This window comes from Paraliobacillus sp. PM-2 (genome assembly GCF_001368815.1).
Taxonomy (GTDB): domain Bacteria; phylum Bacillota; class Bacilli; order Bacillales; family Amphibacillaceae; genus Paraliobacillus.
Map to the genome: position 1 here is coordinate 1 of NZ_CTEI01000002.1, position 230,686 is coordinate 230,686.

The following is a 230,686-nucleotide window of genomic DNA, read 5'->3' on the forward strand; positions in this document are numbered from 1 at the left end:
AAAGTAGCAGGTGAAAAAATTTCACCTGCTTATAACTCTGTTTTAATTGTAATTATATTAAAGCATTTTGTTTTCATTAAAAACATAGATAACGATATTTTTAAGTCTTTTTCAATCTCTACCATTTAGATCAACCATTTAAGGCTATGGCATCCACAGTGGCATCCGTTTGGCAACAAACTTGGGCCTGCAAATCCTCTGATATAACTGTATTCACAAGAATTGTCGATAACATATAATAATTAGAGGTAACCAACTTCCCGCCCTTGACAAGGTAAAGGTCTCAGTTTTTATATCATAAGAATCTATTCCTAAAATATATATTAAATAAAATATTAAAGGAGATGAGTGAAATTAAGTGCTTAGTTTGTAGCGGTTCATATTTCAGAAAAGGATATTACGATTTAGATTTAAAATTAGATATTTACTCAAGTGCACATAACAATGTGGATGTACATAACAGAAGCTTTAATGCAGACATTAATGTTGACATCGATGTGGATGTAAGGACCGATGTTTACCATGATGACATTGTCTTAAATGGTGATCTTGATTTAAAGTTGTACTCAGAAGATAAACGAAATAATTATCCGAACTATGCTGAAGTCTATAAATATGTTTGTGATAACTGTGGCTATATAATGAGTTTCATTAAAGAAAAGCAAGTAGAAAGTAAAAAAGAAGAGAAAGAACGAAAGCAAAAAGAACGATCCTATGATTGGTCGGACTTTGGTAAGTGATAATTAATTAAAAATCTTATTTTAGAATTGTAATGAAAACAATTACTCAACACTAAAAAAATGGACTATTTTCAATTAATAGTCCATTTTTCACACTTTCCTCCCAAACTATTCCCACCAAACAACCCATCCCTTGTCGAATTATGGTAAAATACCAGTATAATAGAAATTACATAATTCATTGTCATAAATACGTCTTTGCTAAAACTGGTTGGAGGGGAAGCGGTATGAGATTAAACATAGAGCAACGAAAGATTGTGGAATTGGAGCCGTCTGGACATGTGTTAATTAAAGGTGTTGCTGGTTCAGGAAAAACAACGGTTGCTATTCGTCGCATTGCATTCTTGCAAGATCATTATAGTCATGAAGAAGATGATAATATTCTTCTTGTTACTTTTAATAAAACACTATTAAAATATATTCAATACCAGTATGAAAAGCTAGAAGATGAAGAAAAAGGGGATTGGCAGAATTTATTTGGCTCCAATAATGAAGTTGTCATTCGTAATATAGATAGTTTAATGTACTCTTTCTTTAAAAAATACCAAATGCGACATAAGGTTAGTTACAACATTTTAAATGCTGGACTGCAACGTAAAGCAATCCAAAAAGCGATACATATGACAAAAGAACAATATCAAGATATAAAACTGTTATCACCGAAATATAGTGGCTTTTTATTAAATGAAATTGCATGGATTAAAGCTTGTGATATCCCTGATGAATCGAGCTATCAAGAAATGGATCGCATTGGTCAAGCTAGTGGTGGGAAAGGCACACCACAAAAATTAACGAAAAACTCGAAGACTCGTGCTGCTATTTACCAACTAAAAGAAACATATGATCAGGTCTTGCTTGCGGAAGGTATGGTTGATTTTATGACGATGAATCAATTAGCACTTCAGGAAGCATCAGAGGTTGAGCATGAGAAATATACACATATCATTATTGATGAGAGTCAAGATCTTACTAAGGTACAACTAAAATTCTTGAAATGTATTTATCAAGAAAAAAGTTATTCATCTATCATGTTTGTGGCTGATAATACACAAAGTATTTATTCACACTCATGGCTTGGTAAAGGACGGCCTTATACAACGATTGGTTATGACATGAGTGGGAAAGCGCGTACTTTATCAAAAAACTATCGGACAACGACAGAGATTTCTAAAGCAGCCTATGGTCTGATTGAACATGATGAGCAAATCAAAGGGAATGTTGATTTTGTAAAGCCAGCCTTAATCGATAGACATGGACACGCCCCTATTTATCGCTTTTTTAAGAATAACCAACAACAAACAGACTACCTGATTGATGAAATAAAGGCATTACATAATGACTATGATTATCGTGATATTTGTTTGGTTGCGAAAGAAAACAGAATAATGGAGAGTGCAGCAACTAGTCTTGAACATGCAGGAATTCCTTGCCAAATATTAAAAACGAAAGAACCGAAGTTTGGTGATGATTCTGTAAAACTAATTACCATGCATTCGATAAAGGGGCTAGAATTCAAAGTCATCTTTTTAATCAACTTGGATGATGAAGTGATTCCGAATACATCCCAAATAGACATGGATGATGAAGACATGTTATTTTCTGAAGAACGTAAACTTCTTTATGTTGGAATGACACGTGCAAATGATCTATTGTATATGTCATCTGTTAAAAAGCCGTCTCCTTTTATTAAGGAAATAGATAATCGATTAATTCGCCTGATGCGCGATTCAGCAATTCGACCATTTCAGTCTATTGCCATTCAAGACTATCAACTTACCAATCAATTAGTCGATTTGAATGCCAAAGAAGAAGCTGTACGCCAGTGGTTGTTAAGAGAATTAGTACAGTCATTTGGCTATCCATTAGAATTGATAACAATAGAATATCCTGTGCAGCAATTTTCTAGACGAGGCTATGTAGATATCGCTGTTACGGTCGAAGTAAACGGTGAAAAAATGCCTTATATTTTTGCTGAGGTAAAAGCTTTTGGTTTAGGTATTGAAGAAGGATTGCCACAGCTGAAAACGTATATGGAAGCAGAACCAAAAGTACAATACGGTATCGTTACTGATGGACTAGAAGTACAGATCATGGATCGAAATGGAGATCTAGTGAATGATGTCCCACCATGTCAACCGCAATTTTTACCAGAAACGAAATATATACGAACATACAATGATCTGCGACATAATCGCACGTATCGTTATGCACAAGACGTAGAGGATGAAACAAATATTGAAATTATTGATCCAGCAACCGAATTAGTTGTCAATCAAGCGGTTGATCTGAACATACCGCTTATTGGTGATGTGGCTGCAGGTATACCAACCGAAGCAATTCAACATTTTGAAGAAAGTGTGTTGCTACCAAATGATTGGATCATTCAAGAGAATCAAACCTTTGCGCTAAAAGTAAAAGGTGACAGTATGATCAATGCCGGAATTGATAAAGGTGATATTGTCATTGTGCATCGTCAAACAACAGCATCAAATGGGGATATAGTCATTGCATTAATTGATCAAGAAGCAACCATGAAAAAGTACATGCCAATGGGTAGTACTGTCTTGCTTATTTCAGAAAACACGAATTATGAACCCATTCAAATGACTCCAAATGATGTTGTAATTAATGGGAAAGTTATTGGGGTGTTGAAAGGGTAGAGTTTATTCTAAAAGTTCTTTTCCAAAATAATTGTTTATATTAAAAGGTACTCTAAATAAATATAAAGTCAGAATACTGGCAGTCAGTTTTTTGCAATTAATAAAATTGATAAGTTATGTTTAGTATAATGAGGTGAATAATAATGACAAATACTACCACTTTAATGATAGAGTATAATATTAATGGGATAGGTGTAATTAATTCTAAATTTTATGGGCTTGCATCAGAGTTATTTCAAGACAAATCTTTAGATGTACAACATCATTTAAACACTATCAATCAACTAGGTGCTATTCGTTATATTCATAATGGAGCTCACTATACGCGATATGAATATGTGCTACTTCAAATTATGTTAATAAATCTTTTGAAAGATGAAGGTCGGATGAACTTAGGTTCTAAAAAAGACTTTAGAGAAATATTAGACAAGGAAAAAAACGAAGATGAAATAATCAATGTAACAGCTGCTGAGTTATTACAACTAATTGTATTATATGGTAATATGGGTTATTTCAAAGATACCTTCTCTAGTAATAAAGTTTGGTTTCATTTGTTGAAAAATAACTCTTTAGGAATAAGAACGCTATTTCGGAAAGGTTTAAGAGGTAAAAGTAAAAATCTGCTGGATAAAATAATAGAGAATGCAGATTTTCATAAGGTCCAGTGGTTGAATACACTTTATCTGTTTTCGAGAGAAAACAGATATAATAAATATAGAATTGTTTGTGAGGAGATATTAGAAAATATTCTTGATTTAAAAACAAATCAATTCTTAGAAATATATTCAAAATTAAGAAAAGTATCCTATATTGTAATGGATAGCCATTTTTCTCATATTCCGATTTCAGTAGATTTTCAAAATGTATTATTTGATAAGAAGCTTTTTGTGGATGAAGTAAATAAAAAAATATCAGGTTTAATGAGTATATTTGATCGAATGAATGATTTGTTAGAAGATACATTATATTTAGAGAATAACGCAATTTTAATCGGAGCAAAACGAGCTAGGGAATTGTATCAACAGATTCAGGATTTATCTGAAGGAAGTTCAAATTGGCCAAATTCTATATCAAGTATTACTGAATTGGTACGAGAAAATCAATCACCTCTACAATCGGAAAAAGAACTGTCAAAAGTTTCTATACCATGGGATAGAGATGTTAATTTAAGCATAACCTACTTTGTTAACGAAAGGAAATTTTTCCCTAAAGATGTTTTTCAAGAAGAACTAAATAAATCAAAGTATTTAGGCGGTCAGTGCCATGTTGGTATTGTATATGCACCTGATCACTCAAAATATAGAACAGTTTATGCAATAAGTGAAGGTTTGGCAGGGTTATCACGTATTAAAAAAACTTTAAGGATTGTTAATAACGCTGCAATCGACTTTTTACGCTACAAAAATCATGCAAAAAAACAAGTAAACAATGGGGAAACACATGAAGTAATAATAAAAAAGCTAATAACCTATATTTTCAGAAACATTCTGGTTAAAGATTATTTTTGTGAGTTTAATTATCATGACATAAGTGAGTCGTTTATTATTGTCAACGGAAACAAGAATGCTCAGGAAAACGTAAAAAAAGCGCATGAAAAATTTTGTGAATTATATCCATATGACAAAGATGGTAAACATGAAATAAATACAATTTTTAAAAGTTTAGAAGAAATGGAATATAGAGGATTGTATATAATTTATACTGGATCGCTTAGATTTATTAATGAAGAAAATAAATCTGTATGTGAAGTTGATGGAATAATTTTAACTCCAAATAATCAAGAGCACTTTATCAGAGTTATTGAAGCAAAAAAATTAAAAGGAAAAAGGTCTCGCTCAACTCAGGCAATTAAGCAATTAGAAGAACAGTTCATTCCTGTTTTATCAAAGAATTTATCAATAGTTAAACGAAAGTTTGAAAATTATGGGGCTGAAATTCAAGTTAAACGCCCATAACAACACTTCTATCATCAAGAAATATTAACAAAGTCTAATTGATGTCATGATTAATGGAAAGGTAATTAGGGTTTTGAAGGGGTAGGTTAATAGTACTAAAGTTTAGGTGCTTGTGCCTTAGTTCAATATCATACAGATTCAAATTCCATCAAAGCCCGTATTCTACTATATCAAAATAGAGGTGTCCTTCATGCTAACTTACAACAAGCTAGTTCGTGATAAAATACCAGAAATTATTAAAAAAGACGGAAAATCCATTACAACTACGATTCTATCTGATGAAGCGTATCGTGATAGTTTATACAAGAAGTTGCTAGAAGAGGTAGAGGAATTAATTGCGGCAGATTCATCTTCAGAAATAATCGAAGAAGCGGCTGATTTACTAGAAGTGATTGAAGGTCTAGTCAAATTAAATGGTTCAAGTATTCAAGAAGTAGAACAGGTGAGAGCTAATAAGAAAGATCAGCGTGGAGGATTTGATAAGCGCATTTTTCTTCAAGAGGTAAGTGAATGAGTCACAAGTTAAAAGTAGGCGAACTAAAAGGACATTATCTAACTGATGAAGAAATTTGGCGTATTTTTACGGTGGTTTTGTCTAGTAAATCTGCAAAGTCATCTACTTACAAATATGCGCTCATTAAAGCGTTGATAGAAAACTTGTACCAAGTTAATGATAACTTTGAATTGACCTATGATCAATTAGCTTATTCTTTTACAAAGGTTTATTGGAATCTCATCGTTCAACATAATTTGGTTAAACAAAACAGAGGTAAGAATGCAAGAGTTGTAACAATTATCAAGGAGATTCAGTCAAAGTATCAAATACCAGCTGAATTTAGTTTTGATAAAATAGATGCACAAATACAAATTAAAATGGTTTCTGAAGTAAAGTCTACGATGAAACAAAATGTTTTTGGTGCACTCTATGGGGATACAAGCGAGAAATTTTACGCGTTTGACCATAAGCATGATTACTTTAAATTAAATCCATCTGTACATCGTTTTATGTTGAACTATCAGCGGCTAATTGTGAATCTTACTAACTACCACATGGCAAAAATGATTGAGGAGTTAAACGAAGTACCAAGTATCAATTATCTGCTTGGAAAGGTTGAAACGATCGCCAGGCGTTCAACTTTACGGCCTTTTGAAAAGGTGTTGTTGAACCACTTTAAACATTTTTGTTTCTATTGTGGGAAGGCTTTATCTAAGGGGAAAAGGCAAACGCATGTCGATCATTTTATCCCATGGTCATTTGTTCAGTCAGATCATATATGGAATCTTGTTCTATCCTGTAGTACGTGTAATGGATCGAAAAGTGACAAGCTTCCTAAAAGGTATTTCCTTGATTCTATCATTGATAGGAATAACGAATTGATTGATAAGGACGAGGATGCTAATGTGATGCATGACATGAGAAATTACAAAGACAAGAAAATCATTTTACTTTATGACTATTCAATTAAGAACGGGTTTGATCAAATATGGAGTCCCTAATGAGATTAGGGAATGCAGATCCTCTTCCTAGACACTTGTACATATTAGGGTTAGACCCATCAACAAAAAAACAAAGGCCCTGAACCCTAGTCAGAGCCTTTGTTTACATTTAAATGAACGATTTATAGTTCCCAATACTTTGGTTTACCTAATTTGCTATATAATTTTTCCTCATATGCTCTAGTGATTGGTTCATTAGGATCAAAATCTTTTATTTCTTTGAATTGATCTTTCGTGAGGTCAATAAATACTTTTTGGCTTGCCCATTCAACCTTGTTAATCCAATCAGTTGATAGCAAAATATGATCACTAGCTAATGGATCATTCGTATTTACGACTATATAATAGATTTTCCAGTTTTCATCGTCTATCACAAAATCTGAAACATGACCGATTTCACCGTCAGAAGCTTCAACACGATATCCAAAGAAGCTGCCGTCTATTTCATTCACACTTCTTAAATGATGGTCCATCGCATCATCTGTGCTAACGTCATTTTGTAATAATCCACTATTCTGTGCATCCACTAAATCCTGTGGGTAGGTGTAACCACCCCATGGTCCAGCTAATCCACCTAATCCAAATGAATAGTTAGGCCAACCATAATAATTGATTAATTTCGTTTCAGCTTGTTTCGATACTGGTTCATCTTCATGTTGGTTCGGTGCATTTTTAATCATTTCGGTAGTTGCTAATACATGGAGCGAACCATTCTCCATATCCACAGAATCAAATGAGACAGGTGATAACAACACTTTTTTCCCCGGTAACCATTTTCTTGTGTCAACCACTAAATAACGAACAGTCCAAAACTTATCATCAAAGTAAATGTCTAGAACTCCACCCAGCTTACCGTCAGAAGCATTGATTTTTAACTGTTTAACTGTTGAACCTAAATAAAAAATACTTAGCCTCCTTATCATTTGAAGATGGTAGATTTTAATTTCGCTCTTAATAATCTATTCCCCTGAAGAATTTTTATAAAACTTTTAATATCAAAAAACACATACATGCAATTATATTCCAGATTATTTGTGGAATACTCTTGTTATCAAGGTAGCAGTTTGTTTAGGAGGCTTTTTATGGATGAACTTAAAAAACAAAGTCAAGCGTTAGACAAAATAAGTCCGTTTGAATTAAAAGATAAGCTTATTGATCTGGCAAAAGGAAAGAAGAGAATGACTAGATCGATGTTAGATGCTGGTCGTGGAAATCCGAATTGGACCTGTGCTACACCGCGGGAAGCCTTTTTTGCACTTGGACAATTTGCGGTAGCAGAAGCAAGAAGCGTTTGGGATGACGGTGATTTGGCTGGTATGCCTAGTCGGGTTGGAATTGCTGCGCGTTTTAATAAATATGTAAAGGAAAATCAGCAAGTTCCAGGCATTCCGTTGCTGCAAGAGATTGTTGATTATGGAGTCATTCACAAACAGTTTGAGGCCGATGCATGGGTTTATGAATTAGTGGATGGTATTATCGGTGATCATTATCCTAATCCAGATCGAATGCTTGTTAGAACGGAACAGGTGGTTCATGATTTTTTAATGAAAGAAATGTGCGGTGACGATGCCTCGTGTGGTTCCTTTGATTTATTTGCTGTGGAAGGGGCAACGGCAGCGATGTGTTATATTTTTGAGACACTATATAAAAATTACTTATTACCTAAAGGGTCAAAAATAGCCGTAATGGTGCCAATCTTTCCACCGTACATCGAGATTCCAGAGCTCCCATACAATGATTACGAACTGGTGAAGATAGAGGCAACAGCTATAGATGAACAAGGAAATCATACCTGGCAATACCCAGAGGAAGAATTAGAAAAGCTAAGAGATCAGGACATCAAAGCACTCTTTCTGGTTAACCCAAGTAATCCGCCATCTGTTGCAATAAAAAGGGAATCCATCGAACAGATTGTACAAATTGTAAAAAAAGATAATCCCAACCTGATGATTATTTCCGATGATGTGTATGGCACTTTTGTTGAAGGGTTTCGTTCGCTAATGGCTGACTTGCCATATAATACGATTGGAGTCTATTCTTTCTCAAAATATTATGGTGTAACGGGGTGGCGGTTAGGAACGGTCGCAATCAATCGAAACAACGTGTATGATCAATTAATCAACGCGTTATCGGAAGAAGAACAGGATGTCTTGAATAAAAGATACGCTTCGCTTACATCGGAACCGGAAAAGCTTACCTTTATCGATCGAATGGTAGCAGATAGTAGGGATGTTGCGATGAACCACACTGCTGGATTATCGACACCACAACAAGTACAAATGGCGCTATTCTGCATTTTTTCGATGCTTGATACCAATAATGCATACAAACAAAAAACCAATGCTATTTTACATCGCAGAATGCAGTTATTATATGAAGGACTTGGTTTACCAAAGAAACACTTACCAAACGAAGCTGATTACTATACAAAGATCGATTTGGAATTGTGGTGTGATCACCACTATGAAGAGGGATTTACAACATACCTTATTGAGAATTATAACCCGGAAGACATATTATATCGCTTGGCAGAAAAGTCTTCCATTGTATTGTTAAGTGGGGAAGGGTTCTTAGCACCAGCATGGTCGATTCGAGTTTCCCTTGCCAATTTAAACGATGAAGCCTACTTACGAATTGGCGAAGAATTAAAAAACGTACTAGAGGATTATGTAGATGAATGGAAAGGGTAGTAAGCATTCAGCAATGTATGAAAGTCGACACCAGTTAATGGTATCGGCTTTTTTCTGATTTTCTTTGCAAGGATGCGATAAGATAATAATCACAAAAAAGGAAGCAGAATTAATTAGTACATGTTATTATAAATAGTGTAAAAATAACGGTATAATTAGGTAAAACACTAGTAAAAAAGAAGGTAATCTTTTAAACATTAACTTGTTGATATATTAGAATGATAGATTAGGGTGAAAGGGGGGCCCTCGATGGATTTAGATAAATACAAACAGTTGTTATTTAATAAGATCAAAAAGCAAGCAATCGAATGGTTTGAAAGTGGTAATCAAAAAAGTATACCGAACGAGGAAGTGAATCGATTTCTTCACTCGATAAAAGGAACTTCTGGAACCTTACAATTAGACGGTTTATTTCACATAGCATCTGATTTACTAGATGACATTAAGGAATCGAAAGAAAAAACGTGGATCAATTCAGAGCTAAGCGAATATTTATATCCATTATTACAGCTAAGCTATGAATATGAGAATTTCAAACAGGAAGTATCAGAAGAATTAAATCCGATCATTGAGCGAAATGAAAAAGCACCACTGATTCATTTAATAGATGATGATGTATCTATGCTAATACTGCTTAAGGATACTTTAGAAGAACAAGGTTGCATGGTTTTGGCTAATACGGATCCGGTAAAAGCAACGAACCAATACTTTGATATATTGCCTGACTGCTTAGTAATCGACCTCGATATTCCAGCCAAAAATGGATTTGAAATATTACAAGATATTCACGAACACAATGAAAAACAGTTTATTCCAAAAGTGATCATGAGTGCTTCGCAAGGACGAAAAGAGCGAATAGATGCCTTTAAAATGGGAGCAGATGACTTCATTGGCAAGCCGATTGATATGGAAGAATTTATAGTCAGGGTATCACGCCATCTTCAAAGAAAGCGCTTATTTGATCAATCTGTTTTAATCGATGAATTAACACAAGTGTATAATAGAAAGTTGCTAAGTGCTGTTTATCAACGACAGCTAGAGAATGCCTCTGTACGTAATAATCCGTTTACTATTGTTATGCTTGATATTGATCACTTTAAAAAAATTAATGATACATATGGACATTCAGCAGGTGATCGAATTTTGCATCATTTTGCGCAGTTTTTGTCTAAGCATGTCACGAATGAGGATACCATTTTTCGTTATGGTGGAGAAGAGTTTGTTATTATATTTTCAAACACTTCGTATAAAGAAGTTCAAGAAAAAATAAATAAATTGATAAAAGATTATGGAATGATTGAACATGAAGAAAAGGGACATGCGATTACATTAACCTTTTCAGCTGGACTTTTTACAGTTTTTCAAGAGGAGATACCACTATCTGATGCAATTGAAAAAGCAGATCAAGCTCTATATAAAGCGAAGGAAAAGGGAAGAGCACGTGTTGAAATAGCAAATGATTTTTCAAAAGATACAGTTAAGAAAAAGTTGTATATATCGATCATTGATGATGACATTATTATTCGAACGATCCTTACAAAAATACTAAATAACATTACGTTAAAACGTGCGATATTAGATATTGAAGTCTTTGAAGACGGCTCGAAGTTTATGGAAAAGAAGCGTCATGAAATACAAGGAACGCATTTCATTCTTTTAGATGGTGTAATGCCTGTTATGGACGGAATGGAAGTCTTGCAAAAGTTAAAAGGATTGGACCGTGCCAATGACTTTCATATCTTAATGTTAACAAGTCGTAAAGGTGAAAATGATATTGCACGAGCTTTATCTTTAGGTGCTGATGATTATATAACAAAACCATTTAGTGTAACTGAGTTGCAAGCAAGAATTCAACGTTTATTACAAAGGATTGAGTAGAAATGTTATCTACAGAAATAACTATTTTGTTTATCTAAAAAAATCGTATGATATCATGAAAGATCTATACAAAAATGTTGAAATTACGGGGGAATAAAACATGAAAAAGATCCTTTTAGCAGAGGATGAAGAAGTCCTACGAATGCTTATTGTTGATACAATGGAGGATGAGGGATATCAAATAGATGAAGCAGTTGATGGTAAAGAGGCATTAGAAAAAATCGAAGAAGAGGATTATGACCTGCTAATTCTGGATTATATGATGCCACAGGTTACAGGCATAGAAGTAGTAGAGACCATTAGAAAAAATCCACTTAAGCAAGAGGTAAAAATTCTAATGTTATCTGCCAAAAATCAACAGTTCGAGCAAGAAAAAATATTAGATATAGGTGCAGATTATTTTATGTCAAAACCATTTAGTCCGTTAGGCTTGTTAGATAAAGTAGAGGAAATTATCAATGAAAATTAGAAATAAACTACAGCACAGTTTATCAGCAAAATTTGCTGGATTAATGCTTCGTGTTTTTCTATTTATAGTAATTGGCGCTCTTGTTATTGCTTATGGCTATCATCAACTAAATCAGTACCATAATAACAAAAATGATTTATTAGAACATAAAGAAGCAATCATTAAACAAATTGATAATCGTTTTAATCAAGCTTTTTTAGACTTCAGAGGATATTTCGCCTTTGAAAATGAAGCTCTAAAAGCGAGCGGTTACGAACAAGAAGAAAAAATACGCACATTATTAACAGAATTTCAAGAAGTGTCTAACACACCAGCAGATCGTATTTTTCGTAATAATGTTACCGAATATCTAACGTATTATTATACAGAACTGGTTCCTCATTCGATTACTAATTTTGAACAAGGTAATAGAGAAGAAATAAAACAAATGGCCAATCAAGGTGCAACCAAGACACTTAGCACGTTTCAAGATGACATTCGAAATTACCGTCATGAAATTGATAATCGGATAGAATCGAATTATGAATTACTTGTTCAACGAAATAGCTATATTTTAATTATTGTAGGAATCTATCTATTAGGTATTATGCTTATCTTGTTTCGGATGACACGGATTATGTTTAAAAACGTTGGTAAGCCATTAAGTGAGTTTGCCGAGGTTGCAAATGAAATTGCAGCTGGAGGAGATGCTGATGTCAACATCATTAATAATCGAGAGGATGAATTAGGTAAATTATCGGTAGCTTTTAAAAAGATGGTTACATCACTTCAAGAAAAGGAACAAGATTTGCTTGGTCAAAATGAAGAGTTGATAGCACAGCAAGATGAGCTGGAAGTGCAACAGGTTGAACTGGAAAGTACTTTGTCTAATTTAAGGCGAAGTGAGAATAACTTAAAACATCGAAATGAGTTTGTGAAAGGTATTTCGAATTCTCTTAATAAACAAACAGTCTTACAAGATATAATCGTGAATATGTGTAAAATAACAGAGGCAGATCAAGGAATTATTTGCTTTCTACATGAAGAAAATTTTGCTTCTTATGGTGTATCAAAGGATGGAGAGAAACAATTTCTTCAAAATTTAGATAATGGTCAAAATGAAAAGTTAGTACGGTATAAAGAAAGTTTTACTGTTAAACGGGAATTAGTTCAGGAGGAAAAGGGGTTTCATGAAGCAAAAAGCTATGCTTATGATTTATATCTTCCGATCTTGGATATTGAAGATGAAGTTGTTGCTATGCTTGTCCTGAGTCGCTATGGATCACCATTTCCGGAAGATAAATTTGAAGAGTATCAAGGGTTTGCAAAACAAATTTCAATTTCATTGGAAAATATACAAATGTATGATCAAACAGAAGAAGACCGAAAGCGAAATCAAGATATCCTTAATACAGTTCTGGAAGGGATACAATTAGTAGATGTCGAGGGGAAAACAATTCAAGTAAATCATAAGCTATGTGAAATATTTGAGTGCAAAAATTGGAATAAAGGAATTGTCGACACATCCATGGATAGTTGGGCACAAGAAATGGAAAACTATGTTCAAGAAAAAGATGAATTAATATCATTCTTTTCTAGAGCAATAGAAGCAGTGGATACAGACGAAACATATACGTACAAATTAATTAATACAAATAAAGTTTATCAAGTATATGCAAACAGCTTGTTCCATGAAGGAGAAAAGATTGGGACCATTTTTGTTCATAGAGATATTACAAAAGAAGCTGAGATCGATCAAATGAAATCAGAGTTTGTTAGTACTGTAAGTCATGAATTGCGTACGCCACTTGCGAGTATATATGGCTACACTGAATTAATGTTGAATCGAGAATTAAAACCAGAAAAACAAAAGAAATATTTATCAACCATCTATCAAGAAACAAAACGCCTAACTACCTTGATCAATGACTTTCTTGATGTTCAACGAATGGAAGCTGGAAAGCAGACGTATGAAAAAAAATATATTGATTTGATAGAAATAATCGAAAAGGTAATGGAAACACAACAGGTCAATATGACAGACCACCGTTTTGAAATCGACGTTGATACGAGCTATACAACCGTACTTGGTGACAAGGATAAACTTGAGCAATTATTCACAAATCTTATCAGCAATGCGATAAAGTACAGTCCAGATGGTGGAAAGGTGTCCATTCATCTTTATCAAGAGGAAGATTATATTAAAACGGAGATTAAAGATGAAGGTTTAGGAATTCCTAAAGAGGCATTAAATAAACTGTTTTCAAAATTTTATCGCGTAGACAATTCAGATCGTAGAGCAATTGGCGGCACAGGTTTAGGACTTTCAATTGTAAAAGAGATTAGTCACGCGCATAATGGTGATGTTTTCGTCTCCACAGAATACGGAAAAGGAAGTACGTTCACTATTAAGCTACCATTGGTTGATACCATATCGAATGTTACCGATCCAATTAAAGGCACAAAAGAAAATGAGGCGTATAAAATATTTATTATTGAGGATGATCGTAGTCTTGCAGGTCTGATTGAACATGAGTTGCGAGAAAATAAATTCTTTGTCCGCCATTTTACCAAAGCAACTGAAGCATTACAGCAATTAAAGGACGATCTACCACATGCTATCGTGCTTGATTTAAATCTTGAATCTGGTGAAATGGATGGCTGGGATTTCATGCGTGAATTAAAGAATAAGGAAGAACCATATAGTGATATTCCAATAATTATTTCTTCTGCACTAGAAGAGCAGAAGAAAAGTCTTGAACTAGGTGCTTGTGATTATTTCTTAAAACCATATAAAGCAAGTGATTTATCAAGAACGCTGCTTCAAACATTATTGAAGAAAGAAAAAAATGGTCAAATTTTTATTCCGGATTTGATCAATAGAGATCACGATTAAATTCAGGATTCGGTCCGCCTACAGCAAGACGTATATTATTTTTTTTCAATCAAAGCTCATATGTGCTTTGAAACAGTGATAGGTATGAGTCCAAATCATAAAGGGGTGCAGGACCAAACCAAAGTTCCCTTTTCTTATATGAACCTATATTTATCGACGATAACAATGCTTCATTTCCTTTTACTTACGAAAACAATCGTTATGATGTGACAGAAAGGTTAAATGGGCCTGCTATTCTTCTAGCTGCGTCCATTAAAAGTCCACGTTATTTTGCCGGAGAAGGTAAGGACATAGAACGAGTAGTTGTATATGAGTATTTTCGCTAATTTTCTTCCTTAATTTCCATAAGAAACTAGTATATTGTTAAAAATATGGTATAATAGATTTATTCAATCTTACTTTTATTTTTATGCAACCGACATAGGTTAGCGGGTATATCAATGATATTAGCGTTCTTTGGAACATAGGGGTTAGCACATTTTGTGATCAACTCTCTATTTTCTAAAGAGCGCTATTTTTTTGCTGAAAATAGAATGAGAGGGAAAATTCATAAACAAGGAAAGTGATGAATTGTACTTGGAACTAAACTAAAAACAAGGAGAATTATAGAAACAAAAGAATGTTTCTAAGGAATCATTTGACAATTAGCTAGTTGATAAAGAGTTATTAAAGTTAAATTTATTAGGAGTGAAGAAAATTATGTTGAATTTATCTAAAGTGATTAAATTGAGTGTTTTTGTAACGTGCTTAATGGTGTTTTTCCCAAACGGTATTTCAGCTAATGATAGTTTAAATGAAGAATGTGTAATGACTATTGAATCGGATAAGCATGATTGGTGGAATAAAGCGCAAGCGAGTGGTGCTTGTAATGAATTAGTTGAAGGTTATTATTATGCCGATACTGACACATTTTCTATTATTGGTGCTGTGACCTCTCGTGTAACGAAAAATGGTCAGGTATTTGTTGTAGGCACACCGAAGGTTAAAGATGGTGAATCAAATTTAACTGTCTATATTAAGAAGAATAAACCAAAGCCAGATCCCGAGCCAGAGCCGGAGCCAGAGCCAAAGCCAGAGCCGGAGCCAGAGCCAAAGCCAGAGCCGGAGCCAGAGCCAAAGCCAGAGCCGGAGCCAGAGCCAAAGCCAGAGCCAAAACCCGATCCGGAGCCAGATCCTGAACCGGAACCAAAGCCAGAGCCAAAACCGGAGCCAGAACCCGATTCAGCAAATGAGGATTCCTCTACTCAAAGTACTAATGATTCAAATAAAAATGAAAGTAGAGATCAGTCAAGTGAAAAAACGGAATCAAATAATCTAGTAAATGATTCTAATCAAGGAAATTCTGATAAAAACGAAGATGAAGATACAAAAAATGATAGTATGCAGGAAGAAAAACAGAATGAATTGGAAGAAGTTAAGGGTAATTCAAAAAATGAAGATATTGTTTCTGAAACAGATGATGCAGTAAAAAGTACAACAAATTCTCTTGCAAGTGAACAGTCTTCAAAAATAGATAATCCACTTTGGGGAATATGGTTTCTAGTTTTAATACTGATCGTCGGAATCACAGGAGGATTGTATTGGTGGTATATAAAAAAATACAAAAATGATTAAAAACGGTTAAAGATAGGTGTTGTATAAGATGCAATTTTATAAAAAAATACTCTTTTCACTTATGTTGTTAGTCCCAATTATTCTTTCTTTGGGACTAACAACATATGGGGCTGATTATCCTTATAATGTTCCTAGTGATGTAAAAAACAATTGGAATAATATATACGCTAAAAAAACCTATTCTGAAACGTCTGGAAAAAAAATCGTTTATGATGTGTATAAAGATAAATATGTAAATGGCGGTTTTGAAATTGTTAATTTAGACTTAGGAAAAGGTACGCAACCATACGTGAAGTTTCATGGTTGGTCTGTTTTAATGGGATATACGCACCACACATCTACTAATCATAATACTTATATAGTTGCTAAAAAAGTTACAGGTGATAGAGATATAGGAAAAACTTTTATTTATAACACCGAAGAAGGAAACAGAGATGCAACGGAAGATTTAGAATACAATAATCAAGGTGATGGCATATACAACAAATGTCCGAGTGGAGAATATAACAAAAAAGGATCGGATTGTAACTTTGAGTATGAAGATGTCAATTGGGCTTCCTATTTACCAATCAATGAACTGTTTCCTGATCAAAGTGAACAAGCATCATACAAATTATATATAGTAAAAGAAGTGGGAAATAGAATCGTTTATACTCCTTTGATATTGCCTTTTTCATTTAATAATAAAAGTCATAAAGGTGGAGAATTTTCTTTATCAAGTGGTCTTAATACAAATAATTTAACTATGATCACTCAAAATGTATTAAGAAGAAGTTATCCAAGAGAATCAGCAACATCTGTAATAAATGATTTAGGTACAGATCGTTACTTTGATGTAGGAATATCTTATGAAGCAGTCAATTATGAAGAAAGTGATACAGCTGTTTGGTATGGTGTTAAAAGTCCTGAAGATAGTTATAAGACAAAGTGGGGACAAACAGCATATTGGGAATTTGGTGGTAACCAAGCAACTATTAAATTTATACCTGATAGTAAACCTCCAATACATAAACAAACAGACATAAGTAATGAACGGTATAGAAATATAAATGATTTTTGGGTCCAACCGAATGATTTGTTAAAAGTATCATTAAGAGGATATGATGAAGAATCGTTTATAGATCGTGTTTATCTAAATCTACGAGGATCAGGGAAAGATCCTCGTGTTAGGTATAATAGGTCATAAGTAGCGCAAAACTAACACGAGTTTTTGCACCTCTTAATGGATTTTTCACAGGTTATCCGTATTTATTCTTGGATATTCCTTATCAAGCATTGATGTAGCTCTTGCGTTTTTAGCCTGTCTATCGTTTTGTAAATCGTTCTTTATTTCCTTAAAAGCTACCTCTGCATCTTCAGTGTTCAAGTGATCTGTTTTGTTTACATGCTTATCATTCATGTTCACACCTCCTATGAATAATATGTACAAGTTGGATTAAAAAATGAATACTGGCGACTATAAAACAATAGTAGCTAGCCTTTTATTGTATTTTTGCTTTTGATTACTTTATAATAATAACGAATAGTAAAGTAGTCGGAAAAAGGGGAAATTGTGTTTTGAAAATACTTATTATTACAGAAACATTTTTACCATCCATTGATGGGGTTGTTACACGCTTAACAGCAGCCATTAAACATTTACGACAACTAAATCATGAGGTCGTAGTTGTTGCTCCTGATTTAGGAGAAGTATCGTTAGAGGGGGTAACGGTGGAGAAGGTGAAAGCAAGAAAGTTAATTTTTTATCGTTATCGTCCATTTGCTTTACCGCAAAGAAAAGTAAAAGAGCTACTATTAAAACATAATCCAGATCTTGTGCATGTAGTCAATCCAGCACTTCTTGGAGCTACTGGTGTATATTATGCAAAAAAACTCGGTTATCCTTTAATTGCTTCTTATCATACACATGCACCTAAATACTTGGATTATTATCCATGGTATAAGCCATTCAAACCACTTCTTTGGAGTTATTTCCGAAAATTGCATAACATGGCGTCGATTAACTTATGTACATCCAAAGCAGTTCAAGAAGAATTGATTGAGAAGGATTTTAATAATGTACACTTATGGAAACGTGGTGTAGATATTCAAAAGTTCCACCCGGATCATGCAACAGAAGAAATGAGACTCAAGTTGTCAAACGGTAACCCGATTAAAAAATTGTTGTTGTTTGTGGGGAGATTAGCAGCTGAAAAAGAAATACATAAACTAAAACCACTATTAGAAAAAAGAAAAGATGTACAATTAGCAATTGTTGGCGATGGGCCAGCGCGAGAACACTTGGAAGAGGTTTTTCAAGGAACAAACACTTTTTTCACGGGATTTCTACAAGGTGAAGAACTAGCAGAAGCATTTGCGTCAAGTGATGCGTTAATATTTCCATCGGTTACAGAGACACTAGGATTAGTCATTCTAGAAGCAATGGCAGCAGGTTTGCCAGTTATTGCAGCTAAGAGTGGTCCGACAATGGAACAAGTAACGGATGAACAGACTGGATTATTGTTTGAAAACGAAAATACAGAGAGTTTAACTCAAGCATTAGAAAAATTAGATAATCAAGAACTTTACAATGAATTATCCCAAAATGCGCGTTTAGAGGCAGAAAAATTCAGTTGGACAGAACCATCACAACAGTTAGTAGAATTTTATAACGAATTAATGCAATTAAAATATAATCATAAATTAGTACAATAAATTGCATTAGCTAAGAGATACCATGTTTACATCGACATATAAATTGGTTATTCTATGGCTAATTCACAACAAAGAGGAGGAATAATTTGACTAAACACAAGTTGTTTGTCTTTGTGTTATTTTTATTTCTGGCGGGTTGCTCGAATCAAGATGAAGTTTTATCCAATGGAGAATTTTTAATAGAAAATGTATCTGTTGATCAACTAATACCTAGTAGTAAATTAGAACCTGGAGTAAGATATTTTATTGTGATGCCTTTTAAGTGGTCAGGAAGTCAACCTGCAGAGATTCAATCAATTGATATTATAGAAAATGGAAAGCGAATCACAGAAAATTCTGGTATAGCTTATACATTTTATATTGGCGATCCCATGAAGAAAACAGGAGTTTATAAGCGAAAGGATATTGGAGAAAAAAAATCTATTAAAGGATTTACAATTAATGACGCTAATACACTTATTTTAGAATTATCTTTATTAAATATTGAGTCAAACGATAATCGATCAATCCATATCAAATACCTACAAAACGGAGAAAAGAAAGAACAAATTTTACAATCCAGTCTACTTGAGAACTTAAGTACTAGTAATAATTAAAGCAGTTATATTTTCATTCTGTCTCACTATCAAGAGTAAACTTAGATTTGAGACAGAATTTATATTTTTACTTATAACTTCCGATAATATATATTATGTAAACTAGAAGAAAAACTGAAAAAGACCAATAACTCCAGGTCCTTGGTTTAGATAATAAACCTTATCATTCCCTTTTGGTCAGCGTTTTTATAGGTCTTCTTCTTTTATTACATTCTTCTGCTAAGCCAACCGTTAGTTAAATTTCATAGAACTTTTATAATAAGAAATAATACTGACAGTGATTGTTAAAAGAGCGGTTCCGCCTATAATATATACTCCATCCCAATATTGAGAACTCCCAGTTAATACCCATACTTGATAAGGGATAATTATAAGTGCTGAAATTACTAACACGCCCCATAACATCGAAATTACATTTTGTTTAGCCTCTTTTAAAGTAGAGATCCCTTTAGCATATTTAATCATAGAAATCTTTCTCAAGGCGATTAACAAAAGAAAAATAGCAGCAATAAGTAATAAATAATTCATTTAATATTCCCCCTTGTAGTTACAAATCTTACTTAAATGGAAGTCCTTCTTTATTCAATAAACCTGCTCATTACTTGAACAAAGGGCGTGCTACTTATTCAGCAAGCGCTGCTTTCCTGTTAGTACAATAAATTTTGTTTATAAAAAATATGCGTATTATTTCCACCAATAATTTGATCGTTTTCTTTCTAAAGTTATAACTTCCTTCTCAAACTCTTCTTTATATTGATAAATACGACTTGATAAACTTTTCATGTTTTTTATGGCTGAACGATCAATCTCTTCTTGACTAATTAGCTGCATATACGCCAAACCCAAGTTATCAATTTTTTGTATTTTCCTTAAATCATCAATTTTAAGTGTAAATATATTAGTAATATAAATATCATACACATTTGCATATGACTCTACATAGCATGACCATTCTTCATTAGTTATATCACCATTATAATAGGATTCAACCGTATCATTGATAAGTGCCATCTGATTATGTAAGGATTGAGTAACCCTATTTTTGTTTTTTGCTATTAATAGATGTTGTTCATCATTCTTCTCAATCCCAAAAAGGACAATAATAAACAGAGTAAACATTATACCTATAAGCAAAAAATCTTTTTTCTTCAAGACATCTCCTCCCCAAAAAACTCTATCTTACTCTTAACCTATACAACTAGTTAGCCAATCAATGACGCAGATAAGAGTATACAATATTTTACAATGCTCCTACTCCTATTATGGCTATACTCCACATTATTAGTGTAAAGGATAAAGTTAGCCAAAACGTGTTTAATCCAGTATCTTCATCAACTTTTATCTTTTTCAATATGGAAACTAAATTCAAACAAAATATTGTGCATAGAAATGGTAATAAGAATACCCCTGTGTTAGCAGCAATTGCAAACATATTAATTATTCCTCCTTAAGATCTTTGCTGCACTACGCTATCCATTTGAACAGCAAGCAATGGAATCACCGACATAAAGAACGCCTTGTTTAACTGTTTAACTATCGCACCCAATTATGTTGAATAAAAGTGCTTAAACATTTTCAGAATTCCACTATTCTTTTAACAAACCATAAATAACCCTATCTTGATATTCGCCATTTAAAAATTCATAATTTCGAATAATACCTTCTTCTTTTAGACCTAATCGTTCAGGTATTGCCCTGCTTTTCATATTATTAGTTGCAACATTTATTTCTATCTTTTTTAAGTCCAAGTCATTAAACGCGTGTTCTATAAAGTATTTTACTGATTTTGTTGCCAAACCTTTACCTTTATAGTTATCGCCTAACCAATAACCTATTTCGGTTCTTCTTGCACTCCAATCTATATATAAAAAGCCAATAGAACCAGCAAGTTTTCCATTATGCCATATACCAGCCCAATAACCGTTATTTTGTGATAACCTTTTTAAAGATTTTTCAATGAAAGTAACTGAATCCTCAATCTTGTTGGTTTTCTTAGGAAAAAAAAGCCACTTCCCTATACTTTCGCGACTTTCATCAATTACTTGATATAATTCCTTTGCGTGCCTTGGTTCTAAAATTGCAATGTAATTCTCTGAATCAATCATCGCTTTATACACTTTTAACCCCCTAATATATCTTTAATTCAGCAGTCATAGCATTCGCACTCCGTTTGTTTAACAAAATTATTTCTTTAGAAATTTTCCTGCTACAAAGACCCATCCAAAGGCAGAAGCAGATGAGATAACTAATGCTCGAACTATTCCATCCCCCTCTAGGTTAGAAGGTTTGAAAATTAATCCAAAAATCATTATTAGAATAAAGAATACTACAAAATATATAAAATACCTTCCTAGTGTTCGGCTCAAGTTATATCCCCTCCTCTTGCTTAAAAGCCATAATAGAAATTTTCTATCATCGTAATATATAGTCACCTGAGTATTTTTTATTTAAGTAAACTATTATCCCCAAACAAGCAAATGCCAGAACAATGTATGTCAAAATAAAAATCCAGTGCTCTGGATTATACCAGTGTTCAATTTGTCCCATTATTGCGATAAAAATACCAAGAAAGATATGAGTTTTTCCAACTCTTTTCAGATAGCTTGGCAAATTCTCTTTAGAAATACGCTGTATAGTGTCTTCCGAAAGAAACAAATTGGGTTTTCTTGCGAAGTGTTCTACTATACCTTTTACTACAAAATAAATTCCTAAAAATAATTGGGCAAACATTTCCTTCTCCCCCCAAATACTTTAACATCTTAAACTAAAATGCCCGTTAGTTGAAGATCAACATTTCACAAACTAACAGTTCTTCACACCAAAATTTTACCATAAATTAGAGGTTTATTGTTCTTATTCTTTAGGAATATGGAAATAATTTCTCTATGACATTTAAAATACTATTTATATGTCAAAAAAGACAAAAATCGGAAAAACCAAAAGCCAAATTGTGGTTTTTGGAAACTGTTAGAAATATTTACTTTATTTTTTAATAAAAACTCCACAAGCAAACAATAGATTGGCTTCACATGAGGGGTGGCGCACCAAGCAACCTTCTTTGGATACTTCCAAGAAGGGAGGTGTCGCCTATGGACATAGCAAACGTTTTAACGCTGATGATTTCATTCGGCATGTTGATTACGTTTATCATGTCCGATAAAAACCAAAAAAAGTAACCCCTCGTGTGCTTGACAGGCTTTTGAGGGATTACTTCTCTTGATTGCGCCTAGCCCCTCTTGTCGGGGTTCGGTCTATTGTAACCGTAGGCGTTGCACCGTCTACGGTTTTTATATTGTATGTTCTTCTATATATAGTATAATATAGTATACCATGTTTTTATCATTTGTACACGTGAATGATATTCTACGGTGAAAAATTGGTCGACTAATGAATGAAATGGGCCTTGTCTCAAACTACACAGTCAACAGTATAAACCTCCTCCTTCCACCCTGTAATTCCAATTCTTATGAAGTAACTTTTTTTGTAAGTTTAGGGTTAATTAAATCAGCCTGAATTAACCTTTTTCTAACTGTAATTCCGATCCAACTAGCTAAATATGCCTTGATCAATCCAACTACGATAAACGGATAAATCCCTGATATTAGCGCCTGATTCCAAGTTAAATCTAATACTATTTTTAAATGAATAGCCCCAAAAGTAAGTGTAATAATCATTCCAACAATGTTGGCCACCATTGCCATCTTCATATTAAATTTTGTTTTTTCTAGTATATAGCCTGTTACAAACGCTGCCGCAATAAAACCGAATATGTACCCCCCGGTTGGACCAACTAAGATTTGCACTCCACCTGTAAATCCTGCAAAAACCGGTAACCCCACTGCTCCTAATAAGACATAACAAACCATTGCAATCGCACTATATCTGCTACCAATAATCGTTGCTGCTAACCCTACCGCTAATGTTTGTCCACTAATAGGAATAAGTGGAAGCGGAATTTCAATTTGTGCCAATACCGCTGTTACAGCCGCAAAAATAGCACATAAAATAATTGCTCTAAGTTTTGATTTACTCGTATTCATAAGATCGTCCCCCTAAATGCTTCGTATTGTTAACTATATATATTATTAGGTTAACGATGGTAGTTTAACATATTTGTTTTTACAAAGATAGTATTTTCTAAAAAAATACATAAAGCCTTTTTATACGCCTGGAATCTATTGTAGCTAGCATTTACCTATGAGTCTTTCCAAAGACATAAAGAAAAAGCCTTACCAATTTGGTAGAGCTTTAACGTTTAACTAACTTAAATTCAAGATGTTACTTATAAAAAATTTTATTAATAATGTAATTCTCTTTGCGAAGGTAGCGTTTTGTAATTCTTATCATGTCTATAGTCATATTTATCTTCAAAGACATTTAATTCTTCTCTACCAATACGAACCTCTTTTTCATTTAACCAAATAACTTTCGGATCATAATCATACCAATTAAAATAGATTGTATCTTCTTCACCGGTTTCGTTATTAAACAATGATGCTTTAGCATTGAGACCGTAGAAACCATCAAAATGATAAGTTCTTATACTATATTTATCATCAGGGCCTTCAATAGAGTCATTTAATATGCCTTGAGGTAAATAGTTTAAATTGTAATAGTGATTGTAAAATAAAATAATAAAAATGAAGCAAGAAGCACCAAAAATAATAATGGTTTTCCTTGGAAATATTTTTTTCTTCTTTAGAAAAAAAAGAATTAATATTACTGTAGATATTAAGCTGATTACTAATATCAAACCACTAGTAAAAAATAACATAAGGTGTAAAGTATATAATAATTTGCTCATGTAAGTATCTCCTTTTTAGTTTTTAATAGATTTAACAGAGTTAAGAGTCCTTAAGCTTTTTAAATCAAGATAATTTTAATCATAAATCATTGCATCATCATATTTTTCATTACTGTTACCTTGTAATTGTTTTATAAGGTAACGAATTAAAGTAATTAAATAACAAAGCAATAATATGATGACCGTTCCAATTGCTAATACGGTAGGTTCTAGTGGATTTCCACCATCAAGTTGAAAGAAATTGCTTAAAACTATTGATCCACTATCGCTCTCCGTTACTTTAAGTAGATTACATAACTAAGTCACTTACCATGTTAATTATAAATACAATTATGCAGTATATGATAATATAAACATCTTCATTACCTCTTATAATCTCCCACAACTATAAACACCTCACTTTTCATTGCATTATTGCTTATTGCAAATAAGCGTCCGTTAATGAAAAGTCAATTTTATATACTACGAATACCTTTAAAACGGATTGAAAGGAAACTGACAAGATAAAAAAGACTAATGACAGCATAAATCGAGTAAATATCTGGCATAGCGATCATAAATAAACTCATGGGTAATGACCATAAAAAAGCAACAAACATCCATTTCTGATTATTTTTAAAAGATGAAAAGATTGCTAAACATGCTGGAATAAACAACAGGAAAAATGGATAAGGCAGTGGTCCTGCTATTGTAGGATTATTATAAGGATTGATATAGGTTAGATTAGCCCATATAATTATTGCTAATATTCCACCAACTATACCCCCGATAGATATTCTGTTTAAGATAATAACACCCCATCCTCAATTTGTTTCTTTAATATATTCTTTCTTTGTTAAACTCTTTTGCATACGTTAATAGAATATCGTATAAGATACTATGTCTATTTTTTGGGAGTAATTTGAGTAGCAATATAAATTAAAACAACTAATATTCCACCTAGTAAAGCCGCAACAATACCAGTAGAGTCTATAGAAGATAAAGCATATCCACCTATCATCCCTAAAATAATCAAAAATAATATCAATACAAGCAGCATCTAATCTCACCCCATTCTTTATATTTCTTATTCCACTAACCTGCCCATCAACACAACAACGGCTGTAACAGCTTGTTAACTTACAGCCCACCTTCGTAAAGCGTATAGTTCTATATGCTATATGGAACCTTCAAAATGATTAGAGACAAACAGATATACTATATGTACTTCCGAAAATAAGACATAGCAATCGTTAGTTGCACATATAATATATATTACTTTTTGTGACTTTTTAAATGCTGATACTAAAAATCATTATTCTTGCACTAAATCTCCATTTCTCGAAAAATCAAACTTCAACCTTTCGTTTCCTATTTTTATTCATTTACCACTCCCTCTTTCATCTTTCAAAAAAATCTGAATTAAGTTTATACAAAATTCATAAAAGGTATTGCCATAAAAATCCTTTTTATAAACCTATTAATCTGTTTGTACTTTCAAAAGATTGTCTAATATCTAGATTAGTTCGTTATTGAGTTTTTTTAGCTATCATGGCTTAAAAATCTAAGTCAAAACACTTCTTTAGGAGGTAAACAATGCGATATGTAGGTGTAGGCTTAGTTATGCTGGCCGCATTTTGCTGGGGTATTACTGGCGGCATTGCCGATATTTTAATGAACAAGGGTTGGGATCCCATTGTAATTTCCCTGTACCGAGGTGCTATTGGATTGTTATGTTTTTTTATATGGTTTCTCGTTAGAATTAGAAAAAACCTTATATTATCTACTCGTTTATGCGTATGGTCCCTTTTAGCAGGTATAGGTATCGCTGGTAATTTCACCTTTTATTTTTTAAGTATTCAAGCCTCAAGTGTTGCTGTTGCTGCAACATTAATGTACACTGCACCTGTGTTTGTCCTTTTAATCTCCTTTTTATTGCGAATCGAACGTTCCACGTGGTTTAAGTGGGGCTGTATTACCAGTGTGTTACTAGGAATTATCATGCTTACTGGTGTTTATCATACTGAATCAGTTTCAGTCAGTCTATATGGGGTAGCAGCTGGGCTTGCTTCTGGGCTTTCTTATACCTTGTTTATATTCGGATTTAAAAATGCTTCTACTATTGGAAAGCCACAGACCACATTAACTATATCCTTTTTTACTTTTTGTCTCGTCCTTCTTCTTTTCGTTGATAAAGGTGCAGTTGCTGCTGTGGCCACGTCAGACGATATAGGTTGGTTTCTCTTATTAGGAGTTATCGGAGCTGGAATATCATTTATGTTGTACTTAATTGGAATACGAAGCACTACCGCTGCAACTGCTTCAATGGTTAGCATGGTAGAACCGGTAACAGCTTCTTTGTTTGGTGTACTGCTTATGGGAGATCATCTAAGCATCATTCAATTTCTTGGCATGGTAGTCATTCTGATCACAATTACCCTACTTAGTGTAAAGCATTCCAACTAAATCAGTTTTTGCCAATAGATTACTAGTTATTTCACTTGGGTTATTTAATACAATTTATAACACAAGTTATATTCGTTAACATTTATAAGCATCAATGATGAGTGAAGGAAAAACTAGTTTCTCTCCCTGATTTCGAAGATCAAATTTTTTAGAACGAAAAATTACGCCGTGCACAGCATTCCAATTATTTTGATGAAACTTTCCTTCTTCATCACAATACTCTAGTAATTGAACCTCATAACCAGCAGTTTTGAACATTTCTGTCAACGTTTTATAGTTGTGAACGATTTTATGACTAGCTGCTGGATGATCTTTAGGCCCGGGTCCGCCGATTTTAATCATATTTTGATACGTGTGATCGGGAAAAAAACCATCAGGAACAGCACAACGTATATAACCAGTAGGCTTTAAAAATTTGCGGCATAATTTTGCAGCTTTAAAACTTCTTCAAATGTAAGATGCTCCCAAACGAGTTCCGCAACAGGAGTAATAAATAGGGAATCTAGCTTTAGGTTTCGTTAATATCATAGCGTTATCTACACACTTCCCAACAGGAGAGTGTACACTTATTTCATCGCTCACTATTCACCTTTCAATCACATCATCCGGATCAACCAAATTCGCAAATGACCACGTTTTGCCATCGTCCACTGAGACAAATTTAGCCATGACTTTTCCTCCTTGGTAATCGCCGTTTTGGCCCTGTTTCACAAGCAATGTGCCCTGGGTTCCGTCAAATGTGGGGGTTTCGGCAATGGTGAAAATCCCCTTGTACTCTGCTGGAATTGGTACATCCACCTGTGTCCAAGTTTCTCCGACATCATCTGTCCGATATAAGTTCGGCATTGCTGGATTATCATTTCTGACAAACGATCCAAATGACACAAATCCGAGCTTCTCATCGATAAATCCACCACTCGTCACTTGTCGTTCTGACGGTACACTCCCGACTTCGCGCCATGTTGAACCCCCATCATTTGTTTTGAAAATCATGTTGCCTTCCCAACTCATCGAGCGGCCTCCTGTTAATATCAAAAAGCCATTGTTCTCGGATACAAAATCAAGGATTCGTATCCGTACCGCCTGGAATGGACTAGGAACCGATGATTCGTTCCACGTTTCTCCCCGATCCGTTGATTGGAGTACTTTTATGTTCTGATAGCCGCCAACAACAAAAGCTGTCCTTTCCGGTGTTATTATATAGCTGTCTTCAATCAATTCATCTTTTGGCCCATTATAATCGCCTTCAAGTAAATTATTGATTTCTACCGGAACTTTCTTCCAACTTTCACCGTTATCATATGTGACTTCAAGTGTGTTTTTCCTTATTCGGTAGCGATTGTTCACATTTTGCACATCGATTCCTGCTTCCTTTTGATAGGTATCTGTAACAGGAGGCAAATCGCCAACGGTATTGGATATGTCATCAATCCTTAGCAGTGTATATTCGTTTTGGCCCGTCTTCTTAATCCGGAACGTCCATTGAATATTTTTCACCGTTCCATCATCTCGTACTTCGCCCCAGTTGTGATGGATGGACCAGTTTCCCTTCTCAAGTTTTACCCAGAATGTTACCTCAACAGCAAACTCATTTTCATCACCAGCCAATAATTGAAAGTCATTGTAACGTACATCAGCAAGTCGCTTCCACGTGCTTACATCTTCCCCCTTGTACCGATTCATATAATCAAACCAAAAGCGATAAGCAATATCTTCCGGTTCCTGTTTGTCTTCTGCATTCGCAGTAATAGTCATTGGCAGTGATTCGTTCAAGTCTTCTTCGTAATAAAAGTAATAATAAATCAAAGCAGCTGCCGCCAATAAAATAATAAGCAAGACAGTAGTTATAATGATTCTTTTTTTAGTAAAAATCATCCGGTTTCTCCTTTAGTCATACTTGTTTAAAACACCTATAGCAAATTTAAATGTGTGAAACATCATAAAATAACTTTACAAAAGTGATATTGGCGTTATTTTTCTTAGGGAAAAGCCCCCATTACATCTTAATACCAATTATTTCAGATCCAAAAAATTAACTCAATCTTTTTTCTAGAAAATGGCACTTATCATCTTAGCGATAAGCGCCATTTTGTTTAAAAACTCTTATCCAAAATCATAAGTAAAGAACTACCTGCCCAAAGCAAAAATGCAATTTGAGTAATAATATAAAAGGAGAGTTCAACTTTAGATAATTTTCTTTCCTTCTTTTTCTTAGGAAGTGAAAATAATAATAAACAGAACAAAGGATAAGCACTACACCTGATATTTGATATATGTTCTCTAATAAACCAATCAAAAAATCTCTCCTTAAAAACATTGCTTCACCTTCAGAATTGAGCGCTGACCCTTATTCTGGATTTGCGCCCGATTACGGAAGATTAAATGAATAATGCGGAAAGGTCATCAACGTCTTTTTCCTAACTGTCTTTATTAAAAGAAGAGCATTTCCATAGGATTCTATTTCTTCTAACTTGTTACTTTCTTTTCCAATAAACATTTTCTCTCTTATGTTTAATACCATCAATCCACATAACAGATTCTTCTTCATTAACCTCAAATATTAGAATTACTTGATATAACCCAAGTCTTACCCAATAGCCGCTTAAAGTCCCATAGGGTATTTGTTTCGCAGTCAAAACAGGCATATATGATAATCGTTTATAAGCATCCAAATATATCCGTTCCTTTACTTCTGGTGGGTATGCAAGAATATTGCTTAATTCATCAAGGGCAGTTTGTGACCAATAGACCTTAAAAGTTTTGTTCACTTTCAAACTCCCTGATTTTATGCTGAAGATACTTTAGTCCCTGCTCTTGACCATAAATACGTCCATTTTCACGATCTTCACGACTTTTCTGTACTTGCTGAATGAGTTCCTTATCCTTAGAAAAAAGATCTAAATCCATTTGATCAATGGCTTTTCTTTCACGTTTCATATTTAAATAACCAATAAAGTCATATACCTCAGCCGTATCCTCTTCGTGAATAAAGTCAATTAGCCGTTTAAGTTTTTCACGGTTAATACTCATTTTAAACACCGCCTTGTTATTTACTAACACCATTATACCATTGAATCATTTTAAGAACCCATCCTTATTTCAATATAAAATTCACTTCTAAAGCTTATTCAATTAGTGCGCCCGATTGTGTAGTTTTATTATTAAAGTGTATTCCAAAATAAAGACATAACCCCGAAAAACAATAAATAAATGACCGCAATTATTGGAAAAACGCAAAGTGATACCCTTCCGAATTTGTCCTTCCTACTGAACAAGGATAAAACAAAAGAAAGTGCCAAAAGGATAAACCCGAAGGCATTATTATGTCATCATCAATAAACGAATTACCTAAAAAAAACATAGATACCAAGGAAAATAAGTCCGACAATCAAACTAATAAAAGAAATTAATCCCACACTACGTTTACTTAGCAATTCTTCCACCTCATGAATTTTTTAGAAGAAGGGGACTTAATTTACTAGATCCATACAATATTGATTTTAAATAGATTTGAGGTATGTGAATTTTCAATCGATGTAAAAGCTATCTGGTTGTTTTTTGATGAAATAAAGTCAAGTGAATTGTGTTTAATAAAATAGTAGCAACCACAAGAACTGACGAAGCTAATGCAACAGCACCTATCGTGTCCATTAATGAAGCCAAATCTTCCATCCTTACCAAATAATAGGTATAGAACATTTGAAAACATATGGAGATAGCACAAGCGCTAAGACTAATAACAGAAAGACGATAGCGTTTTTTAACCTCACGCTTCTTCCCCTGCACAATATTAATAACAGGTAGTGTCAAAGCAAGTAATCCAAGTACTAAACTACCAACGTTAAGTAAAGTAATATCAATCATATCGTACTCTCCTTTTTTTGTTTTTTAATTATGAAAATTATCATTAGCCTTGTCTTGTGTAAAACCAAATTAAAACAAGTATAATAGCAAGTAAAGTCCAAAAAATGGCTTGCCTATTTTTTTTCAATTTACCACCCTCCCATAATTTTTAATTATTAAAACAAAGTGTGTGCGAGTGTACCTATATCATGCATTAACTTGGTGTTTCTACCTTTATTTCAAAATATATTTAAAATTACTTAAGCCTCTTAATTATAACAAAATTTTTCCATTCAATCACTACTATTTTACATATTTTTAACAAAAAACATACGAGAATAAAAATAGAAGCATGCCATTGTTTTATCAGAATGGCATGCTTCTATAGTCCAATCTTAACCTTTAAACAACCGAGCATTAATCGCTACAATTACTGTACTAAGCGACATTAAAACCGCACCTACAGCTGGACTTAATACAATTCCGATTGGTGATAGAATCCCTGCTGCTAGAGGAATGGTAACAATGTTATAGCCTGCAGCCCACCATAAGTTTTGAATCATTTTTTTGTAAGTGGATCTAGACAAGTCAACAATAGAAACGACATCTTCAGGGTTGCTTCGAACTAAAACAACATCGGCTGTTTCCATTGCGACATCTGTCCCAGCGCCAATTGCTATCCCTAAATCTGCATTTGCAAGTGCAGGTGCATCATTGACACCATCACCAGTCATCGCAATTTTTTTACCACCGCTTTTTATTTCTTTAATTTTATCTGCTTTTTCATGTGGCAACACTTCAGCAACCACTTGGTCAACATTCAATTGCTTTGCTACCCATTGCGCAACTTTTTGGTTATCACCAGTCAGCATTTGTGACTCAATATTTAATTCTTTTAATCGGGAGATCGCTTGAGCAGCACTCTCTCTTACTTTATCAGCTAATGCGATCATACCTGCTAATGTGTCATTGATTATAACAAAAACAACGGTTTTCCCTTGTTCTGACCATTCATTTAATTTTTCATTGTTATAATTCAACTTTTGTTCCTGTACATATCCAGGACTAACAACTAAAACTTCTTGATCATCAATTTTTCCTTTTAACCCTTTACCAGTCATCGATTCAAATTGTTCTGGTTCTATGAAAGATGTATTTTGTTCTTTGGCTTTTTCAACAATCCCTCTTGCTATCGGGTGTTCTGATTGTACTTCTAATGATGCCGCCATTTGTAATACGTTATCTTCATCAAAACTTTCTTCTGTAAAAATATTGGTAACACCGAACGCACCCTCAGTTAATGTTCCAGTTTTGTCAAAAACAACCGCTTCTATATTTCTTGCTTCTTCAAAATTGGTTCGATTCCTAATTAACAATCCTTGCTTAGCCGCAAGTGCTGTAGATCTGGCAACCACTAATGGAGCCGCTAAGCCAAGCGCATGTGGACATGCAATCACCATTACGGTTACCATTCGTTCCAATGCATAGGAAAAGGAATAACCTAATCCTAGCCAAACGGCAAGTGTGATCGCACCTGCTCCTAATGCAACGTAGAATAACCATTTAGCTGCACGGTTAGATAAATCCTGTGTCTTTGATCTTGATTCTTGTGCTTCTTTCACCATGGTTACGACTTGAGAAAGATAGCTTTCTTCCCCTGTTTTCTCTACTTGAATGGTTAGTGAGCCTTCACCATTAATGGAGCCACCAATCACGTCATCACTTTTTCCTTTATCTATCGGCACAGATTCTCCTGTTAGTAATGATTCATTCACAGCAGATTGCCCTTTAAGAATCGTACCATCTACTGGTATTTTCTCCCCTGGTTTTACTAATACTTTATCGCCATGCTTCAAACTAGAAACACTTACCTCTTTCACTTCATCATTTTCATCAATAACATGCGCTTCTGATGGCATCATTTTCACAAGTTCTTCTAAGGCATTTGATGCCCCCATTACAGATCGCATTTCTATCCAGTGACCTAACAACATGATGTCAATTAATGTTGCAAGCTCCCAGAAAAAGTTATTCCCAGCGAGTCCAAATACCGATAATGAACTGTACCCATAAGCAACAACAATCGCAAGTGCAATTAATGTCATCATACCTGGATTCTTTTGTTTTAATTCATCAACTGATCCAGATAAGAAAGGTTTACCACCGTAAAAGAAAATAAATGTTGCTAATGCAAATAGAATATATTTAGATCCTGTAAAAGTAAGTTCAAAATTAAAAAAGGATTGAATCATAGGTGATAAAAGTAATATTGGAATAGTTACTACTAAGGAAAGATAGAATCTTTTTTTGAAATCTTCAATCATATGTCCATGATCATGGCCGTGATGACCATGTTCTTTGTGATCATGACCTTCATGATTAGGATGTGCATGGTTATGATAATTTTCTTTATGATGGTCGTGGTCGTGTTCATGATGTTCTGTATTATTGTGACCACTTCGCTGTTCTTCATGATGATCTTGTTTATTTTTATTCATATGACTGACCTCCTTGTATCTTCTTATATAACTAATTATACCCGTATGCGGTATAGCAAAACGTTAATTACTTCTATTTTGTACGCTAAACAGTTTATGCTAATTAAAAAATCGAATGCTCATGTTGAAGCATTCGACTGTCTGATTGGGTTGTTTCCTTATTCATATGATTTTATCTATTAAAAAGCTAATTTTCTTTATTGTTTGTTTCTATTCTCCGCATTTCTTTTATCATTATAGAAAGTAAGATACTTAGACCAGCAACTAATAATATAACTGGTAAAGATAGAATAAACGTTTTAGCTGCAGAGGAATAACCATATTGACCTTCAGTGTATAAAAAAATAAACATTGCAAAAGATGAGCAAATGAAAATGGTCGAATTTAATAATTTCATGCGAATTCCCCCCAAAAAAACTATTCCTCATAGTCTGTATTCGACTCTCCTGGTGGATCTGTTGTAACGTATGTTTGTGCAATAAAGTCATGGATTGCACGTTTATCTTCTCGTAACCCCACCATAAACGCACTTATAATAAAACCAATTCCTAATGTGACTACATAAAACATCCCTGCTACCCAATGTCTCAATAACATGGTGCCAATCCTAACTTTTTTCCCATCAACTCGCGCAATTCGGTTACCGACCAGTTTTCTACCTAATGTATATCCGTACCAGAAAACAGGTAATAGTAAATAATAAAAAACTGAGACGAGATCAGTAATAAAAAACTCCTCATTACTGTAAAATACCCCGTATATAAGCTGTGAAAGCATACCTAGTACGATAAAAAGGATAATAAAGTCCAATACATGTGCTAAAAACCTATTTTGAAACCCAGCTGGATTTAAAATCATACCAACACTCCTTTTTCATAATCAGTAAACAGATATGTCATTTACATGCGTATTATTCTACCGAATTTATTTTTAGGTTTTCCTTTAACATTAAAATAATCTCATTTAAGCTTTGCTCTTCTGGAATGAAATAATATGTGCCATTAATTCGTTGATTAGAACCTTCAATTTCCGAGGTTTTTATTTCAGAACTATCTAAGGAAGCATATAATTTTTGTAATGCATAAATTTCTGATACTTTTAGACTTGTACGTAAATTTTCACCAATAACATCACTTATTTCACCCATTTTAAAAATAGTTTTTGTAGAAATAACTTGATTAACAGCTGATTGAATAAATTGGCGTTGTCTTTCATCACGAGGGTAAATGGCATTCACATCTCGTTTTCTCATTCGAACAAATGCTAAAGCTTCTTCCCCATCTAATTTGGTTCGCCCTGATTCAAAATATATTCTTTCTCCACCTGCATAGATATTTTCTTCCCAAAAGGGTTCCTTAATATCAATCGTTACCCCACCCAGAACGTTTACAATATCCCTAAAACCTTCAAATCCAACTGTTACATATTCATCAATGGGAATCTCTAATAATTCTTCTACTTTTTTAACTGTTAGTTCATTTGCTCCATAATTAAACATAGACCCATACGTATACGAAGCATTTATTTTATGAGATCCTGCATAAATATTTGCTTCACTATTAGAAAACTCCACTCTTGTGTCACGGGGTATTGACGTCATCGTTACCTGCTCAGTACCCGGATTTAAAGTAAGAACGATTAACGTATCCGCTCTTCCATTTTCTCCTCCAGTAGAATAATCCTCTACACCAATTAACAATATAGATAAAGGATCATCACCAATTTGAACAGATTGCTCTCGTAGAGGGGATTTATTACTTGGTCTATCTAACTCATCATATGAATTATCAACTGCTTCATACGTTTGTTTTACAATATAGATACCAATAACCAAAATAAAAGCTAGCAGCAATAATGATAAATATATGAATATGCGTTTTGCCTTACTTTTTTTCACTTTTTGTTTCTTCTTTTCTCTCCTTAATTTCTTCATTCATAACACCTTTTTCTACTATATTTCACTCTATTAATTATAATTGTAAAACATTAGAATTACAATATCTTTCCAGTAGGCGTTTTAGTACTATCAGCTCATAAATATGTAATCATTTTTGTGTGGTAGTTAAAGTCGAGGATAACTCCCGCCTTACTATCAATTGTTAATATCAGGTATTAAATACATGAAAAAAGTATTGAGTGTTTCATAAATTACTGTTATTATGTCTATTGTCTATAATAGAATACTTGGTATCCAACTAGAGGGAGTAATGCATATGCAACAACAAAGAATACCATTCTCAACCTATGCCGTTATCGGTACAATGCTTTTCGGACTATATTTTGGTGCAGGTAATTTAATTTTTCCAATTCAGCTTGGTCAGTTAGCTGGTTCTAATTTTTGGGCGGGGCTAATTGGATTTCTAGTGACAACGATTGGATTGCCGTTTTTGGGGATATTAGCAATTGGTTTATCAAAAAGTAATGGCTTACTTGATTTAGCAAGTCGTGTACACCCTGCTTTTGGACTTGCTTTCAGCATGGCGCTGTATTTAACTATTGGCCCATTTTTTGCTATTCCAAGGACAGCTACCGTACCGTTTGTTGTTGGTTTTGAACCTTTTATCGATCAAGGACAAATTAGTCTATGGCTAGGCGTTTTTAGTTTTATATTTTTTGCGATTGTTTATTATTTTTCATTAAACCCTGCAAAAATTATTGATTATGTCGGGAAATATTTAACACCCGCTTTTCTATTGTTCTTATTTCTTTTAATTATCGTTACTATAATAAAACCAATGGGTAGTTTTGGTTTACCTGTAGGAGATTACACCAATAGTGCTTTTATGACTGGTTTTAAAGAAGGTTATAATACAATGGATGCCATTGGTTCGCTTGCATTTGGTATTGTTGTGATTAATGCAATTAAGCGAAGAGGGATATCAGATACAAAATTGATCGCAAGCACAACTTGGAAATCAGGTGCGTTTGCAATGGGCTTAATGGCAACCATTTATACACTGATCGCATACATGGGAGCTTCAAGTGTATCTGTTATTGGAACGCTTGATAATGGTGGGATCATTTTTGCTGAAGTAGCTCAACATTACTTTGGCCCATTTGGAGCAATATTGTTAGCTATTATTATTGTACTAGCATGTTTAAAGACAAGTATTGGATTAATCACGGCATGTGGTGAATTTTTTCATGATGTCTTCCCGAAAATAAGCTACAAAACGTTTGTGTTTATTTTATCTTTTTTATCTTTTATCATTGCGAATTTTGGATTAAATAATATTATTCAATTTGCTATTCCAGTGTTAATGTTTTTATATCCATTAGCTATTGTCCTAATACTATTAGGTCTTTGTTCTACTCTATTTAAACATAAGCGAGCAGTTTATGTAGTTGCTATGTCATTAACCTTTTTTGTAAGTTTCATTGATGGATATGATGCCTTAGTCACTACCCTGCCAGATGTAGCAAACTCTTTGTTTGAAGTAATAAAGGATTTCTACTTATATTATTTACCACTTTATGATATCGGACTTGGTTGGATTTTCCCTGCCTTAATTGGTGCGATCTTAGGTTACTTTTGGCCAACACGGCAAAGGGAAATGGAGAGAGGATAATAAATGCGATTTAAATAAATGAGATTACAATAACTAAAGATGCCTAGATAGCCTTTTTTCTGATTCAATAGAAAAAGGCTTTTTTTCATTTAAATGCAGCGTTTATTTTCTGAAAAATATGCGATCAATAATAATTGAAAAAATAGCTATACCTACTACAAAAACAGTATTACGCAAAATCTTAACGTAAGTCCTTTCTTTTCGTATAATATAGCTTTTTATCTCTGACCAAGTATAAGCGTTGTTTCCGATAAAGGATAAGTCACTTTCGGTGAGGTTTGTATCATTACTAACAAGTACATCATAGTTTTCTAAATTGTAATTATTGTAGAAAGGAATATTACCATAAACTATACTAATGGTTAAAGGGATAATAACAAATAGAATAAACAATAAGATAAAGATGATTGCAAAAGGTTTATTATTACGTCGCATACCTCACTCCTCCCTTCTTCTATCCTATTCCATTCATGAGATGAAATATGTATCTTAGCATATGAATCACCGATATATCTTTTATGCTATTAATAAAATTCCACCTTCTTTTAGTTGATTTTCCTTTGCTAACTTTGCTCTATTATGTTTCTATGGTAAAATTACGTTGCCTTTATACAACATTTTATACATTAGCAAACCTATCATCGGCTTTCTAGGATCAACAGGAGGATAAAGAATGAAGAAAACATTTTTAAGCAAATTTTATCAAAAGACACTAACAGAAAGAGTGAAAGCACTCGTTTCCGCAGAAGTTATTTCTGAAGAAGATGCCATTGATTTTAATCATAAATTACAATTACCTAATGAAATTGCGAATCATATGATTGAGAATCAGATCGCCACTTATGGCGTTCCGCTTGGTCTTGGACTTAATTTCTTAATTGATAATAAAGATTATGTTATTCCAATGGCAACAGAAGAACCATCTGTCATTGCGGCAGCTAGTTTCGCCGCAAAGACCATTAATCACGCTGGAGGTTTTACCACAACGGTTCAAAATCGTACGATGATTGGTCAGATCCCTTTGAAAGATGTACCAAACGTAGACGATGCAGAAAAGGTGATTCTAGCGCATGCGGAACAGATTATTGAACGAGCCAATGCTGCTCATCCTTCTATCGTTAAACGTGGTGGCGGTGCAACGGCGATTGAAACAAGAATAATAGAAGCAAATGATACATACAATTCACCCACTTTCCTAGTAGTTCATATTCACATTGATACACTTGAGGCGATGGGCGCTAATATTGTTAATACCATGGTCGAAGCAATTAAGCCTTATGTAGAAAGCTTAACCAGCGGAACTGCAATTATGGGCATTCTCACCAACTATGCGACGGAATGTCTTGTAACATCTATTTGTCGTATGCCTGTTCATCTATTAGAACGTTCAGGGTTTGCAGGTGAAGAAGTACGCGATCGCATCATTGAAGCTTGTCAATTTGCGCTTGTTGATCCTTACCGTGCGGTTACACATAATAAAGGAATAATGAATGGTGTGGACGCTGTGGTATTAGCTTCAGGAAATGATACACGAGCCATAGAGGCTGGTGTCCACGCCTATGCAGCAAGGTCTGGTCAGTATCGTTCGTTAACCAACTGGACAAAGGCGGAAAATGGTGATTTATTAGGTGAACTAACGATTCCTTTACCAGTAGGAACAGTTGGCGGTTCAATAAGTATTCATCCAACAGCTCAATTTACTAGTCAAGTACTGGGCTCTCCAACAGCAAAAGAACTAGAATCTATCATTGCTTCTGTTGGATTGGCACAGAACTTTTCGGCCATTCGTGCACTTGTTACAGAAGGCATTCAAAAAGGACATATGGGATTACAAGCAAAGTCTCTCGCTATTAGTGCCGGTGCTAAAGGTGATCAAATTGATAAAGTTACCGAACAATTAAAACAAGCAAACAATATGAACGTAACAACAGCAAAAGAACTACTAAGCAAGCTAACGGATTAATATAAAAACCATCCAGTCTCTCTTAAGAGATGGATGGTTTTTTAAACTTATTTATCCTTACGCACATATTGACGCATATGATCTTTAATTCCCGCAAAACAAATTGTTGCTGGATCTTTTTCAGTTGGTAAATCAATATTGTCAACACCAACTGGCAATGTGTTTTGAAAATGCTCTTCATATGCAGCGACAGTCAATGCTGTACGATCTGCTAGCATTTGTTCATGTTGTTGTTTATAGATATTTTCTCGATAGTTTGGTTGCAGGATTCCGGTAAAGAATTCTCCAACTGCACCTGAACCATAGCTGAACAGACCAATTCTAGCACCTGATTCAATGTTTGTATTACCTTCAAGTAAAGAAATTAAGCTTAAATATAATGAACCGGTATAAATGTTTCCTACAGTTGCATTATATTTTTTGCTAATATCAAAATTAGCCAATAATCGCTCTTTATCAGTTTCATCTGCATCTTCTAGAACTGATTTTAGCGCTTTCATCCCCATTTTTGTGTATGGTAGGTGGAAAAGGATCGCTTCTAGATCATGTAATCCAACACCGGTTTTCTTCGTATAGGCACTAAATAGTTCTTGAAAGAATCCAATATATTTATCAACTGAATACTTACCTTGTACAAATGCGGTATCTGAATATAGTGGACGCCAAAAATCCATTACGTCCTCTGTTTGATAAGCGCTTGGGCTTTCTACTGTCATAATTTTTGGTTCAGCACTCATAATCATAGCCACTGCACCCGCGCCTTGCGTTACCTCACCAGACGTTTGTAAACCATAACGCGATATATCCGCACCCAATATAAGCACTTTGCTTTCTGGATTTAAAGCAATATGCCCTTTTGCCATTTGAATGCCAGCTGTCGCACTATAACATGCTTGTTTGACCTCAATCGAACGTGTATTTCGATTTAAATCTAATAACTGGTGGATATAAATTGAAGCCGCTTTTGAATGGTCAATTCCTGATTCTGTTGCGAAGATAACATAATCAATCGCTTCTTTGTCCTCATCCGTTACAATTTGTAATGCTGCATTTGCTGCTAACGAAACAGCATCTTGCGTAATCGGTGGAACGGCTATTTTCTCTTGACCAATCCCAATGGTAAACTTACCAGGCTCAATATTACGTGCAACCGCTAAATCTTCTGTTTCTACATACATGTGTGGCGTGTAGAAGCCAATCTTATCAATTCCAATTTTCAATATCTCTCACACCTTTTAAAAATATATGTTTGCTGTTCCTATTTTAGATGATTTTGAAACTTTTTTCTATTAAAAAGTTCAAATTTCATCTATTTTCCTTGTTTTTTATTAAAATAAAGAAGTATTTCTTTATAAATAGATCATGATATACTATAATCATTACTTAGCTAGACCTGTATTTTAACATACTTGTACAATCATTTTTTATAAAAAGGAGTGCTATCTGAATGGAAGATGTAGTAATTGTAAGTGCAGTTCGCACCCCAATCGGTAAGTTTGGTGGTAGTTTAAAAGATACATCTGCAAAAGAACTTGGAGCACTAACCGTAAAGGAAGCGCTCAAGCAAGCAAATGTAAAGTCTGAAGAAGTTGATTCCGTTATTTTCGGGAATGTGTTACAGGCTGGTTTAGGACAAAACCTAGCTCGTCAAATTTCCGTACACGCTGGAATCCCACATGAAGTTCCTGCAATGACAATTAATGAAGTATGTGGTTCAGGCATGAAGTCTGTTATTCTTGGAGCACAATCCATCAAATTAGATGAAGCGGACATCGTTGTGGTTGGTGGTTCAGAGAATATGAGTCAAACCCCTCATCTCGTTCATGATTACCGCTGGGATAAAAGTATGGAAGGAAAAAAATTAATTGACAGTATGATTCATGATGGACTTACAGATGCATTTGAACAAACCCATATGGGCGTAACCGCTGAAAAAGTTGCTGAAAAATATGGGATAACGCGTGAAGACCAAGATCAATTTGCATTAGATTCACAGAGAAAAGCACAAACTGCTGTTGAGCAAAATAAGTTTGCAGATGAAATTGTGCCAGTGCCTATTAAGGATAGTAATGGTGAAGCAAAGCTTTTTGATACAGATGAACATATCCGTCATAATTTACAACTACAAGATTTACAAAAATTAAAAACCCCGTTTATTGAAAGCGGTTCAGTAACAGCCGGAAATGCTTCTGGAATTAATGATTGTGCTGCATCATTAGTTTTGATGAAAAAATCATTAGCAGAAGAAAGAAACATTCCTTATCTAGCAACAATTAAAGCATATGCAGAAATAGGTACAGATCCATCTCTCATGGGTTACGCTCCCTACCATGCGACGAAAAAGTTAATCGAAAAAGAAAATTTAGATATTAATGACATTGATCTATTTGAGTTTAATGAAGCTTTTGCTGCACAAAGTGTTGCTGTCTTGCGGGACTTAAAGTTAGATACGTCTAAAGTAAATGTAAATGGTGGTGCAATTGCATTGGGCCATCCAATCGGTGCATCAGGTACAAGAATTTTGGTTACACTGCTACACGAAATGAACAAAAGAGATGCTAAGTTAGGATTAGGTTCGCTCTGTGTTGGTGGCGGTATTGGCCTCTCCCTACTTGTCGAACGCTAATAAATGAATTCAAGCCACTACTCGATGTAGTGGCTTTTTAAATGACTTTTACTTGCCATCGTTATATTTTCTACCTTCAGCTGGGCTGGACATTTTTGTTGCACCATTATAACTTAATGCTTGATCACGATCTGATTCGACACGTCGACTCTTTTTTAACTTTTTCTCTTGTCTATCTTTTCCCACATTACACACCTCCTCTTTCTACGATTAGTTTTGTTTAAAAAAAGCGAAATATACAGTAATAAGTAATATAGGTTCAACGTTTTAGCATTACCAAAAGACTCTCTGTCAAATCTGATGGTGTGATTTTTACTCCGATATTTTTTTATTAAGGTTATATTCTATATAATATATAATAGATCTCACACTAGATTATTTACGTAAATGTATATTAAACACACCTTGTGAACACTCATGCTTTGTTTTCTGCTTCATGTGTTTGAAATAACCATTGATTCGAACGCTCATCACCTGTTTTTCCTTCCCATGTGTTTGAAATAACCATTAATTCGATCACTCATTGCCTGTTTTTCCTTCCATATGTTCGAAATAACCATTAATTCGAACACTCATCACCTGTTTTTCCTTCCATGTGTTCGAAATAACCATTGATTCGAACGCTCATCACTTGTTTTTCCTTCCATGCGTTCAAAATAACCATTGATTCGATCATTCATCACCTGTTTTTCCTTCCATGTGTTCGAAATAACCATTAATTCGGTCACTCATCACTTGTTTTTCATACCAAGTGCTTGAATTAATCATTTTCTCTTCTATTTAATTGTTGGCAGAACAGAACTCACACCACATTTAGTGTAGTTCCATAAAAAAATCCGTTTCTACACAATAATGTAAAAACGGACTCTTTCATATAGTTTATTTTTTTGTAATCATTTTTTCTGTTAATCCATAGATAATTGTAATGATCGGACTGATTAAGCAGAAGAATGCAAACGGTAAATAATCCATTACTGCTACGTCAAGCACATCAGCTAGGAAAACTCCACATACACTCCAAGGAACCAGCGGATTAATGACTGTACCTGCATCTTCTAATGTTCTTGATAAATTTTTTCTAGCTAAGTGTGCACGATCATACAAATCTTGATAAGCCTCGCCTGTTAAAAGAATCGATAAATATTGCTCACCAACAAATACATTAATACCAATAGCCGTTGACGCTGCAGCTAAGGTTAACGACCGAGCAGTCTTTAATTGATGTTGTATATTTGTAATAACAGAAGGAATAATTCCAGTGACAAAGAATAATCCCCCAAGTGCCAAAGCTAGAATAACTAACGAAATGGTGAAAAACATGCTATTTATTCCACCTCTCGTTAGCATCGCATCAATTACTTCATTGTTTGTTTCAGATACATAACCACTAAACCAAATCCCCCAAATCTCTTTCCATGGCATGACGCCTCTTATACCAGCAATCAATGTTGCTACAATACTACTAACTGCGATAGATACAAATGCAGGTCGTTTCGTTAGCGTCATCATTAGTAGTAGCATAATTGGAATCCATGCGGTCCAATGAATAAGCGGTGATTGGTTTAATGTTGACTGAATAACTTCCAAGTTTGCCATGTTTTCTGTCTGTTGCGGTGATAACAGAGCAAATAAAATAAAAGAGATAATAAATGCAGGCAACGTAGTCCAAGCGATGTGTCTAATATGTACAAACAAATCCACTTTTACGATAGAAGAAGCAAGATTGGTTGTATCAGACAATGGGGACATTTTATCTCCAAAAAAAGCACCAGATACAATCGCGCCAGCTGTAATGGCTAATGACGCGTCCATCGACTGAGCCACACCAAGAAATGCTACTCCTAAGGTTGCACTTGTTGTAAATGAACTACCTAGGGCAACTCCAGAAACAGCTGTTATAGCAAAAACAATAGCAAAAAACCATGGGCCTCCAGCTAACTGAAAAGCAGCTGACATAAGTGATGGAATGGTCCCACTAATCATCCAACTACTAATGAGTATCCCAATAAGGAAAAATAGCAGAATTGCCCCCATTCCTGACTGTGCACCTTGAATCATTCCATTTTGAAGTTTTGAAAAAGAAAACTTTCTACTAAGCCCATAAGTAATCATAATTAAGATAGCCACAAGTATTGGTACATGAGGTTTACTTTCTAATCCAATAATAAAATAACTAATGATTGAAATAACGATACCTAAAACAATAACTGACTCGATTAGGCTTGGTAATTTTTTAGGTTGCAAATATAACATTTCATGGTCCCCACTTCTTTGTAATCAATGAAAAACATTGTTCATCTAATTTTTAGCAAATTGTCCATCAACTTCTACTGTCTTATATACGTTTATAAAAGCTTGTTCATCATACTTGCGCACAATTTTTTTAATTTGTATGGTTTCATAACGAGTTACTACCATCATTAGGATTTGTTTTCTTTCTTCTGTATACCCTCCGTACCCTTCCATAACGGTAATTCCTCGATATATAGATTCAATTAAATCCTTACGTATGATATCTCCCTTTGTGGTAACAATTTGCATCGTTAATTTTATATGATTTGTATGTATGGTATCAATCACTTTTCCTGTTAAGTAAATGGATAACATGGTATATAATGCCATATTCCAATCAAATACTGCACCTGAGATCAAAACAATTAACCCATTCATTCCTGTTAAAAGCATTCCGACACTTACATTACTTACTCTAGATACAATGATTGCAACAATATCTAGGCCACCTGATGTTCCGGAATATTTTAAGATTAACCCAATTCCTGCTCCTCCAAATACCCCACCAAAAATACTGGACAATAAAATATTATCTGCCACAGGAACAACAGGAATAATATATAAAAATGATGATAAAGCAGTCACACATATGATCGTATTAATAATAATTGTTCTACCTAACTTATAAAATCCCCATATTAATAAGGGAATGTTTAATAAAAAATTTAAAAGTCCTATATTTATTGGTGTTAAGATACCAAGTAAAATGGCTATTCCACTAAGCCCACTGCTAAGTATCTCATATGGTACAAGGAAAAGATTAAAAGCTAATGCAACGATTAGCGATCCGATAATTACAATAAAATTCTTCAATGGACACCTCTTACTTTCTTATTCTTTAATGAAAAAAATCACTTTATTACGATAAAGTTAGCAAACGTTTCAATAGCCTGTCAATAGCATTTATTATTCACACTAAATTCAAACTATTTCTATTTATGAAATACACCCCTTCCCATTTTCACTTCCATTTTATATAATGAAACATAATAGATATTATGTTTCATTATGAAAACAGATGAAAACTTGATAAAACAATACATAGACGATATAATTTATTTCTGGTTGTTTTTGTTAGGATACATAATGAGCGTAACCGTTCATCAATTAATTTCCATATTAACGTTATTTTACATTTAAATAGGTTACGCACAGGGCGATTATGAGCGAATGAAATATCTTTTCGTGTATAGTAGTTAGACTAAATGCGTCTCAAGTATCCCTGGCGTATGTTTTGATTTTGGAGGTGCAAACAGTGGAAAAAACAGAATATATCGATCATGTTTTTTTAACCAAAGGGGAATATATGTATTTGTTAAGAAAATATGGTGAATACGAATTACAGAAGAAAATGAATGAATTAAGCTTGTCAAAACAAAAAAGTATGAAGCGAAGAAATACAATAAAATCAGACTATCATGCAATTATTAGTAAAGGCATGCAAACGGTGCAGCCCATTCGAGATAAATATTTAATTGAAGCAATGAAACAAGAGTTAAGGAAAGTTTCCTATCGTAATTATTTTTTATTTGTTATGGGGATTAACACAGGATTGCGCATTAGTGATCTTCTTCCTCTTCGGGTTGGAGATGTAAAAGGTCAAACACATATTGTTATTAAGGAAACAAAAACACGGAAGATGAAACGTTTTCTTATTAATTTAGAACTTAGAAATCTTATATACGATTATACAATGAATATGCGTATGGAGGACTATCTGTTTCCATCTCATAAAACTGATTTGCCAATTAAGCGTGTACAAGCTTATAAAATTTTAAATGAAGCAGCGGAAAATGTAGGTATCCATGACTTTGGAACGCATAGCTTACGAAAAACATTCGGTTTTTGGCATTACACCATGCATAAAAATGTTGCTTTGCTTCAAGATATTTTTAATCACTCTTCTCCAGACATTACCTTACGATATATTGGAATCAACCAAGACATAGTCGATAAAAGCTTGGAGCATTTCAGCTTATAATAAAATCCTTCCAGTTGTTACTTATACTTAGTAACACTGGAAGGATTTTATTATTACATAACTTTCTCACCAAAAAATAATTGCTGATCCTTAGCTCTATTGCGTTTGAATAATATCTGTTATTTTCAGCTCGTGTTGTTCCTACTAGAGTGTCGCCCATTTGCTTCATCCGTTAATTTAGGAAAACGGCAAAGCGTGTCATTTATTTAATTGAAGCATCTACTCTTTTATGTTCTCAAGTTAGTATATCAAGTGAAATGGGCGAGACTCCTCGAAAATAAAAATCTATGTTCTTCGTGCGATGTATAGCTGCCGAAGCGTTCCTTATCCTACGGGAACAGCGCGAGCCGAAAATCCATTTTTAGAAGTGCTTTTCTTCTAAAAATTAGTTGAGGCCGTGTCCGTGGAAAGCGAGTCCATTTCACTTGAGGAGCCAACGTTTTACTTTATAAAACTTGAATTGGCCACTTTTCTAACTTGTAAGCCATGTCCCAAAACATATATTCATATTGAACACTTATGAAAAACTGATTTTTCATTCGGTTTCGTTCCTCATCTGAAACCGTTTCAGCAATTTGATCCAATCGGTTAATTTGTTCTTCCACTAATGTACGAAACCATTCTGAGCCATATGCATCAATCCATTCTTGGTATATCGGTTGGTTCGGTGTTTGATCACTTAATTTTTCACCAACTTCATAATAAATCCAATAACAAGGTAAAATACTTGCAATAATATCGCCTAAATGACCTTGATAGGCTGCTTGATATAAGTGAGAAGTGTACGCATACGCTGTAGGTGCCGGCTGAAATGCCTTCATGTCTTGTTCGCTTATGTTTAACTGTTTTGCAAATGTTCGATGTAGAGCTAATTCTGCTTCATACGTACCTTGCGCATGTTTATTCATGCTACTTGTCGTTTCTAAATCGCTGGCCTTTGCACCTCCCAATGATTGCACTCTTGCAAAATGGCTCAAATAATAGGAATCCTGCATCACATAATATCGAAAATTTTCTAATGGCAATGATCCATCTCCAATCCCTTTTACGAATGGATGTTCTATACTCGCTTTCCAGACAGTATCAATTTCCTTACGTATTTCCTGTGAAAAAGACATACATTTCCCTCCTGTAGACAAAACAAAAACCACTTTCTACCATAAAAAAGGGAAAGTGGTCAAATAAAGAACCATTTCCACTTCCCTACGCTAGTTTAAACTAGATCAGGTTCTAAGGGTCTTGAAGTCATATACTTCAATCTCAGTCTTTAGTAAAAGACTCCCCTAGTGGTTTAATGTTTGTCCGTATTTAATTATCTTTATCATAACATTTGTCACAAAGTTGTCAATCTTATATTAACAATGATTGTTCTAGTTGTTTCATTTCATACAAATAGCCTTTTTGTTTCATTAATGCATCATAGCTACCTTGTTCGATAATCCGCCCATGTTCCATTACAATAATTTGATCCATTTTTTCAAGCCCATTGATACGATGACTTACCAATAACAATGTATCATTTGTTGCTGATTGATAGATATCATCCAGAATCATTTTTTCCGTTTTAGCATCTAATGAAGAAGTTGGTTCATCCAAGACCCATAAATCACCTTGTTTTAATAACGCTCTTGCTATTGCCAACCGTTGTTTCTCACCACCGGAAAGATTTTCACCTCTCTCTGCCACGTGATCAGTTAATGCAAAATCAGACAATAACACCCGTTCAAGAGCGGAGTTTAACTCTTTATCTGTCACTTGTGGATTTGCAAGTAACAAATTGTCTTGAACAGTTCCATAAAAGAAATGATTTTCTTGAAGCACTACTTTAGATTGCTCCCAAATTTCTTCAGCAGCTATTTCATCATACTTCTGATTATTCCATGTGATCCTGCCACCTTCTGCAAATTGTAACTTAATCAGTAACTGTAACAAGGTTGACTTCCCTGAACCACTAGCTCCTACAATAGCAGTTTTTGTACCACTATCTATTTTTAATGTTATATCAGATAATGTTTTACGCCATTCTGAGAAATAGTTAAAGCTTACATTATTGACTCGTATTGCTGGTGCACCAGTTGTATTTATTTTTCCATTCCCTTCATCTATTTCAATCTCCGTATCTTCAACAACATCGTTTAATCTTGAAACAGCTGATTGGCTTTCTTGATAATAAATTGGAAAGACTCCCATTGGTGCCATCGGTTCAAAAACGGTTAATGAAATCATTACAAGCATTGCTAAAAAAATGCCATCCAAATTACCATTGGCTACTAAATATGCTCCAAGCGCAAGAACAAACCAACTAGTGACAAATGTAATAAAGCCTGTTACTGATTGATTAAAGACTTTATTCATGTTTTCTCTATTTTGAGCTTGAATATATGCATCAGAGTGTTGCAATAATGCTTGCTTCTTTTCCTCTGATTGTTGAAATAACTTTAACTCTTTATCACCGAACATATATTCGGTTACTTCTGTAGATAATTCTCCTCGATTAGCCCGCACCTGTTGTTTGATTTTCATTTGCTTTATCGAAAATAACAGTGGGATAATAAATGTTGTTACAAAATAACCAACAAGTAGGATCATTGCTACTGAAAAAGAATAAAAACTAGTAAAGAAGATTGTACTAATAAACACTAATACTAAAACAATAGGTGGATAAAAAACCCTAAGAAAGAAATTTTGCAGACTTTCTACATCACCAACTACTCTACCGAGAATATCACCACTTCGATATTTACGAAAAACCTGTGGTACGAGTGGCTCTAATTTTTCAAAGAAATTCACACGCAAGTTACTTAATATAGTAAATGTCGCACGGTGTGAAACTAAACGCTCTCCATATTTTGCTCCCGCCTTTATAAAACCTAATAATTTAACTGTTGAAGTCAGTACAATAAGCGCATAAAGCGGTGTTTCGAGGGCGGCTTTTGAGATAAGATAACCACTCGCCGCAAACAACCCAACACTTGCGATACCAGCAATAAAACCAAACAAAACAGCATAAAAAATATCTTTTTTCTCCATGAATAAAAATTGGATAAGTTGTTTAATTGGAGCCATGCTCTGTTCCCCCTTGCTGGATCGTTACCATCTCTCGATAAGCGGCTAATGAATCAATTAATTCCTGATGTGTTCCAATACCGGTTATTTTTCCATCTTGTAAAAATACAATCTTATTTGCATCCTTGATTGTATGTAATCGGTGAGCAATCGTTATGATCGTACCAAATTGCTGTAGTTCTTTCGTTGATTGTTGTAGAATTTTCTCTGTTTGTAGATCCAATCCTCGTGTTGGCTCATCTAACAAAACGACATTTGGCTGTTTAATAAATGCTCGAGCAATAGCAATCCGCTGCTTTTCTCCGCTGGATAGGCCTCTAGCACCTTCACCTATACAGGTTTGATATTGATCAGGTAGCGATTCAATCAGTGCAGAAATACCAGCTTTTTCTGCAGCTAATTTAATTTCTGAAAGATCTACTGCTTTCTCTGATCCTAAAGCGATGTTTTCAGCTATTGTTCCAGAAAATATATAAGGTTCTTGTGAAATATAGCTTACCTGACGTAACCAACTCTCTTCTGTGTAATTAGCAAGTGATTCATTGTTTATTTTGATATCTCCCTGTGCACTACCGATCATACCTGCTAATAAGTGAAGCAGTGTTGATTTACCAGCTCCACTAGGACCAACTATAGCTATCCGTTCGTTAGGATTACAGTATAAGTTAATGTTTTCTAAAGAGAATCCGGAATGCGCATAGTGAAAGGAAACATTCTCTAATGCTATCGTAGGTGTTTGATCTGTATGTGGTAATTCGGCCACACCCCACTCTACAGGAGAAATCGTTTCTTCAAAAGATTCGAATACTTTTTTTGTAGCTCCCATACTACTACGTCCATTATGAAAGGTTGTACCTAATTCTTTTAATGCTGTGAAAAATTCTGGAACTAAAATAAGCACAAAGAAAGCAGTAAAAAATGAAATTCCATCATATAAGACTAATTGAAAAGCAATTTCTAGTGCAACTAACCCTATACTTAACATAGAAATCACTTCAAGCATAAACGATTGTGTAAAAGCAATTTTAAGAATCTCCATTGTTGTATCACGAAATCCTAGACTGCTCTTCTCTAATTCATCCTTTTTTCGATCCGTTTGATTAAATATTTTCAAAGTAACTAGCCCTTTTAATGTATCTAAAAATGCACCAGAAAAAGCAGCCATTTGCTCAAGTTTCTCTTCTGATTTCTTCTGTGTTTTTATACCAATCACAATCATAAAAATCGGAATAAATGGTGCAGTGATCATTAAAATTATTCCCGAATTGATATGTTGTGTGCAGATAATGATTAATGTTAATAAAGGAACAAACGCACTTTGCATCACTTGTGGGATAAACTGACTATAAAAACTGTCCATTTCGTCTACCCCATCAAGTAACATACTTACCTTTTCACCAACTAGTCCTTGTTCTTCACTATTTGTCATTTGATGCTTATATCTGTCTAATAATTTAGCTCTTGTTTCTTTTTTTACTGCACTTGCAATACGAACACCAATTTTTTTACTATAATAATCTGCGATCGATCGGACCATCAAAGCCAACAATAGAAGAGCAAGCCACCCCATGATGGAGGAAAAGCGAACTCCTTCTAAAAATACATCGTTGACAATTAATGTAATGGAAAAAGCTTGAACAATAATAGCTATTCCTAATAACAAAGTTAACAATAGTAACAAAATTAGACTTGTTCGGTGTGCACTTAATGATTGTTTGATTCGTTGCATAGTTGATCGATCCTTTTAGTAAGGTTTTATTTTTTGCCTTTTGCATAATCTGCATTAAATAAAAATAAACGCATCAATAGAATTAATGAAGGAATAAGTAACAACAGTCCACCGATAAATGCAATAATTAATGCAATAGCCATCGATTCACTAGTTACACTATCTTCAATATGAATATATGGATCAAGGAGATAAGGATATTTTGCTATCCCATAACCAAAGAATGCAAAGAAAAACTGAAGCATAATTGCAATAAATGCACTTCCATAATTTCTTCCGATATAAAGCAGTCCTAATCCAATTAAAAAACATGCAATGGAAATACCAAACACCCACCATAAATCAAGCATATTCTGAAAATGTCTTTCATTACGTTGACTCAAAGCAATCATGGTTGTCAATGCCATGATGATAGTAGGTGTTGCCCAAAATAGTGCCCACTTTCGAACAAGTGCTAAAGCTTTATTGTCATTTGCACGTGAAGCATAATAAGTCAAAAAGCTCGCACTAATAAATAATAACGCAGTAATAGCAAGTGCTACAATACTCCAAGATAATGGGCTTGTAAACAACTCAGCGTATTTTAATGATACAACCCCATTCTCTTCTGTAATAAATCCGCCTTCTGAGATAGTAAGTGCAGTAGATAAGGATGCTGGGATAAATAACCCTGTTGCACCATATAAAAACATATATACATTACTTTGTTTAGAACCATAATTTTCGAAGGCATAAAAAGAACCTCTAATTGCTAATAAGATAATCGCAAAACTCGCTGGCACTAATAAAGCCGAACCGAAATAATAAGCCGATTTAGGGAAAAACCCTACAATTCCAACAAAAAAGAAAACTAAGAAAACGTTCGTTACCTCCCATACCGGAGATAAATAACGCGAAATGATTTGGTTAATTAAATGATCTCGCTTGGTAACTTTTGCATAGTAAGCAAAGAATCCAGCCCCAAAGTCAATAGAAGCAATGATCAGATATCCATAAAGAAATAACCACAGTACCGTGATGCCAATAACTTCATAACTCATTATTCCGACTCTCCCTTCTCAATCACAGGGTAACGCTTTTCTAGTTCTACCTCTGCAGGATTGTTTTTGAAAAGTTTACGTAGAGTAATGACACATAATGTGCCTAAAACAATGTACAGTATCAAGAATAAGAAGAACATATGGGTAATATAAGGGGAACTAGTTGCTGCTTCCTCCACCGTCATATATCCTCTTAAAATCCATGGCTGTCTGCCTTCCTCGGCATATACCCAACCAAATTCAACCGCTAGCATTGCTAATGGACCACTAAGCGCAATTAGCCATAAGAATAATTTATTATTAGCATTCCATTTCTTAATAAATGTAAAGATCAAGTAAGCAAATGAAATTGCCAATAAAAAGAAACCAATAGAAACCATTAAATCAAACATATAATGAATCCATAATGGCGGTCGTTCGTCCTCAGGGAATTCTTCTAATCCAGTAACTTCACTCATAAAATTACCATGTGCTAGAAAACTTAAAAACCCAGGTAAACGTATTTCACCCACTACTTCATTGTCTTCATTTAACCATCCAAATAAAACTAAGTCCGCATTTTCTTCGGTTTCAAAATGCCATTCTGCCGCTGCTAGTTTTTCAGCTTGATGAGAGGCTAAGAATTTTGCAGATGCATCACCAGCTACAGCTGTTAAAATAGAAAAGATAAACATAGAAATGACAGTAAGCTTTAATGCTTTTTTATGATACGTTTTAGCTCCTTTTTTACGTAACAAAGCAAATGCTGCAATCGCGGCTAAAATGGCTGCTACTGTGACATATGATCCACCTAAAACATGAGCAACCCTTGTTGGTGTGGAAGGGTTTAACATTGCAGCTAATGGATCTACCGCTGTAAATTCTCCATTTTTCATTAAAAATCCATCTGGCGTATTCATAAATGAATTCACCGTTGTGATGAATATGGCCGAAATCCCAGCACCAATTAACACTGGTATGGAAAATAGCCAGTGAATGTATTGATTTTTAAAACGATCCCATGTATATAAATAAATACCTAAGAAAATCGCTTCAAAGAAGAAAGCAAATACTTCCATAAATAAAGGTAATGCAATGACATTACCAGCTAGTTGCATAAATTCAGGCCAAACTAAAGATAATTGCAAACCAATTGCAGTACCTGTTACAACGCCAATCGCAACTGTGATGACAAATCCACGTGCCCAACGCTGTGCTAATAAAATATAATGGTCGTCTTTCTTTTTAATTCCAATAAATTCAGCAATAGAAATAAATAATGGTACACCTACACCTAGCGTAGCAAAAATAATATGAAACATTAAAGTCATTGCTGTAATTAATCGACTCATGGTGACCGCATCAAATTCCACTGATATCCCTCCAATTTTCTTTTTGTGAAATCCATAACATTTTCATTATATCATTTATCACATTAGAATGTTTCTCTTTAATACATTTTAAACTTATCCGTTTGTAAAGTTGTGTATTTTTTATGACTTTTCAGTGACAACTTTTTGACATTTTTTAAATCACCCACTATCACAGGCCATTATATTGGTTGATCATGGTAATCTATTTACCTTTTTTAAACAAGTTAAACTTCCTTATAGAAATAAAAACGAATACATTTAGTCATATTAGCATTGATCTTATAAATAACAAAAAAGACATAACACCTTGAATAGTGTATGTCTTTTTTGACTTCTTTACTTATTATAATGATTTTTAAATAGTATTTTATAGCATAACACGTTTAATTAGCGATTGCTTTCCAGATATTATTTGTAAATGTCACTGGGTCATCAATAGAAAGTCCTTCAATGAGCAACGCTTGATGATATAAAATGTTCGTTAATAAATCTGTTTTTTGTATATCATCTTTTGCATAAGCAGTTTGTAATGTTTTAAATACATCATGATGAGTATTAATTTCTAAAATTTTATCTGCCTTTAACTGTGGATTATCTGGCATCATATTTAATACTTTTTCCATTTCAATGGAGATTTCACCATCATTGCTTAAACAAACTGGATGTGATTTAAGTCGTTTAGAAATACGTACATCTTTCACTTCATTTGCCAATACAGATTTCATATGATCAAGCAATGCTTTATTTTCTTTTATCTCTTCTTCTGTACTGTCTTCTTCTTCCGGTTCAAATCCTAAGTCGCCACTTGATACGGATTTAAAGGTTTTTTCTTGATACGTTGCTAACATTTTGATCGCAAATTCATCAATATCATCTGTTAAGTAGAGAATTTCATATCCCTTGTCTAATACCATCTCTGTTTGTGGTAAGCTCTCTATGCGTTCATTCGTTTCCCCTGTCGCATAATAAATGAATGGCTGATCTTCAGGCATTCGTTCTACGTATTCAGCAAGTGAAACCAACTTTTTCTCTTTGGATGAATAGAAAAGCAATAAATCTTGCAATGTTTCTTTGTTCTGTCCAAAATCACTATAGACACCATATTTTAACTGACGTCCAAATGAATCATAAAAAGTTTCGTACTTTTCACGATCATTTTTTAACAACTTTTGCAATTCTGTCTTAATTTTCTTATTAATATTTTTAGCAATTAATTTTAACTGACGGTCATGTTGTAACATTTCACGTGAGATATTCAGTGAAAGATCTTCCGAGTCTACTAACCCTTTGACAAAACTAAAATAATCAGGTAATAGGTCTGCACATTTATTCATAATAAGTACGCCATTAGAATACAATTCTAACCCTTTTTCATATTCAGCAGAGTAATAATTATATGGCATACTTTCTGGTATATATAAAATAGCATCATACCGAATAGTACCATCTACACTTAAATGAATATGTTGCAATGGTTGATCAAAACCATAATGCTTTTCCGTGTAGAATTGATTATAATCTTCTTCAGTTAATTCGTTTTTATTTTTTTTCCAGATTGGAACCATGCTGTTAACCGTTTTTTCCTCAGTAACTTCAACTGGCTCCTCCCCTTCACCTTGAGGCTCCTTTGTAACAATGTCCATTTTAATTGGATAGCGAATAAAATCGGAATATTTAACGATAATGGACTTCAATTGATCAACATCTAAAAATTGGTCATAATCATCTTCATCTGTACTTTCTTTAATTGTTAATGTAATTTCTGTTCCAGTATCTGCTTTATCATATGGCTCAATACTGTAACCATCTGCCCCTTCTGATTTCCATATATAACCCTGATCACTGTTTAAGGCTTTTGTTTTTACAGTTACTGCATCTGCAACCATAAATGCAGCATAGAATCCTACACCGAATTGTCCGATGATATCATGACCATCTTTAATTTCATTTTCTTTTTTAAATGATAGAGAGCCACTTCTTGCGATCACACCTATATTATCAATGAGTTCTTCTTCAGTCATTCCAATTCCTGTATCTGTAATGGTTAAACTTCTGCTATTTTTATCCGTACTTACTTTTATGTAATAATCTTCTGGGTTAAATGTTAGCGAATCATCCGTAAGTGCTTTGTAATATAATTTATCAATCGCATCACTTGCGTTTGATATTAGTTCGCGCAAGAAAACTTCCCTCTGTGAATAAATGGAATTAATCATCATTTCCAGTAGTCTTTTTGACTCTGCTTCAAACTGTTTTGTTGGCATGTTTGTATGCTCCCTTCTTATTAATAATAAATATTTTTAGCAGTCCAATTATTAGAGTGCTAACAATAATTATTTATCATATATAAAAGTAACTGTCAATGTTAACTACTCGAGGTGGCTTTCTCTGTAGTATAAAAACCCATTCTTACATTAAGAATGGGTTTTTTTATACTAGGAACGATGATCTGTTTGACACCTGTTTGACTTGTAATTCACATGTGGCATATCTGCATCTTTCTGTTTCTTTAATTGATTTAATTGTGCTACTAAATCATTGAACCAATCTTCATCATGGGTTTCAAGCGCCATGTCAATTAATACATGTATTTGATTCTCTGTTTTTGAAAATTCACTGCTTAAACGATCAATTTTTGATTGGTTAATCTGTATACTTTGTCCTGTTAACATTTTATTATCACTAGCAACTACACGAAGTTGAATAACATTATGGTCTAATTCATTTTTCTCAACAAATCCATGAATCAATCCACCTTTACTTGACTTTGCTCTAACCCAGTCACCTATTTGAATAGCGTATTTATCATTCATCTCCATATATTGTCACCACCTTTTTCTGATAACAACTATTCACATGCATAAAATAATTAATAGTCAAAAAGAAAAGCAAATAAACTTCTAAGTGAATTAACTAAAAATTATGAATAGTTATGCTATATTGTATTGAGAATCACTCAAGTTGTCAATCCATATGCATAGGATTAGATTTTTAAATGAAAAATAACCTTGTAATTAGTTGGTGGTTGATGACTAATTATATAACCAGCTTGTATCCTTGCTTCTATGAAGAGATTACTCGATGTTACCTTCCGATATTGAAAAATTTAAGTTTTACCTATTGCAACTACCATACATGTTTGATATATTGACACTAATATTTCTATTACTTCAATATAACATTGAAGTGAGTATAGAGGTGCAAATCTCAAGAGTAAGCTTCATAAAGCGGATGATCGCTGATGATTGTAGCTGAAAGGGGAATTTGCCGAAGTGGATAAAAGTTCATCATTTTATTCACTGGTGCTGTTATTGAATAAATACAGTACTGTCATATAGTACAAAGTTGCTATATGGAGGGCTATCTCACGCATCATAAATAAACAATGATGCAGCGACGAGCCTTTCGTCGCTGTTTTTTATTGTGATGAGATACCCTCTATTCTACCGTTATCGGTTGTCTTTTCGTTTTAAAAATATGAATAGAGGTGGATTTAATGCAATTTGGTCGATTAATAACCGCTATGGTTACTCCATTTGATCACAAAGGAAACATTGATTATGAGAAAACGAAACAATTAATTAATTATTTACTCATGAATGGAACAGAAGGGATTGTCATTACAGGAACAACTGGAGAATCTCCTACTTTAACACAAGAAGAAAAAGTGGGCTTTATTCGTTTTGTTGTTCAATATGTTAATAAACGCATACCAGTGATAGCAGGTACAGGATCAAACAACACGCAAGCATCCATTACATTAACTAGACAAGCTGAAACAATTGGGGTTGATGGTGTGATGGTTGTTACTCCTTATTACAATAAACCATCACAAGAAGGGATGTATCAGCATTTTAAAACGATTGCTGCGTCAACTACTTTACCTGTTATGTTGTATAACATTCCTGGAAGAAGTGTTGTTAATCTTTCTGTAGATACGATTATTCGATTGTCTCAAATCACAAATATTACTGCTATTAAAGAAGCAAGTGGCGATCTTGATAGGATGACAACGATTATAAGTGAAACAGACGATCATTTTGAATTATACAGTGGTGATGATAGTCTAACCTTGCCTGTATTGTCTATTGGTGGCAAAGGTGTTGTATCTGTGTCTTCTCATATTATAGGGAATGAAATGCAACAAATGATTAACTACCATATAAATGGCGAACAACAACAAGCAAGCCGTTTACACCAACAACTATTACCAATAATGAAAGCTTTATTTATGGCACCTAATCCAACTGCAGTAAAAGAAGCATTATGTATGATGGGGATAGACGTTGGGAGTGTCCGCTTACCTTTAATTCCATTATCCACAGAAGAACGAAGCGAATTAACAGAAACATTACAGCTTACAAAACAACAAAAAGTCGTATAGTAAAAAAACAAGGATGTGTTCACTTCTAGAAGTAACACATCCTTTTAAATTTTAATCATTTTTATTCTTTTAGCAAGCGCGTTTTTCCTTCAACTTGCTCAATCTTTTGTTCTTTCATTAGTTTTCCAAGCGCTCGTTTAAAAGCAGCTTTACTAATGCTGAAATGTTTGTAAATGGTATCTGGATCTGTCTTATCATTCAGAGGCATTTCGCCGTTGTGATCTACTAGGTATTGCAAAATAATAGCTGCATCTGTTTGTCTCGCTTTATTTTTACGAGGACGAAGGGAAACATTTAACGTACCATCTTCTTTTACTGCAATCACTCGACCATTTACCCACTGTCCTAAGCGAGGTTCTTCTTTTCGCTCTGTACGATGGATAAAGCCTCTATACCCCTGTTCTGTAATTAATACAGCACCTTCTCTATCCGTTCTGAAAATTCGACCTTCTATATCTTTATCTAGTAGTGACTCTGGAGCCTGATCCCACGTTTCTTCAAAATCACTTTCTGCTACTGGCTTAGCTAATAGTCTGCCCTTTTTATCTCGGTCTAAAATAACATACAACTCGTCTCCAACATCGGGCCAAACAGTGGAAAATACAGGAAGATCATCTTTAGAAACTAAAATGCTTAAAGAGGTACCAATATCGACAAATACACCTAAATCTGGATTCACTTTTGTTACAATAGCCCAATCAAACACGTCCAAGCGAACATTTGGTAGCATAGTCGTTGCATATAATTGGTTTCTTTCCTGATAGAGAAAGACATCATAGTTTTGATGTAATTCTAATGGTTGATCATTGTTCTTTTTATTGTATAGCACTTTTTCGTTTCCATTTGATAATTCAAAATAAGCTTCTTCCTCACTTATGACTTCTAATGTAACAATATGACCTGCTGCTAATTTCTTCATCTTTTTCCTTCTTTCTATGACAACATCTAGATTTTATTATAACCGAAGTCAATCTTTGTTAAAATAGATAATAACAATAAACTAGTAAAGGTTGATTTTCATGAAGATATATGTGGATGCAGATGCTTGTCCTGTAAAAGAAATCATTATTCAAATAGCGCTAACAAAAAATATCCCCGTTTATTTGGTGAAAAGTTATGCTCATTTTTCAACTCAAAAAGATCCAGATGGGGTAACTTCTATTTATGTCGATTCAGACCGTGAGGCTGCTGATTATCGAATCCTCTCCATGCTTCACTCAGGTGATATAGTAATCACGCAAGATTATGGTTTAGCTTCGTTAGCTTTAGAAAAGAAAGCAAACGTGTTACATCATAAAGGATTTATGTATACAGAAGAGAATATTGATTATTTATTAGAGGTAAGATACCAACATGCACAAGCTAGAAAGAAAAAACTAAAAACAAAAGGGCCCAAACCGTTAACACAAGAAGATAAAGACCAATTTAAGCATGCTTTCATTGAGCTTTTAGCCAAAATGTAATTTATCTTTACAACTTTAAATAAACTTGTTCGTTCTTTGTTAAAATTATGGTTATTTTAAAAAACCAAGGCATTAATTCGACGCCTTGGTTTCTTGTTCATTGTCAATGATTATTGCTAGTCTACTTTGATCCCAGCGTTTTGCTGTTTCATCTGGCACCTCATATATTTTTTCTGCTCGTAATAACTGATCATTGTACTTTGTCTGAACTAACATTTTTACTTTAGCCATTATGCTACCTCACTCTCAAACGTTAAACTAAAAAGGTAGTCGTATCTTTCACTACTACCTTTTTAGTTATTATATCATAGACAGGCTAAGGCTAGGTTATATAGGATATCTATTTATTCATCAAATAAATTCATACTTAAATACCGTTCTCCTGTATCTGGTGCGATACATACAACACGTTTCCCTTTTCCTAAACGTTTGGCAAGGTTTATTGCGGCAAAAACAGCTGCTGCTCCAGAAGGGCCAATAAAGATACCTTCTTTTTCTCCTAATTGTTTAAACATGTCAATCGCATCATCATCTTGAATGGGCATAATTTCATCATAAATAGAAGTATTTAAAATATCTGGTATAAACCCAGGACTTGTTCCCACTAATTTATGTTTACCTGGTTTTCCACCAGAAAGAACAGGAGATCCTTTTGGCTCGACTACCATAATATAGATATCAGGCAAAAGTTCTTTCAGCGTTTCACCCGTTCCAGTAATTGTTCCACCAGTACCAGCAGTCGCAACAAACCCATCAAGCTGTTTATCCATCTGATGATAAATTTCTTGGGCCGTCGTATTTCGATGAACATCTGGATTTGCTGGATTTTCAAATTGTTGTGGCATAAAACTATTAGGTATTTCTGACACTAATTGTTTCGCTTTTTTTATTGCTCCAGGCATTTTTTCGTCACTAGGTGTTAAGACCACTTGAGCACCGTACGCTTTCAAAATATTCATTCTTTCTTTTGTCATATTATCAGGCATAACTAAAATAGCTTTATACCCTTTTGCAGCAGCAGTCATTGCTAAGCCAATTCCAGTGTTTCCACTTGTTGGTTCAATAATTGTAGATCCGGGCTTAAGTAATCCATTCTCTTCTGCCATTTTTATCATATTATAAGCGGCTCTATCTTTAACACTTTTAGAAGGATTAAACATTTCTAATTTAACATACACATCAGCCGCATCTTTAGGCACTAATCGATTCAATTTAACGATTGGTGTCTCTCCAATCAATTCTGTCATATTATTGACTACTCGCATCATCGCTCCATCCTCTCTATTCCAATCATTACAAAACATATCATTTTAGTCTGTAATAATTATAACAATTCTTAATTTACAAAGCCAACGTTTCATAATGAAAGTAAACCATTGACATTAAAAAAGACAAAGGAGTGATAATCCCTTTGTCAAATGAGTAAATGAAATAGATCTTCATCTTTATTTATTTCAATATAAGTGAATCCATTCTCCTCCATCCTTGCGATTAAGGGTTGATAATCATTACGATTTTTCAATTCTATACCAACCAGCACCGGGCCTTTGTCTCTGTTATTTTTTTTCGTATATTCAAATCTAGTAATATCATCTGTTTTCCCCAACACTTCACTAAGAAATTCTCGTAAAGCCCCTGCTCTTTGGGGGAAATTCACAATAAAATAATGCTTATATCCTTCATAAATCAGTGAACGTTCTTTAATATCTTGCATACGATCAATGTCATTGTTCCCACCACTAACAATACAAACGACATTTTTTCCTTTAATTTGATCTTTGTATTGATCCAAAGCAGCAACTGGCATTGCACCAGCTGGTTCAGCAACAATTGCATTTTCATTATATAAATCTAACAATGTACTACATACCTTGCCCTCTGGTACAACCGCAATATCGTCAATGACTTCCTTGGCAATTTCATAGGTTAAGTTTCCAACTTGTTGTACACTTGCTCCATCAACAAATTTATCTACCTCATCAAGTTTTACGACCTTTTTTTGTTTTAGAGATTGCTTCATAGATGGTGCCCCAGCCGGCTCTACACCAATCACTTGTGTATTAGGACTAATATTTTTAATGTAGGAACCAACACCAGAAATTAATCCGCCACCACCAACAGACATGAAAATATGTGAAACTGGTTCTTCCATTCCATCTAGCACTTCTAATCCAATAGTACCTTGACCAACAATGGTACGATAATCGTCAAACGGATGGATAAACGACATGTCATACTGATCACAATAGGTTTTGGATTCTTGGTAAGCATCATCAAACGTATCGCCAATCAATATGATTTCAACAAAATCTCCACCAAAGAAACTTACACGCTTTACTTTTTGTCTTGGGGTAGTAGTTGGCATGAAAATTTTACCTTTTACTCCTAATGCCTTACAAGAATAAGCAACTCCTTGCGCATGGTTCCCTGCACTAGCACAAACTACTCCGTTTTTCAGCTCTTCTTTTGATAAGCTTTGCATCAAGTTGTAAGCACCTCGTATTTTAAAAGAGCGAACAACTTGTTGATCTTCTCTTTTTAAATAAACATTACATTGATATTTTTCAGATAAGATTGGATCTCTCTGTAACGGTGTTTTTTGAACCACATCTTTTAACTTTTGGTGTGCAATAATAATATCTTTAATTTGGATCGTACTCACTTTTGTGCTCATCATTCATAGAATCCTTCCTGCAAAAAATAGTTAGATTTATACTATCATATTCAGATAAATTAGAAAACTAGCTTATGTAACTTTTTTAATAAAATAAGAAAAGACAACTATGTTTGATTCGTAGTTGTCTTTTCTTATCATAATTATGCTAGTGCGTCTTGGATATTCGGAACAATTTGTTTCTTACGTGAAACAACGCCTTTTAGTAACGCTTGGTTATTTGTTAATGTTACATCAAATGCTTTTTCTACTACTTTTTGTTTGTCACCTAATACAAGAATAACAGAATCGTTATTCAAAATATCTGTTACAACGAAGGTGAATAAGGAAAGTCCTTTTTCAGTTATTTTTTCTTGTATCGTTGATTCGATTTCTGCCTGTTTGTTTAAAATATCGTTTGTATCTACTGTATTTACTTGTGCAACTTCTACAATATGACCCGCCATATTGAATTCTTTTGCATCTAATGATATTAACTCTTCTACTGTTTTATCACTTAAATCTGCTCCAGCTTTAAGCATATCCAATCCATACACTTGTTCGTCAACTTCTGCAATAGCAGCTAGTTCTTTAGCGGCTTGCGTATCTTCTTGGGTACATGTTGGTGATTTGAATAATAATGAGTCTGAAATAATTGCGGATAACATCAATCCTGCAATTTCTTTTGGAATAGTAACTTGATGTTCCTTAAATAATTTATTTAAAATCGTAGCTGTACAACCAACAGGTTCTGCACGGTAATAAACTGGATCATTTGTTTCAAAATTTGCGATTCGGTGATGATCAATTACTTCTTTTACTCGCACTTGTTCAATATCATCTACACTTTGTTGACGTTCATTATGGTCGACCAAAATGACGGTCTCCACTTCATTTGATACCGTTTCTACATATCTAGGTGCCTGAACGTTAAAATGGTCTAAAGCGAATTGTGTTTCATTATTTACTTCACCTAGACGTACAGCTTCAACATCTTGACCTAATTGTTGTTTTAAATAGGCATAAGCAAGTGCCGCTGTTATAGTATCTGTATCTGGATTTTTGTGTCCGAATATTAGTGTTTTGCTCAATGTGTTTCTCTCCTTTATCTTTTGCATTGCCTTTAGAATGAAAAATCCATATCTATTGTAACCTAAATTGTACATTGTTTCATTAAGTTTTATTTTATTTGACCATTTCCATGTAACGTGTATTTGGTTGAAGTGAGTGCTTGTAAACCCATTGGCCCTCTTGCATGTAGTTTCTGTGTACTAATGCCTATTTCTGCACCAAACCCAAATTCAAATCCATCAGTAAACCGAGTAGATGCATTATGATAAACACATGCTGCATCCACCTCATTTAAAAACTGGATCACATGTTGATCGGTTTCAGAAATAATTGCTTCTGAATGCTTTGTTCCATATTGATTAATATGATTGATTGCTTCGTCTACATTTTCAACTGTTTTAATTGCTACGGTTTTATCTAGATATTCCGTATGCCAATCTTTATCTGTAGCTAAGGGTAGCTCCTTGCGATAACCTGCTATGGTTTTATCAACATACATGGCCACATCATGATCATATAGCGCGTTTATTAACTGATCTCCGTATTGTTCAAACCATTGCTTATCTACTAAGATAGTTTCGATCGCATTACATACAGATGGTCTTTGTGTTTTCGCATTAATTGCTATTGCAATACTCATCTCTACATCAGCTGTTTGATCAATAAAAAGATGACAATTACCGGCACCTGTTTCCAACACTGGTACAGAAGATTTTTCAACCACCGTATCGATTAATTTTTTGCTTCCCCTTGGAATTAATACATCTAAATGTTCATTCAAACGAAACATTTTTTCTGCGGTAGCACGACTGGTATCTTCCACTAATTGAACGGCATCAACAGGTAGATCAGAGTGTGTTAACGCTTCTTGAATAACACGAACCAATGCAATATTTGAATGAATAGCAGAAGAGCTACCACGTAATAATACGGCATTTCCAGTTTTTAAACAAAGGCTAGCAGCATCTACTGTAACATTTGGTCTAGCTTCATAGATAATGCCAATCACACCAATAGGTACAGTCACTTTTTTTATTGCTAAACCGTTGGGCCTTTCCCATTCTGCTTGAGTAGAGCCAATTGGATCATCCAACTTAATTAGTTGTTGTAATGATTCAGCCATTCCTTCAATGCGTTTTTTATCTAAACGTAATCGATCAATAATCGCATCAGATATTCCTTTTTCTCTTGCTGCTGCAATATCGTTTTCGTTCTCTTTCAGAATGTATTCCTGCTGACTTATTAATGCATCAGCAATTAATTGAATAGCTTTGTTTTTTTGAGCTGTTGTTGTACGACTTAATTGAATGGTTGTTTCCTTTGCCTTTTTTGCAATTGTTAAAAGATCATTCATCTTTTATACCCCCTGTAATGTTAATACTAAATGATCACGATGAATTACTTCAGACTTATGCTGGTTTGTAATATGCATCGCGTTGGAACTACGCATCCCTTTAATTTGATGAATTTCTGCTGAATTGTAGTTAACTTTCCCTTTTGCAATAACATTTTGTTGATATACTATTTCTACTACATCATTTTGTTTAAAGTCACCTATAACAGCAAGAATTCCTGCAGGTAGTAAACTTTTCCCTTTTTTTAGTAAAGCATCTTTCGCACCATCATCAACAACAATTTGACCCGAAACCTTTGAGTGAAATGCAATCCATTGCTTTTGCTTTCTTACATGTTGCGTTTGATGATTTCCAATGTACGTACCGTCACCGTTTCCATTTAAAATATCGACAAACTTATTATTTCCACGCCCAATGCCAACGAAGGTATGGACACCTAGTGATAATGCCGTTTGCGCAGCTAGTAACTTCGACTTCATTCCACCAGTTCCAACTTTCGAGCTGGAATCTTGGCTTGTTTGACTAATTAACTCATCTGAAATATGATCCAATTGATTGTAACGAATAGCATCTGCATGATAATTTGGATTTGCACTGTATAAGCCGTTAATATCCGTTAACATAATTAAATAATCTGCATTAACTAAACCGCTAATCAGTGCTGATAACATATCATTATCACCAAAGGTTAACTCATCAATGGCCACAGAATCATTTTCATTAATAATTGGAATGACGGAACGCTTTAATAATTCATTAATGGTTTGATATACATTACTAAATTGTTGATGATGAATGAATACATCTCTTGTTACAAGTAATTGTGCACTAACGATACCAAAGGTTTTAAATGCCTCTGCATACGCCTCAATCAATAAACCCTGCCCTACAGCAGCTGCTGCTTGTTTACCCGATACCGTTACAGGTCGACTAGAATAACCCAAGTCTCTAAATCCTGCAGATACGGCACCGGATGAAATTAAAATCACTTCTACTCCTTGTTTCATTAATGTTGCAATAGCGCTTGTATGTTCCTGCAGTTTGTTTATACTTAAACTTCCATCTTGCTCTGTCAGTGAACTGCTACCTATTTTAATTACTACTCGTTTATTTGCCATGTTGTTCGCCTCTTCTTACTACTTTTCATATTTGTTTATACAAAAAAACCTTTCTCATCCTATACAAGTTACTGTAAAGGACGAAAAAGAGTTAATCCGCGGTACCACCTTTGATTGACAAGTGAAACTTGCCCACCTTTCCCATAACGCTGGGATAGCGAATGAAGTTTATTCTTCTTAGCTCTGAGGTAGGTTCGATAAAAAAACGATCATGGAAGGACCTTTCAGCCAACGGATCCTATTCTCTGTCATTGCTTGTATATCTACTAATCCTCATCACAGCTTTTATCAATATATTTATTTCATATTATGCTTTAGAGACATGCAAAAGTCAATGAACTGTAAGAATAACTGTCGTCTATTTCATGCTAGTTGGTTCATTTATAACTGTATAATCCAATCAAATCTATCTTCTTCTTTTCCATATTGAATCCCTGTTAACGTATCATAAAGCTGCTTAGATATTTTCCCTGTTTTACTATTGTTGATTTCTAACATTTCCCCGTTCCAAGCTAACGTTCCAATTGGAGAAATAACGGCTGCTGTACCTGCACCAAATGCTTCTTCTAATTTGCCGGCTTGATGCGCTTGATAAATTTCATCCATTGATATTGTTCTTTCGGTAACTGGAACATTCCAATGTTTGAGCAGTTGAATAACGGAATTACGTGTTACACCTTCAAGGATACTTCCATTTAAGGCCGGTGTAACAATTTCACCATCAATCTTGAAAAAGACATTCATACTGCCAACTTCTTCAATATATTTTTTCTCTAAACCATCTAACCACAACACTTGTGCAAATCCTTGCTCCGCTACAATTTCTTGTGCTTTTAAACTTGATGCGTAGTTTCCTGCTGTTTTTGCCTCTCCAGTACCACCTTTGACTGCTCGAACATATTCATTCTCAACCGCAATCTTAACGGGATTAATTCCTTCTTTATAATAAGCCCCCACTGGTGACAAAATTATAATAAATTTATACTGTTTAGAAGGCGCAACACCTAGATAAGGTTCTGTTGCAATTACAAATGGTCTAATATACAAGGATGTTCCAGGTGCATTTGGAACCCATGAAGCATCTAATTTAACTAGTTCTTTAATTGCTTGTAATGCGAGTGCTTCGTTAATTGTTGGAATGCACATCCGTTCATTGGAACGATTCAAGCGTTTAATGTTTTTTTCAGGGCGAAATAAATTCACATCTCCTTCATCGGTTAGATATGCTTTTAATCCTTCAAAAACCGTTTGACCATAATGATAAACCATTGCTGCTGGATCTAAGGTAATTGGTTGATAAGGTACGATTCTTGGATCATACCATCCCTTCTCTTGATCATAATCTAAAATAAACATATGGTCTGTAAATATTTCACCAAACGTCAAATCAGTTGGATTCGGTTTTTCTTTTTTGGAAGTAGTTTTCGAAATTGCTATACTATGTTCTGTCATAATTGATGTCCCCTTGCTTATTTAATTCTCAAATTCGGTTATTTATTATTACTATTTTATTACTAATCAGTGCCATTGCACAACCTATTTTAATTAAAAAATTCAAATAATTTAAAAAATAATTAATTAAAACTAATTTCTTTTAATCAATTCTTTTCTTTGATTAACTAAAAAGATCACTAGAAATTACTAGCGATCTTTTTTTAGAAGAATTATTCTACTTTATCTTTTCGTATTGTCTTTTTTTGCTTTTGCTTCTAATTGAGAAAATGGCTGTTGATCTGCCTTATCCTCAGTTATACCTTGTGGATTCAATCCTGCCTTCTTTTGTCGGTTGTTTCGACTACTTTTTTGTCGATCCAAATTACTCACCACCTTTTCCTTTAGATTTTGTTTTTGCATAATATCTATACATTTGAATGGACAAAATTCTTTTTTTTCGATACAGTTAACCATACGATAAATAAGGGGGAAATAAAGAATGACAAAAGAAATAGCAACGTTTGCCGGTGGTTGCTTTTGGTGCATGGTAAAGCCATTTGATCAATGGGATGGTGTTTATCAAGTCGTATCAGGTTATACTGGGGGACATATAGATAATCCAACTTACGAAGAAGTGAAATCAGGTAGGTCTGGACATTATGAAGCAGTTCAAATTACATACAACCCCGAAATAATACAATACCAACAAATACTTGATCTATATTGGCCACAGATTGACCCGACTGATCCGGATGGACAATTCCATGATCGTGGACAACAATATCGAACAGCTATTTTTTATCATAATGAAAAGCAAAAAGAGTTGGCATTATTATCTAAGGAAGCCTTACAAAAATCGAATAAATTTAAACAAGAGATTGTTACACAAGTGTTGCCAGCGTCTACTTTCTACCCTGCAGAAAGCCATCATCAAGATTTTTATAAAAAAAATGAAAAAGAATATCTTAAAGATCGTGCCAAATCAGGTAGAGATGAATTCATTAATGATTACTGGAAGTAATTTTATTTATGTAAAAGCTCAAAGCTGAGTTTTTACAATTGATATTGTTTACATAATATATTTACAGTTGACAGCCAGACACGGAGAACTTTTTAAATAAAAAACCAGAAAGAAGAAGTTTTACCACTCCTTGATTTCTGGTCTATCTCCCTTACTATTTCCTTTTTTTAACGTACGTCTAGCGAGTTCATTTTTTACTTGATTGAGAGAAACATTTTGTTCACTCATTAATACAAAGGTATGATATATTAAATCACTTACCTCAAGCACTACTTCTTCTGGATCTTGATTTTTGGCAGCTAAGACTACTTCTCCTGCTTCTTCGATTACCTTTTTGGATATCTTATCAATCCCTTTGGTAAATAAGTAGTTTGTATAAGAATTTTCTATAGGATGCTCTTTTCTTTCTTGTATTTCTGTCATCATTTCTTCCATTACGTTCCAGTCGTTTTTAACCGATTTTCCTTTTTGTTGATACACTTGATTGAAAAAACATGAAGTTTCTCCTGTGTGACACGCTGGACCATTTGGGTTTACATAAATTAAAATACTATCTTGATCACAGTCAAGTGAGATAGAAACCACTTGTTGCGTATTTCCTGAAGTTGCTCCTTTATGCCACAATGTTTTTCTTGAACGTGAATAAAACCACGTTTGTTTTGTTTCTAATGTTTTTTGATAGGATTCCTCATTCATGTATGCTAACATCAATACTTCTTTTGTATTTGCATCCATAACAATCGCTGGTAACAGTCCTTTTGAAAAATCAGGATTCACGGATATTCACCTCTTGTCCTTTACAACTGTCTTTCACTTCTTTAATTGTAAAAGTATTTTCATGAAAAATGGAAGCAGCTAACCCCGCCGAAACATCTGTTGCTTTAAATACTTCAGAAAAATGGTCAGGATGTCCGACACCCCCTGAGGCGATCACTGGAATACGCACCGAATCAACAATTGCTTTTGTTAAAGCAAGGTCAAAACCATTTTTCACACCATCAGTATCTACACTTGTTAACAGAATTTCTCCTGCCCCACGTTTTTCAACTTCCTTTGCCCACATAACGGCATCTAACCCACTATCTTTTGAGCCACCATGCGTCATCACATGCCACCCACCATCAAATTGTTTGGCGTCTATTGCTACAACAATACATTGTGAGCCAAAACGCGATGAAGCGTCTGTAATTAACTTAGGATTGTTTACTGCTGCGGAATTAATCCCTACTTTGTCTGCTCCAGCTTGAAGTAATACAGTCACATCATCAATCGTGCGCACACCACCACCAACCGTAAACGGAACAAACACATTCCTAGCCGTATCTCGAACAATATCAATCATTGTCTGCCGACCTTCATTCGTAGCAGAAATATCTAAGAAAACAATTTCATCTGCTCCAGCTTTTGAATATGCTTCTGCCATCGCTACAGGATCTCCTAGCTCTCTTAAACCAACAAAATTGGTCCCTTTTACGACTTTTCCTTCTTTGACATCTAAACATGGTATAATCCGCTTTGCTATCATGAATCTGCTCCCCTCAAGGTTACTCTCCCTTGATAAATCGCCTTTCCTACAATTACTTCCTTTATTCCGATTTTTTCTAAAGCATCTATATCGTTGTTATCTTTAATTCCGCCTGATGCGACGATATTACAAGTTACCGCGTCATTCATTTGCTTCAATGCATCAATGTTTGGTCCTGACATCGTACCATCTTTTGAAATATCCGTAAAAACGATCGATTCTACACCTAATTGCTCCATTTCTTTAGCAAAAGTAATCGCATTAACTTCTGATACAGTTTCCCACCCGTGGGTAGCTACTTTCCCATCTTTTGCATCAATTCCAATAACAATATGTGATGGATACTCTGCCAAGACTGCTTTTAGGAAAGATGGATCTTCTATTGCAGCTGTTCCAAGCACTAATCGATCCGCACCCGCTTGAATTAGTTTCTCAACAGTCTTTATTGTTCGAATGCCCCCTCCAATTTGTACAGGAACCGTAGCTATATCACATAACTTTTCGATTAACTCGTATTGTCGTTTTTCTTCGCCATCTCGAGCACCATCTAAATCAACTATGTGAATAATCTGCGCACCATCTGCAATAAAAGTGTTTAATTGTTCAATTGGATCATTTGCCACTTGTTCCGTTTTACTGAAATCCCCTTGATATAACCGAACACATTTTCCATCAATTAAATCTATAGCCGGTATAATTTTCATTTTGCCACCTCTTTTAAGAATACTTGTAATATGTTTCTTCCAACTTCACCACTTTTTTCAGGATGAAATTGAATACCGTATATATTGCCCTTTCTTACAATAGCAGTGACATTAGGGCCATACTCCGCTGTCGCAATCATATATTTCGGATCAGTTTGTGCCATAAATGAATGAACAAAATAGACGTGCTGCTCTTGAAGATGAGAAAAAGCGCTATCTTTTGCAACTATATTCAACGCATTCCAACCAATGTGCGGTAGTAAGTAAGGTGTTTCTATTTTTGTTACCGTACCGGGAATCAAATCTAGTCCTTTTGTTCTGCCACCTTCATGCCCTTCTGTAAAAAGCAACTGCATACCAAGGCAAATTCCTAAAAATGGTTTCACTTCAGCTAGTTCTTGTAATACGGATTTTAACTTTCTTTTTTCAATTTCTTCAATCGCTGCTTGAAATGAACCGACGCCAGGTAAAATAATATGTGAAGCCTTTTTTAATATAATTGGATTATCGGTAATGATAACATCGTATCCTAACTGTCTAAAAGCTGTTTCAACACTTGCGGTATTTCCCATCCCGTAATCTACTATGGCAATCATTCAATTAACCCCTTGGTTGAATTTACGCCTTCAATCGAAGAATCAATTTGAATAGCTTGAGCTAAAGCTCGTCCTAATGCTTTAAATATAGCTTCCACCTTGTGATGTGTGTTTAGCCCATAAAGAATTCGTGCATGTAAGGTAATACCGGCTTGTACTGCAAAAGCTTGCAAAAACTCTCTAACAAGTTCCGTATCAAAATTACCTAATTTTTGATTTTCAAATGTTGCATCTAATACGAGATAAGGTCGTCCGCTAATGTCCAAAGAAACAAAACCTAACGTTTCATCCATTGGAACATAGGCTGTACCATAACGTGTGATTTGCTTTTTATCACCTAAAGCTTCCCTAATAACTTGTCCCAATACAATAGCAACATCTTCAACGGTATGGTGACTATCAATATGCAAATCACCATCCGCTTTTACAGTCAACCCTATACGGCCATGTCGAGCAAATAATTCTAGTATATGATCAAAAAATCCAACCCCTGTTGTGATAGAAACTTTTTTTGCATCGTCTAAATTAACCGCAACTTCAATAGCTGTTTCATTTGTCTTTCTTGCTTTATTCGCTATTCTCATCTATTCACCCTCATTTCTGATTGATTCTTTTTTCCACTGCTCTTGCATGACCAGCTAAAGCTTCTTCATTAGCAATCGTTATAACATCATTAGATACTTGTGATAAAGCATCTTCTGAATAATAAATAAATGTTGTTTTTTTCATAAAATCATCGACAGAAAGTCCAGAAGAGAATCTAGCTGTTCCGGAAGTCGGTAATACATGATTTGGACCAGCATAGTAATCACCTAGAGATTCGGGAGTATAATGTCCTAAAAATACTGAACCTGCATGCTTGATTTTTCCTAAATAGGATAATGCATTATCCAAGTGAATTTCTAGGTGTTCTGGAGCAAATTGATTAGACAAACGAAATGCTTCATCTAAATCGCGACATTTGACGTAGGCACCTTGATTCATTAATGCTGTTGCAGCAATTTCTTTTCTCGGTAACACGTCACATTGCTTCTTCACTTCTTCCTCTGTAGCTTTTATTAATTGCTCAGAAGTAGTAAATAAACATGCTCTAGCATTCGTATCATGTTCTGCTTGTGCAATCAGATCTGCTGCAATAAAACTTGGATTAGCTGAATCGTCTGCAATAATTGCTACTTCAGATGGACCAGCAATCATATCAATACCTACATCACCATAAACGAGCGCTTTTGCTGCAGCTACATAGGCATTACCTGGTCCAACTATTTTATCCACACTTGGGATCGATTCTGTACCATAAGCCAAGGCCGCAACAGCCTGAATACCACCGACTTTATAAATATTTGTTACACCCGCTATGTCAGCTGCTACAGATAGAATAGGTGCTATTTCTTCCCCGTCTCTTGCTGGTGTTACCATTATAATTTCTTCTACACCGGCAAGCACAGCAGGGATTGCATTCATCAATACAGAAGAAGGATAGCATGCTGTACCACCAGGAACATAGATACCAACACGTTCAATTGGTCGGTGCAACTGACCAGAAATAATAGCGTCATCGGTTTGCATAAGACGAGAATTCTGTAGTTGTTTTTTATGAAATGATCTAATGTTTACGGCTGCACGTTTAAGTGCATCAACTGTTTGTTGATCAACTTTTTCCCAAGCCTGCTTCCTCTCGATTTCAGAAACATGCCAATTGGTTGGAACAAAATGATCAAACTTCTTTACGTACTTTGTTAATGCTTCATCACCTTGAACACGAATAGCTGTAATTACTTCTTTCGCTACTTGAAAATATTGATCATCTGTTTGATTTGTTTTTTTCTTTTGAATAAATTTCTCCTGAAAATCAGCCGGTTTATATGTTTGTATCATACATGTTCCCCCTGTTTCTGAAAAGATTCAATAATTGGAGCAAGTACTGCACGCTTGATTTTTAATGATGATCGATTCGCAATACATCTGGCACTAAACGAAAAGAATTCTTCTTGCACAACTAAACCATTTTCTTTTAGTGTTGTCCCTGTTTCCACAATATCAACAATTCCATCAGCTAAACCTAAAATTGGTGCTAATTCCACCGAACCTTCTAGTTTTATGATATCAACTGATTCACCTTTATTTCTAAAATGTTCTTTTGTGATACCGGTATACTTACTTGCAATCTTCTTTTTTTGATCAGGCCAAACTTTTCCTTTTTCAGTAGCAACCGCCATACTACAATGACCAAATGGTAATGGAATTAAATTATAAACATCCGGTTGAAACTCTGCTAATATATCACCACCAACAATTCCTAGATCAGCAATCCCATGCTCTACATAGGTGGTAACATCTGGTCCTTTAGCAAAAATAAATTGAAAGGTATCTGTTTCAACACGTAGTTTCCTTCCTTTATTTATAATAGGCTCTACATCATAGTTTAAAGATTCAAAAAACTTAATAAATTGCTTTTCTAACCTACCTTTTGTTAAAGCGATTGTTGGTTTCATGCTACACCACCTAATTAATTTTAACGATCTGGTTATCTACATTAATAATTTTATCATAGTTATCTCTATTTTTTATTTCATATTGAATGTCCACGAGTGCATTCGGATACAATGTACGAAGCGTTTCTGCTTTGACATGGGTTTCTATTGAAGCAAGAATGCAGATTTTCTCTTTGGACTGTTGGTTTTTGAAATGTTTAGCTAATACATCAAGATCAAAAGCTAAACCTACAGCAGAAACTTTCTCATCAAATTGTTCATATAGCTTATCGTATCGTCCACCGGAAAAACAACTTTCCCCTTTTTCTTTTAAATATCCTCTAAACATGGTACCGCAATAGTAAGGTAAATTTTTCACCCTACCTAAATCAATCAATACTTCACCAACTCCACTAGATTCAATTACTTTGGCTAAATCCATTAAGTGACTAAAAATATTGCTTAATCGTTGATTGTCTTTCCATATCGATTGATACTTTTTTAATTCCTCTACAGTTCCATATGCATCTATTAATTGAGTCAGTTGTGCAGCCTTCTCTGGTGAACCATGGTTTAATGCAATATCATACACAATGTCTTTTCGCTTATCATGCATCGCCTCGCGTAAGCAACTTTCTGTTTTCTCATCTAATGAAAGGGAGGCAGTCAGCTCTTCGAAAATTCCTGTATGACCTAATTCAATCAGATAATTAGTTATTCCTAGCTCGTTTAAGTATGCAACAGCTGTTAATACACTCTCTGCTTCACCTAGAAAAGGTTCTGTTCTTATCATTTCAATTCCTGCCTGTTTAGACTCGATCCCATCTTTATCATTTCGAAAGACTGAACCTTCATAAAACCATTTTGTTTGCGTCGATTGTTGGGTAATAAGAGCTCTTGCTATAGCTGTTGTCCAATCTGCTCGTAATACTTCAATTTCTCCTTCTCTGTTAAACCATTTCAACAAGCTATGTAACTTCATCCCTACATGTGGGTTCGTAAATGTCGTTGCATATTCTACTACGGGAGTCGAAATGGCTTTAAATCCTCGAGTGATAGCAACTTTACGAAATAACTCGGTTGCCTTTGCCTTCTTATCTAAAATTAATCCCGTTTCATCTTGACTACCTTCAGGTAAAAACAATGAACAAGCACCTCCTGACACTTTAATACATTACCGCTTTACTTAGGTAAAGTAACTGTTGTACATACAATAGCATGATTACATCTGTTTCGTCAATAAAAATTTCCAAATGATGTTTTTTATAAAACGTTACGTTACTACTATAAAACAGCTTTTCATTACTATACTATGTAAGTTAGAATATTAAAAGAGAGGTGAGAAAAACGATGCAAATTAATGGTGACTATCATATTCATACAAACTATTGTCCACATGGTTCATCCGATCGTATGGAGGAATACGTACAAGCGGCAATTAAAAAAGGACTTAATGCCATATCATTTACGGAACATGCTCCTTTACCACCATCATTTACGGACCCAGTACCAAAAAAAGACAGTGCCATGCGACTCGAAGATGTTGAATCGTATATTAGTGAAGGAAATAAATTAAAAGAACAGTATAAAGACAAATTGAAAATAAATATTGGTTTTGAAGTAGATTATATTAAAGGATTTGAAGCAGAAACAATGGAATTTCTTAATCAATTCGGTGAAGAAATTGATGATGCAATTCTGTCTGTACATATGCTTCAAACGTCAGATAATTCTTACGTTTGTCTTGATTACAGTGTAGAAGCATTTTCTGAAATCATTACCTTATTTGGCTCTGTTGATGCAGTCTATCAGGCATATTTCCAAACTGTTGCATCCAGTATTAACGCCGATCTTGGTCCTTTTAAACCAACAAGAATTGGACACATTAATTTAGTGGAGAAATTCTCTAAACAATATCCACCAATAAATAACTATGAGAAAGAAATAATCAAACTATTACATTTGGTGAAGCAGCGCAATTACACATTAGATGCGAATACAGCGGGGTTATATAAAGAATTTTGCAAGAAAATGTATCCTCCTAAAAACATAATGGAAACAGCAAATGAATTAGGTATAGCATTAATTCCTGGTTCGGACAGTCACACCGCAAAAACAGTAACGAGAGGTTTTGACAACTATCCTTCCACGATTATCCTTGCAAATCCACATAAATAGAAATACTATCGATATAAATATAAAACGAAAGCGAATGCCTTCTTAGACATTCGCTTTCGTTTTTCGTTTATTGAAGTGTTTGATCAATGGTACCTTCCATATTTATATCTTGAATTTGTTGCTTTGTTATTTCCGTACCTTCTTGTTCAAACTGTTCTATTTCTTGCCTTTGTTGTTCTTGACTTTTTGAATTATTATTTGGCTTTCTACGCATTTATATGATTCACCCCAATCTTTTTTTTATTATTTGGGGAATAAATCATAAATATACATATTATTTATTCTAATCAGTTGTTATTGTCTTCAAAAACTTTCGTGTAATTTGCTTGTTTCCAACTATCGACTACAGCACCTGTTTCATCCGTGTCTAATATAAATGATCCATTACTATAACGATCACTCACACTTAACTCCATTGGATATAATGTCTGTTTTTGTCCACTCTCTGTAGATACATGGACAATATCTTGTTGATCTACTAATAATAAATCGACTAATCGATGAGGTTTCTGTTTTAACTCGCGTAACATGGCTTGTCCTCGTTTTGCACGAGACATTTGCTCGAAATCACCTAATTTCATTCGTTTAGCCGCACCTCTTTGAGTGATCGCTACTAAATGAACGGCTTGATTAGCTGCTTCCCATACGACACCATTAACAACCACTTCATTTTCTTTAAGTTGAATCGCTTTTACACCAGCAGCTCGCTGACCAATTGGGGTAAGCTCTGATTCTTTAAACCATAGACCATACCCTCGATTTGAAGCGATAAAAATATCTGCATCCCCATTTGTACAATCGACGTTTATTAATTGATCGTCGCCTTTTAAATTGATAGCCACTAAAGCTTTTGAATAACGCTGTGCTTCATATAAATCTAATTTACTTCGTTTTATCATTCCGTTCTTCGTAATAAAGATTAGATAATTCTCTTTACTAAAATCACGAACAGGTATCGCTTTAATAATACATTCCCCTTTATCTATTGGAACAATATTAGAAATATGCTGTCCAAGATCTTTCCAACGAATATCTGGTAGTGTATGAACGGGTGCAAATATATATTTTCCCTTATTTGTAAATAAGAGAATCGTATCTGTTGTGTTTATTTCATGTAATGCAACGAGATGATCATCTTCTTTTATTGCTAAATCTTCCCCATTCGAGGCGGCATAGGAGCGTAAACTGGTTCGTTTAATATAGCCATCTCTTGTTACGGATAGCAATACATCTTCACTTGCTACCATCACTTCAAGATTAATCTTTAATTCTTCAATTTTATTTTCTATTTTTGTTAAACGAGATGTATTATATTTTTTCTTTATTTGCTTTAAATCTGATTTAATAACTGAAAATAATTTGTTTTCATCTGCGAGAATTGCTTCTAATTCCCCAATTTTTATACGTAATTCTTCTGCTTCCTGTTGTAAGGACGTAATATCTGTATTCGTTAAACGATATAATTGCAAATTAACAATTGCTTCTGCTTGAGCTTCCGAAAAACCATAGGCCGCTTGAATTTTTTTCTTTGCATCCTGTTTATCTTTTGATGCTCGAATGGTTGCAATTAACTCATCTAAAATAGATATGGCTTTTATTAACCCTTCAACAATATGGGCACGATTCTTCGCTTTCTTTAAATCATATGTAGATTGTCTCGTTACTACCTCTTTTTGATGAGAAATATATGCTTCTAGTAATTCATTTAATCCTAGTAACTTCGGTGTCTTATCTTTAATTGCAACCATATTAAAGTGATACGTAATTTGTAAGTCTGTATTTTTATATAGGTAATGCAAGATGCCTTCACTTTCTGCATCTTTCTTTAATTCAATCACAATGCGTAATCCAGTTCGATCTGTTTCATCTCGTACTTCTGCAATACCTTCTACTTTTTTATCAATACGTAATTCATCCATTCGCTTTACTAAAGCAGCTTTGTTTACTTCATATGGAATCTCATCGATAACAATTTGTTCTCTATTCCCTCTCAAAGCTTTAATAGCAGCTTTACCACGGACAACTACTTTTCCTTTTCCGGTTTCGTATGCTTGTTGTAATCCTTCTACACCTTGAATAATTCCACCAGTAGGAAAATCAGGCCCCTTGATGATTTTCATTAATTCTTGAATAGAAATGGAAGGTTGATCAATCTTTTTTACAATGGCATCAATAACTTCACCTATATTATGAGGTGGTATGTCAGTTGCATATCCGGCTGAAATACCTGTTGAACCATTCACAAGTAAATTAGGAAAACGAGCAGGTAATACAACAGGCTCATCAATTGAATCATCAAAATTAGGAATATAATCTACTGTCTCTTTATCTATATCTCTCAATAATTCTGATGAAATACTAGATAAGCGTGCTTCTGTATAACGCATCGCAGCAGGTGGATCCCCATCCACACTACCATTGTTTCCATGCATCTCAACGAGTACATTACGAACTTTCCATGTTTGACTTAAGCGAACCATCGCTTCATAAACAGAACTATCTCCATGCGGGTGATAGTTACCAATTACTGTACCGACAGTTTTAGCTGATTTTCTAAATGGTTTATCAAATGTATTCTTTTCTTCATGCATCGCATATAAAATTCTTCGTTGTACTGGCTTTAAGCCATCTCTGGCATCAGGTAACGCGCGATCTTGTATAATATATTTACTGTATCGACCGAATCGATCACCAATTACTTCCTCTAAGGGTAAATCAAGATACTTTTCTGTTGAAGCCAACTGTCTTACCTCCTCTTACGTATGAATATTTTCATTATCCATAATATTTGCATCTTCTTGTAAACCAAATTCCACATGGGATTCAATCCATTTTCGTCGTGGTGCCACTTTATCTCCCATGAGTGTCGTTACACGGCGTTCTGCACGAGCTAGATCATCAATCGTTACACGAATAAGTGTTCTTGATTCAGGATTCATCGTTGTTTCCCACAATTGATCCGCATTCATTTCGCCAAGTCCTTTATATCGCTGCAGAAGATATCCATTTTTTAATTCTTTAATAATCTTTTTCATTTCATCTTCATTCCAAGCATAATGGATTACTTCTTTTTTGCCTTTTCCTTTTGCTATTTTATAAAGTGGTGGCAGCGCAATATATACCTTGCCTGCTTCAATAAGTTCTCTCATATATCGATAGAAAAAGGTGAGCAATAATACTTGAATATGCGCACCGTCTGTATCAGCATCGGTCATAATAACAATTTTATTATATTGCACATCATCTAAATTAAAGTCTCCACCTACGCCAGCACCAATCGTATGAATGATCGTAGCAATCTCTTCATTTTTAAAGACATCCGCTAATTTAGCTTTCTCTGTATTAATTACTTTACCTCGTAGTGGGAGCACAGCCTGAAACTTACGATCCCTACCTTGCTTAGCAGATCCACCAGCCGAATCACCCTCAACTAAATATAATTCATTTTTTTCCGCATTTCTGGATTGTGCTGGCGTTAATTTTCCGCTTAATAAAGAATCTTTTCTTTTTTTCTTTTTTCCATTTCTCGATTCTTCACGAGCTTTTCTTGCAGCCTCTCTAGCTTCTTTTGCTCGTACAGCCTTCTTTAACAGCATCGTAGCTATTTCTGGGTTTTCTTCTAAGAAATAAGCAAGATTTTCGGATACAACAGCATCTACTGCAGAACGTGCTTCAGATGTTCCTAACTTTCCTTTGGTTTGTCCTTCAAACTGTAGTTGTGCTTCAGGTATTCGGACAGACACAATTGCAGTAAACCCTTCTCTTATATCATTACCTTCTAAATTCTTGTCCTTTTCTTTTAACAGATTCATTTTTCTTGCGTAATCATTAAAGACCCTTGTGATCGCTGAACGTGCACCTGACTCATGTGTACCACCATCTTTGGTACGAACATTATTTACGAAAGAGAGCATACTCTCTGCATATCCATCATTAAATTGAAAGGCAAAATCAATTTCTAGCTGTTGTTGCTCGCCTTCAAAAGCGACAACAGGATGAAGTGTATCTTTTTCTTCATTCAAATAAGCTACAAATGATTTCAATCCTTCTGGATAACAGAAAGATTCTGTTTGTTCTATTCGCTCATCTTCTAGCACAATTTCAAAACCTTTTAATAAAAAGGCTGCTTCTCGTAGTCTTTCAGCTAAAATTTCATATTGAAATGTTGTTGTAGAAAAAATAGATGAATCTGGTTTAAATACAATGGTTGTTCCGGTTTTTTTTGTTTTCCCGACCACGTCTAAACCAGTTTCTGGTAACCCTCCTTGATGAAAGGATTGCTGATATATCTTCCCTTCTCGGTGTATAATTACTGTTAACCATTCTGATAATGCGTTAACAACTGATGCACCAACACCATGTAACCCACCAGATGTTTTATAACCACCTTGTCCAAATTTACCTCCAGCGTGAAGTACAGTTAGAATAACTTCAGGTGTTGGTCTTCCAGTACGGTGCATCCCAGTTGGCATTCCTCTTCCTTGATCGGTAACAGAAATACTATTATCTTTATGTACTTTAACAACAATTTTCGTTCCAAATCCAGCTAACGCCTCGTCAACTGCATTATCTACTATTTCAAACACAAGATGGTGTAAACCTCTTGCATCTGTACTTCCGATATACATGCCAGGTCTTTTTCGTACAGCTTCAAGTCCTTCTAAGACCTGTATGGAATCATCGGAATAAGCGCTTGTTTGTTTATTCAACGTAAGTGCCCCTTTCTCAAAACACTAGTAACAAACACTATGTTACCATAAAATCGTGAAATATCTATATTTTAGAACAAATGTTTGAGTAAATAAATGAGATATTTTACTATTTCCAACAAAAAAATCTCTGTATCAACAGAGATTTTTGCTACTATATCATTGTATCATTCCATATGCGACTTTAATGCAGTAATCCATAATAACCGAAAAATCTCGTTCTTTCAACCAATCATACACTTCTTGATCAAAAATTCCTTGTTGTGCCCAGAATACTTTGGCATCTGTTTTAATTGCATCTTTAGCCACATCTTGAAGGAAGATGGATCTCCTAAACACATTAATAATATCAATCTTTTCAGGTACATCATCTAAAGAAGGGTATGCTTTTTCACCAAGTGCTGATTCAATCGTAGGATTAACAGGAATAATACGATAACCCTTTTCCTGCATTATTTTTGCAACTTGATAGGATGTTTTTTCCGGTTTATCAGATAAACCAACAACTGCTATTGTTTTTGCATTTTGAAGAATCTCTTTTATCTCTGCTTGACTTGGATGTTTATAGTCCATTTACTACTCCTCCTATTTTACTCAGCATCGTAATTTTAGATAAAAAATAACACAAAATGCTAAGTCCCGTACTGATTATACCATTCCCTTTTTAACGGTTTAAAAACATCGTTTCTCTTTAATATACAAAATAACTATACATTCTCTAAGCATTTCGTGTTAAAATAACGATACTGTATTTTAGTAAAAGGAGTAAGCATCATGACATATGTATTATTATTAATAGTAGCTTATCTAATTGGTTCCATTCCCTCTGGCTTAATCGTTGGAAAGATCGGATATAACATCGATATTAGAGAACACGGGAGTGGTAACTTAGGTGGAACCAACACTTTTCGTGTATTAGGAATAAAGGCTGGAATCATTGTTACACTTGCAGATATCTTAAAAGGAACACTCGCAACATTATTACCACTACTCTTTCAAGTGAGTGCAGATATTAACCCGTTAATCATTGGTATTTTTGCCGTCGTCGGCCATATGTACCCTGTTTTCGCAAGATTCAAAGGCGGAAAAGCAGTAGCAACCTCTGCAGGTATGTTATTAGGTCTTAGTCCATTATTATTTGGAATGATGATGTTATCTTTCTTCATCGTCTTATTTATAAGTAAATATGTCTCTTTAGCTTCCATGGTTACTGGTGTTATTTCAATTATTACAACCATTTTCCTAGGCGACACTGGATTACTTATCGTAACTAGTATATTAACACTATTTGTATTTTATCGACATCTTGCCAACATCAAAAGAATCATTAACAAAACAGAACCAAAAATTAAATGGATGTAGGCTAGAAAAATAAGAGATTTACTCATGAATAAACTAGTGAGTAAATCTCTTTTACTATCGTACATCCCGATGACGTAAGACATAAAAATTGAACGTGCTCTTTTTTTAAATTATACTTTTAGACAGCAGCTAGTGAAAGGGGTTTTCATGATGGGGATAGGCATAAGCAGAAAAATAAAACTACCCAGCAAGTATGAAAGACATAAATTATTTGGATCTGTAGAACCGGGTCCAAAAGTAAAGCCTACTGAAAAAGGGGTAATGGCCGATTTGCAGAACACACAAAATGATTTTTTGTTTGATTTAGATGCTGTGGGCATTGCAAATGTTAAATACCCAGTTAAAATAAATAGTGACTTAAATCCTTCTTTACAAACATCTGTTGGAGAGTTTTCTTTCTCTTCAACAGTCTCGAAAAATAGCAAAGGGACAAATATGAGTCGATTTACAGAGCAATTACATGCTTATCTTTCAGATGGCTCATTTGATCTATCTATCTCAAATTTAAAGGTTTTCACTAAAGAATTAGCAGAACGTTTAAAGCGAAATGATGCATTTTTAGAGGTCTCATTTTCTTGGTTTTTTGAACGCAAAAGTCCTTCTGCTGCGTTTAGTGGGTTAAATCATGCTGATGCATATATTCAAATAAACTATAATAAAGATTTTGGTTACGACATTATTACAGGATTAACTGGAACAATCACCACCCTTTGTCCTTGTTCAAAAGAAATCAGCGAATATAGTGCACATAACCAGCGCGGAAAAATGACAATGGAAATTGAATTAAACAAAGATTTTGATGAATCAGTTGTTGATTGGAAAACATTTTTATTAGAAGCAGCTGAAAGCAATGCTAGTGCCCGTATTTATCCTGTGTTAAAACGACCTGATGAAAAAATGGTAACAGAACAAGCGTATGAAAATCCTCGTTTTGTTGAGGATATGGTTCGATTAGTTGCAGCAGATTTATATGAACAAGATTTTGTACAAGCTTTTCATGTGATTTGCCGTAATGAAGAATCCATTCACTTACATGATGCCATTGCATCTATTACTTATGATAAAACAAACGAATAGAAGTGATAAAATGAAATATATATTTATTGGATTGATTCGATTTTATCAAAAATTTATTAGTCCTGTGAAACCACCAACCTGTAGATTTTACCCAACGTGTTCACAATACAGTTTGGAAGCGATCAAACGCTTTGGTGGATTCAAAGGTGGCTACTTAATGATTAAACGTATTTTGAAATGCCAGCCATTTCACCCCGGTGGTTACGATCCCGTACCAGAAAAACATAAAAAATAGCCGAAGTAAAACCTTCGGCTATTTTTTATGTTCTAGATATACTGTTTTGGCTTAAAATTTTTTATAATAAACGTATTTGTGCTTATTGAGAAAATAGCATTGGGCGAAGTTCCTGTTATATTTAATCAAAATCAATGCTTATTTTTGTTATAAATGAAATCGTTGAATTTGTGCATGTTTTCCTTCTTTTATAAGGATTTCTTTTTGTTTAGCTCCAAATAAGTCAAAATGAGGATACGTTTTATCGTGATGTATCCAATCAGGGGATAATTGATACTTTTCTCCCCACGCGATTAATTTATCTAGATCATTACATCCTACTTTTGTTACTGTATTACAGTTTGGGAATCGCTCATCCAACCAATAGTGTGTTAGAAATGCAATCTTTCCACTTGTAACTGTTTGTTTCCATTCATTTAACTCAGCACGTTTTAATCCAAATGCCATTTACTCATCTCCCAAAGCTTTTACATACGCTTGGTGCCATTCTGGAAACTTTTTTCTCAATGACGTCGGCTTAAAGTTTTCTTTTTTTACAATGACATGTTTGGTTGTTCCAGAAACAGCAATATTACCATCTTCGTCAGTTACCTCATATCGATAAGTTGTTCGTATGCCATCATAGGACTCAAGCGAAGTATGAACATATGCTTGTTGCCCATAACGAATTGGTTGTTGAAAGTAAACATGTGCATCAATGACTGGAGAAACAATGCCTTGATCCTCCATCGCAGCATATTCAAAACCAAGTGCTTCAATAAAAGCAGTTCTCCCGATTTCAAACCATACTAAATAATTAGCATGATATACTACCCCCATTTGATCGGTTTCTTGATAACGTACTTGTATTGGTGTTTTTACTTTCATCTCAACTCTCACCTTTCACTGCAAACCATGCATTTTTAACATCTTCTTCTGTTAATAAACTAAAAGAAGAGGCATGATCTTCTGATTCTTCCATACGTAATGCTTGGAATTGAATTGCTTCATCAATTAGATTAACAACAAAACGAGCATTTCCGTTTATTTGATGCTGTTGAAACTGTGTCTTTAAATATGCTTCCGCATTACTTGCTAACCGATATTGATACCTATTAACATGATAGTGGGTTATTTCGATTAATTCTTCTGCATTATAATCTGGAAAATGAAAATATTTCTTAAAACGAGAAGCTAGCCCAGGATTACTAGCAATGAATTGTTCCATTTCCTTTTTGTATCCTGCTAGAATAACAACTAAATTCTCATTATGTTTTGTCATTTCATCAACTAATGTATCAATTGCTTCTTTACCAAAATCATTTTGACCACGAAAAAGAGAATAAGCCTCATCAATGAATAGAACGCCGCCAAGTGCTTCTCGAATTTTTCGCTTTGTTTTTATCGCTGTTTGCCCAACATACCCAGCTACTAAATCACTTCTTGATGCTATGACAAAGTGTCCGCGTTTCAATAACCCACATTCTTTCAATAAATGGGAATATATTTTAGCAACAGTTGTTTTCCCTGTACCAGGATTACCTGAAAAGACAGCATGTAACTGGATGGGTACTGATGGATAGCCTTGTTGCTTACGCTTCTGTTGCATTTTTACAAACGATGATAACTTTTTTACTTCTTCTTTTATATTACTTAGCCCAACTAAAGCGTCTAGCGACTGCATTGGATCATCTGTATTCGCATTTTTTTTCATAATATGTAAGTCTTGTTGATCTATTCGCATATGATCTAACCAATTATCATTTTCTTCAATCGTTTCTGATGCACCTTTATTGAATATTGCTTTTAGAACTAAATCACGAACTGTTCTTGCATTTCCAAACGTATCATCTACTTTTGATTGATCAATCAACGTTTCGAAGTGTTTTAATGCTGTATCCGTAAAGAAATAGTCATTATTCAATGCTGTATGCTCCGCAATATGCAGTAGCTCTTCCATTTCAAAATCAGGAAGCGTGATAAAATTTTGATCAGGAAATCGGCTTCTTAATCCTGGATTTGACCATAAAAATTGTCGCATCTCCTCAGGATAGCCTGCTAATATGACAGCAAATTTATCTCCATATTCTTTACCAGTCATTGCAGATACAAGGGTATCAATTACAGCCTGACCATAATCATTTCCTTGTTGATCTTGTCGTTTCAGACTATATGCTTCATCAATAAACAGTATCCCACCTAAAGATTGCTTAATATAAGAGATGGTATTTTCTTCACTTTGTCCTACGTACGATCCAACAAGATGAGAACGATTTACTTCAATCACTTCTTTTGATTCTAATAAACCCAATTCATAATAAATTTCAGCTAATAGTCTTGCAATAGTTGTTTTTCCTGTACCAGGATTTCCTGTTATCACCATATGTAAACCCTGTTCATCCACCATTTGAAAGCCTAATTTTTTTCGATCCTGTTGGTATTTTAAATAATGATAATATTTCTTCATATAGGTTTTTACTTCATCTAACCCAACCATCTCTTTTAATTTCTCAAGTGCTGTTTTATGCTCGTTTGATTGAAAAATAGATGGAATGGATTTATATAAATCTTCCTGTAAACGAACGACTTCTCGAATATAATTATTTATTTCAGACACCGGTACTCCACTACGCTTATTTTGTAACAGTTCAATGGCATCTTCTAATGTAGTGGTAAAATCAATAATTGTTTTCTTTATTTTTCGATAGGTTTCATCCATATCTTTATTCGCTTTAGATGCTTGTATCGTATGGTTTTGCAAAGTGTGTAAGATATCAAGCCATTCCATCATTTTTTTTAATTTGGCCGGATCAAAATCAGTCTCTCGTACGGACCAATTGTTAATGTTTATGTTCTTCAATTGCAAATAAAACTGATAATATAATTTTATTTCATCAATCGATTGATAAACATGGATTGATGCATCATGTGAACGTGCCTTATTTAATAAAAAATCAATTAGTGTATCCTCATCCGTATGCCTTTTTAGGCGGTAAAATGCTAACATCGTATAAAGAGTAGCTATCGTTTCGTTTTCCATGCTCAATTTTTTCTCATTTATCTGATTTAATAAGCGAAGAACTTCTTGTTCTGTCAAAGGTGGTAATTCATTAATTGACTTCCAACTATTTATTGTAACTTCATCTGTTTTTTGCGTATGTATCGAACCAATCATCTAAACAGCTCCCTTCACTTGTTATATTTTATCACATCTTTTATTATTCGTTTATCTTTACACTTTACGAAACGTGATTTTGAGATTACAATCGTCCATCCAAGCGCATAAAAAAAGTGAAGGAAACCCTTCACTTTATCTCGACTTATTTTTAAATTCATCTTTTATTTCAGCTCGCATACTCTCAATTGATGCTTCCCTACGCTTATTTTTCTCTTTTATTTTCTCTTTTTCTTCTTCATTTGAGAATCTCATGGTTTCATGTGAAGCTTCGATATTTCCAATTGTATTTTGGACCATTTCCTGTAATTTTTCTACATTATCTTCACGGTTATCTGGATTGGGTTGTTGGTTCGTCATATATGTCAACTCCTTATTTTCCTTTTTGATCAACTAGTTCGGGTGCATGCTCTTCTTTCAATCCCATTTGTTCCCCTTTATTGGCTTTCGCTTTTCTGGGTTGTGTTCCTAAAACATCAGGTCTGTATTGTTCACTATCTTTTTTCGGATTACTCAATTGAAATGCCTCCTTCTCCGTTATAGTGTGATTCGAGATATTATTTTTATTCATAAAGGAATTTTTTATTTAATAAATAATTATAATTATCTGAAAAATGGCAAAGATAGTAATAATTTAGAATTCAGGAGGGTATTACATGTTGAAGAAACAAGCAAAAGCAGATTTCGAAACATTACTTGCTGCAAATCGCGAGGAAATTTTAAATGATGCAAAAAAACTAAATGAAATTGAGGAACGAATGGAAACAAAAATGCATGCAACGGTTAAAATGGAACAAGAGAAGGTGAATATTCACTAAAAAAAAGAGACAATTAGAAATGAACACTAATTGTCTCTTTGCTATTTATACTTCTAATTTATTTCTTAGAACCATTTGAAGAATACCACCATGACGGTAGTAATCAATTTCCACTTCACTATCAAAACGAGCAATCACATCAAAAGTTATTTCCTCGCCATTTTCTTTGATTGCAGTAACTGTAACAAATTCATTTGGCTGAATAGATTCATTAATGTCAACATGGAAGGTTTCTTTGCCTGTCAAACCTAAGGAATCTGCAGTATCTGTATCTTTAAATTGTAATGGCAGTACTCCCATCATAACAAGATTACTGCGATGAATTCGTTCATAACTCTCTGCAATAACCGTTTTTATACCAAGGAGATTTGTTCCTTTTGCCGCCCAGTCACGAGAGCTCCCCATTCCGTAATCTTTACCTGCAATAACAAGTAAACCAGTATCATTTTGTTGATATTTCATTGCTGCATCATAAATTGGCATGACTTCTTCAGTTGGCCAATATGTTGTATATCCACCTTCTGTGCCAGGAGCTAATTTATTTTTAATACGAATATTACCAAACGTACCTCTCATCATTACTTCATGGTTTCCTCGACGAGAACCATAAGAGTTAAAATGACGAGGTGTGACACCTTTTTCCTGTAAATATTGGCCTGCTGGCATATCTTTTGCTATAGCTCCAGCCGGTGAGATGTGATCCGTTGTAACGGAGTCGCCAAATTTACCAATGACACGCAAATTAGTTAATGCTTCTACTTGATTTGCTTCTTTTGATAAGCCTTCAAAGAATGGTGGGTTTTGAATATATGTGGAATCATCATTCCATGCATATAAAGGTTCATCCGTTGTTTCTATTGCATTCCACTTTTCATTGGCATTAAAAATATTCTCGTATTCTTTCTTGAAAATTTCTGGTGTGACAACTTTTTCTACTTCCGAACGAATCTCATCAATCGATGGCCATAAATCATCAAAATATACGGCTTCACCATTTTCATCTGTACCCAAAGGCTCATCTTTAATATCAATATCTACTGTACCTGCTAATGCATAAGCCACTACTAATGGCGGTGAAGCTAAGTAGTTTGCTTTTACTAGTGGGTGAATCCGACCTTCAAAGTTACGATTTCCTGATAAGACAGAAGATACGGTCAAATCATTATCTGCAATGGCTTGTTCAATTTCAGGAGATAAAGGACCAGAGTTTCCAATACACGTTGTACAACCATAACCAACTAAGTTGAATCCAAGTGTATTTAGATAAGACATAAGACCTGCATCTTCCAAGTAACGAGTCACCACTTTAGAGCCAGGTGCTAAAGAAGTTTTAACATATGCTGGTACAGTCAATCCTTTTTCAACTGCTTTTTTAGCTAACAAGCCTGCACCTAACATAACATATGGATTAGATGTGTTCGTACATGATGTAATCGCCGCAATGGCAACAGATCCAGTCTTCATTGTAGAAGATTTATCATTATCATGTTCGATCGTTACTTCTTTATTAAATTCAGATTTATCCAAGCCAAAACCTTGGTTTCCTGCTGGTGCAGTGACCGCATGTTGGAAAGATTGCTTCATTGTCGAAAGTGGGATTAAATCCTGCGGACGTTTTGGACCTGATAAATTTGGCTCTAACTCAGAAAGATTTATTTCTACAACTTCTGTAAACTCTGGATCAGGTTGATCAGATGAATACCAAAGATTGTTTTCTTTACAGTATTTTTCAACTAATGCAATATGTGATTCTTCTCTACCTGTTAAACGCAAGTAATTTAACGCTTCTTCATCTACCGGAAAGAATCCACAAGTAGCGCCGTATTCAGGAGCCATGTTAGAAATTGTTGCGCGATCAGCTAAAGGCATGTCCTTCAATCCTGGTCCGAAATACTCAACAAATTTCCCAACTACTTTCTTCTCTCTAAGCACTTGGGTAACTTTTAATGCTAAATCAGTTGCAGTTGTGCCATTTGGGAAACTTCCTGTGAATTTAACACCAATTACTTCTGGTGCTGGGAAATACGATGGTTGTCCTAGCATTCCTGCTTCTGCTTCAATACCACCAACACCCCATCCTAGCACACCAAGTCCATTAATCATGGTTGTATGCGAATCTGTACCTACTAGTGTGTCTGGAAAGGCTTCTAACTCACCTTCATCATTTTCAGTCGCATGAACTACATTTGCGATATATTCTAAGTTCACCTGATGGACAATACCAGTCGCTGGTGGAACAGCACGATAATTTTCAAATGCTTTTTGTGCCCAATTTAAGAATTCATAACGTTCGGCATTACGTTCAAATTCAAGCTCCATATTTGCTTGCAAAGCCTGTTTTGTTCCATATTCATCAACTTGAACAGAGTGGTCAATGACTAAATCTACCGGTACTTCTGGATTGATTTTGTCAGGTGAGCCTCCCATGTCGACCATTGCTTTTCTCAATGAAGCTAAATCTACTACTGCAGGAACACCTGTAAAATCCTGCAAAATAACACGCGATGGTTTAAATGGTACATCTGTTTTGTTCACTTTACCCCATTGTGCTAAACCATTTACATGTGAATCTTTTATTACATGACCATCGTATTGTCTAATTAAGGATTCTAACAAGACACGAATAGAAAAGGGAAGCCGCTCAATGTTTCCAATCCCTGCTTCTTCTAGTGCCTTCAAATGATAATAGTGATACGTTTTACCATCTAAATCAAATTGTTTTTTAAGATTTAAGTTTTTTAAATTTTCTGTCATATTATATACCCCCTTTGATAGTGCTACGTATGCTTACCGTTCTCAAAAAAATTTGAAAATACGTATGTACTTGTATATTTTAATAGAAATTCGCTCATAAGTAAAATATTTTGACAACATTTAGCTTATCATGTAGCTGTATAAATTATTGGTAATGACATATACTCTAAAAGGTCACAGGATTTTATAAAAAAAAGGGGGGTTCAAAGTGGACAAACAAAAAAAGAACCAAAAGCCAAATCAGCCCTTAAGTGGTTCTAAGAAGGTTAAAAATAAGAATCATAGTCGTCAAAAACAGCATAGTAACCATGACATGTAAATATAAACATAGCGAAATATATCCCAAACATTATATTTCGCTATGTTTATTAATCATGACTCCTTCGTTAAAGGTAAACGGATACAAAATGTGCTTCCTTCCCCTTTTATAGATCTAATCTCCATTGAACCTTGATGGTTCTCAATAATTTTGTTAGAGATCATTAATCCGAGTCCAGTTCCGTCTTTTTTAGTAGTAAAGAACGGTTCTTTTAATTTATGTAAAAGGTGTTTGGGTATCCCAGAACCTTGGTCAATAAATTCAATGATGCAAATCTTCTCGTCAGCTGAAACCTTTACGGTGATGGTTCCATCCCCATCCATTGCTTCAATAGCATTTTTAATTAAATTTATAAATACCTGTTTTATTTGTGTGCGATCACAATGAACAAATACATTCGCACGGATTTGTACATTTATAACAATTTGCTTTCTTTTTGCTTGTGTTTTTAATAAAGTAACTACTTCGTTAACCATAGGCGACATTGGCTCTAATTTTTTCTTGTCAGTCATTGGTTTTGAGATAAACAATAATTCAGAAGAAATCGTATCAATTTTTTCAATTTCATCAAGCATAATTTGATAGTACTCTTCTTTTCTCTCAATACCGGCTTGTAATATTTGAATAAATCCCTTTAAAGAAGTTAAAGGATTTCTAATTTCATGAGCAACGCCAGCAGCAAGTTGACCCGCTACAGACATTTTTTCAGAACGAATAAGCATTTCCTCTGCTTCTCTTTTATCTGTTATATCTTTAGCTAAGGATATATATACCATTTCTTCGGTGTCGGTTATGTAGATGGAGGCAATGGACGAATCAATCCAAATATACTTACCATACAGATTTCGAACATTGGTTACAAATTGTTGTGTTTCTGTTGAGCATGGATTAAAATCACGAATAAATGATTGCCTGTCGATTGGTGAAAGGTAATTGACTATTCTCTCTCCGATTAAATCGACTGATGTATAATTTAAAATCTTTTCCACAGATGGTGAAACATATAATATTTCACTAGATGACGAACAAATAGTATAGAAATCAAACCCATGTAATTCAATCCATTGTTGAATGTTATCAGGAAAATATGCTAACGAGATTGAATCAGGAAGTTTGTCTATATAAAATGTGGCACAAGTTGTATCATACTTCGTAACATCATTTTCAGTTTCCGTCACTCAAATCCTCCTTTCCATTGCTATAAACAGCTAAAACCTTACCATTACTTGACAATTATAACATAGTCTATATAAATATATTAGCTAATTTTGAAATTTATTACCGAAAATAATAATGAATTTAAAAATTTATACATAAAAGTACCGATTTTCATAAGACTTCATTCCTATTTCATTCATTCTTGAGCATTTACGCCTATCTTTTTGACAAGATTTTTATATCGAAAATACATATTCAACCTCCATGTTACAATCATACCAAAAGCTAGTAAAAAGAAGATGCCACTCGTTTCACCAAATGAAATTTGTGCACTGACTAACCACTTTAGTAGTAACCGAACGAGGAGTAATCCTATTAATATGAATATAAAATATTTAGATGGTTTTAAATAGATCTCACCTTTATTGACTTCCATCTGTGTAGACTTTATTAAAAATATAGAGAATAGCATCCCAACGATTAAAGCTAAAACTACTTCAATCATCGGAACACGAAATGGTGGAAATATAAACATACATGCCCCAGTGCTCATAAAAGCTGGTGGCAATAAAATTCGTTTTGCATTTGTTGGTCTCTTCGCAGCTCGCGCTCTGATCACTATCATTGTGGAAGCCATGAATAAACCGATGACAGTACTAGCTATTATCCAAAACATGTCAACGTTTCCTTTCTATCATTTTAATTAAACTGTTTAATGTGCTGGTGCGATGGTCACTTCACCGTCTCTTTTGTTAAATGTATACTATGATATTGCTTCTGCCTGAATCGCAGGAGAAATAAGCTTGCTTTCCGCGGGCACGGCCTCAGCTAACTTGGTAAAGAAAATCACTTTACCAAGTGGATCTTCGACTCGTGCTGTTCCCGCAGGAGTCTCGCATATTTCTCCTGCTAAGATTCTTTTGTAATAGAATATCTTGTCGCTACAATATTTTCTTGTTCAAACGGATACGTGCGTCGCACTTCATCTAGCGACCCATACACTTGTCACACAAAATGAAAACGTTCAACACTTTAAGGGATCACCTAACACATTACGTACTACACGTATGTCTTTAATCCTCAACATCTCTAGGATAAAATTGTTTGCACGCCTCCCGTCTCCTATTGCTTTTGTGTCTGCAACTTTAGGTTAAAAAAAAACTTCTGTTGATACCTTTATAGAACAGAGGCACCACATTTAGTTAACCCTTTAAATTTATAAATCCCTTGACACCAACAAGGTGCAAGGGATTTATAAATTGCAATGTTCATCTATCATGAATAATTGTATTCAAATGATATTATTTAACTTGATTTTGATTATTCATTGCACGCATCATTTGATTAATTTTCTTCTGTGATGGTTTTTGACCCATCTGCATCATCATTGTACGTAGCATTTGTTCATTAATTGGTGGGTTTTTCTTTAGGTAATTCATCATGTATTTACGAGCAATGAAGAATCCTAATGCCACACCAGCAAGTAAAGCAATTATTGCGATTACAACAACCCAAATCGTGCTTAACATGTCTTACTTCCTCCTTCAAGTTCTCTCTCATACAGTATAGTAGACAATAAGCAAGATTACAATAGTTGAGTTAGGAAAGCAAGGCTTGTTTTTTCATTGGTGATAGCCAGCCATAATTATTTCCGTTTTTCTCAACAACAAAACAACAAGAGTCAAATTGTTCAAGCCATTGAAAAAATAGCGTATATGCCCGCTGTAATGAATCAAACTCAACTTCTACCCAGCGATGTTCTATATTGGGAGAAGAGATAGAATCAATCTCACTACGATGAAAGTGATTGAATAAGGTAGAGGATTGTATTGGTATTTCATTCTCAATAAAGTGAAATAAATCGTCAAATTTAATTAAACGAGTAATATAACGAAATTGTTCTTGTAAATCTTCTCTGTTCGGTTGCGTTAGAAAAGAACGAAAAAATCGACAGAGTATATCAGACTTATAGAAATAACTCATTTGCACATCTTGTTCTAAAAAGAACATATAATATCTTTGCACTGGCTCGTCCTCCACTTTTTGATCTAGTATACTTGATTATTTTTGCATATACTGTCACAAACTGAAGGGAAAAACGATTTATTTTGTCATGTTTGCTATACTTATGTTGTTATCACACAAAAACCCCTCATGTCATGACATGAGGGGTTATAGATTATGGTCTTTGAAAACCCCTGGCTATGCCGGGGGTTCCATAGAGCTTCCAGCGTGGGGACAAAAAAAGCCTCTCTTCATGATAAGATAAGGTTGGTTTCCCGACCACCAAATCTCATCAAAGAAGGAGGCATGTCCAATGCAGGACAAGAATAGTTTAGCACATACACAGTGGAGATGTAAGTATCATATTGTTTTTGCTCCAAAATATAGAAGGCAAATTATCTATGGAAAATATAAAAAAAGTATTGGAGAAATCGTAAGAGATCTTTGTGAAAGAAAAGGCGTTGAGATACACGAGGCAAATGCATGCAAAGATCACATTCATATGTTAGTAAGTATCCCACCAAAACTAAGTGTATCTCAGTTTATGGGATATCTAAAGGGAAAAAGTAGTTTAATGATTTTTGATCGTCACGCTAATTTAAAGTATAGATATGGTAACCGGAAATTTTGGTGTAGGGGCTACTTTGTAGATACAGTGGGCAGAAACAAAAATCAAATTCAAGAATATATTAGGAATCAGCTTAAAGAGGACTACGTAAGCGATCAATTAACTTTATTTGAAGAGTTTGATCCTTTCACTGGAGAGAAGAATAAAAAGAAAAGATAAGAGATTCTTTAGAATCAGTGAGTGAGTGTGGTGCAAAAGGGAAACCCGTTCAGCGGGCCTTTAAGGCCGAGGCCGGTAACAAAGGCTTCCAGCCGCAGAGCAAACCACCAGTTCACACTGGTGGTTTTGATTTACATATTATTTTTTCATCATTTTTTCAAAACGATCAACAACATTTTCTACTGTAAAGCCGTATTCTTCCATTATTTTGTCGCCATTAGCTGATGCTCCAAACGTATCAATTGCAAGAACATCACCTTGATCACCAGTATAACGTTCCCAACCAAATGGAGACGCCATTTCGATTGCTAAACGTTTTTTCACTGTTGGTGGTAATACTTGATCTTGATATGCCTTATCTTGTGCTTTAAAACGATCCCAAGAAGGCATACTTACTACACTTACATCGTAGCCTTTTTCTTTTAACTCAGCTTGAGCTTTCACAGCAAGCTGTACTTCTGAACCAGTTGCGAGAAGTAAAGCATCTGGTGTTTCTTTCTGAGCAGGGCTTACAACATAGGCACCTTTTTTAACACCCTCATATGCATTGTCCTTTGTATGTTCTAATGTAGGTAGGTTTTGTCTTGTTAAAACAAGCATAGTTGGCACTTTCTTTGATTCTAAAGCTAAGCGCCAAGCAGCTTGCACCTCATTACCATCGGCAGGACGAATGACAGATAAATTAGGCATTGCACGGAAAGCTGCTAGTTGTTCTACTGGTTCATGCGTTGGTCCATCTTCACCTACAGCAATTGAATCATGTGTTAGAACATACGTAACAGGTACTTCTTGAATAGCAGACAAACGAACAGCTGGACGTAGATAGTCACTGAATACGAAGAACGTTCCGCCAAATACTTTCAGGCCACCATGAAGTGCCATCCCGTTTAAAGCAGCAGCCATAGCAAATTCACGTACACCAAACCAAATATTTCTTCCAGCATAATCTTGTTTTGAAAAATCTTTTTCACCGTTAATGGTTGTTTTATTTGATCCTGCTAAATCAGCACTTCCACCGAAGAAGTATGGTACAGCTTGCGCGACTCCATTTAGAACCTTTCCTGAAGAAGCTCGTGTTGCAACGGTGTCTTCTCCCGCTTCAAAAACAGGTAGATCTTTTTCCCAATCAGTTGGTAGTTCACCGTTGATTGCTAGATTTAGTTCTTTTGCTAACTCAGGATATGCTGATTGATAATTTTCAAACAACCCATTCCATTCTTGTTCAACTTTTTCACCTTTTTGAACAATTTTTTCATTAAAATCTTGATATACTTCTTCCGGCACATGAAAATCTTCATGATCCCAGCCATAAAATTCCTTTGTTAATTGAATTTCATCCTTGCCTAATGGTGCACCATGCGATGCAGATGAAGCCGATTTATTTGGAGAACCATATCCAATAACGGTTTTCACTTCAATTAATGTAGGTTGTTCTGTATTCGATTTAGCTTGTTTTATCGCGTCACGAAGCGCTTCCACGTCATTACCGTCTTCTACACGAATAACTTGCCAACCATAGGCTTTAAAACGATCTTCTACATTTTCAGAAAATGCTTGATTTAATTCTCCATCTAACGATATATCATTTGAATCATATAGTGCGATTAATTTTCCTAATCCTAAGTGACCTGCTAAAGAGGCAGATTCATGCGATATACCTTCCATTAAATCGCCATCACTTACTAGAGCAAATGTATAGTGGTCAACGACATTATATTGATCTCTATTATATTTTGCTGCTAAATGTTGTTCTGCCATTGCCATACCTACAGACATCGCAATTCCTTGACCAAGTGGACCTGTAGTAGCTTCCACACCATCTGTATGTGTTACTTCAGGGTGACCAGGTGTCTTCGAGCCCCATTGTCTGAATCCTTTTAAGTCTTCAATGGTAACTTGATAGCCTGATAAGTGCAGTAAAGCATACAATAACATGGATCCGTGACCAGCAGATAAAACAAAACGATCACGATTGAACCAGTTTGAATTTTTAGGATTATGATTCATGAAATCAGTCCATAGTGTGTAAGCCATTGGAGCTGCACCCATAGGAAGTCCTGGGTGTCCGGAGTTTGCATGTTCTATTGCATCTATTGCGAGAGTTCTTACTGTGTTAATAGAAAGCTGTTCAATTTGATTTGCCATCTTTGTTACTCCTTTCGACATTTAAAAATTATGTACATATATTTATCCTATAATGAAAAAAGATATTTCACAAGCATTCGATGCACCAAATTATTATTTATCCTCTTTTTGTAGATCTTTTACTTTTTTTGGTGTGACATCTTCTCCATTTGGATCAACAACCTTCATTCCTTTAAATTGATTCTTAAAGGACTTTCTTACATTTTTTAAATAGGCTTGTCTTAACTCTTGCTGTTCTTTTTTCTCTTCATCTGTTAAACCAAGTTCCTTCGATTTGTTTGCTAATTCATTGATGCGATTTATTTTATCTTTTGATAACATCTTGCTTCTCCTTTTTGTTTAAAAATTCTAAAAATAAAAAAGACAAGGAACATTTATTTGAACCTTGTCTTTTATTCTATATGAAATGCACCTTCTTTTTCAAGTGCTACATATTCTTGATACCTTCGATGCACAGTTGCTTTAGAAACATTATAGCCTAATCCTCGTAAAGTAGACGCGATCTCCCCAAATGTTAATTTATTTTCCCTTAGCTTGATTACTTCTTCTATAGGAAAATCAATACGTTCACGCCCTGAAGCATGATGGCGATTAACTAAGTTCTTTTCAGGTTTGTACCCGTTCTCCATCGCTCGTTTGATCCCTCGTTTGATCTTTATATTATGAATTTTTCTTTGATATTCTTCTACAATTCCAACAATTTGCAATACCATGCTATCTGCTTCAGATAATTGTAATTCTCCTTGATTGGATAAGGAGTAAATTTTTACATCTAATTTTGTAAGTTGATGAAATAATGCAATTTTAGTGTTTCCTCTACCAAGCCTTGTTTCGTCTTGAATGAGTATACAATCGACTTCACCCGCTGCACACCTTTCCAATAGGTTTAAAACACCTTCACGTTCAATCTCATAACCACTTTGTTTCTCTTCTATAACATCAACAATATCCATATTTTCATTCTGTGCTAACTGTGTTAATTCCTGTTTTTGTCTAAATAAGGAAGAAGCTTGTTCTTCTTTTTCTGTACTTACTCTACAATAAATAATTGCTCGCATAATTAAACCTTCAATCTATTTTATCGATTAACTCGTTACTAACCCTACATACATAAATACTAACGTAAAAATAAATAAAATGAAATAAAATGCATCTGCTTTTGTAATCTTGCTAAACATATTGTGATTCCTCCTATTTAAATAAATAAGAACTTCTGTTCGATTATACATATTATATATACGAACAAAGGTTCTTGTCAACTACTTTACTCGAACTTATGTTTGTCTTTCTTGTTTGTCCATGCTATACTATTAATAATAAAAATATGTACGGAGGTGATCGTTTATGACAAAAATTTCAAAGCGGCAACAGGCAATTCTTGATTTCATCAGAGAAGAAGTTCTAGATAAAGGTTATCCACCTTCTGTTAGAGAAATTGGTGAAGCAGTTGGTTTAGCTTCAAGCTCAACCGTACATGGGCATCTATCTCGATTAGAAAAAAAGGGATTTATCAGAAGAGATCCAACAAAACCAAGAGCAATTGAAGTATTAAATATAGAAGAAGATCAATCGAATATAGTAAAAAGGGAAGCAACTTTTGCCCCTGTCATTGGGAAGGTTACAGCAGGACTTCCTATTACGGCTATTGAAAATATTGAAGAATATGTACCACTTCCTGTATCACTAACTCATGGAAATGCTACAGATCAATCTATCTTTGTTTTAGTTATCGAAGGGGAAAGTATGATTGAAGCCGGTATACTAGATGGAGACATGGTCATTGTAAGACGACAACAAACAGCTCAAAATGGTGAAATTGTTGTTGCCATGACAGATGAAGAAGAAGCGACAGTGAAACGTTTCTTTAAAGAAAAAGATTACATTCGCTTACAACCTGAAAATGCAACAATGGAACCTTTGATTTATCAAAACGTTTCTATTTTAGGAAAAGTCATTGGTCTTTATCGACATATTTATTAAACAAATGCTTTACTCAAGAGAGTAAAGCATTTGTTTTAAGGTCTAACTGCATCGATGAAGCAATCAAAACCTATCTTTTTTAATTGTCGCATTCTAGAATCTGCATTTTCTTTATCCCGAAATGAACCCACTATCACACGATAATACCTTTTGTTGTTCATGATATATAGATCAATAAAACTATCGTAGCCACGTTTACTCAAAATATTCATCCGTTGTTTTGCATTTTTATGTTCCTGGAACGAACCACATACGACCCGATAAAATGTCTCTTGATCAGGTTTTAGATCTGGCCTCTTCTCAAGATCAAATGCTGCTTCTAATCCACTAGCATGAGCTTCAGCAACTTCTTTAATCCAATCGTCTGTTTTCATTCTTTTTGCTTCTTTCGCATTGTCAATAAACCCATTTTCAGTTAAAACAGCAGGCATTTTAGATTCTCTCAACATATGAAAATTAGCTTCTTTCGTCCCTCTATTTCTCCAATCTAACTGCTTGACAATTGTTCGGTGAATGGTTGTTCGTAATTTATCAGTACTTGATTTTCGTCGGTAATCACCATTCCAAATATAACTTTCAAAGCCTTCGCCACCGCCTGCATTAATGTGAACAGACAATAAATAATCTGCATTCCAACGATTCGCCTCATCTGTTCTTTGTGTTAAGCTTTTTGTTTCATCATTTATTCTAGATAGACGTACCTCTGTATCTTTGTAGTTTTCTTGTAGCATTTTTCTTAATTGTAAAGCAATTTTTAACGTTATATCTTTTTCTAACAAACCATTTGCACTTGCACCAGGGTCACCCCCACCATGACCTGGATCAATAAATATTTTCACCATTTCACTAACCTCCTTCTACTACTTATATATGAAAGAAGGAATGATTAATTATGGACTAGTTCCTAAAAGAAACAGAAATGATTTGTTTCACCATATAACGTTTTATAGCTTGAGGTTGCAAATTGTAAACATATTAAAATTATTACATACCAAAACAAAAACCCTCAATATCAGTATTATCAAGGGGCTCCTTCTATTAATATGCCTTCATATATTGTTTACGTTCCCAAGGGTGGACTTGCGTACGGCCTACAATTTAATAAAAATATTGTCGAACCTTAAAGTGAAAAACGATAATAAAGGTATTTACCAGAGGTCTCTTTATGAATGGATTCACTTAATCTAACAGGGGATTGACTTCTATATCAAGAGCTGTGTGATCAGCTCTTTTGGTTTTGCAACTAAAGGTTCAAGTTAGTCGAATAAATAAAATTAGAAAAAAACGAAACTTTATTTTGTTTATATTCGTATAATTATTATGAGTTGATTATTATGACACTTGAAAGGTGGAATTTTTCATGCACAAAGTGAATGGTATAGAAGCTTATGAAGCACATAATCGAACAGAGTTATTAGCAGGTTTAGAGGCAAAATCTGAATATATTCTTATTAAAGGAGACTATTACAAAGAAGTAAGAAAAATTATGGATACTCATCTTCCAGAGCACGAAAGTATAGGAGTGTCAATGGGAAGTGCAGGTATGTTATCAATTCTTAATTATGCAGTAGAAGCAGTAAGAACTTCATTCAGTAATGCAGATGAAATGGATAAAAAAATTGACAGAAAGTTAAATTTATTTAAGGTTAAAAAGATTACAGATGATGGTTTATTATTGAGCTTAAAGCAGTTAGATTATTAGAACTTGCATACATAGAACTATTTTGGATAGTTCTATGTGAATAAATACACTTAAACTATCAGGTGCGTTAGTTTAATAACAATTTTAGCCACTTCCTATCTGGAGGTGGCTATTTCTACATATTAGATAAAATAAAGTAATAGCAGCAATCCTTAAAAAAGCCTTTGGATAAATAGTGATACTCAACAATCGAGCCATATTCTTGAATAACATTTAAAGTTACCAAACAACGCTTTAGGAACGCTTTTTATTTTCTAGAACAATGTTAAATGGCATCGAAATCATCTAATGAAGATTTCTCCTTTTTCTTCTTTTAATTATTAAATTCAACTACATTCTTCGGATGCTTGAACATTCAAGTATGCCGAGGGTGAATCATAAATGCAATTTTTCTAATCAAAACAAAACCCTTAATACCAGTAGTATTAAGGGTTTCCTTCTATTAATACGTCTTCATATATTGTTCACGTTCCCAAGGGTGGACTTGCGTACGGAACATGTCCCATTCGATTTCTTTTGATTCAATAAAGTGTTCATACAAGTGTTCACCAAGTGCTTCAGCAATGGTATGATCTTCTTTTAATAATTGAATCGCATCATAAAGGGTAGCAGGTAAGTCTTTCACACCATTTGCTTCCCTTTCTTCTTTATTCATCACATAAATATTTCTATCTATTGATTCTGGAGGTGTAAGGTTATTCTTAATTCCATCTAATCCAGATGCTAATAAAACAGATAGTGCCATATATGGATTAGCCGCTGGGTCAACACTACGTACTTCAATACGTGTACTCAAACCTCTTGCTGATGGAACACGAATTAGTGGACTTCTATTCAATCCAGACCATGCAACATAACATGGTGCTTCATAACCAGGTACAAGACGCTTGTAAGAATTTACTGTTGGATTTGTAATAGCAGTAAAATTTAGTGCGTGCTTAATAATACCAGCGATGAATTGATAAGCTGTTTTACTTAACTCTAACTCACCATTTTCGTCTAAGAATGCATTTTCTCCATCTTTAAATAGTGACATGTTACAATGCATACCTGAACCACTTACACCGAATAGTGGTTTCGGCATAAACGTAGCATGTAAACCATGCTTGCGCGCAATTGTTTTTACTACTAATTTAAATGTTTGAATATCATCTGCGTGTTTTACCGCATCGGAATATTTGAAATCAATTTCATGTTGTCCTGGAGCAACTTCGTGATGAGAAGCTTCCATTTCAAAGCCCATTTCTTCTAATTCTAATACAATATCACGACGACAATTTTCACCTAAGTCAGTTGGTGCTAAATCAAAATAACCACCGTGGTCATTTAATTCTAATGAAGGTTCGCCTCTTTCATCTAATTTAAACAAGAAGAATTCTGGTTCTGCACCAATATTAAATGCAGTATACCCTAGCTCTTCCATTTTTTTAAGGTTTCGCTTTAAATTGTAACGAGGACAACCTTCAAATGGTAAACCATGATGATCATAAATATCACAAATAAACCGAGCAACTTTTCCTTTCTCAGAAGTCCAAGGAAAGACTACGAATGTATCAAGATCTGGATGAAGTTTCATATCTGATTCCTCAATTCGAACAAAACCTTCAATAGAGGAACCATCAAACACCATTTCGTTATCCAGTGCTTTGTCTAACTGACTAAGCGGAATTTCTACGTTTTTAATTGTACCAAGTAAATCGGTAAATTGTAGACGAATGAACTTAACGTTTTCTTCCTCAATACGTTTTTTAATTTCTTCTCTTGTGAATTTTGCCATGTTTTTTCTCTCCTTTTATTGATCCTATTAGTGGAAAAACCGAGATAATTCTCCTTGGCGTAACGATGTTTTACCTAAGCGCCCCGCTTCAAATAATTCTTTTTGTAAGATTTGACGAAGTTCTTTTTCTGTTAATTCAGGCGGCTTATCTTGATCTAGAACTTTGTTTGTTGTAGGTAACTCTTTAATGGATAACACTTGCTTGATCCCTGCCAAGTTAATTCCTTTTTCAATAAGTTCTTTTATCTCTAACAAACGATCTACATCATTAAACGAGAATAATCGTTGATTCCCTTCTGTTCGAGAAGGATGAATCAAACCGTGTTGCTCATAGTATCGAATCTGTCTTGCTGTTAAATCAGTTAATGACTTAACTATTCCAATGGAAAATAAGGGCATTGAACGTCTATCTGCATCGCTCATTTCATTCACCCCTTCCTACTATGTACCATAGTTATATTATACTCATGACACTATAATTGTCAACGCATGTTAACTTTCCTTACATATATTTTTCGCAAGTAAATATTGTCATTTCAAGCATCCCATTTATACTAATTCGTTTTCGTTTATCGTTAGATATCCTTTTTTAATAAAAAGCTCGACTGCCTCAGTGATTGCCAGTTTCACATGGGAATAAATTAACCCTCCTTGAACAAACACGGTGTAAGGTGGTCTAATTGGGCCATCTGCTGTTAATTCAAGACTGGCACCTTGTATAAAAGTTCCAGCGGCCATAATCACATCGTTCTCATAACCTGGCATACTTGCGGGATACGGTGTGACATGCGAATTGATTGGTGATGCGTGCTGAATGGACTGGCAAAAAGCAATCATTTGCTCTTTAGTGTTGAATGCAACGGATTGAATTAAATCCGTTCGTTTACAATCAAAAGCAGGTGCTGTCTGGAATCCAAAATAGTCCAAGACCCTAGATGAAAAAATAGCTCCTTGCAACGCTTCACTTACGATATGTGGAGCGAAAAATAGACCTTGATACATTTCTTGTAGCATACCAATACTGGCACCAGTTTCTTTCCCAAGCCCAGGTGCTGTTAAACGATTTGCTGCTAATTGAACAAGATCTTGATTCCCGACAATGTAACCACCGGTTCTAACAATCCCCCCACCAGGGTTTTTTATTAACGAACCAGCTATTAGGTCAGCACCCACATGTGTCGGTTCAAATTCTTCAACAAATTCACCATAACAATTATCTACAAACACAATAACACCTGATTTCAATGCTTTTATTTTTTCTATCATTTCTTTAATTTCATTTACAGTAAAAGAGGGGCGATTCGCATAGCCCTTTGAGCGTTGAATACCAATGACTTTTGTTTGTTTATTCAAACGTGTTCGGATTAAATCCCAATCAACTTGTCCTTTTTTTGTCAAAGGGATTGCTTGATAATGAATACCAAATTCAATTAATGAGCCATTATTTTCCCCCCTTACACCAACAACTTCTTCTAACGTATCGTATGGCGCACCTGTTATGTACATTAACTCGTCACCAGGACGTAACATACCGAATAAGGCTGTTGTGATCGCATGCGTTCCTGAGATTAATTGCGGACGAACTAACGCATCCTCACCACCAAATACTTCTGCATACACCGATTCTAAAGCATCTCGTCCGAAATCATCATATCCATAGCCAGTGGTAGCAGAAAAATGACTATCACTTATTTTCTGATTACGAAAAGCATCTAATACACGCTTTTGATTGTATTCTGCAATTTGTCTCACATTTTTTCTGTGTTCTTCAATTTCTTGTTCTAATTGTTCCATCTTCTCTTTTATCATATTATTTTAACCTTTCTCCTTTAATCATAAAGTAAGGGATGTCCATTTGGAGCATAGCCTTGGACAATATATACTTCATTTTCCGAATCAAATGTTTGATCTTGTATGATCGTTTGTTGACGAAATAACTGTAACAGTTTTCCATTAGAGGCTTGGATTACTTTATAAAAAAATTCCCAACGTTCGATAAGTGTTTTTTCCGTTTCTTTCAATAATCGTAAACGATCTGATTGATTAAAAGCACTTATCATTATCGATGGCTGAGAGAAGGGAATAAGATCCTCACTTAATAAATCATTTTTATTGTAAATGGTTAAAATCGGCAAGTGATCAGCATCCAATTCACTTAACAAGCGTAACACCGTTTGTTGATGCTGCTCTTTGTCAGGATGTGTACTATCCACAACATGAAAAATAAAATCAGCTTCTTTTACTTCTTCTAATGTAGATCGAAATGCCGCTATCAATGCGGTAGGGAGATCTTGCATGAATCCAACAGTATCTGTGATAATCGCTTGTAAGCCAGAAGGAAATTTCACTTGCCTTGACATTGGATCAAGTGTTGCAAATAATTGATCTTCTTCTAACGAATCACTTTGCGTCAATCGATTAAACAACGTTGACTTTCCAGCATTTGTATAACCAACAATCGCAATTTGTGTTACTCTATTACGTTTTCTTCGTTTACGATACTGGTCTCTTTGATTGACTACTGCTTCCAATTGTCTTTTTACCTCATTTATACGGCGATTAATATGCCTTCGATCTGATTCCAATTTCGTTTCTCCAGGACCTCTTGTACCAATTCCGCCACCTAAACGAGATAACTGCTGCCCTTGACCATGCAAACGCGGAAGCATGTATTGATATTGCGCTAATTCCACTTGTAACTTTCCTTCTTTGGTATGTGCTCGTTGTGCAAAAATATCTAAAATTAATTGGCTACGATCAATTACTCTAACATCTAAATGTTGTTGTAAATTACGCATTTGTGTAGCAGTTAATTCATCATTAGCAATGACTAAATCAATCTCATCGCTTTCAATTATTTCTTGTATTTCTTCTAACTTCCCTTTACCCACATATAAAGCGGGATGTGGATGTTCCCGCTTTTGTATGATCGTTTGTTTGACCTCTCCTTTTGCAGTATTTGTTAACGAAACAAGTTCTTCAACTGAATAATTTATTTCTACATCATCAGCTGTTTTACTTTGTACAGCAATAATTAGAACATTCTCTATCACCATTACGTATATCTCCTTCTGTATGCCATTACTTTATTCTATCATAATATCTTTCGCATTTAATAACATCAATTCATCCGCTGAATAATAACGCTTATTTATTAAACGAACTGCTTGTTTACGCATTGCCTTTTCCATCATATTTCTCACTAATCTGCCATTGGAAAAATGTTGCGCTCCATTTTCCCGTAAATATTTTATTAATAATGATCGCAATTTCCACGATGCTTCGTTTGATAGGCGATAGTCACGTTGACTCGCTATGCTTTTAGCAATCTTCACTAATTGGTCAGCTGTATAATTGGAAAAGTTAAAAATAAACGGAAATCTTGATCGCAAGCCTGGATTTAATGACAAGAAGTGATCCATTTCATCAGGATAACCAGCTAAAATTAAAATGAATTGATCATGGTAATCTTCCATCTGTTTCACTAGAGTATCTATTGCTTCTTTTCCGAAGTCCTTCTCACCACCACGTGCCAACGCATATGCTTCATCAATAAATAAGATACCACCTAAAGACTTCTCTACTAGACTTTTGGTTTTTTTTGCAGTATGACCGATGTATTCGCCAACTAAATCCGCTCGATCAGCTTCGATAAGATGGCCCTTGGATAATACATTTAATTCTTGAAATAATACAGCTAATTTTCTTGCTACGGTAGTCTTTCCTGTACCAGGATTCCCTTTAAACAACATGTGCCATACTTGCTTTTCTGCTTTTAGCCCTATCTTTTGTCTTTCTTGATTAATTAGTACATTTGCATAGATCTCTTTTATATTCTCTTTAATTTCATCCATTCCGATAATATCCGCAAACAATTTTTCTACTGATTGAAAGGGAACGAATGCGTCCTGTTGCCCCATTTCCACATGATCTTGACGATCGTGTAAAATAATATTTATTTGATTTTGTTTTTGAGAAGAAACTTGTGATTCCATTTCATCACCCCTTACCATTTACAGTATACGTGGGTGTGAAAAATAGTGTGACAAACGCCTATAACATTTGAGTAATATTCTTTTCTCAAGAAAAAAACTTATTATGTTAAAACGTGTCATAGACTAATAATGAAAAACGATCTACCGAAACATATCGATAGACCGTTTTATGATACAAATCATTTATTCTTTTTCCAAAGTAACATTTTTTGAAGGCGCAAAAGTTGAGATCGCATGCTTAAATAATAGTTGTTGTTTGCCATCTGTATCCAAAAGAACAGTAAAATTATCGAAAGCTTTAACTGTTCCACGTAATTGGAAGCCATTTGTTAAGAATACCGTAACCTGAATATGATCTTTCCTAAGCTGGTTCAAATATTGATCTTGAATATTAACTGATTGAGACATACATTTTCCTCCTCTATTCTATCTCTACTATCATATTTATTCTACTTGTGATTAATCATTCCTGCTAAATCTTTTAAAATAGTTGAAAACTTTTTATTTTTATCGTTTGGACTAATCGTATACCACATGACATCCATTTTATTCTTAAACCAAGTATACTGCCGTTTAGCATATCTTCTAGAATTACGCTTTAGTAATTCGATAGATCGTTCAATTGACTGTTCCCCTTTTAAATAAGGAATAAACTCTTTATAACCTATTGCTTGCATCGCTTGACTATTTTCCAAACCTTGATTATACAAGTGACTCACTTCTTCTAACAAACCATTTTCCATCATCTGATCCACTCGATAATTAATTCGATTGTACAATAGTTCCCTGTCCATCTCTAATCCAATTAAAATTGGTTCATATGGTGATGTGAGTGACTGGTTTGCATGATGCTCGGACATAGACATCCCAGTCCTCTCGAATACTTCAAGCGAGCGTATCACTCGTCTAATATTATTTGGATGAATCTTCTGCGCTTGCATTGGATCTACTTGTTTTAACCTTTGATATAGATGATCAGCCCCTTTTAGTTCCACTTCTTGTTCTAGTTTTTTTTGAAAAAAATCATCTCTTTTATTATCGACAAATTGATAATTATATAAAGCCGCTTGAATATAAAGACCTGTTCCTCCAGCAATTATCGGTAATTTCCCAACATTACTTATTTCATTAATATGTTTTTGTACCATTTGCTGAAAATCAGCCACAGAAAATGATTGCTCTGGTGAAATGATGTCTAACATATAATGTTTAATGCTTTGTTGTTCTTCTTTTGTAATTTTTGCAGTCCCTATGTCCATTCCTTGATAAATTTGCATGGAATCTCCACTAATAATTTCACCATCAAAATACTTTGCAATTTCCACGCTAAGACTCGTTTTACCAACAGCAGTAGGTCCAACAACAGCAATCACTTTTTCTTTCATTATGTAATCTCCTTACAAACATAAGCTATTTCTTCATTTTAATTATACAGAAATGATGAAGAAAGGTGCAAGCGTCTTGTAGAGATTTGCGATTTAAACCAATCTGCAGGAATTCAAGGGAATCTTGACCAAGTCTTTCTGCACTAAAAAACAGTGTTAAGATTCTAATAAACCTTAACACTGTTCTAGCTTTAATCAAGATATGCTTGAAGGAGCCACAATTTCTCACTATACTTCATACTTAGTTTCACAAAAACATCTGTCGTCGGATGATCCTCACTATCATTTAGAAAACGCGTTAACTGTGAATTAATTGCTTGAAAGTCGCGAAGCAATTGTTTTATTATTTCCAATTCTTCATCATCTGCTTGTGCTTCTTCTAAACTTGCATGCTTGATAAATGTATCCATCGTAGCAAAAGGTTGTCCACCAAGTGCTAAGATACGTGTTGCAACCACATCAATATCAGCAGAGATTTCTCCGGAATATTCCTGGAATAGTTTACGCAAAGTAAAAATATTCTTCCCTTTAATATACCAACGATATCGATGTAATTTAGTGTATAGCACAAACAAATCAGCTAATAATTGGTTCAACTCTCTGATGGTATTCTCATTGTTTCGCATGGTTAACACCTTACCTTTTTGCATTATTGTTAACAAAAAGAGAGGGTTTATACGTATTATCCTATCATTACTGTTTATTGGCTCTATTTTCTTGTTCGCTCATGATTTCCTTCTTACATCACACGTTTAAACAGTTTTTCTAAATCATAGCCGGAAAAATGAATAATGATAGGTCTACCATGCGGACATGTAAAAGGATCAGTTGATTTGCGCAAGTCTTCTAACAAGTGAAACATGTCCTCTTTATTCAGATAGTGATTTGCTTTAATCGATCGTTTACATGACATAAGAATTGCAGCGTCTTCCCGCAATTTTGCTATATTGATTTTTTCTTCTTCTATTATCTGTTCAACCATTTCTCTAATGATTTCTTCTTCGTGCCCTTTTGGAAACCATTGTGGATGAGAGCGGACAATGTACGTTTGTTGACCAAAATATTCAAAAAAGAGACCAACTTCTTTTAATTGATCTTGATATTGCTCAATCAGCAGTGCTTCTTGCTTTGAAAAATCAAATGTTAGAGGGATTAATAACTCTTGTAATTCATTTGCAACCTCTCCAATTACATCACGAAAAAATTCATATTTTATTCTTTCTTGCGCAGCATGCTGATCGATCATATACAGCCCATGTTCATTCTCCGCTAAAATATAGGTCCCATGATGTTGTCCAATTGGATACATCGTTGGAATGCGTTCTTCTGATTGATTAATTGCTTTTTCTGATTCATGTATACTGACTTCCTGCTCAAATTGATTTTCATCATTAACCTCTTCGGTAGATAATTCAGCTATTGGTGTGTAGTCTTCCATGGACTCTAATGTTTGATTTTGAAGTCCTTGATGTACGGCTTTGTCCTGTGTTGTCCATTTCTCATCACTTATCTGTTGAGTATTTTTTGTAGGTAACGCAGAAATTTTATCATTAAATTCAAATGAAAATGTATGTTGTGTAGATACTGGACGTTCTTTTTTTTCGGTCTTTGTTACATCTGGTATTAATGATTGTTTGCGCAGCGCTTCTCTGATTGTTTCTTCGATTGCATAATACAATTCCTTATCTTTACTAAATCGAACTTCTAATTTTGCAGGGTGTACATTTACGTCTACTAAAATAGGATCCATTTCCACCCGTAATACAACTAATGGATAACGACCAATCGGTAACAGCGTGTGATAAGCATTCGTAATTGCTTTATTTAGTGGAATGCTTTTTATATAACGATTATTTATAATAGTAGATATATAGTTACGGGAAGCACGTGTCACCTCAGGTTTTGCAATATAACCAGAAATAGAAAAATCAAGTGTTTCGTAGGAGACCGGAATCATTTTCTTTGCCACACTTACACCATATATTTCTGCAATAATTTGAATGATGTCACCGCGACCTGTTGTTTTAAAAATTTTTTTATCGTTATGAATTAATTCAAAACGTATATGCGGATGGGATAAGGCCATACGATTAACCATATCGGTAATATGCCCTAATTCTGTATGAATCGTCTTCATATACTTTAAACGTGCGGGTGTATTAAAAAACAAAGCATCAACGGTAATCTCTGTTCCTTGTCTAGCATCTCCCTTATCACGTTCAATCAGCTTTCCACCTTCAAGCTTTAATATAGTTCCAGCATGTTTACCAGTTGAAGTCTTCACTGTTAGTTGACTAACTGCCGCTATAGAAGCAAGAGCTTCTCCACGAAAGCCAAGCGTTCGAACATGAAATAAATCCTTTTCATTACGAATTTTACTTGTTGCATGACGAGCAAAAGCAATTTCAACATCCTCATCTTCCATGCCAGTTCCATTGTCGATTACTTTGATTCTACGAAGCCCTGCTTCTTCGATCTCTATTTTAATTTCCGTACTTTTCGCATCCATACTATTTTCTACTAGTTCTTTTACAACAGATGCCGGTCGTTCGACTACCTCTCCAGCCGCAATTTTATTTGCTAATTGGTCTGGCATGGGTAATATATACATGATTATTCCTCCTCATGTGCCTGCTTTTGTAAGCGATACAATTCATTCATTGCTTGTAAAGGAGTCATCTCCATAATATTTAAATTTTTTAGTTCCTTAGAGGTAATGCTTGGTTGTTTTTTACTTGGTTTCTTATCTTGATCTTTTTGTTCTGATACAAAAAAACTTAACTGTTGCTGTTCGTCACTTACTTGTGTAGCTAACTGTTGTTGATTGACTTGAGGAGCTTCTAATTGCTCTAATATAACCTGCGCTCGTTTAATTAACATATCAGGTAGTTCTGCTAGCTTTGCCACATGTATACCATAACTTTGATCTGCAGCACCATCCTCAACCTGATGTAAAAATACAATTTTATCATTATATTCTTCTGCTCTAACATGTACATTTTTTAAATAGTCTAATGATTGGTCAAGTGAGGTTAATTCATGATAATGCGTGGAAAATAATGTTTTTGCATGGATATTATCATGTACATACTCTACTATGGCTTGCGCTAAGGCCATTCCATCATACGTACTCGTTCCTCGACCAATTTCATCCAATAATATCAAACTATTTTCTGTTGCATTGGTAAGTGCATGCTTTGCTTCAAGCATTTCTACCATAAAAGTACTCTGCCCTGAAACCAGATCATCAGCAGCACCAATTCTAGTAAAGATTTGATCAAAAATAGGCAAATCTGCCGTTTCGCACGGAACGAAACAACCAATTTGTGCCATAATTGCGATTAATGCGAGCTGCCTCATATATGTACTCTTTCCTGACATATTGGGACCAGTAATCAATAAAATATGAGCATTTTGATCCATGGTTACATTATTCGGTACATACATGTCATCTTTCATTACTTTTTCTACAACTGGGTGTCTCCCATTAGTAATCAATATTTGTCGATCATGATTAAATGTAGGTCGTACATAATTTGACGATTCACTGATTGTTGCAAAGCCTTGTAATACATCAATTTCACTAATTTTATTTGCCAAAGCTTGTAGTTTAGGAATATAGTCCTTTACCTTTTCACGTAAATTCAAAAACAAATCATATTCTAAGTCAACACTTTTTTCTTCCGCTTCAAGAATTAAAGATTCTTTTTCTTTTAATTCTGGTGTGATAAACCTTTCTGCATTTGTTAACGTCTGTTTTCGCTCATATTTTCCCTCAGGTAATAAATGAAGGTTGGCTTTTGTAACCTCAATATAATAACCAAACACGCGATTGTAACCAATCTTTAATGATTTAATATTTGTTTCTTGTTTTTCCCGTTGCTCTAATTCAGCAATCCATTGCTTCCCATTTTTCGAGGCATACCGATACTTGTCTAATTGTTCGTTAAAACCATCTTTTATCATTCCACCCTCTTTAATCGTTAGGGGTGGATCATCTTTTATTGCCTTATCCAATAGTGTAAATAAATCATCTAGTGGGTTAATAGCTTCCCCTAATCGTTGAACCTCCGACATTTCAAAAGATTGCAATATTTGCTTCAACTCTGGAATTTTTCCTATCGATTGCTTTAACTGTAATAGATCACGTGCATTCACATTTCCAAAAGCGACTCTACCAGACAATCTTTCTAAATCATAAATAGATTTTAAAGCTTCTCTTAATTCTTCTCTTTGCAAAAATTGATCAATGAAACCTTCTACCAATTGATAGCGCGATTCAATAATGGATTTATTTAACAATGGTCGTTCAAGCCATTTTTTTAATTTTCTTGCCCCCATAGCAGTCACTGTCTGATCAACGACCCATAACAAACTACCTTGTTTTCCTTTTCGCATAATTGTCTCTACTAGTTCAAGGTTACGTTTTGAATACATATCTAATTTCATATATTGTTTTAACTCAATTTCTTGCACAGGTTGCAAGTGATCTAACGATCGTTGCTGTGTTATTTCTATATAAGATAGTAATCGACCAAACGCTTCTCTTGCTTGCTGATCGGTAACATCTTTTAATAAATGAGTAAACTCATCCTTTATCACTGTTGTATTATTATAAGAGAGCGTCACATCCAGCCGTTCAAGTAATGCTTGTTGATAGACTTCATCAAGCTCTTCAGATACAACAATTTCTTTAATTGGTCGATTGTATAACTCACTTATTACTTGTTCCCAACCAAATTCAATTTGTGCGACACTATTTTCTCCAGTTGATAAATCGTTATAGGCAATAACAAAAGTATGTTCATCAAATTGACTAATACTAGCTAAATAATTATTTTCTTTTTCGTCTAACATTGTCCCTTCCATTATGGTGCCTGGTGTAATTAATTGGACAACCTCTCGCTTCACTACACCTTTGGCAGTTTTGGGATCTTCAACTTGTTCACATATTGCTATTTTGTAACCTTTTTCAACTAAATTTTTGATATAATTAGAAGCAGAATGGTAAGGTACACCACACATCGGAATGCGTTCCTCTCCTCCACCATCTCTACTTGTTAATGTGATTTCTAATTCTCTCGATGCTTTCACTGCATCTTCAAAAAACATTTCATAAAAGTCTCCTAATCGAAAAAAAAGAAAACTATCTTTATAAACAGCTTTTATTTTCAAATATTGTTCTATCATTGGCGTATAATTTGGCATTTCTCTTCCCCCAACGCAATTAAATCTCATTTTTTCATTATAGCATAACTAATCATTGTTTTTGCAGTGTTACTATTAGGTATTTTATAGTCCAAAAAAAAAGAGCGCGAGTTAACTCACACTCTTTGCACTAATCTTTTTTGCTCTTTGATAAAAAGTCTGTATCAACACTATCAAATTCATCATCGTTCAACTCTAAATCTAACTCATCATCATCTAGTACCAAACCATTCGGATCAACTTTTACAGTAACTTTTGTATCCCCGATTACTTCTACAAGAAATTCCCTTTCCACTTCAACAACTATTTTTTGATCATGCTGTGAAATATTACATTCCAAACAATTTGGTTGTTGTAGGACTTTTGCGTAAACCTTTTCTTCATCTCCTAATGTTTGTTTGTCTTTAACAGATAGTTTGATCAGGTCTTGATAGGTAACACGCTCTGTCACGACTTCTGTTTTCGTATTATCATTATACGAATACCAGACATTCGCATCATAACTTCCATTTACTTCGACTAATTCGTCACCTTTTCTTTTTGCATGGTATAGGTGATTGATGACCCAGCAACCTAGAATACTAGATGGTTTGTGTGTTGGTGAAATCGTATTTGTATCCTGTATAAATTTACGTCCTTTTCCTATTACTGCTTTTGTAATAATTTCTCGAAATTCTTGATCAAGAAAAGACATAGAACTAAAACCTCCTCCTTATTCATACTCAGTTTATGCAAATTACCCACCATAAGTGCGTATAAAAATAGGTGAATAACATGTCATAGGTTTCTAGTTCATCGTATGCATTTGCCTACAAAAGGTGATTCTCAATTAAATGATTAATGACAAGAATCTAGGGGGAAAGCAAATTAAAAAAACCGACTATTATTAATGTTAAATGATAGTCGGTTTTTCCTTTAGAATATTTGTAATTTAGAAATAAACTATATTATGTGACGTTTTTATATTTAGTTAACCATTGGCAAACCTTATTCGTTATTCTCTAATGTTTTTTCCATGGATATTTCTACTTCATTAGCGATCGTTTTTGATACTTGTTGAAGTAAGTCATTAACTACCACTTGGGATTCTTTAAATTCTTGCACAATCGGAATGGCATCTATTTCTTCTTGCATACGATCAATTTCTAGATCAACTTTCTTCAATGCTTCGGTCTTCCCATATGCTTGAAAATTGACAGCCTGCTTTTGCAAAGCTTTCATATTGTTAATTAATTTTTTTATTTTTTCGCTTTGATTTATACGACTTTCAATTTGTTTGTATCTGTGCACCTCTTCAATATTTGTCATTTGTTCAGCAAGTATTTGTGCACGTTCTAAAATCTCTTCTTTACTGTAGGTGGTCATTTATAACACCTCTGCAGTTTGTTCAGCAAGCTCACCATCAAGTGACCATGTTTTTGCTTTTGTAATTTTAACATCAACCATTTTACCAATCAGTGATTTTGGCGCTTTAAAGTTTACTAATTTATTTCGCTCGGTATAACCTGAAAGCACATCTGGATCTTTTTTACTTTCTCCTTCAACAAGCACCTTAACAATCTCACCTTCGTATTTTTCCATTGCTTGTTTTGCTTGTTCATTGACTAAAGCATTCAATCGTTGTAGTCTTTCTTTTTTCACTTCCATAGGGATATTATCTTCCCAACGAGCTGCTGGTGTCCCTTCCCTTGGTGAATAAATAAAGGTATATGCACTTTCAAATCCAACCTCTTTAACTAGTGTCATTGTTTCTTCAAATTGTTCGTCTGTTTCATTTGGAAAACCAACAATGATATCTGTTGTCAATGTAGCATTCGGCATTGCCTCACGAATTTTGCTTACTAATTCTAAATAGCTTTCCCTTGTATAACGTCGAGCCATCACGCGTAACACATCGGAACTACCTGATTGTACTGGTAAATGAATGTGATCTAACAAATTGCCACCTTTTGCTAGCACTTCAATTAGACGATCATCGAAGTCACGCGGGTGTGAAGTTGTAAAGCGAACACGCGGAATATCAATTTTTCGAATCTCATCCATTAAATCACCGAGGCCGTATTCAAAATCCAAGTCTTTTCCATAGGCATTCACATTCTGTCCTAATAGTGTAATCTCTTGATAACCTTGCGCAGCTAGATGACGGACTTCTTGTATAATATCCTCCGGTAAACGACTCCGTTCTTTCCCGCGTGTATACGGTACAATGCAATAGGTACAAAATTTATCACAACCATACATGATATTTACCCAACCTTTAATTCGGCCTTTTCGAACTTTAGGTAAATTCTCAATGATGTCTCCTTCTTTGGACCATACTTCCACAACCATCGCTTTACTAAACATCGCTTCTTTTAATAAGCTAGGTAATCGATGAATATTATGAGTACCGAAGATCATATCAATAAATGGATGTTTCTTGAGAATCCGATTAACAACCGCTTCTTCTTGAGACATACATCCACAAACACCAATAATAAGGTCTGGATTTTCTAATTTTAATGGTTTTAAGTGACCAATCTCTCCAAATACTTTATTTTCTGCATTTTCACGAATCGCACATGTATTTAACAGGATAACATCTGCTTCACTTGTATCATCTGTTGATTGATACCCCATGTCAGTTAATAGCCCTGCCATTACCTCCGTATCATGCTCATTCATTTGGCACCCATAAGTGCGAATAAGGAATTTCTTCCCCTCTCCAATAGATTGCATTTCTTTTGGAATAGAAAAATCATAATGAATGTCCACATCTTTTTTTAATCGCTTTTTTGCTTTCTTAAGATTTGGTGGTTCATAAGTCGTTTGAAAATACTTACCAATTAATTCATCAGAGTCCATACTTTTTAATCGATCTAGGTTTCCATCCGAATCGGATTTTACGTCCGCTGGATTTCCCTGTTTTATTTGATTTGCTTGCTTGCGTTGCTGTTCATTCACCTTTTATGACTCCTTTCTATAATATTGCCTAGGTAGTCTTCTATCTACTACTTCAATTCTACTATTATAGCAAGAATTTATTTTAAAAACAAAGTTTTTTCATAATATTGTTAGTTAATTCTAGGGAACTTATTTATAAAATTTTGATAAGCGATGTTCTTCCATTGTCTTTCTGTAAGCTTATTTTTTAATTCATCTGATAATATTCTATAGCCTTCCATACTCTCTAATCCAACTATATATTGATCAATGCCATCAAAATCAGATCCAAACCCTAAACAGGTCTCAGCTCCGGCATGAATATAAGCAAGTACATGTTGAATCGTATCATAATAAGTAACCGTTTGCTGTTCTTTTGTAAAAAATGGGACAAACGTTACGCCTATCCACCCATTTTTATGTATGATTGCTTGTATTTGCTCATGATCTAAATTTCGTGGATGACTACATAAATGCAAAACATTAGCGTGTGATGCCATCACATATTTTGCTTGTTTCATCACATCGAAAAATCCTTGATAAGATAAATGTGATACATCCACCCAAATATTCTCTTGATTTAATAACGCGACTACTTCTTCTCCAAAACTACTTAAACCTGCACCTCTTTTTTCACCTATACCATCAGCCACAGCATTTGCTTGATTCCAAGTTAATCCAACCGCTCGAACACCTAACCTCAGCAAAGTCTTTAGTTTGTTTATGTCATCTCCAATTACATGACAGCCTTCTAGTGTAAGCATTGCTCCACGTTCGTTTTCTTTAAGTGATTCAAGATCTCCTTTATTGGCAATAAACTTGATATCTTCATATGGTTCAATTATTTTTTCAAAGAAAATGGTTATCATTTCTAGAGCAACTTGAAACCGTCTCTCCTCTTTTACTTCTGCAGGAACAAAAATAGCAAAACATTGTACCTTCACTGGACTTTCTCGCCATTTTTTTAAATTAACTTGTAACTTTTCACTTGTTTTAAAATCAAGATTGTCTGACCAAAGTTTTAATAACACATCACAATGCGCATCAATAATCATGTATTTCCCCTTCTCTCAAATATATTACTTACAATCACAACCATTAGATTTATATATCATAGAAAGACGTAACTACTTTTCTTCCCATGCTTAACATGATATGTATGAGATTCTTTTTTAATTTACGTGTTTAACAAATCAAAACCACCAGTGTGAACTGGTGGTTTGCTCTGCGGCTGGAAGCCTTTGTTACCGGCCTCGGCCTTAAAGGCCCGCTGAACGGGTTTCCCTTTTGCACCACACTCACTCACTGATTCTAAAGAATCTCTTATCTTTTCTTTTTATTCTTCTCTCCAGTGAAAGGATCAAACTCTTCAAATAAAGTTAATTGATCGCTTACGTAGTCCTCTTTAAGCTGATTCCTAATATATTCTTGAATTTGATTTTTGTTTCTGCCCACTGTATCTACAAAGTAGCCCCTACACCAAAATTTCCGGTTACCATATCTATACTTTAAATTAGCGTGACGATCAAAAATCATTAAACTACTTTTTCCCTTTAGATATCCCATAAACTGAGATACACTTAGTTTTGGTGGGATACTTACTAACATATGAATGTGATCTTTGCATGCATTTGCCTCGTGTATCTCAACGCCTTTTCTTTCACAAAGATCTCTTACGATTTCTCCAATACTTTTTTTATATTTTCCATAGATAATTTGCCTTCTATATTTTGGAGCAAAAACAATATGATACTTACATCTCCACTGTGTATGTGCTAAACTATTCTTGTCCTGCATTGGACATGCCTCCTTCTTTGATGAGATTTGGTGGTCGGGAAACCAACCTTATCTTATCATGAAGAGAGGCTTTTTTTGTCCCCACGCTGGAAGCTCTATGGAACCCCCGGCATAGCCAGGGGTTTTCAAAGACCATAACAAAAATCCTGCTTGCTAACTAGCAAACAGGATTTTTACCAAACTATCTTGGTTCTACAATTAATTTTATAGCGGTACGTTCTTCATTATCAATGATAATATCTGTAAAAGCTGGAATACAAATTAAATCAACTCCACTAGGTGCTACGAATCCTCTAGCAATTGCTACCGATTTAACGGCCTGGTTTAATGCACCAGCACCAATAGCTTGAATTTCGGCTGAGCCACGTTCTCTTAAGACATTTGCAAGTGCTCCTGCTACTGAATTAGGACTTGATTTTGCTGAAACTTTTAATACATCCACTTTTGCTACCTCCTTCGTTAACTAAAGTAGTTCCACTTTTACTATATTCTCATAGACAGCAGTTATTCCTTTTTATTTTATTATGAAACAAATTATCTTAACATTCAAATACTATGCAAAAAAAGGATGATCATCATTTATTAAAACTCTTTTAATTTGTTTAGCTTTTCCATTCGTGTGATCTATATCTATTAACACTGCGTTTAATTGATCTTTTCCTTGCTTAGCAACTTCAAATCTGACAGGTAGGCTAGTTAAAAACTTTTTAAGAACTGCTTCACGTTCCGTCCCAAGAATTCCATCATAAGGACCTGTCATACCAACATCAGTTATATAAGCTGTTCCATTATCTAAAATACGTTCATCTGCTGTTTGTATGTGTGTATGGGTCCCAACTACTGCGCTTACCCTTCCATCTAGATACCAAGCCATAGCCTGTTTTTCACTTGTTGCTTCTGCATGGAAATCAACAAAGATAATGGATGCTTGTTTTTTTGCAATTTCTACTAGCTCATCAGCTTTTCGAAATGGGTCATCGATAGCGGGTAGAAACGTTCTTCCTTGCAAATTAATCACAGCAACTTTTACTCCATTACAATCTATGAATTGCAATCCCTTCCCAGGTGTGCCTTCTGGAAAATTTGCTGGACGAATCATATTCTTTGCATCATCAATGAATTCAAAAATCTCCTTTTTGTCCCATGTGTGATTTCCCATTGTTATAACTTGTGCACCCCAACTGAGAAATTGTTTATATATTTTTTCTGTAATTCCCTTACCAGAAGCCGCATTTTCACCATTAACAATGGTTAACTGTGGCTGATATTTCTGTTTTAACCGAGGTAAATAAGTCTCTAATTGTTTTCTTCCAGGTGATCCAACAACATCACCGACAAATAAAATTTTCATTTTTTAATCTTCCTTGTCTATTTAATTACTATCAGTTTCACATAAGTCCATACAAAAGTCAAAATAATATAATATAAGGACTTTACACTATTTAAAAAACAAATAAAGCGACCGATTGGTCGCTTTATTTTGCATATTCAATTGCTCTTGTTTCTCTAATTACTGTTACTTTAATATGACCTGGATAATTCAATTCACTTTCAATGCGCTTTTTGATATCACGTGCAATACGCAAAGATTCCAAGTCATCAATTTCTTCTGGTTTCACCATGATACGAACTTCACGTCCCGCTTGAATAGCGAAAGATTTTTCAACACCAGCATAAGATTCAGAAATCTCTTCAAGCTTTTCTAATCTTTTAATGTAATTTTCTAATGTTTCGCTTCGTGCACCTGGGCGTGCAGCGGAAAGTGCATCTGCCGCCGCAACAAGAACAGCAATAATAGAAGTAGCTTCCTCATCACCATGATGAGAAGCAATCGAGTTAATGACTACATCATTCTCTTTATACTTTATCGCTAATTCTTTTCCAATTTCAACGTGGCTACCTTCCACTTCATGATCGATAGCTTTTCCGATATCATGTAACAAACCAGCACGTTTAGCAACAGTAACATCTTCACCTAGTTCTGCGGCAAGTAATCCTGAGAGATACGCAACTTCCATTGAATGTTTTAATACATTTTGACCATAACTTGTACGATATTTCAATCTTCCAAGTATTTTTACTAAATCAGGATGAAGTCCGTGAACACCAATATCAAAGGTTGTTTGCTCTCCTACTTCACGAATATATTCATCCACTTCACGTCTTGATTTATCAACCATTTCTTCTATTCGAGCAGGATGGATTCTACCATCTTGTACTAGTTTCTCCAGTGCAATACGAGCAGTCTCTCTTCTAATTGGATCAAATCCAGATAAAATGACAGCTTCTGGAGTATCGTCAATGATCAAATCAATTCCGGTTAAAGTTTCAAGTGTACGAATGTTTCGTCCCTCTCTACCAATAATACGGCCTTTCATTTCATCATTTGGCAGGTTAACAACAGATACCGTTGTTTCCGCTACATGATCTGCAGCACAACGTTGCATCGCAATAGAAAGAATTTCTTTTGCTTTTTTATCTGCTTCTTCCTTCGCACGATTCTCGGATTCTTTTATCATAATTGCGGCTTCATGAGTCACTTCTTTTTCTACTCGATCTAGAATAATTTGTTTGGCTTGGTCAGTAGTATATCCTGAAATGCGTTCTAGCTCAGTCTGTTGCTCGCTTAACGTAGTTTCCACTTTGCGTTCCATTTCTTCAATTTGTTGTTGTTTTTCTGCTAGCGAACTTTCTTTCTTCTCTAACATGAGCTCACGCTTATCTAGCGTTTCATCTTTTCGGTCTAAATTCTCTTCCTTTTGCAATAGACGATTTTCTTGTTTTTGCAGTTCCAACCTTCGTTCTCGAAGCTCTTGATCTACTTGCTGGCGAATTTTGTGACTCTCATCTTTCGCTTCTAACAGTGCTTCTTTTTTAGCAACATCAGCATTTCGATGACCTTCTTCAACGATTTGCTTGGCTAATTCTTCCGCACTAGAAATCTTCTTTTCTGCAATAGATTTACGAATCAGATAACCAACAACAATACCGACGATTAGGAGCAAAATGGAGATGATGATGCCTATGTTTTCCATGGTTTCACCTCCTCTTGCTATGAATTTGTACAAAACAATTTAAGTCGGCATGTACAGTTTTACCAGTATAAATGCATAATTAATCAAAAATGTATAATAAAATTATACATTTTAATTTTAATCTTGCTAGTTTGTTATGTCAAGGAAACGTCATATTTTATCAAAAAAACTGATAACATATATTGTTATCAGTTTTTAATGCAATCATTATTTTTTATCTTTCGTATCTGTTTCTTCCGTTGATGGTGCGGCTACATCCATACCATAATGATTGCGAACTTTGTTGTACACTTCCTCTGTAATATCAGGATGTTCTTTTAAAAATTGTTTAGAGTTTTCTCTTCCCTGACCTAAACGCTCTTCATTATAAGAGTACCATGCACCACTTTTTTGAATAATATCCAAGTCGGAAGCTATGTCAAGTAGCTCACCCTCTTTAGATATTCCTTCTCCATACATAATATCTACTTCTGCTTGTTTAAAAGGTGGCGCTACTTTATTTTTAACTACTTTAATTCTTGTTCTGTTACCGACCATATCATTTCCCTGTTTTAACGTTTCTGCTCGACGCACTTCTAAACGTACAGATGAATAGAATTTTAATGCTCGACCACCAGGTGTGGTTTCAGGGTTACCAAACATCACACCTACTTTTTCACGGATTTGGTTAATAAAGATGGCTGTTGTTTTTGATTTATTGATTGCTCCTGATAATTTTCGTAAGGCTTGAGACATTAATCTTGCTTGTAAACCTACATGAGAGTCTCCCATTTCACCTTCTATTTCTGCTTTAGGAACAAGCGCAGCGACAGAATCAATAACAATCATATCAACCGCTCCACTTCGCACTAGAGCTTCAGCAATTTCCAATGCTTGTTCACCTGTATCTGGTTGAGACAATAATAGTTCATCAACATTAACACCTAAATTTCTAGCATAAACTGGGTCTAACGCATGCTCAGCATCAATAAAAGCTGCTTGACCACCTTGTTTTTGAGCTTCTGCAATGGCATGTAATGAAACAGTTGTCTTACCTGAAGACTCAGGTCCGTATATTTCAACAACTCGTCCTCTAGGATAGCCACCAACACCTAGTGCTACATCTAGTGCTAATGAACCACTAGAGACCGTTGCTACCTTTTGTTCTGCACGCTCTCCTAATTTCATAATAGAGCCTTTACCAAATTGCTTTTCTATTGATTTCAACGCCATATCTAAGGCTTGTTTACGATCACTCACGCTATTTCCCCCTCGAAATTTAAACTATTACTATCATAACTTGTTTTTTGAGATTTAACAAGCAAAAAGCGAATAAATGTTCGTTCTTTTTAGAAGTAGTTACACTGTTTATAATTACCTTTTACGTTAGACAAACGACATATTTAATTCATATAAAGTAGTTTAAACTTGATTTTCAACTATTTTTCTTCAATAAATGATATAAAAGCTCAAGCCCTTTTTTAACTGATCGTCTACGAATAAAATTACGATCCCCAGAAAAATGAAATTCTTCTGTTTGGGCAATGGCTCCTCGAAAATATATACTAATAATAACAGTACCGACTTCTTTCCCTTGAGAAGTATTTGGACCTGCAACTCCAGTAAAACTAATTGCAATGTCTGATTTAAACTTATTAGCGGCCTTTTTTGCCATTTCTTCAGCACATGCATGACTAACTGCACCATATCGATCTAACATTGTATCCGATACGTCTAGTACGTCTTTTTTTGCATCCATTGCATAGCTAACAATGCTCCCAAGAAATACATCACTTGCACCTGGGTTCGACACCATTGCATCTGCAAACAGCCCACCAGTTAAACTTTCCGCTGCGGCAATTGTCTGATTTTTTTCATTTAATAACATTAGAATCGCTTTTTCAATAGTAATATCATCATGGCCATAAAGATAGTTACCAACTACATCGAGTAGTTCTTTTTCTTTTTGTTCAATCAGTTGATTAGCTTGTTGAGCTGTTTCTGCTTTTGCAGTTAAACGAATAGCTACTTCACCATCTGTAGCTAATGGAGCAATCGTAGGGTTATCTTGATTGGAAATCAGTGTTTGAATTTTGTCTTCTAGTTGAGACTCACCTATTCCTATAAATCGAAGCATTCGAGACCTGATTACATCTTGTAAGGAAAATTGGTCTTTTAAATAATTAATTACAAACCCTTCCATCATTTTTTTCATTTCTCTCGGAACACCTGGCATAAAGATAAACATACAATTTTTATGGTTGACTATCATACCAGGTGCAGTACCTATTGGATTAGGTATAGCAATCGAATGTTCAAACGTCATTGCTTGTTTACGATTATTGGCAGTCATTTGACGGTTATTTCTACTAAAATAATTAGCAATAGTAGAAAGTACTTGCTCATTCATCATTAGTTTTTTATTCGAAAGCTTTGCAAAAGCTTCTCTAGTTAAATCATCTTCTGTGGGGCCTAGCCCACCAGTTACAAATACAAGATCAGATCGATTGGCAGCTTGTTCAAAACAGGAAATAACACGCTCCAAGTTATCACCGACTACTTGGTGATAAAATATACTAATTCCTACATTTGCCAACTGTTCAGAAATCCACTTTGCATTTGTATTTGCAATCTGTCCTAATAGCAATTCTGTTCCTACACCTATTACTTCAGCTTTATAAGTTTCACCCATTATTTCGAACCTCTCATCACATGCCAATTTTTCACAAAATAGTCCACCCCAGAAATGACGGTTAGTATTAATGCAATATATAATGTAATGGTATCAAACGGAAAATGAATATAGGAAAATGGGAAGTTGTGTAATAATAAAGCTGCAATAGCTACAAGTTGAAAGGTGGTTTTCCATTTCCCCATGTTCCCAGCTGCTAGCACTAATCCTTCTCCTGCTGCAACTAAACGTAAACCTGTGACAGCAAATTCTCTACTAATAATTATAATAACAATCCATGCAGGAATCATTCCCATTTCAATTAAAAGAATAAAGGCTGAGGAAACTAATAATTTATCTGCCATAGGGTCTAAGAATTTACCTAAATTAGTTACTAAGTTATATTTTCTCGCGTAATGGCCGTCAATCCAATCTGTTCCCGCGGCAATAATAAATAAAACAGCAGCAACAAAATCAACAATTGGTAATGTAGAAGCTCCAATTATCCATTCCCCAAAGTCCAATGGCAACGTTAAAAGTAAAATAAAAATTGGAATTAAAAAAATACGTGATAATGTTATTCGATTTGGTATATTCATATGTATTCTCCTTTGTCTTACAATATAAAATAATGGTTTATTAATATATATGAGAGCTATCAATTGCGATATAATAGCTAAAAACTCATTAATGCCAAATAAATGATAAACCCTTCTCACCGTATGATGAAAAGGGTATATTTCATACTCTATTCTATATCCTGATTCATATTAATCCAAACACGTTGAACAGCTGTTGGACTACTAATATCATCAGGTAATTTTAACGGTACGCCATTCAGTTCAATCGAGATCGTAGTTGGTTCACCAAACTTCAGGAATATTTGTTCATTATCAGAAATATCTAATTGCATTGGTGAGTCGTTTTGTTGAAAATTCCCATAATAAAGATTTTCACCATTGCTATCTTCAACTTCTAACCAATTCCTACCCTCTGTTTCGAATTCTAATGTTATCTGATCTTTTTTATAAGTAAATTCATAAGTAGATTGATCATTTTCAAATTCTACTAACTCTAATGTGGGTTCTTGATCTGCTTCATTTTCTGATTTTTCTTCAGTAGGTGCTTCATTATTATCATCTTTATCTGTGGAATTTGTATCATCTTCGTTCCTATCATCTTCTGATTCTGGTGGCAATGTTACTTCATCTCCTCCATTTTGCTCAGAAGAAGGTGGTTCAGTATTTTCTTTATCATCATTAGAAAAGAAATCACTACTGATTAGGTAAATAATAAAGGCAACACCGACAATTAATATCCCTGTAATAATGGTAGGTAATAAAGAAAAAATTGGAGATCTTTTTTGTGACAAATTACTAGTCTTTTTGCTACGTTGCACTCGTGTATACTCTATAGTTGGATCTTCTTCCATAGATGGCAACTCATGACTATATTCCTCTAATAATTCACTTGCATTTAATCCTAAGGCTATTGCATATTCTTTAATAAAAGCTCGAGTATAAAAAGTTCCTGGTAGTAGAGAAAACTCACCTTTTTCAATCGCTTTTAAATATCTTGATTGTATCTTAGTCATTTTTTCAATATCTTCAATGGAGAGGTTTTTTGCTTCTCTCGCTTCTTTTAATCTCATACCAATTTCCATGTTAACACCATCCAATTAAATAATAACAGGTATATATAGCTTTTCACACTACTTTTATCATAAATGATTTTATCTATTTATGAAAGAGATAAAAAAGACGTTAATTCTTTGTCTTTCCATTCTATTGTATATGATATTTCAAAATATGGATAGTATTTGAAAGAAGGAAATTCAAAAATAAATAAATTAGTAAATATAAAAAGCCTTGCTCTAAAGCAAGGACTTTTGTATTAGCGATCTGTACCTTCATTTTGAACTAATTTTACCATCATATTAGCAATTGCGTGTTGCTCTTTTTCATCGCCAACATTCCATAATTCTTTAATCACAGCTTCTTTCTGGTTTTTAGCATCCACGTTATTTGATAAATAATTACCTATATCATAAGCTAGATCTGATATTGCATTTTGACTTATTCCTTGGGCTTGCGCTTGATGTAATCGATCCCCAAGAAAATCCTTCCAAGATTCAAAATTATCTAAAACTGACATGTCTACTTTCCCTCCTTCATTATCTTGTATAGTTAGCTTGTGAAGAAGGAGAGAAAATATACATATCCCTTTATTTACCAAGCGCCATCTATCTTTATTATTTCACCATTAATATAGCTAGCGGAATCCTTAACTAAAAATGCTGCAAGATCTGCTACTTCCTTTGTTGTTCCCATTCGATTAGCCGGTATTTCATTTGTTAGCATGCATTCTTCTTGTTTCGTTAAGTGTGCATTCATTTTTGTACGTATTAACCCAGGACTTATACCATTGATTCGTATATTGTTAATTGCTACTTCTTTCGCTAAAGCTTTAACAAAACTATTTTGTGCACCTTTAACAGAAGAATAAATCACTTCTGAACTTGCACCAATTTCTCCCCATATGGATGAGATAACAATAAAATTGCCATATTGATTACGAATCATTGAAGGAAGAAAAGCTTTTGTTATCCTCCATAAAGCTTTTACATGAACATAAAACAGTTCATCCATCGATTCATTTGTTGTCTCTTGAAGCAAACAGTTTAATGATTGTCCATTAGCAAAAACAACATGAGTAGGTTGAAAAGAAACAGATTGAATAAACTGACTTATTCCTTTTTCCGTACGTAAATCCCCTTGTACACTTTCCATAATTACTTCATCTGGCAACGCTTTGAACAGGTCATTAATGATTTGCTCATTCTTGTAATAATGCAAGGATAAAGTAAACCCTTCATTTGCTAACTGAACTGCAATTGCCTTGCCAATATCACCACTTGCACCAATAATTAAACAGTGCTTATGCATTATTTTTCTTCCGTGGTTGGCATAATTTGAAACACCGTGACATTTTCATCATTGATCCAACTTTGTAAGTAGTCATTTGCATCTTCTATCGTGATCTCATCAAGTATAGGTAACAAGTTAAAATAATCAAACCCTAATGTTTTATAGTGAATAAATTGTTGCGCAATGGTTTCTAAGCTATTCATACTTCGTAATAGCTCACCTGTTTTTTTCCGCTTCATACGTTCAAATTCTGAAGGTGTTAAGGATGTATTCTTCCATCTTAGTAGCTGTTCCTTGATTGTATCTGCTAATTGATCTGGTTTTGTTGTATTTCCACCTAAGACAGAAAAAGCAAAGTTCTTTTCTCGATTGGATTCAAAGGAAAAGTTATCATCAATTAAATCTTTTTCATATAGTTCATGATAAAAAACGCCACTTTTTGAGTAAAAGTGATCTAAAAGCATGTCTGCTAGCAAGTCTTGCTGCATAAAATTAGCTTCTACTGTTTGTAAATTCTCTTTAATACCTACCATACATTTAGGAACAGACACAGGCATTTCTAGCACTGTTTTTTGTTTAGCAACAGTCGGTAGTTCATTTGAAAATGATCGATCAATTGTATTTAATGTCTTAAACGTTTTTTTCTGTTGATTGGCTTCGATCAACTGCATCATATTTTCCGGTTCAAAATTACCAGTTATAAATAAAATCATATTTGAGGGATGATAAAATGTTTCATAACAAGTATATAGATCTTCTTTTGTAATCGCTTGGATCGAATCGACTGTTCCAGCGATATCTATTTGTACTGGATGGTTATGATACATATTACCAATTGTACCAAAGAAAGCACGCCAATCGGCTTGGTCATCATACATACGAATTTCCTGAGCAATGATTCCCTTTTCTTTTTCTACAGATTGATCAGAAAAATATGGCTCTTGCACAAAATCAAGTAATGTCTCTACATTGTTTTCTATTTCTTCAGTAGCTGAAAAAAGATATGCTGTTTTTGTAAATGAGGTAAAAGCATTTGCTGATGCACCTCGTTTTGTGAAATCTTGAAACACGTCACGGTCTTCTTTTTCAAAAAGTTTGTGCTCTAAAAAATGTGCAATTCCATCTGGAACGGTAATATAATCTTTTTGATTTATTGGAACAAAAGTCTGATCAATAGATCCGTAATCAGTAGCAAATATCGCAAATGTTTTAGACATCTCTGGCTTTGGTAACAAGTACACTTGTAAACCATTAGCTAAATCATTTGCATATAACGTTTCTTTTAATTGCTCATAATATTGTTTATTCATCATTCTTTCCTCCCTGAGCTGTTAAGAAATAAACGGTATCTAACTGCAATTTACTTGCCACTTCCATCAGATCCGATTTTGCTACATGATTAATTTGAGTCAAAACTTCTGTTGGGGTACGATCGGCATTTGCTAACACCTGATGGTAAAGTATTTCGATAAGACCATTTGGATGGTCAATCGTTTCTTTCCATTGATTTTTCACTTGTTTCTTTGATTCTTCTACGTCCTCTTCAGAAAACTCCCCTTTTTTCATTGCTTCCATCTGTTCTAAAATAATTTGTTTTGCTTGTTTATAATCATTAGGAGCGATTCCACTGAAAACAAGCAACAGTCCTTTATGACTTTCAAATCTGGATGCAGCATAATACGCTAAACTATTCTTCTCTCTTACGTTAATAAATAATTTAGAGCTTGGAAAACCACCAAACACACCATTGAAAACCTGAAGTGCTGGGTAAAGTGAATCCCCATAAGTAATGTCTGTCCGATACCCAAGGTGCAGTTTTGCTTGTTGAATGTTTTGTTGTTCTTCTATTTCTTTTGTAGTTTCAACATTATATGTTTCCTTACTATTTTCAATCGATTGTGTATGTCTGTCATGATTAAAATATGAGGAAATGGTGTCTTCTACATTTATTGATGAAAAATCACCTAAAACATAAATATCCATTTGATCTTTGCTTAGTAATTCTTGATAGTATTGATATAATGTTTGTGCATTAATACTTTCTAAATCATCTTCATAGCCATGAACATGCAAACGATACGCTTCTTCTGCACACATTTCGTCAATTAAACGCATATTGGCATAGCTCATCTTATTATCAATAATGGAATGAATCTTTTGTTTTAATGTTTGTTTTTCCCTAGTTACTATATTCTCATCAAAAGCTCCATTACTGGCTTTTGGCGAATAAATTACTTCATGTAGAAGCTTAACTGCTTCATGAAAAATATTCGTATCTGTAGTTAAATATCCTTGATTTGCAATTTCCATTCGAAGTGTCAATATGTGATTGTTTCCTTTTTTTGCACCATCCATATTTAATTCAGATCCATAAAGATTATCTAATGCTTGACGAAACTTATTCTGTGTCGGATAAGAAGTAGTTCCTTGTTGCAAAACAAAAGGTAATAATGCCCGTTTTGTTATATTTTCTTTGGTGAGTGGTGCTCGAAATTTCAAAACAATATGAATCGTCTTGAATTTTTTTGTATTAATTACATGTAACTGATAGCCATTTTGTTTACTTATTTTCTCATTCGAAATGGTCAAATTAATGCCTCCTTGTACTTCATATTAATTCTACTTCTCTTTATTATTACTATGCCCTTAGAACTTATTCTATCGAAAAAAGAGCCCGGTAACAATTACCAGACTCAAATGAATGAATTCAATATGTTTAACGAGTTCCTTTAATGTATGGTTGACCATTAGCCTTAGGAGCTTCTGCTCGTCCAATAAATCCTGCTAATGCAAAGATTGTGAGTACATATGGAGCAATCGTTAAATAAACTTTTGGTACATCGGCCAAGAATGGAATATTTGTACTAATAATACTCAAACTTTGCGCAAACCCAAAGAATAGTGCAGCACCTAAAGCACCTAATGGATGCCATTTACCAAAGATTACAGCTGCCAAGGACATAAAACCTTGGCCAACAATTGTTGAAGACGAGAAGTTAAGTGCTATGGTTAGTGCAAATACAGAGCCACCTAAACCACCAAACGCTCCTGATAACATTACCGCAATATAACGCATTCTATATACATTAATCCCGTTTGTATCTGCTGCCATTGGATGCTCCCCTACAGATCGAAGTTGCAAACCAAAAGCCGTTTTATATAATACAAACCAGGCAACAAAAGCTAAAGCAATTGCTAGAAATGAAGTATAATATGCTCCCGTGAAAAACATATCCCCAATAATTGGTATATCAGATAAATACGGGATATTCTGAGAGTAAAATGGTTCAGTTACCATATCTGTTTGTCCCTTACCATACCATTGTTTTGTTAGGAATACTCCTAGACCTAAAGCAAGAAAGTTAATGGCAACACCACTTACTACTTGATCAGCTCGAAAAGAAACCGAAGCAACTGCATGCAGTAATGAAAAAATAGAAGAAACAATAGCCGCAACAATAATGGATAACCATGGTGTAGCTGCACCAAATACATCAGCGAACGTTAAGTTAAACACGATACCGACAAAAGCACCCATTACCATTAAACCTTCTAAACCAATATTTACAACACCAGATCGCTCACTAAACACGCCTCCTAATGCCGTAAAAATAAGTGGAGCAGAGTAAAATAATGCAATTGGAATGATGGATTGTAATATATCAATAAATGCCATTTATTTCTCCTCCTTTCTCATACGCAACAAGAACCAGCGAATGATGTAACTAGAAGCAACAAAAAAGATAATTAACGCAATTACAATTTCAACTAATTCAGATGGCACGCCAGCAGATGTAGGCATATTTAATGCACCAATCTTTAGTATACCAAATAAAAATGCTGCGATTACGGTACCAAAGGCCGTATTACCACCTAATAGTGCAACCGCAATCCCATCAAAACCTAAGTTAGTGAACGCTGAATGGGATGGCATGTAACCAAATGTACCTAATCCCTCCATCGCTCCTGCTAAACCAGCAAAAGCACCTGAAATAACCATTGATAAGATAATATTTTTCTTCACATTCATCCCTGCATATTTAGATGCATGCGGATTGAATCCAACTGCTTTAAATTCATAACCAGAGCTTGTTTTTTCCAGAATAAACCACATAATAATTGCTGCTATGATCGCGACAATAATTCCGTAGTGCATTCTAGAGTAATCAGTTAATTCCATTAACCAATTAGATGCTAGTGAGGCTGTGTCTCCAATTCGGTCGGAAGAGTCACCACCATCACTTATAACGTTTCGTATCAAGTAATTAGAGACATGCAAGGCGATATAATTCATCATAATGGTTATAATTACTTCGTGCACACCTTTTGTCGCTTTTAACAAACCCGGTAAAAATCCCCATAATGCTCCAGCAAAGGCAGCCGCTAGTATGGATAATGGCAGATGAATTACCATAGGTGCTTCAATACTTGAGCCAACCCAAACAGCCGCAACCCAACCAACGATAACCTGTCCCTCTGCTCCAATATTGAATAATCCACTCCTAAAAGCAAAGGCAACCGCTAATCCAGTTAAAATGTATGGGGTAACTTGACGTATTGTTTCACCAAAGAAATAACTATTACCAAAGGCTCCATCCCATAATGCTTGATATCCTTCAATAGGATTGTATCCAAAAGCAAACATGATAATTGCACCAGCAAACAACCCAAGCAATACGGAAATGATTGGTACGAATATATTAAATAATCGATTAGAAAACATTACTGGTCACCTACCTTTTGCTTCTTACTTCCTGCCATTAACAATCCTAGTTCTTGTTCATTTGTTTCATCTGGTTTCACATTAGCAACAATGTTACCATCAAACATTACTGCAATTCGATCACTAACATTTAAAATTTCATCTAATTCAAAGGATAAAAGTAATACAGCTTTCCCATTATCTCTTTCTTCAATTAACTTACTATGAATAAATTCAATTGCTCCAACATCTAATCCTCGAGTTGGCTGTGCAGCAATTAATAAATCTGGTGAGCGATCGACTTCTCGAGCGATAATTGCTTTCTGTTGATTCCCACCTGATAATGCTTTTGCTTGCGTATAAGGACTCGGTGTACGCACATCATATTCTTCAATTAATCGATTAGCGTAATTGTAAATTTCTTTAAAAGATAAAATACCCATATTTGAGAAAGGCTTTTGATAATAAGTTTGAAGAACCATATTTTCCCCAATAGCATAATCTAATACAAGTCCAAATTTATGTCGGTCTTGTGGAATATGAGCAACGCCAGACTCCGTTATTTTTCGTGGTGATAAATTAGTAAGATCTTTTCCATTCAGAGAAATTTTACCACTTTCAGCTTTACGAAGACCTGTTAATGCTTCAATTAATTCTGTTTGACCATTCCCATCAATACCAGCAATCCCAACGATCTCACCAGCTCTAACCGATAGGTCTAAACCTTTAACCATCATAGCATTTCGTATATCTTTGACTTGTAAATTTTTTATTTTCAATATTTCTTCTGTAGGTTGGGCTGGTGCTTTTTCTGTTGTGAAACTTATTTCTCTTCCAACCATTAAGGAGGCCAATTCGTTTGGATTTGATTCCTGCACATTAACCGTACCTATTCCTTCGCCTTTTCTAATAACCGTACAGCGATCACACACTTCCATAATCTCTTTTAACTTGTGTGTAATTAAGATGATTGAAATACCTTCTTTAATGAGTGATTTCAATATTTTCATTAATTCCTTAATTTCTTGAGGGGTTAAAACTGCTGTAGGTTCATCTAGAATTAGAACGTCTGCGCCTCGATAAAGTGTTTTCAAAATTTCTACACGTTGTTGCATTCCTACGGATATATCTCGAATTTTGGCCTTTGGATCAACATCCAATCCATATTTTTTTGATAATTCAACAATTTCCTTTTCTGCACGTTTTGTATCAATAACTACACCATTTTTCGGTTCACTACCTAAGATAATATTTTGCGTTACAGTAAAGGTATCAACAAGCATAAAATGTTGGTGGACCATTCCAATTCCTAGATCATTAGCAACATTAGGATCAGTAATTTTAACTGCATTGCCTTTGACGCGAATCTCACCTTGCTCTGGTTGATAAAGACCAAATAGAACATTCATTAGTGTAGATTTGCCTGCGCCGTTTTCGCCTAAGAGAGCGTGAATCTCTCCTTGCTTCACTTGAAGGTTTATATTATTGTTAGCAACGATACCAGGAAATTCTTTACGTATTCGAAGCATTTCAATTACATAATTCTCCATGAATCTTCACTCCTTATACGGAAAATATATGATAAAAATCACCAAATGAAAAGGGGAGAGTAATTTCTTTTCATTTGAAGACTTCACAGATTTGTAGAGATAAAAAAGGCTAGAAAATCTCTAGCCTCTGATAGTTTAAAGCAGTTTAAGATTTGTTATCAATTATAGTTCACCAAGATATGTTTCTAATTCTTCATCTGTTGAAGGAACAGATACATCACCATCAAGAATTTTTTGCTTCCAGTCCTCAACTGCTGATTTAATATCATCAGTATAAGCTTCTTCGTTAGTATCAGCTACACTGATACCTTCCTCTTGAATACCAAATGTAAGAACTTCTCCACCAGGGAATTCTCCGTTTAGTGCTTGATTTGAAACAGATTGTACAGCAGTGTCAACACGTTTCACCATAGAAGTAAGTGTTACATTTGTATCATTAATTGCACCTTCATCATATTGGTCACGATCCACACCGATTACCCAAACATTCGCGTCTGGGTCACCATTCTTAATGTCTTTCGCTTGTGCGAATACACCGTTACCTGTAGCACCAGAAGAGTGATAAATAACATCTATACCAGAATTATACATATTTGCTGCAATTGCTTTTCCTTTGTCTGGAGCTGCAAACGATTCAGCATAGTCTACTTCTACTGTAATTTCAGGATCAACAGAAGCTACGCCAGCTACAAAACCAGTTTCAAATTTTTTAATTAAATCACTTTCTTCCCCACCAATAAAACCAACTTTTCCTGTTTCCGTTTTTAATGCTGCTGCTACACCTACTAAGAAAGAACCTTGATGCTCAGCGAATGTAATACTAGCTACATTATCACCTTCTACAACTGAATCAATGATAGCAAAGTTAGTTTCAGGATTTTGATCAGCAACTGTCTTTAAAGCATCAGCTAATTTATAGCCTACACCAAAAATTAAGTTAAAATCCGATCTAACCAAACGATTTAAGTTAGGTAAAAAGTCAGCGTCTTGATCAGATTGTGCATAGTCATAACCTGTATCTTCTTCTAATCCATGTTCCTTACCAAATGCTTGTATACCTTCCCAAGAAGATTGGTTAAATGACTTATCATCTACACCACCTACATCAGTTACCATACCAACTTTAAATTCTGTTGTTTCTTCAGATCCATTATTATCTGAACCATCCGTGTTATCAGCGTTCTCATTATCATTTGAAGTTCCACAAGCGCCTAAGATCAACACAGCAGTTAAAAGCAAGCTAAATAATAAAAATAAACGATTTTTTTTCATTTCTATACCCCCAATTATATTGTTCAAAGTTAAAGTTAAGGAAAATATTAGTTAGTACCTGATGCTGACCTGACATCACCTCCTCAAAATAAGCTACATTCATATTCTCTTCCGAACTACATAGAATCGAAACACATCTGGTCTAAAATAATTTTCCGACAAAAGAATTGGTTCGTCTGTTTCGGTATAATGAATTTGCTTTAATAGTAATAATGCTTGGTCTGGCTGACATTTTAATATTGGTGAAATTTTCGAATCATAACTGATTGGTTCAATGAATGCAACAGCATAAGCAATTTTCTTTTTGCTACAATCCTCTAGTAATTGAAAGATGGAATGTTTGCTATGTAATTGATCCATTGGCATCAGTTGCTTATCAACTTTATCGATACAATAAACAACAGGGTCACCATCAGCAGTTCGTACGCGTTCTATTTTCGCTAGATTTCGGAGATTGTCGTCGTGAAAGTAATGCAGATCGCTTTTACTCGGTTCAACAATTTCCGCAGAAACATACTGTGTACCTGCAGTTTTACCAGCATGGTTAATCATTTGTGTGACGCTAGCCAATTGTTCTATCCCTGATGAAAAAATTGGTTGTGGATTAACAAAAATCCCTACTCCAGCTCGATTCGTAACGATTTCTTCCTTGACTAACTGTTGTAGCACATTTTTTATTAGCTGTCTTGAAACTTGATATCTTTCAGATAATGCAAGTACTGACGGTAATTTTTTATTTTCTTGAAATAAGCCGCTGTCTATATCTTGTTTTAATGCCAACAATATTTTCTCAAAATCAGCATTCCACATGTTTGCCATTGACATTCATAAACCTCCAGTATTTACACCTTATTAATATAGCCAATCAATAATATAACATTATTAATTCGATAAATAAATACTAAAAGAGACATATAACATGTGAAAACGGTGATATTTGTCACATCAACAATGATAACGCTTTAAATTTGGTAGGACGTCCAACGTCTACACTTATCTGTAAGCGTTAACATGATTCTGTATTTCTATTTTAAAGGTTGGACGTCTAATAAGTCAATATATTTATATTCTTTTTCACTTATTGAATAAAAAACTCTCCCTATAACTGTACTGTAACGTATAAAGGGAGAGTTTTTTTAGTTAAATTAACTTGTTTTTTGTTCAGGGTATTCCGATACTAAGACAGACCTAGGCTTTGACCCTTCATAAGGACCGACTATGCCTCGTTCTTCCATGGCATCAATTAACCTTGCTGCTCTTGTGTATCCTATACGAAATCTCCTCTGAAGCATGGACACACTGGCGCTTTGCATTTCAATTATTAGTTGTACTGCTTCATCAAACAATACATCTTCTACTTCTTTTTGAACGTCAGATTCTTCTTCTGGAATCATTTCTTCTTGATATTGTGCTTTTTGTTGTTCGATACAGTGATCGACAATATGTTCTACTTCTGCATCAGAAAGAAATGCGCCTTGAATACGCGTTGGCTTCGACGAACCTACAGGAGTAAATAACATATCACCTCGACCTAATAATTTCTCTGCCCCACCAGCATCCAATATCGTACGAGAATCGGTTTGAGAAGAAACACTAAATGCAATTCTAGAAGGTATGTTAGCTTTAATTACGCCGGTAATAACATCAACAGAAGGACGTTGGGTAGCAATAATTAAATGAATTCCAGCTGCTCTTGCCATTTGTGCAAGTCTAGTAATCGCGTCTTCCACTTCACTAGAAGCTACCATCATTAAATCTGCAAGCTCGTCTACTAAAACAACAATATAGGGTAACAGCGGTTGTTGCTCTTCAGAAGGTGCGGTATTATTGTATCGTTTAATATATTCATTATATCCTTCTATATTTCTATTACCGGTATCAGAAAACAACTCGTACCTTCTTTCCATTTCTGCCACTACTTTTTTTAATGCCCGTGATGCTTTCTTAGGATCAGTAACAACAGGAGTTAATAAGTGTGGTACACCATTGTATATATTCAATTCTACTTTTTTAGGATCTATCATCATCATCTTTACTTCATGTGGTTTAGCCCGCATTAAAATGCTAGTAATAATTCCATTGATACATACACTCTTCCCACTACCTGTAGCACCAGCAACAAGTAGGTGTGGCATTTTATTTAGTTCAGCAACTACCGCGTCTCCTGAAATATCTCTTCCTAAAACAAAAGATAATATCGAAGCATTACTTGCCTGATTTGTTTCTAATACTTCACGTAATGATACCGTAGCTATTTCTTTATTTGGAACTTCAATACCTACAGCTGATTTACCTGGAATTGGTGCTTCTATTCTAATATCTTTTGCAGCTAAAGCAAGTGCTAAGTCATCATGTAGATTAACAATCTTTGAAACTTTTACGCCAGCTTCAGGGTAAACCTCATATTTTGTTACTGCTGGACCAACATGTACACGAGTAACCCTTGCTTTAACACCAAAACTCTGAAATGTTCGTTCTAACTTTCTCACAGTGGCTTGAATTTCACCTTTAGCTTGTTGATGATGTTGACTTTTGGGTTCATCTAACAAATCAAGGGAAGGAAGTTGATAATCAATATTTTCCATTTCCGTTAAAGGAAGTGCTTGTATTGCCTCTGATTCTTCTGCTTCATTATTTGATTCTTTTTTATCTTCTGATGTTTTATCTTTCTCTGAATCTATTGATTGATGTGCTATATCTGTAAATTCTTGAATAACTGGTTCTGTTGTTAATACTTCTGTAACATTTGTGTTCTCTTCAGGTACATCTTCAAATGGACCATCAATTTCTATTTCTTCTTCTGTATTAACTTGCTCTATCTGCTCTGCCTTTTTCATTTTTCTATTTTTAGCAAAAGCTTTCATCCGTGACTTTATACCATCTAATTTTTTTTCTAAAAAAGCTCCAATGGAGAAGTCAGTGATAAAAACAATACCAATTAAAAACGAAAAGAATGCAACAATTTTTGCTCCGTCTGGAGAGAAAAGCACGTATGTAAATGCGAATAGGATACCCCCTAACAAGCCTCCCCCCAAATCAGAGGCAACCATATTACCATTGACAAATGCCATATAATTAGACCATGTTAATTGTAAAACAGATGCATTTTGAGTTGCAGCTAATTCAAACTTTCCTATATGCGTTACTAATAATAAAGCTAGAAAAACGATCATTGTACCTATTAATCTACGATTCAAAAGAGTTGGCAACCTCCGTTTAATTACCAAAAATAAACCGATCCCTAATAATGCCAAGGAAGCGATAATATACCAAATTCCAAACAATAATCTAAATAAAAGCTCTAGCCAATTCGGAATAGCTCCTTCACTTATTGCACTAGCACCACTACCTAAAATGGCAAGGAAAATAAATAAAATACCTAATAATTCATACTTTAATTGTTGTTGTAATTTTTTTTGACTTTTCTTCTTTTTCCGCTTTGCCATTTCTCTCACCTCAAATTGTACTAAAATGATAATAGAAACCCTCGCCTGGTAGACAAGGGTTTATCGATTTTTGCTAGATAGAAACGATAAAGTTTACAACTGTCTTGCTCCAAGTTTTTTCACATTAAACTTTCTAGTTAGACATTTCTATTATAGCATAAGTAATTTTTTCTGTTGTAAATTTTTTAATAATTTACTATCATTTATGGAAATCAAGAAATCATTTAATTTTTGATTACTTCTCCCGGTTGAAGTGATTCTTCTAGGAAGTCTTGCGGATTTGTTGATAGTAATTGAATAATACGATAGTTACCATTTTCTAAGCAATCAACCAACATGGATCTGCCCTCTACTTCAATCAATTTTTGCTTGTCATACTGTTCTTGATTCGTTGCAAACACATCATTATAGTCTAGGGGAGTATACAGTATCATTGTATCATTCCCTTATTTTCTTTATACATTTCAATTTGTTCATTCAAACGTACCATGGCTTCTTTTACTCCACCAACCGCATCGATTAACCCATATTTTACTGCATCTTTACCAACAACATTTGTACCAATATCTCGAGTCAAATTACCTTTTTCAAACATAAGTGATTTAAATTTTTCCTCACTTACTTTGGAATGGCTTGTTACAAACTGAATAACACGCTCTTGCATCTTATCTAAATATTCAAATGTCTGTGGCACACCTATTACCAAACCAGTAAGCCGAATTGGGTGAATGGTCATTGTTGCAGATGGAACAATGTAGGAATGATCTGCTGCGACTGCAATCGGAACACCGATAGAATGTCCACCACCTAGAACTACTGATACTGTCGGTTTAGACAATGAGGCAATCATTTCAGATAAAGCTAATCCGGCTTCTACATCTCCTCCTACCGTATTGAGCAAAATAATTAGTCCTTCAATTTTCGGATTTTGTTCTATTGCTATTAATTGGGGCAGAAGGTGCTCATATTTAGTCGTTTTATTTTGAGGTGGTAATTGTACATGACCTTCTACCTGCCCGATAATCGATAGTACATGGATATTAGAATCTGGTGCAGTTGGAACCGTACTTTGACCTAGTTGTTGTATTTTCTCAACTAATGATGATTTTTGTTCTTCCTCTTGTGATTTATCTGTTTTTGACATTATCTCAGCTCCTTTTTTTGAAATCTCTTATTAGTATGGACATTAAGTAGAAGTTCATACGAAGAGTAACAAACAAACAGACTCTCACCTACAAAGGCGAGAGTCTGTTAAAAAGCTAATCTATATCATTCATCAATTCTTTAATAAGTTGTTCTTCTATTTCCGACAATGGAACCAGTGGTAAGCGAACTGCTCCTGTTTCTATGCCCTGTAAACGTAATGCAAATTTAACGGGAGCTGGAGACGGTGCAACAAATAAACCACGCATAATCGGAAGTATCTTACGGTGAATGTTGGCTGCTTCCTGTACTTCTCCCTTGTCAAAACATTCTAACATCTGCTTCATTTCTGTTCCAATAACATGGGAAGAGACAGATACAACCCCATTTGCTCCAATGGATTTTAAAGGTAAAGTTAAACTGTCGTCACCACTATAAACAGTAAAGTTTTCATCTGTCTGCTCAATAATCTGTGAGATTGCATCTAAATTCCCACTAGACTCTTTTATGGAAACAATATTATCAATTTTTGATAAAGATACAATGGTTTCCACAGACAGATGAACCATTGTTCTACCAGGTATATTATATAACATGACTGGTAAATTAGTTGATTCAGCTACTGATCTAAAATGTTCATATAAACCAGCTTGATTAGGTTTATTATAGTATGGTGTTACTAATAAAATCCCATCAACACCTGCTTTTTCTGCTTTCTTAGTTAAATCAATTGTTTCTTGGGTATTATTAGATCCTGTCCCTGCAATGATAGGAATTCTTCCATTAACCGTTTTAACTGTAAATTCAAACAAGTCTATTTTTTCTTGCTTTGATAACGTTGGAGATTCTCCTGTAGTACCTGCCACAATTAATCCTTCTGTTTTATGTTGGATTAAATGTTCAACTAATTTTTCCACTTGTTGATTATCCACACCATTTGATTCATCAAATGGTGTGACCATTGCTGTTAATAAGCTTCCAAAATTCACGATAGTCACCTACTCCTTTCATACCTAGTGATCACTTTTAGACGCCAGCTATTTCACTATATTTATCTAACTCAAATGTTTTGTGTAATGCATTAATAGCTGGGACAAGATCATCATGGTGAATAAGGACCCAAATCGTCGTATGACTATCCGCAGACTGTAAGATTTGTATGCCTGCTGTTGTTAAAGTTTGCACGATTTTTGCTGTTACACCAGGTACGCCTGTCATACCAGCCCCAACTAAAGAAACTTTCGCACAATGATGGATCATTTCAGGTTGATAATGCAACTGATTTAACAATTGTTTTGCCTTTTCTGCAAAGACTTGTGGAATCGTATATACTACACCATTAGGTGAGATATTGATAAAATCAACTGAAATTCCTGCCTCGGCCATTGCTTTAAATACATTTGAATGTAATTGATCCACATTTTCTGTTGTATCTACTTTAATTTGTGTAATATCTGACATATGAGCAATTCCAGTAATTAAGCGATCCGTAATATCCTTTCCCTTGATTTCATCTAGGGAAGAAGTAACTAATGTACCAATATCGTTAGATACGGTAGAGCGCACACGCATTGGAATTTTGGCTTGCATGGCAATTTCTACAGCTCTTGGGTGAATGACTTTTGCACCCTGATATGCAAGGTTGCAAATCTCATTATACGTTACTACATCTAATGTTTTAGCATCCTCCACTACTCTCGGATCCGCTGTCATTATACCAGCAACATCTGTGAAAATATCGATATATGCAGCATTAAGTGCCGCACCTAACGCAGCAGCGGAGGTATCACTTCCTCCTCTACCTAAAGTAGTAATCTCCCCTGTTTCAGAGATACCTTGAAAACCAGCAACAACAATTACTTGATGATTATTTAGCTCATGTGTAATACGATCAACTTTTAATTCCTTTATCTTTGCAGAAGTGAATTCCTCTGTTGTTAAGAATCCTGCTTGTGCACCAGTTAAAGCAATAGAAGAAATATCATTCTGCTTCAATTCATTTGAGAATACCACAGATGAAATGACTTCACCACAAGACAACAAAAGATCTTGTTCACGACTAGAAATATGGGTGTCAGGAAAATCAACTAAACCTAATAAAGAATCAGTTGCATAAGGTTCAGGATTTCTTCCCATTGCCGAAACAACAACAACAACTTTATATCCCTGTTCAACGGACCCTTTAATACGGTTGATTGCTTTTTGTCTAACTTGTTTATTTTGAACGGATGTTCCGCCAAACTTTTGTATTAATACTTCCATGTTGCCACCTCGACATTACAACCAGTTATTTTTGATTAATGATTCAGCAATTTGAACTGAATTCCAGGCTGCACCTTTTAATAAATTATCTGAAACAACCCATAAATGGAATCCTTTAGGTTGATCTAAATCTTTGCGTACTCGCCCAACAAATACGTCTGATTTTCCAGCAGCATCTAACGGTGTTGGATAAATCTGGTTTGAAGGGTCATCCTCTAAGACTATACCAGGTGCTTCAGATAGCGCTTTCTGGATTGCTTCTACATTAACGTTCTCATCTTCTACTTCAACATATACACTTTCAGCATGTGATGTAAAGAATGGTAGTCTAACGCACGTTGCAGCAACTGGCAATACATCGTCATGTAAAATTTTCTTTGTTTCATTTATCATTTTCATTTCTTCAAACGTATAACCATTATCTTGGAATACATCAATTTGAGGTAATGCATTAAAAGCAATTGGATAATGCTTCTTTTCACCTTTAACTGGTAAGATGTTAGCTTCAAGATCTTCGCCATTTAAAAATGCTTGAGACTGGTCTGATAATTCTTCTACTGCTTGGTTTCCAGCACCAGAAACTGCTTGATAAGTAGATACCAAAACTCGTTTCAAACCAAAAGCATCTTTTATTGGTTTTAATGCTGCTACCATTTGGATCGTTGAACAGTTTGGATTAGCAATAATGCCATTATGTTTCTGAATATCTGCTTCATTCACTTCTGGCACGATAAGTGGTACATCTTTATTCATACGAAATGCACTCGTATTATCTACCACAACAGCACCATGTTTAACTGCTTCATGTGCAAGTGCTTTTGAAACAGAACCACCAGCAGAAAATAACGCAATATCTACTCCTTCAAAGCTTTCTGGTTTTGCTTCTTCAACCGTATATACCTGATCGTTAAATTTTATATTTGTTCCAGCTGATCGCTTCGATGACAAAAGAGTTAATTTCCCTATTGGAAATTGTTTTTGTTCTAATGTTTCTAGCATTTTTTGACCTACTGCACCTGTTGCACCGAGTACAGCAACATGATATCCCGTAACTTCAGACATAAAAAAATCCCCTCTCCAATACAATGAATTACTTTTGAATTTAATTGTAATCATTATTTTAACATAGAATAGGGGAAAAAAGTAATTCAACAACTGAATCTTATATTTATACTCTATTAATTAAAACCGGTTGTAATTGATTAAACGTTAACGCTTGATCTATTGTTTCTGGAATCATTGTCATGTCAGCTACTAAAGAATTTGGCTTTTTGACAGGGTCATCTTGACCAAATGGTACAAAATAAATAAGCTTTGTTGCCATTAAACGCATAAGATTAACGCCATTTAGCCCTAATGCATCATTTGTCGAAACTGCCAACACGACTGGACTACCATTTCGCATGGTCGCTTTCGTTGCCATTAACACCGGTGAATCAGATATGGCATTAGCGAGCCTGCTCATTGAATTACCTGTTAATGGAGCAATAACCATACAATCAAGCGGTTCCACTGGTCCTAATGGTTCAGCATCTACGATAGTTCGAATTGGATCTCTACCTGTTATCTCTTTTATTTTATCAAGTAAATCTTCCGCTTTACCGAATCTTGTATCTGTATTCTGCACCGTATCTGATACTACAGGTACAATTTCGGCACCAAGATTAATTAATTGTTCAATTTGAGGTAATACCGCTGCATACGTGCAATGTGAGCCTGTTATACCAAAACCAATTTTTTTCCCTTTCAACACAAATAATTCTCCCTTTCTTTAATTTTTCTGTGTGAATATAAGTTGGCTTATGATATTCGCGAGTATTTCTCCTGCTGTTTTAGGTGCTACCACTCCTGGAAGTCCTAATGCATGAATTACTTTCATTCCTCTCTGCTTGGCATAATCAAAATCAACCCCACCTGGTTTTGAAGCCAAATCAATAATTAATGCATTTAGCTTTAATGGATTTAATACAGGTGCTGTCACTACTTTTACTGGTATAGTGTTAATAAGAATATCACACTGCCCAGTATATGCAGCTAAGTCATCCATGTGAAAATAGCCCATTCCCATCTCATTTATCCTCGCCATATCGGCAGTTTTTCTCGCGCCGACAATGACCTTTGCACCTAAAGCTTTAAATTTATTTGCTACACTCATACCTACTCTACCAAAACCTAATACTAAAACAGTAGATTGGTGGATGGTAAAATTAGTGTTTTGGATTGCAAGCATGATTGCACCTTCAGCAGTTGGTATTGAATTATATATTGCAACATCATCTCTATTCATCAAAGGAATTAAGTTAAGATTGTTTTTCGTTTTTACTGCTTCTAAATAAGGTGTTGTTATACCAGTAAATACAACACAGTGTTCCGGGAGCCTTGAAAACCAGCTCTCAGACAGGTGAATCTTGTCATTTGAAAAGACAGCATCTATCACACCATTTTCATCTATCCCAGGTATAGGTAAAATGACCACATCTAGTTTCTCAACTTCTAACGAAAAAAAGTCTGTTTGTTTCACACCAGTAAATCCCTGATTTAATTGCTCAAATCCAACTAATTCCATTGTCAGTTGTTTATTTTCTGATAATTTTTTTATCATATCAAGATATCTAGCGTCGCCACCCAATATTGCAATATGAAATTGATCCATATGTCCACCTCTTCTTTTATAAAAATAACACATTTTTCGTTATATCATATGAGTCAGATCCCTCAAAGTGAAGGTACAGGTACCTAGTGCAGCATTGCACTATCTTTTAATTATTTAAGCTTCCCTCCATTCCTTTGTTTGTTATCGTGATTAACAGCCTAGATCACTGTATGAAAAAAGCTGTTTAAAAGAAAGAATCTTTTAAACAGCTTTTTAACGTAATCAAAAGATAAACGTCATCATTTATAAAGTAACTATTTCGAAATAGGTGTTTGTCGTATCATGATCATATCTTCACCGATTTTTTCTATATCAGACCATTTAATGCGTAAATTCACATCTTCTTTTTTCATACCAAACCAACTATAGTTAGGGATAATAAATGCAACGATTTCCCCTGTTTTTTCATCCAGCTCTATATCTGTTTGTCCAAGCACTCCTAGCCTTGTACCAGTTTGAATGTCAACAATTTCTTTACTACTTAAGTCACGATATCGCATGCAGAATCCTCCCTTTCCTATCATTAGCGTATGATAAAGAATAGAGATCTATGCCGATCAAATTACCTGTTATGGACAAATTAATGCGGTTGAATAATTTTCATTAAATATTTGATTCAATATCCGATTTGTTGATACGTCATTTACTTGATCAATTTCAGCTGTTAATTCATCTAAGCTTCTATGTCTACCAAGCATTAACTCATTTTTCCCATTCCTACTCATTCGACTATTGGTACTTTCTAAACCAAGCAATAAGTTTCCTTTTAGTTGTTCTTTACTATTGATCAATTCTTTTTCTGTTAAACCATTTGTAACAAAATCTGAAATGGTTTGTTGAATGGTTTCTTGAAGTGTTGACAAATATTGTTTACCCGTACCAGCATAAATGGTTAATAGCCCATCATCTAAGAAAGAACTATGGTAGGAGAAAACGGAATAAGCTAGCCCTCGTTCTTCACGAATCTCTTGAAACAATCTAGAACTCATACTACCACCTAATACGTTATTTACAATAATCAAACTAAATATATCTTTATCCTCAATAGGTAGTCCTCGATAACCAAGACAAAGATGGGCTTGCTCGGTTTGCTTTTGTCTTGTCAATTGAATGGGTTCAAACTTTGGTTTTACCAATATTTTTGATTTGTTCTCATTATCAAACTGATTAAACAGTTGCTCCACATCACTAATAAACGATTCTTCTACATTACCCGCTACAGAAATAACAATATTGTTAGGAGTATAATGTGCTTGTTTATATTCTATCAAATCTTTACGAGTGAATGACTGTATTGTTTCTTCCTCTCCTAATATAGGATAACTTAATGAATGTTTACCGTATGAAGCTTCAGCTAATAAATCATGAACAATATCATCTGGTGTATCTTCTGCCATTCTTATTTCTTCTAAGACAACATTCTTTTCTTTTTCAAGTTCACTTTCATCAAATGTTGAATGAAAGAACATATCGGATAAAAGATCAATTGCAACATTTTTGTGTGTATCTAGCACTTTCGCATAATAGCAAGTATATTCCTTTGATGTAAACGCGTTTACTTGCCCACCTATTGCGTCAAAGGATTCAGCTATATCTTTGGCTGATCTTTTTTTTGTTCCTTTAAAAAACATGTGTTCTAAGAAATGAGAAATACCGTTGTTCGTGCTTGTCTCATCTCTAGAACCTGTTCTTACCCAAATACCAATTGTTACAGATCGTACAGTTGGGATTGACTCTAACACAATACGTAAACCATTTGTACACTCATATCTATGTATCAACGCTTTACTCCTTTCAAATGAATAATAAGTAAGAAAAGAAACTGGAAAACCAGTTTCTTTTCAATTATTATTTGCTTTCTTTATTTTCTTTTTCTTCCAGCAGAACGGCTTTTCTAGACAAATTAATCCGGCCTTGACGATCAATTTCTTTTACTTTAACCATAATCTGATCTCCAATAGAAACAACATCTTCTACTTTATTAATTCGTTCTGGAGCCATTTCTGAAATGTGAACTAGTCCTTCTCTTCCTTTAAACAGTTCCACAAAAGCACCAAATTTTTCAATGCGTTTAACGGTTGCAAGATATAATTGTCCTACTTCAACTTCACGGACAATATCTTCAATTACTTTTTTCGCTTTTTTATTCATTTCATTATCCGTTGACGAAATAAATACACTTCCATCTTGTTCAATATCTATTTTTACACCAGTCTCTTCAATAATTTTATTGATCTGTTTACCACTTGGTCCAATAACATCTCTAATTTTATCTGGGTTAATGCTCATTGTTAAGATTTTAGGTGCATACGTAGATAACTCTTCTTTTGGTTCTTTGATCGTTTCTAACATATGATTAAGAATATGCATACGACCTTTTTTAGCTTGCGATAAAGCTTCTTCTAAAATTTCTCTAGATAGACCCTCAATTTTTATATCCATTTGAAGTGCTGTGACACCATTTGCAGTACCAGCAACCTTAAAGTCCATATCTCCTAGGAAATCTTCCATACCTTGAATATCACTCAAAATAGAATAATCTGTACCAGATTTAACAAGTCCCATTGCAATACCAGCTACAGGTGATTTGATTGGCACACCAGCATCCATCATCGCTAACGTACTTGCACAGATACTTGCTTGCGAGGTGGAACCATTTGATTCTAATACCTCTGAGACAAGTCTAATGGTATAAGGAAAATCTGTTTCAGAAGGAATGACTTTTTCTAAAGCACGTTCACCTAACGCACCATGTCCAATTTCTCTTCGACCTGGCCCTCTGATTGGTCCTGTTTCACCAACACTAAAAGAAGGGAAATTGTAATGATGCATAAAACGTTTTGACTCTTCCAAATCTAACCCATCAAGAATCTGCACGTCACCTAGAGCACCTAGTGTACAAACACTTAAGGCTTGTGTTTGGCCACGCGTGAACAAACCAGATCCATGTGTACGAGGTAAAAGACCAATACGAGAAGACAATGGTCGTATTTCGTCTATTTTTCTTCCATCTGGACGAATTTTCTCTTTTGTAATTAATCGACGAACTTCTTCTTTTACCATTTTATCTAGTACTGCTTTAACTTGTCCAAGTGTTTCTTCGTCTGCATCATTTTCTTCGTAAAATGCTACAACTTCATTTTTAACTTGATCAATTGCTTCTTCTCGAGCATGTTTTTCTTGAACTTGAATAGCTGATACTAACTTATCATATGCCTGTTTTTCTACTGCTTTACTAATTTCTTCATCTAAAGTAAATAGTTTTACTTCCATCTTTTCTTTTCCGACAGCTTCAATAATTTCTTCTTGGAAAGCAACTAATCGTTTAATTTCTTCATGACCAAACATAATTGCTTCGAGCATTACTTCTTCAGATACTTCACTTGCACCAGCTTCTACCATATTAATCGCATCTTTTGTACCTGCAACAGATAGATCAATATCACTTTTTTCTCTTTGTTCTGTAGAAGGATTGATAATAAATTCTCCATCTACACGTCCAACAATCACTCCCGCAATTGGACCTCCAAACGGAATATCTGAGATACTCAGTGCAATTGACGACCCAATCATAGCTGCAATTTCTGATGGTGCGTTTTGATCAACACTCATAACCATACTAATTACTTGTACATCGTTTCGGTACCCATCAGGGAATAAAGGCCGAATAGGTCTGTCGATAAGTCGAGAAGTTAATACTGCTTTTTCACTCGGTCTACCTTCACGTTTGATAAACCCACCTGGAATTTTACCTACAGCATATAATCTTTCTTCATAATTAACTGTCAGTGGGAAAAATGGTAAATCTTTCGGCTCCTTAGAACCAGTTGCTGTGGCTAGTACAGATGTATCGCCATACTGTACCATACATGCTCCATTTGCTTGTTTTGCTAGTTCGCCAACTTCAACGGAGAATGGCTTACCAGAAATTTCTGTTGTAAATACTCTTTTTTCTGAAACCATGTTTCTTGACCCCTCTCAAATACCACTTTCACAATTTTATTTTTAATAAGAGGCTTAATACTATCATATCCATTATTAGTTTTTATCCTTTTGCATCAAATTTATTACTATGCTCCATCCTGATCAAACGGTTGAAAGGATATTTTCAACCGTTTGATCAGAATCGAGCGAAAGGATCATAGTTATGATAGCCAGCCACTATGTGTGTACCCATTGTGCAAGTGCTTTTTTATAAATTGTTTCACTATTATATTTTACCAAAAAAATAATTCTAAACATACAGAAAAAGCGGGAATATTCCCGCTTTAATGTAGATTATCGGCGTAATCCAAGTTTTTTAATTAATTCGCGGTAACGTGTAACGTCTTTATTACGTAGGTAATTTAAAAGATTACGACGTTTACCAACCATTTTTAACAAACCACGACGTGAATGGTGATCTTTCTTGTGGAAACGAAGATGCTCATTCAAATTAGTGATTTCTTCTGTTAGGACAGCGATTTGAACCTCTGCAGATCCAGTATCGTTATCATGTGTCTTGAATTCGTTGATGAGTTCGTTTTTACGTTCTTGAGTGATTGCCATCCTTTTTCACCTCCTATAACTATTGTAAAACCCCAATCTCCTAGCAAACGGCGGAGACTCGTATTGCCAAGTAGATGGTTTCCGTAACTTAGATTACATCTTTTTAATTAAAAATGCAAGTATTAATCTGTAATTAATGAAAAGAATTGTCGAATGCGTTGTTCATCTTGCTTTAGTTGATTAATTAAGGCATCAATACCTGTGAATTTTTGCTCTTCTCTAATAAAAACACGCCATTCAATCTTCACTTGTTCACCATATATTGCTTGATTAAAATCAAACAGGTGAACTTCAACAGTTAGTTGGCTACTTTCATTTTTATCATGAAACGTTGGTTTGTATCCGATATTTGCCATACCATAAACACAATGTTCCTTCACCCATACTTTCACACCATAAACAGCAGCTTTAGGTATAGCATAGGCTTGATCAGGATCAATATTAGCTGTCGGATACCCAATCGTCCTTCCGCGCTTCTCCCCTTCGATCACTGTACCAGAAGTAGTAAGCGGCCTATCCATTAATTCGGTGACTTTTTCCACATTCCCTTGAACCAATAATTCCCGAATCCTCGTCGAACTCACTTTCTCATTTTCGTTTTCCAATTTATCAATTACAGTGATTTCAAAACACCCTGCAGCATCTGCTGCCAATGTATGTATGTTCCCTTTTCCTTTATGCCCATAAGTGAAATCAAATCCGGTTACTAAATGTTTAATATTAAGCCCTATAATAAAATGGTCAATAAATGCTTTTGGTGACAACTGTGACAATGTATGATCAAACGCAATAATATATAAAAGGTCAATGCCCATATCAGCTAAAATAGATTGCTTCTCCGATAAGGGTGTTAAATAATGAACATCTTGTTTGTTATTGTTTAAAACAACAGAAGGATGGGGGGAAAAAGTAATAACAGCACTTTTTCTATTTTGTTGTTTTGCAAGCACTTGCGCTTCTTTTATCACCTTTTGATGGCCTTTGTGAATACCATCAAAAAATCCAATTGCCGCAACAGCTTCCTCTTGTTTGATTTTTTGTAAATGTTGTGGATAGCATAACGAAATAACTTGCAACATAATTACCTACTTTCTTTTATTACTGAAATACGCGAACCGGTTTAATTTCATTTTCATTGTTTGGATGTTTTTGATAAATAGCTAATAAATTGTCTTGATACTCTACACGAAATGGTTTATCTGTTGCTATAGATGTTGGTTTAGGTAGTTTTTGACCGTTGGCAACTTTTAAGGATGTTTCTCTATCTACCTCATATCTAGCGAGGTGTTTTACACCATATGAAATCGGAAATAGTAATCGAGATAATTCATTTTGTGCTTTTTTTTCTTTCACTTCTGCTATTGTAACTGCATGTTCCTGTGAAAATCCACCCGTTTTTGTTCGAACTAGTGCAGACATATGTGCAGGGTATCCTAGTGCTTCCCCAAGATCAACACACAACGTACGAATATAAGTTCCCTTAGAGCAATTCACCTCAAAGGAAAAATGAAAAAGACCATTATCAGCTTTAATGGTGTTTGGGATATATGTAATAGATTCAATCCATACTTGTCTCGATGGTCGATTTACAGGAATATTGTTGCGTGCATATTCATATAGTTTCCTACCATTCACCTTTACAGCAGAATATAGTGGAACGACCTGTGTAATGTTTCCAACAAAAGATTGCAAAACAGTATTAATTTCTTGTTCTGATATCATTTCATTAACTGGTTTTTTGGTTATCGTTTCACCTGTAGAGTCCTCTGTATCTGTTGTATAACCAAGGGTTACTTGGGCTTGATATGTTTTTTTAGTATCTGTTAAAAAAGGTACAATCTTTGTCGCTTGATTAATACAAATAGGTAAAACACCCTCTACTTCAGGATCTAATGTTCCTGTATGTCCTACTTTCTTTGTTTGACAGATACGTCTCAATTCCATAACACAATCATGCGATGTTTTACCTTTTTCTTTCCATAATGGGATAATACCGTCCATTTTATAGCCTCCATTGATTGGTACTTTTTAAATAGAACAAGATAGTAAGCAGTTTTGATACATCGGACAATGGAGCTAGACGTCGATTCTTAAAACAAAAGTTAATATGCTTTTTATACTTTATCTTTTTAAGGAAAGTTTGGCTCGCTCCAGTCTTTAGGAACTAGTAATGCCTAAATGTACTTATTCTAAATTTTTTTAGATTCTATACTTCTGTGTCCGCATAAACAAAACCCTTGTATCATTATAGAACAAGGGCTTTGTGAAGTAAATATTATTGATCTTTATTGTCTAAATCGCGCAGTATATGTTCAATTCGATTTCCTTTTTCAATCGCTTCATCAAATTCAAAAAACAATTCAGGAACTTTACGTAATCGAATTCTACTACCAATTTCCGACCGAATAAAACCTTTTGCTTTCGCTAATCCAACTAAGGATTCTTGTTTTTGTTTATCATCGCCTAACACAGAAATGAAAATCTTTGCTTGTTGTAAATCCCCTGTCACTTCCACATCTGTAATTGTTACAAAGCCAACACGAGGATCTTTTATTTTTCGGCTAATAATATCTCCCAGCTCTTTTTTCATTTGCTCTGCGACGCGATTTGCTCTCATATGATTCATAAAAATCACCTCTTATGATTGAAACATTTAAAGCCACTGTTTTTCTGTTATTGTCCGTTCGATCTCTGGAAAAGAATCAATGAAACCAAGACACTGATCTAATAATCTTTCCGCTTGCACTTTTTCATTTGAGATCGTTACAATACCAAACATCGTTTTTTGCCACAGTTCCTGATAAGCGATTTCACTTATGGAGACATTAAAATTATTCTGGATACGATGGATGATTCGTTTGGTTACAGAACGTTTCTCTTTTAATGAATGTGTATCATAAATAAAACAACTTACTTCTGCATATATAATCATGTACGACTAATTTCTTCCATAACAAAGGCTTCGATGACATCACCTTCTTTAATATCATTGAAATTCTCAATCGTAATACCACATTCATAATTTTGTGCTACTTCTTTCACATCATCTTTATAACGTTTAAGTGTATCAATTTCACCTTCAAAAATGACTATACCGTCACGAATAATACGGACACCTGCATTTCTGGTGATCTTACCATCTGTTACATAGCTTCCGGCAATTGTTCCGATTTTTGACACCTTGAAAGTCTCTCGAACTTCAGCTTGACCAATAATTTTTTCTTCGTATTCTGGATCAAGCATCCCTTTCATCGCTGCTTCAATCTCTTCCATTACTTTGTAAATGATTCGGTGTAAGCGGACATCTACATTTTCAGACTCAGCAGCTTTTTTAGCATTTACATCTGGACGCACATTAAACCCTATTACAATTGCATTCGAAGCAGAAGCTAAAATAATATCTGATTCTGTAATCGCACCAACACCCGTATGAATAATATTAACTTTCACACCTTCGACATCAATTTTTTCTAATGATGAAGCAAGTGCTTCTGCAGATCCTTGCACATCTGCTTTTAAAATTAAGTTTATATCTTTAATTTCACCTTGCTTAATTTGTTCAAATAAATCATCTAAACTTACTTTTGCTTGATCACCACGTCGTGCTTCTAATTGACGTTGCTGACGATTTTCTCCTATGCTACGGGCTTTTTTCTCATCTTCAAATACTACAAAGCGATCACCAGCCTGTGGAACATCATTTAAGCCAGTAATTTCAACAGGAGTTGACGGTCCAGCTACTTTTACACGTCGACCAAGATCATTAACCATTGCTCTTACGCGGCCAAATGTATTACCAACTACAATTGGATCACCGACATGTAACGTCCCGTTTTGAACAAGTAATGTAGCAACTGATCCGCGTCCTTTATCTAACTCTGCTTCGATAACTGTACCAACTGCATGACGATCAGGATTTGCTTTTAACTCTTCAACTTCTGCTACTAATTGGATCATTTCAATTAAGTCTTCAATACCTTCACCCTTCACGGCAGATAGTTGAACAAATATAGTACTACCTCCCCAATCTTCAGGAATGAGTTCATGCTCTGTTAATTCCTGCATTACTCGATCAGGATTTGCTCCTTCTTTGTCCATTTTATTCACAGCAACAATAATTGGAACTTCTGCAGCCTTTGCATGATTAATTGCTTCAATCGTTTGTGGCATTACACCGTCATCAGCAGCTACTACTAAAATCGCAATATCTGTAACTTGTGCTCCTCTAGAACGCATGCTCGTGAAAGCTGCGTGTCCTGGGGTATCAAGAAATGTGATCTTTTTATTATTGTTTTCAATTTGATAGGCACCAATATGTTGTGTAATTCCACCAGCTTCGCCTTCCGTTACTTTTGTGTGCCTAATAGAATCTAGTAACGTTGTTTTACCATGGTCAACGTGACCCATGATAGTAACTACTGCCGGACGTTCGATAACGTCATTCTCATGATCTTCTGTAGCAATATATTGATCAAGGTCTGATTCATCCACTTCTACTTCTTTTACTGCTGTAACGCCATATTCTTCACAAATCAGTTCAATTGAATCCTTATCCAGCTCTTGATTCTTCGTTGCCATAACACCTAAAAACATTAATTTCTTGATCAGTTCACTGGTATCTTTACCTAATTTTTCAGCCAATTCTCCAACAGTTAATGATCCTGTGTAAGTGATTCTTGATACATCTTGCTGATTACTTTGCTTCGTTTGATTTGGTTGATTTTGTTTATTAGACATTTGATTTGTTGATTGTTTTTTCTTACTTTGTTTTTTCTTATTTTTATTAGAATGTTTTTTTGATTTTCCCTTTTGTTCAGTTTCTATTTTAGTTTCACCTGCTGCCTTTTGATTTTGTGGAGCCGTTTCTTTATTGTTATTATTAAAAAATCCGTCTAACTTTTCCTTTGTTTCCATTGTGATAGTAGACATGTGGTTTGACACTTCTATATTTAAATCTTTCAGCTTATTAATAACTTCTTTGCTAGCTACTTTCATTTCTTTTGCGTACTCATATATACGTATTTTACTCATACATTCACCCCCGAATTTATTTAATCGAGTAACGAGTTCAGTTTAGTAGCAAAACCGTCATCATTGATAGCAATAGCCACTCTTCCATTTTTTCCAATCGCATAAGAGATCATATCTCGATCGTCTACTGTACGAATAGGTACTTTATAAAAATGACATTTATCCATTAACTTCTTTTTTGTTTGCGGACCAATATCACTAGCAAGTAGAACTAATTTTGCTTTTCCTTTTTGAATATCTCGTATAATCGACTCTTCTCCTACCGTAATCTTCTTTGCACGATAAGCTAATCCTAATAAGTTCAAATATGCTTGGTTTCTAATCAATGTCTTTACCTTCTATTACACGTTCTAATTGTTGATAGATTGAATCATCAATTGTTGTCTGTAATTGACGATCAAGGACATTTGATTTTCTCGCCTGTTGAACAACACCTATGTCCTTGGAGATATATGTTCCACGCCCATTTTTTTTACCAGAAGGGTCAACAAAAACGTCACCTTCTTTTGTACGAACAATTCGAACTAATGATTGTTTCGGCTTCATTTCCTGTGTAATTACACATTTTCGAAGAGGTATTTTTTTATTCTTTTTTGGCATGACTTATTCCCCCTTAATCAAATAAATCTTCACCTGTATCAAATAGTGAATCCTCTAACTCAACATTTGAATTGACATGTTCAGAAATCAGACCAACTTTTTTTGCTTCTGATTCACTTTTAATATCAATTTTCCATCCAGTTAATCTAGCAGCTAGGCGTGCGTTTTGACCACGTTTTCCAATAGCCAGTGATAATTGATTATCTGGTACGATTACTGTTGTTGCTTTTTCTTCTTCATCTACCAGTACTGTAAGAACTTTAGAAGGACTAAGTGCGTTAGAAACATAAACAACCGGATCTTCAGACCACTCAACAATGTCAATTTTTTCACCTTTTAATTCGTCTACAATGGTTTGAACGCGTTGTCCACGCTGACCAACACATGAGCCAACTGGATCAATGTCTGGATCTGGTGCATGCACAGATATTTTGGATCGGTCTCCCGCTTCTCTTGCTACGGAACGAATTTCTACAATTCCTTCGTAAATTTCTGGAACTTCCATCTCAAATAGTCGTTTTAATAAACCTGGGTGAGAACGAGAAACAAAAATTTGAGGCCCTTTGTTTGTATTCTCTACTTTTGTAACAAACACCTTGATACGATCATGCACATTGTAGGTTTCTGTTGGCATCTTTTCGCCTTCAGGTAACTTAGCTTCGACTTTACCTAAATTAATGTAAACAAAACGTGGATCGACTCGTTGAATAATACCATTCATAATATCTTCTTCACGGTCAATATATTCATTGAAAATAACACCTCGCTCCGCTTCACGTACACGCTGTGTAACTACTTGTTTTGCGGCTTGCGCTGCGATTCGACCAAAATCTCTTGGCGTTACTTCTAATTCAATCACATCGCCAATTTCATAATTAGGATTTATTTCTTTTGCTTCTTCCAATCCAATTTGTTGTTGGCTATCTTCCACTTCTTCCACAATTTCTTTGCGTGAAAATACATGCATACTTCCTGTTTCCTCATTCAAATCAACACGCACATTTGTTGCAGATTTAAAATTCTTTTTGTAAGCGGATATTAAAGCGGCCTCTAACGCTTCCATTAAAACCTCTTTGTTAATCCCTTTCTCTTTTTCCAAATACTGAATGGCATCAAAAAGCTCACTACTCACTACTCTTCCCCCTTTAATTAAATGTAACTGCTAAACGAGCCTTTGCAATTTTTTTATATGGAATTTGTACTTGTTTCTTACGTGTTTTTACTTTTATTTCTATTGTAACAAACGTTCCATCATATCCGATTAATTCACCTTCAAATGTTTTTGCGCCTTCATAGGGCTCATATAAAGATATAAATATTGTTTTGCCAATATTATCTTTAAAGTCTTGTTCTTTTTTTAGTGGCCTTTCAGCCCCTGGCGAAGACACTTCTAGATAATAGGGTACAGAAACAGGATCCTCTTGATCTAACTGTTCACTTAATTGTTCTGATACGATGCCGCACTCTTCAATGTCTACACCATCAGATTTATCAATGAACACACGCAAAAACCAGTTTTTTCCTTCTTTTTCAAATTCAATATCAACAAGTTCAAGGTTCATTTTATCTAATATTGGTTCAACAATTTCTCTTGTTTTCTCAGTCACTTTCAAACCCATTATCGTTACCTCCTTTAATATGTAGATTTATTTTCGTAGTGTTACCTAGTGCAATCGTTTTAACTTTATTATTTACTAATCAGTTTACGCTTTTTTCATTTTTTTCATTAATACAATTGTAGAATTATAAAACCCTTGCCATCAATCGGCAAGGGAACACTACTTTCTAACTAAGATCATGGCTTGTCGTACTTTACTTTCAATACTTGCACATACAATATCAAAGACATTATATGTCGAACAAAAGAGTGGGTTTCCCCACTCTTTCTTTAACGTATCTTTTCGTAACACTATTTACTATAGCATATTCTACGTTATTATGCAAATAATGCCTGTAAATTAGTATTTAAAATAAAGATAGTTGATTCTTTTCTTCCATTCCATCTAAACAACCATGATCATCTAAATACTCTAAAACCGTTTTTGAAATTCTACTTCTTTCTCTTAAGTCTTCTTTTGATAGAAATTCACCTTGTTCACGGGCTTTAACAATATTTAAAGCTGCGTTTGTCCCTAAACCATCTACTGCATTAAATGGTGGAATTAATGTGTTACCCTCAACTAAGAAGTCTGTTGCACTTGAACGATATAAGTCTACTTTCTGAAAAGTAAATCCTCTTTTATTCATCTCCAAGGATAGTTCCAATACCGTTAATAAACTTTTTTCTTTTGGTGAGGCATCGTGACCTTTTGTCAGAATTTCTTCCATTCGTTTTTTAATGGTTTCGCCACCTTTAATCATTGTATCTAATTCAAAATCATCTGCACGAACAGAAAAGTAAGCAGCGTAGAATAGTATAGGATGATGAACCTTGAAATACGCAATTCGAATAGCCATAAGAACATAAGCAGCCGCATGTGCTTTAGGGAACATATATTTTATTTTTTTACATGAATCAATATACCAGTCTGGTACATCATGCTTCTTCATTTCAACAATCCATTCATCTTGTAGGCCTTTCCCTTTACGAACGAATTCCATAATTTTAAAAGCTAAAGATGCATCTAATCCTTTATGCATGAGATATACCATAATATCATCTCGACAACCGATTACATCAGGTAATTCGCATATTCCATCATCTATCAAATCCTTAGCATTTCCTACCCATACATCTGTACCATGAGAAAGACCTGAAATAATAACTAATTCAGCAAAGGTTTTTGGCTTCGTATCCTCTAACATCTGTCTTACAAATCGTGTACCAAATTCAGGAACACCTAATGTACCTGTTTTACACATGATTTCTTCAGAAGTAACACCTAATACTTCAGGTCCAGAGAATATCTTCATTACTTCATCATCATCTGTAGGGATTGTTTTAGGGTCAATACCGCTTAAATCTTGTAGCATACGAATAACTGTCGGATCATCGTGTCCTAAAATATCTAATTTTAATAAGTTATCATGAATCGAATGGAAATCAAAATGTGTTGTTTTCCACTCCGAATTTCGATCATCTGCTGGATACTGAATTGGAGTAAAATCATAAATCTCCTTGTCATCCGGAACAACAATAATACCTCCTGGATGTTGACCAGTTGTTCGCTTTACTCCTGTACATCCTTGAACTAAACGATCTACTTCGACATTTTTTATCTGTAGTTGATGATCACTTGCATAGCCTTTAACATAGCCATAAGCTGTTTTCTCTGCAACAGTCCCAATTGTACCAGCACGATAAACCTTATCTTCTCCAAATAAAATTTTTGTATAATTATGCGCTTTAGGTTGGTATTCACCTGAAAAATTCAAATCAATATCAGGTACTTTATCACCTTTAAAACCCAAAAATGTCTCAAAGGGAATATCTTGACCATCTTTTCTAAATTCTTCTCCACATTGAGGACATTTTTTATCAGGTAAATCAAACCCACTTCCTACTGAACCATCTGTGAAAAACTCATGATACTGACAGTTTGGACAAACATAATGTGGTGGTAAGGGATTTACCTCTGTAATTTCAGTTAGCGTCGCAATTAAAGACGAGCCAACAGAACCACGGGATCCTACTAAATAGCCATCATCCAAAGATTTCTTTACCAATTTGTGTGAAATCAAATAAATAACCGCAAAACCGTGTCCAATAATACTTTTTAGTTCTTTTTCTATTCTATTTTCCACGACTTCTGGTAACGCTTCTCCATAGATACTTCTTGCAAAGTTATAGCTCATTTCTCTAATTTCTTCTTCTGCACCATCTATGTTTGGCGTATATAAATCTTCTTTTACTGGTTTAATTGCATTTATTTCATTTGCTATAGTTTGTGTATTAGTTACCACTATTTCTTGTGCCTTTTCGTCTCCCAGAAAAGAAAAGCACTCTATCATTTGATCCGTTGTCCGAAATGGCACATCCGGTAATGACTGACGGCTTAATGGATTTCCACTTTGAGACTTAATAAGAATCTTACGATACATTTTATCTTGTGCTTCAAGGTAGTGGACATTTCCAGTTGCAACACAAGGTTTATTCAACTTACCTGCAAGCTCAACTAAATTATGAATTATATCTAGAATTTGTGCTTCGTTCTGTACTAATTCACGTTCGATTAGTGGATAATAATTTGCCGGTGGCTGTACTTCTATATAATCATAAAAAGAAGCGACCTTTTCAGCTTCTGCTTGTGATTTTTGCATCATTGTTTCAAATAATTCACCTTTATCACAACCAGAACCTACTAACACACCTTCTCGGTACGCTTGTAACTTAGACCTTGGTATCCGTGGAACACGATAGAAATAATCAATATGTGCTAGCGAAACAAGTTTATATATATTTTTCAGTCCTACATCATTTTGGGCAAGTAGTGTTACATGAAATGGTCTTGCGCGTTGATATGCATTCCCTTCACCCATATGGAGGTTAAATTGATTATGATTGTCAATATTTCGTTCTTTTGCTTCTTTAATTAACTTCCATAGTAAATAACCTGTCGCTTCTGCATCATAAATTGCACGGTGATGTTGTGTTAATTCAATATCAAACTTTTTACATAATGTATTTAGACGATGATTTTTTAAATTCGGTAATAGAAACCGCGCAAGCTCCAACGTATCAATCACCGGGTTGGTTGATTTAGCTATACCAGCCTTTTCAAACCCTTGATTTAAGAAACCCATATCAAAACTAGCATTATGTGCAACTAAAATATCTGAACCAATCCATTGGTGGAAATCATGCAGCACTTCATCTACTTCTGGAGCGTTATTTACCATATCATCTGTGATTCCAGTTAGATCAATCGTTGTTTGAGATAATGGATGGTGAGGATTGGCAAACGACTCAAATCGATCAACAATATTACCATCTTTCACTTTTACAGCGGCCAATTCAATGATTGTATCGTATACAGCAGATAAACCGGTTGTTTCCACATCAAACACTACATAGGTTGCAGTTGATAGATCAATATCTTGTTCATTATAAGCAATTGGAACGCCATCATCCACGATATTCGCTTCAACACCATAAATAACTTTCACCCCATGCTTTTGACTAGCAGAATAAGCTTCTGGATAGGACTGAGCAACAGCATGATCCGTAATAGCAATTGCTGGATGGCCCCATTTAGCTGCTTGTTCAATTAATTTAGAAGCAGATACAACAGCATCCATTTGACTCATTGTTGTGTGTGCATGTAATTCTACTCTTTTTTGATCAGCAGGCGCTTTATCTTCGCGCGTTTTGGCCTTTATTTCATTTAGGTCATTCATCATCATCGTCAATTCATTACTGAATGTATCCGTTTGAATCGTCCCTCGAGCCTTTATCCACATTCCTTTGGTAGCTCGTTTAAAGTTCTCTGCATCTTGTTCACCTTTGGAAAACATTTTTAATGTAAATGAGTCCGTATAATCCGTTACTTTTAAAATGAGCAAATGTCTGCCAGATCTTAATTCTCGAACATCTACATCAAAAACATAACCTTGCATTGTTATTCGTCTTTCTTCTTCAACAATTTCTTTCATTTGCGCTGGTTCATCATTAATTGGATAACCAAGTATTAATGGTTGATTGCTTTGATTTTTCTCTTCTTTCTTCGCTCTTTCTTCTTTTTCTTTTACTGCTTTTTGTACAATTTGTTGATCTTCAAGTGCTGTTTTCTCTCTAAACTTTTGTATGTCTTCTATTTCTGTTTTTGATTCAATTTTTAAAACAAAACTTTTAGAGCCAATTTTTTTGCAATACAATTGAAATGCGGGTTCTAACCGTTTCTTTAGCGCATTTGCCTCTGCTTCATTTCTTGCAACTAACTTCAGTGTATTTCCTTCTACTACAGGCTCCTGATTATGGATAAGATCGTGGTAAGCAGGTGAAAGATTTTTTGTTGATGTGATAAATTGTCTCCAATAAGCACAAATTTCTTCCGCTGACATTGTTAAGTCATCTGCATATAATGTTAATTGGACAAAGGCAATATGAGCAAAAGTTTCTTGAAGTTTCAAATAAAATAATTGATAGACTTTAGCAGGTAGTACTTTAGGAATGTTTATGTGAAAATGCCATTGCTTTTCGTTCTTATACACTTCTAATTTGGTTAGCTTACTACCAATAAAAAATGTTTTATCGGGATTGCCTAAATCAATTTGTTCTAATAAAAGATCCATTTTCTCGTTACTGGATATGGACATATTCTTTCCCCCTATGAATCCAGAACCCTGAATGCATTTTGTTGTGTGATGACGAATAAACACCCATGTCACAAAAGACAAGGGTGCTTATCACCTATGAAACTACAGTTTTCCTCTTGACAAAATGTTTAATCTATTTTGATACATTCTTTCTAAACTAACAAAGATTGAATATGATCAATCACCTCAGATTGTTGATGTTCTGATTGTTCACCGTTCTCTCTTATTTTGCATTCCACATAACCTTCGCTTGCACGTTTACCAACAGTTATACGAATAGGAATACCAATCAAGTCACTATCAGCAAACTTAACACCTGCACGCTCCGAACGATCATCATATAATACGTCAATTCCTTTTGCTCGTAACGCTTGATACAAGTGATCAGCTACCTCTACTTGGTCTTCTTTTTTACTGTTCATCACTAACAAATGCACTTGGAAAGGTGCGAGTTGTTTAGGCCATACCATACCTTTTTCATCATGATATTGCTCCACAATCGCTGCTAATGTCCTTGATACCCCAATACCATAGCAACCCATAATTAATGTCTTTGCTTTACCTTGTTCATTTAAGAAATTAGCACCTAGCTTTTCTGCATAAAAAGAACCTAGTTTAAAGACTTGTCCAATTTCAATTCCTCTAGCAAACTGAAGTTTCCCACTTCCATCAGGAGAAGGGTCACCTTCTTTAACAAAGCGAAGGTCAGCAAATTGTGTTACTTTAAAATCACGTTCAGGGTTGACATTAACATAATGATAGCCATCTTCATTTGCACCACAAGTAGCATTACGAACATAACGAACGCCATAATCTGCAATAATCTCTACGTCACTAGAACAATGGATAGGGCCCAATGAACCAAATCCCGCATGAAACAAGTTTGTAGCATCTTCTTCAGTGGCTAACTCCACTGTAGATGCTTGATAAAGATGCTTCAACTTAATATCATTTACCTCATGATCTCCTCTAGTAACTACTAACACAAAGGATTGATCTATTTTAAATAGCAACGTCTTTAACCCTTGTTCCAGTGAATGACCTAGAAAATCTGCAACTTCTTGCATCGTTTTTTGATTTGGTGTAGCTAATTTATCTAATGGTAGCATGGTTTCCTGCGACTCAGTATATTGATCCATTGAAGGAGCCATTTCTATATTAGCTGCATAGGACGAAGTATCTGAAAATGCTATCACATCTTCCCCCACTTCAGATAATGCCATGAATTCATGTGTATCCTTACCACCCATCGCGCCTGAATCAGCGATCACTGCTCTAAAGTTCAAACCTAAGCGTGAGAAAATATTAGAATAAGCTTGATACATTAGCTCATAAGCTTGATCAAGACTTTCATAAGAATCGTGGAAAGAATAAGCATCTTTCATTACAAATTCTCTTCCTCTTAATAATCCGAATCGAGGACGTTTTTCATCACGGTACTTCGTTTGAATTTGATATAATGTTAGAGGTAATTTCTTGTAGCTGTTCAATTCATCCTTTACCAAGCTAGTAATTACTTCTTCATGCGTAGCACCTAGTGCAAATGAACGATCATGGCGATCTTTCATCCGCATTAATTCCGGACCAAATGCATCCCATCTTTCTGTTTGATGCCATAGTTCAGCAGGTTGTAGAGCTGGCATTAACATTTCATTTGCTCCAGTTGCATCCATTTCTTCTCGAATGATCGCTTCTATATGTTGTAATACTTTCTTTCCTAAAGGAAGAAAGCTATAAATACCCGAGGCAGTTTGTCGAATAAAACCGGCTCGGAGTAATAGTTGATGGCTGACTATATCTGCATCAGCAGGTACTTCTTTTAGTGTAGGAATAAAAGCTTGACTTTGTCGCATATTATCTAACCTTTCTTTACCAATTCTTACAATAAACAAAAACTCATTATGAGATAACCGCTATAAGATATAGAAATACGCTTATCTGTAAACAGCTGTTTATTGTTATTTTGTTTAAATTTTTTTATCCATTGTCACAAAAACAAGATAATTATAAAAATAATCGTTGAATATCGTTCCAAGTAACAACAATCATTAACAACATTAGTAATGCAAAACCTATAAAATGAACAATCCCTTCCTTTTCAGGGGACATTGGTTTCCCTCTAACCGCTTCGATACCAACGAATAATAATCTCCCGCCATCCAATGCAGGTAAAGGTAGCAGGTTAATAATTCCTAAGTTTACACTTAGAATTGCAGTCCATGTCATAAAATTAATAAAACCAGTTTGGACAACTTGATCTGTTGCATCATATATACCTACCGGACCAGAAAGCATATCAATAGAGAACTGCCCAGTTACTAATTTACCTAAATTGACAACAATTAATTTTGAATACTCATATGTTTGACTGAAACTATGTGGTATTGCACGCCATGATGAACTATCTAAACTTTGCATTACTCCTAATTGACCAACATTTCCTTCTGGACCTTCAATCGAACGAGGTGTAACCGATAATGTTTCTTGATTACCATTCCGCAGTACAGTCATTTCCAATGTTTCTTCTGGATTAGCTCGAACAATCTCTTGGAACTCCGTCCACCTAGAAATAGACTGGTTATTTATTTTTATTATTTCATCACCTGATTGAAAGCCTGCTTGATCAGCGGGACTATTGTCTTGAATAGAAGCTAATCTTGCTTCTTCAGATGGCACACCTTGTGTAAATCCCAAGATAGCAAATATAACAATCGTTAAAACAAAGTTCATCATCGGGCCGGCAAACAGTTGCATTGCACGTTGTCGTTTTGTTTTTGCAGAAAATTGTCGATCATAAGGAGCAATTTGTGTCTCCGTTTCATTCATTACAAAGTCTGCTGTTGGTTCAATAGTAAAAGTAAGTAACTCGTCTTCACCAATATCATAGCCTCTGATGAAGAGGTCATGCTCTAAGTCAGCTTTTTCTACCTCAATAACTTGTGCATTCGGGTGCTTCGTTTTATTATTAACAATAATTTTAGAAACTGTACCTTCATCAGTGAATTCCAAACCAATATGTTGACCAGCTTTTATCTCAATTATTTCCGGATCTTCACCAGCTACACGTACATACCCACCCATAGGTAATAGTCTAATGGTGTATAACGTTTCACTTTTCTTTATGGAAAAGACTTTAGGTCCAAATCCGATAGCAAACTCTCTAACAAGCATCCCTGTTTTTTTAGCAAAAATAAAATGTCCAAATTCATGAACAAACACAAGCAATCCGAACATTAAAATGAATGCAATAATAGTATTCAATACTAGCACGCTCCTTTACTTCATTAAAAAGCTATCAATTATTCTTATATTATAACCTATTTTAACTTATTTCACATAAGTAGCAATCTTTTCAAGTTCTTGATAGTTAATTGCTTTATGATCTTGCAATCCTTTTCAATGAGGTTTTCTGGTACACTCCTATCTGATTCTATGAGACAAATTGAATAAAATGCAAAAATGGAAAAACAAATAACCAACTATCAAAACGATCTAATATTCCACCATGACCAGGCAAAAGATTTCCCGAGTCCTTTACATTATAATAACGTTTGAACGCTGATTCAACCAAATCACCAATTTGTCCACAAGCACTAGCAAAAATGGTAACAACAATAACAACAATCATAGAAGTGTGTACTGGTGCAAAGAATTGAAAAATTATTGCAACTAAGCAAGCTAAGATAATTCCGCCAACCGCACCCTCTATCGTCTTGTTGGGACTAATTTCCGGCCAAAGTTTGTGTTTTCCAAATGCCCGTCCAAAAAAATACGCGCCAGTGTCGGTTGCAAGGATAACTACTATACCATAAAAAATATATTGTAATCCAAACGCCTGTGTTTCCATAAAATAATAAAAACCTAGTCCAACATAAATAGCTGATAATACTAGAAAACCGGCGTCTTCAAAAGTGAATTTATTTTTAACCAGAACAGTATATCCTAATAAAATAAGCACAATAAACAATGTTAATTCAGATTTATTTGTACCAATTTGATTAAAGAGTTGGTCACCAGTTGGTAGAATTAAAATCCATAATAATACAAGAGTAAATAACATTGGAATTGGATAACTTGTCATTTTTCTCATATGCAACAACTCAATTAAACCAATAGAACCTATTAGGTACATAATAAAATAAAAGGGAATGCCCCCTATAAATACAAAAGGAAAAAACAATAAAATGGCTATAATTGCAGTAATAATTCTTTGCTTCATTTCTTCACACCTATTCTTTATTCGATTTATTATTCGAAAGCCCACCAAATCTTCGTTTTCGATTCTGGTAATCACTTAACGCCTTTTCAAAAACAGTTTCATTAAAGTCTGGCCAGTATACATCGGTAAACCAAAACTCAGCATATGCTACTTGCCACAATAGAAAATTACTCAGGCGTTGTTCTCCGCTTGTTCGTATGACCAAATCAGGATCTATTAGATCTTTCGTATATAAATACTTAGAAAGTAATTGTTCATCAAGCGCATCAAGAGTTAAAGTATTTGCTTGCACATCTTTCGTTATTTGTTGAATCGCTTGAATAATTTCGTGCCTGCTCCCATAATTTAACGCTATATTTAAAATCAAACCATCATTTTTTTCCGTTCGTTTTTTTGCTTCATTCACCGCTTCTTGTGTATGCATTGGTAACAAATCAAAGGCACCGATTGTTTTTATCTGTACGTTTTCTTCAATTAATTCTGGTAAATAAATATGTATAAATTCTTTTGGCAGCTTTAGAATATAATCTACTTCACTCTTTGGGCGTTTCCAATTTTCTGTAGAAAACGCATATAAAGTGAGTATTTTCACCCCGTGTTTATTAGCTACACGAACAATATCTCGAACATTGTCCATACCTTGTTTATGCCCCGCTAAACGAGGTAATCCTCGTTTTTTTGCCCACCTTCCATTTCCATCCATAATGATTGCTATATGTTCAGGTACATTATATATCGTATCTAGTGTATGTGTTTGTTCTTTATTTTTATTTTTCATTTTATTTAAAAATGGTAGTCTAAGCATGTGTCTTTTAATCCTCCAGTATTTAAATCCTAAGCTAAGCGATTATTACCTTTTATCAGTTTACCATGTAATTCACTGTGAAGCACTAGCAAATATTATATCAATCAAATTACTTCATGAACAAGATAATTTTTGATTACATTGCACATAAAATTATTCATAAATTTTATGTGCAGCAGCTAGAAAATGTTAAATTTAATAAATGCGTATATTGATACGCTCAGTTACTGCTGTCATTATTTTTTTCAGTAAATTCATTACTACTATCATCATTAGAAACGTATTCAATAATATCTCCCGGCTGACAATCTAAAGCTTTACAAATCGATTCTAACGTTGAAAATCTGATTGCCCTCGCCTTACCATTTTTTAAAATTGAAAGGTTGGCCATTGTAATGCCTACTTTTTCTGAAAGCTCTGTAACACGCATTTTTCGTTTTGCTAACATCACATCTATATTAATTATAATTGCCATCAACCCTCACCTCACACTGTTAAGTCATTTTCTATTTTAATATCGATAGCATTTCTTAATAATTTTTGTAATAAAGAAGCAAAAACCGCAATAACAAATGAGGCAAAAATAATAACTAATCCAATTAAAATGATACCTGGTGCGTCATCTTTTTCACCAATAATATATATAAGCGGGATCAGCATTGTGTATACACCACTTATAGCGAGTGCACAATGTTTTATTACTTTTAAAGCATCGACAGATAATACAGAGAAAGCTTTGTTTTTGTCAATATAGGTTAAGAGTTTCAACGCCTGAATGAGTGCAATCAAAAAGGGCACTGCTGATATGTACATACCAATTAACATCGTGTAAACAATCCATTTCATTAATACAGGTCTATCTGCCATATTAATACCAATCATCGGTAAAACAAGAACACATAAAGCTAGAACAACCAACCCTATTAAATAGACAACCAATCTTAAGAATGTAGAACTTTTCCTCATATAATCACCTCGTTATTTATTTAATAACATTATATTATTGATATTAGTTATTTATTTATTGATTGTCAATAAAAATTTATTCTATTTGAATATTTAACAAAAAGTATAAAAATCAAATTAATTAAAAAACAGAGGAGCTGCCTTAAGACAACTCCTCTGTTTTTTCTTGACACGATTTTTAATGACTATAGACAAGCACAGTCTACATCAAACTTCCATGATTTCAGCTTCTTTGTCTTTTACTAAAGAATCAATTTCTGAAATATGCTTATCCGTTTCTTTTTGTACATCATCTTGAAAACTTCTTAAATCATCTTCCGTTAGATCACCATTCTTTTGATCTTTTTTCAATTGATCATTAGCATCTCTACGAATATTTCTTATTTGTACCTTTGACTCTTCGGCATATTTACCAACAACCTTCACCAATTCCTTACGACGTTCCTCTGTTAATGCTGGGATGTTAATTCGTACAACATTTCCATCACTTGACGGTGAAAGTCCAAGATCTGCTTTTTGAATAGCTTTTTCGATTTCAGAAATAGAAGACTTATCAAATGGAGTAATTAATAGTAATCGAGCTTCTGGAACAGATATGGTTGCTAATTGATTTAAAGGTGTTGCAGCTCCATAATAATCAACAAAAACGCTATTCAATAAAGCTGGGTTAGCACGACCTGCACGAACAGTCGCTAATTGTTTGGAAAAAGACTGAACAGCTTGTGACATTTTTTCTTTCGATTCTTTAATAACTTGTGACATAGGTTATTTCCCCCTTATAATTGTTCCAATTTGTTCGCCTAAAACAGCGCGTTTAATATTTCCTTCTTCAGAAACAGAGAAAACAAGCAATGGGATTTCATTATCCATGCATAGTGAGGAAGCTGTGGAATCCATTACCCCAAGTCCTTCATTTAACATCTGTAAATAAGATAGTTCTTCATATTTTTCTGCATGATCATTTTCTTTTGGATCTGCGGTATAAACACCATCAACATTATTTTTGGCCATCAAAATAACATCTGCTTCTACTTCTGCTGCTCGTAACGCAGCAGTTGTATCAGTAGAGAAATATGGATTACCAGTACCTGCAGCAAATATAACAACACGTTTTTTCTCTAAGTGACGAATTGCTTTACGTCTAATATATGGTTCAGCAACCTGACGCATTTCAATTGAGGTTTGTACTCGCGTAGGAATTCCATAGTTTTCCAAACTATCTTGTAATGCTAAAGAGTTCATAACAGTTGCTAGCATTCCCATATAATCTGCATTTGCACGATCCATGCCCATTTCACTACCAACTTTTCCTCTCCAAATGTTACCGCCACCTACAACAATGGCAATTTCTATACCCAATTCCGCAATTTCTTTCACTTGTAGAGCAATAGACTGAATAACATTCGGCTCGATTCCATAGCCTTTCTCTCCACTTAATGCTTCTCCACTTAATTTTAACACAATTCTTCGGTAGCGGGCAGTAGTCATAATAACCTCCATTATGTAGTTTTATTATATAATAATATAAAATAACCTGTATTTTCAATTCTTAAGAAAAGGGAACACACTGTGTCCCCCTTTTCTTCTATTTTCATGACAAATTAATGTTACATGAAACCATTATTTTTTCACTTGGCTCATTACTTCTTCAGCAAAGTTATCTTCACGTTTTTCCATTCCTTCGCCAACTTCATAACGAACAAAATGTTTTACAGAAGCACCTTTATCAGCAACTAATTTTTTCACTTTTTGATCTGGATCTTTTACAAAACTTTGTTCTAACAAGCAAATTTCTTCAAAGAATTTACCCAAGCGACCTTCAACCATTTTTTCAACAATTTTTTCTGGTTTACCTTCATTTAATGCTTGTGTTTTTAAAACTTCACGTTCTTTTTCTACTTCTTCAGTAGATACAGCATCACGAGATACATAACGAGGATTAACGGCTGCAATATGCATTGCAATATCTTTTGCAAATGCTTCATCTGTAGTACCTTCTAGTACAGTTACTACACCAATGTTACCTCCCATATGAATATACGCACCAAATGCATCTGCATCTGTTTTTTCAAAAATAGTGAAACGACGCAATGATAATTTTTCACCAATTTGCGCAATTTTAGAATTAATAAATGATTCTAATATTTCACCATCACCGTGTAACGGCTGTTGTAGTGCTTCCTCAACATTTGCTGGTTTTTGTGATAAAAGGTGTTTTCCTAGATCTTCTAATAAAGCTTTGAATTGATCATTTTTTGTTACGAAATCAGTTTCGCAATTCACTTCTAACAATACCGCAGTATTTCCATCTACTGCAACAGATGCTGAACCTTCAGCAGCAATACGATCTGCTTTTTTTGCAGCTTTAGAAATACCTTTTTCGCGAAGATAATCAACTGCTTGTTCCATATTTCCGTCTGTTTCTGTCAATGCTTTTTTACAATCCATCATTCCAGCACCAGTTTTTTCACGTAATTCTTTAACCATTTTTGCTGTTACTGCCATTATATTTCCTCCTCTTGAGAATTGTCTTGTCTAGCTTTTAGAATAATAAGTATATTAATTAAAGATCTTTAAAAAAGGTGATAAAAGGTTCCCCTCTTATCACCTCTCGCAAACCTTTTTGTTATTCTTCTACTGCTTCTACTGTTTCTGATTCAGGTTCTACTTCTTCTGTTACTTCACCTTGTTTTGCTTCTAAAATAGCATCCGCCATTTTACCAGTTAACAATTTAACTGCGCGAATTGCATCATCGTTGGCTGGGATCACATAATCAATCTCATCAGGATCACAGTTTGTATCTACAATCCCCACAATAGGAATGTTTAATTTATGTGCTTCAGCTACAGCAATACGCTCTTTACGTGGATCAATGATAAATAGAGCATCAGGAATTTGTTTCATTTCTTTAATTCCGCCAAGAAACTTCACAAGACGTTCTTTTTCTTTAAGTAATCCAACAACTTCTTTCTTAGGAAGTACATCAAATGTACCGTCTTCTTCCATACGCTCAATATCTTTCAAACGATTAATACGTTTGCGAATAGTACCAAAGTTTGTTAATGTTCCACCTAACCAACGTTGGTTAACAAAATACATACCGGAACGAATTGCTTCTTCTTTTACAGATTCTTGTGCTTGCTTTTTTGTACCTACGAAAAGTACATTTCCGCCTTCTTCAGCAACCTGCTTGATAAAGTTATACGCTTCATCAACCTTTTTTACTGTTTTTTGTAGGTCAATGATATAGATGCCGTTTCTTTCAGTGAAAATATATTTTTTCATCTTTGGATTCCAACGGCGTGTTTGGTGACCAAAATGTACACCAGCTTCTAGTAGTTGTTTCATTGAAATAACTGCCATTATTGTTTCCTCCTAAAATTGGTTTTATTCCTCCGTTTATTTCATCTTTACAGGAAAACTAATAAATATTAGCACCTTTCCTATAATCCATAAACGTGTGTGATTAACACCAAAAATTAATATACCATATACATCTAGTGTAAGCAAGCAAATCAACCATTTTTTTGGTGAAATTTGACCATTAATTCTACTTCTGTCTTACCACAATCCAATTTTCGAGCAATCGATTCGACTGATTCACCTTTACTATATAATGCAAGTACCTGTGCAGAAAAAGATGGTTTAAAAGATTCTTCTTCTTCTATCATTGGAGGTTCATAATCATTTTGTTTATAATAAAACGCTCTCTTTGTATCATGAGCCATCTGTTCTTTACCTTGATTTGACAATGATGACCGTTGTGGCGAAGCAGTAGTTGATTGGTTATCTCTATTATTGGGTTTGTTTTGTAATGCTTCCATTAGTCTCTCGTTTTCTTCTCTAATCTCTAATACGTATATGGAAAGCAAATCTTCCATTTCTTTTTTTTGTTCTTCTTGTCTTTGTAAAAATTCTTCTGGACGCATCACACGACTACTTAACGTTTTAAGATAAATAAACGTTGTAATATGAATGAAGAAACTAATTAGAAGTAGCAATTCTATCATCATATACCCCTCTTAACTCAGTAAAATTAATTCTCTTAGCAAAATCTCCTAAAGTGAGTTTGTAGTTATTTCGCCATCTTTTAAATGTATTTGTATAAATTTATGTAGCGTATTAATAGTCTTTTTATATTTGCTAAAACGCAATTCTGTATTTGGATATATATCCCCTTTTACAATTAATCGAATATGTTCTTCATCACCTAGTTCAACCTGTAATGACTGCAATTCTAGATCAATTGCTCTTACCTTTTCTTTCATTTGATGTAAAGATTTCCGTTGCTTTAATAATAAAATTCTCTCTTTGGGCATTAACCCATCCGGTGTTTTTTCTTTTTCATGTAATCTGTTACCTATCGCATGTAATTTATCAATATTATCTGTTAACGCTTGTTTTTCCTTTTTTAAAGCATTCTCTAATTCATAATCTTTCTGATTAATACCAATTGCTATTTCTGTTTTGGTGTACATTTTATTACCAACATTTTTCACTTCAATGGATTGTCCAGCTGAACAAGACCCGCCAATAATATTACCTGAACCACAATAAATATGTTCTTTGGCAACACAATTACTATGCATGATAGAGTGTTTCACCATAATATCTTTTCCAGCATCAATTGCCGCTTGGTTAGCATAGCCAATTGTTACATCACCCTTGGATATAATTGTTCCTTTCCCCAGGCCAGCTATCCCTTCAGAAACATAAACATTTCCTTGCGCTTCAAGATAAGCACCTTCAACTAAACCATAAACATAAATATCTCCCTCAGCCTCTACTCGATATCCTGTAGGAACATTCCCTCTAATAACAATGGACCCAACAAACTTTAAGTTTCCAGTTTGTAAAGATACATCTGCATTTAGTTCATAAGTATCAAATATATGAATCACTTTATTTCCAATACTTAATTGCCCATCAATCGTTGCATAAAATGACTTATTTTTTTTATGATATAACACATTTCTTCCAGCTCTTATTTGAATAGGTTTCCCCGCTTTAGCTAGTACTTCTTCATTAAAAACATTTCTACCATTTTGTCCAAGAGTGGGATCAGAAAGAAGTGCTATTTGCTCACCTTTATTTAAAGAAGGAATTTTCTTAACATCACGAAAGTTTCTTCTTTCTTCTTGCTTTACTATTTCATTCTGGGTACATACATAAGTAATTTCGCCATCTTTACCTTGTTCTACAGGTAAACCATTTGCAATTACAACAGGAAACATCAGATTGGCTGCATCACCACTGACAATTTGCTTTATTTTCTCCATATCTATTCCGAAAGTAACCCGTTGCTCTTCTAAAAACGATAATAATAATTGCTCATTTAATAAATCTTCTTGATAATCTTGTTTTCTATCAAGTGTTGCTGACATTTTATCTTTTGATATAGTTAATTTGAAGATTTCATGTAGAGATTCCATCGTTTTATCCCCTTAAGTTTGTAAATGATGAAGTTAGCGCTCTCTTCAATTTAAAAATAGCTTGTTTATGTATTTGTGAAATGCGTGATGTTGTTAACGCTAAGACCTTTCCTATTTCTGTAAATGTTAATTCTTCTTTATAAAATAAACTAATAACCATTTGTTCGTTCTCATTTAATAATGTAATACATTGCGCCAAATCATTTAAGTTTTCCAATGTAATAATGGTATCTTCTGGTGATGGATTCCGTTCATCCGGGAGATTATAACCATTTCTATCTTTATAATTGTCTTCCTGCTCCGTTGATTTATCTTCAATAGATAATAAATTTGAAAAAAACGAATCTTTTATTACTGCCTCGACTTCATTTCTTTTCAATTGTAAATAATCAGCTACCTCTGAAGCAGTAGGTTCACGATACAAACGTTGTTCTAGCAAATGAATGGCTTGTTCAATTTTTTTAGCCTTATCACGAGTGGAACGTGGTAGCCAATCTTCTTTGCGCAATCCATCCATGATAGAACCACGAATGCGAAAGGAAGCATAAGTAGCAAACTTTAACTCTCTAGTATAATCAAATTTTTGTAGTGCATCATAAAGTCCAAACAAACCTAAACTTTTAATATCATCTTTATCTACATTTTTTGGTAAATGAATTGCAATTCGTTGAGTATGATAATGAACAAGATAAAGGTAATGTTCGACAAGTTGATTAGCTATATCATTATCTTTATTTTTCATCCATTGATCCCATAGTATATCTATTGGCGGGTTCGAAGTAGACAAACTTATCACCTCATTATGAATTAAATTCCATGGAATTTAATTTAAATTTCTTTTTCTCCCATATTAACTGTCCGTACGTTTAACATACCTGTTTCTAAAACAAATTCAATCGTTCTTCCACTATTCCCACCAACATCTTCAGCAATTATTGGTATACCGAATTGTTGCAGCACTTGTTTTACAGCTTCTGCATTACGCTTACCTATCCTCAACATATCATTAGATGAACTAAAAGAAAACATTTGGGCACCACCAGCAATCTTAGCTTTTAAAGCATATTTTCTAGCACCAGAGGTAATTAATTGCTCAATTAAGATTGGAATAGCTGTATCAGCATATTTAAATTTATTAAAATTACTATCTCTTGATAGATTGGAATCCGGTAACATCACATGAGCCATTCCAGCCATTTTCTTGGAAAAATCATAAACCACAACACCAACACATGAACCTAAGCCTGACGTCCGTAAAAAATTATTCTGCTTTGTAACTATTTTTAAATCGGCAATACCAACTTTAATTAAATTTTTTTCTTGTATAGCCATTACTCTAAAACACCTAAATGATCAAAAATTTTTCGAAACGATTTTGGATCAGGTAAAAGAAAAAAATGCCCTTTTATTGGTGCTTGGTTACTGTCTTTGTCATTGATAAATGTATCAATTATAATTGCATAGTCACTCTCATGAGATAATTCAATCAAGCCTTGAGTTAGAATGGCTCCTGCCATATCAATATGTAATATTGGTACGGAGGGCTGAAGTGATATTTGAATAAAATCTGACAAAGCAGATAAATAGGATCCAGCTAAAATGTTACCCATTTCCTGAAGTGCAGATAATCCCATTTCCTCAAAAGGAGGGTGGGTAATTGAGAACGTTTCTATCCCAGTCATTTCTTTAACAAAGGATTCCGCTTCGTCAGGAGATAATACAAAAAACATACTGCCAGGAGCCTCTCCTTTAATTCTTAGAAAAACAGATACAATTAACATATCTGGTCCACCAACTAAATCCATCATTTCATCAAAGTTAACGACTCGAACAGCAGGTACTTTCATATCAACTTTTCGATTTAAAAGTGTAGAAAGTGAAGTAGCTGCATTACCTGAACCAATGTTACCAACTTCTTTCAATACATCTAATTGATAATCATTCAATGATCCAATATAAGACATTTAATCACCTTCTAACTTTCTGTTTGGTATGGTTCTTTCACTTCAACTTGATTTAATACTTTTTCCATGTCTAGTAAAATTAGTAAGCGGTCTTTCAATTTTGCAACGCCATGAATATAATCAACTTGCACAGAACCAATCACTTCAGGAGAAGGTTCAATTGTATTTCTTGGTATGTCCACCACATCATAAGCAGCATCAACAATTAAACCAACTTCAATGTCATTTATTTGTAAGATAATAATTCGAGTACTATCCGTAACTTCATAACTTGAAAAACCGAATCTTTCTCTTAAATCAATAATTGGTGTAACAACACCTCGAAGATTAAACACCCCTTTAACATATTTAGGAACTCCAGGAACACGTGTGATGGGCATCATCGTCTCAATTGCACCAACATATGAAACAGGTAATGCATATTCTTCATTATTTAATTGGAATACAATAGACTTTAAATTATCATTGTATTCTTCTTTTGCTTCTTTACTCATTGAAATGCCCCCTCTATTTAATTAATGCATTAGTATCTAAAATTAATGCAACTTGTCCATCACCTAATATGGTAGCGCCTGAGATGGCAAAAACATCTGTTAAGTAGTTCCCAAGTGATTTTAAAACAATTTCTTTTTGACCAATAAATGTATCAACAATCAATCCTGCCATTTTATCTCCTTGCCTTATAATTACAATGGAATGAAACGTTTCATCTTCTTGTTCACTCGGTACTTCAAAGATGTCATGTAAAGAAATCAGTGGTACAACTTTACCTCGAAAGTCGATGACTTGTTTATTATGTGCGTGCATAATTTCATTTTTATTAATGATAGCTGTTTCAATAATAGAGGAAAGAGGAATAGCATACTTTTCTTTTTTTACTTCAACTAATAATACAGAAATAATTGACAAGGTTAATGGCAGTTGGATAGAAAATAAAGAACCTTTACCATATTCAGATTTAATTCGAATAGAGCCACCTAGTGATTCAATTGTATTTTTAACAACATCTAATCCTACTCCACGTCCAGAAATATCTGAAATTTCATCAGCTGTAGAAAAACCACTCTCCAGAATTAATTGGTGAATTTGTGAATCAGATAGCGTAGCAACTTGTTCATCTGTAATCACACCATTACCAATAGCTTTCTTAATTACTTTTTCCTTATTAATACCGGCTCCATCATCAGAAATTTCAATAAAGACATGATTTCCACTGTGATAAGCATTCAATTTTAATGTGCCTTTTTCTGGTTTTCCTTTTTGCTTTCTTTCCTCTGGTGTTTCAATCCCGTGATCTATCGCATTACGTATTAAATGGACTAACGGATCACCTATTTCATCAATCACTGTTCGGTCTAATTCGGTCTCTGCTCCATCGATCGACAATTCCATTTGTTTATTTAAGTCTTTTGCTAATTGACGTACCATGCGTGGAAAACGATTAAAAACCTGATCAATTGGTACCATGCGCATATTAAGTATAATATTTTGTAAATCACCTGAGATTCGGGTCATATGTTCTACCGTTTCTTGCAGTTCTGAATGTTTCATAGAACCTGCAATTTGCTCTAAACGACCACGGTCAATTACTAGTTCTTCAAACAAGTTCATTAATGCATCCAATCGATCAATATTCACACGGATGGTTTTACTTGTTAATTGACTATTCTTCGTATTATTTTTATCATTGTTTATGTCTTCTTTCGATTGAATAGAAAGTTGTTTATCAGAACCATCTTTCTCTTCGTCTACTTGTGCTGGTACAGCATGTTGATTAACATCAAACTGTGAAATACATACTTGAGAGATTTCTGATACTTTCATTATTTTTTGTTTAATAGTATCTTCGTCTTCCTTAGAAATAAGGAGTATAGTGAAATCATTTTCAAATTTTTCTTCTTCTAATTCCGATACTATTGGTTCGGATTTAATCACTTCTCCCAGCTGTTCAAGCACTTCAAATACCATATAAACGCGAGCAGCTTTTAATAAACATCCTTCATCCAATTGAACATTTACCTGATAGTTATTAAAATCTTTTTCTACTGACTGTTGTAATACGGTAGTTTCAAATTGATCAAGTGATCCAATCCTTGTACTCTCTCTTGTAGCAACAGATTCTTTCTCTTTCATGTTAATACCCTGGATCGATTCTCCTTGTTCAATTGCATTCAATTGTGCAACCAAATTAGAAACGTCTTTTTTTCCATTTCCACCTTCAACAATATCAAAAACCATAGATTCTAAATGATCTACTGCATCAAAAGCAACATCTATTATATCGGAATTAATTTGAAGTTTGTGATTTCTAACGGCATCTAACACATTCTCCATTTTATGTGTTAGATCTGCCAAATCTTGAAACCCCATCGTCGCAGACATTCCTTTTAAGGTATGAGCAGATCGAAAAATTTCATTCACTGTATCTATGTTTTCGGGTTTTTTTTCCAACTCTAATAAATGACTGTTTAATGATTGAATGTGTTCCTTGCTCTCTTCAATAAAAACATCCAGATATTCATTGATTTCCATTATTTACACCTCTCGCTTTCATCTGTTTAATGAGCACATTACTTATTTCTGGTAATTCTACAACAAAATCTATTAATTTTGTCTTTTCAGCAGCTCGAGGCATACCATAGACAACACAGGTTTCTTTAGATTCAGAGATTGCAACCGTGTTAGATTTTTTATTTTTTAAAAGTATAAGACCATTTGCACCATCAGCTCCCATACCAGTCATTAAGACTGTGTATACTTGATAAGAGGATAATGTTGCCAAAGATTCAAACAACACATCAACGGATGGTTGGTGTCCATTTCTAGGATTCCCTTGGGTAACACGAGAAATGACACCCCTTCCACTGTGTTCTACCTGCATTTGATATCCTCCAGGTGCGATATATGCAATACCATTTTTAAGTACTTCGTTATCCTCTGCCTCTTTCACTGTAATTTGAGACATATGATCAAGTCGCTTTGCTAGAGAATGAGTAAACCCAGCTGGCATGTGTTGAACAATTACGATAGGTGCTGGAAAATCTCTTGGTAACTGAGTAACAACACGTTGTAATGCTCTTGGTCCTCCAGTTGATGTACCTATTCCTACTATTTGATTTGTTTTTTTTATGCTTGATATGGCATGCTGTGTAAAGGTAGAAACAACTGTTTTTTCGGGTTTTTTGTCATTTTCACAAAGTCTAGCCACATTAGCATTTACTGACTGTAATACTTTAGATTTGATTTCAACTTCTTTTTCTCTTATATCTAATGAAATAGACCCCGAAGGTTTAGCTATAAAATCAACAGCACCTAATGCAATGGATTCTAATGTCTTCTCTGCGCCCTCTTTTGTTAAACTAGAAAGCATAATAACTGGTCGTGGCTTCTCTGCCATAATTCTTTTTAATGCAGCAATTCCATCCATAATTGGCATCTCGACATCTAATGTTACAACATCAGGATTTAGTTCATCTATTTTTTTCAGTGCATCCTTCCCATTACGTGCGGTATCTACCACATGAATTCTAGGGTGAGAATTAAGTAAATCTGTGATTATTTTGCGCATAAATGCTGAGTCATCAACAACTAACACATTTATTTTGTTCATGGCAGTCTACCTTTCTTTCACAAATTTTATAAGCTTGTTTATAAAAGCTGAAGGACCATTGTTACCACTCTCAAATTTCCCCGTTTCATAATGTTCTGCTAATTCATTTAGTGCGCGTGTTATTTTAGCGTTAGGTTCCAACAATGAAAATGGTGTTTGACTTAATACAGCTTTTGAAACGGCTTTATCCTTTGGTAGAATTCCTAATGGAGTAATACTCATTTGTAAAAAGCGTTTCGTTACTTGTTGTAAACGCTTGATCGTTTGTTCTCCTTCTTTTGTACTCTGGGCTTGGTTAACTAATAGATACAACAGTATATCCTGATTATAATAATAAATATGTTTCATCATCCCATAGGCATCCATGATTGATGTTGGTTCGGGCGTAGTAACTACGACGCTCTCATCCGAAGCTAAAATATAGCGAATGGTATCTGCCGAAGCACCTGCTCCCATATCAAAAATAATATAATCATAACTTACTAGAAGCTCATTTAGTTGTTGTAAAAAATAATTTTGCTTGTATTCACTCATTTGAAATAATTCTGGTAAACCAGACCCACCTGCAATATAAGACAATGAATAAGGTCCTGATTCAATAATATCATAAACAGGTAATTCTTTTTCGTACATTTCGACAATTGTCTGTGTTGGTTGTACTCCCATTAAGATATCTATATTTCCCATACCAATATCAAGATCAAATAAAAGAACTTTTTTGTGTCTTTTTGCAAGTGTAATTGCAAAATTTAATGAAAAGTTAGATTTACCAACTCCTCCTTTTCCACTTACTACTGAAATGGTCTTTGCTTGCTTGTTCTTTTTTATTCTATTCATATCTCTTCTTAGATTAGCAGCTTGATCAGTCATTTTGATTCCTCAACTACTAGATTACTGATTTTTTCACCAGTAACTTCTAAAATATCATTTGGCACATCCTGACCAGTAGTAATATAGCCAATGCCAATGTCGTTTGGAAATGTGACATTTAAAATTGAACCATAAGAAGCTGTTTCATCAGACTTCGTAAATATTAGTTGTTTTAATGGTATATTTTTGAACTGTTGATAAATAGCAATAAGATCATTTGGCTTTGTTGTTAAGGATAAAACTAAATAAGTATCTATATCATTGTATAAATCGACTACTGCTCCTAATTCCTCTACATACTTTGCATCTCTAAAATTTCTCCCTGCAGTATCAACTAAAACCAGATCATAAACTTTAAACTTTTCCTTCGCTTTTTTAAAATCATCGATGGAGTAAGCTACTTCTAATGGAATGTCTAGTATTTTTGAATAAGTTTTTAATTGTTCTATTGCAGCTATCCGATAAGTATCGGTAGTAATAAAAGCAACACTTTTATTGTCCTTTAACATACATTTAGCAGCAATTTTTGCAATAGTTGTTGTTTTACCAACTCCAGTGGGGCCAACTAAATGGATAAATTGTTTGTCATATTGAATACCACCGCAGCCAATATTGTCCAATCTCGTTTTAATTTCTGACTGCACCAAGCGTTTTGCCTGCGCCACTGTCAATTCTTCATGTTTAAACTTTTGCTGTATATGTGCAACAAGGTCCATTGCTATCGATTCGCTTACATCTTGTTCAATCAGAGATGTATAAACCGTTTCAAATACAGGAGATAATCCGCTTATATGTTGGTTAACATTTGCTTTTTCCATCCATCTTCGTAAAGAACGCACTTCATCTAATACGGTCTGTTGGCTATCATTTGTTTGGTTGACAGTAGAATAAGAAGGCTTTCTTTCTTGAGCGATTGTATCTTCTTTTGAAATATTTAATGGTTGTTTTTTAATATCAGGATCAATAGCAGCGATGACTTCTATATTTCTTTTTTTAAATAATCCTAAAATACCACCTGTATAAATCACTTTTGAATTTAAGATGACCGCATCATTACCTAATTCTTTACGAATTTTCGACATCGCTTCTGGCATAGTAGGAGCAATATATTTTTTTACTTTCATGCCACATTCACCACCCCTATACTTTGAACATCAAGATCTGGCTCTAATTCATTATAAGATAATACAACAACATGTGGGAAAAATCGATCAAGCAACTGTTTCACGAACATCCGTATGGTTGGTGAACATAAGATAATTGGTGTCTCTTCCTGTAATGAGACATTTTCCACCTTCTCAGTAACGGATCGTATAATGCTTTGTTGTGCATTAGGATCTAATGATAAATAACTCCCATGTTCTGTATGCTGTACATGGTCTGCAATCATTTGTTCTACTTCTCCCGCAATTGTGATAACTTTTAATGCTCGATCATTCTGTATATATTGTTTCGTTATCTGTGCGGCCAACGCTTGCCTTGCATACTCTCCTAATAATTCTGTATCATTTGTCATCTTTCCGAAATCTGCTAATGTTTCAAAAATAACTGGTAAATTTCGAATAGAGACTTGTTCACGTAACAACTTAGATAGCACCTTTTGAACATCTCCAATAGATAAAGGCTCTGGCGTCACTTCTTCAACCAAAATAGGGTACGTTTCTTTTAAATGATCGATTAATTGTTTTGTTTCTTGTCTACCTAACAATACATGTGCATGTTTCTTGATTAATTCCGTAATATGTGTAGAAACAACTGATGGTGGATCGACTACAGTGTAACCAGCTAATTCAGCATCATCTTTGTCCTCTTCACTAATCCATTTAGCTGGTAAACCAAATGCTGGTTCTGTTGTATCTATCCCGTTGATTTCCTCATCATCTTCACCCGGAATTATTGCTAAATAATGATCTAACATTAAATCACCGTGCGCAACCTCATTGCCTTTAATCTTTAATTGATAAGTATTAGGACTAAGCTGAATATTATCTCTAATCCGCACAACAGGAATAACCATTCCCAACTCAATTGCTAACTGTCTACGAATCATCACAATACGATCCATTAGGTCGCCACCTTGATTCGTGTCCACTAGCGGAATAAGAGAATATCCAAATTCAAATTCAATAGGATCCATACTTATCAAATCTACAACATTCTCAGGAGATTGCATCTGTTCACTATGTGCTTGTTCTTCTTCCAAATCATGATCGACAGTTGGTGGAACGGAAGGTTTAGACAACCAATACGCACCAAACGCTAAAACTGCCGCAATAAAGGTTGTTAAAAAGAAGTTAATTGGTGTAAAACCAAACAAGAATATAGTTCCAGCTGCAATGTACAAGAGTTTAGGGAACCGTAATAATTGCGTCGTTACATCACTACCAAGATTTCCTTGAGAGGAAACACGAGTAACAACAATACCAGTAGCAGTAGAAATTAATAATGCTGGTATTTGACTTACTAATCCATCACCAACAGTCAGTTGCATGTATGTACTAATCGCTTCTTGGAAACTCATATCCATTTGCATCATACCGATTATTAGTCCAAAAATAATATTAATAAGAACAATAATAATTCCAGCTATTGCATCCCCTTTGACAAATTTACTAGCACCATCCATGGCACCATAAAAGTCTGCCTCCTGTTCAATTTTCTCTCGGCGTTCTTTTGCCTGTTGTTCATTAATCATACCAGCATTTAAATCGGCATCAATACTCATTTGTTTCCCGGGCATGGCATCTAAGGTAAAGCGGGCTGCAACTTCAGATACACGTTCACTACCTTTTGTAATAACTAGAAATTGAATGATAACTAGGATACTAAAGACAACAAAACCTACCAATGGATTGCCACCAATTACAAAGGTTCCAAAAGTTGCTACAACCCCACCAGCATCTGCTTCTGATAGAATAGAACGAGTAGTTGATACATTTAAACCTAATCGAAATAATGTTAAAAGAAGTAGTAAGGAAGGAAATATAGAAAACTGCAATGGTTCACTCGTATTCATAGAAACTAGGATAACAATTAAGGCTAAAGAAATATTAGTTAATATAAATATACTTAATAGCCAGCCCGGTAAAGGAATGACTAACATAACAATAATTAAAATAACACCAAACAATACGGATAAATCTCTTACTTTCATTGGTTCCTCTCCTAACTTCTTTCAATCACGCTTTTCGTTCCAGTTGATAAACATAGGCTAATACTTCCGCTACTGCTTGGAAGAATGTTTCATCAATCATTTCATCAATTTCAACCTTGGCATATAATGCTCTTGCTAAACGTCGATTTTCTACTTGTGCCACTTGATGCACTTCTGCAATTTCTCTTATCTTCAGTGCCACTAAATCAACACCTTTAGCAACAACATAAGGAGCATCTGCTTTCTCCTCATTATATTTAATTGCTACTGCATAATGTGTGGGGTTGGTTATGACAACATCAGCATTAGGAACTTCGCTCATCATTCTTCTCATTGCCATTTGTCGTTGACGTTCCTTAATTTTTGCTTTAATTTGCGGATCTCCTTCAATATTTTTATGCTCATCTTTTATATCATTTTTTGACATTCGGATGTTTTTTTCATAGTCAAAGCGTTGATATGTATAATCAATAACAGAAAGCACTAATAAAGCAATAGATGAAAAAATACCCATCATTACAGTTACATTACCAAAAAAAGCTAAAGATCCATCAACACTCTTTCCAGCTAACATCATCATTTCATCTTTATTCATCCATAAGATAGAGAACGTAATAGCTGCAATTACAACAATTTTCAATAAGGATTTTACTAATTCAACTAATGCTCTTGCTGAAAAAATTCGTTTCGCTCCCTGAATGGGATCAATTTTATTTAATTGCATTTTCAACGGCTCTCCGGTAAAAAGAAAACCAATCTGCATAAAATTTGCTGCTAATCCAGCAATTATTGCAACAATCATAATAGGAGCTAATGTTTTAGCTACATAGATTGTAATTTCTATCATCATTGTGTGCAGATTGTCTTGTGTAACTTGCCAATGGATGTATTCTGTAAATGATTTTTGATATAACCCGATCATTTGACCCTTCCATGTACTACCAATCACGATAAATAATAAAAAAACTAAAAATAATAAAATGGCCGTGTTGACATCTTGACTTTTAGCAACTTGTCCTTTTTTCCTAGTGTCTTGTCGCTTTTTTGGAGTTGCTTTTTCTGTTTTTTCTCCAGCAAAGAACTGCAGATCTAACGTTAATTGCGTGTTCATCAAGCCCCTCCAAATAGTTTAATTAATAATTGTAATGCTTCCAACATATAAGCAAATAATCTTTTGACAACAGAAATATACATCACCATAAACATAGATATAACAAACAGTGCAACCAAGATTTTAAGTGGAATTCCTACTACAAAAACATTAAGTTGGGGGACTGTTCTAGCTATAATTCCTAATGCGACATCAACTAAAAATAAACACCCAACAATAGGTATGGCAAGCTGAAAGGCAATGACAAATAATTGGTTAAATGTATCTATAATAAATAATACAAGCTTTTCATTGTTAAAATTTATTAATTGATCTAATGGAATAATCTCAAAGCTAAACATCGCACCGTTAATTAATAAATGATGTCCATCAACTGTTAACAAAAAGAGTATTGCTATCGTGTAAAAATATTGTCCAACTAACGGGCCTTGTGCACCAGTTTGCGGATCAATTACATTTGCAATAGCAAAGCCCATTTGGAAATCTATAAATCCACCTGCGATTTGAACCGAAGCTAATATGATGTAAGCAATCAGTCCCAACAATAATCCAACTACCGTCTCTTTTCCTAGTAACAATAAAAAAGAAAGATCAATAGCAATCTCTGGAATCGTTATGGTATATAAGGTAATCCACGCTAAAAAAATAGCTAAACCTATCTTAAATTGATTAGGTATATTACGGTAAGAAAAAATAGGGATTGTAGCAAAAAAGGCTATGAATCGTACAAGTATAAGTAAAAAAGCTGGTAAATAATTCAAATTAACCGATTCTAACATACAATTAACCTACAAACTGATTTAAATTTTGAAATATATTACTAGCAAATTCCACCATACGTACAAGCATCCATGGTCCAAATACAACTAGTCCAACCAATACCGCAACAATTTTTGGAATAAACGCTAATGTTTGTTCCTGTATCTGCGTTGTTGCTTGAAAAATACTAACCAACAAACCAACAACTAATGCTAACAACAACAGCGGGCCTGTAACTATTAATACGGTATATATACCTTGCTCTGCTAATGTAATGACATATTCTGCACTCATATATTCACCTCTTTAAGCAACTAGCTAAAACCCTTGTAGTAATGATTCGGTTATCAAGTACCAACCATCAACTAAAATAAATAATAATATTTTAAAAGGCAGTGAAATCATAACAGGTGGTAACATCATCATTCCCATTGACATTAAAACACTAGCTACAGCCATATCTATTACTAAAAATGGAATGAAAATCATAAACCCCATTTGAAATGCTGTTTTTAATTCACTAATTGCAAAAGCTGGTACAAGGATAGTTAATGGAATATCCTCAACGGTATCTGGTTTCTCTGTTTGGTTATATTTCAAAAACAACGCTAGATCTTTTTGTCTTGTATGCTTTGCCATGAACTCCTTTAAGGGTATGCTAGCTCTGTTATATGCCTCATCTAATGTTATTTCTTCTTCAAATAAAGGGGTGATGGCGTCTTGATTAACCTGTTGGAACGTAGGTGCCATAATAAAAAACGTTAAAAATAAAGCAATTCCGATTAACACCTGATTTGGTGGCATTTGCTGTGTTGCTAGTGATGTTCGAACAAAAGATAAAACAACTATTATTCTAGTAAAACTAGTTAATAGAATGATGATACTTGGTGCTAATGAAAACACCGTTAACAATAATAATAATCGGACTGCTGTTGATACATTACTAGGATCTGAGCTTGAGAATAAGTCGACAAATTCATTCATTTTTATCTTCTTCCTTACGTTTGTAACTATTCGTTATCTTGGATCTTGTTTGTTTTAAATGATTTAATTCAGACTTAAATAAGTGTGAAAAAGAGTCCGATATTTCATCTGTCTTTTTTTCTTTTTTTGTTGATAAATGTTCGAATGCATTACCAAGTATTTTAGTTATTTGTGGAGTAACTACATTATCTGTCGTTTTCTCAGCAAATAGTGTATCCTTCGTTTCTTCATCCTTTATTTCTGTTAAAAGCTCGATGTTTTCACCTACACCTACAACAAATAACCGATCACCTATTTGAATAATTTGAACAGATTTATTCGTACCTAAAGGAATTCCACCCAAATTCTTTATTATATTTGGACGACTAGTCAATTTATTTTTTTTATTGATAAATTTTAACATCCCATAAATTAATCCAATAATTAGTAATAGTGCAAAGATGATTCTGATAACGATAGTAATTAGATTCGTTGAATTACTTCCTTCTAGATCTGAATCATTATTAACTTGTTCTTCATTTACTTGCTCCGTATTACTCTTGTCTTCAATCTCTTGTGTATCATTATTAAGCCATTCAAAGACATTTTCATTATCTGATGAGGCAACCATTTTATTAGGTGCTGCGAATAAACCTATAACTAAAATAAAACAAATGGTTAAAATTTTTCTATTCATTTTTAACTCAACCTAATGCTTTTTGTATTGCTTCTATTACTCTATCTGCTTGAAATGGTTTCACAATAAAATCTTTCGCACCTGCTTGAATCGCATCAATGACCATGGCCTGTTGTCCCATTGCTGAACACATGATAATAATAGCTTCTGGGTTAATCTGTTTAATTTCTTTTAAAGCAGTAATTCCATCTTTTTCAGGCATGGTAATGTCCATTGTTACTAAATCTGGTTTATGATCTTTATACTTTTCTACTGCTTCTGCTCCGTCTTGTGCTTCTCCAACCACTTCGAATCCATTTTTAATTAAAATATCTTTAATCATCATGCGCATAAATGCAGCATCATCAACAATTAATATTCTTTGTGACATGTTAAACCCTCCATCAATTTCACTTTAATTTTTTCAAACGATCTGATTGACTAACTATATCTGTTACACGGACACCAAAGTTCTCATCTATAACAACTACCTCACCTTGAGCAATTAACTTACTGTTTACATGAATGTCTACTGGTTCACCCGCTAGTTTGTCTAATTCAATGATAGACCCCGAAGAAAACTCCAAAATATCTTTTACTGTATGCGATGTTCTACCTAATTCTACTGTTACTTGTAGAGGAATATCTAAAAGCATATCTAAATTACGTTTTTCATTTTTAGGTAAATCTACTTCATCAAAAGTAGAAAATGCTGCATTATGAACACTAGCGTTTTGATGTGTATTCTCTCCTAAATATTTAGTTTTTGAATTTTTTTCTGTTTTTGCTAAAGCTTCATCTTCTGTTTGTTTTTGTTGTTTCTCGTGTGTTGATGTTTGACTATTATCCGACTCATGATTTTGGTATAACTCATTTGTCGGTGGATTTAAAAGTCCATCTACCATATCTTTAGCAAAGTTAATCGGTAGTATTTGCATAATATTAGAATCAATAAGTTTACCAATTTTCAACTGAAATGAAACTTTGATTAAGACATCATCATCGGGAATATACTGATTATTCTTTTCTCCCTTTACATCAAGCACCATTATTGACGGTGGCGAGATATCAACACGCTTATTAAAGATAGTAGACATACTAGTAGCTGCTGTACCCATCATTTGATTCATTGCTTCCTGTATTGCACTTAAATGAATATCATTTAGTTCCTCATTATTCGTATTTCCATCTCCACCAAGCATTAAGTCGGCAATAATTGCTGCATCAGTTGATTGTAATACGAACAAATTCATTCCTTCAAACCCATCCGTGTATTGTACTTCTACACCCACATGTGGTTTAGGAAATTCATTTGCCAAATCACTTTGTTTTATTGTTGATATTGTCGGTGTCGTAATTTCTACTTTTTGATTTAATAGTGTTGATAGTGTTGTAGCAGAACTTCCAAATGATATATTTCCAATTTCCCCTAATGCATCTGTCTCAATATCAGATAATACGTCTTCTATCTTTATTACCGCATCTTCTTCTACATCGTCTATTCCATCATCATCTGTACCCTTAAGTAGCGCATCAATTTCATCTTGTGATAACATACCATCATTCATCAATTGGGTTCCCCCTTTTTATTTCCTCTAAGATCTGCACAGCTAATTTGTTCTTCTTCTTTCCTGGTTGCACATAGAAAAGAGGCTCTTTATCAGCCATCATGACTAGTGGATCGTTTATAGACTGATTTAATTGCATTACATCATCAGTTTGCAAATTTAATAAATCATTCATTGTAATTTCTGTTTGACCTAATAAAACTTGCATATCTAATTTAGCAGATTCCAGATTTTTCGTTAGATTCTCGTATTCGCCAGTTTTTCTTTCTTTCGTTTTTTCTGTTTGCATCCAATAATGAACAGATAATTTTGGAATAATTGGTTCTAATACTACATGTGGAATACATATATTAATCATTCCAGTACTTTCGCCAATAGTAGTATCTAATGAGACCACAACAACCGTCTCATTTGGTGATACGAGTTGTAAAAACTGTGGATTCACCTCAAAATCCTCTAAGGCTGGATCAATCTCTACAAAGGAAGACCAAGCTTCTTGTAAATTATCTAAAGCATTTTCAAAAAGTTGGTTCATCAAGGTTGATTCGATTTCTGTTAAAGAATCTACTTTATTAACACTTCCTCCCTTCCCTCCTAGCATTCGTTCCAACATGGCATATGCTATATTAGGGTTGAATTCGAAGATAATTCGTCCATTAAGTGGTGACATGCTGTATACATTTAATATTGTCATTGTAGGGATGGAACGAATAAACTCTTCATAAGGAATCTGATCTACAGAAGCTACTGAAATATGTACATACGTTCGCAATTGTGCAGAGAAATACGTTGTCAATAATCTCGCAAAATTTTCATGAATACGAGATATACTTCTTATTTGATCTTTAGAAAAGCGTAGTGCACGCTTAAAATCATATACACGAACTTTGTTACTTTCTTCATCTTCTTTAAGTTGATTTGCATCCATCTCGCCTGACGATAGCGCAGATAATAACGCATCAATCTCATTCTGTGATAAAATTTCATCAGCCAAAACTCTCACCTCCTTGACAGGAGCGCTATCATTGTATAATTTTACTTATAATATACACATCGATGATAGTACCGTCATCCATAAGCTCATTCATTTGATTTTTTAACTTTGTTTCTAACTCTGCTAACCCCTCTTGAAAATCTCTTTCTGTCAGGTTAACCGATTCCTTTATAAAAATATTCTTTAATTGGAATTGTCTATTAATCACTTCTTCTCTTGCTTTTTTACTATCTGTAATTAATTGAAATTGTATTTGTACAAAGCTACCATCTTTTAAGTCTGTGTTCATTTCTTCTGTGGTATACGAATATTCTACCATGTCTTCAATACTGAGTTCACCGGTTGCTTTATCACTATTAAACATGATATAAGCTATTGATCCAATACCTGCAACAGTGATGATAACTAAAGTTATCATCATCGTTTTAAACAATTTAGGATTCATTTTCTTCACTCACTTCTTTTTGAAATCCTTGTAAGCCAATCCACTTGTAATACTGATTAACAGCATTAATCACATCGGTTTGGGTTTCTTTAACGACAAGTTTTTTTCCATTTACTAAAGTTATCGTTGTGTCTGGAAAAGATTGAACTTGCTCTATATATAACGCATTTAAGGTAAATGTCTCACCAGTCAATTTACTAAGCTCTATCATCGTTTGATTGGAGCAAGTTTGTTAAACTTGCTCCATTCCTCCTTTATCGTTTCAAGTTAACTAATTCTTGTAAGATTTCATCTGATGTAGTAATAATTCTAGTATTTGCTTGAAATCCACGTTGTGCCGTTATCATTTCCGTGAATTCCTCAGCCAAATCAACATTAGACATTTCTAGCGCACCAGAAACAACAGTTGCTGAACCTTGATCTTCAGGAATTACTAAGTCATTGATGTTATTAAAAACACCATCATTATTTTCCGTAAAGACACCTGAGTTATTGGTTAATTGATACGTATTTGATCCACTTTTCTGCAAACCACCCGGATTGGAAAAAGACGCCAATCGTATTTGACCAGCTACTTGCACATTATTATTTTCATCAACATAATTCACTGTTCCATTACCAGAAATACTAAAACTAGCAGCGTTTTCTGGAATTTGAATGCGACTAAGATTTCCTGTAAGCTCTATATCACCGGTACCGTTGTCAGCTGCGCCTTCTCCAAGTAAATAAAGTCCGTTTGGATTCACTATATATCCGTCATCATCCAAATAAAAATTACCAGAACGGCTAAAACTAATATCTGAAGCTTCCAGATCTATATTTGCCGGATCATCTAAATCCCGTCCTAATACAAACATGCCATCACCTTCCAGTGCCATATCTAATGCTCTATTGGTTGTTTGGCGATTACCCTGTGTTTGAATATTGTCAATTGTACCAACCTGTGATCCAAGACCTACTTGTGAAGGGTTAATACCTCCTCGAATATTTGTTGGAGCCTGTGCACCTGACATTGTTTGACTCATCATATCTTGAAATGTTATTCGACCTTTCTTAAAGCCAGATGTATTGACGTTTGCAATATTATTACCTATCACATCTAACTTTGTTTGAAATCCTCTCATTCCTGAAATACCTGCATACATTGAACGTAACATGTATCATTCATTCCTCTCTTCATATAAGTTATAAAATGGCTGCTTCTATCAATCCACAGCTTACGGCTTCCCATAGGGTCCAGCCTAATCGATTACTATCGTTCCATTGATGTTTGTAAATATCCGACTTTGGACTTCTTTTCTGTCCAGAGCTGTTACTACCGTGTTATTTTTTGCACTAACAAGTAATGTTGCTTCATCTGTTATGACGAGTGAATCAGTAACCCCTTTTTGTTTCGCTTCATTCACTTTTTGAAAAATATTCTCCCATTTTGTTGGAGGAATTTGTATGTTTCTTTCATCTAATCGTGCTTGTGCATGCTTACTAATTTTAAGTGATTGAGCGTCTTTTAATACTGCTTTAAAATTTATCTTATTTTCATTTTCAAGAGGCGTATGGGGCTTACTCGGCAACAATACTTTCTGGTGAACCTGTTGGATACGATGATCCATAATAATCCCCTCTCTACTCTACTAACCTACTTATTTGATGAATGTTCAATTTTTATAATCTCATCTGTATAAATTTTTTGTCCATTTTCTAATTCTAAGACAGCAAAGCCATTTTTCTCACTTATAGCTGCAACTGAACTCGTTATTTTCTCTTTTGGCTCTATAATTTCTCCTGTCTCATCATCAAAATTATAAAATGTGACTTCTTTTCCAATTAAATGACTATATTGGATCACAGGTGAAACGGTTTGATTATTTACGAGACTACTAATGGATTTATTCATTGTCATCATCTGTTCTAAAGATGAAAAAGTAGCCATTTGTGAAATAAATTCCTTATCTTCCATCGGTTTTAAAGGATCTTGATTTTGAAGTTGAGCCATGAGAATTTTTAAAAATTCATCTTTTCCCAAATTCGAACTTGTTGAACCTCTAGATTGATTACGCAAATAATAAGTTGGATCAATAGATGGCAATGTTTCTTCACCTACACTTTCTCATTCATTAATAATTCTGAAAAGCTTACTGTATCATCCGAATCTTGTTGATCTTGATGTTCACTATTTTCGTCCTCTTGATGCGAAGAATTTGACATCTGATTACCGAATTCATTTTTTGCATCTTGTTGTGTTAATGGAAACTGTTGCGTCTCCTGTTTTTCAATCATTACTTGCTGAGGGGAAAACATATGTTTCAATTGTTGTAAATTACTTTCTAACGAATCTTTAGCCAATTGTGTAGTTGTAGTAATTTTTACAAGCATTTCCCCGTTTTGTTGAAGCATTTTAACTGTTATATCACCAAGCTGTTTTGGATTTAAGCGTAATAATAATTCATTTGTTCCTTTTGACTTTGAGAGGAACTGGCTGGATTTAAGGATGTTTTGAAATTTCTCTATCAATTCATTTTGTATTGCTTTGTGATTGTTTGTATTTGTTTGATTCATATAAACGATATACTGTTCTACTTTTGAGATGGATTGACCTGTCACATGAGAAATTGACGTATTTACTTGGTTTGCATCCCTGGCTTCATTTGAATAGTTAGATACCGCATTTTTAATCCATTTAGCAACGTCTGTTGATGTAACAGTGGCATTTGATTGATATGCTCCCTTAACTGCCCCATTAATTCGTTTATGGTAAGTATTCATTAATTGGTTCCAAATTTTTACTTTTGAATGTTTTTCATTTGATAATACTTCTTTCGTTACTTCTGAGGAAGTATGGTTTATCCCACTCCACTGCTTCATTAATTTTAACAATTGAACACTTAATTCATTTGTTGGCCCCTTATCATTCACTTGCTGAAGAACATTTTTAATTTGACCCCATAATTGTTCTGCTTTTTCCAATACTGTTTGACTATTATCAACTGGTTTTATTAACGTTTGAGCAAGTGATTGGTTCTGCACAGAAAAAAATTTTTCTGGCTTTGGTTCTTGGTCCATCATCGATTGTTGGTTATTGGTAATCCACCAATGTAATATAAGCGCATCTGTTTTTTTCGATGTGTCTATATTTAAATTTTTTTGAAGCAATGTTAATTCTTCCTGGCTTAGTTGTTCAGACAATTGCTCTAATTGCTCCGAATCAATTCCCAAAAGTTCTAAAAGTTGTTCTTTGTTCTGATCAAACTGTTTGATGAATTGCAATAAATCATGTTCTGAAGCATCTGTGTTTGTTAACAGCGTTCGAATGGAGGTAGATTTATTAGCAAGATCAGTATTTGAAATAACATCAAGTATGTCCCCAAAATTCCCACTATACTCTTGATTGGAATCAATTAAATTGTGAGCCGCATGTCGCTTTAAAGGCTGCATTAATAAAGTACCGATATTCACTTCTTTCACCTCCTCTCAAATATTTAATCTTTAATCTAATAGATTTTGTGTCAATTGAGCAGCAATCTCTGCTTGCATTTGACTTAGAATTTCCCCACGCTTTTCATCTTCCATTTCATTTAGTATTGCGGTTGTCATTTCTTGATTAACATTAGCTAGAATAGATGCCGCTCGTTCTGGATCCATTTCTTCATATGATTTAGTTAATTTTGGTAGGTTGACCATTTCATTGGCTTTAGTATCGCTAGTTTCATTCATTTGCTTTAATTGTTTAGTTAATGTAATAACTTCCTGGTTTAATTCATCAATTGTTTGTTCTTGTGAAGAGACTTCCGCTTCTAATGTTTCAATTTTATGCTCTTTTTCAGAGAGTTGACTTTCAACCTTTTTTTGCTCACGCTCGAATTCTTCTTCTTCTTGTGTTGTAACTACTTCAGACAAAAACGGAACCTGATTTGCAAGTTCCTTTGACTTCGTAATTACATCTACCCCCATTACTGATAAAACAATAAACAGAACAATTATGGCAAAAATGATCGGAACTACAATGACCAACAACCATTGAAAAAAACCAGCCTTTTTTTGTTTTGTTTTTTCTTGTGCTTGAGCCATTTCATTCACCTAATTTCATTCATTAAAAACTGTCTCATTGACGTTTCATCTAATTGCTTGGCTTCTTTATATAAAGCAATATTCTTTTCATCTAGTTGTTTTTTTTCAATAATTTTTTCAAATTTCTTTACTTCTATATGTGCATTTGTCAGGTTTGCTTGTTTTTCTTCCATTTGTGTTCTGGCTTGATTAACCTGAACTTGCATCTCGTTGATTTTATTTTTTATTTCGTCGATATAAGCATGATGGGTGGCTAATGTCGTTACTGTACCAGTTGATTGCAAATAGTAATTATATTGCACTTCAACTTCTTCTTTCTTTTTCAAGAGTTGATATAATCTTGTTGCGATTGTTTCAAATTGATCAACGGATTGTCTGTATTCCATTTGTGCTGTTTTTTTCAAGCGTTCTTGATGGAATAAGATTTTTTGGAAAGCTTGAATTCCTGCCATTAACTATTTCCTCCATACAACGTCGTTTTCATTAACTGAAGCGCTTCTTCTCTTGTAACAGAATCATGCATTTCTTGTTTTAAAAATTTAATTACTTTAGGATAAACCTGAAGGGCATGATCTACCGCTTTACTTGCTCCTTTTTTATATGCTCCAATTTGAATGAGTTCATAATTTTCTTCATAAGTTGCAAGAATAGATCGCATCTCTTGTGCTAATTGTTGTTCTTTTGTTGATGTGATTTGTGGCATCACACGACTTATTGACTTCAGTACATTAATCGCAGGGTACTGTCCTTGTTCTGCAAGTTTACGATCTAACACAAAATGCCCATCTAGAATCCCTCTTGTTGTATCTGCAATAGGATCATTTAAATCATCCCCATCAACTAATACCGTATAAAAAGCCGTAATTGTACCTTTAGCACTTGTCCCGGTTCTTTCTAACAGCTTTGGCAACATGGCAAATACAGAAGGTGGATATCCTTTAGTTGTTGGAGGTTCTCCTGTAGCCAGACCTACTTCCCGTTGTGCCATTGCAACTCGAGTAACAGAGTCCATCATTAAATTTACATTGTAGCCTTGATCTCTAAAGTATTCAGCTATTGCTGTAGCTGTATATGCACCCTTTATACGCATTAATGCGGGTTGATCAGATGTTGCAACAATGACAATTGATTTTTTTAATCCTTCTTCTCCAAGGTCTTTTTCAATAAATTCTCTTACCTCTCGTCCACGCTCACCAATTAATGCAATCACATTAATATCTGCTTCACTGTTACGCGCAATCATACCTAATAATGTACTCTTACCAACTCCGCTTCCAGCAAATATACCAACACGTTGGCCTTTTCCTACTGTCAACATGGTATCAATGGTTTTGACACCAATTTGAATGGGTTCTATGATTCTAGGACGAGCCAACGGGTTAGGAGGAGATTGGTCTGTATGATACGGTAATAAACCTTTTGGTAAGGGCGAACCATCTAGTCTTTTTCCAATAGCATCAATCACATTACCAATTATTCCTTTTCCTACTCTTATTGTTAAAGGAGCATTTGTTGCCTCTACTAAACTATCTGGACTTATTTCATTAATGGATGCATACGGCATAAGCAAAACATTTTGTTGATGAAATCCGACAACTTCAGCTAAAATTTTGGTTGAAGCGGAAGTATGTATATAACAAACATTACCAATACTTACGGAAGGACCAACTGATTCAATCATCAATCCAATTACTCGTTTTATTTTCCCGTAACGTTTATATAAATCAGCATGCTTCACACTTTCCATGAAATGTTCAAGATTCACAATCCATTTCCTCCAACAACGAATGTAACTGATCACGCAGGTTTTCTAGTTGCGTATCTATACTTGCATCTATTTTTCCTAGGGGACTTTCCATGATACAGCTCCCTTTTTCCAAAGCATCATCGGGATAAAAACTGAGTTCTACTTTTTCATCCACTATTGCAAAAAGTTCATCTTTATACTTTTGACAAATAAGGTAATCATTTGGATGTGCATGAATTTGAATGGTAGGTTGTTCTCTTGCTTCCTGCAAAACATCCTTTACTATTTCTATATACGCTTCTTTATCTACTAGAGATTGATGTATAATTTTCGTTGCTGCTTCTAAACTGATATTTAAAATAAATCGTTCATTTTGAGTTATCATTTCCGTTCTTTCATCCCTGGTGATATCTATTACTTTTTTCGCTTCTTTAATTAAGCTCTGGTAATTTAATAGACTTTCTTCTTTTCCTTGCTCAAATCCAGTTTGATACCCTTCTTCTTTTGCCTGCTCAACCCACTTTTTCTTTTCTTCTTCCCAAGCTTCTTTCTCTTCTTGGATCTGTTTACGCGTTTCTGCTATTAAATCTTGTGTTCTTTGTTTTGTCTCTTGTAATTCTTGCTGCGCTTCTCTCACTTGAAGCAATTTATCCTCATACGCCTTGTTTTCTTCATTGACAACCGTTTCTGGTGTATGAATAGGTCGTAAGCCAATTACTTTACTAGAAGGATTAAACAATAATATCATCTCCTCCACCACGAGCAATAACTATTTCGCCCACTTCTTCTAAGCGACGAATAGCAGAGACTATTCTAGTTTGCGCTTCTTCTACATCACGCAATCGAACTGGTCCCATAAATTCCATTTCTTCTTTAAACGTTTCTGCCATCCGATTAGACATATTATTAAACGCAACTTCTTTTACTTCATCACTTGCCACTTTTAATGCTAAGCGAAGATCATCGTTCTCAACTTCTCGAATAACACGTTGAATTGCTCGATTATCGAGCGTAACAATATCTTCAAATACAAACATACGTTTTTTAATTTCTTCTGCTAGTTCGGGATCTTGAATTTCTAATGCATCTAGAATCGTTCGCTCTGTACTTCGATCAACACCATTAAGTACTTCAACTACGGCTTGGATACCACCAGTTTGTGTATAATCTTGCGTAACAGTAGTAGATAACTTCCGCTCTAATATTTGTTCTACTTCATTGATTATTTCAGGCGAGGTAGAATCCATTAATGCAATTCGCTTGGCTATATCTGCTTGCATTTCCTGAGGAAGTTCTGAAAGAATTTGACCTGCCTGCTCTTTTTCTAAATAAGATAAAATGAGCGCAATTGTTTGTGGATGCTCATTTTGTATAAAATTTAATATCTGACCAGGATCAGCCTTTCGTGCAAAATCAAACGGTCTAACTTGTAAAGAAGAAGTCAACCGATTAATAATATTTGTTGCCTCATTTTCTCCCAAAGCCTTTTCTAACACTGTTTTTGCATAATTAATTCCACCTTGTGAAATATAATCCTGGGCTAATGCAATTTGATGGAATTGATCTAGAACATCTTCTTTTTGATCTGACTCAACTTTCTTAACAGATGATATCTCTAATGTTAATTTTTCTATCTCTTCTTCGGTTAAGTGCTTATACACTTGCGCAGAAACATCTGGACCTAATGATATTAATAAAATCGCAGCCTTTTGCTTACCTGTAAGTTGTTTGTTCCTTCCTACCATAAAGGTTTCCCCCTAATCTTCTGCAATCCAGCTTCGCAATAATTTAGCAAATTCTTCCGGCTTGTCTTTAGCCATTTTCTCGAGCTGTTTTCTTCTAATTGATGATTCTGTATCTGCTGGTTCCTCAATATTCGGAATTTCTATTTCTTGTTGTATGTTTACTTCTTCACTTACAACTTCATCTTCCTGTTTATTCTTCTTAAATAAGATAAGCAGAAGAACAATAATACCAATCAATAATATAGCACCTGTAACATAAACCCAAGTTGGTATCGCTGGTGTTACGGTGTGTTGCCCTTGCGTTTGTGTACCATTAAAAGTTTGAAATACAATAGAAGTTTTTTCTTGAGGATTAATATCCCCATATGGTTCAGCTACCGAAGTCGATATAATGGAATGTAATATAGAAGCAATACTTGCTTCTACATTAGCTTGTTCCTGCGCTGTTAATAATTCTGGTTCGCCGTTTGCATCAAGCGTTTCTTTTGTATTATCAACTGCAATTTGAATTCCTAAATCTCTTATTTTATATGGACTTTCCACAATTTCACGAGTAATAGAATCAAACTCATAGTTTATTGATTCTTGAACCATCTCATACTCTCCACTGTTTCCATCTTCTGAAGCAGGATAATTAGCTATATCGTCATTGCCAACCCCAGCCTCACCTGCTGCTTGGGCACCTTCTCCTGTATATGTTTCTGTAATGGTTTCAACACTTACAGGTAAGCCTTCTTTATCCTCTTGATTAACTGGTTCAACAATTTCTTCTATACGATTTTCCTGTGTAAAATCAATGTCAGCTGTAACCGAAGCAACGACCTTGTTCGCGCCAATCATCGTTCCAAGTAATTGCTGTACGCGACGTTGAATATCTCGTTCAATATCTTGTTTAATTTGTTGTTGTGTTGTGTATGTATCTCCGTTCGTAAAATTTGTTGAACCATTTTGATCATAATAGTTAAAGTTTTGGTCCATTATGACGATATTCTCTGTAGGAAGGTTAGGAACCGTTTTTGATACCAGGTGATAAAGTGAATTAATTTGTTTTTCATTGAATTGGTAACCCGGTGTTGTTGTTAAGACAACTGAAGCTGATGCCGTTTGTTGGTTCTCACTTATAAACACTTGCTCTTGAGGTAAATTAATCATAACGGTAGCATCTTCAATGCCAGAAATGCCCGTGATTAAACCAGCAAGTTCTGTTTGCATCGCATCTAATTTCATGACATCAAATTCGTTATCGGTCATCCCCCATGAAGTGTTTTCACTGAAAAATGAATAGTCAATGCTACCACTGTCAGGTATGCCTTGCGCAGCTAAGTCAACTAATAATGTATCCGCTTGATCACTTGGAACCATTATTGTTGAACCGGCATCTTTTAATTCATACTTTATACCACGCGTATCCAATTCAGCTTTAATCTGACCAATTTCTTGAATAGATAAATTATTATACAGCGCAACCATGTTCGACTTCGTTAACAAAAGTGTTCCACCTACGACAATGACGAGAAACAAAAGAATCATAGAAAAAAAGAACCCTTTTTGTTTACTTGATTTACCCTGCCAATAATCTATTATATTATTTTTATAGTTTTCTACTTTTTGTTTCATCCTTTGCCTCCATAAAGCTTAAAGAAACGCATCTTTCATTTTTAATTAAATTTGCATTCTCATTATTTCGTTATAAGCATCAACTGCTTTTTTTTGCACCTCAACTGCTGTATTCAACGTAATACTAGCTTTTTTAGCAGTGATCATTACATCATGCAAATCATCAATTTCACCGTTTACTAGTGCTTCTGTTTTTACATCAGCAGCTATTTGCGAAGCATTTAATTGATTAATTGCATTTTTTAAACTAGATGCAAACTGATGTTGTGCTTTTCCTGGTGATATTTTTGGTGAAACAGCAGTTTGATTAAATGAGTGTTCCACGAAGTTTGCAGCTTGTATACCAGTAGACATTTATTCACATTCCTTTCATTACTTATTTACCTATTTCCAGCGCTTTCATTAACATGCTTTTTGTCGCATTAATCGATGTCACATTAGCCTCATAGGATCTTGTTGCACTCATTAGATCGACCATTTCTTCTAATGTATCAACATTTGGCATTGCGACATAACCATCTTCATTCGCATCTGGGTGCGTTGGATTATATACCATAGTAAATGGTTCATCATCTTCAATAATTTTACCAACTTGAACACCCGATCCTACATTCGTAGTTTTTGTTGCTTTATTTAGATAGGAAGAGAATGAGGCTCCTCTTTCTTCAAAGGTAACCATTTTTCTTCGATAAGGTTCATATTCACCGTTTTCATTAATGGTGGCCCTTGTTGTATCAGCATTTGCAATATTTGAGGATATTGTATCCATACGCAAACGTTGCGCAGTCAGAGCACTCGCGCTCGCATTTAATGAATGAAAGATACTCATTATGCTCCACCTCCACGAATGACGGTCTGTAAGCTATTAAATTTGCCATTCAACCGATCTACTAGGGATTGGTAATAAATTTGATTTTTTGCCAATGCAGACATTTCTTTGTCTACATCTACATTATTACCATTGTGATTGTATTGTGTATTTTTACTTGTTACAATTTGGAATGATTGGGAAGTATGTCTGTTAAAGGTAAGGTGTTTTTCATTTGTGCGTTTTGCATGAAATTCATTACTCAACTCTTTATGTAAAAGTTGTTTGAAGACAACATCTTTTGCTTTATAATTTTCAGTATCAACGTTCGCTATGTTATTTGCTATTGCTTTGTTTTTAAGTGTCGAATAGTCTAGACCATTTTGAAGACTTGCAACTGTGCTCCCAAATAGCGACATATTTTGCACCTCCTAAAAAGTAACCCTCAAAAAATAGTATTTCATATCGAATATTGTAGATTAATTATTATCATGTGTCTATCCTATTTCTGCATAATCTGACTATAGTTGCAAACAAAAGATGAGATTTAAGACAAAAGAACCACGGTATTGTCCTGGTTTTCAGGAAGAAGAAACGGAGGAAAAATGTAGAGTTGTGTCTCTTTTAGTATTATTATTACACATATTAATCTAATTGGAAACTACCACATAAGCAATAATTTAAGGTTTTTTTTAAAAATAGATCATTTTACTCATTTTGTTAAAGGTTAAAAGATATCAATTATTATTTTATCTTATCTTTAATCTAGTTCCTTTATCTCCAAATGCAAATACACTAAAGGCTCTCTGTGTACAAAAAAAAGACGCTTCATTTAGAGCGTCTCTTAACAAGTTTATTAATTAGATTTGATTCGTTGTAATTCTACTAAGAACTTATTATTTAATACCTTAATATAGGTTCCTTTCATTCCCAGTGATCTAGATTCTATAACACCAGCACTTTCTAACTTACGTAAAGCATTTACGATTACTGAGCGCGTAATACCAACACGATCTGCGATTTTACTTGCCACAAGTAACCCTTCATTTCCGTCTAATTCATCAAATATATGTTCAATAGCCTCTAATTCACTATAAGAAAGTGAGCTTATCGCCATTTGAACCACTGCTTTACTACGTGCTTCTGTTTCGATTTCTTCCGTTTTTTCATGTAATATTTCCATGCCGACTACCGTTGCACCGTATTCAGCAAGTAAAAGATCATCCGTATTAAAACTGTCAGTTAATCTACTCAATATTAAAGTTCCAAGTCTTTCACCGCCACCTATAATTGGGACAATTGTTGTTAATCCACTTTTAAATAACTCGCGATTTTCTACTGGAAAAGCAGTATATTTACTGTCTATATCAATATTAGCAGTTGTTTCATTGATATGGAATAAGCTGTCTGTATATTCTTCCGGAAATTGTCTTTCTTCTAACATGGCTTTCATTCGTGCATTTTCAATCTGTTGATTAATAGCAAAGCCTAATAGCTTACCTCTTCTACTTACAACAAATATATTAGCGCTTATAATATCTCTTAAAGTAGCCGCCATTTCATTGAAGTTTACTGATTTACCCGTTGTTTTTTGCAAAATAGAGTTAATTTTCCTAGCACGTTCTAATAGTTCCATGATGTGCCTCCGTTCTCTTTTATAATCATATGTTATTGGATATTTATAAGTATCAGATACGTTGAAATTTTAGAGAATATATTGACTTAAATCTTTATTTTTAACAATTGTTCCAAGTTTCTCTTCAACATAGCCTTTGGTGATTTCAATCGTAGGCATGGTTACATCTGATGCTTCAAATGATAAATCTTCTAGTAATTTTTCTAGAATAGTATGAAGTCTTCTTGCGCCAATATTATCTGTGTCTTGATTAACTTCATAAGCAACTTTAGCAAGTTGTGTAATTGCCTCATTTGTAAACACTACATCGATATCTTCTGTTTTTAACAGTGCTTGATACTGTTTTAACAAGGCATTGGATGGTTCTACCAAGATACGTTCAAAGTCATCTATTGATAATTTTTCAAGCTCCACCCTTATAGGAAATCTCCCTTGTAGTTCTGGTATTAAGTCAGAAGGTTTAGCCATATGAAATGCACCAGCTGCTACAAATAAAACATGATCTGTTTTGACCGGCCCATACTTTGTGACAATGGTCGATCCCTCTATAATAGGTAAAATATCACGTTGTACACCCTCACGTGATACATCTGCTGTTTGCTCTGATTTCCCCGCAACTTTATCAATTTCATCTATAAAAATTATACCTGATTGCTCAACTTTCTCTAAAGCATCTTGCGTCACTTCATCCATGTCAATTAATTTTTGCGCCTCTTGATGTGTTAATACTTTTCTCGCTTCTTTTACAGTTAGTTTTCTTTTATTCTTTTTTTTGGGCATCAACGATCCAAGTGCATTTTGCATGTTCATTCCCATTTGTTCCATCCCTGAACCTTGTAACATATCAAACATATTAGCAGACTGCTCTTCTACTTCTATCGTAACAAACGTATCTTCTAATTCTCCTAATGCTAATTGATGTGCAATTTGTTTTCGCTTCGTTTGGATTTCTTGATTCGCTTCCTCAGCTTTTTCTTCTGATCCTTCTGAGGTTTGCTGATTATTAAATAGCATTTCAAATGGATTTTTCGTTTCGTTTTGTTGCTTTTTGGCAATAGGAACTAATAGTTTAACAAGGCGATCATTTGCATATTGTTTTGCACGCTCTTTCACTTGCTCCATTTTCTCTTCTTTCACCATTCTTATAGCCGTTTCTACCAAATCTCGAACCATTGATTCCACATCTCTACCAACATAACCAACTTCAGTGAATTTTGTTGCTTCCACTTTTATAAATGGTGCGCCAACAAGTTTGGCTAACCGTCTTGCAATTTCTGTTTTCCCAACACCTGTAGGACCAATCATTAAAATATTTTTTGGAACAATTTCATCTCTTATACTATCGTCCAATTTTGATCTTCGATAACGATTTCTCAGAGCAACAGCTACCGATTTCTTTGCTTGGTTCTGTCCAATAATAAATCGATCTAATTCTGCAACAATTTGCTTAGGTGACATTCCCATATCCACCCATATAACCTCCTTAAACTAATCAATAACCTCTAATGTTATTTGATTGTTCGTATATACACAAATTTCACCAGCAATCTCCAATGCAGATTGAGCAATGTCTTTGGCCGTTTTATCGCCACTATAACGCTTTAATGCTCTTCCTGCGGCTAACGCATAATTTCCACCTGAGCCTATTGCTAATATACCATCATCTGGTTCAATCACTTCTCCCGTTCCAGATACGAGAAGTAGCGTTTCTTTATTCATTACAATTAACATTGCTTCTAATTTCCGTAACACTTTGTCACTTCGCCACTCTTTAGCTAATTCTACTGATGAACGTTGTAAGTTACCATTAAAAGCTTCCAATTTCGCCTCGAATTTTTCAAATAATGTGAACGCATCTGCTACAGATCCAGCAAATCCAGCTAATACCTGACCTTTAAATAATTTACGGACTTTTTTTGCTGTATGTTTCATAACTACAGCATTTCCCATAGTAACTTGGCCATCACCGCTCATCGCACACTGGCCGTTATGTTGAATTGCAAATATCGTAGTCGCATGAAATTCATTGCCCATCCTATCACCTCAATTTCTTTTTGCTCTTGGATGACTATCCATATAAATAGAACGCAATCGATCCTTAGATACATGTGTATAAATCTGCGTTGATGAAAGATGCTCATGCCCAAGCAATTCCTGGACACTTCGAAGATCAGCACCTGCATTTAACATATGTGTAGCAAACGAATGTCTTAATTTATGAGGATGTAATTTTATTGTTAATGCTGCCTCATCCACCATTTTATTTAAGATTAAACGAATTCCTCTTGATGTAATGGGGGTTCCTTTTGCGTTTAAAAACAATGCTTCTGTTTTTAAATTTGATTTTTTTAATAGCTGTTTTCTACCAACATTAATATAATCAATTAAGGCCTTTGCTGCGAAACTTCCAAACGGAACATATCTTTCCTTTCGACCTTTACCTAAGACCAGTATCGTTTGCAAATCAAAATCAATTGCATCTAAGGTTAAATTAGTACATTCACTAACTCGGATACCAGTTGCATACATAATTTCCAAAATCGCTTGATTTCTCTGGCCCAACGGTGTGGAAAGATCACTAATGAAAAATAATTTTTCTATTTCCTCTTCATATAGAAAGTTTGGTATACGGTGTTTATCTTTTGGTAAAACAATTTGCATGAATGGATTATCACATACTATACTTTCTCTCTCTAAGTAAAGATAAAAACTTCTTAGACTAGAAATTTTTCGTGAAACACTGCATCTCGCTAACGACTCATTATATAGATAACTCAAATATAGCCTTACAGTTTGATGATCTATTTCATTTAATTGCGTAATCCCTTCAATATATAAAAATTGAAAAAATGCCTCTATATCTTTTATGTAAAAATCTATCGTATACGGTGATGCGTTTTTTTCTATTTGAAGATATGATCGAAATTCATGAAGCTGTTTATTTAATTCGTCCATTTTTACCCCCACTAAGCGATTAAAGCTTAACATAACTACGATAATCATGCAATAAATTTTACTAAATTGCCATAAAATTCTGAAATGTTATCTCTAGCAGTAATGATGGATGTTGTTCTGTAAAGTAAAATTACTTACCAATCGAAAATTATAGCCTGTTGTATTTTATATGTCAATCAATATTTTTATCGTTCTAAAAGAAAATTTTCACACTATTATGAGTAGTTATTATTATTCATATCCTTTTTTTCAACATTTCAATCATTCTTTTGTATAAACAATAAAAAAAAGAAGTTGTAAATAAACAACTTCTTACTAACAAATTATTTTTGAGGCTCTTCTTTATAATCACAAGCTGTACATTGTATTTGTACGCCTTTTTTAGATTTTTTCTCTACGAGTAAACTTTGGCATTTAGGACATGGACGAGAAATTGGTTTATCCCAAGATAGGAAATCACAGTCTGGGTAATTATCACACCCATAAAAAGTACGCCGTTTTTTTGATTTCCTTTCTACGATATTGCCTGTTTTACATTTAGGACAGTTCACGCCAACTTCTTTAAGGATTGGCTTTGTATTTCGACAGTCAGGAAAATTAGAACATGCAAGGAATTTACCGTATCTCCCCATTTTATAAACCATTTCATGACCACACTTTTCACAGTCAATACCCGCTGGCTCATCTCTAATTTCTACTTTTTCCATCTCTTCTTCAGCTATTTCTAAACGTTTTTCAAAACCTTGATAGAACTGATCAATAATTTCTACCCAATTAGTTTTTCCATCTTCAACAGCATCTAAATCGTCTTCCATTTTCACCGTAAAATCAACATCTATAATCTCTGGGAAAAATTCCCTTATTAAATCTATAACAATTTCACCAAGCTCAGTAGGTACAAATCTTTTATTATCTAATGAGACGTATCCCCTACGTTGAATTGTATCTAATGTTGGTGCATACGTAGAAGGTCTACCTATTCCTTGTTCCTCCATCGTTTTTACCAATCTTGCTTCAGTATAACGTGGAGGTGGCTGTGTAAAATGTTGATTTGGTTTAATATCCTTTGCCTTTACAAACATACCTTCTTCTAATTCAGGTAACAATCTATCTTCTTCTGTTTTATTGTCGTCTCTTCCTTCTATATATACTTTCATAAATCCTTTAAATTTAATTTTAGAGCCATTCGCTCTAAACGTCACACCATTTTGACCAAGATGAACGGTCATTGTATCCATAATTGCTGGCGCCATTAAACTTGCAATAAAACGATCCCATATTAATTTATATAGTCGATATTGATCTCGAGACAATACACTTTTTAATGAGCTTGGATCACGAAAAGCAGCTGTAGGTCGAATTGCTTCATGGGCATCTTGTGCACCTTCCGCATTTTTTTTCTGCTTTATAACACCAATATAATTATCACCGTATTTCTCACTAATATAACTCTTACCTTCTTGCTTTGCAGTATCAGATAGTCTAGTTGAATCTGTACGCATGTAAGTAATTAAACCTGTAATGCCGCCATCTTTTTTACCTAAATCGATCCCTTCATAAAGTTGTTGTGCTACCATCATTGTTTTTTTAGCTCTAAAATTCAATTTGCGTGCCGCCTCTTGTTGAAGAGAAGAGGTTGTAAATGGAGCAGATGGATTACGCTTTCTTTCTTTCTTTTGTACTTTATCAACTTTATACTGATCGCTGGTTAATTTGGCTTGAATCTTTTCTACAGCTTCTTTATTGGGTAGTTTTGTTTTCTTACCATCAACACCGTAAAAGATACCTTCAAAGCTTGAGGATTCTTTTATAAACATGCCATCAATAGACCAGTACTCTTCTGGTTTAAAATCCTTGATTTCTCTTTCTCGATCAATAATCATCTTCACTGCTACAGATTGAACCCGTCCGGCACTGAGCCCTTTTTTGACTTTCTTCCATAATAACGGACTGATATTATAGCCTACCAGTCGATCAAGAATACGTCTTGCTTGTTGTGCATCAACTAGATCCATATTAATTTTTCTTGGATGTTTAAAAGATTCTTTAATGGCATCCTTTGTAATTTCATTAAAAACAACACGACAATTAGAATTTTGATCAATGTTCAAACTATGTGCAAGGTGCCATGCAATTGCTTCACCTTCTCTGTCGGGGTCAGCAGCGAGATAAACTTTTTTAACTTTTTTTGCAGCAGATTTTAATTCTTTTAATACAGGGCCTTTCCCTCGAATCGTGATATATTTTGGACTGAATTCATTTTTTTCATCTACACCCATCTGACTTTTCGGTAAATCTCGAACATGTCCCATGGATGCTTTTACTTTATATTTTTTCCCTAAATAACGTTCAATTGTTTTTGCTTTTGCTGGTGATTCCACTATTACTAAATAATCTGCCATTTCTGTTCCTCCCAAGAGGGTTTCTTCTTTTATCTATTTGATAAATCTTCACTATTATTAAATACTTTTTACCATTTTGTCAAACGTTACTTTTATCTTTTTATTAAAAATAGGCTTTATTTTAGTCAATATTAGTCAACGTTAGACACCATTTTTCTTTCATTTGGTTCCAATCTTGAACTAAATCATAGGTATTTTGTACTAACTTTGCGCCATCTTGAATCATTTTATGACAACCTTGGGTTTGGGGTAACCAAGGAGTACCAGGGACAGCATATACTTCCCTTCCTTGTTCTAAAGCTTGATCAACAGTAATTAAAGAACCACTTTTTTCTTTGGCTTCAATAACAATGGTCCCAAAACTTAATCCACTAATAATTCGATTTCTTTCAGGGAAATGATATCGTTTTGGTGGTGTATCAGGAGGGTATTCAGAAATAACTAACTGATTCGTAATTAAATCATAAAATAAAGCTTCATGTTGTTTAGGATAAATATGATTAAATCCACTTCCGAGCACAGCAATTGTTTTGCCATGATAATAGGTGGCCAAATGGTGTGTGTATCCATCAATTCCTAATGCCATCCCACTTACAAACAGCCAATTATCTTTTACTAATGGACCTAATATATCAAACATTTTTTTCTTAGCCTCTTTAGAAGGATATCTTGTACCTACAACACTCAAAGCAGGTTGATAATTTAATAAATTTGAATCCCCAAGTCCATATAGTACGATTGGTCGATCAGGAATACATCGTAAAGCAGAAGGATAATTTTCATCTAATATTGTCCAAACATGATAGTCATTTAAGTCATTTTTCACTTTACTTAATAAATCTTGATCTCGGAGATAAGAAAATAACTTATTCGCTTTATCTTTTGTAATGTGAAGTAAAGTTTGCATGTCTGTTGGAGTCCATTCGTAGAGGGAATGTAAGGTTGGATCTTGTTGTAAGAAACGGTGAATCAGAGGTCTTGAAGTATAGCAAACACGATGGAGATGGATTAAACGAAAACGCGTTTGTTGCAATAAATTTCACTCCTATTCTTTGGAACAACTCAACATCCTAATCATGCAATGTCGAGTTGTTCAACATACTATCTTTTCAATAGTTTCATTGTATAAAAATGGTAGGTGTTTGTCTATCTATTTTTTTCTTTTTATATCTGTGTGTTTATCAACTTGATAAATAAAAGCAAATACTTCTGCTACTGCATGATATAATTCTTCAGGTATTTTTTCATTGATATTTAATGTTGCTAGAAGCTCTATTAAATTATGATCTTGTTGAATAGGAAGTTCAGCTTTTTGCGCTTTTTCAATAATTTGTTGTGCAATTAAACCTGATCCAGTTGCAACGACTCGTGGAGCTTGATCATTTTGTTCATCATAACTTAGAGCAACTGCTTTTTTTCGTTTGTAATGGTCTGTCATATCCGAATATCCACCCCTACTTTAGTAACGGTATGATCCTTTTTTTTCATTATTTGTTGCTCTATCCTTTCTGTCATCTGTTTAAACTGAACTGACAATAATTGATATTCTTTTCCTGCTAATCCATTTTGCAGCATTGGTTTTAACGAATCTATAAATGGAATAATTTCTGGGTGATGATTATAAACAGAAAGATTAATTTTACGATTTATAACAGACATATCAATGCATGTATCCCCTATTTTTTCTAGTGATATAAAGAAAACGATATGGCAATAGTCTGGATCAATTTGATTACTTTCGTTTTTTTTACTTTCCATATCAATAAATATATCATGCTTTGATTCAAGGAAACTTGGCAGTTGGATGCTCGTTTGAATAAATGCACCTTCTTCTTGCACACTTGTAATCTGCAATCCATTAATGGTATGAACAAGTTGTTCAATATCTTGTTGTCCAACTGTTGACGTATGTACTGTTTGCAAAAGCAACTGTTTTAGCGAATAGTTTTGTTTTGAATTAGTTGCATCGTCCTTCAATAATTGGTATTCATCTAATATTCCGGAGAAATTTAGAAAATGCTTTAATTGTAATAAAAATTGATCTTTAAGGCTTAATGTGTTGTTTTTTGTCGAAGATAATAGTTCTACTACTTTATTTTCTATCTGTTGAGATAATTGTTGATCAGCTAAATTTTTTATTTTCTGCACAATCGATTCAATGTTTTTCCAATTTGAATCTTGTTTCCAGTTATGAAACGTTTCTCTTTCAACTTCAGATAGAAACATTGAAATCTTTGTACGAAGATGGTGCTTCTCTATAAATGCTTGTAATTGTTGTTGTGTTCGAATTTGTGCTGAAGGATTTTCTTCTAATTTTATCATGACTTGCATTAGTTTCTTAAACTGTGAGATTTGTTGATCTGTCAAACCTAACTGCTTGGAAAAAACTGTTCCTAACTTTTCACCAATATAACTTTCTCCATGCCGAACCATCATTGACTGCAACTGATTTTTTATCTCTTTTGTTTGATTTATATCATAATGCTCTGCTAGTATACCTGTCTGCTTTAACGTTTGTAACAACACAGTTTCTTTTTGATCAATTTGTTGATTAATTAAATAGATAATGTTTTTTATTGACCAATTATTATTCGACTTATTTAGCATGCTTTCGACACGAGTTAATACTAATTGTTTATCTTTAACCAAGTATTCACTTGCCTTTAGCTGTTGATATACTTGTTGAAGTTGTTGTCGTAATGAGTTAGTTTTAGCACTAGTTAATGATTTATAGATAGAAGAGGTAATTGGTAATTGATTTGCCATCATCTCAAGCAAATAGGGCATTGATACATTTTTGTTGTTTGCGTTTAATTCTAATGCTTGTCTTAAAGATTCCGGAATAAAGGTAATTTGTGTTTGAACTACCTTTTGAACAAATATTAAATTTTCCTTTGTTAGCGGTAAATGCAATTGCTTTAATAAAGAAGACGCTTGTTGCTCTAGAGATTGCCTATCTGACTTTTCGAATAGAACTTTTAGGTGCAACAATTGATCATTAGTTTGCACTTGAAACCAATAGTTTTTGTTTAATTTAAGACCTGTTTTTAATTGTGCAACAACCTTTTGCTCTCCAAGTTGAATCATTGCTCGTTGATCAGGATAAATTTCTATCACTTTTCCTGATAGTATTTGGCCTAATTTTAATTTATTAGGCTTTACTTGAAGCGTAGTCGTTGACAATTGTGCGGAAATTAAATTAGATGAATAGATAGACAATTTGATATTCCTCCTTCCTTATTTTTTAATCGGAGCAAAAGATTGTCGATGATAAGGGGTAATTCCATAATTTTTAATTGCATCCAAATGTGCTTTTGTTCCATATCCTTGATTTTTTTCAAAGTCATAATTGGGATATTGATGATGCAACTCAGCCATAATATAATCACGCTTTACTTTCGCAAGAATACTCGCTGCTGCAATGCTAACACTTTTTTGATCTCCCTTAATAATAGAATCTGACGAATAGGGTAGATCAGAAAGATCCATTGCATCAATTAATAAATGATCTGGCTGCTGCGAAAGTCCTCCTATCGCTTGTTTCATTGCTTTGATTGTTGCTTGATAAATATTAATTTTATCAATTGTTTTATTGTCTATAATACCGAAGCTATAGGAAACGGCTGCTTTCTGTATTTTTTCATAAAAGAACTCTCTTTTCTGGCGAGACATCTTTTTTGAATCATTAATACCTGGTAAATAGCATGTTTCATCTAATACAACCGCTGCTGCAACAACAGGACCTGCTAAAGGACCACGTCCCACTTCATCAATGCCAACTACAATTTTTTTTCCCTCAGCATGGCACTTTCGTTCGTAAGTCATCATTTGATTAAATTGATCTTTTAATTTTTTCTCTTGCTCTAATCGTTTATAATATTGATTTAAAGCTATTTGTACCCCTTTTCGTTTATCTGTATGAAGTAATTGTAATTGTTGTTGTGTTAATACATTGTCTACCAGTGACTGTTTTATTTCTTTTACTGATTTCTGACTAGCCATACTCTATTCCCCCATTTAATTAATTTATCGGCATACTGCTAAAAAAATAAAGACACCCAAAAGAGGGATGTCTTTGTCTTTTATCTATAAACCTATATTTACTCAGGGAGTTCTAATGAAATCCGACCGATTTTTCCATTTCTTAAATCTCTAAGAATAACATCAGCAGTTTTTTCTAATTGAACATTCCCACCACTTTCGATACAACCTCGTAAACGGCCGATACGCTCCATTAAAGTATGTACATCTTCACTATCCTCTTTTACCTGATAACGGGACATTAACATTGAGTGATAATAAGTGCGTAGATAGTTTAAAGTATAAACAGCTACCTCTTCTAGTGGTAATAATTGATCTTTTATCGTACCAATTGCAGCTAATCGATAGCCAACCAGTTCATCCTCAAATTTAGGCCATAAAATCCCTGGTGTATCTAATAATTCAAAATCTTTTTTTACTTTAATCCATTGCTGACTCGTTGTAATACCAGGACGGTCACCAGTTTTAGCAATTTTTCGTTTCGCTAAACGATTAATTAACGTAGATTTCCCAACATTAGGAATCCCTATAATCATTGCACGTGCTGGTCTTGGACGTACTCCTTTTCTTTTTAGACGTTCCATTTTCTCCTGTGCCATTTGTTTTGCAACAGCAATCACTTGTTGTACGTCTTGTTTTTGAGAAACATCTACTGCCACAGCAGGTATATTTTTTTCTTTATAATAAGTTAGCCATTTCTCTGTAGATATTGGATCTGCTAAATCATTTTTCATTAGAACATACATTTTTGGTTTTTGGTTTAACACTTGATGAAGCATTGGATTTTGTGAGGATAATGGCGCTCTAGCATCAACAAGTTCAATAACAAAGTCCACTAACTTTAGTTTTTCTTGTACTTCACGTTTTGCTTTTGCCATATGCCCTGGGAACCACTGAATTGTCATTGTTTACCTCCTAATCATTCACCATATCAAATCGATCTAACGGCCAATAAATCATTGACGCATTTCCCACTAATTGATTATATGATATGTATCCAAGCATTCGGCTATCTGTAGAATTATTGCGATTATCACCTAGTACTAATAAATGGTCTTCGGGAATCACTTTGAAATCTCCAGGTATATCGCTCATTGAAAAATCCATTGTATATCTTTCGTTCTTTTTTAAAGACGCCTTTTGTTGCTCTAAAAAGGGTTCTGCTACTGCGTTTCCATTAATATATAATGTATCATTTTTTATTTCTACTGTTTCTCCTGGTAAACCGATTACTCTTTTTATATAGTCCTTCTGTTTCGTAGCATGAAATACGACAATATCAAATCTGTTTGGTTCACTTATTTTATAATTTAATTTATTTACAATCATATGATCTCCATCATGTAAATTAGGATACATAGAAGGACCATCTACAACAATTGGTGCGAATAAGAATGTACGAACAATAAATGCTAATAAAACTGCTATAACCAATGCTTTTAGCCAATCAAACCATTCGCTTTTTTTCTTGGCCATTTCTGTTTCCTCCAATACCAATTGCGTTAATTTTTTTATCTATTATAGATTATTTTAATTAATTAACTGTTATGAGTGTTTCTCGTTTCCTCATTAAGAAAAAGGAGCTTGACAAAGCAAGCTCCTTTTACAATCATGATTAGCGAATTTCTTTGATTCGTGCAGCTTTACCACGAAGATTACGTAAATAGTAAAGTTTCGCACGACGTACTTTACCGCGACGGCTAACTTCAATTTTATCAATACGTGGTGAATGTAATGGTATTGTACGTTCAACACCTACACCGTAAGAAATTTTTCGCACAGTAAATGTTTCACTAATTCCACCATTTTGGCGCTTAATGACAACACCTTCAAACACCTGAATACGTTCACGGTTACCTTCAACAACCTTCAAGTGAACTTTCACTGTATCACCCGGACGAAAATCAGGATGATCTGTACGAAGTTGTTCTTTTGTGATTTCATCAATTATATGTTGCATCTTGTCACACTCCTTCCAAACCAATGCTCTTATCAAATCGTTACTAACAGCGGAACATCGTTTATACGACCTAAGTATTCACTTAAGCACAACAAGTAATATATCATAATTTTATAGATACTTCAACTATTACTTAGTATTCTTTATTAAATTCATCAATCCATGTTTTTTCTTGGGGGGTTAACGGATAGCCTTCTAACAAATCTGGTCTACGCAACCACGTTCGTAAAAGGGATTGTTTATGTCGCCAAGTTTCAATATTTTTATGATTTCCGGATAATAACACTTCAGGAACTTTTAATCCGCGAAAATCTGCTGGTCTTGTATAATGAGCGTGCTCTAGTAAACCCGTTGAGAATGAGTCTTCCGGTGCTGATTGTTTATTACCTAAAACACCAGGTATTAAGCGTGCGACACTATCTATTACAACCATTGCACCTAATTCACCACCTGTTAAGATATAATCTCCAATTGATATTTCATCTGTAACAAGTTCTTGGCGAATACGTTCATCATATCCCTCATAATGACCACAAATAAAAACGAGTTGTTCTTCATGTGCAAGCTCCTCAGCTTTTTTTTGGGTGAATCTTTCACCTTGTGGACACATTAAAATAATGCGTGGCTTTTTCTTATGTTTAAATTCTAGATCGTCAACAGCATCAAATATTGGTTGAGGCATTAATACCATGCCCGCTCCCCCACCATATGGGTAATCATCAACCTTATTATGTTTATTAGTGGTATACTTGCGAAAATCGACTGTTTGATAAGAAAAGGCACCACTTTCTTGCGCTTTTTTTAAAATGGAATTGTTCATTACACCAGTGAACATCTCAGGAAAAATCGTTAATATATCAACATGCATTATTCTAGCAGCCCTTCCATAGGTTCAATTACTATCTTCTTGTCATTAACATCAATTGTCTTAACAACATCAGCAATGTATGGCAAAAGAATATCCTTCTGACTCGGACGCTTTACTACCCATACATCATTAGCACCTGGTGAAAGTATCTCTTTGATTTCACCTAGGGCTTCACCCTTACTAGTATATACCATGCATCCAATAATCTGATGATAATAATACGTTCCTTCATCAAGTGGTTGAAGCTGATTCTCATCTATAGTTAACATACATTCTTTAAACGGTTCTACATCTTCGATTGAGTTATAGGATTCAAACTGTAATAGATCAAACTGCTTGTGTGTCCGATGATTTTTTATGGTTAATGGAAGTGGCTCCTTGTCTGTATTGCCTATCAAATAAAGAACATTCCCTTTTTCAAACCGCTCTTTAAAATCTGTAATTCTTACGACTTTCACTTCACCTTTAATACCATGCGTATTAACTATTTTTCCAACATTATATCGTTTTGGTTTATTCATTTTTTTCACCCACCTCGTGTATACGTATAATTATGCCATCTTTAACTACAATCACTTGATCTGTTATCACTTTATTCCATTCCATTCCTACCTCTACATCAACAAGTGCTTGTACTTCTCTTTCTTCTATTTCACTTTCCAGTGGTAATGTATGTATTGCTTCTAATTGATGCTGTATATGTGCCTGCTTTTCTTTTCTATTATCTATTTCTTTTTGAAACTTAACTTTAACTTTTTGCCTATCAAGTGGTTTTTGGCGCTCCATTCGCTTTTGTTCGAAACTTAATTGCTGACATTCCTGTTCAAGCTGATCGATTCTTTTTTTGAACTTTTTTGCTAGTAGTGACCTGCTCATTTCTGTTACGACTTGCCTCACTTTAATCTGTTTAATAATTTGCATGGATGCTACCTCTCTTTATTTAAACATGTTAAGTATGGTTTAACCGTTTTTAGGTATTTATTACTCATTCAGGACACTTAGAGCTGAACATCTTTAGAATTTCATCTTTATCACTTAGTAAAGAAAAACAGGGAAAGGTATTTTGCTCCCCTCCCTGTTTTACATAATGTCAAGAAAAATTCTTTTTTTCGAATCTGAGTTTGCTGCGTAAACAACGGTACGAATTGCTTTAGCAATCCGACCATTTTTACCAATTACCTTACCAACATCTTCAGGATGAACCGTAAGATGATAAATCATCTTATTTGATTCTTCCCTTACCTCTACTGAAATCTTATCTGGATTCTCAACTAACGGTTTGACGATGGTTTTAATTAAGGCTTCCATGTTATCACACTACTTTACTTTTGGTTTTTCGTGTCGTGGAATTTCTTCATGATGCCTTCATTAGAGAATAAGTTACGAACTGTGTCACTAGGTTTTGCACCATTAGACATCCAGTTTAGCGCTTTTTCTTCATCTAATTTTACTTCAACCGGGTTAGCAACCGGATTGTATGTGCCAATTTGTTCGATAATACGTCCATCACGAGGAGAACGAGAATCAGCTACTACTACACGATAGAAAGGGTTACGTTTTGATCCCATACGTTTTAAGCGGATTTTTACTGCCATGTTTCGCACCTCCATTTATAAATGTTTTTCACAAGTTTAGATTCTATCAGAAGTTTGGGAGTCTGTAAAGTGTTTTTACATTACATGAATGGAAAATTAAATCCTTTACCCTTTTTTCCCTTTTTTCCTTTTTGCATATTTGTCATTTGTTTCATCATTTTCTTCATTTCTTCAAATTGTTTTAACAATCGATTGACCTCTGACACTGAGCGTCCAGAACCTTTTGCAATGCGCTTTTTACGACTTGCGTTCATCAAGCTGGGATCTTCGCGCTCTTTTTTAGTCATTGATTGAATAATTGCTTCAACATGAACAAGTTGTTTCTCATCAAATTGGGCATTTTTCAGCCCTTTCATCTTATTAGCACCTGGAATCATTCCAATTAGATCTTCTAATGGTCCCATATTTTTAACTTGATCCATTTGCTCAAGAAAATCATCAAAGGTGAATGAAGCAGAGCGCATTTTTTCTTCTAATTCTTGCGCTTTTTTCTGATCAACATTATCTTGTGCCTTTTCAATTAATGAAAGAACATCACCCATACCTAAAATTCGAGAAGCCATACGTTCTGGATGAAATGCTTCTAGTTCATCTAGCTTCTCTCCCATACCAGCAAATTTAATTGGTTTGTTGGTAACGGCTTTAATAGAAAGTGCAGCACCACCACGTGTATCTCCATCTAATTTTGTTAAAACGACACCTGATATATTAAGTTGCTGATCAAAGCTTTCAGCAACATTAACTGCGTCTTGACCAGTCATGGAGTCTACAACAAGAAAAACTTCATCTGGATCTACGTTTTGTTTAATCTGTTGTAATTCATCCATCAAATGTTCATCTACATGTAAACGTCCAGCTGTATCAATAATAACGTAATCCAGATGCTCATCTTTAGCCTTTTTAATTGCCTGATTAGCAATATCAATTGGGTTTGCTTCTGTTCCTAATGAAAAAACAGGTAAATCTAATTGTTTCCCGATTGTTTCTAGTTGATTAATCGCAGCGGGACGATAAACGTCTGCAGCAACAAGTAATGGCTTTCTGTTATGCTTTTTCCGAAGTAGATTAGCTAATTTACCAGTTGTTGTTGTTTTCCCTGCACCTTGTAACCCAACCATCATAATTACCGTGGGAGGACGTTCACTAACTGCGATTTTACTTTGCTCTCCACCCATTAAAGCAGTCAGTTCTTCTTTAACTACCTTGATAACCTGCTGACCTGGCGTTAGACTTTCCATCACATCTTGGCCAATCGCTCGTTCCTTAATTCGTTTAATAAGATCCTTAACTACTTTAAAGTTAACATCTGCTTCTAATAATGCCAGACGTACTTCTCTAGTCATTTCCTTTACATCTTGTTCACTTACTTTCCCTTTGCCTGTCATTTTTTTAATCGTCTGTTGTAGACGTTCTGCTAAACCTTCAAATGCCATAAAGAGTATCCTCCTACTCTAGTTCTTTTAAAATCTTCACCAATTTTTTCGCTTTTGCATGATCTTGTAATTCGTTCGTTAATTGATCTACTATTTTCTGACGCGCAATAAATTTCTCATATAGTTGCAATTTCTTTTCATAGTCCTCAAGCATCGTTTCAGTGCGTCGAATATTATCATATACTGCTTGTCTTGACACATGAAATGATTCAGATATTTCACCTAAAGAGTAATCTTCTAAATAATACATCTCCATATAATTACGTTGTTTCGGTGTTAATAATGATTGATAAAAGTCAAATAGAAAATTAATTCTTGTTGTTTTTTCTAGCAAAACTCAACACTCCCTTGTTAAGTGAAACATCTTTACATTTTATAGTAGATGATTCATGAATTGACTGTCAAGGGGTTACCCTTTATCAGGTTCAATCATATCAGCGAATAGTCCATATACAAAAGCATGTGCATCAAACATTTCTAAATCTGTTACCTTTTCACCTAAACCAACAAACTTAACTGGAATATTTAATTCTTTTCTAATAGCAAGTACAATTCCGCCTTTTGCAGTTCCATCTAATTTTGTTAAAACAATTCCTGTAACATCTGTTGCTTCAGAAAATGTTTTAGCTTGACTTAAAGCATTTTGACCTGTTGTTGCGTCTAAGACCAATAGTACTTCATGAGGAGCACCAGGAATCTCTCGCTCAATTACTCGTTTTACTTTTGATAACTCATTCATTAGATTCACTTTGTTTTGCAAGCGACCAGCTGTATCACAAAGTAAAACATCTGCATGTCTCGATTTTGCGGCCTGTACACCATCATATATAACCGCCGCAGGGTCACTTCCTGCACGATGCTTAATCACTTCTACACCGACTCTTTCTCCCCACACTTCTAGCTGTTCGATGGCACCAGCACGAAAGGTATCACCCGCAACAAGCACTACTTTTTTTCCTTGTTCAGTTAACTGATGTGCTAATTTCCCAATCGAGGTCGTTTTACCTACACCATTTACCCCTACAAACAAGAATACAGATAAATCATTCTCTTTAAGCCTCAAATTTGCCTTAGTTAGGTCGTCATCACCAGCATAAATTTCAACGAGCTTTTCTGAGATAACATCTTTTACTTTTTCTGTATCCTTCATGTTTTGTCGTTTAACTTCCATTTTTAATTCATCAATTAAATCCATCACTGTGGTTACACCAACATCTGCTTGGATTAAAATTTCTTCTAGATCCTCAAAAAAGTCTTCATCAACTTTACGATATCGCGCTACCAAGTTATTGATTTTACTTGAAAATGTATCTCTAGTCTTAGTTAAACCTGATTTATATTTGTCAGATACTTCATGTTTTTCTTCAGAACCTGAAAATTTTTCTTTTAACTTTTTGAAAAAACTCATTCACATTACTTCCTTTCTAGCTAATTATACAGTTGTGTTCATCATTTCGTTTGTCTCTTCTAATTTCACAGAAACTAGTCTAGATACACCAGACTCCTGCATCGTTACACCATATAGCACATCTGCTTCTTCCATTGTTCCTTTTCTATGTGTGATGACAATAAATTGCGTATTATTACTATATTCTTGTAAATATCTAGCAAACCGCTGGACATTGGCATCATCTAATGCAGCTTCTACCTCATCTAACACACAGAATGGTACAGGACGAACGCGTAAAATAGCAAATAACAATGCGATCGCCGTTAAAGCACGCTCACCACCAGATAATAAAGCTAACTGTTGTGCTTTCTTGCCAGGTGGTTGTGCTTTTATTTCAACACCTGTTTCTAATAAATCATTCGGATCCGTTAATTGTAATGCAGCATGTCCCCCGCCAAATAGCTGTTGAAACACATATGAGAATTCTTCTTTAATTTGCATAAAAGTATCTTCAAATCGACGTTGCATTTCTTCATCCATCTCTGCAATCACCGTATAAAGTGTATCTTTTGCTTCGTTTAGATCGGCTTGTTGTTCTGTTAAAAACTGATAACGTTCTTCAATTCGTTCATATTCTTCGATTGCACCAATATTTACTGTGCCTAACTCCTCAATAGAACGTTTTAGTAACTTCACTTCACGACCAGCCTCTTCTATATCATTCGCCTTCGGATAAGTCTCTCGGGCTTTTTCAAAAGTTATGATATACTCTGTTTGTAAATGATTGATTTTATTTTCTAATTCAACATCTAACCGGTTTGCTTTCACTTCATTTGTTTGAATTTTTTCGACAATAGCTTGTTTTTGATTTTGCATCGTTTTGATTTCTCTTTCAGCGTCCTCAATTGCTTGTGTCTTTTCCAACCTTTGCTGTCGATATTGCTGTATTTTTTTCGTTGTTTCTTGTTTTTCCTGTTCTTTTTTCCATACACTTTCTTCAATTTCCTGCTGCTGTCGATTACTATTTTGAAAAGCCATTAATTCTTGTAGTTGTTTTTCTGTATCTTTTTTCGATTGCTTTAGTTCTTCCAGACTATTCATTAAGTTTGTTACTTTTTCTTTTTGGTGGTGTACATTTCGGTCTTGCTCTGCTAATTTTATTCGAAGCTGATGCATATTGTTTTGCAATGCTTGATAATTCACTTGATGCTCATTTTTGGTATTCGTTAATTCCTCTATTCGATGTTGTGCATTTGCTAATCTCTGCTCCATTTGATCTAATTTATCTTGAACAGCTTTCTTTTGTTGCTTTAAGCGATGAAACTCTTGATCCAACTGTTGTTTCTCTTGGTCATAAATACCTAAATTATCATGAATATGACGGAGTTGAACTTTTTTCTCTGTATATTGGGCTTGTAAATCATTTTCATGTTTTTGTAATGTTTGAATTGTTTCTCGGACTTCCTCTAATGCAGCCTCTTTACTTTCTAATCGGTGTTTTTTCTCTGCTACTTTTTGTTCAAACTGTAATGTTTGTTCATGAGATTTCGTGATTTTCTCACTAACTTCTTGTAGGTCTTTTTCTCTTGTGAAAAGGGATTGATTATTATTTTTTCTTGCACCGCCAGACATCGAACCTCCAGGATTAACAACATCACCATCCAGTGTAACAATACGAAAACGCCGTCCAGATAGTTTGGCAAGCTCATTTGCATCTTTTAATGTCTGTGCAAAGATAGTATTTCCTAATAAATTGTGTATCACTGCATGATGCTTTTGATCATATTGAATCAAATTTGCTGCAACATCTACAAACCCTGAATGATTGCTTAGCTGTCCTAACAATGAAGATGGGATTACCTTTGGTCGCATTGTTTGTACTGGTAAAAATGTAGCTCTTCCATTGTTCGATTGTTTTAACCACTGAATTGCTTGCCGCGCACACTTTTCATCATTTACTACGATATGTTGTGATTGCGCCCCTAATGCAGTTTCCATAGCAACTAAATATTCTTTTGGTATATCAATAAGTTCAAGTACAGCACCATGAATACCGTTTAATTGGCCGTCTTCTCTCGCTTTCAAAACAGCTTTTACACCTTGAAAATACCCTTGAAAATCTTCTTTCATATCGGTTAACATTTCTTGTTTAGACTTTAATTTCTCTATATATTGATAGCCCTGAATTAATTTATCCTGTGATGCTTGATAGTCCGTTTTGCTCTGTTGGATATCCGCTTTAATGGATTGAACTTGTTGTTGTTGTTCCTTTATTTGTATATTATAATTGTCAAGTTCAGTTTTTAATTCATTTAATTCTACTGTTGATTTGTCCCTTTTTGTTAACTGATCGTCAAATTTGTCCATGTGGTTTTTTTGTTTTAACTCGATTTGTTCAAGTTGTTGTGTAATGGATTGTTTCTCATTACGTTTAGCAGCCTGTTTGTTTAAACCATCAATGTATTCTGCTTTTAATTCTTCTATTTTATCCTCTATATTTTCTTCCGCATCAGTCAATTGTTCTTGTATGTTGTGTATTTTTTGTTGAATGCTATCGCGCGTTTCAATCAATTGTGTTAATTGACTTTCTTCCTTAGCATATTGATCCGAAGACGTATCTATTTTTGATTGAAGTGTTTCTAAGTTAGATGATAGCTGTGATTTATTTTGTTCATAATGACGAGAGCGTTCCTGGATTAACTTCTTGTTACCTTGTAAATTTTCTAACTCTTGTGTTAATTCCAATAAAAAATCTTGTAACTCTTGAATCGTTTGATCCAGTCTTTGCATATCTTGTCGTTCTTTTTCAACAGACGCCTCATTTTGCTGAATAGTCGTAGTCTTTTCTATTTCTTCATTTTTTTGCTGCTCAACCGTTTTTAAATATTCTTTCCAATCTCTATGTAATTGTTCGATCTCAGCAATTAATAAAGAAATTTCTTTCCCTGTTAATATTTCTTTTTTGTCTAGATATTCTTTTGCGACTGATGCTTGCAGTTTTAAAGGATCTAATTGTCCTTCTATTTCATAAATAATATCTTCTACTCGATTTAAATTTTCTTGTGTTTCTGCTAGCTTATATTCTGCTTTTTTCTTTCGATTTTTATATTTTAGAACACCTGCCGCCTCTTCAAAGATGGTTCGACGCTCTTCTGCTTTTGAACTTAGAATTTCTTCGACTTTTCCTTGACTAATGATAGAAAACGCTTCTCTTCCAAGCCCAGAGTCCATGAATAAATCAATAATATCTTTCAAACGGCAAGTTTGTTTGTTAAGTAAAAACTCACTTTCACCAGAACGATATACGCGTCGTGTTACACTTACTTCTTCATAATCAATCGGAAGTGTTTGATCCTGATTGTCTAAGACAAGGGTTACCTCTGCAACATTGAGGGGTTTTCTCGAATCACTGCCCTGGAAAATAATATCTTCCATTTTGGTACCTCTTAACGACCTAGCTGATTGCTCACCTAACACCCAACGGATTGCATCAGTAATATTACTTTTCCCACTACCATTTGGTCCAACAACCGCTGTTACTCCAGGTACAAAATCAACCGATATTCGTTCAGCGAAAGATTTAAAACCAACAGATTCAATTTTTTTTAGGAACATATGCATTCTCCTATTTAGCCTAACAAATTAATTAACTATTTTTAATTGATGTTTTCTTTTCAACCAATTTATTTTATCATAAAGATGAAAGAGTTAGAAGGTTAGATTGTTATACAGCGTACTCATAATGATCAAATTGGTTAGTTACATTCTAAATTCTAGAAAGATAATAAAGAGGTGAATATAAATGAGTCAGTTAAACGAAGCAACAAAAGAAAATTTAGCATACTTACTTGAAGAGATTGCAAAGAAGTTACAAGTGGTAAACCAATCCATTATGGATCCCGAAGATTATGATCTAAAAAAATACGATCAATTGAAACTACTTTATGATGTTCTACAGCAAAAAGAACAACTAAGCGTTTCAGAAACACAAGCATTTGTACAAGAATTAGCAACTATAAGAAAATAAATGCATTTTTATAGTTAGAAGCAGATTGTAACTTAACTATATCTTCCTCTTCATAACAAATTCTATTATACATGTCGTATTAGGATAAATGATTGTTGGCTTGTTTTTACGAATGAAAAACTCATAAAAACGAGCCAACCATCACATTATAATACATAGATAGCTAAGCTCTATTTATAATAATCTAATGCTTTCTTTGCAGCTCGTTGCTCCGCTTCCTTCTTCGTTCGACCTTTTCCTTCTCCATTTACTTCTCCATTTATTTTTACTTGTGCAACAAATTCCCGGTCGTGCGCTGGTCCATTTTCTTCTACAATTTCGTATATTATTTCTGCTGTTCTTTTTTGTTGAATTAATTCTTGTAGTTGACTTTTATAATCCATTCCATGAAAAAAAGCACCTTGATTAATTTTTGGATATACATAAGCTTCTAAGAAATATATAACCTCTTGAAAGCCTTGATCTAAATACAGGGCTCCAATAAAGGCTTCAAAAACATCAGCTAATAAAGCTGGACGATGTCGTCCTCCTGTTCGCTCTTCACCCTTCCCTAATAATACAAATTGGTGAAAAGACAATTCTTTTGCAAAATCAACTAATGCAGGCTCGCAAACAATTGCCGCCCTTAGCTTAGTTAAATCCCCTTCAGCCATATTTGGATAGGTGCGATATAAATATTGTGAAATACCTAACTCCAAAACGGCATCTCCTAAAAACTCCAGCCGTTCGTTATCACTTAATGGTTGCTTTTTATTTTCATTTACAAAAGAAGAATGAGTGAATGCTTGCCTTAATAATTCCTCTTTAGAGAACTGAATATTTATCTGATTTTGTAATGGTTGAAAATCCATAAACCTCTCCACCTTGACAGATATTTTTTGTGAATGTGGTAAAAGTCTCGCTGAAAAGCGAGACTTTTTTATTTTTACAATATTGTTTTGTTTACGATTGGCTATCTATGTAATTCACAGCGTCACCAACTGTTGCTATTTTTTCTGCATCTTCATCAGCAATTTCCATATCGAACTCATCTTCTAATTCCATAACAAGTTCAACTACATCTAATGAATCAGCTTCTAAATCATCTTTAAAAGAGGCTTCCATTGTTACTTTCTCCTCTTCTACATCTAAACGATCTACTACAAGTTTCTTCACGCGATCAAATGTTTCTGCCATCTTGCTGTCACCCCCTTTCAATGTCGATATAATAAGTGCATACCTACATTACCATACCACCATCAACTTGTATAGTTTGGCCTGTAATATAAGACGCATCATCAGATGCTAGAAAACGAACAACATGCGCTACATCTTCAGCTTTACCTAAACGCGCCAACGGAATAAGATCTGACATCGCTTCACGTTGTTCTTCTGTTAACTGGTCTGTCATATCTGTTTCAATGAATCCAGGTGCTACAGCATTTACTAAGATATTTCTACCAGCAAATTCTTTTGCTGCCGTTTTTGTCATACCAATTACACCAGCTTTTGCAGCCACGTAATTGGCTTGTCCAGCATTTCCACTAATACCAACAACCGACGCAACATTAATAATCCGACCACTTCGCTGCTTCATCATTTGTCTTGTCACAGCTTTTGTAGATAAGAAGACTCCCTTTAGATTAGTTTGAATGACATCATCAAATTCTGATTCCTTCATCCGCATCATCAAATTATCTTTGGTGATTCCTGCATTATTTACTAAAATATCAAGACGACCGAACGTAGATACTGTTTCTTTAATCATTTGTTTCACTTCTTCTTCTACACTAACGTTCGCCTGGATTTTTATTGCCTTGGAACCCATTTTTTCAATTTCATCGACGACTTCTTGTGCCTTCGCTTCATTCCCTGCAAAATTAACAACAACAGCAGCTCCATTGCGTGCAAATTCAAGTGCAATTGCTCGACCAATACCTCGGGAACCACCTGTCACAAGCGCAACTTTTTCTTCAAACATTATTTTTCCTCCTTATACCACTCTACAAAATCAGCCAATGATTCTGAATCTTGCACTGTAAAAGTTTTCATACGGCGATTAATTTTTTTAACTAAACCTGTTAGAACCTTACCACTTCCGACTTCCACAATTGCATCTACATCAGATTCAATTATGTCACGAATAATTTCTTCAAATCGGACAGTAGAAAACAATTGTTCAACTAATCGTTGTTTGATTTCTGTATGCTTTGTTACTTTTTCAGCAGTTACATTTGCATAAGCAGGTAATGTAATGTCATTAATGGTGATATCCTCAAGTGAACTTGCAAAGGATTCAGCAGCTGGCTTCATAAGAGATGAATGAAACGGACCGCTAACACTCAATGATAAGACACGTTTTGCTCCTGCTTCTTTTAATCTTGTTATTGCCAAATCAATTGCATGGTTATCACCTGAGATAACAATTTGACCAGGACAATTTAGATTAGCAATTTCAATTACCTCATCTGTTTCTTGTGCAATGATATCTAATTCAGATTGGAGCTGATTCTGTTCTAAACCAAGAACGGCAGCCATAGCACCTTTACCTTTTGGATAAGCTTGTTCCATTAATTTACCTCTCGTTTGAACTAAAGGTAAAGCATCTTCAAATGAAATTGCTCCTGCTGCTACAAGGGCGCTATACTCTCCTAAACTATGCCCTGCTACTACAGACGGAATGATTCCTTCTTCTTCTAATTGTTTCGTAATAGCACAACTAGTTAATAAAAGAGCTGGTTGTGCATGTTCTGTTTGTGTTAATGTTTCTTTCGGACCCTCAAACATTAGCTTTGTTAGATTTATATCAAGCAAAGAGTCAGCTTGTTCAAACATAGATTGGACAAGTGGCGAATCATGATAGAGTGTCTCTCCCATACCTACTTGCTGTGATCCTTGCCCTGGGTATACAAAAGCAACTTTTTTCATATTATTCCTCCTCTAGCGTTGTTTCCATTGTAGCAACTGTTTTCTCTATTGTTTCTGTTACATTGTTTTCTACCATATAACATGCTTGTTTAATTGCACTATAAATAGCTCTTTCATCTGAAGAACCGTGAGCTTTAATTACTGGCGCAGAAAGACCAAACAATCCAGCTCCACCATATTCGGCATAATCCAGTTGATTCTTTATTGCTCTTAAATGATCTTTCATCAACATCGCAGCAAGCTTTGTTTTTAAATTTGAAAAAAATGACTGTTTTAACATGGAAAATAAACTCAATGCCGTACCTTCAATCGACTTCAATGCGACGTTTCCACTAAACCCATCTGTGACAATAACATCTGCTTTTCCGTCTAACAACTCTCTTGCTTCGATATTGCCAACAAAATTGATTGGCGCTTCTTTCAACAAAGTAAAAGCCTTCTTTGTTAATTCATTTCCTTTACCATCTTCTGCACCAACATTTAATAATCCCACTTTTGGGGAGGTAATCCCTCTTACTTTTTCCACATAAACGCTACCCATTATTGCATACTGTAGTAAATGCTTCGGTTTAGCATCCACATTTGCACCAACATCTAATAGCACAAAACCTTTTTTATCCATTGTTGGTAATGTCGGTGACAGTGCTGGCCTTTCAATTCCCTTTATTCTTCCTACATGAAATAAACCAGCACTCATTAATGCACCAGTATTTCCAGCAGAAATACAAGCATCTGCTCTTTTTTCTTTCACTTCATTTGCCATCAGTACAAGTGAAGCATCCTTCTTTCTTCTTACTGCGCGTACTGGTTCGTCTTCACTCGTGATAACAGTTTCTGTATGTATAATTGATATCTGTTCAGTTGTTGATAACAAAGGCTTTATTTTATTTTCATCACCAATTAAGACAATTTCTAAATCATTCAAATCTTTAACAGCTCTCATTGCACCTTCAACAATTGCTTTTGGTGCATGATCTCCACCCATAGCGTCAATTGCTAACTTCATTTCGATCTTCTCCTTTTTGTTCGTTTGACCGATACATATCAAAAACGCCTGAAAAAACCACTTCATTTTCGACATAACTATTCACTTCTACTTTGGTTCTCATATTTCTTGCTGAAGATGAAATCACATTTGCTTTTGCAACGACGCGCTCTCCCTGCTTTACTTGTCTGGTGAAATTAATATCAGCTTTTATCGTTAATGCTAGCTCATCGTTAATAACAGCTACAGCTAGTGAATTTGCTTGTGCGAATAAATGATGTCCACGAGCAATATAATTACGTGAAAAAACATGTTCTGCACCAATGTCTAATATAGAAATTGCTCGTTCATCTAATTCTAAATCAATTACCTCACCTATTACCTCATCTATGGGTAAGGCTTTAACGGTTTCGTTCCATTGGTCGGTAGCTACCGATTTAATTCGTTCTCTAAGTTCAGGAATAGATAACTCCATTCTGTCTAGTCGAATCGTTTGAATGCTCACATGAAACTGATTAGCCAATGCTTCATCTGTAATAAACGGCATTTCTTCTATTGTCTGACGAAGTTTTTCTTGTCTTTGTTTTTTTGGTAACTTCATTATTTCACCATCCTAATAGGCACCTGGCCTATTTTTATGACTAGGTACTAATAGTAATATATAATACCTATGGAATTCTTGCAAGTCCTTTATTAATCAAAAGTAATCTCACCTTCTGCAAAAATTTGCTTTACGTACTGATTTAACGCTTGATAGTCTGAATCATTTGTTAATAAATTATTATAAACAATAGACTGTGCATCATTTCTTGCGGTTTCAAGTGCACGATAATCTTGTGCAATATCAGCTACTTTAAATTCAGGTAGTCCACTTTGTTTCTTACCAAAGAAATCTCCTGGTCCTCTTAATTGCAAGTCTTGTTCCGCCAATTCAAATCCATTTGTTGTTTCTGTCATAATTCGCATACGCTCTTTACCCACATCACCTTTTGGATCAGCAATTAAAATACAATGACTTTGCGCGTCTCCACGCCCGACGCGCCCCCTTAACTGATGAAGCTGTGATAATCCAAAACGTTCTGCATCATAGATTACCATTACAGTCGCATTAGGTACATTCACTCCTACTTCTACTACTGTTGTGGATACTAGTACTTGAATTTGATTAGAAGCAAACTGTTGCATGACTTCTTCTTTTTCATCGTTATGCAATCGACCATGTAATAACCCTACATTAATATGCTGATAGAACGTCTCTTGTAGTTGTTGATAAAGATCTACTGCGTTTTGAATATCTAATTTATCCGACTCTTCAATAAGTGGACATATTACATATGCTTGAAAACCATCTTCTACTTCCTTTTGAATAAATTGAAGAACCCTTGTTAGCATATTTTCTTTCACCCAATAAGTCTCTACTGGCTTCCTACCAACTGGCATTTCATCAATTTGACTTACATCCATATCTCCAAAACTTGTAATTGCTAATGTTCTAGGAATTGGGGTTGCTGTCATAAATAAAACATCTGGATCAATACCTTTATCCCGAAGTGCTTTTCGTTGGTTCACTCCAAAACGATGCTGCTCATCAACAATCACAGTTCCTAAATTAGGAAAATTGACATCTTCTTGTATCAAAGCGTGTGTACCGACAACAATATCTATTGATTGCTGCTCAATCATTAATAAAGTTTCTTTTCGTTTCTTTCCTTTAATAGAACCAGTTAATAAGGAAATAGAAACTTCATCCCCAAATAACCCTTTTAGGGATGCAACATGCTGTTCCGCAAGTATTTCTGTTGGAACCATGATTGCACCTTGCTTCCCAGCAACAATGGAAGCATACAAACTAATAGCAGCTACAGCTGTTTTTCCTGATCCAACGTCCCCTTGTAATAAACGATTCATTCGATAGGGCGAACGCATATCTTGAAGGATTTCTTGAAGTGATCGATCCTGTGCCTTCGTTAATTGAAAAGGAAGTTTATTAATAAACTGATTAACAAGAGCAGCATCAAACAACTGACTATTCCCTTGTATACTTTCTCGGTTTCTTTTGCGCAACAATTGCATTTTTAATTGAAACAATAACAGTTCCTCATAAATAAATCTTCGTTTTGCTTGTTTTAATGCTTGAAAACTAGAAGGAAAGTGCATTTCTTGTAATGCTTTCGCGCGTGATAATAGCTTGTATTCCATCAAATAAGTAGAAGGCAATAATTCATCTATTTGCTCTCCAAATTGTTCAATTGTTTGTTTCATCATTTTCTTTATTTGCACGGATTTAATTGGTTGTTTTACATAGTATACAGGTTGTATCGGTTGATTTGTTTTGGCTTTTCCTTTTTTGTATTGCTCAATCGTAATCTGTAAACGATGTTGATCCCATTTCCCTGTGCACGTTACAATAGCACCCGGTGTTAGTTGTTTTTTCGCAAATGGGCGATTGAACATCACCCCTTTTACCACTGCATGTTCTACTTGAATGCGTACTACAAGCCTAGATTTTTTTCTACCGTAATAAGTAACAGTTGGATCTCCAAGAACTTCTCCTTCAATTGTGACCTTTTCATCATGAACCAACTCACTTAAAGGCTTTATCTCATAGTTCTCATAACGATTAGGAAAGTAAAATAATAGATCAAAAACCGTTTGAACACCTATTTGCTCCAACTGTTCTTTCACTTTATCTCCTACTCCATTTACTGTATCAATAGGCCAATCATTCAATGTACTCACTCTTTCACTACATTATTGCCATGAATTTTTGCAGCTAAAGCTCTTCCTGTAGGTGTTGCTGCTAATCCACCTTCAGCCGTCTCCCTCAGCGCACTAGGCATTTGTCTACCAACACGATACATAGCACCGATCACTTCATCACATGGAATTTTACTCGTTATACCCGCAAGTGCCATGTCAGCAGAGACAATTGCATTAGAAGCACCTGCCGCATTTCGCTTAACACAAGGGACCTCTACTAATCCTGCAACAGGATCACAAACAAGCCCTAACATATTCTTTAAAGTAATTGCAAAAGCCTCTGCACTTTGCTTTGGTGTTCCTCCTGCCATCTCAACCACAGCAGCCGATGCCATCGCTGCTGCTGAACCAACTTCAGCTTGACAACCTCCGGCAGCACCTGAAATAAATGCATTATTTGCAACAACAAAGCCGAAAGCACCCGAGGTGAACAAAAAATTAACCATTTGTTGCCTTGTGGGATTTAAACGTTCTTTCACAGCAAACAGTGCACCTGGGACACAACCAGCACTTCCTGCTGTAGGTGTTGCACAAATCACACCCATAGCTGCATTAACCTCATTTGTTGCTACCGCTTTACTTACAGCGTCAAGGACTAATTCCCCTGATAGAGAATTCCCCTTTTTGATGTATCGCTGTAATAATAATGCATCTCCTCCAACGAGCCCTGATTGAGATTGCACGCCCTTTAAACCATCTTCTACCGCTTTTTCCATAACGGAAAGATTTTGATCCATTTGTTTAATGATTTCTTCTCTAGGTTTATCATGAATATCTATTTCTTGTCTGATCATTGCTTCTGAAATAGATATATTTTCATTTTCCGTAATAGCAATTAAATCTGCAACTGTTCGGAACAAATCAATTCCTCCTAATCTGTATGTGACAAGTATATATACATACAAAAATCACATAGCCGTTGTATTAGTACAAGTATTAATATTTATCGTTTGAAATTATATTAGCAACCTTCTTTGTAGGCTAATCGACAATTTTTGAGATATGCAAAATATGCTTTGCCGCGGCTAATTCATTTTCTATCGATCGTTCAATATTTTGATCCAGTTCTATAACCATCAAAGCTTCTTTTCCAATATCTTTTCGCGAGACTTCCATTCTACCAATATTTATCTCATGCTTTGCTAGAATCTGTGTAACAGAAGCAATTGCACCAAATCGATCATTATGCATGATCAAAATTGCTGGATGGTTCCCGGATAGATGGAGATCAAAGCCGTTTAATTCTGTAATTTCTACTTTTCCACCACCAATTGAGATACCAACAAGCTCGATGCTTTCTGTCTCATTTCCCATTTTAATTCTTACTGTATTTGGATGGTCAACTGCTACATCTTCTTCAGAAAACAGTAGTTTAATCCCTTTTTCTGTAGCAATTTCAATCGAATGTCGAATGTTTTCATTTGCGGTATCAAAATCTAAAATACCAGCAACAATAGCAACATCCGTCCCGTGGCCTTGATATGTTTTGGCGAATGATCCGTAGAAAATTATTTCTGCCCAAGTTGGTTCTTTCCCAAAAAGATTTCGAGCTGCTCGACCAATACGAGCAGCACCGGCTGTATGTGAACTTGAAGGACCAACCATGACTGGTCCAATGATATCAAAAACGGATTTGTATTTCATTTATAATTACCTCATTTCCACAATCCTTACATAATCAATAACACATATTATAGTATAACTTTTTCATTTTTATAAGAAAAGCTTAATAAAGACAATATAGTTACACTAGATCTCATAATGCCGTTAATTCGTAATAGTGCTTTTTAATTTCTTACATTTTTCTCATGAAAAAAGCTCAGGAGTCACCCTGAGCTACAATAATTATTCAATTGCAAATATAAAAGAATAAATTGGTTGATTTCCTTTGTGAACTTCTATCTCAATATCTTGATAATGTTTTTCTAAGAAATCCTCAATTTCAGAAGTTTCTTCATCTGTTCCCTCTTCACCTTGCAAGATTGTAATAATTTCATCTTCTTCAGTAATTAGCTCAGATAAAAGCTGTTTAGTTACTGTTAATTTATCTTTATCAGTGGATTTAATTGCTCCGTCTGCTAAACCCATAAAATTACCATTTTCAATTGTCATACCATCAATTTTGGTATCTCTAACGGCATAAGTAACTTGACCAGTTTTTACTTCTTGACTAGCTTCAGACATTGCTATTTTATTTGATTCAAGTTCTTCATCCGGATGAAACGCTAGTAATGCACTCATACCCTGAGGAATGGTTTTCGTAGGTACAACAACAACTTCATCTTCACTTAATAGCGCTGCTTGTTCTGCAGCCATTACAATATTTTTATTGTTCGGTAAAATAATCACACGTTTTGCATTAGCTTGTTTAATCGCCTCTGCAAGGTCTTGTGTACTAGGATTCATAGTCTGTCCACCTTGAATAACAACTGAAGCCCCAAGACTCTCAAGTAATTCCTTAATGCCATCCCCCATCGCAACAGAGACGATGCCATACTCTTGCTTTTGCTGTGGTTGTTTTGGTTGAGGTGACTTTTCACCTACAATTGAAGTATGTTGTTGACGCATATTTTCTACTTTTATGCTAATAAAACTTCCAAATCGTTGCCCTAAGTTAAGCGCTTCACCAGGATATTCCACGTGAACATGAACTTTCACAATCTCATCATCAGATACAACTAATAAAGAATCACCCAATTGACTTAATTCATTACGAAAAACTTCTTCATCATATGGGTTTTCTTTTAATTTATTTTGATCGAATTTAACCATGAATTCAGTACAATAACCAAACTCTATATCTTCCGTTTGCATATAATCTTGTGCTAATTTATGGTGTTCAGCACTTACCATATCATCCATATTTACAGAAGACACATTCGATTCTGGTAAAGCCTCACCTTTAAGTGAAGCGAGAAACCCTTCATATATAATAACTAGTCCCTGTCCCCCACTATCAACAACACCCACTTCTTTTAAAACAGGTAAAAGATCAGGAGTGGATGCTAATGAATTTTTAGATGCTTCCAAAACACCTTCCATAAATATAATAAAATCGTCTGTTTCCTTTGCTAGTTCTTCTGCTTTTTTAGCAGTATCTTTAGCAACTGTTAAAATTGTACCTTCTACTGGCTTTATAACAGCCTTGTATGCTGTATTGACACCTGAACTTAATGCATTTGCAAAATCTGTTGGTGTAAGTACTTCAGCGCCATTTACTCCTTTTGCAAACCCACGAAATAATTGTGATAAAATAACTCCAGAGTTTCCTCTAGCACCCATCAACAACCCTTTTGCTAATGCATCAGCAATCTCTCCCACACTTTTAGCGGGTAAATTTTTCACTTCGTTTGCACCAGATGTCATAGATAAATTCATATTGGTACCAGTATCTCCATCAGGAACAGGAAATACGTTTAGCGCATCAATCATTTGTGCATTATTCATTAAATGATTTGCACCGAGAAGTACCATCTCCTGAAATGCAGAACCTTCTAACTTTTGTAACACCACTACAACTTCCTCCTTCATATGCTAAACCTGTAAGATGTCTTGTATATAGCCAATTTGCGTTTGTGATCATCTTTTCCTACTTACTCTGCCTGTACTCGTACACCTTGAATAAATACATTAACTGAATGAATCGGTAATCCTAATGTTTTATCAAGCGTGTATTTCACTTGTGATTGTACATTATGAGCAACCTCAGAAATTTTTGTTCCATAACTCACAATGATATACATATCAATACTAATTAAATTATCATCTTGACGAACAACAACACCTTTTGCAAAATTTTCTTTACGTAATATTTCTGCAATACCATCTTTTAGTTGATTTTTTGAAGCCATTCCAACAATACCATAACATTCAATAGCAGCTCCACCAGCTACTGTTGCAATCACTTCATTGGTAATAGTAACTTGCCCATCTTTGGTTATTAACTCAATAGCCATTATTATAATCCTCCTCTAAATATACCTGAAATATATTTAATTACTTTTTTAAGAATTTTCTTGACTATTCTTATATTGCACATATTAAAACTTACTTTTCCTAAACCTATTTTACAATAATACTCTCATTCGTGAAAGCAATTTCAATGCTTCATTACACTGTTTTATTATTGTACTGTTTATGTGTGATACACAATTGATTTTTTCCAAGACAAACCCCTTTATACAATGAACTAAACTTGACGTTCTGTCAAGTGTTTATACTTTATAATAAATGTTCGATTATTGTTATAAACACGGGCTTTTCTATATCACATATCCATGTAAACTTGTTTTTCTAACATTGCAAAATTGTAAGAGGTATGATAAATTATATTAGTATGTAATGAGATAGATGTATGTAGGAGGGATAATTATGGGAAGAAAATGTGTCGTTACTGGACGTAAAACAACTACTGGAAATAACCGTTCTCACGCAATGAACGCTAATAAACGTAAATGGAAAGCTAATGTACAAAAAGTACGCATTATGGTAGATGGCAAACCAAAACGTGTTTATGTATCTACTCGTGCGCTTAAATCCGGAAAAGTAGAACGTGTTTAATTTGAATATTAATCCGGGATAACAAAAAGCACCTTTCTTATAAGGTGCTTTTTGTTGTATTGGTAGACAATGTTAACTTTTTTTAAATGTACCGATAACTACACGCACAAAGCCACCAATGAACCTCGGGAGTTTAATAGTATAAAACTTCATGAGAACCCCTCCTCTTTTCCATATGACAAAGAAACACTTCATTGTATTATATGAATCTTCTACTAAAGAAGTACATCACGACTCTTTATCATTATTAATATGCCTCTATCAAATGAAAAAGTACCTTTTTTTGAAAGAAGCTTGTTAGAAAGACACCTAGTAGATCCCCATGAAAGTGTATGATTATCTAGAGGATAATAAAACCCCTCTAAGGTTAAACCTTCTACTGTTTTAGAAAAAGGAATAAATGAAATGTTCGTGTAATCAGGATCTAAGTCAATACTATATGTTCCCGGTTCAAATAGAAGAATTGCATTTTGTTTATCAACAATTACAGCTTTAATGTTTTGTTGTATTATTGGTAATAATTGTTGAACATTTGCAAGTGTGTGATCCATTCTTCCACCTGTTACACCAAATAAAAAGACTTGATCAGGAAATAGTTTTAGTGCATATGCAATAGCTAATTCTAAATCTGTTTCATTTTTTTCAATTGGGTAACGAATCGTTTCCTCGGCATTTTCTTTAACCTTATTGAATAATTGTTCATTTATCGAATCGAAATCTCCAACTGCTAAATTTATTAAAAGATGATGATCTAGTAAAGTTATACAACCATGATCTGCCCCAATCCAATAATCAACCATTTGATTGTATTTCGATAAATTTGCTATGTGTTTATCTGGTCCGCCTGCTACGATACCTACTGTTTTTATCTGTTGGACCATATCTGAATTCTCCCTATTTGTCATTATTCTGAAGCTTGGCGAATCACCTGAATTGCTTCTTTTCGATCCTTTTTACCGAAAATGGCACTTCCAGCCACAAGTACATCCACACCAGCTTCTGTACATAGCTTTGCAGTTTGTTCATTTATACCACCATCTACTTCAAATTCGACATGTGGAGCAAAAGCTTGACGCCATTCATCTACTTGTTTGATTTTATCAATTACATTTGGAATGAATTTCTGCCCACCAAAACCTGGATTCACTGTCATAAACAAAACAAGATCTATATCTTTTAGAATAGGATATAACGTGACCGCTGGTGTAGCAGGGTTAATAACAACACCTGCTTTTACTCCTCTTTCTTTTATTGAATGAATAGTACGATGTAAGTGATTGCATGTTTCAACATGAACAGTAATGATATCTGCACCTGCTGAAGCAAACGCATCAATATAATGATCTGGATTATCAATCATCAAATGAACATCTAATGGCAAAGTTGTAATAGGGCGTATAGCTTCAACAATCAACGGACCAATTGTAATATTAG

General features: G+C 34.5%; 230 protein-coding genes, 1 pseudogene, 2 riboswitches and 1 other annotated feature (1 of these 234 cut by a window edge). Of the genes and pseudogenes, 32 read left to right on the plus strand and 199 right to left on the minus strand.

Going from position 1 to position 230,686, the window contains the following annotated elements; all coding sequences use genetic code 11:
* Positions 1-344 precede the first annotated feature (344 nt).
* From BN1058_RS08825 to BN1058_RS08845, 5 genes are all read left to right on the plus strand, one after another.
* Positions 345-740, plus strand: a complete 396-nt coding sequence (locus BN1058_RS08825) for a hypothetical protein (RefSeq protein WP_141652137.1) — start codon at positions 345-347, stop codon at positions 738-740.
* A gap of 227 nt (positions 741-967) precedes the next feature.
* On the plus strand, positions 968-3,400 hold the full coding sequence (lexA, locus tag BN1058_RS08830) for a transcriptional repressor LexA (RefSeq protein ID WP_090856125.1): 2,433 nt from the start codon (positions 968-970) through the stop codon (positions 3,398-3,400).
* Positions 3,401-3,543: 143 nt separating this feature from the next.
* Positions 3,544-5,355: a hypothetical protein gene (locus tag BN1058_RS08835; RefSeq protein ID WP_090856129.1), complete on the plus strand. Its 1,812-nt coding sequence runs from the start codon at positions 3,544-3,546 to the stop codon at positions 5,353-5,355.
* 190 nt (positions 5,356-5,545) lie between these two features.
* Positions 5,546-5,869: a nucleoside triphosphate pyrophosphohydrolase gene (locus BN1058_RS08840; RefSeq protein WP_090856132.1), complete on the plus strand. Its 324-nt coding sequence runs from the start codon at positions 5,546-5,548 to the stop codon at positions 5,867-5,869.
* A complete protein-coding gene (locus BN1058_RS08845; RefSeq protein WP_090856135.1) occupies positions 5,866-6,852 on the plus strand; it encodes an HNH endonuclease domain-containing protein in 987 nt (328 codons plus the stop codon). Before BN1058_RS08840 ends, BN1058_RS08845 begins: the two co-directional genes overlap by 4 nt.
* 122 nt (positions 6,853-6,974) lie before the next feature.
* On the opposite strand, the gene BN1058_RS08850 is transcribed toward BN1058_RS08845, so the two are convergent.
* A complete protein-coding gene (locus BN1058_RS08850; protein WP_090856138.1) occupies positions 6,975-7,775 on the minus strand; it encodes a PRC-barrel domain-containing protein in 801 nt (266 codons plus the stop codon).
* Positions 7,776-7,934: 159 nt separating this feature from the next.
* Between BN1058_RS08850 and aspD the strand changes: the two genes are divergently transcribed.
* From aspD to BN1058_RS08880, 6 genes are all read left to right on the plus strand, one after another.
* Positions 7,935-9,542, plus strand: coding sequence for an aspartate 4-decarboxylase (aspD, locus tag BN1058_RS08855; protein ID WP_090856140.1), 1,608 nt, complete (start codon positions 7,935-7,937; stop codon positions 9,540-9,542).
* Between the two features lie 249 nt (positions 9,543-9,791).
* Positions 9,792-11,420, plus strand: coding sequence for a diguanylate cyclase (locus BN1058_RS08860; protein ID WP_090856143.1), 1,629 nt, complete (start codon positions 9,792-9,794; stop codon positions 11,418-11,420).
* Positions 11,421-11,520: 100 nt separating this feature from the next.
* Positions 11,521-11,889 carry a response regulator transcription factor gene (locus BN1058_RS08865; RefSeq protein ID WP_090856148.1) on the plus strand — a complete coding sequence of 123 codons (369 nt, stop codon included), beginning with the start codon at positions 11,521-11,523 and terminating at the stop codon, positions 11,887-11,889.
* Positions 11,879-14,764 carry an ATP-binding protein gene (locus tag BN1058_RS08870; RefSeq protein WP_090856151.1) on the plus strand — a complete coding sequence of 962 codons (2,886 nt, stop codon included), beginning with the start codon at positions 11,879-11,881 and terminating at the stop codon, positions 14,762-14,764. The genes BN1058_RS08865 and BN1058_RS08870 overlap by 11 nt, the downstream gene beginning before the upstream one ends.
* Before the next feature lie 699 nt (positions 14,765-15,463).
* A complete protein-coding gene (locus BN1058_RS14325) occupies positions 15,464-16,378 on the plus strand; it encodes a hypothetical protein (protein WP_176694482.1) in 915 nt (304 codons plus the stop codon).
* Positions 16,379-16,406: 28 nt separating this feature from the next.
* On the plus strand, positions 16,407-17,564 hold the full coding sequence (locus BN1058_RS08880) for a hypothetical protein (protein ID WP_090856154.1): 1,158 nt from the start codon (positions 16,407-16,409) through the stop codon (positions 17,562-17,564).
* A gap of 45 nt (positions 17,565-17,609) precedes the next feature.
* On the opposite strand, the gene BN1058_RS14330 is transcribed toward BN1058_RS08880, so the two are convergent.
* On the minus strand, positions 17,610-17,777 hold the full coding sequence (locus BN1058_RS14330; protein WP_176694483.1) for a hypothetical protein: 168 nt from the start codon (positions 17,775-17,777) through the stop codon (positions 17,610-17,612).
* Between the two features lie 158 nt (positions 17,778-17,935).
* On the opposite strand from BN1058_RS14330, the gene BN1058_RS08885 reads away from it, so the two are divergent.
* The gene (locus tag BN1058_RS08885) at positions 17,936-19,072 is read left to right on the plus strand and encodes a glycosyltransferase family 4 protein (protein WP_090856157.1); all 1,137 of its coding nucleotides are present in this window, start codon (positions 17,936-17,938) and stop codon (positions 19,070-19,072) included.
* 86 nt (positions 19,073-19,158) lie between these two features.
* Entirely contained in the window at positions 19,159-19,668 is a 510-nt protein-coding gene (locus BN1058_RS08890) for a hypothetical protein (protein ID WP_090856160.1), read from the plus strand.
* A 231-nt stretch (positions 19,669-19,899) separates the two neighbouring features.
* On the opposite strand, the gene BN1058_RS08895 is transcribed toward BN1058_RS08890, so the two are convergent.
* The 9 genes from BN1058_RS08895 to BN1058_RS14335 all read right to left on the minus strand — a co-directional run bounded on the left by BN1058_RS08895 (position 19,900) and on the right by BN1058_RS14335 (position 25,511).
* Positions 19,900-20,196, minus strand: a complete 297-nt coding sequence (locus tag BN1058_RS08895) for a hypothetical protein (RefSeq protein ID WP_090856162.1) — start codon at positions 20,194-20,196, stop codon at positions 19,900-19,902.
* A 156-nt stretch (positions 20,197-20,352) separates the two neighbouring features.
* Positions 20,353-20,820: a hypothetical protein gene (locus BN1058_RS08900; protein ID WP_090856167.1), complete on the minus strand. Its 468-nt coding sequence runs from the start codon at positions 20,818-20,820 to the stop codon at positions 20,353-20,355.
* Between the two features lie 88 nt (positions 20,821-20,908).
* Positions 20,909-21,100, minus strand: coding sequence for a hypothetical protein (locus tag BN1058_RS08905; RefSeq protein ID WP_090856172.1), 192 nt, complete (start codon positions 21,098-21,100; stop codon positions 20,909-20,911).
* Positions 21,101-21,254: 154 nt separating this feature from the next.
* On the minus strand, positions 21,255-21,785 hold the full coding sequence (locus BN1058_RS08910; RefSeq protein WP_255307052.1) for a GNAT family N-acetyltransferase: 531 nt from the start codon (positions 21,783-21,785) through the stop codon (positions 21,255-21,257).
* Positions 21,786-21,851: 66 nt separating this feature from the next.
* Positions 21,852-22,034, minus strand: coding sequence for a hypothetical protein (locus BN1058_RS08915; RefSeq protein WP_090856175.1), 183 nt, complete (start codon positions 22,032-22,034; stop codon positions 21,852-21,854).
* 46 nt (positions 22,035-22,080) lie between these two features.
* A complete protein-coding gene (locus tag BN1058_RS08920) occupies positions 22,081-22,398 on the minus strand; it encodes a hypothetical protein (RefSeq protein ID WP_090856178.1) in 318 nt (105 codons plus the stop codon).
* A gap of 734 nt (positions 22,399-23,132) precedes the next feature.
* Positions 23,133-23,708, minus strand: a complete 576-nt coding sequence (locus tag BN1058_RS08925; RefSeq protein ID WP_090856189.1) for a biotin transporter BioY — start codon at positions 23,706-23,708, stop codon at positions 23,133-23,135.
* A gap of 257 nt (positions 23,709-23,965) precedes the next feature.
* Positions 23,966-24,472, minus strand: coding sequence for a DUF5412 family protein (locus BN1058_RS08930; protein WP_090856191.1), 507 nt, complete (start codon positions 24,470-24,472; stop codon positions 23,966-23,968).
* Positions 24,473-25,355: 883 nt separating this feature from the next.
* Positions 25,356-25,511, minus strand: a complete 156-nt coding sequence (locus tag BN1058_RS14335; protein ID WP_176694484.1) for a hypothetical protein — start codon at positions 25,509-25,511, stop codon at positions 25,356-25,358.
* A 536-nt stretch (positions 25,512-26,047) separates the two neighbouring features.
* Between BN1058_RS14335 and BN1058_RS08935 the strand changes: the two genes are divergently transcribed.
* Positions 26,048-26,917: a DMT family transporter gene (locus tag BN1058_RS08935; RefSeq protein ID WP_090856194.1), complete on the plus strand. Its 870-nt coding sequence runs from the start codon at positions 26,048-26,050 to the stop codon at positions 26,915-26,917.
* 75 nt (positions 26,918-26,992) lie between these two features.
* Here BN1058_RS08935 and BN1058_RS08940 read toward each other — a convergent pair.
* The 9 genes and pseudogenes from BN1058_RS08940 to BN1058_RS08985 form a co-directional block, all read right to left on the minus strand.
* A pseudogene (locus BN1058_RS08940) lies at positions 26,993-27,399 on the minus strand (SAM-dependent methyltransferase); the annotation flags it as partial.
* 103 nt (positions 27,400-27,502) lie between these two features.
* Positions 27,503-28,690, minus strand: coding sequence for a WD40/YVTN/BNR-like repeat-containing protein (locus BN1058_RS08945; RefSeq protein WP_141652138.1), 1,188 nt, complete (start codon positions 28,688-28,690; stop codon positions 27,503-27,505).
* Between the two features lie 701 nt (positions 28,691-29,391).
* Complete coding sequence (locus BN1058_RS08955) at positions 29,392-29,685, minus strand: type II toxin-antitoxin system RelE family toxin (protein ID WP_090856200.1); 294 nt, start codon at positions 29,683-29,685, stop codon at positions 29,392-29,394.
* Positions 29,669-29,947: a hypothetical protein gene (locus tag BN1058_RS08960; RefSeq protein ID WP_090856203.1), complete on the minus strand. Its 279-nt coding sequence runs from the start codon at positions 29,945-29,947 to the stop codon at positions 29,669-29,671. Before BN1058_RS08960 ends, BN1058_RS08955 begins: the two co-directional genes overlap by 17 nt.
* Positions 29,948-30,460: 513 nt before the next feature.
* Complete coding sequence (locus BN1058_RS08965) at positions 30,461-30,781, minus strand: hypothetical protein (RefSeq protein ID WP_090856206.1); 321 nt, start codon at positions 30,779-30,781, stop codon at positions 30,461-30,463.
* Between the two features lie 374 nt (positions 30,782-31,155).
* Positions 31,156-33,258, minus strand: a complete 2,103-nt coding sequence (locus tag BN1058_RS08970) for a heavy metal translocating P-type ATPase (RefSeq protein WP_090856209.1) — start codon at positions 33,256-33,258, stop codon at positions 31,156-31,158.
* Between the two features lie 187 nt (positions 33,259-33,445).
* Positions 33,446-33,655: a hypothetical protein gene (locus BN1058_RS08975; RefSeq protein ID WP_090856212.1), complete on the minus strand. Its 210-nt coding sequence runs from the start codon at positions 33,653-33,655 to the stop codon at positions 33,446-33,448.
* A gap of 20 nt (positions 33,656-33,675) precedes the next feature.
* Positions 33,676-34,116 carry an RDD family protein gene (locus tag BN1058_RS08980; RefSeq protein ID WP_090856215.1) on the minus strand — a complete coding sequence of 147 codons (441 nt, stop codon included), beginning with the start codon at positions 34,114-34,116 and terminating at the stop codon, positions 33,676-33,678.
* A 52-nt stretch (positions 34,117-34,168) separates the two neighbouring features.
* On the minus strand, positions 34,169-35,191 hold the full coding sequence (locus BN1058_RS08985; protein ID WP_090856218.1) for an LCP family protein: 1,023 nt from the start codon (positions 35,189-35,191) through the stop codon (positions 34,169-34,171).
* Between the two features lie 280 nt (positions 35,192-35,471).
* Here BN1058_RS08985 and brnQ point away from each other — a divergent pair, with 280 nt between their 5' ends.
* Positions 35,472-36,827 (plus strand): branched-chain amino acid transport system II carrier protein, encoded by a 1,356-nt coding sequence (gene brnQ / locus BN1058_RS08990; protein ID WP_090856222.1) that lies wholly within the window; start codon positions 35,472-35,474, stop codon positions 36,825-36,827.
* Between the two features lie 102 nt (positions 36,828-36,929).
* Here brnQ and BN1058_RS08995 read toward each other — a convergent pair whose 3' ends face one another.
* On the minus strand, positions 36,930-37,262 hold the full coding sequence (locus BN1058_RS08995) for a hypothetical protein (RefSeq protein ID WP_090856225.1): 333 nt from the start codon (positions 37,260-37,262) through the stop codon (positions 36,930-36,932).
* Positions 37,263-37,500: 238 nt separating this feature from the next.
* Here BN1058_RS08995 and BN1058_RS09000 point away from each other — a divergent pair, with 238 nt between their 5' ends.
* Positions 37,501-38,790, plus strand: coding sequence for a hydroxymethylglutaryl-CoA reductase, degradative (locus tag BN1058_RS09000; RefSeq protein ID WP_090856228.1), 1,290 nt, complete (start codon positions 37,501-37,503; stop codon positions 38,788-38,790).
* Between the two features lie 47 nt (positions 38,791-38,837).
* Here the strand turns inward: BN1058_RS09000 and BN1058_RS09005 are convergent, their stop codons facing one another.
* Positions 38,838-40,010, minus strand: a complete 1,173-nt coding sequence (locus BN1058_RS09005; protein WP_090856232.1) for a hydroxymethylglutaryl-CoA synthase — start codon at positions 40,008-40,010, stop codon at positions 38,838-38,840.
* Positions 40,011-40,237: 227 nt separating this feature from the next.
* Here BN1058_RS09005 and BN1058_RS09010 point away from each other — a divergent pair, with 227 nt between their 5' ends.
* Positions 40,238-41,416: an acetyl-CoA C-acetyltransferase gene (locus BN1058_RS09010; protein ID WP_090856235.1), complete on the plus strand. Its 1,179-nt coding sequence runs from the start codon at positions 40,238-40,240 to the stop codon at positions 41,414-41,416.
* Between the two features lie 48 nt (positions 41,417-41,464).
* On the opposite strand, the gene BN1058_RS09015 is transcribed toward BN1058_RS09010, so the two are convergent.
* From BN1058_RS09015 to BN1058_RS09025, 3 genes are all read right to left on the minus strand, one after another.
* Entirely contained in the window at positions 41,465-41,602 is a 138-nt protein-coding gene (locus tag BN1058_RS09015) for a YpzI family protein (RefSeq protein ID WP_090856238.1), read from the minus strand.
* A gap of 693 nt (positions 41,603-42,295) precedes the next feature.
* Positions 42,296-43,669 carry a Na+/H+ antiporter NhaC gene (gene nhaC, locus BN1058_RS09020; protein WP_090856241.1) on the minus strand — a complete coding sequence of 458 codons (1,374 nt, stop codon included), beginning with the start codon at positions 43,667-43,669 and terminating at the stop codon, positions 42,296-42,298.
* A gap of 45 nt (positions 43,670-43,714) precedes the next feature.
* A complete protein-coding gene (locus tag BN1058_RS09025) occupies positions 43,715-44,521 on the minus strand; it encodes a YitT family protein (RefSeq protein WP_090856244.1) in 807 nt (268 codons plus the stop codon).
* Between the two features lie 625 nt (positions 44,522-45,146).
* On the opposite strand from BN1058_RS09025, the gene BN1058_RS09030 reads away from it, so the two are divergent.
* Complete coding sequence (locus tag BN1058_RS09030) at positions 45,147-45,689, plus strand: site-specific integrase (RefSeq protein WP_090858205.1); 543 nt, start codon at positions 45,147-45,149, stop codon at positions 45,687-45,689.
* Between the two features lie 446 nt (positions 45,690-46,135).
* Here the strand turns inward: BN1058_RS09030 and tenA are convergent, their stop codons facing one another.
* From tenA to BN1058_RS09065, 7 genes are all read right to left on the minus strand, one after another.
* Entirely contained in the window at positions 46,136-46,807 is a 672-nt protein-coding gene (gene tenA, locus BN1058_RS09035; protein ID WP_090856246.1) for a thiaminase II, read from the minus strand.
* A gap of 65 nt (positions 46,808-46,872) precedes the next feature.
* Positions 46,873-46,984, minus strand: a riboswitch (TPP riboswitch).
* A 55-nt stretch (positions 46,985-47,039) separates the two neighbouring features.
* Entirely contained in the window at positions 47,040-48,755 is a 1,716-nt protein-coding gene (gene cydC / locus BN1058_RS09040) for a thiol reductant ABC exporter subunit CydC (protein WP_090856250.1), read from the minus strand.
* Positions 48,742-50,484: a thiol reductant ABC exporter subunit CydD gene (cydD, locus tag BN1058_RS09045; protein WP_090856253.1), complete on the minus strand. Its 1,743-nt coding sequence runs from the start codon at positions 50,482-50,484 to the stop codon at positions 48,742-48,744. The genes cydC and cydD overlap by 14 nt, the downstream gene beginning before the upstream one ends.
* A gap of 26 nt (positions 50,485-50,510) precedes the next feature.
* Positions 50,511-51,524, minus strand: coding sequence for a cytochrome d ubiquinol oxidase subunit II (locus BN1058_RS09050; RefSeq protein WP_176694485.1), 1,014 nt, complete (start codon positions 51,522-51,524; stop codon positions 50,511-50,513).
* Positions 51,524-52,855 (minus strand): cytochrome ubiquinol oxidase subunit I, encoded by a 1,332-nt coding sequence (locus BN1058_RS09055; RefSeq protein WP_090858208.1) that lies wholly within the window; start codon positions 52,853-52,855, stop codon positions 51,524-51,526. The genes BN1058_RS09050 and BN1058_RS09055 overlap by 1 nt, the downstream gene beginning before the upstream one ends.
* Positions 52,856-53,259: 404 nt before the next feature.
* Entirely contained in the window at positions 53,260-55,140 is a 1,881-nt protein-coding gene (gene htpG / locus BN1058_RS09060; RefSeq protein WP_090856259.1) for a molecular chaperone HtpG, read from the minus strand.
* Positions 55,141-55,311: 171 nt separating this feature from the next.
* On the minus strand, positions 55,312-55,695 hold the full coding sequence (locus BN1058_RS09065) for an IDEAL domain-containing protein (RefSeq protein WP_090856262.1): 384 nt from the start codon (positions 55,693-55,695) through the stop codon (positions 55,312-55,314).
* Between the two features lie 366 nt (positions 55,696-56,061).
* Positions 56,062-56,247: riboswitch (Lysine riboswitch) on the plus strand.
* 125 nt (positions 56,248-56,372) lie between these two features.
* On the opposite strand from BN1058_RS09065, the gene dapA (BN1058_RS09070) reads away from it, so the two are divergent.
* On the plus strand, positions 56,373-57,260 hold the full coding sequence (gene dapA / locus BN1058_RS09070; RefSeq protein ID WP_090856266.1) for a 4-hydroxy-tetrahydrodipicolinate synthase: 888 nt from the start codon (positions 56,373-56,375) through the stop codon (positions 57,258-57,260).
* Positions 57,261-57,321: 61 nt separating this feature from the next.
* Here dapA (BN1058_RS09070) and BN1058_RS09075 read toward each other — a convergent pair whose 3' ends face one another.
* Entirely contained in the window at positions 57,322-58,179 is an 858-nt protein-coding gene (locus BN1058_RS09075; protein ID WP_090856269.1) for a CvfB family protein, read from the minus strand.
* A gap of 100 nt (positions 58,180-58,279) precedes the next feature.
* On the opposite strand from BN1058_RS09075, the gene BN1058_RS09080 reads away from it, so the two are divergent.
* Positions 58,280-58,723: a YaiI/YqxD family protein gene (locus BN1058_RS09080; protein WP_090856272.1), complete on the plus strand. Its 444-nt coding sequence runs from the start codon at positions 58,280-58,282 to the stop codon at positions 58,721-58,723.
* A gap of 72 nt (positions 58,724-58,795) precedes the next feature.
* Here the strand turns inward: BN1058_RS09080 and BN1058_RS14340 are convergent, their stop codons facing one another.
* The 8 genes from BN1058_RS14340 to BN1058_RS14175 all read right to left on the minus strand — a co-directional run bounded on the left by BN1058_RS14340 (position 58,796) and on the right by BN1058_RS14175 (position 66,735).
* Positions 58,796-58,954 carry a hypothetical protein gene (locus tag BN1058_RS14340; protein ID WP_176694486.1) on the minus strand — a complete coding sequence of 53 codons (159 nt, stop codon included), beginning with the start codon at positions 58,952-58,954 and terminating at the stop codon, positions 58,796-58,798.
* Between the two features lie 113 nt (positions 58,955-59,067).
* Entirely contained in the window at positions 59,068-59,988 is a 921-nt protein-coding gene (gene cysK, locus BN1058_RS09085; protein ID WP_090856276.1) for a cysteine synthase A, read from the minus strand.
* Between the two features lie 149 nt (positions 59,989-60,137).
* The gene (ilvA, locus tag BN1058_RS09090; RefSeq protein WP_090858211.1) at positions 60,138-61,397 is read right to left on the minus strand and encodes a threonine ammonia-lyase IlvA; all 1,260 of its coding nucleotides are present in this window, start codon (positions 61,395-61,397) and stop codon (positions 60,138-60,140) included.
* A gap of 143 nt (positions 61,398-61,540) precedes the next feature.
* Positions 61,541-62,467, minus strand: coding sequence for a manganese-dependent inorganic pyrophosphatase (locus tag BN1058_RS09095; protein WP_090856279.1), 927 nt, complete (start codon positions 62,465-62,467; stop codon positions 61,541-61,543).
* A gap of 89 nt (positions 62,468-62,556) precedes the next feature.
* Complete coding sequence (locus BN1058_RS09100; RefSeq protein WP_090856281.1) at positions 62,557-63,801, minus strand: glutamate-5-semialdehyde dehydrogenase; 1,245 nt, start codon at positions 63,799-63,801, stop codon at positions 62,557-62,559.
* 3 nt (positions 63,802-63,804) lie between these two features.
* Positions 63,805-64,920 (minus strand): glutamate 5-kinase, encoded by a 1,116-nt coding sequence (gene proB / locus BN1058_RS09105; RefSeq protein ID WP_090856284.1) that lies wholly within the window; start codon positions 64,918-64,920, stop codon positions 63,805-63,807.
* 73 nt (positions 64,921-64,993) lie between these two features.
* Positions 64,994-65,209: a binding site (T-box leader), on the minus strand.
* Between the two features lie 92 nt (positions 65,210-65,301).
* Positions 65,302-66,372: a branched-chain amino acid aminotransferase gene (locus BN1058_RS09110; protein WP_090856287.1), complete on the minus strand. Its 1,071-nt coding sequence runs from the start codon at positions 66,370-66,372 to the stop codon at positions 65,302-65,304.
* Between the two features lie 222 nt (positions 66,373-66,594).
* The gene (locus tag BN1058_RS14175; protein WP_176694487.1) at positions 66,595-66,735 is read right to left on the minus strand and encodes a small, acid-soluble spore protein L; all 141 of its coding nucleotides are present in this window, start codon (positions 66,733-66,735) and stop codon (positions 66,595-66,597) included.
* A gap of 118 nt (positions 66,736-66,853) precedes the next feature.
* On the opposite strand from BN1058_RS14175, the gene msrA reads away from it, so the two are divergent.
* On the plus strand, positions 66,854-67,375 hold the full coding sequence (msrA, locus tag BN1058_RS09120) for a peptide-methionine (S)-S-oxide reductase MsrA (RefSeq protein ID WP_090856293.1): 522 nt from the start codon (positions 66,854-66,856) through the stop codon (positions 67,373-67,375).
* Between the two features lie 120 nt (positions 67,376-67,495).
* On the opposite strand, the gene hisIE is transcribed toward msrA, so the two are convergent.
* Genes hisIE through BN1058_RS09160 form a run of 8 tightly spaced genes read right to left on the minus strand, consistent with a single transcriptional unit; the run spans position 67,496 to position 73,818 of the window.
* Positions 67,496-68,152: a bifunctional phosphoribosyl-AMP cyclohydrolase/phosphoribosyl-ATP diphosphatase HisIE gene (gene hisIE, locus BN1058_RS09125; RefSeq protein WP_090856296.1), complete on the minus strand. Its 657-nt coding sequence runs from the start codon at positions 68,150-68,152 to the stop codon at positions 67,496-67,498.
* Entirely contained in the window at positions 68,142-68,900 is a 759-nt protein-coding gene (gene hisF / locus BN1058_RS09130) for an imidazole glycerol phosphate synthase subunit HisF (protein ID WP_090856299.1), read from the minus strand. The genes hisIE and hisF overlap by 11 nt, the downstream gene beginning before the upstream one ends.
* Positions 68,897-69,604, minus strand: coding sequence for a 1-(5-phosphoribosyl)-5-[(5-phosphoribosylamino)methylideneamino]imidazole-4-carboxamide isomerase (gene hisA, locus BN1058_RS09135; protein ID WP_090856302.1), 708 nt, complete (start codon positions 69,602-69,604; stop codon positions 68,897-68,899). The genes hisF and hisA overlap by 4 nt, the downstream gene beginning before the upstream one ends.
* Positions 69,601-70,200, minus strand: a complete 600-nt coding sequence (gene hisH / locus BN1058_RS09140; RefSeq protein ID WP_090856305.1) for an imidazole glycerol phosphate synthase subunit HisH — start codon at positions 70,198-70,200, stop codon at positions 69,601-69,603. Before hisH ends, hisA begins: the two co-directional genes overlap by 4 nt.
* Complete coding sequence (gene hisB, locus BN1058_RS09145) at positions 70,197-70,784, minus strand: imidazoleglycerol-phosphate dehydratase HisB (protein ID WP_090856308.1); 588 nt, start codon at positions 70,782-70,784, stop codon at positions 70,197-70,199. The genes hisH and hisB overlap by 4 nt, the downstream gene beginning before the upstream one ends.
* Before the next feature lie 10 nt (positions 70,785-70,794).
* The gene (gene hisD / locus BN1058_RS09150; protein WP_090856311.1) at positions 70,795-72,078 is read right to left on the minus strand and encodes a histidinol dehydrogenase; all 1,284 of its coding nucleotides are present in this window, start codon (positions 72,076-72,078) and stop codon (positions 70,795-70,797) included.
* The gene (gene hisG, locus BN1058_RS09155; protein ID WP_090856315.1) at positions 72,075-72,695 is read right to left on the minus strand and encodes an ATP phosphoribosyltransferase; all 621 of its coding nucleotides are present in this window, start codon (positions 72,693-72,695) and stop codon (positions 72,075-72,077) included. Before hisG ends, hisD begins: the two co-directional genes overlap by 4 nt.
* Positions 72,696-72,705: 10 nt before the next feature.
* Positions 72,706-73,818 (minus strand): ATP phosphoribosyltransferase regulatory subunit, encoded by a 1,113-nt coding sequence (locus tag BN1058_RS09160; RefSeq protein ID WP_090856318.1) that lies wholly within the window; start codon positions 73,816-73,818, stop codon positions 72,706-72,708.
* Between the two features lie 206 nt (positions 73,819-74,024).
* Here BN1058_RS09160 and hisJ point away from each other — a divergent pair, with 206 nt between their 5' ends.
* On the plus strand, positions 74,025-74,852 hold the full coding sequence (gene hisJ / locus BN1058_RS09165) for a histidinol-phosphatase HisJ (RefSeq protein ID WP_090856321.1): 828 nt from the start codon (positions 74,025-74,027) through the stop codon (positions 74,850-74,852).
* A 67-nt stretch (positions 74,853-74,919) separates the two neighbouring features.
* Here the strand turns inward: hisJ and BN1058_RS14345 are convergent, their stop codons facing one another.
* From BN1058_RS14345 to BN1058_RS09180, 4 genes are all read right to left on the minus strand, one after another.
* Positions 74,920-75,066, minus strand: coding sequence for a hypothetical protein (locus BN1058_RS14345; protein ID WP_176694488.1), 147 nt, complete (start codon positions 75,064-75,066; stop codon positions 74,920-74,922).
* A gap of 73 nt (positions 75,067-75,139) precedes the next feature.
* Positions 75,140-77,593, minus strand: coding sequence for a DNA topoisomerase IV subunit A (gene parC / locus BN1058_RS09170; RefSeq protein ID WP_090856325.1), 2,454 nt, complete (start codon positions 77,591-77,593; stop codon positions 75,140-75,142).
* Positions 77,594-77,608: 15 nt separating this feature from the next.
* Positions 77,609-79,561, minus strand: coding sequence for a DNA topoisomerase IV subunit B (parE, locus tag BN1058_RS09175; protein WP_090856328.1), 1,953 nt, complete (start codon positions 79,559-79,561; stop codon positions 77,609-77,611).
* 159 nt (positions 79,562-79,720) lie between these two features.
* A complete protein-coding gene (locus BN1058_RS09180; protein WP_090856332.1) occupies positions 79,721-80,134 on the minus strand; it encodes a CoA-binding protein in 414 nt (137 codons plus the stop codon).
* Between the two features lie 201 nt (positions 80,135-80,335).
* On the opposite strand from BN1058_RS09180, the gene plsY reads away from it, so the two are divergent.
* From plsY to yidD, 3 genes are all read left to right on the plus strand, one after another.
* Positions 80,336-80,923, plus strand: coding sequence for a glycerol-3-phosphate 1-O-acyltransferase PlsY (gene plsY / locus BN1058_RS09185; protein ID WP_090856335.1), 588 nt, complete (start codon positions 80,336-80,338; stop codon positions 80,921-80,923).
* A 150-nt stretch (positions 80,924-81,073) separates the two neighbouring features.
* A complete protein-coding gene (gene folE2 / locus BN1058_RS09190) occupies positions 81,074-82,000 on the plus strand; it encodes a GTP cyclohydrolase FolE2 (protein ID WP_176694489.1) in 927 nt (308 codons plus the stop codon).
* Between the two features lie 10 nt (positions 82,001-82,010).
* A complete protein-coding gene (gene yidD, locus BN1058_RS09195) occupies positions 82,011-82,235 on the plus strand; it encodes a membrane protein insertion efficiency factor YidD (protein WP_218054214.1) in 225 nt (74 codons plus the stop codon).
* Between the two features lie 147 nt (positions 82,236-82,382).
* On the opposite strand, the gene BN1058_RS09200 is transcribed toward yidD, so the two are convergent.
* The 5 genes from BN1058_RS09200 to sspN form a co-directional block, all read right to left on the minus strand.
* Positions 82,383-82,682, minus strand: coding sequence for a hypothetical protein (locus BN1058_RS09200; protein ID WP_090856344.1), 300 nt, complete (start codon positions 82,680-82,682; stop codon positions 82,383-82,385).
* A complete protein-coding gene (locus tag BN1058_RS09205) occupies positions 82,683-83,102 on the minus strand; it encodes an acyl-CoA thioesterase (protein WP_090856347.1) in 420 nt (139 codons plus the stop codon).
* Between the two features lies 1 nt (position 83,103).
* Complete coding sequence (locus BN1058_RS09210) at positions 83,104-85,389, minus strand: AAA family ATPase (protein WP_090856350.1); 2,286 nt, start codon at positions 85,387-85,389, stop codon at positions 83,104-83,106.
* Positions 85,390-85,524: 135 nt separating this feature from the next.
* Complete coding sequence (tlp, locus tag BN1058_RS09215; RefSeq protein ID WP_090856353.1) at positions 85,525-85,749, minus strand: small acid-soluble spore protein Tlp; 225 nt, start codon at positions 85,747-85,749, stop codon at positions 85,525-85,527.
* A 13-nt stretch (positions 85,750-85,762) separates the two neighbouring features.
* Positions 85,763-85,906 carry a small acid-soluble spore protein N gene (gene sspN, locus BN1058_RS14180; protein WP_141652139.1) on the minus strand — a complete coding sequence of 48 codons (144 nt, stop codon included), beginning with the start codon at positions 85,904-85,906 and terminating at the stop codon, positions 85,763-85,765.
* A gap of 139 nt (positions 85,907-86,045) precedes the next feature.
* On the opposite strand from sspN, the gene BN1058_RS14185 reads away from it, so the two are divergent.
* Positions 86,046-86,207, plus strand: coding sequence for an FbpB family small basic protein (locus BN1058_RS14185; RefSeq protein WP_141652140.1), 162 nt, complete (start codon positions 86,046-86,048; stop codon positions 86,205-86,207).
* Positions 86,208-86,252: 45 nt separating this feature from the next.
* Here the strand turns inward: BN1058_RS14185 and acnA are convergent, their stop codons facing one another.
* Complete coding sequence (gene acnA, locus BN1058_RS09220) at positions 86,253-88,961, minus strand: aconitate hydratase AcnA (protein WP_090856355.1); 2,709 nt, start codon at positions 88,959-88,961, stop codon at positions 86,253-86,255.
* A 208-nt stretch (positions 88,962-89,169) separates the two neighbouring features.
* On the opposite strand from acnA, the gene BN1058_RS09225 reads away from it, so the two are divergent.
* Positions 89,170-89,280 carry a small acid-soluble spore protein P gene (locus tag BN1058_RS09225; RefSeq protein WP_090856359.1) on the plus strand — a complete coding sequence of 37 codons (111 nt, stop codon included), beginning with the start codon at positions 89,170-89,172 and terminating at the stop codon, positions 89,278-89,280.
* A 53-nt stretch (positions 89,281-89,333) separates the two neighbouring features.
* Here the strand turns inward: BN1058_RS09225 and BN1058_RS09230 are convergent, their stop codons facing one another.
* The 4 genes from BN1058_RS09230 to sirA all read right to left on the minus strand — a co-directional run bounded on the left by BN1058_RS09230 (position 89,334) and on the right by sirA (position 92,463).
* A complete protein-coding gene (locus BN1058_RS09230) occupies positions 89,334-90,458 on the minus strand; it encodes an ATP-binding protein (protein WP_255307053.1) in 1,125 nt (374 codons plus the stop codon).
* Between the two features lie 176 nt (positions 90,459-90,634).
* A complete protein-coding gene (locus tag BN1058_RS09235; RefSeq protein ID WP_090856362.1) occupies positions 90,635-91,114 on the minus strand; it encodes a CcdC family protein in 480 nt (159 codons plus the stop codon).
* 625 nt (positions 91,115-91,739) lie between these two features.
* Positions 91,740-91,967: a YneF family protein gene (locus BN1058_RS09240; RefSeq protein WP_090856366.1), complete on the minus strand. Its 228-nt coding sequence runs from the start codon at positions 91,965-91,967 to the stop codon at positions 91,740-91,742.
* Between the two features lie 70 nt (positions 91,968-92,037).
* Positions 92,038-92,463, minus strand: coding sequence for a sporulation inhibitor of replication protein SirA (gene sirA, locus BN1058_RS09245; RefSeq protein ID WP_090856369.1), 426 nt, complete (start codon positions 92,461-92,463; stop codon positions 92,038-92,040).
* 292 nt (positions 92,464-92,755) lie between these two features.
* Here sirA and tnpA (BN1058_RS09250) point away from each other — a divergent pair, with 292 nt between their 5' ends.
* Positions 92,756-93,229, plus strand: coding sequence for an IS200/IS605 family transposase (tnpA, locus tag BN1058_RS09250; protein WP_090852422.1), 474 nt, complete (start codon positions 92,756-92,758; stop codon positions 93,227-93,229).
* A gap of 138 nt (positions 93,230-93,367) precedes the next feature.
* Here tnpA (BN1058_RS09250) and tkt read toward each other — a convergent pair whose 3' ends face one another.
* The 3 genes from tkt to BN1058_RS09265 form a co-directional block, all read right to left on the minus strand.
* Entirely contained in the window at positions 93,368-95,374 is a 2,007-nt protein-coding gene (tkt, locus tag BN1058_RS09255) for a transketolase (RefSeq protein ID WP_090856372.1), read from the minus strand.
* A 93-nt stretch (positions 95,375-95,467) separates the two neighbouring features.
* Positions 95,468-95,695, minus strand: coding sequence for a DUF896 domain-containing protein (locus BN1058_RS09260; RefSeq protein WP_090856375.1), 228 nt, complete (start codon positions 95,693-95,695; stop codon positions 95,468-95,470).
* 71 nt (positions 95,696-95,766) lie between these two features.
* Complete coding sequence (locus tag BN1058_RS09265) at positions 95,767-96,432, minus strand: YneB family resolvase-like protein (RefSeq protein WP_090856378.1); 666 nt, start codon at positions 96,430-96,432, stop codon at positions 95,767-95,769.
* Positions 96,433-96,718: 286 nt separating this feature from the next.
* On the opposite strand from BN1058_RS09265, the gene lexA (BN1058_RS09270) reads away from it, so the two are divergent.
* Positions 96,719-97,354 (plus strand): transcriptional repressor LexA, encoded by a 636-nt coding sequence (gene lexA, locus BN1058_RS09270; RefSeq protein WP_090856381.1) that lies wholly within the window; start codon positions 96,719-96,721, stop codon positions 97,352-97,354.
* Between the two features lie 35 nt (positions 97,355-97,389).
* Here lexA (BN1058_RS09270) and BN1058_RS09275 read toward each other — a convergent pair whose 3' ends face one another.
* A complete protein-coding gene (locus BN1058_RS09275) occupies positions 97,390-98,196 on the minus strand; it encodes an N-acetylmuramoyl-L-alanine amidase (protein ID WP_090856384.1) in 807 nt (268 codons plus the stop codon).
* A gap of 518 nt (positions 98,197-98,714) precedes the next feature.
* Between BN1058_RS09275 and BN1058_RS09280 the strand changes: the two genes are divergently transcribed.
* A complete protein-coding gene (locus tag BN1058_RS09280) occupies positions 98,715-99,056 on the plus strand; it encodes a hypothetical protein (RefSeq protein ID WP_090856390.1) in 342 nt (113 codons plus the stop codon).
* Between the two features lie 442 nt (positions 99,057-99,498).
* On the opposite strand, the gene glnA is transcribed toward BN1058_RS09280, so the two are convergent.
* The 118 genes from glnA to smc form a co-directional block, all read right to left on the minus strand.
* Positions 99,499-100,833, minus strand: a complete 1,335-nt coding sequence (glnA, locus tag BN1058_RS09285; RefSeq protein ID WP_090856393.1) for a type I glutamate--ammonia ligase — start codon at positions 100,831-100,833, stop codon at positions 99,499-99,501.
* 27 nt (positions 100,834-100,860) lie between these two features.
* Positions 100,861-101,256, minus strand: a complete 396-nt coding sequence (locus BN1058_RS09290; protein ID WP_090856396.1) for a MerR family transcriptional regulator — start codon at positions 101,254-101,256, stop codon at positions 100,861-100,863.
* A gap of 126 nt (positions 101,257-101,382) precedes the next feature.
* Complete coding sequence (locus BN1058_RS09295) at positions 101,383-102,642, minus strand: methionine gamma-lyase family protein (protein ID WP_090856399.1); 1,260 nt, start codon at positions 102,640-102,642, stop codon at positions 101,383-101,385.
* A gap of 20 nt (positions 102,643-102,662) precedes the next feature.
* On the minus strand, positions 102,663-103,889 hold the full coding sequence (gene hflX / locus BN1058_RS09300) for a GTPase HflX (protein WP_090856402.1): 1,227 nt from the start codon (positions 103,887-103,889) through the stop codon (positions 102,663-102,665).
* A 30-nt stretch (positions 103,890-103,919) separates the two neighbouring features.
* Positions 103,920-104,828 carry an AAA family ATPase gene (locus BN1058_RS09305; RefSeq protein ID WP_090856405.1) on the minus strand — a complete coding sequence of 303 codons (909 nt, stop codon included), beginning with the start codon at positions 104,826-104,828 and terminating at the stop codon, positions 103,920-103,922.
* A 183-nt stretch (positions 104,829-105,011) separates the two neighbouring features.
* The gene (hfq, locus tag BN1058_RS09310; RefSeq protein WP_090856408.1) at positions 105,012-105,236 is read right to left on the minus strand and encodes an RNA chaperone Hfq; all 225 of its coding nucleotides are present in this window, start codon (positions 105,234-105,236) and stop codon (positions 105,012-105,014) included.
* 41 nt (positions 105,237-105,277) lie between these two features.
* Positions 105,278-106,213, minus strand: coding sequence for a tRNA (adenosine(37)-N6)-dimethylallyltransferase MiaA (gene miaA, locus BN1058_RS09315; protein ID WP_090856411.1), 936 nt, complete (start codon positions 106,211-106,213; stop codon positions 105,278-105,280).
* Positions 106,214-106,404: 191 nt separating this feature from the next.
* Positions 106,405-106,839, minus strand: a complete 435-nt coding sequence (locus BN1058_RS09320) for a Dps family protein (protein WP_176694490.1) — start codon at positions 106,837-106,839, stop codon at positions 106,405-106,407.
* Between the two features lie 113 nt (positions 106,840-106,952).
* On the minus strand, positions 106,953-108,824 hold the full coding sequence (gene mutL / locus BN1058_RS09325) for a DNA mismatch repair endonuclease MutL (RefSeq protein ID WP_090856418.1): 1,872 nt from the start codon (positions 108,822-108,824) through the stop codon (positions 106,953-106,955).
* 2 nt (positions 108,825-108,826) lie between these two features.
* Positions 108,827-111,421, minus strand: coding sequence for a DNA mismatch repair protein MutS (gene mutS, locus BN1058_RS09330; RefSeq protein WP_090856421.1), 2,595 nt, complete (start codon positions 111,419-111,421; stop codon positions 108,827-108,829).
* 130 nt (positions 111,422-111,551) lie between these two features.
* On the minus strand, positions 111,552-112,115 hold the full coding sequence (gene cotE, locus BN1058_RS09335) for an outer spore coat protein CotE (protein WP_090856424.1): 564 nt from the start codon (positions 112,113-112,115) through the stop codon (positions 111,552-111,554).
* Between the two features lie 293 nt (positions 112,116-112,408).
* Positions 112,409-112,786: a YlbF/YmcA family competence regulator gene (locus BN1058_RS09340; RefSeq protein ID WP_090856427.1), complete on the minus strand. Its 378-nt coding sequence runs from the start codon at positions 112,784-112,786 to the stop codon at positions 112,409-112,411.
* Positions 112,787-114,331 carry a tRNA (N6-isopentenyl adenosine(37)-C2)-methylthiotransferase MiaB gene (gene miaB / locus BN1058_RS09345; protein WP_218054217.1) on the minus strand — a complete coding sequence of 515 codons (1,545 nt, stop codon included), beginning with the start codon at positions 114,329-114,331 and terminating at the stop codon, positions 112,787-112,789. It abuts the gene before it with no gap.
* Between the two features lie 143 nt (positions 114,332-114,474).
* On the minus strand, positions 114,475-115,398 hold the full coding sequence (locus BN1058_RS09350; protein ID WP_090856434.1) for a dipeptidase: 924 nt from the start codon (positions 115,396-115,398) through the stop codon (positions 114,475-114,477).
* A 268-nt stretch (positions 115,399-115,666) separates the two neighbouring features.
* Entirely contained in the window at positions 115,667-116,140 is a 474-nt protein-coding gene (gene tnpA, locus BN1058_RS09355) for an IS200/IS605 family transposase (protein ID WP_090852422.1), read from the minus strand.
* 181 nt (positions 116,141-116,321) lie between these two features.
* On the minus strand, positions 116,322-116,582 hold the full coding sequence (locus BN1058_RS09360) for a stage V sporulation protein S (RefSeq protein ID WP_090856438.1): 261 nt from the start codon (positions 116,580-116,582) through the stop codon (positions 116,322-116,324).
* 111 nt (positions 116,583-116,693) lie between these two features.
* Positions 116,694-117,491: a TIGR00282 family metallophosphoesterase gene (locus tag BN1058_RS09365; RefSeq protein ID WP_090856441.1), complete on the minus strand. Its 798-nt coding sequence runs from the start codon at positions 117,489-117,491 to the stop codon at positions 116,694-116,696.
* Between the two features lie 124 nt (positions 117,492-117,615).
* Positions 117,616-119,175: a ribonuclease Y gene (gene rny, locus BN1058_RS09370; RefSeq protein ID WP_090856444.1), complete on the minus strand. Its 1,560-nt coding sequence runs from the start codon at positions 119,173-119,175 to the stop codon at positions 117,616-117,618.
* 207 nt (positions 119,176-119,382) lie between these two features.
* The gene (gene recA / locus BN1058_RS09375; RefSeq protein ID WP_090856446.1) at positions 119,383-120,414 is read right to left on the minus strand and encodes a recombinase RecA; all 1,032 of its coding nucleotides are present in this window, start codon (positions 120,412-120,414) and stop codon (positions 119,383-119,385) included.
* A gap of 175 nt (positions 120,415-120,589) precedes the next feature.
* On the minus strand, positions 120,590-121,846 hold the full coding sequence (locus BN1058_RS09380) for a competence/damage-inducible protein A (RefSeq protein ID WP_090856449.1): 1,257 nt from the start codon (positions 121,844-121,846) through the stop codon (positions 120,590-120,592).
* Positions 121,846-122,424 carry a CDP-diacylglycerol--glycerol-3-phosphate 3-phosphatidyltransferase gene (gene pgsA / locus BN1058_RS09385; RefSeq protein WP_090856451.1) on the minus strand — a complete coding sequence of 193 codons (579 nt, stop codon included), beginning with the start codon at positions 122,422-122,424 and terminating at the stop codon, positions 121,846-121,848. Before pgsA ends, BN1058_RS09380 begins: the two co-directional genes overlap by 1 nt.
* A gap of 149 nt (positions 122,425-122,573) precedes the next feature.
* Positions 122,574-123,488 (minus strand): helix-turn-helix domain-containing protein, encoded by a 915-nt coding sequence (locus tag BN1058_RS09390; RefSeq protein ID WP_090856454.1) that lies wholly within the window; start codon positions 123,486-123,488, stop codon positions 122,574-122,576.
* A 230-nt stretch (positions 123,489-123,718) separates the two neighbouring features.
* Complete coding sequence (locus BN1058_RS09395) at positions 123,719-123,979, minus strand: DUF3243 domain-containing protein (RefSeq protein ID WP_090856457.1); 261 nt, start codon at positions 123,977-123,979, stop codon at positions 123,719-123,721.
* A gap of 74 nt (positions 123,980-124,053) precedes the next feature.
* Positions 124,054-124,770, minus strand: coding sequence for an elongation factor P 5-aminopentanone reductase (locus BN1058_RS09400; protein WP_090856460.1), 717 nt, complete (start codon positions 124,768-124,770; stop codon positions 124,054-124,056).
* Positions 124,770-126,062: an EF-P 5-aminopentanol modification-associated protein YfmH gene (locus BN1058_RS09405; RefSeq protein WP_090856462.1), complete on the minus strand. Its 1,293-nt coding sequence runs from the start codon at positions 126,060-126,062 to the stop codon at positions 124,770-124,772. Before BN1058_RS09405 ends, BN1058_RS09400 begins: the two co-directional genes overlap by 1 nt.
* The gene (locus BN1058_RS09410; RefSeq protein ID WP_090856466.1) at positions 126,055-127,341 is read right to left on the minus strand and encodes an EF-P 5-aminopentanol modification-associated protein YfmF; all 1,287 of its coding nucleotides are present in this window, start codon (positions 127,339-127,341) and stop codon (positions 126,055-126,057) included. The genes BN1058_RS09405 and BN1058_RS09410 overlap by 8 nt, the downstream gene beginning before the upstream one ends.
* 127 nt (positions 127,342-127,468) lie before the next feature.
* Positions 127,469-128,428, minus strand: coding sequence for an ABC transporter permease (locus tag BN1058_RS09415; protein ID WP_090856469.1), 960 nt, complete (start codon positions 128,426-128,428; stop codon positions 127,469-127,471).
* A complete protein-coding gene (locus BN1058_RS09420) occupies positions 128,429-129,475 on the minus strand; it encodes an ABC transporter permease (protein WP_090856472.1) in 1,047 nt (348 codons plus the stop codon).
* Positions 129,475-131,004, minus strand: a complete 1,530-nt coding sequence (locus BN1058_RS09425; RefSeq protein ID WP_090856475.1) for an ABC transporter ATP-binding protein — start codon at positions 131,002-131,004, stop codon at positions 129,475-129,477. Before BN1058_RS09425 ends, BN1058_RS09420 begins: the two co-directional genes overlap by 1 nt.
* Positions 131,005-131,166: 162 nt before the next feature.
* Positions 131,167-132,276 carry a BMP family lipoprotein gene (locus BN1058_RS09430; RefSeq protein WP_090856478.1) on the minus strand — a complete coding sequence of 370 codons (1,110 nt, stop codon included), beginning with the start codon at positions 132,274-132,276 and terminating at the stop codon, positions 131,167-131,169.
* A 99-nt stretch (positions 132,277-132,375) separates the two neighbouring features.
* Positions 132,376-133,101 carry a GntR family transcriptional regulator gene (locus BN1058_RS09435; RefSeq protein WP_090856481.1) on the minus strand — a complete coding sequence of 242 codons (726 nt, stop codon included), beginning with the start codon at positions 133,099-133,101 and terminating at the stop codon, positions 132,376-132,378.
* Positions 133,102-133,421: 320 nt separating this feature from the next.
* Positions 133,422-135,722 carry an FtsK/SpoIIIE family DNA translocase gene (locus BN1058_RS09440; protein ID WP_090856483.1) on the minus strand — a complete coding sequence of 767 codons (2,301 nt, stop codon included), beginning with the start codon at positions 135,720-135,722 and terminating at the stop codon, positions 133,422-133,424.
* A gap of 224 nt (positions 135,723-135,946) precedes the next feature.
* Complete coding sequence (locus tag BN1058_RS09445; RefSeq protein WP_090856486.1) at positions 135,947-136,156, minus strand: YlzJ-like family protein; 210 nt, start codon at positions 136,154-136,156, stop codon at positions 135,947-135,949.
* On the minus strand, positions 136,153-136,866 hold the full coding sequence (locus tag BN1058_RS09450; RefSeq protein ID WP_090856490.1) for a ClpP family protease: 714 nt from the start codon (positions 136,864-136,866) through the stop codon (positions 136,153-136,155). Before BN1058_RS09450 ends, BN1058_RS09445 begins: the two co-directional genes overlap by 4 nt.
* Positions 136,867-136,981: 115 nt before the next feature.
* Positions 136,982-137,854, minus strand: coding sequence for a 4-hydroxy-tetrahydrodipicolinate synthase (dapA, locus tag BN1058_RS09455; protein ID WP_176694491.1), 873 nt, complete (start codon positions 137,852-137,854; stop codon positions 136,982-136,984).
* A gap of 37 nt (positions 137,855-137,891) precedes the next feature.
* A complete protein-coding gene (gene dapG, locus BN1058_RS09460) occupies positions 137,892-139,127 on the minus strand; it encodes an aspartate kinase (RefSeq protein WP_090856493.1) in 1,236 nt (411 codons plus the stop codon).
* Between the two features lie 15 nt (positions 139,128-139,142).
* A complete protein-coding gene (gene asd / locus BN1058_RS09465; protein WP_090856496.1) occupies positions 139,143-140,189 on the minus strand; it encodes an aspartate-semialdehyde dehydrogenase in 1,047 nt (348 codons plus the stop codon).
* 106 nt (positions 140,190-140,295) lie between these two features.
* Positions 140,296-140,880 (minus strand): dipicolinate synthase subunit B, encoded by a 585-nt coding sequence (locus BN1058_RS09470; RefSeq protein ID WP_090856499.1) that lies wholly within the window; start codon positions 140,878-140,880, stop codon positions 140,296-140,298.
* A gap of 18 nt (positions 140,881-140,898) precedes the next feature.
* The gene (gene dpaA, locus BN1058_RS09475; RefSeq protein WP_090856502.1) at positions 140,899-141,780 is read right to left on the minus strand and encodes a dipicolinic acid synthetase subunit A; all 882 of its coding nucleotides are present in this window, start codon (positions 141,778-141,780) and stop codon (positions 140,899-140,901) included.
* A 254-nt stretch (positions 141,781-142,034) separates the two neighbouring features.
* Positions 142,035-142,280: a YlmC/YmxH family sporulation protein gene (locus BN1058_RS09480; RefSeq protein WP_090856505.1), complete on the minus strand. Its 246-nt coding sequence runs from the start codon at positions 142,278-142,280 to the stop codon at positions 142,035-142,037.
* Between the two features lie 69 nt (positions 142,281-142,349).
* Positions 142,350-143,561 carry a M16 family metallopeptidase gene (locus BN1058_RS09485; protein WP_090856509.1) on the minus strand — a complete coding sequence of 404 codons (1,212 nt, stop codon included), beginning with the start codon at positions 143,559-143,561 and terminating at the stop codon, positions 142,350-142,352.
* 67 nt (positions 143,562-143,628) lie between these two features.
* Positions 143,629-145,743 (minus strand): polyribonucleotide nucleotidyltransferase, encoded by a 2,115-nt coding sequence (gene pnp, locus BN1058_RS09490; protein ID WP_090856513.1) that lies wholly within the window; start codon positions 145,741-145,743, stop codon positions 143,629-143,631.
* Between the two features lie 315 nt (positions 145,744-146,058).
* On the minus strand, positions 146,059-146,328 hold the full coding sequence (gene rpsO / locus BN1058_RS09495; RefSeq protein WP_090856516.1) for a 30S ribosomal protein S15: 270 nt from the start codon (positions 146,326-146,328) through the stop codon (positions 146,059-146,061).
* Between the two features lie 122 nt (positions 146,329-146,450).
* Positions 146,451-147,407 (minus strand): riboflavin biosynthesis protein RibF, encoded by a 957-nt coding sequence (gene ribF / locus BN1058_RS09500; protein ID WP_090856519.1) that lies wholly within the window; start codon positions 147,405-147,407, stop codon positions 146,451-146,453.
* Between the two features lie 19 nt (positions 147,408-147,426).
* On the minus strand, positions 147,427-148,329 hold the full coding sequence (gene truB / locus BN1058_RS09505; RefSeq protein ID WP_090856523.1) for a tRNA pseudouridine(55) synthase TruB: 903 nt from the start codon (positions 148,327-148,329) through the stop codon (positions 147,427-147,429).
* A gap of 274 nt (positions 148,330-148,603) precedes the next feature.
* Positions 148,604-148,954: a 30S ribosome-binding factor RbfA gene (gene rbfA / locus BN1058_RS09510; RefSeq protein ID WP_090856526.1), complete on the minus strand. Its 351-nt coding sequence runs from the start codon at positions 148,952-148,954 to the stop codon at positions 148,604-148,606.
* Between the two features lie 27 nt (positions 148,955-148,981).
* On the minus strand, positions 148,982-149,260 hold the full coding sequence (locus BN1058_RS09515; RefSeq protein WP_090856529.1) for a DUF503 domain-containing protein: 279 nt from the start codon (positions 149,258-149,260) through the stop codon (positions 148,982-148,984).
* The gene (gene infB, locus BN1058_RS09520; protein WP_090856532.1) at positions 149,257-151,359 is read right to left on the minus strand and encodes a translation initiation factor IF-2; all 2,103 of its coding nucleotides are present in this window, start codon (positions 151,357-151,359) and stop codon (positions 149,257-149,259) included. Before infB ends, BN1058_RS09515 begins: the two co-directional genes overlap by 4 nt.
* Before the next feature lie 20 nt (positions 151,360-151,379).
* Complete coding sequence (locus BN1058_RS09525; protein WP_090856535.1) at positions 151,380-151,685, minus strand: YlxQ family RNA-binding protein; 306 nt, start codon at positions 151,683-151,685, stop codon at positions 151,380-151,382.
* Positions 151,678-151,959 carry an RNase P modulator RnpM gene (rnpM, locus tag BN1058_RS09530; protein WP_090856537.1) on the minus strand — a complete coding sequence of 94 codons (282 nt, stop codon included), beginning with the start codon at positions 151,957-151,959 and terminating at the stop codon, positions 151,678-151,680. The genes BN1058_RS09525 and rnpM overlap by 8 nt, the downstream gene beginning before the upstream one ends.
* Before the next feature lie 13 nt (positions 151,960-151,972).
* Complete coding sequence (nusA, locus tag BN1058_RS09535) at positions 151,973-153,091, minus strand: transcription termination factor NusA (protein ID WP_090856541.1); 1,119 nt, start codon at positions 153,089-153,091, stop codon at positions 151,973-151,975.
* A 13-nt stretch (positions 153,092-153,104) separates the two neighbouring features.
* Positions 153,105-153,578 (minus strand): ribosome maturation factor RimP, encoded by a 474-nt coding sequence (gene rimP / locus BN1058_RS09540; RefSeq protein ID WP_090856544.1) that lies wholly within the window; start codon positions 153,576-153,578, stop codon positions 153,105-153,107.
* A 346-nt stretch (positions 153,579-153,924) separates the two neighbouring features.
* A complete protein-coding gene (locus BN1058_RS09545) occupies positions 153,925-158,214 on the minus strand; it encodes a PolC-type DNA polymerase III (protein ID WP_090856547.1) in 4,290 nt (1,429 codons plus the stop codon).
* Between the two features lie 152 nt (positions 158,215-158,366).
* On the minus strand, positions 158,367-160,067 hold the full coding sequence (locus BN1058_RS09550) for a proline--tRNA ligase (RefSeq protein ID WP_090856550.1): 1,701 nt from the start codon (positions 160,065-160,067) through the stop codon (positions 158,367-158,369).
* A 151-nt stretch (positions 160,068-160,218) separates the two neighbouring features.
* The gene (gene rseP / locus BN1058_RS09555) at positions 160,219-161,475 is read right to left on the minus strand and encodes an RIP metalloprotease RseP (RefSeq protein ID WP_090856552.1); all 1,257 of its coding nucleotides are present in this window, start codon (positions 161,473-161,475) and stop codon (positions 160,219-160,221) included.
* Between the two features lie 169 nt (positions 161,476-161,644).
* Positions 161,645-162,433 carry a phosphatidate cytidylyltransferase gene (locus tag BN1058_RS09560; RefSeq protein WP_090856554.1) on the minus strand — a complete coding sequence of 263 codons (789 nt, stop codon included), beginning with the start codon at positions 162,431-162,433 and terminating at the stop codon, positions 161,645-161,647.
* Positions 162,434-162,443: 10 nt separating this feature from the next.
* Entirely contained in the window at positions 162,444-163,238 is a 795-nt protein-coding gene (locus BN1058_RS09565) for an isoprenyl transferase (RefSeq protein WP_090856557.1), read from the minus strand.
* A 220-nt stretch (positions 163,239-163,458) separates the two neighbouring features.
* Positions 163,459-163,713 (minus strand): helix-turn-helix domain-containing protein, encoded by a 255-nt coding sequence (locus tag BN1058_RS09570; RefSeq protein WP_090856560.1) that lies wholly within the window; start codon positions 163,711-163,713, stop codon positions 163,459-163,461.
* A gap of 11 nt (positions 163,714-163,724) precedes the next feature.
* Positions 163,725-164,204, minus strand: coding sequence for a DUF2975 domain-containing protein (locus tag BN1058_RS09575; RefSeq protein ID WP_090856563.1), 480 nt, complete (start codon positions 164,202-164,204; stop codon positions 163,725-163,727).
* Between the two features lie 207 nt (positions 164,205-164,411).
* Positions 164,412-164,966 (minus strand): ribosome recycling factor, encoded by a 555-nt coding sequence (frr, locus tag BN1058_RS09580; RefSeq protein ID WP_090856567.1) that lies wholly within the window; start codon positions 164,964-164,966, stop codon positions 164,412-164,414.
* A 3-nt stretch (positions 164,967-164,969) separates the two neighbouring features.
* Positions 164,970-165,692, minus strand: a complete 723-nt coding sequence (pyrH, locus tag BN1058_RS09585; RefSeq protein ID WP_090856569.1) for a UMP kinase — start codon at positions 165,690-165,692, stop codon at positions 164,970-164,972.
* 132 nt (positions 165,693-165,824) lie between these two features.
* Positions 165,825-166,709, minus strand: coding sequence for a translation elongation factor Ts (tsf, locus tag BN1058_RS09590; protein ID WP_090856572.1), 885 nt, complete (start codon positions 166,707-166,709; stop codon positions 165,825-165,827).
* A 121-nt stretch (positions 166,710-166,830) separates the two neighbouring features.
* Positions 166,831-167,568, minus strand: coding sequence for a 30S ribosomal protein S2 (gene rpsB, locus BN1058_RS09595; RefSeq protein WP_090856575.1), 738 nt, complete (start codon positions 167,566-167,568; stop codon positions 166,831-166,833).
* Positions 167,569-167,720: 152 nt separating this feature from the next.
* Complete coding sequence (locus tag BN1058_RS09600; protein ID WP_090856578.1) at positions 167,721-168,215, minus strand: DUF6115 domain-containing protein; 495 nt, start codon at positions 168,213-168,215, stop codon at positions 167,721-167,723.
* Between the two features lie 48 nt (positions 168,216-168,263).
* Positions 168,264-169,637, minus strand: a complete 1,374-nt coding sequence (locus BN1058_RS09605; protein ID WP_090856581.1) for a DUF342 domain-containing protein — start codon at positions 169,635-169,637, stop codon at positions 168,264-168,266.
* A 4-nt stretch (positions 169,638-169,641) separates the two neighbouring features.
* Positions 169,642-170,424, minus strand: a complete 783-nt coding sequence (locus BN1058_RS09610; protein WP_090856584.1) for a FliA/WhiG family RNA polymerase sigma factor — start codon at positions 170,422-170,424, stop codon at positions 169,642-169,644.
* Positions 170,425-170,465: 41 nt separating this feature from the next.
* Positions 170,466-170,969 (minus strand): chemotaxis protein CheD, encoded by a 504-nt coding sequence (locus BN1058_RS09615; protein WP_090856587.1) that lies wholly within the window; start codon positions 170,967-170,969, stop codon positions 170,466-170,468.
* The gene (locus BN1058_RS09620) at positions 170,969-171,601 is read right to left on the minus strand and encodes a chemotaxis protein CheC (RefSeq protein WP_090856591.1); all 633 of its coding nucleotides are present in this window, start codon (positions 171,599-171,601) and stop codon (positions 170,969-170,971) included. Before BN1058_RS09620 ends, BN1058_RS09615 begins: the two co-directional genes overlap by 1 nt.
* Positions 171,602-171,612: 11 nt before the next feature.
* Positions 171,613-172,095, minus strand: a complete 483-nt coding sequence (locus tag BN1058_RS09625; protein WP_090856594.1) for a chemotaxis protein CheW — start codon at positions 172,093-172,095, stop codon at positions 171,613-171,615.
* Between the two features lie 13 nt (positions 172,096-172,108).
* Positions 172,109-174,133: a chemotaxis protein CheA gene (locus tag BN1058_RS09630; RefSeq protein WP_090856597.1), complete on the minus strand. Its 2,025-nt coding sequence runs from the start codon at positions 174,131-174,133 to the stop codon at positions 172,109-172,111.
* On the minus strand, positions 174,120-175,211 hold the full coding sequence (locus BN1058_RS09635) for a protein-glutamate methylesterase/protein-glutamine glutaminase (RefSeq protein WP_090856601.1): 1,092 nt from the start codon (positions 175,209-175,211) through the stop codon (positions 174,120-174,122). Before BN1058_RS09635 ends, BN1058_RS09630 begins: the two co-directional genes overlap by 14 nt.
* Positions 175,212-175,217: 6 nt before the next feature.
* Positions 175,218-176,081, minus strand: a complete 864-nt coding sequence (locus tag BN1058_RS09640) for a MinD/ParA family protein (RefSeq protein ID WP_090856604.1) — start codon at positions 176,079-176,081, stop codon at positions 175,218-175,220.
* Positions 176,078-177,205 carry a flagellar biosynthesis protein FlhF gene (gene flhF, locus BN1058_RS09645; protein ID WP_090856607.1) on the minus strand — a complete coding sequence of 376 codons (1,128 nt, stop codon included), beginning with the start codon at positions 177,203-177,205 and terminating at the stop codon, positions 176,078-176,080. The genes BN1058_RS09640 and flhF overlap by 4 nt, the downstream gene beginning before the upstream one ends.
* On the minus strand, positions 177,202-179,235 hold the full coding sequence (gene flhA, locus BN1058_RS09650) for a flagellar biosynthesis protein FlhA (protein WP_090856610.1): 2,034 nt from the start codon (positions 179,233-179,235) through the stop codon (positions 177,202-177,204). The genes flhF and flhA overlap by 4 nt, the downstream gene beginning before the upstream one ends.
* A 25-nt stretch (positions 179,236-179,260) precedes the next feature.
* The gene (gene flhB, locus BN1058_RS09655) at positions 179,261-180,346 is read right to left on the minus strand and encodes a flagellar biosynthesis protein FlhB (protein WP_090856612.1); all 1,086 of its coding nucleotides are present in this window, start codon (positions 180,344-180,346) and stop codon (positions 179,261-179,263) included.
* Entirely contained in the window at positions 180,346-181,125 is a 780-nt protein-coding gene (fliR, locus tag BN1058_RS09660) for a flagellar biosynthetic protein FliR (protein WP_090856616.1), read from the minus strand. The genes flhB and fliR overlap by 1 nt, the downstream gene beginning before the upstream one ends.
* 4 nt (positions 181,126-181,129) lie before the next feature.
* Positions 181,130-181,399, minus strand: coding sequence for a flagellar biosynthesis protein FliQ (fliQ, locus tag BN1058_RS09665; protein ID WP_090856619.1), 270 nt, complete (start codon positions 181,397-181,399; stop codon positions 181,130-181,132).
* A gap of 24 nt (positions 181,400-181,423) precedes the next feature.
* Complete coding sequence (fliP, locus tag BN1058_RS09670) at positions 181,424-182,089, minus strand: flagellar type III secretion system pore protein FliP (RefSeq protein WP_090856622.1); 666 nt, start codon at positions 182,087-182,089, stop codon at positions 181,424-181,426.
* The gene (locus BN1058_RS09675) at positions 182,082-182,765 is read right to left on the minus strand and encodes a flagellar biosynthetic protein FliO (protein ID WP_090856624.1); all 684 of its coding nucleotides are present in this window, start codon (positions 182,763-182,765) and stop codon (positions 182,082-182,084) included. Before BN1058_RS09675 ends, fliP begins: the two co-directional genes overlap by 8 nt.
* Before the next feature lie 7 nt (positions 182,766-182,772).
* On the minus strand, positions 182,773-183,135 hold the full coding sequence (locus BN1058_RS09680) for a response regulator (protein WP_090856627.1): 363 nt from the start codon (positions 183,133-183,135) through the stop codon (positions 182,773-182,775).
* A 19-nt stretch (positions 183,136-183,154) separates the two neighbouring features.
* Entirely contained in the window at positions 183,155-184,315 is a 1,161-nt protein-coding gene (fliY, locus tag BN1058_RS09685; protein ID WP_090856630.1) for a flagellar motor switch phosphatase FliY, read from the minus strand.
* Positions 184,305-185,306 carry a flagellar motor switch protein FliM gene (gene fliM / locus BN1058_RS09690; protein WP_090856635.1) on the minus strand — a complete coding sequence of 334 codons (1,002 nt, stop codon included), beginning with the start codon at positions 185,304-185,306 and terminating at the stop codon, positions 184,305-184,307. Before fliM ends, fliY begins: the two co-directional genes overlap by 11 nt.
* Before the next feature lie 28 nt (positions 185,307-185,334).
* On the minus strand, positions 185,335-185,751 hold the full coding sequence (locus BN1058_RS09695) for a flagellar basal body-associated FliL family protein (RefSeq protein WP_090856639.1): 417 nt from the start codon (positions 185,749-185,751) through the stop codon (positions 185,335-185,337).
* A complete protein-coding gene (locus BN1058_RS09700) occupies positions 185,741-185,962 on the minus strand; it encodes a flagellar FlbD family protein (RefSeq protein WP_090856641.1) in 222 nt (73 codons plus the stop codon). The genes BN1058_RS09695 and BN1058_RS09700 overlap by 11 nt, the downstream gene beginning before the upstream one ends.
* Positions 185,963-186,005: 43 nt before the next feature.
* On the minus strand, positions 186,006-186,908 hold the full coding sequence (gene flgG / locus BN1058_RS09705; RefSeq protein ID WP_090856644.1) for a flagellar basal body rod protein FlgG: 903 nt from the start codon (positions 186,906-186,908) through the stop codon (positions 186,006-186,008).
* A gap of 84 nt (positions 186,909-186,992) precedes the next feature.
* Positions 186,993-187,361: a TIGR02530 family flagellar biosynthesis protein gene (locus BN1058_RS09710; RefSeq protein WP_090856650.1), complete on the minus strand. Its 369-nt coding sequence runs from the start codon at positions 187,359-187,361 to the stop codon at positions 186,993-186,995.
* A gap of 26 nt (positions 187,362-187,387) precedes the next feature.
* The gene (gene flgD, locus BN1058_RS09715; RefSeq protein WP_090856654.1) at positions 187,388-187,837 is read right to left on the minus strand and encodes a flagellar hook assembly protein FlgD; all 450 of its coding nucleotides are present in this window, start codon (positions 187,835-187,837) and stop codon (positions 187,388-187,390) included.
* An 11-nt stretch (positions 187,838-187,848) separates the two neighbouring features.
* On the minus strand, positions 187,849-189,204 hold the full coding sequence (locus tag BN1058_RS09720; protein ID WP_090856656.1) for a flagellar hook-length control protein FliK: 1,356 nt from the start codon (positions 189,202-189,204) through the stop codon (positions 187,849-187,851).
* Between the two features lie 30 nt (positions 189,205-189,234).
* Positions 189,235-189,816, minus strand: a complete 582-nt coding sequence (locus BN1058_RS09725; protein WP_090856658.1) for a MotE family protein — start codon at positions 189,814-189,816, stop codon at positions 189,235-189,237.
* A gap of 5 nt (positions 189,817-189,821) precedes the next feature.
* Complete coding sequence (gene fliJ, locus BN1058_RS09730; protein WP_090856661.1) at positions 189,822-190,268, minus strand: flagellar export protein FliJ; 447 nt, start codon at positions 190,266-190,268, stop codon at positions 189,822-189,824.
* Positions 190,268-191,563 (minus strand): flagellar protein export ATPase FliI, encoded by a 1,296-nt coding sequence (gene fliI / locus BN1058_RS09735; RefSeq protein ID WP_090858220.1) that lies wholly within the window; start codon positions 191,561-191,563, stop codon positions 190,268-190,270. Before fliI ends, fliJ begins: the two co-directional genes overlap by 1 nt.
* Positions 191,564-191,570: 7 nt before the next feature.
* Entirely contained in the window at positions 191,571-192,302 is a 732-nt protein-coding gene (gene fliH, locus BN1058_RS09740; protein ID WP_176694492.1) for a flagellar assembly protein FliH, read from the minus strand.
* Positions 192,295-193,308 carry a flagellar motor switch protein FliG gene (gene fliG / locus BN1058_RS09745; protein ID WP_090856667.1) on the minus strand — a complete coding sequence of 338 codons (1,014 nt, stop codon included), beginning with the start codon at positions 193,306-193,308 and terminating at the stop codon, positions 192,295-192,297. Before fliG ends, fliH begins: the two co-directional genes overlap by 8 nt.
* Positions 193,309-193,320: 12 nt before the next feature.
* Positions 193,321-194,925: a flagellar basal-body MS-ring/collar protein FliF gene (gene fliF / locus BN1058_RS09750; protein ID WP_090856671.1), complete on the minus strand. Its 1,605-nt coding sequence runs from the start codon at positions 194,923-194,925 to the stop codon at positions 193,321-193,323.
* Positions 194,926-194,970: 45 nt separating this feature from the next.
* A complete protein-coding gene (gene fliE / locus BN1058_RS09755) occupies positions 194,971-195,279 on the minus strand; it encodes a flagellar hook-basal body complex protein FliE (RefSeq protein WP_090856675.1) in 309 nt (102 codons plus the stop codon).
* 22 nt (positions 195,280-195,301) lie between these two features.
* Positions 195,302-195,754 carry a flagellar basal body rod protein FlgC gene (flgC, locus tag BN1058_RS09760; RefSeq protein ID WP_090856678.1) on the minus strand — a complete coding sequence of 151 codons (453 nt, stop codon included), beginning with the start codon at positions 195,752-195,754 and terminating at the stop codon, positions 195,302-195,304.
* The gene (flgB, locus tag BN1058_RS09765) at positions 195,754-196,152 is read right to left on the minus strand and encodes a flagellar basal body rod protein FlgB (RefSeq protein WP_090856680.1); all 399 of its coding nucleotides are present in this window, start codon (positions 196,150-196,152) and stop codon (positions 195,754-195,756) included. The genes flgC and flgB overlap by 1 nt, the downstream gene beginning before the upstream one ends.
* A gap of 437 nt (positions 196,153-196,589) precedes the next feature.
* Entirely contained in the window at positions 196,590-197,369 is a 780-nt protein-coding gene (gene codY / locus BN1058_RS09770; protein WP_090856682.1) for a GTP-sensing pleiotropic transcriptional regulator CodY, read from the minus strand.
* A gap of 69 nt (positions 197,370-197,438) precedes the next feature.
* The gene (hslU, locus tag BN1058_RS09775) at positions 197,439-198,833 is read right to left on the minus strand and encodes an HslU--HslV peptidase ATPase subunit (protein ID WP_090858223.1); all 1,395 of its coding nucleotides are present in this window, start codon (positions 198,831-198,833) and stop codon (positions 197,439-197,441) included.
* A 24-nt stretch (positions 198,834-198,857) separates the two neighbouring features.
* Positions 198,858-199,403 (minus strand): ATP-dependent protease subunit HslV, encoded by a 546-nt coding sequence (gene hslV, locus BN1058_RS09780; protein WP_090856685.1) that lies wholly within the window; start codon positions 199,401-199,403, stop codon positions 198,858-198,860.
* Positions 199,404-199,412: 9 nt separating this feature from the next.
* Positions 199,413-200,324 (minus strand): tyrosine recombinase XerC, encoded by a 912-nt coding sequence (gene xerC / locus BN1058_RS09785; protein WP_090856688.1) that lies wholly within the window; start codon positions 200,322-200,324, stop codon positions 199,413-199,415.
* Positions 200,325-200,647: 323 nt separating this feature from the next.
* Positions 200,648-202,726: a type I DNA topoisomerase gene (gene topA, locus BN1058_RS09790; RefSeq protein WP_090856691.1), complete on the minus strand. Its 2,079-nt coding sequence runs from the start codon at positions 202,724-202,726 to the stop codon at positions 200,648-200,650.
* 121 nt (positions 202,727-202,847) lie between these two features.
* Positions 202,848-203,759: a DNA-processing protein DprA gene (gene dprA / locus BN1058_RS09795; protein ID WP_090856694.1), complete on the minus strand. Its 912-nt coding sequence runs from the start codon at positions 203,757-203,759 to the stop codon at positions 202,848-202,850.
* 117 nt (positions 203,760-203,876) lie between these two features.
* A complete protein-coding gene (locus BN1058_RS09800) occupies positions 203,877-204,164 on the minus strand; it encodes an EscU/YscU/HrcU family type III secretion system export apparatus switch protein (protein WP_090856697.1) in 288 nt (95 codons plus the stop codon).
* Positions 204,161-205,945, minus strand: coding sequence for a hypothetical protein (locus tag BN1058_RS09805; protein ID WP_090856700.1), 1,785 nt, complete (start codon positions 205,943-205,945; stop codon positions 204,161-204,163). The genes BN1058_RS09800 and BN1058_RS09805 overlap by 4 nt, the downstream gene beginning before the upstream one ends.
* Before the next feature lie 18 nt (positions 205,946-205,963).
* Complete coding sequence (locus BN1058_RS09810) at positions 205,964-206,728, minus strand: ribonuclease HII (RefSeq protein ID WP_090856703.1); 765 nt, start codon at positions 206,726-206,728, stop codon at positions 205,964-205,966.
* 98 nt (positions 206,729-206,826) lie between these two features.
* Positions 206,827-207,672 carry a ribosome biogenesis GTPase YlqF gene (gene ylqF / locus BN1058_RS09815; RefSeq protein ID WP_090856706.1) on the minus strand — a complete coding sequence of 282 codons (846 nt, stop codon included), beginning with the start codon at positions 207,670-207,672 and terminating at the stop codon, positions 206,827-206,829.
* Positions 207,673-207,682: 10 nt separating this feature from the next.
* Positions 207,683-208,243: a signal peptidase I gene (lepB, locus tag BN1058_RS09820; protein WP_090856709.1), complete on the minus strand. Its 561-nt coding sequence runs from the start codon at positions 208,241-208,243 to the stop codon at positions 207,683-207,685.
* Between the two features lie 139 nt (positions 208,244-208,382).
* Entirely contained in the window at positions 208,383-208,727 is a 345-nt protein-coding gene (gene rplS, locus BN1058_RS09825; protein ID WP_090856711.1) for a 50S ribosomal protein L19, read from the minus strand.
* Positions 208,728-208,860: 133 nt separating this feature from the next.
* Positions 208,861-209,595: a tRNA (guanosine(37)-N1)-methyltransferase TrmD gene (gene trmD, locus BN1058_RS09830; protein WP_090856714.1), complete on the minus strand. Its 735-nt coding sequence runs from the start codon at positions 209,593-209,595 to the stop codon at positions 208,861-208,863.
* On the minus strand, positions 209,595-210,116 hold the full coding sequence (rimM, locus tag BN1058_RS09835) for a ribosome maturation factor RimM (RefSeq protein WP_090856717.1): 522 nt from the start codon (positions 210,114-210,116) through the stop codon (positions 209,595-209,597). The genes trmD and rimM overlap by 1 nt, the downstream gene beginning before the upstream one ends.
* Positions 210,109-210,516 (minus strand): YlqD family protein, encoded by a 408-nt coding sequence (locus tag BN1058_RS09840; RefSeq protein WP_090856720.1) that lies wholly within the window; start codon positions 210,514-210,516, stop codon positions 210,109-210,111. The genes rimM and BN1058_RS09840 overlap by 8 nt, the downstream gene beginning before the upstream one ends.
* A gap of 159 nt (positions 210,517-210,675) precedes the next feature.
* Positions 210,676-210,903 (minus strand): KH domain-containing protein, encoded by a 228-nt coding sequence (locus BN1058_RS09845; protein ID WP_090856723.1) that lies wholly within the window; start codon positions 210,901-210,903, stop codon positions 210,676-210,678.
* Between the two features lie 14 nt (positions 210,904-210,917).
* Complete coding sequence (rpsP, locus tag BN1058_RS09850; protein ID WP_090856726.1) at positions 210,918-211,190, minus strand: 30S ribosomal protein S16; 273 nt, start codon at positions 211,188-211,190, stop codon at positions 210,918-210,920.
* 80 nt (positions 211,191-211,270) lie between these two features.
* Entirely contained in the window at positions 211,271-212,623 is a 1,353-nt protein-coding gene (gene ffh, locus BN1058_RS09855; protein ID WP_090856728.1) for a signal recognition particle protein, read from the minus strand.
* A 13-nt stretch (positions 212,624-212,636) separates the two neighbouring features.
* The gene (locus BN1058_RS09860; protein ID WP_090856729.1) at positions 212,637-212,957 is read right to left on the minus strand and encodes a putative DNA-binding protein; all 321 of its coding nucleotides are present in this window, start codon (positions 212,955-212,957) and stop codon (positions 212,637-212,639) included.
* Positions 212,958-213,032: 75 nt separating this feature from the next.
* Positions 213,033-214,031, minus strand: coding sequence for a signal recognition particle-docking protein FtsY (ftsY, locus tag BN1058_RS09865; protein WP_090856730.1), 999 nt, complete (start codon positions 214,029-214,031; stop codon positions 213,033-213,035).
* A gap of 24 nt (positions 214,032-214,055) precedes the next feature.
* The gene (gene smc, locus BN1058_RS09870; protein WP_090856733.1) at positions 214,056-217,628 is read right to left on the minus strand and encodes a chromosome segregation protein SMC; all 3,573 of its coding nucleotides are present in this window, start codon (positions 217,626-217,628) and stop codon (positions 214,056-214,058) included.
* Positions 217,629-217,815: 187 nt separating this feature from the next.
* Here smc and BN1058_RS09875 point away from each other — a divergent pair, with 187 nt between their 5' ends.
* Positions 217,816-218,040: a DUF1128 domain-containing protein gene (locus tag BN1058_RS09875; protein WP_090856736.1), complete on the plus strand. Its 225-nt coding sequence runs from the start codon at positions 217,816-217,818 to the stop codon at positions 218,038-218,040.
* 170 nt (positions 218,041-218,210) lie between these two features.
* Here the strand turns inward: BN1058_RS09875 and rnc are convergent, their stop codons facing one another.
* The 11 genes from rnc to BN1058_RS09930 all read right to left on the minus strand — a co-directional run bounded on the left by rnc (position 218,211) and on the right by BN1058_RS09930 (position 228,648).
* Positions 218,211-218,891 carry a ribonuclease III gene (gene rnc, locus BN1058_RS09880; RefSeq protein ID WP_090856738.1) on the minus strand — a complete coding sequence of 227 codons (681 nt, stop codon included), beginning with the start codon at positions 218,889-218,891 and terminating at the stop codon, positions 218,211-218,213.
* 91 nt (positions 218,892-218,982) lie between these two features.
* Complete coding sequence (gene acpP, locus BN1058_RS09885) at positions 218,983-219,216, minus strand: acyl carrier protein (RefSeq protein ID WP_090856741.1); 234 nt, start codon at positions 219,214-219,216, stop codon at positions 218,983-218,985.
* A gap of 43 nt (positions 219,217-219,259) precedes the next feature.
* On the minus strand, positions 219,260-220,000 hold the full coding sequence (gene fabG, locus BN1058_RS09890; protein ID WP_090856744.1) for a 3-oxoacyl-[acyl-carrier-protein] reductase: 741 nt from the start codon (positions 219,998-220,000) through the stop codon (positions 219,260-219,262).
* A complete protein-coding gene (gene fabD, locus BN1058_RS09895) occupies positions 220,000-220,947 on the minus strand; it encodes an ACP S-malonyltransferase (protein ID WP_090856747.1) in 948 nt (315 codons plus the stop codon). The genes fabG and fabD overlap by 1 nt, the downstream gene beginning before the upstream one ends.
* Position 220,948: 1 nt before the next feature.
* Positions 220,949-221,953, minus strand: a complete 1,005-nt coding sequence (plsX, locus tag BN1058_RS09900; protein WP_090856751.1) for a phosphate acyltransferase PlsX — start codon at positions 221,951-221,953, stop codon at positions 220,949-220,951.
* Positions 221,937-222,533, minus strand: a complete 597-nt coding sequence (fapR, locus tag BN1058_RS09905) for a transcription factor FapR (protein ID WP_090856754.1) — start codon at positions 222,531-222,533, stop codon at positions 221,937-221,939. The genes plsX and fapR overlap by 17 nt, the downstream gene beginning before the upstream one ends.
* A gap of 92 nt (positions 222,534-222,625) precedes the next feature.
* Positions 222,626-224,662, minus strand: coding sequence for an ATP-dependent DNA helicase RecG (recG, locus tag BN1058_RS09910; protein WP_090856757.1), 2,037 nt, complete (start codon positions 224,660-224,662; stop codon positions 222,626-222,628).
* Between the two features lie 5 nt (positions 224,663-224,667).
* The gene (sdaAA, locus tag BN1058_RS09915; RefSeq protein WP_090856760.1) at positions 224,668-225,552 is read right to left on the minus strand and encodes an L-serine ammonia-lyase, iron-sulfur-dependent, subunit alpha; all 885 of its coding nucleotides are present in this window, start codon (positions 225,550-225,552) and stop codon (positions 224,668-224,670) included.
* 121 nt (positions 225,553-225,673) lie between these two features.
* Positions 225,674-226,336 (minus strand): L-serine ammonia-lyase, iron-sulfur-dependent subunit beta, encoded by a 663-nt coding sequence (gene sdaAB, locus BN1058_RS09920; protein WP_090856764.1) that lies wholly within the window; start codon positions 226,334-226,336, stop codon positions 225,674-225,676.
* 201 nt (positions 226,337-226,537) lie between these two features.
* Positions 226,538-228,205, minus strand: coding sequence for a DAK2 domain-containing protein (locus BN1058_RS09925; RefSeq protein WP_090856767.1), 1,668 nt, complete (start codon positions 228,203-228,205; stop codon positions 226,538-226,540).
* 80 nt (positions 228,206-228,285) lie between these two features.
* The gene (locus tag BN1058_RS09930) at positions 228,286-228,648 is read right to left on the minus strand and encodes an Asp23/Gls24 family envelope stress response protein (protein WP_090856770.1); all 363 of its coding nucleotides are present in this window, start codon (positions 228,646-228,648) and stop codon (positions 228,286-228,288) included.
* A gap of 415 nt (positions 228,649-229,063) precedes the next feature.
* Here BN1058_RS09930 and rpmB point away from each other — a divergent pair, with 415 nt between their 5' ends.
* Complete coding sequence (rpmB, locus tag BN1058_RS09935; protein ID WP_090856773.1) at positions 229,064-229,252, plus strand: 50S ribosomal protein L28; 189 nt, start codon at positions 229,064-229,066, stop codon at positions 229,250-229,252.
* A gap of 72 nt (positions 229,253-229,324) precedes the next feature.
* On the opposite strand, the gene spoVM is transcribed toward rpmB, so the two are convergent.
* The 3 genes from spoVM to rpe all read right to left on the minus strand — a co-directional run.
* Entirely contained in the window at positions 229,325-229,405 is an 81-nt protein-coding gene (gene spoVM, locus BN1058_RS14605) for a stage V sporulation protein SpoVM (protein WP_090856779.1), read from the minus strand.
* Between the two features lie 62 nt (positions 229,406-229,467).
* Complete coding sequence (locus BN1058_RS09945) at positions 229,468-230,133, minus strand: thiamine diphosphokinase (RefSeq protein ID WP_255307056.1); 666 nt, start codon at positions 230,131-230,133, stop codon at positions 229,468-229,470.
* A gap of 23 nt (positions 230,134-230,156) precedes the next feature.
* On the minus strand, positions 230,157-230,686 hold the 3' portion of the coding sequence (gene rpe / locus BN1058_RS09950) for a ribulose-phosphate 3-epimerase (RefSeq protein ID WP_090856782.1). It continues 124 nt past the right edge of the window; the window shows 530 of its 654 coding nt (coding positions 125-654); its start codon lies beyond the right edge, outside the window; it ends in the stop codon at positions 230,157-230,159.

Excerpts from the sequence above, each read along its gene's own strand:
- BN1058_RS08825 (WP_141652137.1), top strand. The coding sequence starts at position 345 with ATGAGTGAAATTAAGTGCTTAGTTTGTAGCGGTTCATATTTCAGAAAA.
- lexA (WP_090856125.1), top strand. The coding sequence starts at position 968 with ATGAGATTAAACATAGAGCAACGAAAGATTGTGGAATTGGAGCCGTCT.
- BN1058_RS08835 (WP_090856129.1), top strand. The coding sequence starts at position 3,544 with ATGACAAATACTACCACTTTAATGATAGAGTATAATATTAATGGGATA.
- BN1058_RS08840 (WP_090856132.1), top strand. The coding sequence starts at position 5,546 with ATGCTAACTTACAACAAGCTAGTTCGTGATAAAATACCAGAAATTATT.
- BN1058_RS08845 (WP_090856135.1), top strand. The coding sequence starts at position 5,866 with ATGAGTCACAAGTTAAAAGTAGGCGAACTAAAAGGACATTATCTAACT.
- BN1058_RS08850 (WP_090856138.1), bottom strand. The coding sequence starts at position 7,775 with ATGATAAGGAGGCTAAGTATTTTTTATTTAGGTTCAACAGTTAAACAG.
- aspD (WP_090856140.1), top strand. The coding sequence starts at position 7,935 with ATGGATGAACTTAAAAAACAAAGTCAAGCGTTAGACAAAATAAGTCCG.
- BN1058_RS08860 (WP_090856143.1), top strand. The coding sequence starts at position 9,792 with ATGGATTTAGATAAATACAAACAGTTGTTATTTAATAAGATCAAAAAG.
- BN1058_RS08865 (WP_090856148.1), top strand. The coding sequence starts at position 11,521 with ATGAAAAAGATCCTTTTAGCAGAGGATGAAGAAGTCCTACGAATGCTT.
- BN1058_RS08870 (WP_090856151.1), top strand. The coding sequence starts at position 11,879 with ATGAAAATTAGAAATAAACTACAGCACAGTTTATCAGCAAAATTTGCT.
- BN1058_RS14325 (WP_176694482.1), top strand. The coding sequence starts at position 15,464 with ATGTTGAATTTATCTAAAGTGATTAAATTGAGTGTTTTTGTAACGTGC.
- BN1058_RS08880 (WP_090856154.1), top strand. The coding sequence starts at position 16,407 with ATGCAATTTTATAAAAAAATACTCTTTTCACTTATGTTGTTAGTCCCA.
- BN1058_RS14330 (WP_176694483.1), bottom strand. The coding sequence starts at position 17,777 with ATGAATGATAAGCATGTAAACAAAACAGATCACTTGAACACTGAAGAT.
- BN1058_RS08895 (WP_090856162.1), bottom strand. The coding sequence starts at position 20,196 with ATGAATTATTTATTACTTATTGCTGCTATTTTTCTTTTGTTAATCGCC.
- BN1058_RS08905 (WP_090856172.1), bottom strand. The coding sequence starts at position 21,100 with ATGTTTGCAATTGCTGCTAACACAGGGGTATTCTTATTACCATTTCTA.
- BN1058_RS08920 (WP_090856178.1), bottom strand. The coding sequence starts at position 22,398 with ATGTTTGCCCAATTATTTTTAGGAATTTATTTTGTAGTAAAAGGTATA.
- BN1058_RS08925 (WP_090856189.1), bottom strand. The coding sequence starts at position 23,708 with ATGAATACGAGTAAATCAAAACTTAGAGCAATTATTTTATGTGCTATT.
- BN1058_RS08930 (WP_090856191.1), bottom strand. The coding sequence starts at position 24,472 with ATGAGCAAATTATTATATACTTTACACCTTATGTTATTTTTTACTAGT.
- BN1058_RS14335 (WP_176694484.1), bottom strand. The coding sequence starts at position 25,511 with ATGCTGCTTGTATTGATATTATTTTTGATTATTTTAGGGATGATAGGT.
- BN1058_RS08935 (WP_090856194.1), top strand. The coding sequence starts at position 26,048 with ATGCGATATGTAGGTGTAGGCTTAGTTATGCTGGCCGCATTTTGCTGG.
- BN1058_RS08960 (WP_090856203.1), bottom strand. The coding sequence starts at position 29,947 with ATGAGTATTAACCGTGAAAAACTTAAACGGCTAATTGACTTTATTCAC.
- BN1058_RS08965 (WP_090856206.1), bottom strand. The coding sequence starts at position 30,781 with ATGATTGATATTACTTTACTTAACGTTGGTAGTTTAGTACTTGGATTA.
- BN1058_RS08970 (WP_090856209.1), bottom strand. The coding sequence starts at position 33,258 with ATGAATAAAAATAAACAAGATCATCATGAAGAACAGCGAAGTGGTCAC.
- BN1058_RS08975 (WP_090856212.1), bottom strand. The coding sequence starts at position 33,655 with ATGAAATTATTAAATTCGACCATTTTCATTTGCTCATCTTTTGCAATG.
- BN1058_RS08980 (WP_090856215.1), bottom strand. The coding sequence starts at position 34,116 with ATGATTTTAAATCCAGCTGGGTTTCAAAATAGGTTTTTAGCACATGTA.
- BN1058_RS08985 (WP_090856218.1), bottom strand. The coding sequence starts at position 35,191 with ATGAAGAAATTAAGGAGAGAAAAGAAGAAACAAAAAGTGAAAAAAAGT.
- brnQ (WP_090856222.1), top strand. The coding sequence starts at position 35,472 with ATGCAACAACAAAGAATACCATTCTCAACCTATGCCGTTATCGGTACA.
- BN1058_RS08995 (WP_090856225.1), bottom strand. The coding sequence starts at position 37,262 with ATGCGACGTAATAATAAACCTTTTGCAATCATCTTTATCTTATTGTTT.
- BN1058_RS09000 (WP_090856228.1), top strand. The coding sequence starts at position 37,501 with ATGAAGAAAACATTTTTAAGCAAATTTTATCAAAAGACACTAACAGAA.
- BN1058_RS09010 (WP_090856235.1), top strand. The coding sequence starts at position 40,238 with ATGGAAGATGTAGTAATTGTAAGTGCAGTTCGCACCCCAATCGGTAAG.
- nhaC (WP_090856241.1), bottom strand. The coding sequence starts at position 43,669 with ATGTTATATTTGCAACCTAAAAAATTACCAAGCCTAATCGAGTCAGTT.
- BN1058_RS09030 (WP_090858205.1), top strand. The coding sequence starts at position 45,147 with ATGCAAACGGTGCAGCCCATTCGAGATAAATATTTAATTGAAGCAATG.
- tenA (WP_090856246.1), bottom strand. The coding sequence starts at position 46,807 with ATGTCTTTTTCACAGGAAATACGTAAGGAAATTGATACTGTCTGGAAA.
- cydC (WP_090856250.1), bottom strand. The coding sequence starts at position 48,755 with ATGGCTCCAATTAAACAACTTATCCAATTTTTATTCATGGAGAAAAAA.
- cydD (WP_090856253.1), bottom strand. The coding sequence starts at position 50,484 with ATGCAACGAATCAAACAATCATTAAGTGCACACCGAACAAGTCTAATT.
- BN1058_RS09050 (WP_176694485.1), bottom strand. The coding sequence starts at position 51,524 with ATGAGTTATGAAGTTATTGGCATCACGGTACTGTGGTTATTTCTTTAT.
- BN1058_RS09055 (WP_090858208.1), bottom strand. The coding sequence starts at position 52,855 with ATGAGTCGATTAATTACAGCAATGACTTTAATGTTTCATATTATTTTT.
- htpG (WP_090856259.1), bottom strand. The coding sequence starts at position 55,140 with ATGCCAACAAAACAGTTTGAAGCAGAGTCAAAAAGACTACTGGAAATG.
- BN1058_RS09065 (WP_090856262.1), bottom strand. The coding sequence starts at position 55,695 with ATGGAGATGAATGATAAATACGCTATTCAAATAGGTGACTGGGTTAGA.
- dapA (WP_090856266.1), top strand. The coding sequence starts at position 56,373 with ATGCAATTTGGTCGATTAATAACCGCTATGGTTACTCCATTTGATCAC.
- BN1058_RS09075 (WP_090856269.1), bottom strand. The coding sequence starts at position 58,179 with ATGAAGAAATTAGCAGCAGGTCATATTGTTACATTAGAAGTCATAAGT.
- BN1058_RS09080 (WP_090856272.1), top strand. The coding sequence starts at position 58,280 with ATGAAGATATATGTGGATGCAGATGCTTGTCCTGTAAAAGAAATCATT.
- BN1058_RS14340 (WP_176694486.1), bottom strand. The coding sequence starts at position 58,954 with ATGGCTAAAGTAAAAATGTTAGTTCAGACAAAGTACAATGATCAGTTA.
- cysK (WP_090856276.1), bottom strand. The coding sequence starts at position 59,988 with ATGCGAGTAGTCAATAATATGACAGAATTGATTGGAGAGACACCAATC.
- ilvA (WP_090858211.1), bottom strand. The coding sequence starts at position 61,397 with ATGAGCACAAAAGTGAGTACGATCCAAATTAAAGATATTATTATTGCA.
- BN1058_RS09100 (WP_090856281.1), bottom strand. The coding sequence starts at position 63,801 with ATGAATGATCTTTTAACAATTGCAAAAAAGGCAAAGGAAACAACCATT.
- proB (WP_090856284.1), bottom strand. The coding sequence starts at position 64,920 with ATGGCAAATAAACGAGTAGTAATTAAAATAGGTAGCAGTTCACTGACA.
- BN1058_RS09110 (WP_090856287.1), bottom strand. The coding sequence starts at position 66,372 with ATGACAGAACATAGTATAGCAATTTCGAAAACTACTTCCAAAAAAGAA.
- msrA (WP_090856293.1), top strand. The coding sequence starts at position 66,854 with ATGACAAAAGAAATAGCAACGTTTGCCGGTGGTTGCTTTTGGTGCATG.
- hisF (WP_090856299.1), bottom strand. The coding sequence starts at position 68,900 with ATGATAGCAAAGCGGATTATACCATGTTTAGATGTCAAAGAAGGAAAA.
- hisA (WP_090856302.1), bottom strand. The coding sequence starts at position 69,604 with ATGAAAATTATACCGGCTATAGATTTAATTGATGGAAAATGTGTTCGG.
- hisH (WP_090856305.1), bottom strand. The coding sequence starts at position 70,200 with ATGATTGCCATAGTAGATTACGGGATGGGAAATACCGCAAGTGTTGAA.
- hisB (WP_090856308.1), bottom strand. The coding sequence starts at position 70,784 with ATGAGAATAGCGAATAAAGCAAGAAAGACAAATGAAACAGCTATTGAA.
- hisD (WP_090856311.1), bottom strand. The coding sequence starts at position 72,078 with ATGATACAAACATATAAACCGGCTGATTTTCAGGAGAAATTTATTCAA.
- hisG (WP_090856315.1), bottom strand. The coding sequence starts at position 72,695 with ATGAAACCAACAATCGCTTTAACAAAAGGTAGGTTAGAAAAGCAATTT.
- hisJ (WP_090856321.1), top strand. The coding sequence starts at position 74,025 with ATGCAAATTAATGGTGACTATCATATTCATACAAACTATTGTCCACAT.
- BN1058_RS14345 (WP_176694488.1), bottom strand. The coding sequence starts at position 75,066 with ATGCGTAGAAAGCCAAATAATAATTCAAAAAGTCAAGAACAACAAAGG.
- BN1058_RS09180 (WP_090856332.1), bottom strand. The coding sequence starts at position 80,134 with ATGGACTATAAACATCCAAGTCAAGCAGAGATAAAAGAGATTCTTCAA.
- plsY (WP_090856335.1), top strand. The coding sequence starts at position 80,336 with ATGACATATGTATTATTATTAATAGTAGCTTATCTAATTGGTTCCATT.
- folE2 (WP_176694489.1), top strand. The coding sequence starts at position 81,074 with ATGGGGATAGGCATAAGCAGAAAAATAAAACTACCCAGCAAGTATGAA.
- yidD (WP_218054214.1), top strand. The coding sequence starts at position 82,011 with ATGAAATATATATTTATTGGATTGATTCGATTTTATCAAAAATTTATT.
- BN1058_RS09200 (WP_090856344.1), bottom strand. The coding sequence starts at position 82,682 with ATGGCATTTGGATTAAAACGTGCTGAGTTAAATGAATGGAAACAAACA.
- BN1058_RS09205 (WP_090856347.1), bottom strand. The coding sequence starts at position 83,102 with ATGAAAGTAAAAACACCAATACAAGTACGTTATCAAGAAACCGATCAA.
- BN1058_RS09210 (WP_090856350.1), bottom strand. The coding sequence starts at position 85,389 with ATGATTGGTTCGATACATACGCAAAAAACAGATGAAGTTACAATAAAT.
- tlp (WP_090856353.1), bottom strand. The coding sequence starts at position 85,749 with ATGACGAACCAACAACCCAATCCAGATAACCGTGAAGATAATGTAGAA.
- BN1058_RS14185 (WP_141652140.1), top strand. The coding sequence starts at position 86,046 with ATGTTGAAGAAACAAGCAAAAGCAGATTTCGAAACATTACTTGCTGCA.
- acnA (WP_090856355.1), bottom strand. The coding sequence starts at position 88,961 with ATGACAGAAAATTTAAAAAACTTAAATCTTAAAAAACAATTTGATTTA.
- BN1058_RS09235 (WP_090856362.1), bottom strand. The coding sequence starts at position 91,114 with ATGTTTTGGATAATAGCTAGTACTGTCATCGGTTTATTCATGGCTTCC.
- BN1058_RS09240 (WP_090856366.1), bottom strand. The coding sequence starts at position 91,967 with ATGTTAAGCACGATTTGGGTTGTTGTAATCGCAATAATTGCTTTACTT.
- tnpA (WP_090852422.1), top strand. The coding sequence starts at position 92,756 with ATGCAGGACAAGAATAGTTTAGCACATACACAGTGGAGATGTAAGTAT.
- tkt (WP_090856372.1), bottom strand. The coding sequence starts at position 95,374 with ATGGCAAATCAAATTGAACAGCTTTCTATTAACACAGTAAGAACTCTC.
- BN1058_RS09260 (WP_090856375.1), bottom strand. The coding sequence starts at position 95,695 with ATGTTATCAAAAGATAAAATAAATCGCATCAATGAATTAGCAAACAAA.
- BN1058_RS09265 (WP_090856378.1), bottom strand. The coding sequence starts at position 96,432 with ATGCGAGCAATTATTTATTGTAGAGTAAGTACAGAAAAAGAAGAACAA.
- lexA (WP_090856381.1), top strand. The coding sequence starts at position 96,719 with ATGACAAAAATTTCAAAGCGGCAACAGGCAATTCTTGATTTCATCAGA.
- BN1058_RS09275 (WP_090856384.1), bottom strand. The coding sequence starts at position 98,196 with ATGGTGAAAATATTTATTGATCCAGGTCATGGTGGGGGTGACCCTGGT.
- BN1058_RS09280 (WP_090856390.1), top strand. The coding sequence starts at position 98,715 with ATGCACAAAGTGAATGGTATAGAAGCTTATGAAGCACATAATCGAACA.
- glnA (WP_090856393.1), bottom strand. The coding sequence starts at position 100,833 with ATGGCAAAATTCACAAGAGAAGAAATTAAAAAACGTATTGAGGAAGAA.
- BN1058_RS09290 (WP_090856396.1), bottom strand. The coding sequence starts at position 101,256 with ATGAGCGATGCAGATAGACGTTCAATGCCCTTATTTTCCATTGGAATA.
- BN1058_RS09295 (WP_090856399.1), bottom strand. The coding sequence starts at position 102,642 with ATGATAAAAGAGAAGATGGAACAATTAGAACAAGAAATTGAAGAACAC.
- hflX (WP_090856402.1), bottom strand. The coding sequence starts at position 103,889 with ATGGTGATAGAGAATGTTCTAATTATTGCTGTACAAAGTAAAACAGCT.
- BN1058_RS09305 (WP_090856405.1), bottom strand. The coding sequence starts at position 104,828 with ATGGAATCACAAGTTTCTTCTCAAAAACAAAATCAAATAAATATTATT.
- hfq (WP_090856408.1), bottom strand. The coding sequence starts at position 105,236 with ATGTCTCAATCAGTTAATATTCAAGATCAATATTTGAACCAGCTTAGG.
- miaA (WP_090856411.1), bottom strand. The coding sequence starts at position 106,213 with ATGAAAGAAAAAGTGATTGCTGTTGTTGGACCTACTGCTGTTGGTAAA.
- BN1058_RS09320 (WP_176694490.1), bottom strand. The coding sequence starts at position 106,839 with ATGCGAAACAATGAGAATACCATCAGAGAGTTGAACCAATTATTAGCT.
- mutL (WP_090856418.1), bottom strand. The coding sequence starts at position 108,824 with ATGTATATATTACCCATGCCAGACCAATTAGCAAATAAAATTGCGGCT.
- mutS (WP_090856421.1), bottom strand. The coding sequence starts at position 111,421 with ATGCCAAATTATACGCCAATGATAGAACAATATTTGAAAATAAAAGCT.
- cotE (WP_090856424.1), bottom strand. The coding sequence starts at position 112,115 with ATGTCTTTTCTTGATCAAGAATTTCGAGAAATTATTACAAAAGCAGTA.
- BN1058_RS09340 (WP_090856427.1), bottom strand. The coding sequence starts at position 112,786 with ATGACCACCTACAGTAAAGAAGAGATTTTAGAACGTGCACAAATACTT.
- BN1058_RS09350 (WP_090856434.1), bottom strand. The coding sequence starts at position 115,398 with ATGATTATTGATGCGCATTGTGATGTGTTATTAAAACTTTGGTCAGAC.
- tnpA (WP_090852422.1), bottom strand. The coding sequence starts at position 116,140 with ATGCAGGACAAGAATAGTTTAGCACATACACAGTGGAGATGTAAGTAT.
- BN1058_RS09365 (WP_090856441.1), bottom strand. The coding sequence starts at position 117,491 with ATGAAAATTTTATTTGTCGGTGATGTTGTTGGATCACCTGGAAGAAAA.
- rny (WP_090856444.1), bottom strand. The coding sequence starts at position 119,175 with ATGGAAAACATAGGCATCATCATCTCCATTTTGCTCCTAATCGTCGGT.
- BN1058_RS09380 (WP_090856449.1), bottom strand. The coding sequence starts at position 121,846 with ATGGGTGAAACTTATAAAGCTGAAGTAATAGGTGTAGGAACAGAATTG.
- pgsA (WP_090856451.1), bottom strand. The coding sequence starts at position 122,424 with ATGAATATACCAAATCGAATAACATTATCACGTATTTTTTTAATTCCA.
- BN1058_RS09390 (WP_090856454.1), bottom strand. The coding sequence starts at position 123,488 with ATGGAAATTGGTATGAGATTAAAAGAAGCGAGAGAAGCAAAAAACCTC.
- BN1058_RS09395 (WP_090856457.1), bottom strand. The coding sequence starts at position 123,979 with ATGTCAGTTTTAGATAATTTTGAATCTTGGAAGGATTTTCTTGGGGAT.
- BN1058_RS09400 (WP_090856460.1), bottom strand. The coding sequence starts at position 124,770 with ATGCATAAGCACTGTTTAATTATTGGTGCAAGTGGTGATATTGGCAAG.
- BN1058_RS09405 (WP_090856462.1), bottom strand. The coding sequence starts at position 126,062 with ATGAATAAACAATATTATGAGCAATTAAAAGAAACGTTATATGCAAAT.
- BN1058_RS09415 (WP_090856469.1), bottom strand. The coding sequence starts at position 128,428 with ATGGCATTTATTGATATATTACAATCCATCATTCCAATTGCATTATTT.
- BN1058_RS09420 (WP_090856472.1), bottom strand. The coding sequence starts at position 129,475 with ATGTTTTCTAATCGATTATTTAATATATTCGTACCAATCATTTCCGTA.
- BN1058_RS09425 (WP_090856475.1), bottom strand. The coding sequence starts at position 131,004 with ATGGAGAATTATGTAATTGAAATGCTTCGAATACGTAAAGAATTTCCT.
- BN1058_RS09430 (WP_090856478.1), bottom strand. The coding sequence starts at position 132,276 with ATGAAAAAAAATCGTTTATTTTTATTATTTAGCTTGCTTTTAACTGCT.
- BN1058_RS09435 (WP_090856481.1), bottom strand. The coding sequence starts at position 133,101 with ATGTCAATGGCAAACATGTGGAATGCTGATTTTGAGAAAATATTGTTG.
- BN1058_RS09440 (WP_090856483.1), bottom strand. The coding sequence starts at position 135,722 with ATGGCAAAGCGGAAAAAGAAGAAAAGTCAAAAAAAATTACAACAACAA.
- BN1058_RS09445 (WP_090856486.1), bottom strand. The coding sequence starts at position 136,156 with ATGATACTGTATACTCCCCTAGACTATAATGATGTGTTTGCAACGAAT.
- BN1058_RS09450 (WP_090856490.1), bottom strand. The coding sequence starts at position 136,866 with ATGTCAAAAACAGATAAATCACAAGAGGAAGAACAAAAATCATCATTA.
- dapG (WP_090856493.1), bottom strand. The coding sequence starts at position 139,127 with ATGGAAGTATTAATACAAAAGTTTGGCGGAACATCCGTTCAAAATAAA.
- asd (WP_090856496.1), bottom strand. The coding sequence starts at position 140,189 with ATGTCTGAAGTTACGGGATATCATGTTGCTGTACTCGGTGCAACAGGT.
- dpaA (WP_090856502.1), bottom strand. The coding sequence starts at position 141,780 with ATGGATCAATTTCATATTGCAATATTGGGTGGCGACGCTAGATATCTT.
- BN1058_RS09480 (WP_090856505.1), bottom strand. The coding sequence starts at position 142,280 with ATGCGATATCGTGACTTAAGTAGTAAAGAAATTGTTGACATTCAAACT.
- pnp (WP_090856513.1), bottom strand. The coding sequence starts at position 145,743 with ATGGTTTCAGAAAAAAGAGTATTTACAACAGAAATTTCTGGTAAGCCA.
- rpsO (WP_090856516.1), bottom strand. The coding sequence starts at position 146,328 with ATGGCAATCACTCAAGAACGTAAAAACGAACTCATCAACGAATTCAAG.
- ribF (WP_090856519.1), bottom strand. The coding sequence starts at position 147,407 with ATGTTGCAAGTTATTTCGTTATGCTATCCACAACATTTACAAAAAATC.
- truB (WP_090856523.1), bottom strand. The coding sequence starts at position 148,329 with ATGGACGGTATTATCCCATTATGGAAAGAAAAAGGTAAAACATCGCAT.
- rbfA (WP_090856526.1), bottom strand. The coding sequence starts at position 148,954 with ATGAATCATATGAGAGCAAATCGCGTCGCAGAGCAAATGAAAAAAGAG.
- BN1058_RS09515 (WP_090856529.1), bottom strand. The coding sequence starts at position 149,260 with ATGATTATATATGCAGAAGTAAGTTGTTTTATTTATGATACACATTCA.
- infB (WP_090856532.1), bottom strand. The coding sequence starts at position 151,359 with ATGAGTAAAATACGTATATATGAGTACGCAAAAGAAATGAAAGTAGCT.
- rnpM (WP_090856537.1), bottom strand. The coding sequence starts at position 151,959 with ATGCCAAAAAAGAATAAAAAAATACCTCTTCGAAAATGTGTAATTACA.
- rimP (WP_090856544.1), bottom strand. The coding sequence starts at position 153,578 with ATGGGTTTGAAAGTGACTGAGAAAACAAGAGAAATTGTTGAACCAATA.
- BN1058_RS09545 (WP_090856547.1), bottom strand. The coding sequence starts at position 158,214 with ATGTCCATATCCAGTAACGAGAAAATGGATCTTTTATTAGAACAAATT.
- BN1058_RS09550 (WP_090856550.1), bottom strand. The coding sequence starts at position 160,067 with ATGCGACAAAGTCAAGCTTTTATTCCTACACTAAAAGAAGTACCTGCT.
- BN1058_RS09560 (WP_090856554.1), bottom strand. The coding sequence starts at position 162,433 with ATGAAGCAAAGAATTATTACTGCAATTATAGCCATTTTATTGTTTTTT.
- BN1058_RS09565 (WP_090856557.1), bottom strand. The coding sequence starts at position 163,238 with ATGCTTAGACTACCATTTTTAAATAAAATGAAAAATAAAAATAAAGAA.
- BN1058_RS09570 (WP_090856560.1), bottom strand. The coding sequence starts at position 163,713 with ATGGCAATTATAATTAATATAGATGTGATGTTAGCAAAACGAAAAATG.
- BN1058_RS09575 (WP_090856563.1), bottom strand. The coding sequence starts at position 164,204 with ATGAGGAAAAGTTCTACATTCTTAAGATTGGTTGTCTATTTAATAGGG.
- frr (WP_090856567.1), bottom strand. The coding sequence starts at position 164,966 with ATGTCACAAGTTATTAAAGAATCGAAAGAAAAAATGTCACAAGCTGTT.
- pyrH (WP_090856569.1), bottom strand. The coding sequence starts at position 165,692 with ATGACTACTGCCCGCTACCGAAGAATTGTGTTAAAATTAAGTGGAGAA.
- tsf (WP_090856572.1), bottom strand. The coding sequence starts at position 166,709 with ATGGCAGTAACAGCAAAAATGGTTAAAGAATTACGTGAAAAAACTGGT.
- rpsB (WP_090856575.1), bottom strand. The coding sequence starts at position 167,568 with ATGGCAGTTATTTCAATGAAACAACTACTAGAAGCTGGTGTACATTTT.
- BN1058_RS09600 (WP_090856578.1), bottom strand. The coding sequence starts at position 168,215 with ATGATAGAATTGCTACTTCTAATTAGTTTCTTCATTCATATTACAACG.
- BN1058_RS09605 (WP_090856581.1), bottom strand. The coding sequence starts at position 169,637 with ATGGAATCTCTACATGAAATCTTCAAATTAACTATATCAAAAGATAAA.
- BN1058_RS09615 (WP_090856587.1), bottom strand. The coding sequence starts at position 170,969 with ATGGCTATACAAGAAAAAAATTTAATTAAAGTTGGTATTGCCGATTTA.
- BN1058_RS09620 (WP_090856591.1), bottom strand. The coding sequence starts at position 171,601 with ATGTCTTATATTGGATCATTGAATGATTATCAATTAGATGTATTGAAA.
- BN1058_RS09625 (WP_090856594.1), bottom strand. The coding sequence starts at position 172,095 with ATGAGTAAAGAAGCAAAAGAAGAATACAATGATAATTTAAAGTCTATT.
- BN1058_RS09630 (WP_090856597.1), bottom strand. The coding sequence starts at position 174,133 with ATGGAAATCAATGAATATCTGGATGTTTTTATTGAAGAGAGCAAGGAA.
- BN1058_RS09635 (WP_090856601.1), bottom strand. The coding sequence starts at position 175,211 with ATGAACAAAATAAATGTGTTAGTTGTTGATGACTCAGCATTTATGCGC.
- BN1058_RS09640 (WP_090856604.1), bottom strand. The coding sequence starts at position 176,081 with ATGACTGATCAAGCTGCTAATCTAAGAAGAGATATGAATAGAATAAAA.
- flhF (WP_090856607.1), bottom strand. The coding sequence starts at position 177,205 with ATGAAAGTAAAAAAATATATTGCTCCTACTATGCCAGAAGCGATGTCG.
- flhA (WP_090856610.1), bottom strand. The coding sequence starts at position 179,235 with ATGAAAGTAAGAGATTTATCCGTATTGTTTGGTGTTATTTTAATTATT.
- flhB (WP_090856612.1), bottom strand. The coding sequence starts at position 180,346 with ATGAACACGCAATTAACGTTAGATCTGCAGTTCTTTGCTGGAGAAAAA.
- fliR (WP_090856616.1), bottom strand. The coding sequence starts at position 181,125 with ATGTTAGAATCGGTTAATTTGAATTATTTACCAGCTTTTTTACTTATA.
- fliQ (WP_090856619.1), bottom strand. The coding sequence starts at position 181,399 with ATGAGTGCAGAATATGTCATTACATTAGCAGAGCAAGGTATATATACC.
- fliP (WP_090856622.1), bottom strand. The coding sequence starts at position 182,089 with ATGAATGAATTTGTCGACTTATTCTCAAGCTCAGATCCTAGTAATGTA.
- BN1058_RS09675 (WP_090856624.1), bottom strand. The coding sequence starts at position 182,765 with ATGAATAGAAAAATTTTAACCATTTGTTTTATTTTAGTTATAGGTTTA.
- BN1058_RS09680 (WP_090856627.1), bottom strand. The coding sequence starts at position 183,135 with ATGTCACAAAGAATATTAATTGTTGATGATGCTGCATTTATGCGCATG.
- BN1058_RS09695 (WP_090856639.1), bottom strand. The coding sequence starts at position 185,751 with ATGAATCCTAAATTGTTTAAAACGATGATGATAACTTTAGTTATCATC.
- BN1058_RS09700 (WP_090856641.1), bottom strand. The coding sequence starts at position 185,962 with ATGATAGAGCTTAGTAAATTGACTGGTGAGACATTTACCTTAAATGCG.
- flgG (WP_090856644.1), bottom strand. The coding sequence starts at position 186,908 with ATGTTACGTTCAATGTATGCAGGTATTTCAGGAATGAGAGGATTTCAA.
- BN1058_RS09710 (WP_090856650.1), bottom strand. The coding sequence starts at position 187,361 with ATGGATCATCGTATCCAACAGGTTCACCAGAAAGTATTGTTGCCGAGT.
- BN1058_RS09725 (WP_090856658.1), bottom strand. The coding sequence starts at position 189,816 with ATGGCTCAAGCACAAGAAAAAACAAAACAAAAAAAGGCTGGTTTTTTT.
- fliJ (WP_090856661.1), bottom strand. The coding sequence starts at position 190,268 with ATGGCAGGAATTCAAGCTTTCCAAAAAATCTTATTCCATCAAGAACGC.
- fliI (WP_090858220.1), bottom strand. The coding sequence starts at position 191,563 with ATGGAAAGTGTGAAGCATGCTGATTTATATAAACGTTACGGGAAAATA.
- fliG (WP_090856667.1), bottom strand. The coding sequence starts at position 193,308 with ATGGTAGGAAGGAACAAACAACTTACAGGTAAGCAAAAGGCTGCGATT.
- fliF (WP_090856671.1), bottom strand. The coding sequence starts at position 194,925 with ATGAAACAAAAAGTAGAAAACTATAAAAATAATATAATAGATTATTGG.
- fliE (WP_090856675.1), bottom strand. The coding sequence starts at position 195,279 with ATGTCTACTGGTATACAAGCTGCAAACTTCGTGGAACACTCATTTAAT.
- flgC (WP_090856678.1), bottom strand. The coding sequence starts at position 195,754 with ATGAGTATCTTTCATTCATTAAATGCGAGCGCGAGTGCTCTGACTGCG.
- flgB (WP_090856680.1), bottom strand. The coding sequence starts at position 196,152 with ATGTCGCTATTTGGGAGCACAGTTGCAAGTCTTCAAAATGGTCTAGAC.
- codY (WP_090856682.1), bottom strand. The coding sequence starts at position 197,369 with ATGGAACTATTAGAACGTGCTAGGAAAATTAACTCTATTTTGCAAAAA.
- hslU (WP_090858223.1), bottom strand. The coding sequence starts at position 198,833 with ATGGGAATGTCACCTAAGCAAATTGTTGCAGAATTAGATCGATTTATT.
- hslV (WP_090856685.1), bottom strand. The coding sequence starts at position 199,403 with ATGGGCAATGAATTTCATGCGACTACGATATTTGCAATTCAACATAAC.
- xerC (WP_090856688.1), bottom strand. The coding sequence starts at position 200,324 with ATGGACGAATTAAATAAACAGCTTCATGAATTTCGATCATATCTTCAA.
- topA (WP_090856691.1), bottom strand. The coding sequence starts at position 202,726 with ATGGCAGATTATTTAGTAATAGTGGAATCACCAGCAAAAGCAAAAACA.
- BN1058_RS09800 (WP_090856697.1), bottom strand. The coding sequence starts at position 204,164 with ATGACAGACCATTACAAACGAAAAAAAGCAGTTGCTCTAAGTTATGAT.
- BN1058_RS09810 (WP_090856703.1), bottom strand. The coding sequence starts at position 206,728 with ATGGCTAGTCAGAAATCAGTAAAAGAAATAAAACAGTCACTGGTAGAC.
- ylqF (WP_090856706.1), bottom strand. The coding sequence starts at position 207,672 with ATGACAATTCAGTGGTTCCCAGGGCATATGGCAAAAGCAAAACGTGAA.
- lepB (WP_090856709.1), bottom strand. The coding sequence starts at position 208,243 with ATGGCCAAGAAAAAAAGCGAATGGTTTGATTGGCTAAAAGCATTGGTT.
- rplS (WP_090856711.1), bottom strand. The coding sequence starts at position 208,727 with ATGCAACATATAATTGATGAAATCACAAAAGAACAACTTCGTACAGAT.
- trmD (WP_090856714.1), bottom strand. The coding sequence starts at position 209,595 with ATGCATGTTGATATATTAACGATTTTTCCTGAGATGTTCACTGGTGTA.
- rimM (WP_090856717.1), bottom strand. The coding sequence starts at position 210,116 with ATGAATAAACCAAAACGATATAATGTTGGAAAAATAGTTAATACGCAT.
- BN1058_RS09840 (WP_090856720.1), bottom strand. The coding sequence starts at position 210,516 with ATGCAAATTATTAAACAGATTAAAGTGAGGCAAGTCGTAACAGAAATG.
- BN1058_RS09845 (WP_090856723.1), bottom strand. The coding sequence starts at position 210,903 with ATGGAAGCCTTAATTAAAACCATCGTCAAACCGTTAGTTGAGAATCCA.
- rpsP (WP_090856726.1), bottom strand. The coding sequence starts at position 211,190 with ATGGCAGTAAAAATCCGCTTAAAACGTATGGGATCAAAACGTAACCCT.
- ffh (WP_090856728.1), bottom strand. The coding sequence starts at position 212,623 with ATGGCATTTGAAGGTTTAGCAGAACGTCTACAACAGACGATTAAAAAA.
- ftsY (WP_090856730.1), bottom strand. The coding sequence starts at position 214,031 with ATGAGTTTTTTCAAAAAGTTAAAAGAAAAATTTTCAGGTTCTGAAGAA.
- smc (WP_090856733.1), bottom strand. The coding sequence starts at position 217,628 with ATGTTCCTAAAAAAAATTGAATCTGTTGGTTTTAAATCTTTCGCTGAA.
- BN1058_RS09875 (WP_090856736.1), top strand. The coding sequence starts at position 217,816 with ATGAGTCAGTTAAACGAAGCAACAAAAGAAAATTTAGCATACTTACTT.
- rnc (WP_090856738.1), bottom strand. The coding sequence starts at position 218,891 with ATGGATTTTCAACCATTACAAAATCAGATAAATATTCAGTTCTCTAAA.
- acpP (WP_090856741.1), bottom strand. The coding sequence starts at position 219,216 with ATGGCAGAAACATTTGATCGCGTGAAGAAACTTGTAGTAGATCGTTTA.
- fabG (WP_090856744.1), bottom strand. The coding sequence starts at position 220,000 with ATGTTTGAAGAAAAAGTTGCGCTTGTGACAGGTGGTTCCCGAGGTATT.
- fabD (WP_090856747.1), bottom strand. The coding sequence starts at position 220,947 with ATGAAAAAAGTTGCTTTTGTATACCCAGGGCAAGGATCACAGCAAGTA.
- plsX (WP_090856751.1), bottom strand. The coding sequence starts at position 221,953 with ATGAAGTTAGCAATTGACGCTATGGGTGGAGATCATGCACCAAAAGCA.
- fapR (WP_090856754.1), bottom strand. The coding sequence starts at position 222,533 with ATGAAGTTACCAAAAAAACAAAGACAAGAAAAACTTCGTCAGACAATA.
- sdaAB (WP_090856764.1), bottom strand. The coding sequence starts at position 226,336 with ATGAAATACAAATCCGTTTTTGATATCATTGGACCAGTCATGGTTGGT.
- BN1058_RS09930 (WP_090856770.1), bottom strand. The coding sequence starts at position 228,648 with ATGGCTATTGAGTTAATAACCAAAGATGGGCAAGTTACTATTACCAAT.
- rpmB (WP_090856773.1), top strand. The coding sequence starts at position 229,064 with ATGGGAAGAAAATGTGTCGTTACTGGACGTAAAACAACTACTGGAAAT.
- spoVM (WP_090856779.1), bottom strand. The coding sequence starts at position 229,405 with ATGAAGTTTTATACTATTAAACTCCCGAGGTTCATTGGTGGCTTTGTG.
- BN1058_RS09945 (WP_255307056.1), bottom strand. The coding sequence starts at position 230,133 with ATGGTCCAACAGATAAAAACAGTAGGTATCGTAGCAGGCGGACCAGAT.